Source organism: Nocardia sp. NBC_00508, assembly GCF_036346875.1.
Taxonomy (GTDB): Bacteria; Actinomycetota; Actinomycetes; order Mycobacteriales; family Mycobacteriaceae; genus Nocardia.
Genome location: NZ_CP107852.1, coordinates 2,812,927 through 3,035,927, shown reverse-complemented (window position 1 = coordinate 3,035,927; position 223,001 = coordinate 2,812,927). Strand labels below are relative to the sequence as shown.

Sequence of the window (223,001 nt, the reverse complement as noted above, 5' to 3'; positions counted from 1 at the left end):
GACTTCCTCTCGGCCGGCGGCCACCTGCAGGTCGGCAGCGCCAACGCGCACCCGGCCAGCGGTGACCTGACCTCGCTCGAAGTGCGCTCCGACGGCGCCGCGAAGCTGGTCACCACCACCGACTCGGTCAGCTTGGACGATGTCAAGGGCAAGGCCCTGATCATCCACGCCAACGCCGACAACTTCGGCAACATCCCGAACCGCTATGTCCGCGCCGACGGCGTCGCGGGTCCGGACGAGACGACACTGGCGACCGGCGATGCGGGCGGCCGGGTCGCCTGCGGCGTCATCCAGTAGAACGGTGCCATATGGCCGGGGCAGGAATCGAACACGTTCCCTTCGGTGGCTCGCCCCGGCCCACCATCGGGGTCGAATGGGAGATCGCCTTGGTCGACAAGGTGACCCGCGACCTGTCGAATACCGCAGCGGCGGTCTTCGATTCCGTTGGTGACCTGCATGCCCACGACGGCACGCCGCAGGTGACCAAGGAGCTGCTGCGCAACACCGTGGAGATCGTCACGGGCGTGCACGAAACCGTCGGCGCGGCGGTGGAGGATCTGTCCGGCACCATGGACACCGTCCGGCGCGCGGCCGACCCGCTCGGCGTCGACCTGTTCTGCGCCGGTACGCATCCCTTCGCGCAGTGGTCGGCCCAACAGCTGACCCGCTCGGAACACTACGACGAGCTGATCGAGCGCACTCAGTGGTGGGGGCGCCAGATGATGATCTGGGGTGTGCATGTGCACGTCGGAGTTTCGCACCGCGACAAGGTCTTTCCGATCCTGAATTCGTTGCTGCTGGCCTACCCACATCTGCTCGCGCTGTCCGCGTCCTCGCCGATGTGGTCCGGATCGGACACCGGCTATGCCAGCAACCGGACACTGATGTTCCAGCAGTTGCCGACCGCGGGGCTGCCGTTCCAGTTCGAAAACTGGACGCAGTTCGAGCATTTCGTGCACGACCAGCTCGAGACCGGTGTGTTCACGCAGCTCGGCGGCATGCACTGGGACATTCGGCCTGCGCCGAAGTGGGGCACGATCGAGGTGCGGGTGTGCGACGGGATATCCACCCGCGCCGAACTGGCCGCGATGGCCGCGCTCATCCACTGCCTGATCGTCGATTTGGATCGGCGCGTCGTGGAGGGCGAGACCATGCCCACCCTGCCGCCATGGCATGTGCAGGAGAACAAGTGGCGGGCCGCACGCTACGGGCTGGACGCGATCATCATCACCGACGCCGACAACAATGAGCGGCTGGTCACCGACGATCTCGACGACCTGCTGAACCGGCTGGAGCCGACAGCGGCGCGGATCGGCTGTGCGGACGAACTCGCCTTGGTCGCCGAGATCCCCAAGCGGGGCGCGTCATATCAGCGGCAGCGCCGGGTTGCCGCAGCGTCGCAGGGTGATTTGGTCGCGGTGGTGGACGCGCTGGTCAAGGAGCTGAACCAGTAGCGACGCGCCGCGGATAGGTCGGTTGCTGTTCAGCTGGGCAGGGGGACGCCGTTCACCCCCTGTTTACTATGGTCGTCGTGCTTGTCGAAAACCCGGGATCCAGAGTAGGAAGCGCGGTCGTGCGCAGTCGCGAGCCGCGGACCCGGGTGCGGGTCGGGGCGGCGGTGGCCGCGGTGCCGGCTCTGCTGATCGCGTTGCAGGTGATCGCCATTCGACAGGGTTTCGAAGGACCGCTGGAGAGCCTGTGGCGGGATTATGTCGGCACGCCCAAATCCATGTCGGTTCCGTGGGCCGGGTTGATCCTTGCGCTGGTAGGTATTTCGGTCCGGCGGAGGCTGGTCGCGGTGGGCGTCGCGGTAGCCATCGATGTGGTGTGGGCTGGCGCCCGGTTGCTGGCCGGAGAGCCGTTCGCGATCGGCAACGGCCCCGTGATCGTGCTCACCGGACTGGCGCTGCTGGCGTGGCTGCGCTGGACAGGCGTCGAACGGCGCGACGCACTGCGCTCGGCCGCGCTCGGCGCGCTGCTCATCCTGGCCACCAAGGTCGGCGACGTGTGGCTGCACGTCACGGTGATCGGCAGGCCGACAGTGCTCGACGAGTACGTGATGCTGGCCGACCACGCGCTGGGCGATCCGTCCTGGGTGCTCGGCCGCGCGATCGACGCGCTCGGACCGGGGGTCTACGCGGTGCTGCACTGGGTATACATCGAGCTGCCGGTGGCGGCGATCGTCGTGGCCGTGTGGCAGCTGCGCGGGGTGGTGTCGTCGGGCCGCTGGCCCTCGCACTACCTGGTGCGCACGTTTCTCGTGCTCGGGTTGATCGGCCCGTTGGTGTACGTGCTGTTCCCGGTGGTCGGGCCGATGTTCGCCTATGGGCCGGACGGCAACGGGTTGCAGCTGGGCAACTACTGGCCGGGCGTGGTGCCGCCGATCGACCGGAATCCGGTGCCGCTGCCGTTCGATGCGGCGACCCCGCGCAATTGCATGCCGTCGATGCACACGGCCTGGGCGCTGTCGGTTTTCCTGCACACCCGGCGCGATACCGACGGCGGGCTCGCGCCGAGCTGGTTGCGCTGGGGCGGTGCGTTCTGGCTGCTGGCCACCCTGGCGGCCACCCTGGGCTTCGGCTACCACTACGGCGTCGACTTGGTCGCGGGTGCGGTGCTGTGCCTCACGGTCGACTCGGCGCTGCGCGAGCCGGAGCGCGGCTGGGGATGGTTCCGGATCCGGCTGGTGGCCGGCGGTGCGGCGGTGCTGGCCGCGCTGCTGCTGTCCTACCGGTACCTCGCCGTGCCGATGGCCGGTTACCCGGTGCTGGCGGGCACCGTGGTGCTCGGGCTGCTGGCCGGACTGGCCGCGGCATTCCATGCGACGTGGTTCGCGAGCGTGCGGGAACCGCAGCAGCCGCAGCGGGAGATCCAGCACGCGGTGCGCTGAGCGGACTACTCGATGTCGTCGTCGCGCATCTCGTTGACGCGCAGCAGCCCGTCGCGGTGGCGCTGCTCGCGGTAGGCGGTGCGGCCGATGAGGTGGGCGATCACCGGTGCGGTGAGCAGGGTGAACAGCCCGACCAGGGCCAGCGTCCAGACGTTGCCCTGCCCGCCCAGCTGGATCGCGGCGCCCGCGAGCACCAGGATCAGTCCGATCACCTGCGGTTTGGTGGCGGCATGCATCCGGGTCAGGGTGTCGGGGAAGCGTACGAGTCCGACTGCGGCGGTCAGTGCGAGCGTCGACCCGAACAGGATCAGGAAGCCCGCGAGCAGGTGCCAGAGGTTCATGTGTCGTCCCGCACCCGGAATCGGGACACCGCCGCCGAGCCGAGGAACCCCACCAGCGCCAGTGCGACGATCGCCGGGACCATCGTGGTGTCGGCGCTGTAGGCCGCCCACACGGCCAGGCCGGAGGCGGCGATGGCCATCAGCGAGTCGACGCCGACGACCCGGTCCAGCGTGCTCGGGCCCACCACGACGCGGTAGGTGGTGAGCACGGCGGCGGCCGTCAGCACGACGGCGGCGAGAATGGCGACAACGGTCACTGGGGCACCTCCGGTGGCGAGGTCGGTCGGGCGAACGGCCATCCGGTCGAGCGCTCCAATCCTTCGATCAGCAGGCGCTCCAACCGCCGGGTGGTCCGATAGAACTTGTCCACGGCGCCGGCGCTGCCGACGTCGAGGACGTGGACATAGACGACACAGCGCCTGCGGTCGATCTCCAGCACCATGGTGCCGGGAATCAGGTTGAGCAGGTCGGCCCACAACACGAGCACCAGATCCGATCGCGTGCCCGAGTACACCCGCAGCACTCCGGACACCGGCATCGGGGCCGGGCGGATCGCGAGCCAGGCGACCTGGAGACTCGACTCCAGTGCGTAATACGCACTGGCCATGAGCAATTCGATCAGCGGAAGTAAGCTCAGCCGTCCGGCCACCGGCACGCGCGGCAGTGGCAGCGCCACCATGATCAGTGCGGCGACCATCAGCCCGCCCAGCAGGTTCGCCACGCTGAGATCGCCCCACAGCGCGATCCAGACGAGGGCGAGCCAGACCAGAATGCCGACCCGTACCACCGTGTTGCGTCGCGTGCCGCGTCGAGTCGGTTCGTTGCTCATCGCCACGCTCCCGGCTCGTCGGGTGAATCACCCAGCACCGCACCGATGTACACGTCCGGATCGCGGAGGTCGACCGCGGCCCGGTCGGCGATGGCGAGGATCGGACCGGCCAGTACCGTCAGACACAGGCCGACCGTGACCAGTGCCGCGGTGGACAGCACCATCAGCGGCGGCATCCGGCCGGGATCGGTGCGTTCGTCGTAGTGCACGACGGTCGATTCCTCGATCAGCGTGGGCGGTCGCGCCGCGGTGAGATGCCCCTCCGGCGCGTCTTCGCGCGGACGCCAGAACGCCTTGCTCCATACCCGCGCGACGGTGTAGAGGGTGAGCAGGCTGGTGAGCACGGCTCCACCGACCAGCACCCAGGCCAGCACGCTGCCCCGCTCGGCACCCGCCTGCAACAGCGCGACCTTGCCGACGAATCCCGAGAACGGCGGAATACCACCGAGATTCAGGGCGGGAATGAGGAACAGCACCGCGAGCAGCGGACTGGCGGCGGCGAGCCCGCCCAGCCTGCGCAGCGAGGTCGATCCGGCTTGCCGTTCGATCAGTCCGGCCACCAGGAACAGCGAGGTCTGCACCAGAATGTGGTGCGCCACATAGAACACCGCGCCCGACAGCCCGGCCGTATTGGCCAGCCCGACCCCGAACACCATGTACCCGATGTGGCTGACCAGCGTGAACGACAGCAACCGGCGGATGTCACTCTGCGCGATGGCGCCGAGGATGCCGACGAGCATGGTGAGCAGGCCGCACACCAGCAGTACGGAGTCGAATCCGCCGTCGGGGAACAGCAGCGAGTGCGTCCGGATGATCGCGTACACACCGACTTTGGTGAGCAGCCCGGCGAACACGGCGGTCACCGGAGCCGGGGCGGTCGGATAGGAGTCGGGCAGCCAGTTCGACAGGGGAAAGACCGCCGCCTTGATGCCGAACGCCACCAGCAGCACCGCGTAGATCGCGGTGCGGGTGCCCTCCGGCACCGCGCCGATCCGTACGGCGAGCTGGGCGAGGTTCAGCGTTCCGGTGGCCGCGTAGGTCAGCCCGATGCCGGTCAGGAAGATCAGCGACGAGACCATCGAGACCATCACATAGGCCACGCCTGCCCGGACGCGCTCGGTGGTCGCGCCGACGGTGAGCAGCACGAACGAGGCGGCGAGCAGGATCTCGAAGCCGACGAACAGGTTGAACAGGTCACCGGCCAGGAACGCGGTCGAAACGCCCGCCGTCAGAACGAGATACGTGGGCCGGTAGATGGAGGTCGGTTGCCGTTCGTCGCCGTCGCGGATGTTCTGGCCCGCGCCGTACAGCCAGACCGACAGCAAGACGATCGACGAGACGAGCAGCATCGCGGCCGACAGCCGGTCCACCACCAGCGTGATGCCGATCGGCGCCGGCCAGTTGCCGACCTGCAGCGCGGTGGTGCCGTCCCGGTCGACCAGGAACAGCAGCAGCCCGCAGATCAGCACGACACCGGCGAGCGCGGCGAAGCTGACCGCGCTCTGGATGCGCGGCCTGCGGCCGAAGACGAGCGTGGCCGCGGCGCCGAGCAGCGGGACGAGCACCGGCAGCGGAGCCAGGACGGGCAGCAGCGCTGGGGAGAGGTTCACGTTTCCGGGTCCTCTCCCACGCGCCGCCGGGCGACATCCACGTCTTCCTGGTCGTTGGCGACATCATCGGTGGTGGTGAGCATGTAGGCGCGGTAGGCAAGGGCGAGCACGAATGCCGCGAGCCCCATGGTGATCACGATCGCGGTGAGCACCATGGCTTGGGCGAGGGGATCGGCCATGTCCTCGGTCGCGGCCTCGGTCTCGCCGCGGATGGGCGGCTTGCCGTCGCCGCCGCCTGCGGTGAGGATCAGCAAGTTCACCGCATTGCCGAACAGGATCAACCCGAGCAGCATTTTCGACACGGCGCGTTCCAGGATGAGGTACACACCGCAGGCGACCAGGATGCCGATCAGGAGCAGTAGCGTCAGATTCGCCGTCATCTGCCCGGATCCCCGTTCGCCGAAGGGGTGTCGGCGTCGGCCAGCTCACTGTCGAGCCGAGCGCCGAGGCTGCGCAGCACGTCGAGGACCAGGCCGACCACGATGAGATACACGCCGAGATCGAACAGCAGCGCGGTGACCACCTTGACGTGACCGAACACCGGCAGCGTCACCTCGATGATCGCCGAGGACAGCGGCGGCGCGCCGAGCAGCAGCGACGAGACCGCGGTGCCCGCCGCCAAAGTAAGCCCGGCGCCCAGGATGTGACCTGCGTCGACCGGCAGCGCCTCGCCCAGTTCGTAGCGGCCGCCGGCGAGATACCGCAGCGTCAGCGCGAGCCCTGCGGTGAGCCCGCCCGCGAATCCGCCGCCGGGTGCGTTGTGCCCGGAGAAGAAGAAGTAGACCGACAGCACCATGATCGTCGGGAACACCAGACGGGTGGTGATCTGCAAGACCATCGACCGCTCGGCTCGGGCGACCAGTCGGCCCGCGGGCAGCCAGCTCACCAGATCGGGGTCGTAGTCGGGGGAGTCCGCCGCGCGGGGCGCGCTGCCGAAACGCCTGCTGCGGAACACCAGCGAGGCGACACCGGTCGCGGCGACCACCAGCACGGAGATCTCGCCGAGGGTGTCCCAGGCGCGCAGGTCGACGAGCAACACGTTGACCGCGTTCTTGCCGCCGCCGAATTCATATGCGGCATCAGGAATCCGCTGCCAGATCGGTTCGGCGGTGCGTGCCGCGACGGCGAAACCGGCGAGTACCGCGACCACCGCGCCGACCACCGCGGACAGGATCGCCCTGCGCGCCTTGAAGGCGGTCGTCCTGCTCGCCTCGATCGTCGCGGGGAAGGCGCGCAGCACCAGCACGAAGATCACCAGGGTCAATGTCTCCACGAGGAATTGGGTCAGCGCCAGGTCGGGCGCGCCGTGCAGGGCGAAGATCACGCCGCAGCCGTAGCCGGTGACACTGACGAGCAGCACGCTCGCCAAACGGTTGCGCGACACGGTCGCGGCCAGCGCGGTCACCGCCATGATCACGCCGATGGCCAGTTGCAGCGGCGAATCCCACGGCCGCAGCGTGACTCCGGTACGCGTGCCGAGAGCCAGCAGCACGCTCGGCAGTACGGCCAGCGTGACTAGGATCGTCGCCTGGCTCAGCGGCAGGGAACCGCGCTGCACGGCGCCGGTCATCCGCAGCGACAGCGTGTCCATCGCGCGCAGCGTCGCGTCGTAGGCCCGGTCGGCGTTGCCGAGCCGCGGGTGCGCCGATTCGGAAAAACGGTCGCGCAGCCCGTACAGCAGGATGCCCGCGGCGAGGATCAGGACAGTCAACATCAGCGCGGCGTTGACGCCGTGCCACAGCGCCAGATGTGAAAGCGTCGGTCCGGTAAGCGTTTCGGCGTACGGCCGCACCCGCGCGTCCAGCCAGGACGGTGCGAGACCGGCTGCCAGGCCTGCGACGGCGAGCAGCGCGGGCGGAGCCTGGAAGAGGACTCCTGGCGGATGCCAGCGAACGCGGTGATCCGCGGCCCCCGGCTCGTTCTGTTCGACCGGCACTTCGCTGGGATGGTGGGTGACCGGTGTGGCGCCTGGGGCAGGCTGTAGCGCGATGTGCTTGTCCGCGAAGCTGCCCCAGACGAACCGGACGCTGTAGGCGACCGTCAGTATCGAGCCGAGCACCACGCCCACCGCCACGACGGTGCGCGCGGGTGTGGTCAGCACATCGGCGTCCAGGACGGCGCTCAGTGCGCTCTCCTTGCCGACGAAGCCGAGCAGCGGTGGGATTCCCGCCATGCTGAGCGCGGCGAGCACCGCGATGCCGCACAGCGCCGGAGCCCGGCGGCCCAGTCCGGACAGGCTGCGCAGATCTCGCGTACCCGCGCCATGATCGATGATCCCGACCACCAGGAACAGACACGCCTTGAACAGCGCGTGCGCGATGAGCATGGTCACCCCGGCCAGCGCGGCATCCGGCGTGCCGATGCCGGCCAGCACGATCAGAAACCCCAACTGGCTCACCGTGCCGAAGGCCAGCACCAGCTTCAGATCCACCACCTGCAGCGACCGCAGGCCCGCCAGCAGCATCGACGCCAGACCGAGAGTGAGCACCAGCGGATGCCACACCGGGTTCTGCGCGAACACCGGCGCCAGCCGGGCGACCAGGTACACGCCGGCCTTCACCATCGCCGCGGCGTGCAGGTACGCGCTTACGGGCGTCGGCGCAGCCATCGCGCCGGGCAACCAGAAATGCAGTGGCACCACCGCGGATTTGGTGAGCGCGCCGACCAGTAGCAGCGCCACCGCCACCTGCACGGCGGCACCGCTCGGTGGACTCCCTGCGGCGAGCAGATCCGACAGCAGGTAGCTGTAGTTCACCTCGGCGAGCACAACGATGCCGACCAGCATCGCCAGCCCACCCGCGCCGGTCACCAGCAGCGCCTGGATCGCGGACCTGCGGCTGGCCGCCTGCTCGGCGTTGTGACCGATCAGCAGGAACGACAGTACTGTCGTCGCTTCCCAGAACACGTAGAGCAACAGCATGTTGTCGCTGGTGACCAGCCCGAACATCGCGCCGGCGAAGCCGACCAGTTGCGCGGCGAAGACGCCGAGCCGCGGTTCGTCGTCCTCGAAGTACCTGGCGCAGTAGGCCAGGATCAGTGCCCCGACGCCCAGCACGAGCGCGGACAGCACGGCCGCGAGGGTATCGAAACGCAGATCGATGTTCATCGCGATGCTCGGCGCCCAAGTCAGCCGAACTTGCTGGGGATCAGCCCAATTCGCGATCACCCAGGTCAGAGAGGCGAGCGGGACCAATGCCAGCAGGTAGAAAGCGTTGCGTCCCAGTGCCCGCACCGCCAGCGGCGCTACCAAGGCGGCGGCAGCATGCGCGAGCAGGATTGCGAGCAAACTTCACTCCGTCGAGTAGGGGCGGCGGGGTGTCCGAGACAATCCTACGTAAAGCCTGGGTTTTTCGTGGAGCCGGCGGATATGGCGTCGGCTATACATTCGAGCCGAGGCTATATGTCCGCTAACGATTCGCTCTCGGGTTGCCCTTTCGGGCGTGGCTTGCTGCGCGGCCGGAATTTCCGCAGCACGACGAGCCCGATCGCGCTGCCGATGACGATGGCGAGGGCGGTGCGGCCCGGTGTGGCGTCGTGCACGGTCACGTCGTCGAGCCTGTCCGGCATCACCGAGACGGCCGAAGGGAGATAGAGCGCGGAGATCGCGAGGACGCCGCTGGGCGGGTAGCGCGGCCGTGCCGTGCCGCAGCAATAGCCCGCGGTGAGCGCGATGACGGCGCTGATCGCGGCGAAGCCAACCCGGTTCGCCGTCGTCGAGGTGACCATGGCGAAGATCGCGATCCCCGCGACAAGCAGCACTGCGATGGCGGCCGAGGACAGCCGGGCCCCCAGCGTGATGCCGGCCGCCGCAAGGGGGATCAGCAGCACCGCGCTCCAGCCGGGCCGGACGGCGTATCCCACCGCATCGACCGCCGCGGTGAGGCTCACAGCCAGGTACACGCCGGTGCCGTCCCGGCCGGGCAGCAGCATGGCCGCGGCCGTCGCGCTGACGATCGTCGCGGCCACCACGATCCCGATCTCGACGGCGTGACTCTCGCCGGGCAGTTTGCTGTATTGGCGGCCCAGCCATTCGGTGCCGGCCAGGACCACCAGCGCCAGCACCATGGCGGCGAGGATCGGGGTCACCGGCAGCGCGATCGCCATGCGCGGCGTCTTCGGCTCCTCGGTGTGTGACCAGTTGCGCAGGGTGCTGACCACCAGCAAGGCCAGCGCCAGGCCGATCATCCAGCGCGGCGGAGTCTCCAGCACCGCATATGGATCCGTTTCGATGTCCAGCAGTTCCGCGAGATCGCCGAAGGCGAAGAACCCGATGCCACCCAGCGCGAACCCGCCGGCGGGTAGCGACCGGCGCAGCACCACGGCGCCCAGCCCGCCGAGCAGTACCGCGCCGCACACCGAGTCGATGTAGTTCTGTGTAGTCAGCATCTCGGCCGTCGAAACCTGGCGTCCGGCGAAATGGTTGATCAGTTGCCCGAGCGCGCCTGCTGTCGCTGTCGCCCACCCGGTCAGCGGCCGGGCGGTCGTGCTGACCAACACGGCCACCGTGACCGCGACGATGACTGCCAGCGCTGCGCTGCGCGGCACGCTGTTGAGCAGACCGGCGATCCGATACGGCGCCGTCCGACTCTGCGTGGTGACGCTGACCGGCAGGAACAGCGTGACGCCCGCGACCACGGCTCCCATGAACGCCGTCGTCGCGTCGACCACCTCGCCGATCCTGCGCACGGTTGTCGAACTTACCCGCGGTCCTCCCGCGATCTTGTGATTGCTGACTATTCGCTCATGAGTGTCTCGAGTAGTAAAGATGCTCGAAAATATGGTTTACCGGACGTTGTCCAGTAGACCGGCTCGGTCAGAGGTACCGGCCCTCGCTGCCCGCGGTGTGCCCGCGATCGTGCGCGTACCGGCGCAGCGCATCGATCTGCAGCGGGTCGAGCGAGGGGCGCACCACCGCGGCGGCGGCCTCGACGTCGGCCGCGGTGACGTCGGCGGCGTCCAGATCTCGGCGCATCGCCGCCAGCGCGGCCTCGCGCAGCAGCGCGGCGCAGTCGGCGGCGGAGTATCCGTCCAATTCGCCCGCGAGCGCGTCGAGGTTTACGTCCTCGGCCAAGGGCACCGCTCGGCTCGCGGTGCGCAGGATCTCCCGCCGGGCCGCGGCGTCCGGCGGCGGTACGAAGACCAGCCGTTCCAGTCTGCCCGGCCGCAGCAGCGCCGAGTCGATCAGCTCCGGCCGGTTGGTCGCGGCGAGCACCACCACGTCACGCAACGGTTCCACGCCGTCCAGCTCGGTGAGCAGCGCCGCGACCACCCGGTCGCCGACACCCGCGTCGGCGCTGCGCCCGCGGCGGGCGGCGAGCGCGTCGACCTCGTCCAGGAAGATCAGCGACGGCGCGGAATCGCGTGCGCGCTGGAACAATTCGCGCACCGCGCGCTCGGACGAGCCGACCCACCGGTCCAGCAGTTCGGCGCCCTTGACCGCGTGCACACTGAGTTGCCCGCTGCTGGCCAGCGCACGTACCAAAAAGGTCTTGCCGCAGCCGGGCGGGCCGTAGAGCAGCACGCCGCGTGGCGGGTCGATACCGAGACGGGCGAACGAGTCCGGATGCCGCAGGGGCCACAGAACGGCCTCGGTCAGCGCCTGCTTGGTCTCCGCCATGTCGCCGACATCGTCGAGACTCAGGCTGCCGATCGCGAGCTCGTCCATCCCCGACCGGGACAGCGGCCGGATCACCTCGAGTGCGCCGATCAGGTCCGACTGGGTGAGTTGCGGCTCGCCCTGCTCCCTGGCGCGCGACGCCGCACGCAGCGCCGCCTCACGGCACAGCGCGGCGAGATCGGACACCACGAACCCCGGTGTGCGCGCGGCGATCTCGTCGAGTTTCAGGTCCTCGGTCGGGACTCGGCGCAGCAGCTGCTCCAGCAGCGCTTTGCGCACGGCGGCGGTGGGCAGGGGCAGTGCGAGTTCGCGGTCGCACAGGTCGGGGGACCGCAGCCGCTGGTCGATCCCGGCCGGATGCGCCGTGGTCGCCAGGAGCGCGACGCCCGGTTCGGCGATGGCAGCCCGCAGCTGGTCGAGGATGAGCGTGGCGACCGGTTCGGCATCCGCGGGCAGCAAAGCGTCGATATCGGAGACGAGCAGGATGCCGCCTTGGCCGGAGCCGATGTCGGCCACCGCCTGGGCGACCTCGCGCAGCCGCGCACCGCTCTCGGCCGCGCCGATGGTGGGACCGTCCAGTTCCACGACGCGCCGCCGCGCCGTGACCGCGCGAGCCAGCGTCGCTTTGCCCACGCCGGCGGGACCGGTGATCAGCACGCCGAGATGCGGTTTCGCGCCGAGTGTGCGCAGCAGCTCGGGCTCGTCCAGCGCCAGGCTGAGCCATTCGCCCAGTTTCGCGGCTTGGCCGCGCATGCCGGGCAGATCCTCGATCGAGATGCGCGGTGTGCGATCCCTGGTCGCCGCGGTCCGTCCCGCCGCCGCACCATCCGTGCCCGCCGCCGTGCAGAACGCGGCGGCCTCGGTGGCGCCGCGCGAGGCCTCACCGACCGGGATGGGTGTTCCGGCCGAGGCCAGATCGGCGGCGGCGCGCGCGGCGACGGCTCCCGCACCCCAGACCACCGCGGTATTCGGCTGCACGCTCACCGGGCCGCGCGGATCGGTGGCGGTCACGGTGAGCAACTCGGTGGTCCACGCGATGCCGAAAGTGCGCGAGAGCGCCTGGGTGGCCGCGGCCGAGCTGATGTCGGGGCCGAGGTCGCGCGGCAGCAGCGAGACCGCGTCGCCCACCGTCACCACTTTGCCGAGCAGTGCCTGCCGCAGGGTCGCGGCCGGAATCGTGCGGGTGGCGTGGACCGAGCCGCTCACCGAGATCTGCCTCGCGCCGTACACCGTCGCGGGAGAGACCACCACCGTCGCGTTCTCGCGCAGCCCGGCGTTGGAGAGCGTGACGTCGTCGAGCAAGGCGACACCGGCGGGCGTGCCCAGGCGTGCGACACCGACCACTGCTGCCGTACGCCGCGACCCCACCAGCATGATCCCGTCCCATTCCCGCAGTCCGAGCGCGGTGAGCGCCTCGGGATGCAAACGGACCACCCCGCGCCGGGCGTCGGCGGCGGAGGGATTCAGCCGGGCGGTGAGTGCCAGTTCTGCCACTGTGCCATTCTGCCGCGCATCCCCGCCGTAGGTCACTATGTCGTGTTTCGGCATGAAGCAGGCCTGGGCATGGATGCGAAATTCGCCGCGGCGGGTGCGGGGGTCGGGGCGTTGATGGGCGTCGTGAGCGGCGCCATCGCGGGTCTGCCGCTGTTCGTCTTCGGCGCGGTTCCGTTCGCCGCCATCGGTGCCGTCGGGGGCGCGATCAGCGGGGCCATCGTCGGCGCGGTCGCGCCCGAGGTGGTGCCGCATTTGCTGCCCTGATCGCGAGCTGGAATCGCGGGCGATGACCGGAAGGCGGGCAGCAGCGGCGCTGCTCGCCGAGGTCGCACCGGCCGCACACCGACGGGCGAAGGCGCCACGTCCCGCCGGTGTGCGGCCGACCGCGTACTCGATCTGGCTACTCCTTCACGATCCCGGCGGCGACCGCGACCGAACTGTCGGCCACGCTCGGCGACAGGCAGACCAGCTTGGCGGTGCCGAGCGCGACGTTCGGGCTGCCCTCGAACGGGCCGCCCGGGTTCTCCGCGAGGATCTGCTCGATCAGCGCTTTCTCGCCGTCGGTGTCGAGCTTCTTGAACTCACCACACGTAGTGCTGGACGCGGGACCGAGCGAGGAGGTGCCCTCCTTCATCGTGGTGACCGGTGCGTCTGTGTCCGCGTCGGCGTTCGGGGGCGCGATGGGCGCGGTCGAGGTGCGCGCGGGCGTGGTGGTGCTGATGTTCGACGCGCCGGTGCGCAGTCCGTTCGCGTCGGTGGACTCGTCCGTTCCGCCGCAGCCTGCCAGCAAGAAACCCACCGTCCCGACGGCTAGGACGATGGCGGAAGTTCGCTTCATACCGTGCTTTCCCGGGTAGATCTTGTGCCGGGGCCTCCGGCACGTTCGGTGCAGCGTACCGGTTCGGGCGGGTCAGTGGATGTGTGCCCGCCAGTCCGCCGGCACCCGCTCGCGCGGGCCTGGCACGCCTTGATCCGCCGGATGGCTACGCGGCAGGGCCAATTCCGGCCCACCGCCATACATTTCCCGGGTCTCGAAGTTGTAGTACCAATCCTCGCCCGGCTCGAAGCTCTGGATGAACGGGTGTCCGGTGTTCTTCGCGTGCTCGGTGGCGTGCTGCGCGGGTGAGGTGTCGCAGCAGCCGACGTGCCCGCACTGGGCGCAGCGGCGCAGGTGGACCCACCAACCCGAGTTCTGCTCGCATTCCGCGCAACCGGCACCGCTGGGCGGTACCGCGGGATCTATGCCCTCGACCTGCTCGCTCATGCCTCCACCTCGCTAGCGCTCGGCTCCGGCACGAGCGAGCACTCGGCTGTGTCCATTGTTCGCTCGCTGCGCTCGCTCATGACTGCCCCTCCGCGTTCGATTCGGTGTCGATCTGATTCTGCTCGGGACGGTGCAGCGGCAGCCAGACGGTGAACCTGGTGTCGCCCGGCTCGGAGTCGACCCGGATGTCGCCGCCGTGCTTGTTCACCACGATCCGGAACGAGATGTCCAGCCCGAGTCCGGTGCCCTCGCCCATCGGCTTGGTGGTGAAGAACGGTTCGAAGATCCGGTTGCGGGCCTCCGGCGGGATACCAGGGCCCGTGTCGCCGATCTCCACGACCGCGCATTCGTTTTCGCGCCTGGTACGGATGGTCAACGTGCCGTTGCCGTCCATCGCGTACACCGCGTTGTCGATCAGGTTGGTCCACACCTGGTTCAGTTCGGCGGCGTAGCAGGGCACGGGCGGGAGGGCCCGGTCGTACTCCTTCACTACGCGCACCCCGTCACCGATCTTGCGGCTGAGCATCACCAGCGTGCTGTCCAGCAATTCGTGGATGTCGACCACCTGGAACGGCGCCCGGTCCATCTGCGAGTACTGCTTGGCGGCGTCGACCAGCGAGGAGATGCGCGTCGTCGAGTCGGCGATCTCGCTCATCATCAGCTCGGTCTCGATGGTGTAGTTCAGCCACCGGATGGCGCCTTGGAACACCTTCTCCGGCGCGCCATCCAAGGTGGCCGCGACCCGCTCCAGCCAGTCCGCGTCGAAACCGGCCTGGACGAAATTCGGCGCCAGGTTCCAGCCGTCGCTGATCCCGTGGTCTTCCAGCCATTCGCCGAGCGCGTCCTCGCGGTCGGCGGCCTCCATCGGCGTGAGTTCGGGCGCCTTGGCGACGTGCGCGGCCGCCTCCTCCTGCAGCCGCACCAGAGCGCCGAGGGACTCCGGATCGAACTTGCCGTCCGCCATCATCGCGAGTTTGTGCCGCATGCCCGCGACCCGCTCGCGCAGGCCGGCGGTGGCGCGCACCGCGGCGGCGGCCGGATTGTTCAGCTCGTGGGTGAGACCCGCCGACAACGAGCCCAGCGCGAGCAGGCGTTCGCGCTCACTGATGCGCGCGTTGGTGTTGCGGCTGCCGAAGAACACGCCCTCCAGCAGGTGCACCGCCATCGGGAACCACTCGTGCATCATCCGGGCGAAGACGTCCGCGTCGAGCACGTAGAACCGGGACGGCCTGGTGACGGACATCGAGCTGTTGTACGTCTGCTCGACCTTGTCGCCGATATAGGACATCCAGGCGCCCGCGTAGGCGCCGTGATGGTCGGTGCGAACCAGCTCGATCTCCGCGCCGCCGGACTGCTTGGTGAGCACCACCTCGCCGTCCATCAACACGTAGAAGCAGGTGGCCGGTGCGCCTTCGCGAAAGACCAGCCCGGGTTCGATTGTCTCGATCCGGCCGTCGGCGCACAGCCAATCCAGCTGCTCGTCGGTCAGCTTCTCGAACAGGAACAGGGTGCGCAGCTCGGCGGGATCGCACACCAGCCTGCTGCGACGTTCCGCGGTCTGTTCCGAAGTCATTGCCAGCCTCCTGATCACGCCAGATAGCGGTGCACGAGCATGACGGCCATCGCGCCCTCGCCGACCGCGGAGGCGACGCGCTTGGCGGATTCGGCGTGCACGTCGCCCGCCACGAACACGCCGGGCACGCTGGTTTCCAGATGGTGCGGCGGGCGGGGCAGTTCCCAGCCCGCGGGTCGCACACCGTCGACGAGCAGGTCCGGCCCCGCGAGCACGTAGCCCGCCTCGTCGCGCTTGACCACGCCGTCGAGCCAGTCGGTCTGCGGCGCGGCGCCGATGAACAGGAACAGCCGTTCCGCGTCGGCCTTCTCCTCGGCACCGGTCCTGTTGTCGCGCAGCATGATCTGCTGCAGGTGATCGCCGCCGTCGACCGCGATCACCTCGGTGTCGGTGTGCACTTCGATGTTCGGGATCTGCGCGATCTGCTGGATCAGATAGTGCGACATGGACCGCTCCAGTGAATCCGCCCGGACCACCAGGTGCACGGTGCGGGCGTTACGGGACAGGAATACCGCGGCCTGCCCCGCCGAGTTCGCGCCGCCCACGATGTAGACCTCGTGCTCGGCGCACTCGGACGCCTCGGTCATGGCCGAGCCGTAGTACACCCCGCGCCCGGTGAAGTCGTCCACACCAGGCGCCGGGTGGCGGCGGTAGTCGACGCCGGTCGCGATGATCACGGTGTGCGCGCACAGTCTGCCGCCGTCGGCGAACCGCACGGTGCGCGCGGACCCGTTCACCTCCAGCCCGACCACCTCCCGGGTGGTGATCACCTCGGCGCCGAACTTCGCGGCCTGCCGCCGCGCGCGGTCGGCCAGCTGTGCGCCGGACAAACCGTCCGGGAAGCCGAGGTAGTTCTCGATGCGCGAACTCTGCCCGGCCTGTCCTCCGGTCGCGGTCCGCTCCACCAGCACGGTGCGCAGGCCCTCGGACGCGCCGTACACCGCCGCACCCAGACCGGCGGGACCGCCGCCGACCACGATCAGGTCGTAGAACTCGCCCGCGGGATTGACCGTGAGGCCGACATGCTCGGCCAGCTCGCTGTCGGAGGGCTGCACCAGCGCCCGGCCCGCCGAGGTGATCACCACCGGACATCGCTCCGGGTCGGCCCCCGCCGCCTCGAGCAGCCGTGTGCCCTCGGGCTCGTCGGCCGGGTACCACCGGTAGGGCAGCTGGTTGCGGGCCAGGAACTCGCGCACCTGCGATGAGCGCGGCGACCAGCGATTGCCGACCACTTTGGTCTCGGTGACCGGCCGGTGCTCGCTGCTGCGCCACGCGTCCAGCAGACCGTCCAGCACCGGATAGAGCTTCTCCTCCGGCGGATCCCATGGCTTCAGCAGGTAGTGGTCCAGATCGACGACGTTGATCGCGTCGATCGCGGCATTGGTGTCGGCGTAGGCGGTCAGCAGCACCCGGCGCGCGTACGGGTGCAGGTCCATTGCCTGCTCCAGGAATTCGATGCCGTCCATACCTGGCATGCGATAGTCGGCGATCAATACCGCGACCGGCTGACCGCGCAGTTTCATTTCTCGAAGCGCATCGAGTGCCTGGGCACCCGATTCCGCGCGCAGAATCCGGTAATCGGCGCCGTAGCGGCGGCGCAAGTCGCGCACGACCGCCCGGGAAACTCCCGGATCGTCATCGACGCTCAGGATGGCCGGTTTCGTAGCAGCGGGTGAAGTCACCAGACGAGTATGGAGCCTCCCGGCACCGCCTGTCGTGGGCGTTCGCGGAGAGCTCAGAGGCGATGGTGCAGGACGAGATCGAGTTCGGTCGGGGTGAGCAGTCGCTCCAGGCGTTCTTCCTGGGCGGCCGAACGGACGCTGCGCGGTGACGCCGAGGAATCACGGGCTCGGCACCCGTTCTCGCGTTCGATAGCGGGAAGTAGCGGAACCTGGTCCGCGTGTCGACGATGCAGCAGGGAGAGCAGTTTCACGGCCGATCACCTCACGTTGGGACGCCGAAAAGTTGGAGCCGGTGTCTGATGCTTCATCTATCTGTTATTGTGCGCCGGCCATTACAGCGGCCGGCGTCCGAGTGGCGAAAATGTGATGCAACTGCCTTCCGATCTAAAATGTGGCGTGAATCGTCGAACGCGCTCGGACAGATGACCGTCGGTCCGTCGCACGTATCCGGGAGGCAGCGTTGCCGAACAATCTCGAAGCCGCCATCGACATCTCCGCGTCCCCGGAGCAGGTGTGGGCGGTGGTCTCCGACCTCAAGCGGATGCCGGAGTTCAGCCCCCAGTGCGTGCGGATGATGGCGCTCGGGTCGCTCAAGGCAGGCACCTGGACGCTCAACCTCAATCGCGACGGCAAGAAGTACTGGCCGACCACCTCCCGCATCGTGCGGTACGAGCCGAACCAGGCATTCGCCTTCCGGATCACCGAGAACCGCATGGTGTGGAGCTACACCTTGGAGCCGACCGAGACCGGAACCAGGCTGATCGAACGCCGCGACGTGCCCAACGGCACCACCTGGTTCTCCCGCAGGGCCATCAACGCGGCGCTCGGTGGCGAGCTCCCGTTCGAGGAGGCGCTGATGCGCGGCATGAACGAGACTCTCGGCAAGATCAAGTCCGCGGTCGAGGCTCGCTCCTGAGCGACGCCGCGCGAGGCGCGCGCGACGAGGACCCGTAGACCTCCGCACGCGACGCGACGCCGGGTCCGTTCGGAACCCGGCGCCGTGACGGTGGCCTTCGCGGCGAAGGCCACCCCAGCTCTCGGCTGAGCGCTACTTCCAGTTGGGCAGGCTCACGACCTGGGCCGCGTATGACAGGCCCGCGCCGAACGCGATGAGCAGTGCCGTGTCGCCCGGCTTCGACTCGCCCTTGCGCAGCAGCGCCTCCATGGCCAGCGGGATCGACGCGGCCGAGGTGTTGCCCGCCTCCTCGATGTCGTTGGCGAGCGCACAGTGCTCGGGAAGTTTCAGCACCCGGGCCATGATCTCGATGATCCGGCCGTTGGCCTGGTGCGGGATCATCGCGTCCAGGTCGTCGGAGGACAGGCCGGCGCGGTCGATCGCGTCGCGGCACACCTTCTCCAACGAGTGCGCCGCCCACCGGAACACCGCGGTGCCCTCCATGGCCATGTACGGCCGCACCGCGTCCAGACCCTTTTCGTCGATCTCGTGAAAGAACTCGATCCAGTCCTTGTCCTGCCGGATGGCGTGGTGCTGGGTGCCGTCCGAGCCCCACACGGTGGGACCGATGCCCGGCTCGTCGGACGGGCCGATGATCACCGCGCCCGCACCGTCGGCGAAGAGGAAGGCGGTGGAGCGATCGCGCGGGTTGATCGTGTTGGTCAGCTTCTCCACGCCGATTACCAGGACGTGCCCGGCGGTACCGGCCCGGACCAGGTCCGACGCCAGCGCGATCGAGTGGCAGAAGCCCGCGCAGCCGGCCGAGACGTCGAAGGCGGCGGCGCCGTTCATGCCGAGCTCGGTGGCGATGCGCGGGGCCGCGGCCGGCGTCAACAACAGGTGCGTCGACGTAGCAACGATCACGCAATCGACTTGGTCGATCGCGATGCCGGAAGATTCCAGCGCGCCGCGGGCGGCGGCGACACTCATGCTCTGAATCGTTTCCGATTCGTCGGCGAACCGCCGGGTCTTGATGCCCGATCTGGTCTGGATCCACTCGTCGCTGGAGTTGATCGGACCCGCGACTTCGTCGTTGGTGACCACTCGAGCAGGGCGGTAAACGCCGAGTCCGAGCATCGCCGTGTGCTCTGCCCCGGTGGTCTGGGCGATGCGAGCAGCCATCTGCGTCTCCTATGTACCTGCGGCGGCGCCGCCGGGTGTTCCCCGAAGCATCGAAATCGGTCCTCATCCGCCACTGTCCATCCGAGAATAGACATGAGGCTTCCTCATATTAGCCCGAGGGTCGCTCATCTGGCGCGCGTATTTCGACAATCTCTGGGTATCTCGTCGACGCACGCTGCTGTTGTTAACGGCGTGACCCGACTACTGATGCGAGGACACCATGCTCGGTCTCGGAATCATCGGATGGATCATCATCGGCGGCCTGGCCGGATGGATCGCCAGCAAGTTCATGAAGACGGACGCTCAGCAGGGCATCCTCCTCAATATCGTCGTCGGAGTGATCGGCGGCTTGCTCGGCGGGTTCCTGCTGAAGTTGCTCGGCGTCGACGTCGAGGGCGGCGGCCTCTGGTTCAGCTTCTTCACCTGCCTTGGTGGCGCGGTCATCCTGTTGTTCCTGGTGCGGCTGGTCACCGGGAGCCGGATCAGGTCCTGACCCCGCGTGCCACCTGCTCTCTTCCCGTAAGGTGTGAACGCTTGCGCCGGTCCTATTGTTGACAGGGCGCAACCCGTCTGCATCGAGCACGAAAGAGGAGCCTGTGGCCCGCCGTCCCACCCCGCCCGGCACGCCTGAACGCACCGGAGTCGGCCACGTCGTCGACTTGGTCCGTCACGCGATCCCTCCGCTGCATCCCGCCGGGCTCCCGTTCGTCGCCGCACCGCTGGCGGTCGCCGTCCTGGGCGGCAAACGCAAGTGGGTGCGGCGGACGGGACTGTTCGCCGCTGCGGCCTGCGCGACCTTCTTCCGTCATCCGCACCGGGTGCCGCCGAACCGGCCGGGTGTCGTGGTCGCGCCCGCCGACGGTGAGATCGCCTTGGTCGACACCGCCGCTCCGCCCGCCGAACTGGGGCTGGGCGATCAGCCGCTGCCGCGGGTCAGCATCTTCTTGTCCGTGCTGGACGTGCATGTGCAGCGCACGCCGGTCTCCGGCGTGGTGCGCACCGTGTCGCACCAGCCCGGCCAGTTCCGTTCCGCCGACCTGCCCGAGGCCAGCTCGGTGAACGAGCGCAACAGCATGGTGCTGGAAACGCCGGAGGGCGGCCAAGTCGTGGTCGTGCAGATCGCGGGGCTGCTGGCCCGCCGGATCGTCTGCGACGCCCGAGTCGGCGACGTGCTCACGATCGGCGACACCTACGGCCTGATCCGCTTCGGCTCGCGGGTCGACACATATTTCCCGCCGGGCACCGAACCGCTCGTGCAGCCCGGCCAGCGCACCATCGGCGGCGAGACCGTGCTCGCCGTGCTCGGCTCCACCGCTGACGCGTGATGGAAGCGGCGGTACCCACCCAGCGGCGCCGGCGGACCATCCGCCTGCTGCCGAGCATTGTCACCATTCTGGCGCTCTGCTCCGGACTGTCCGCGGTGAAGTTCGGCCTCGACGGCAAGCTCGACATCGCGCTGGCCATGATCGGTGCGGCGGCCGTGCTGGACACCCTCGACGGCAGGCTGGCCAGAATGCTCGACGCCACCACGAAAATGGGCGCCGAGCTGGATTCGCTGTCGGACGCCATCTCCTTCGGCGTCGCCCCCGCACTCGTGCTCTATGTGACCCTGCTCAGCAGCAACAGTGTGGGGTGGATCGTCGCGCTGCTGTTCGCGGTCAGCATCGTGCTGCGGCTGGCCCGGTTCAACACCCTGATGGACGACGACACCCGGCCGGACTGGGCCCGGGATTACTTCGTCGGCGTGCCCGCTCCGGCCGGCGCGCTCATCGCGATGGTGCCGGTGGCGCTGCTCGTGCAGTTCGGCGACGGCTGGTGGGTGGGCTTCTACGAGGTCGCGGCGTGGACGGTGTTCGCCGCGGCGCTGTCTGTCAGCACGATTCCGACCCTGGCCATGAAGTCGGTATCGGTGGCGCCGCAGGCAGCGGCCGGTCTGCTGGTGCTGGTCGCGCTTGCCGCGGCAGCCCTGGTCACCTATCCGATCGTGCTGCTGCTGGTGCTGGTCGTGCTGTACCTGGGACACATTCCCTTCGCCTGGCATTCCCAGCGCTGGGTGGCCGCACGGCCGGAGACCTGGCAGCACAAGCCCGCCGAGCGACGCGCCCAGCGCCGCGCGAACCGCCGCCTGCCCGCGATCCGCCGTCCGGCGATCCGCGGCTCGTCCGCCCGGCTGCGCCTGCGCCGCCCCGGCGCAAAGCAGCGCCAGAACGAGAACCCGCCACCGAGCACGAATCTTTAGTAGCGCTCGCGGGTGACAACTGATTTCGTGAGTACATGGGTAACTCCATGGTCTTCTTCGGCGCCATCGAAGTCGATATCGACGCCGAACTCGCCGCACTGGGGCAGTGTTGCGGGCATGACGTTGCTGACGGGGTGGTGCTTCGCCCGCGCCGCGGCCCGAGCGGGATCACGATGTATTCGGACCGACCCGTGTCGTCGTGCGAGTATTGGCTGTGTATCTGATCGGAAGGAGCTGATCTGTTGTGAACATGGGCATGGTTTTGGGTGACCGCTACTCCCACGCTTCGGCACGGGAGCAAGCCGTGCTGCCTTCTTTATGACCAGCGGGTAGCACGCCTGCTCCCTTCGGAGCGTCGTCGGCCAGTGACACCTTCGACCTTCACGGGAGCTTCACATGTCCACGGTCAGTTGGACCGAGAACGGAACCAGACGAACTGCTCGCTGGCACTCCGAGAGCGAGACTCCGGCGCCAGCCCGCATCGTTGTCGTCGACGATCACATTTCTGCGCCTGCGGCTCTGCGGCTCGTCCGGTCAGGCGCCGGTCTGCTCTGGCGAGGCGACTTCCACAACGCCAGGCAACTCATGCGTGCCATGGGTCGCCGCCTCCCGCAGCGATCGAGTCCGGCATCTGCAGACGGTGGCCTCGGCGCCGCCTTCCACAGATACAGGAAGGCCCGCTCGGAACGAGCAGCGCTACTCGGCAAAATATTGATCACGCTGGAGCGAGACCACTCGATCCGACTACGCCGGGCACCTGACGCGCGCGCAGCGTGCGAGCACGCGTACGGGAAGCCGACGAATGAGTCAGATGACGGCTCCAGTGGAGTAACGCTTGTCTCGCTTCCCGAACTTCTCGGCGTCATCGGCGCCTACGAGTGGCACCGCAAGGGCATCGACATCACTGCTCTGGGCGCCCGGCTCCACCCCGCATACGGTGTCTTCGCCCCCACCCGCAACGAATACATCGATCTCGTTGCCTGTGCTCCCTTGCCACGCGGCATCGATCGCCCGGTCGTGTTCGACATCGGCACCGGGACCGGGGTGCTCGCTGCACTTCTCGCCCGGCGAGGTGCGCGAGAAGTGCTTGCGACCGACATCAACTCACGCGCGGTGCAGTGCGCGCGAGAGAACATGCAACGACTCGGTCTTACCGGCCGGGTTCGAGTTACCGAGGCCGATCTCTGGCCTGGCACTCAACAGCGCGCCGACCTGATCATATGTAACCCGCCCTGGCTACCTGGATACCCGACATCGGCTTTGGAACTCGGGATCTATGACGCCGCGTCCGACATGCTCAACCGCTTCCTCCGTGATCTTGCAGATCACCTCACGCCGGACGGCGAAGGGTGGCTGATCCTGTCGGATCTCGCCGAACACTTCGGCCTACGGACCCGCGACGAGCTTCTCGCACGCATCTTTGACGCCGATCTCGAGGTCATAGCCAGACACGAAACAACCCCTCGCCATTCACGTGCCGCCGACAGCACGGACCCGCTTCACGCAGCCCGAGCGCGCGAGCGAACCGTTCTCTGGCGGCTAGCGTCAAGGGCGCCCACGGCTATCGCATGGTCGTCGCAGGTGGACCGCCGGGCGGGCGGGTGTTTTCACGAGCGACCACCTATGAAACGCCCCGGCGGATCTCCCGACAGCCTCGCGCTCAACGACGGGCTGTGAGCATCGGGCTGAGGTATCAGTCGGTTGGTATCAGCTGCTCATGCCGGCGGCGAAGGGCGTCGTCTGCCAGTGGTCGAGCGCGGGCTCGAGGTACTCCATCAGTTCGGGAAGCTGCGGGACCAGGGTGAGGGTGGCGATGACCCGCAGCATGCCCAGGGCGTTGACGAAGGTGAGGACCTCCTCGTCGAGCGGCCTCGTGCCGTTGCGTCGTGCGCCGCGGTTGTAGGCGGCTTCGTGCTCGGGTCCGAGAGCGGCCAGGTCCCACTCGACGGGCCCTAGGGTGACCAGTTCGAAGTCGGCGTAGAGGTCGCCGTCTACCGCGTTGAAGATGTTCGCGGGCGGGGAGTCACCGTGGATGGGTTGGAGGTCGACGCCGGGGAACCGAGCCTCGAAGGCGCTGCGTGAGCGTACGAGGGGTTCGAGGAACTGCCATTCGCGGCGGGCCCGGTCGAGCTCGGCCGCTCCGATCAGGTCAGGATGCTGGTCGAGCCGGGCGAGGCTGCCCGCGATGAACCCCGGGTCGGCCGCGGACAGGAACTCCAGGTGGCCCGGGTAGGCGCGCAGTGCCGCGTGCAGGTCGGCGACGCTCTCGGCGTTCGCGACGTAGTCGGGTTCCTTGTCCCTGGCCTCCTCGACGAACGGCCAGAACGTCATCGAGAACCCGTCGCGCTGCACGGGTTCGCGCGGCACGAGCGGGCTGGGCGCGATCACGGGGATTTTCTGGTCGGCCAGCCACCGTGTGACATCCAGCTCGTCCTGCTGGCGGCGCGCGAGGGCGGCCAGGTCGTCCGGGCGGGGTAGGACGGTGGGAATTCGGGCCACCACCGGCGCGGGGGCCAGGTGGACGACGACCGAAAAGACGTCGTGGAGCACCGTGGGCTCGGTGACGGTCAGGCCAAGCTCACGCCCGGCCGCGACGGCTGCCTCGACGGCGGCGGAGGTGCGGTCGGCGCGCTGTTGTTGTGGTGTCAGGAAGGTGGTCATGGATCCCTTGTTTCAGTGGATTGGTGGATGCCAAGCGATTCAGGGCGGGCCGGACCGGGGTCAGCGCCTGCGGCCGGGGTGCAGTTCCAGCTGCTCGCCGGTCGGCGAGGGACTCCTCTGCGGCACGGAGCCTTCGCTCTATATCGCGCAGTTCGGTCAGGGCGAGGTCGACGGCGTCTTGCACGGTGCAGTCCGCATCAAGGTCGAGGGTCTGGGCGAGGTAGCCGGTTCCGCCGGGAAAGCGGACGGTGACCTCCCCGGCGTCCGGCGTCTCGGCCGTGGCGAGCAGCCGCAGCAAGGTGGACTTGCCGGAGCCGTTCTCACCAATGACGGCAGCCTTCTCGCCAGGCCGGACGGTGAAGGAGACCTGGTCGAGGATGGTCCGGGTGCCATACGACTTGGTGACGGACTTGACGGACAGCTGCGCCACAGCGGGGATGGTGGTGGGCAGGGAGGTATGGGCGCGGTCGCGCATAGGGCTTTCCCTGGGCATACGAGGGGTCTACGGGCAGCAGAAACGGCGGCATGGGCCGTGCCCGGACTCAGACGAAGAAGAGGAAAGCCATGGCCCCACCATAACAAGACGAATCGTCTCGCTCCAATTCTTGCGGGACACGAAGTCCGTGATCCGTAGCGCCCCGCTCGTCCGGGGAAGGTGAGGCATGGGAAGCCATTCATCGGTGCTCTGAGCTCGTCCGGGCGGCATCCGCGAAGGTCCGCGGGCGGGGCACGGCAGCGGTCGTCTCCAGGTTGAGGCGCTTGTTCATGTCGAGGCGGAAGGTGCCGTACGGGTTGTTATGTTGGACCAGAACAGCGCGGTCAGTCCGCGCCGGTCCAGAGTTCACGCGGCGTGTGCGGTGATCTTGGCCCAGGACCGGTTGCCTTCAAGATCATCTTGTGGAACCAACGTCACGCGCCACCACACCTAGACACACGTCGGCCGGATTCTTGACGAGTAGATGGCAAATGGCCGCAGATCACACGGTACTGTCGGCCCCATGACCGGCGGATATGCCTTTAGGGGGCACATTGGTAACTCGTCGGGCACGCCCAAACCAGTAGCGGCACCATACGCAGGACCTGAACGTGGATCCCGTGTCACCCGACCACTACTGCCCGAAGACCCGGAGAGGCAGCACAGCCTGCGGGAATTCCAGGAGCACCGGCCGCGGCTGTTCGCGCTCGCCTACCGGATGCTCGGTTCGGCGAGCGAGGCCGAGGACGCCGTGCAGGAGACCTATCTGCGCTGGGACGGCGCCGACCGCGGCGAGATCCGCTCCGCCGAGGCGTGGTTGACCACGGCGCTGGTGAATCTCTGCCGTACCTGGCTGGTTTCGGCGCGGGCGCGGCGGGAGAGCTATGTCGGACCGTGGCTGCCCGAGCCGGTGCCGACCGCGCGCGGCGAGCTCGGTCCGCTGGAGACCGTCGAAGAGCGCGAACTCGTTTCGTTCGCGCTGCTGACCGCGCTGGAGCGGTTGAATCCGGTGGAACGGGCCGTCTTCGTGCTGCGCGAGGCTTTCGGGTACGCGCACCGCGAGATCGCCGACATGCTCGACGTGACCGAGGCCAACTCGCAGCAGATCTTCCGGCGGGCGGGCCAGCGTGTGCGAGAAGGGCGGGCCCGCTTCGATATTCCGGCTGGCCACGCCCGCGAACTGGTCGAACGGTTCCTGAAGGCGGCGCGGGACGGCGATATCGAGGCGCTGGAGCGAATGCTCACCGCCGACGTGACCGCGACGGCCGACGGCGGCGGTGCGATCAATGCGGCCCGGCGCCCGGTACACGGCGCGAACCATGTGGCGCGGTACCTCGCGGGCCTGCTGCGTTGGGAGGTGCCGGGGATGCAGTTGCTCGTCGAGGAGGTCAATGGCGCGCCCGCCGTGGTCGCGCGGGTCGACGGCGCGCCACTGCTCGTGGTGGGGATCGAGGTGGCCGAGGGCGCGGTCGCGGCGTTGCGGTTGATCGTCAACCCGGAGAAGCTGGCTTATTTCGCCGGGTCGAGCGGGCCGGATGGCACGGTGGGCACGCTCCCGGCCCGGCCTCGCCGCTCCTTGTGACGCGGTTCACGGGTCTGGTCTGTCAGGATTCGATGGCCTGTCCGGTCTGAAGGGTGATGGCCGATCGGAAGGAGCCACATCATGACCGGACAGCATCGGATCGTCGTACTCGGCGCCGGGTACGCGGGGCTGGCGGCGGCCCGCAGGTTCGCGCGGACAGCGCGTGACGCGCGGATCACCGTGGTGGACGCCCACGCGGCGTTCATCGAGCGGGTGCGGCTGCATCAGCAGGCGGCCGGACAGCGGATTCCCGCATGGGATCTGCGGGAATTGCTGGAACGCAAGGGCGTTCACTTCGCACACGCCGTCGCTACGGACATCGATACGACCGGCAAGCGCGTAGTGCTCGACGCGGCGCCCGCCCTCGACTACGACACCCTGGTCTACGCGCTCGGCAGCGTGGCCGATGCCGAGCGCGTTCCAGGCGTCGCAGCGCATGCCTATTCCATTGCGACGCAGGAGGATATGAAGAGGCTGGTGATTCCGCGCGGAACGGTCGCGGTGGTGGGTGCCGGGGCGACCGGGATCGAACTCGCGGCGGAACTGGCGGAATCGCATCCGGATAGCCGGGTGCTGTTGCTCGGCTCGGAGGAACCGGGTGCCTGGCTGTCGTCGCGCGCACGGACGCATATCCGGCGGACACTGGAGCGTCTCGGGGTCGAGATCCGCTCGGACGTCAAGGTGATCGAGGTGACGGCCGCGGGCATGCGGTTGGCCGACGGCTCGCTCGTCGAGGCCGCGGCGACGGTGTGGACCACGGGTTTTCGCGTGCCCGATCTTGCCGCGCGCTCGGGTCTTGCGGTGGATTCCGACGGCAGCGTGTTGACCGATGCCACGCTGCGTTCGCTGTCGCATCCGGACGTCTACGCCGCGGGTGACGCCGCCCTTGTCGTGGGGCCCGGCGGGCGCGAGCTGCGCATGGCCTGTGCCACGGCGCTGCCCACCGGCAAGTACGCGGCCGATGCCGTCGTCGCGCGGATGCGCGGGGCCGAGCCGCGGCCGCTGCGGTTCCGGTACGTCTTGCAGTGTCTCAGCCTGGGGCGCCGGGACGGCGTGATCCAGTTCGTCCACGCCGATGACGCGCCGGCTCGGACGGTGCTGACCGGACGAACGGCGGCGTGGGTGAAGGAGCGGGTGGTGCGCGGCGCATCCTGGGCCGCCCGGCCCTGAGCATCGTCAACCAACGGTTGACGATTGCGCATCGTCAACCTATGGTTGACGCATGGCATCACAATTCCGCCTCGACGACCTGATCGATGGCATCAAGAAAGCCCGGCCCGACAATGTGCTCGACCAGCTCTCCGACGCCGTCGTCCTGGCAAATCATCTCGACGAGCTGGCCGATCACCTGATCGGCCACTTCGTGGACCAGGCCCGCCGCTCCGGGGCCTCCTGGACCGACATCGGCGTCAGCATGGGCGTCAGCAAGCAGGCCGCGCAGAAGCGGTTCGTGCCCAAGGTGCCCGACCCGGCCGACGCCGCCGCCATGGATCCGAACGCCGGGTTCGCCCGCTTCACCACGCGGGCGCGCCAGGTGGTGATGGCCGCGCAAGAGGCCGCTCGCAGCGCGGGAAACCGGGAGATCGGCGTCGGGCACGTGGTGCTCGGGCTGCTCACCGAACCGGAGGGGCTCGCGGTGCGGGAGCTGGTCGCCAATCGTGTTGCGCTGGACGTGCTCTCCGCGGCCGCCACCGCGTCGCTGCCGCCGAGCGAGGGCGAGGTTCCCGCGCTGGTGCCATTCGGCTCCGAGGCCAAGAAGGTCCTGGAGCTCACCTTCCGTGAGGCGCTTCGTCTGGGGCACAACTACATCGGCACCGAGCACATCCTGTTGGCGCTGCTCGAGCAGGAGAACGGTTCCGGCCTGCTCAGTGACCTCGGCATGGACAAGGCGCGGACCGAAGCGCACCTGGTCGAGCTGCTCGCGGCGTTCACGTCCGGGCAGTCCTGATCCGGCGATGAGGGGCGGCAAGCTCCGCGCGGTAACCGTGCTCGTCGTGTTCATCCTGGTGATCGGCGTGGCGCGGCGAGCGGCTTCCGATCGCCGAATCCGCAATGTGGTCAATGGAATCCGTGGCGCGCGTGCCGCACGGGCGCGTCATCGCCGGGCGCTGCGCACCCGAGCCGCCGCGATCTCCCGGCCACGCGAAAGCGCTCGGCGCGCACGCTACGCGATGCGAGCGGCCTGAATCACGCCCGCCCGGCCAGACCTCCGCCCCACCGCGGCCAACGGGCCTGCGGTTTCGGCTCCGAGACCAGCGGCTCACGATGGATGTCGGTGACGTACAGGGGAAGTCGCGGTTCCAGCTGGGCGAGCAGTTCGAGGGCGCGTCCGCCCTGCGCCGCCCGGTATTCCGGCGTCGTGAGGCCGACGATCTGCAGGAACCGGACCCGGCCGTGCGGGCTGTCGATGGTGCCGAGTTCCGGGTCGGCCACGAAGCAGACGGCATGACTGGTGCAGTCCGTGTGACCTGCCGCGATCGGCCCGTTCGACTTGATGGTGTGGCCAGGCTCGAACCACTTGCCGGACTGGAACACGTAGCGGGCCAGATTCTGCAGGAAGTTCGTCGGCCACGCGGGCGGCTCGGTCTGCTCGGGCCTGCGCACCAGGCGGAAGGTGAGTTCGAAGCCCCAGCCGGATTCCGCCGGGTTGTCCCACTCCTTCTCGTACAGCTCGGTCATGCCGTAGCCGATGTAGTGCCAGTGCGGTACCGGGTCGGTACGGGAGTAGGCGCTGATCCCGTCGAGCGGGTCGGCTCCGCCGAGCGACCACGGGTGGTCCGGGGCCCAGTGGAAGGGCTCGATATCGCCGTACAGCGGCCGCAACGCACCATCGATGGCATCCCAGCCGGGTTTTTCACTCACCCCGCCACCATAAGCACGCACCGCTCGGCCGCACGCGGGGCGTCGCACGCCCGGCCGGGTCAGTAGTCCGGCACGTTGCGGGCGAGCTCGTCCAGCCAGGCCGTCGCCGACGCGTCGCTCGGAGCGCGCCAGTCGCCGCGCGGCGAGAGCGATCCGCCGGAGCCGACCTTCGGCGCGTTCGGCAGAGTCGAGCGCTTGAACTGGCTGGTCTGCACGAAGCGGCGCAGGAATTCGGCCAGCCAGTGCTTGATCGTGGCGAGATCGTAGGCATGGCGCTGGTCGGCGGGCACGAGGTCGGGCCAGCGCCCGGCAGCGGCATCGGACCAGGCGTGCCGGGCCAGATACGCGACGCGGCTCGGCCGGTAGCCGAAGCGCAACAGGTAGTACAGATGGAAGTCCTGCAACTCGTACGGGCCGACCGTGGCCTCCGAACTCTGCCGCGGCGCCGAGGTATCCGCGTGCGGAATCAGCTCAGGGGAGATCTCGGTGCGCAGAATCGACGACAGCACCTCGCCCGCTTCGGGTCCGAACTGCTCGGTGTCCACCGCCCACGCGATCAGGTATTTGATCAGTGTCTTGGGCACCGAGGCGTTGACGCTGTAATGCGCCATGTGGTCTCCGACGCCGAATGTGCACCAGCCGAGGGCGAGCTCGCTGAGATCGCCCGTGCCGACCACCAGCGCGCCGTGCTGGTTGGCCAGCCGGAACAGGTGCGAAGTCCGTTCGCCCGCCTGCACGTTCTCGTAGGTGATGTCGTACTGCTCCGCGCCGTCGGCGGCCGGGTGGCCGAGGTCGCGCAGCATCTGAGCGGCCGAAGGCCGGATGTCGATCTCACCCGCCGTGACATCGAGCGCCGCCATCAGGCGGTGCGCGTCGGTACGGGTTCTGGTGCTGGTCGCGAATCCGGGCATGGTGTAGGCCAGCACGTTCGCCCGCGGCAGGCCGAGCCGGTCCATCGTCTTGGCCGCCACGATCAGCGCCTGGGTGGAGTCCAACCCGCCGGACACTCCGATCACCACCCGCTCCAGGCCGGTGGCGCGCAATCGCGTGCTCAGACCCTCGACCTGGATGTGGTGCACCTCGGCGCAACGCTCATTGCGCACGGCGGGATCGGCCGGGACGTAAGGGAAGCGCTCGATATCGCGGCGCAGCGCGGTCGGTCCTTCGGGGATCGGCAACCGTACCTCGACGCGTCGCATCGCGGTCAACCGGTCGCGGTGGTCGTGCACATTGTCGGCGAAGCTGGTGGTGCGCAAGCGATCCGCGGCGAGCCGGCGCAGATCCAGATCGGCGGTGATCAGCTGGGGATGATCGGAGAACCGCTCGCCCTCGGCGAGCAGGTCGCCGTTCTCGCAGATCAGCGCCTGCCCGTCCCACGCGAGGTCGGTGGTGGACTCGCCGTGCCCCGAGGCGGAATACAAATACGCCGCGAGGTAGCGGGCCGAATGCGAGGTGCACAGCGTCCGCCGGTAGTCCGCCTTCCCGATCACGATGTTGCTCGCGGACAGGTTGACCAGCACCGTCGCACCGGCCAACGCGGCAAAGCCGCTGGGTGGCAGAGGAACCCATCCGTCCTCGCAGATCTCCAGGTGAAAGGTGAAATCCGCCAGGTTGCTCGCGCGGAACAGCAGATCGGACCCGAACGGCGCCCGGTGCCCCGCGATCGTGATCTGGTCTTCCAGCGCTTCCCGCGCCGCCGCGAACTGACGCTTCTCGTAGTACTCCCGGTAGTTCGGCAGATAGCTCTTCGGCGCCACACCGAGCACGACGCCACGGCAGATCGCGACCGCGCAGTTGAACAGCCTGCCCTGCGCCCGCGCGGGGGCGCCGACGACGAGCACCGTGTCGAGGTCTGTGCTGGCCGCGACGACCCGCTCGAGCGCCGCATCGACCGCGTCGTCCAGTGCGTCCTGATGGAACAGGTCGTCGGCGGTATACGAGGACAAACCCAGTTCGGGGAATATCGTCAGCACCGCACCGGCCGCCACCGCCTCCCCGGCCAGCTCGACGGTCTGCTCGACGTTGTAGGCGGGATCGGCCACCCGGACCCGGGGCACGGCCACCGCCACCCGGGCGAACCCATGCCGGTACAGCGAATCGAACGGCAGGTCGTCCACGGCATACCCCTTCGGGATCACCTGATCATGGTCCATCCGGAATCTACGCCGCGTTGGACGTCCAGGTGCGGTGTTGGGTTCCCGGCGATCGCGTGGGCAGCGCTTCGACCTGCTCCTTTACCGTCGCAGCCGGGTAGGGCGGATCGTCCGGCCCGAAGTGTGAACCGGCGACGGCTAAGCTATAGCAATGGCGGATGAAATGGATTCCGACCTAATAGCGGGGGAACGGCGCGCAGACCTGCTGCGCGCGCTTTCGTATGTGTCCACCGAGTCCCAACCCGACGGCAGCTATGTGGTGAACGGCGACCTGCCGCCGGACGTGGCGCCGCCGTTCATTCGCGCCATCATGCGGGTCGAGGCCGAGCTGCTGCTGCACGACGCCGAGCTCGTCACCGTCGAGGGCGGTGAGCCCCGCACGCCGGAGGAACGGCGTACCGACGCCTTCGTCGCCTTGGTCCTGCGCGTCGACGATCGCCCGTAGGCGGTACCTCCGCCTTCGCTCCGGCCATGCGCAGGCTGAAGACGGACTACGTCCGACAGCGCCACTGGTCCCGGCGCGGCGGCGCCCGATGACCTTGCACTCGACACCCCTGAGTGCTAAAAAGGCTTTTGGCACTCTCGACCTGTGAGTGCCAGGTCGGGACGGTGAGACCGGGTTCCATCGACACCCTCGGTCGTCCGTCGCGGGCACCGAACCTGGCCAGCGCAACAGGGGCGATCCAACCTGCGGTCGCTCTGTGTGTCAGCCCCATATACATGTGGAGGATCTCAACGCAATGGCCAAGACAATTGCGTACGACGAAGAGGCCCGCCGGGGCCTCGAGCGGGGTCTGAACAGCCTCGCCGACGCGGTCAAGGTGACGCTGGGCCCCAAGGGTCGCAACGTTGTCCTGGAGAAGAAGTGGGGCGCCCCCACGATCACCAACGATGGTGTGTCCATCGCCAAGGAGATCGAGCTGGAGGACCCGTACGAGAAGATCGGCGCCGAGCTGGTCAAGGAAGTCGCCAAGAAGACCGACGACGTCGCGGGCGACGGCACCACCACCGCGACCGTGCTCGCCCAGGCGCTGGTGCGCGAGGGCCTGCGCAACGTCGCGGCCGGCGCGAACCCGCTCGGCCTGAAGCGCGGCATCGAGAAGGCCGTCGAGGCCGTCACCGCCAAGCTGCTCGACACCGCCAAGGAGGTCGAGACCAAGGAGCAGATCGCCGCCACCGCCGGTATCTCGGCCGGCGACCCGTCCATCGGTGAGCTGATCGCCGAGGCCATGGACAAGGTCGGCAAGGAAGGCGTCATCACCGTCGAGGAGAGCAACACCTTCGGCCTCCAGCTGGAGCTCACCGAGGGTATGCGCTTCGACAAGGGCTACATCTCGGGCTACTTCGTCACCGACCCGGAGCGTCAGGAAGCGGTCCTCGAGGATCCGTACATCCTGCTGGTCGGCTCGAAGGTCTCGACTGTGAAGGACCTGTTGCCGTTGCTGGAGAAGGTCATTCAGGCGGGTAAGCCGTTGCTGATCATCGCCGAGGACGTCGAGGGGGAGGCCCTGTCGACCCTGGTGGTGAACAAGATCCGCGGCACCTTCAAGTCCGTCGCGGTCAAGGCTCCCGGTTTCGGCGATCGCCGCAAGGCGCAGCTTGCCGACATCGGCATCCTGACCGGCGGTGAGGTCATCACCGAAGAGGTCGGCCTTTCGCTGGAGACCGCGGGCCTCGAGCTGCTCGGCCAGGCGCGCAAGATCGTGGTCACCAAGGACGAGACCACCATCGTCGAGGGCGCGGGCGACCCGGAGGCCATCAAGGGCCGGGTCCAGCAGATCCGCAGCGAGATCGAGAACTCCGACTCGGACTACGACCGGGAGAAGCTGCAGGAGCGTCTGGCCAAGCTGGCCGGCGGTGTCGCGGTGATCAAGGCGGGCGCGGCCACCGAGGTGGAGCTCAAGGAGCGTAAGCACCGCATCGAGGACGCCGTTCGCAACGCGAAGGCCGCTGTCGAGGAGGGCATCGTCGCCGGTGGTGGCGTCGCGCTGCTGCAGTCGGCTCCGGCGCTGGACGAGCTGAAGGTGACCGGTGACGAGGCGACCGGTGCGAACATCGTGAAGGTCGCGCTGTCGGCTCCGTTGAAGCAGATCGCGTTCAACGCGGGTCTCGAGCCCGGCGTGGTCGCTGAGAAGGTGTCCAACCTCCCCGCGGGCCATGGCCTGAACGCGGACTCGGGCGAGTACGAGGACCTGCTGGCCGCTGGCGTCGCCGACCCGGTCAAGGTCACCCGTTCGGCTCTGCAGAACGCGGCCTCCATCGCGGCGCTGTTCCTGACCACCGAAGCCGTGGTCGCCGACAAGCCGGAGAAGGCCGCCGCTCCTGCGGGCGACCCGACCGGCGGCATGGGTGGCATGGACTTCTGAGTCCGGCCATCCGGCAATACCGTTCGAACCGGAAGCCGGTCCACCTTCGGGTGGGCCGGCTTCCGGCGTTCGTGGTCAGATTCCGTCGACGCTGACGACCGTGAAAGGCGCCGGGGTGCCCGGACCCATCGGGCCGCCCTTGTCGAACTGGGAAGAGACGACCAGCGTTCGGTTCCCGTCGCGGACCAGGGTCGTCGGGATGGCCAGGGATTCGTCGGTGTGCTGGTGGGTGCGCGTGGCGGTGGCGCCGTCGTCGGAGATGGTCCAGCGGCTGATGGTGTTGGTCGTGTTGTGGGCTACCCACAGGGTGGCGTCGCGCAGTTCCAGGCCGTCGCCTTGCCGTAGATCGCCGCCGTGCAGCGTCACCTTGCTGATCGGGTTCGCCTCCGAGGTCAGAGCGATGCGGTACAGGTTGCCGCGGGGCATGTCGACGGTGAGCAGATAGCGGCCCGCCGGGTCGGTGACGATGCCGTTCAGCGTGAACGTGCCCGGCTCGATCGGTCCGAGGGTGGAGCGCAGATCGACGTGTGGGGTCAGCTCGCCGCGTCCGCCTTGCGCAATCGCGGCGGCCAGCTGGCCGGGGGTGACGCGATAGATGACCGACCGGAAGCTGTCGGTCAAGTATGCCGTGCCGTCCGGCGCGATGGCGAGGTCGTTCACGAAACGCGGGTCGGCGCCGGGCACCGCGAAATCGGCCAGTAGCGCGCGGGTCGCGATGTCGTACACCGCGACGCCGGTGGTCGAGTCCGTCACCCACAGCCTGCCCGCCGAGTCGACTTTCAAGCCGTTGGCCGTCTTATGGCCGTGGGCGCCTTCGGGCAGGAAGATCTCGGCTTGCCGCGCGTTCGGCGTCGCGCGATAGACCGCGCCCGTGGCGTAGGAGCCGACGTAGCTGTCTCTGGTACGGACATCCAGCGCGATGCCTTCCGGATAGATCCGGTTGCCGGGGAGTTCATATGCCGTGTGGACGTGCGTGGCGGGCGCGTCGTCGGCTGTTCCGCAGGCCACCAGCGCGGTGCCCGCGATCCCGGCGGCCAGGCTCGACAGGATGCGGCGGGGCAGTGTGGGGGACATCCTCTACCTCTTCGAGATCATGCGGTCAAATGTGGTCACATCAAAGAATGTGCACGAATCTAGATTAGAGTTCTAATCATAGTCAAGGCTCTAGCAAGAGAACGTGCGGATACCATGCGCTTATGACGTCCATGCCCGCCTCTGAACGGATCGGCTCGTACCTCAAGCGCGCCGAGCAGTCTTTGAACGCGGCCAAGAACGCCGCGTTGAAACCGGCGGGCATCACCGTCGCGCAGTACGCCGCGCTGCTGTTCCTCGCCGAGAATCCGGGCATCTCCGCCGCCGCCCTGGCCCGGCTGTGCGGTGTCACGCCGCCGACGATGAACACCGTGCTGAGCAACCTGCAGGATCGCGGGCTCATCGTCCGCACGCCGCATGCGTGGCACAAGAACGTGCTGGAGACGACGCTGACCGACGAGGGTGAGGCGGTCATGCGCGATGCGGATGCCCGCGCCATCCGCGTCGAACGCGCCCTCGCCGAAGAGCTCACCGAGGACGAACGGGCGACTCTGCTCGCCCTACTGATCCGCTGTGCCGACCGACTGGACACCATCCGCCCCGGCCCGGCGGCCTGACCCCACGTGTCCGAGTCCGAGTGTGGTCGCCGGGCCGGGGGTATCAGGACGCGGTCGTCGCCGGTGCGGAGCGCTGACTCAGCCGCCGAGTACGAAAGCTATGAGAAAGCCCGCCGCTGTGGCCATTCCGACCCACCAGCCGCCCTCGCGGTAGGCCTCGGGCAGCAGCGAGTCGGCGAGCACCGCGATCGTCGCGCCGCCCGCGAACGCCTGCACGCCGCTGATGTGTGTGGCGGAAAGGTTGTCCGACAATACGTTTCCCAGCACAGTGACCAGCACGAGCGCCGTCGCGGTCGCCGTCCAGAGCAACAGCGTGCGGCGCTGTGCGACGCCGCGCTGATCGCGCATGAGCGCGGCCCCGCTGATCGCCTCGGGGACGTTGCCGACGACCACGGCCACCAGTAGGACCAGCCCGCCGCCACTGGTCAGCGAGACGCCGAGCGCGGTGTTCTCCGGAACGCCGTCGAGCAACGTGCCGAGCATCAGTGCCCAGCCGAGCGCTCGCGGCCCCAGCTTGTTCTCGATGAGATGGTCGGCCACCACGTAAACGCCCGCGCCCGCGAACAGCGCCGCCCCGGCGATCACGGCGCCCGCCTGGTGGAACGCGGGCTCGAAGAGTTCGACGGACGCCGCCGCGATCAGGGTGCCCGCGCCGAAGGCCATCAGCGAGGCAAGCACCGCTTTCGGCAGCCGCCAACGCAATCCGATCGCGGCTCCGAGGACCAGCGGCACGGCTGTCCCGAGTCCATAGAGCAGCGCGGTGAGCATGCTTCACCCTAAGCCAGAGTGGATACGCCGCGCCTCCGATGACTCGGCGCCGGGATTCCGAGCCGCGTCCTCCGGTCCAGGCCGTCGCGGAGCCGTCATCCGGCAGTCGAACGTCGTCGGTCGTACGCTGAAGTCATGTCCGACCGCGGCCGGATCCGAGGCGTGCTGTACGACATCGACGGCGTCCTGGTGACCTCCTGGCAGGAGATCGAGGGCGCCGCCGCCGCGGTGCACCGGATCCGGGAGGGCGGACTGCGCCGGGCGTTCCTGACCAACACCACCTCGCGCACCTGCGCCGAGATCGCGGAACGACTGTGCGGCACCGGAATCGAGGTCGAGCCCGCCGAGATCGTCACGGCCGCACGGCTCACCGCCGAGTTCGTGCGCCGTGGCTACCCCGGTGCCCGTGCCTGGGTGCTCAACCACGGCGACATCGAAGCGGACCTCGCCGGCCTGACGCTCGACGACGAGCAGCCCGAGGTCGTGGTAATCGGCGGAGCAGGAGCGGAATTCACGCATCGGGCGCTGAGCCGGATAGCGGAGCTGATGCTGGACGGTGTGCCCGTCGTCGCCATGCACAGCGGGCTCACCTGGACGACGGCCGAGGGACTGCGCATCGATGCGGGCGCGTACCTCCCCGGTTTGGCGGCCGCGGGCAACGCGCGGATCGAGGTAGTCGGAAAGCCTGCCGCACCGGGCTTCCGGACCTGCGCGGAATTGATGGGACTCGATCCGGCGGAAGTGTTGATGATCGGCGATGACCTGTACTCGGATGTGCTTGCGGCGCAAGATGTCGGGTTGACCGGCGTGCTGGTGCGCACCGGAAAATTCCGGCCCGTGGTGCTGGCATCGGCCGACCGCGCGCCCGATCACGTCATCGATTCCGTGGCCGCGCTACCCGATTTACTGGCCGATCTTCGCGCAGCGGGCGAATCCCCCGTAACCGGCGAATCGGTTTGATTCAAAAAATTCTACGGTTTCCCTCCAAAATTGTCCGCAATCGCAGAGGGTCTGGGTATCGTCGCTGTCGGCAAATAGCCAGTGACAGGCAAGATATACCGTCAGATCGGAGTTGCTGAATGGCTGATCCGCTAACGAGCGTGCGTCTGCGGAAACTACTATGGTCGCCGGGCTTCGGTCCGGCGACCAATTGATGAGCTAGCAACTGTGCAGACAACTTTCGGCTAACGTAGCCTCGGCGCGGAGGTCGTAACGAAGGGCCCGATCGATGACGATGCGATCGGGCCCTTTCTGTATTGTCTGGCCCAATGTCACAGGATGCGAATACGGGTCGAATGTATGCCGGGCAACCCGTGGAGGACCGGCAGCGTCAGCGGCGTGCGCGTTTTCTGGAGTCAGGCCTGACGGTCTTCGCGCGGGACGGCTACGCCAATAGTTCGGTCGGCGCCATCTGCAAGGACGCCGGACTCTCCTCGCGGCAGTTCTATGAGGAGTTCACCGGTCGCGAGTCCCTACTCCTAGAGCTCTACGAGCAGATCGATCGGGAGTCGCGGGACGCTGTGAAGAAGGCGTTGGACGCGAAGTCCGGTGCGAGCGCGTTGGACGTCATCGACGCCGCCGTACGCGCCTACGTCGAATCCATCGGATCCGATCCGCGGAAGGCGCGCGTCGCACTGGTCGAGGTGGTCGGCGCGGGCCCGAAGGTGGAGAAGTTCCGCCTCGCGGTGCGCCGCGAGTGGGGCTCACTACTGGCCGGCGCCGCCGAGGACGCGGCCCTGCACGGCGAGATACCCACCGGCGACTACGAGATGCGCGTGCTCGCGATCATCGGCGCGGTCAACTACGTGGTGGATTCGTGGAGCGGTGCGGACCCGCGCCCGCCGCTGGATGACGTGATCCGGGTGCTGAGCAAGGTGATCATCGGCGCCGTCGGCGCATAGTGTGTGCGCCGGCGCGCGACCGGCGCGGTAGCGTGCGGACATGCAGACAGTTCCGATCCAGATGCCGGACGGCAGCACGGTTCCGGTCCGGTTGATCCCGGCCGAGGGCACGCACCGCCACCCGGTCACCCCGGACGCGCCGCGCCCGGTCGTGGTGATCGTGCCCGGCCTCGGAGTTCCGGGCGGGTACTACGAACTGTTCGCCTCGGGTCTGGCGGCGCGTGGGTTCGACGTGGCCATCGGCGAGTTGCGCGGTAACGGCGACAGCAGGCCGAAACCGAGCTCCGCCAGCACCTTCGGCTACCACGAGCTGGTCTCGGTCGACTTCCCGGCGATCTTCGAGGTGGTGCGCGACCGGTTTCCGGACAGCACGCCGTACCTGCTCGGCCACAGCATGGGCGGACAACTCGGCGTCATGTACGCCGCGCGCATCCGGGGCCGGCTCGGCGGGCTGATCCTGATCGCCTCCGGCACCCCGTATTACCGCGGCTACCCGGGACTTTCGGGACCGGGCATATTGGTCGGCACGGCCGCGATGTCGCTGACGGCGAACCTGGCCGGCTTCTGGCCCGGCGACCGCGTCTCGATGGGCTTCGGCCGCCAATCCAAGGTGCTGATCTCGGACTGGGCCCGACTGGCCCGCACCGGCCGGTTCGTTCCGGTCGGCGCGGACATCGATTACGAGGAGCGGATCGCACGGCTGAAACTGCCGGTCCTGTCCATCACCATGACCGGCGACGACCTCACCCCGCCGAGCTCCGCCGAGCACCTGCTGGACAAACTGCCGAACGCCGAGGTCACGCGCTGGCCGGAGCCGGAAGCGCTGGGCCACAACGGCTGGATCCGGCAGTACACCAGCACCGTCGACCAGATCGAGAAGTGGTTGCGCGACCGTTGATCAGGCGGGTCGTTCGATCAGCATCTGGGTGAAGAACTCGTAGATCAGTGCCGCCTGGAACGCGGACTGCTTGTTGTCCGCTGCGCCGCCGTGGCCGCCCTCGATGTTCTCGTGGTACCAGAACTCGTGGCCCTGGGCGTCCAGCAGCGCGGCCATCTTCCTCGCGTGGCCGGGATGCACCCGATCGTCCCTGGTCGAGGTGGTGAGCAGGATCGGAGGGTAGGTGCGGTCGGCGCGCGTGTTCTGGTACGGCGAATACTTGCTGATGTACTCCCATTCCTCCGGCTTGTCCGGGTCGCCGTACTCGGCCATCCACGAGGCGCCCGCGAGCAGCAGGTGGTAGCGCTTCATATCGAGCAGCGGCACCTGGCAGACGATCGCGCCGAACAGTTCGGGGTAGCGCGTCAGCATCACGCCCATGAGCAGTCCGCCGTTGCTGCCGCCGACCGCGCCGAGCTGGCCGGCGGTGGTGATGCCGCGGGCCACAAGGTCTTCGGCGATGGCGGAGAAGTCCTCGTACACCTTGTGCCGGTTGGCCTTCTGCACCGACGTGTGCCACTGCGGCCCGTACTCGCCGCCGCCGCGGATGTTGGTCATCACCCAGGTGCCGCCGCGCTCCAGCCAGCCCATGCCCGACGCGCCGCTGTAGGCCGGGGTGCGCGACACCTCGAAGCCGCCGTAGCCGGACATCACCGTCGGGCCGGGCACGCCCGTGCGGTCGCGGTGCCGGATCACGAAGTACGGCACCAGCGTGCCGTCATCGGATTCGGCGAAGAACTGCTCGGTCTCGACCCCCGTGGCGTCGAAGAATCCCTGTTCCTGTTTCAGCTGCTCGGTCGGCCCGCCGACGGCGCTGGCGAGCAGCGTGGCCGGGGTGGTGAATCCGCTGGTGGTCAGCATGAACTCGTCGCCGCCCTCGAGTGGGTCGAGGTTCAGCACGCTGGTGGTCGCCATCGGCGGGGTGTCGGCCAGTGGCTCACGCTGCCAGCCCGCCGCGCTCGGGGTGAGCACGTAGAGCTTGGTCTGCACATCCTCGAGCGTGACCAGCAGCAGGTGATTCTCCGTCCAGCCGTAGCCGTGTAGCGAGGTGTGCGGGTCAGGGGTGAAGATGACTTGGAATTCGCGTGCGCCGGACAGGAACTTCTCGAAGTCGGTGGCCAGCAGCGCGCCTGCGGGATAGGTTTGTCCGCCGACCTCCCATGGCGACTTCAGCCGTACCAGCAGCCAGTCCTTGTACCAGGATTCGCTGGCGTCGCTGGGGATGTCGAGGTGACGCAACGCGCGGTCGTCTTCGAGCAGGTAGACATCCTCGTTGAAGAAGTCGGTGGCGCGGCCGACATAGTGCCGTTCGTAGCCCGGCGTGCGGTCGTAGCCCGCCGAGACCGCGACATCGCTCGGCTCGCCCTCGAAAACTGTGGTCGCCTCGGTCAATGCGGTGCCACGGCGCCACAGTTTCGCGATCCGCGGATACCCCGAATCGGTCAGCGAGCCGGGGCCGAAATCGGTGCCGACGTACACCGAGTCGATATCGATCCAGTGGATCTCCGACTTCGCCTCGGGGAGGAAGTAGCCGCCGTCATCAGGGGCGAGGAAGACCTTGCGTTCGATGTCGAACTCGCGCACCACCTTCGCGTCCGCCCCGCCGCGCGACAGGCTGATCAGCGCGCGGGACTGCTCCGGACGCAGCACCCCGGCCCCGCCCCATACCCAGTTCTCCTCCTCGGCGGCGGCGAGCGCGTCCACGTCGATCAGCACGTCCCAGTCCGGGGCGTCCTTGGCGTACTCGGCGAAGGTGGTGCGCCGCCAGAGGCCCCGCGGGTGCTCGGCGTCCCGCCAGAAGTTGTAGAGCCAAGGGCCGCGGCGGCCCGGGTACGCGATCTTGGTGTCCGTGTCGAGCATGTCGAGGATGCGGCGTTCGAGCTCGCGGAAGCGGTCCGAGTCGGCGAACCGCTCGTGCACCACGGCGTTGTGCGAGCGCGCCCAGTCCAGGACGCGCTCGTCGGTCACTTCTTCGAGCCAGAGGTAAGGGTCGGTCACATTCTGCTCAACGCCGCTCATGCCCACATTGTTGCCGAGCGGTGCGACCTCGGTTCACCAGGAGTGTGCTATGTCGATCACGATGCGCGATCCGCTACCCGGTCCGGCGAGGGTGTGCACCTGGAACGGCAACCGGGCGCGCACCCCGAGCCCGACCGTGGTCTGGCCCTCGAAGGAGCCAGCCCAGGACACCTGGCGGAAGGTTCGGTAGTCCCGCACGTCGGCGAGCTCGGCGCGGTCGGCGGGCTGGTAGGTGGGGCTGTACGCGTCGTCGTGAGCGGGGGCGTTGAGGATGATGTTCAGCGCCGCACCGCCGCGCAGCGGGACGAGCGCGCCGGAGCCGTCCATGACGACCCGCTCGACATACCCGACGTGGTAGCCGGTCACCGGTCCGCTGATGTCGAACACCAGTCGGTCGAAGCATTCGTGCCGCCCGGCGCGCACGCCGGTCAGCGTTGCGACCGACCGGGCCTGGCTCGTCTTGGGTAGCGAACCCCCCGTCGACGTGCACTCCGGGGCAGCGGCCGCCGGGCTCGGCGCGAGCCAGAGACCGGCGAATGTCGCGAGGGAAACAAACAGCAGAAGCAAGCGACGCATGGCCGCACCGCCTTCGTGGGGCAAGGGGATGGAACTACAGGGTGAATCGGTCGCCGCGGGCACCCTGTTACGCACGGAATGCCGAAAAGCGTTGGCCAACTTGATCAGTCGTTCACACCATGAAATCCGACCGCTCGCCATCCGCTGCACGCTGCCGCTCGGGTGCATCGCGGCCAGTAGGATCGCTGCTCCGAGGCCGATCCGACCAGGAGGTTCGAGGGTTGCCACCGTTTCTCTGGGAGCAGCACTGCTGCCTGCCGCTGTCCTCCGCGGCGCGGATCGGCGACCTCGCGCGCTACCCGGCCGGGTCCTACCTGTCGGTCAATGTCGGATACTCCCGCCAATCGACCGCCGACGCCTTGGCGCTGGTGCACCAATTTCGCCGGGATGCGCTGGCGGACAGCCGGTTTCGTCTCGTCGGCAGGGTCGATGACATCGGAGGCTTCGACCGGATCGCGCTGGCGTTCGACCTCGAGGACGCGGGGCCGCTCGGCGGCGATCTGGACAACGTCGCGCGGTTCTACGACCTCGGCGTGCGGTCACTGCTGCCCGCCTACAATCACGCCAACGCCGCGGGCTGTGGCTGCCTGGACACTGCGGACACCGGGCTCACCGGATATGGGCGCGACCTGGTCCGCACGCTCAACGAAGTCGGGATGTTCGCCGACGGGTCACACTGTTCACGGCGTACCGGACTCGAAATTGCGGAGCTCAGTGTCGTCCCGATGATCTACAGCCACTCGAACTTCGCCGCGCTGTGGGACCACCCGCGCAACATCACCGACGAGCAGGCACGAGCCTGCGCCGCGACCGGTGGCGTCATCGGGATCAATGGCGTGGGAATCTTTCTGGGATGCAACGCGGCCGACGAGCGAGCCGAACGGATCGCGGCGATGGCGCGGCATATCGAGTACGGCGCCGGGCTGGCCGGTATCGAGCACATCGGGATCGGGTCGGACTACTCCTTCGACGCCGAGGACTTCAACGCCGAGCTGCGGCAGAATCCGACCGCCTTCTCCGAGGCGTACACCAGGTGGGGCCCGCTGCATTGGGTGCCGCCGGAGGATCTGCTCGGCGCCGCCGACGTTCCCGGCTTGGACGAGGCGCTGGCCTCGCTGGGGTTCAGCGCGGCGGACCGAGCCGCGGTGTTCGGCGAGAATTTCCGGCGGGTCGCCCGGCAGGTCTGGCGGAGCTGAACCCATCTCCACAGTTGGGACCTCGGGATCCAGGGTCGGAGTTGTGCACAGGATGCGTTTCCGCACTTGGGTCAGGGTTCAACGCACCTCGAGACCGGATCCACGCGCCTGTTCGCTCGGCATGCTAGCCAGCCAGATCTACCACGTTCTTCCCGCTCACGGGAATTTTTCGGCCGGGTGTGGCGCACGCCGCATTGTTGTGGGGGACCGGTGGGTGAACTTCCCCCGGCGGAGTTAGGCTCGGTCTCGTGACTTCCCATTACGACGTTGTCGTTCTCGGTGCCGGTCCAGGCGGTTACGTCGCCGCCATCCGTGCGGCACAGTTAGGCCTCCGTACCGCGATCGTCGAGCAGAAGTATTGGGGTGGTGTGTGCCTCAATGTCGGCTGCATCCCCTCCAAGGCGCTGCTGCGAAATGCGGAACTGGCACACATCTTCACCAAAGAGGCGAAAACCTTCGGCATCTCCGGCGAGGCGACCTTCGACTTCGGCGTCGCCTTCGATCGCAGCCGCAAGGTCGCCGACGGCCGGGTCAAGGGCGTCCACTTCCTGATGAAGAAGAACAAGATCGACGAGTTCGACGGCAAGGGCACCTTCACCGGCCCGAACTCGCTGTCGGTCGAGCTCACCAAGGGCGGCACCGAGACGGTCACGTTCGACAACGCGATCATCGCGGCGGGCACGGTCACCAAGCTGCTGCCCGGCACCCAGCTGAGCGCGAACGTGGTCACCTACGAGGAGCAGATCCTCACCCGCGACCTACCCGGCTCGATCCTCATCGTCGGCGCGGGCGCGATCGGTATGGAGTTCGGCTACGTCCTGAAGAACTACGGCGTCGACGTGCGCATCGTCGAGTTCCTCGACCGCGCGCTGCCGAACGAGGACGCGGACGTCTCCAAGGAGATCACCAAGCAGTACAAGAAGCTCGGCGTCACCATCACCACCGGTGCGGCCGTGCAGTCCATCGAGGACGACGGCGCCAAGGTCACCGTCTCGATCAAGGACAACAAGACCGGCTCGATCGAGACCGTCACCGTCGACAAGGTGCTGCAGGCAGTCGGGTTCGCGCCGCGCGTCGAGGGCTACGGCCTGGAATCCACCGGCGTGCAGCTCGAGCGTGGTGCCATCGCGATCGACGACTACATGCGCACCAACGTGCCGCACATCTACGCCATCGGCGACGTCACCGGGAAGCTGCAGCTCGCGCACGTCGCGGAAGCGCAGGGCGTGGTCGCGGCCGAGACCATCGCGGGCGCGGAGACCGTCACTCTCGGCGACTACCGGATGATGCCGCGCGCCACCTTCTGCCAGCCGCAGGTCGCCAGCTTCGGCTTGACCGAGCAGCAGGCCCGCGACGAGGGCTACGACGTGAAGGTCGCGACCTTCCCGTTCACCGCCAACGGCAAGGCGCACGGCCTCGGCGACCCGACCGGCTTCGTCAAGCTGATCGCCGACGCCAAGTACGGTGAGCTGCTCGGCGGGCACCTCATCGGCCCGGACGTCTCGGAGCTACTGCCCGAACTCACCCTCGCGCAGAAGTGGGACCTGACGGTCAACGAGCTGACCCGCAACGTGCACACCCACCCGACGCTCAGCGAGGCCCTCCAGGAAGCCATCCACGGCTTGGCGGGGCACATGATCAACTTCTGACCCTCGGAACCAGGGCGTGCGGTCGTCGGCCGCACGCCCTTCCGCTTGTCGGGCAATGGTTTCCGCATTGGTAGGGAATTCGGAAGTCGGCGTCGGCGCGGGTGGTCTGCTATACAGCGTGCATGCTTCGCAGGTGGCTGATCGGAAGTGTGCCGGTGCTCGTCGTCGTGGTGCTGCTGGCGATGGGCACCTATTACCTGATGAACGCCCGTAGCTTCCAGCTCGGCGGTCACGTGGTCGACCGCGTGGACACCAATGAGAAAGTGGTCGCGCTGACATTGGACGACGGTCCTTCCGACCGGGCGCCCGAAGTGCTGAAAGTCCTTGCCGACGCTCAGGTTCCGGCCACCTTCTATCTGAACGGCCGTGATCTCGCCGCGCACCCGGAGCACGGCAGGGCCATCGCCGCGGCGGGCCATGAGATCGGCAACCACACCTTTTCGCATCGGCGGATGGTCTTCGTCACGCCTGGCACGGTCCGCGACGAAGTAGAACGCACCGATGCCGAGATCATGAAAACCGGTTACGTCGGTCCGATCACCTTCCGCCCGCCCTACGGCAAAAAGCTCCTGCTGCTGCCGCGCTACCTCGCCGAGCGCGACCGCGTCACCGTGATGTGGGATGTCGAACCCGATTCGGGGAAGAAGGACGCCACCGCGGATGGGATCGTCGACGAGACCATCGGCAAAGTTCGCCCCGGCTCGATCATCCTCTTGCATGTCATGCACGGAAGCACCGCCGCGCTGGACGCCATCCCCCGTATCATCGCCGAATTGCGTGCCGCGGGATACCGCTTCGTCACGGTCTCGGCATTGATGTCTCGCTGAGCGGCTCGGTACACGCGGGCGACGGCACCGTGCCGCTGGCGTATGACCTGGCCGATGCCGCTGTGCACGAGCCAGGTCGGTGATCGCCGAGCCGTGCGGCGAGTCCCCCGTCGCGCTCAGGGGCCCGCGAGGCTGCTCGTCGCATGGCGCGAGCCCGGGGCCGGTGTTGCCGTCCCTGGCCTGCCCGGCGAGTCAGAGCATGCCGTAGGCGTGCTCTGGCGTGAACAGGACCAGAGCGCGACGATCGGCGACCATCGCGTTGCGGTATTCGTTCCAGTCCGGGTGTTCGCCGGAGGCAGTGCGGTAGTAGTCGACGAGCGCGTCGACCGTGGGATCGTCGGGGGCGGCGGCGACCGGCGTGAGTTCCACCGTGCCTTCCAGCACGGCATAGGCGAAGAAGTCGTCGCGGGTCACGTGTAACGCCGCCCATGGGTCGCGGACCAAATTGTGGTACTTCGCACGGTCGGCAGTGACGGAGATGCGGATGCGGCCGTCGGCGCCGACGACGTGCAGCACGTTGGACAGTTGCGGCCGTCCATTGCGGCGGATCGTAGCGAGCACGGATCTGCGGTGATCACGCGCGAAATCGACTGCGGCGGGAAGTTCCATGCCCGTGTAACCCGTGGTGACGCGGGCCTCTTCCCGATCTCCGGCGAGTCAGTCGCGGTGATAGGCCGCCTGCGCCTCGTGTACCCGCGGCATGTTCGTCTCCAGCACCTGGATGAGCGCTTCCAGATGTGCGGCCACCTCCGCGCCCAGTTCGGTGAGGGTGTATTCGACCCGCGGCGGGATGGTCTTCAGCACCTCCCGGTGCACCATGCCGTCGCGCTCCAACGCCTGCAGGGTCTGCGACAGCATGCGCTCGCTGACACCGTCGACCCGTCGGCGCAGCGCGCTGAATCGGTACGGACCCTCGCGCAGTGCGACCAGCGCCAGGGTGCCCCAGCGGCTGGCCACAGTCTGCAAGACCGGTCGTGACGTGCAGTTCCGGGCGAAGACATCCGCTTCCAGCGTGGGGTCGTCCACCTCGTCCGGGCCGGTGCGCTGGCTCGTCATGGCCGCCATGGTACCCAACTTGACCGCAGTGTCATCGGAATACATAGTACTTACGAATAGTAAGTACTATGTAATCAGTACACAACTTAGGAGGCAGTCATGACCGTCGCGGTGACCGGGGCCAGCGGACAACTGGGCCGACTCGTGGTGGAGGCGCTGTTGCGTGCGGGACCGACGCCGGTCGTCGCGATCGTGCGCGATCCGGCGAAGGTGGCCGATCTGGCCGTGCGTGGCGTGGACGTTCGGCAGGCCGATTACGGCGACCCGTCGGCGCTGGCCCGGGCGCTCGACGGAGTCGAGCGGGTGCTGCTGATCTCCGGCAACGAGTTCGGCGCTCGGGTAGCCCAGCACACCAACGTCATTCGCGCGGCCGAGCGCGCGGGCGTCGAACTGCTCGCCTACACCAGCATTCCGGGTGCGACGGACAATCCGCTGATCCTCGCCCAGGAGCACAGGGGGACCGAGGCTGTGCTGGCCGAATCGACCGTGCCGCATGTTCTCCTGCGCAACGGCTGGTACTGGGAGAATTACCTGGGCGGCCTCGCGCACGCGGTGGAATCGGGTGTGCTGCACGGCGCCGCGGGGGAGGGCCGGGTGGCGGGCGCGGCACGCGCCGACTACGCCGAGGCGGCCGCCACGGTCCTCACCGCCGAAGCGCAGGCGGGCGCGGTATACGAACTCGGTGGCGGCGAATCGCTCACCTACTCCGAACTGGCGCAGGTGATCTCGGAGGCAGCGGGTAAGCCGGTGCGCTACGAGAACCTGCCGGAGGACGACTACGTCGCCGTACTGGTCCAGGCGGGGCTGCCCGCCGAGTACGCCAAGGCGCTCGGCGACGCCGACGCCGGTATCGCCCGAGGCATTCTCGACGTGCGCTCCGGCGATCTGGAAAAGCTGCTCGGCCGTCCCGCGACCGGGGCCGTCGAGGTCTTCCGCGGCGCGCTCGGCTGATATCGGCACACCGAACGGCGCGGCTCCCTATCGGGAGCCGCGCCGTTCGCTTGTGCTTACACCCACTGCACCAACTGGATGAGGATCCCGTTCGGATCGCTCATCTGGAAGTATCGCTCGCCCCATTCCTCGGTGTCGATGGGCGTCACGATCGGGACTCCTTCGGCTTGCAGCCGGGCGTACTCGGCATCGATGTCGTCGACGACGAAGACGACGAGCAGGCCCTCGCCCGCGCTGCCCGCCGCGCTCGCCGGCTTGAACGTCGCCAGCCCGGTGCGCAGGTAGATGACGTTCATCCCGGCGTCGGGCCGCTCCAGCGAGACGAATCCGTCGGCCGACATCTTCTCCTCGAATCCGAGGTGGTCGATCAGGAACTTCGCCGAGGCGCCGGGGTCGGGAACGTTGAGCGAGATGGCGGAAGCGGTGATGTTCATAGTTCTCCCGTGGGTCGGCGGTTAACTCTGTACTATGTACACTGTACTTTGTAGAGAAATTTCTGAAAGGACGCACTGTGATCTGAATCACGGAGATGTCCTCGGGTTCTCGATCGGGAAGGCGGCGCTCGCGGGAAGTACGACCACGAACTGCGCGCCGTCGATGGCCTCGGCCCGACGACGTCATGGACCCTGCGTTGAGTGCTCGGCTCGGTCACGTCCGTCGCCTGCAACGCCATCGACATCGAGCCGGGCGGCCGACAGCGTCAGGTCCGATCGGCGGAGGTGAAAGCGGGCCGCTCCCTGCGCTCGCGCAGATCTTCGACGCGAAGCGCTATTCCGCCGCACACGTCGGCGCGGCCGCCGGGCCATGCGCTCGACGCCGCTTGCAGCACCGATCACGCCTACGTGTTCGGCTCGGCGCTGGTGCTGGACGGGCTGGCGGGCGCATCGAGGACCCGCCCGCCGCGGACAGCTAGACGCCGTCGCGCTGGATACGCAGCGCGGTGATGGTGGCGGCCAGCCCTTCGTATTGGTTGATCAGCAGCACGATCTCGATCAGGCTGCGCTCGTCGTAGTGCTCGGCCAACTCGGCCCAGGCGTCGTCATCGATGTCGCGTTTGTCCACCAGCTGGTCCACCGCGCTGAGCAGCGCATGATGCTTCGCCGACCAGCCTGCGGCAGCGGGTCCGCTGCGCACTCGATCGAGGATCTCAGCGGTCACCCCGGCCCGTCTGCCGAGCCGGATGTGATGGTCCATCTCGTAGTCGCACCCACGCAGGTGCGCGACGCGAATGATGACCAGCTCGGATTCGTGGCGTGGCAACCGGCCGCCCGGCATCAGCCTGCCCGAGTAGTGCAGCCAACCGCGGAACAGGCCCTTGGTGCGGCCGAGCGTGCTGAACAGATGCGCGTCATCGGTACCCGCGGCACGGGAAAGTACCTGCCAGGCAACCCAGTTGACTGGACCGAGTTCCCGGAGTCGCCCGGGAGAGATGCGTGGTTGCAGCATTGAAACCATGCTGGGACGCCTCCTCGCGTGCTGGTACGGCCTGGCGTCGGTGCCGCGACCGTATATCGAGGGTACCTGGGCGTCAGCTCGAGGATGAGGGGATCATTCTTTTGCTTTCCAGTGGTTTTCGGCCGGGTACCCCGTCATCATCAGTACCGTTGCGGGTCGCCGCGGCCGCAGTGGTTCGGAGTCAGGTGTAGACGATAGGTCGGCAGGGGAACAGATGCTGGTGAGGATCAGGCCCGGAGCGGAGCTTTCCGGTGCCGAGCGGGAATTCGTCGCGTGCCTGCGGTCGTATCCGACGACCGGCCTCGCCGTGATCGACCTGGAGGCGGACAACCGGCGCGTCGACGCGGTGGTCTGGACACCGCGCGGTTTGACCGTGCTGGAGGTGCACGGGTTCCGGCGCAGGCAGAGCGGCATCCTGAGCACGCCCGCCGACGAACCGTGGAAGATCAGCGACGCGCCGGTGGAACTGGACGACCTGGATTCCGGAAGCCCCGCAGACCGCGTGGAGCACGGCATCTACGCGGTGAAGCACATGCTCCAGCGGGCGCTGCAGGATCCGGGACATCTCAGCGGCGCCGTCGTGCTGGTCCCGTTCCGCGGCGCGGTGGTGCGCCCGGCGCGCACCAATCTGCGTCCGGGGTTGGACGTCCTCGTCGGCAACGTCACGGACGCGACCGAGCTGCGGATCTATCTGGAGGGTTTCTCCGCGGGTCCACGGAACTGGACCGTGGACCGGGTGATCGGCGCGTGCGACGCGCTCGGCCTCGCGGAACTCGCCCCGTCCCGCGCCGAACTGCTCGACGCGGGATTCGAGGAGAACGCGCCCGAGCCGACCACGATGATCCCGCGCCGACCCGAACCCCGGGTCGAGCCGACGCCCGGCGTCGCGACGAAGAGCCAGGCCTACGCGGGCTGGTCGGTCGTCGTGGTCGCGGTGGTCGGTGTCCTGCTGGTGCTCGGCGTGATCGCCAGCGCGCTCGTGCAGGACTCCGCGCAACCGGCCCCGGCGACCGACACCACGACGAGCCCGACGCCGTCGCCGCCGCCGTACCGGCCCGCCGAGTGCTGGCCGTTCCAATCGAACTGCTGACTCAATCCCGCACGGCCCGGCCCAGTTTGGTGAGCCGCAGCGCGTGCCGCGCGCGGGCGAGCACATGCGTCCGCGAGGTGTCGATATGGGCGGTGAGTGCCTCCAGTGCGGCATCCGCCGCACCGGACAGTAAGTGTTCGGCGATCGCGATGTGCTCGGCGGCCATCGTCGCGATCCGTTCCGGGGTCGGCATGTCCAGCGTGCGCACCGGGCGCACGCGGACATGCACCGCGGTGAGCGCGTCGGCGAGCGCGGCATTGCCCGCCGCCGCGAGCAAGGCGGTGTGGAACCGTTCGTCGGCTGCCACCAGCGCGGGTCCCGGTTCGGGCGGGTTCTCGCGCAGCGCGCGCCAGGTATCGAGTTCCGCGCGCACCAGGTCCAAGTCGTGCGCGTGTTCCGGCGGCCCCGCCCGCTGCAGGCCCCTGGCCTCCAGCACCATCCGCAACTCGTAGAGGTGGCCGAGTTCGTCGAGCCGGGGACGATACGGGTACAGGCCGTCGGAGAGCCGCTCGACCAGTCCGTCGGCCTGCAGCCGAGCCAGCGCCTCGCGTACCGGGGTGCGCGACACCCCGTAGGTCTCGGCGAGGCGTTCTTCGCCGAGTCGTTCGGTCGGCACGATGACGCCGGTGGCCAGATCCCGTCGTAGCGAGTCGTACACCTGCTCGCGCAACGGAATCCGACCCCTGTTGCGGGTCACGGCGGCGCTCAGATCGCCATCGCCGAGCGGACCGCGCTCTCGGCGCCCGCGCCGCCCGCACCCGTAGCGGTCACCCGGCCGGATTGCAGGACGTAGTAGTGCTGCGCCGCCTGCAACGCGAACCCGATGTGCTGCTCGACCAGCAGCACGCTCAATCCGCCGCGCCGGGTGAGATCGATGATGGTGCGCTCGATCTCGGCGACCACCGATGGCTGGATGCCCTCGGTCGGCTCGTCGAGGATGAGCAGCTTCGGCTCGGTGATCAGCGCCCGCGCGATGGCGAGCTGCTGACGCTGGCCGCCGGAGAGCAGGCCCGCCTTGCGGGCGAGCAGGTCGCGTAGCGCGGGGAACAGGTCCAGCGATTCGTCGATCAGCGCCTTGCCCCGCTTACGTCCATCCGCGACGACCTGCAAATTCTCGGCGGTGGTCAGTTGCGGGAAGCTCTGCTGTCCCTGCGGCACGTAAGCGATGCCGCGGCGCACCCGGCGGGACGGTGACAGTTTGGTGATGGTCGCGCCGTCGAATTCGATCCGTCCCGATTTCGTGCCGATCAGGCCGACGGCGGTGCGCAGCAGTGTGGTCTTGCCCGCGCCGTTGTGTCCCATGATGGCGACCACGCTGTCGTCCGGGACGGTCACCGAGACGCCGTGGATCACCTCGGTGCGGCCGTAGCCGGAGTGGATATCGATGAGCTCTAGCATCCCTATGCCCTTTCGCCTTCCAACTCGGTCCCGACGGCCGCGGCGGTGCCGAGATAGACCTCCTGGACTTTCGGGTCCGCCTGCACCTGCTCGACGCTGCCCTCACTGAGCACCTTGCCGCCCGCGAGGACGGTCACCGAGCTGGCGAAGGCACGCATGAAGTCCATGTCGTGCTCGACCACCACGACCACGCGTTCGCCGCCGATGCGGCGCAGCAGGTTTCCGGTTTCCTCGCGCTCCTCCGCGCTCATCCCGGCGACCGGCTCGTCCAGCAGCAGCACCGAGGCGTTCTGCACCAAGAGCATGCCGATCTCCAGCCACTGCTTCTGTCCGTGCGCAAGGGCGCCGGCGGGCTTGTCACGCAGGTCGGCCAGGCCGGTGGTCTCCAGCGCCTCCTCGATGCTCGGGAGCACCGATGTGCGGCGGCGCAGCATGGTGAGCACCGAGCGGCCCGCGCCCGCCGCGATGTCGAGATTCTGCAGCACGGTGAGCTGTTCGAAGACACTCGCGGTCTGGAACGTCCGCCCGATGCCGAGCCGGGCGATCTGGTGCACCTTTTTGCCGAGCAGTTCGACGCCGGTCTTCTGCGCCGATCCGCTCGCCGGGACCAGCCCGGTGATCGCATCGATGAGCGTGGTCTTGCCCGCGCCGTTGGGGCCGATGAGGAAGCGCAGATCGCCCTGCAACACCGTCAGGTCGACGTCGGTGACGGCCTTGAAGCCGTCGAAACTCACCGAGAGGCCGCGGATCTCGAGGTACTCGCTGGACATTCCGGCGTTGCCGCCGAGTTTGGGTTCGTGCGTCGTGTCGGTCATCGGGATTCCACTTTCTCGGTCGCGGGTTCCGGCAGCGTCTCGACCAGCACGACCGGAGCGGGGGCGGAGGGACGCCGGAACCGGCTGTCCACCAGTCCCTTCGCCATCGGCCACAGTCCGGCGAGTCCGGCCGGGACGAAGCCGACCACCACGATGAAGAGCACGCCTTGGAGGTAGGTCCACCCGGACGGGAACTCCTCGGAGAACGCTGTCTGCGCCCAGGCCACGCCGATCGCGCCGAGCACCGGCCCGAGCAGGGTGGTTCGTCCGCCGATCGCAACGCCGATGAGGAACGCGATGGACGGGACGACGCCGATGTCGGCCGGGGAGATGATGCCGACGATCGGGGTGAACAGCGCGCCGGCGATGCCCGCGAAGAAGGCGGCGACCACATAGGCGACGATCTTCACGTTCGCCGGGTCGTATCCGAGGAAGCGCACCCGCTCCTCCTGATCGCGCACCGCGACGAGCAGCTCGCCGTACCTGCTGTGCATCAGCTGCCGCACCAGCGCGACCACCAGCAGCAGCGTGCCCGCGGCGAGGAAGAACAGCATCCGCCGGTTGACCGGGTCGGACAGCTTGAAACCGAAGAAGGCGCGGAAATCCGACAGGCCGGTGAATCCGCCGATGGCCTGCTGACCGGTCAGCAGAATGGCCAGCGCGGCGGCCAGCGCCTGGCTGAGGATGGCGAAGTAGGCGCCCTTCACGCGGCGCTTGAACACGCCGTAACCGAGCGCCGCCGCGACCAGCGCGGGCAGCACCAGGATGCCGAGCAGCGCCACCGGAGCCGACGCGAAAGGCCGCCAGAACGAGGGCAACTCGCGAATGCCCGCGATCTCCATGAACTCCGGCACGTCGTTGCCGAGTCGCGCGGCGTCGGCCATTTGCAGATGCATGGCCATGATGTATGCGCCGATACCGAAGAACACGCCCTGACCCAGGGTGAGCATTCCGCCTCGGCCCCAAGCCAATCCGATGCCCACCGCGACGATCGCGAAGCACAGGAACTTCGCGAGCAGATTGAGCCGGAAGTCGCTGAGCACCGCGGGAGCGACCGCGAACAAGAAGACGGCGGCGACGGCGAATCCGGCCAGCGCGGTGAGCGAGGGGTGCGCGCGCCACCGTTGCACGAGTGTGGTCATGCCAAACTCCTTGTCCGGACGGTGAACAGGCCCTGCGGGCGGACCTGTAGGAAGATCACGATGATGACGAAGACGATGACCTTCGCGATGGACGCGGTGGTCGAGTATTCGATGTAGGAATTGAGCAGGCCGAGCGCGAACGCCGCGATCACCGTGCCCTTGATCTGGCCGAGCCCGCCGATGACCACCACCAGGAACGCGTCGATCAGATAGCTCTGACCGATGGTCGGGCTGGTGGAACCGATCAGCGTGAGCGCGACTCCGGCCACGCCGGCCAGCCCCGAGCCGATGAAGAAGGTGCTGATGTCGGTGAAACGGCTGGAGACACCCGAGGTTTCGGCCAAACCGCGGTTCTGCACCACCGCACGGATGCGTCGGCCCAGCGGTGTCGTCGCGAGCACCACGGCCAGCGCGGTCACCGTGACGACCGCGAGAACGAGGATGAAGATGCGTGTCTTCGGCACCACCGCGCCCAGGATCGTGACGCCGCCGCCGAGCCATTCCGGAGCGATGACGTTCTTGGCGGGCGCACCGAAGATGTCGCGGGCCAGCTGCTGCAACACCAGCCCGACACCGAAGGTGACCAGCAGTGTGTCCAGCGGCCGGTCGTACATCCAGCGGATCAGCCCCATCTCCAGCGCGGCACCGAGCATGCCGCCGACGAGGAAACCGATCAGCAGAGACACGACGAGCGAGACGCCCGCCGACGAGATGACCTTCTGCACTACATAAGTCGTGTAGCAACCGGCCATGATGAACTCGCCGTGCGCCATGTTGATCACGCCCATCTGACCGAAGGTCAGCGAGAGCCCCAGCGCGGCGAGCAAGAGAATCGATCCCAGGCTCAGCCCGGTGAAGAGCTGTCCGATCACAACGTCCATGGGGAGGAGACTCCTGTGTTGGTCAGGCTGTGTTGGTTTTTGCAGCGCCTGCGGCGCTGCGTGTTCGCGGCTGTGTTTGTTTGGCCGCGACTTCGTCGCGGCGTGTTCGCGGCCCTCTTGTGGCTCGCGTCCGAGCGACCGCCGCTGGCGACTGCGTCGCGGACGCGGCGGCCACTCGGACGCGAGCCGGGCCGCGAACGGGCAATGCTCGATCTCGCTTCGCTCGAAAGCCGGGGTTGGGCCGAGTGGTTGCAGAGGTTCGGAGCTGCCCGTCTGTGTCCGCGACCCCCCTCATTGCTCGCTTCGAGCGACCGCCGCCGGCGACTTCGTGGCGTGCGGCGGCAACTCGTAGCTGGGCCGCGGACACGGCTGCGGACACGGCTGCGGACTACTTCAGGCCCTTGGCCCATTCGTAGGACTTCAGGTACGGGTCCGGGGTTACCGCTTTGCCGGAGTCCCAGACGGTGTAGATGAGTCCGTCGGGACGGATTTCGCCGATGCGAGCGGTCTTGGTGATGTGATGGTTGGAGCCGTCGATGGTCACCGAGCCCTCGGGGGCCTCGAAGCTCACGCCGTCGGCGGCGGCCTGGATGTCCTCCACCTTGAACGACTTCGCCTTCTCGACGGTGTTCTTCCACAGGTAGACCGACGCGTAGGCGGCTTCCATGGGGTCCGAGGTCGGCTTGTCGGCGCCGAACGCGGCCTTGTAGTCGGCGACGAACTTCTTGTTCACGGGCGTGTCGACGGTCTGGTAGTAGTTCCACGCGGTGAGCTGGCCCGCGATGTTCTGCGCACCGATGCCCGCGACCTCCTCCTCGGCGATGGACACCGAGATCACCGGCATCTCGGCGGCTTTCAGGCCCGCGCTGGTGTATTCGCGGAAGAACGCGACGTTGGAATCGCCGTTGAGGGTGTTGAACACCGCGCCCGCCTTGGCGGTGCGGACCTTGTTCACGATGGTGGAGAAGTCGGTGGAGCCGAGCGGGGTGTAGTCCTCGCCCTTGATCTCGATGCCGTTGGCGGCCGCGTAGGCCTTGATCTCGCGATTGGCGGTCTGCGGGAAGACGTAGTCGCTACCGACCAGGTAGAGCGACGTGATGCCCTTCTGCTTCAGGTAGTCCAGCGCCGGGATGATCTGCTGGTTGGTGGTCGCGCCGGTGTAGAAGATGTTCTTGCTGTCCTCCAGGCCCTCGTACTGCACCGGGTAGTAGAGCAGCGAGTTGAGGTTCTCGAACTTCGGCTTCATGGCCTTGCGGCTCGACGAGGTCCAGCCGCCGAACACCGCCGCGACGCAGTCGGAGCTGATCAGCTTCTCCGCCTTCTCCGCGAAGGTCTTCGGGTCCGAGGCGCCGTCCTCCAGCACCAGCTCGATCTTCTTGCCGAGCACGCCGCCTGTAGCGTTGATCTGGTCGACGGCCAGCTTGGTGGAGTTGGCGACGGTGACCTCGGAGATGGCCATCGTGCCGGACAGCGAGTGTAGCGAACCGACCTTGATCGTTTCCTTCGATGTGTCGACGCAGGACGCGGCGTTCGAGCTGGTCGAGGCGTCATCCTTGGCGCCGCAGGCGGTCAGCAACAGGCCGGCGAGCGCGACCGCGGCTGGTACCGCCATCACCTTGACCAAGCGCCGAGGGCGCGGGATGGCACGGGAATCTGACATGGGCGGACCCTTCTCCTCATCAGGCAGTGCGGCGGCGCTGGGTTCGCGCCGCAGCGAATACGTCCGCCTTTGGCCCGGTCACGGCTGTAGACCGGGTTGTATACAGCGGCTGTATTCGTGATGCGAACGGTAGACAGAAGTTATTGCGCCGGAATATCTCTCGATGACGAGTCCGTTTCGTCTGTTTCGCGCGTGTGAACCTTTGCGGTTAACGGCCGGTGAATAGTTGTGAGGTTCTGACGAGCCCGTTGGCCGGGGCGTAGCTGGCTACGGTTGCGTAGCGTCTCCGTGATGCGGCACGCTTCGATTCGTACGACGTCAGAATCGTCCCGCCCCGGCGACTGCCGGGGACTCGAGTCGAGGAGGACCGGGTGGGTCACTACAAGGCGAACCTGAGGGATATCGAGTTCAACCTGTTCGAAGTGCTCGAGCTGGACAAGCTCCTCGATATCGGCGCCTACGGCGACCTCGACTCCGACACCGTCCGGGAGATCCTGTCCGAGGTCAAGCGGCTGGCCGAGGGACCCGTCGCGGACTCCTTCGCTGCCGCCGATCGGGAGCCGGTGGTGTACGACGCGACCACGTTCTCGATCTCGGTTCCGGAGCCGCTACGCAAGACCGTCACCGCCGTGCGCGAGGCGGACTGGAGCCGTCTGGCCATGCCGGAGGGCATGGGCGGCACCTCGGCGCCCGCAGTGCTGGTGTGGGCGGTCGGCGAGATGATCACCTGCGCGAATCCGTCGGCGTCGTTCTTCAACATGGGCCCGATCATGGCGTCTGTTCTGTACAACGTCGGCACCGAGCAGCAGAAGCACTGGGCCACACTCGGCTTCGAGAAGGGCTGGCAGGGCACCATGGTGCTGACCGAGCCGGACGCGGGCTCGGACGTGGGTGCGGGACGGACCAAGGCGATCAGGCAGGAGGACGGCTCCTGGCACATCGAGGGCGTCAAGCGCTTCATCTCCGGCGCCGAGGTCGGCGACACCGCGGAGAACGTCTTCCACCTGGTGCTGGCCCGGCCCGAGGGAGCGGGACCCGGCACCAAGGGCCTGTCGCTGTTCTACGTGCCGAAGTTCCTGTTCGACCATGACACGCTGGAACTCGGCGAGCGCAACGGCGTGTACGTCACCGGAGTCGAGCACAAGATGGGTCTGAAGTCCTCGCCCACCTGCGAGGTGACCTTCGGCGGCAGCGACCTGCCCGCCAAAGGCTGGCTGGTCGGCGAGGTGCACAACGGCATCGCGCAGATGTTCCAGGTGATCGAGAACGCGCGAATGATGGTCGGCGTCAAGTCCGCGGGCACCCTGTCGACCGGCTACCTGAACGCGCTCGACTACGCCAAGCAGCGGGTCCAGGGCGCGGATCTGACCCGGATGACGGACAAGGCCGCGCCGCGCGTGACCATCACACATCACCCGGACGTGCGGCGCTCGCTGGCCATGCAGAAGGCATACGCCGAGGGTTTGCGCGCGGTGTACCTGTACACGGCCGCACACCAGAACGCGGATGTGGCGCAGCTTGTTTCCGGCGCCGACGCCGATCTGGCGCACCGGGTGGACGATCTGCTGCTGCCGATCGTGAAAGGCGTCGGTTCGGAGCGGGCCTATCAGTACCTGACCGAGTCGCTGCAAACGCTGGGTGGTTCGGGCTATCTGCAGGACTATCCGATCGAGCAGTACATCCGGGACGCGAAGATCGACTCGCTGTACGAGGGCACCACCGCCATCCAGGCGCAGGACTTCTTCTTCCGCAAGATCGCCCGCGACCGCGGCGTCGCGCTCGGTCATGTCAACGCCCAGATCACGGCGTACCTGGACGCGAAGACCGGCCGGTTCGACGTCGAGCGCGAGCTGCTGCGCACCGCCGCGGCGGATGTGCAGGCGATGGCGGCCGCACTCACCGGCTTCCTGCTGGCCGCGCAGCAGACGCCCGCCGAGCTCTACAAGATCGGTCTCGGCTCGGTGCGCTTCCTGCTCTCGGTCGGCGACCTGCTCATCGGCTGGCGACTGCTGGTGCAGGCGGAGATCGCCGCCGCCGCGCTGGCCGCCGAGGCGCCGGAGAAGGATCGTGCCTTCTATACCGGAAAGGTCGCTGTCGCAAGCTTCTTCGCCAAGAACGTGCTGCCCAACCTGGCCGCGGTGAAGGGGATCATCGCCGCGCTCGACAACGACATCATGGACCTGGACGAGGCAGCGTTCTAACTCTCGTCACCGAGCACCGAGCTTGTCACCGAGGACCTCGACCGTCGCGCCGCGAGCCGACGGTCGAGGTCGGTGGCTGTTCGCGCGCGGCAGCTTCGTCGTGGTGAAAGTGCTGTGCTGCCTCCCCGCTGAGCTACCCGGGCCTAATCCCGCAGCGACACGGGGGGTCGTCCGCCAGCGGTCGGGGCTGGTGCCATGCCGTCAGGCGCCGGGATCGGCCAGCAGTTTGAGTACGACCGGGCGCGAGAGGGTGCCGGAGACCTGCCTGGCCAGCTGATTGGCGCTCGCGCCTGCGGCGTGGGCCGCGCGCAGGGCGGTGGCGAGTTCGTCGCGCGCGGCTTCGGCCGCTGATTGGGCCTCACGGAGGCGAGCGGCGGCCCGGTCCACATCGGACTGCCCTTTATCGGTGGTCAAGTCTTTGACCAGCTCGACTTCCGGAAGGCGCGCCTCGTACTCGCCGACGGCCGACTCGCGCCGCATCGCGGCCCTGGCGAACTCCATCAGGAATTGCCGGGTGGCGTCGGTGTCCTCCGCGGTCTCGCCCAGCAGCAGCCTGGTGGTCTGCGGCACCGCGAGCGACCAGTTGGCCAGGCCGCACAACGCGAGCAGCAGGCGGCCCGCGTCGGTGGAGTCCACGTCGAATTGCTCTTGGGCGCGGTCTGATTTGCGTACGTAGTGCTGGGCGCGCCAGCCATCGATGTCGTGCGCGTCCGCGCCGCGGTGCAGCGCCTCCCACAGCATCAGCCGCAACAGTTGGGGATTATTCCTGTGGTAATCGAACAGCTTGCCGACATACACGCCGGGTTCGGTGTCGGCCAGCGGTTCGACCACGGTGATGAACTCGCGCAGGGTCTCGATCAGGATGACGTCGAACAGCTTGTCCTTGCTGCCGAACAGCCCGTAGATGCGTTCCTTGTTGACGCCCGCCGCCTCCGCGATGCGGTCGACCCTGGCACCGGCCAGCCCGTACTGCGCGAATTCGTCGCGAGCGGCGCGCAACAGAGCCTGCCTGGTCGCGTCACTGCGTTTCATCGTGGCCGTCATGGGAAACACTCTACCAGTCTGTTAAACCAACTATTTGGTTGACAGAAACGCGTGGCGGACCTACCTTCGACGCATGGCAATGCCCACCCTCCAGCCCGTGGCCGGGACGCCGACCCGCGGTCTGTCGTCGCGTGCCCACACCGGACGCACCCTGCCCTTCTTCGTCCTGTCCGCCCTGCTGGCCACCGGCCAGATGTATGTCCCGATACCGCTTTTCACCGCGATGCAAGCCGACTGGGGCGTCGGCTCGGCCGTGATGACCTGGATCATCAGCGCGTTCGCCTTCGGATACGCGGGCGGCTTCGTCCTCTTCGGTCCGCTGTCCGACCGCTATGGTCACCGCCGGGTGCTGGTCACCGGGATGCTGGTCGCCGCGGCGGTAACCCTGTTGACCGGGCTGGCGGCCAACGCGCCGCTGGCCGTCGGCCTGCGGGTCGTCCAGGGCCTTGCGGTCGGCTCGATGCCGCCCGCGATCATGGCCTACGTGGCTACTCGCCTCGCCCCCGCGCACCGCGCGGTTGCCATCATGTCGGTATCCACGGCGTTCCTCGCGGCGACGGTGATCGCGCAGATCGTGTCGCAGGCGATGGTCGGCGCATTCCCCTGGCGCACCGTATTCATCGCATCCGCAATTGTTTTCGCCGTACTGGCGCTGGTATTGCGCACCATGCTGCTGCCCGACGTGCCAGCTGGGCGGGGCCGGCCGCTGCGGCACAGCTACGCCGCGATTCCCGCGGTGCTGCGGATCCGTCCGCTGCTGCCGCTCCTGGCCGCGGGTGCGCTGAGCATGGCCGTGATGGTCGGGGTCTACACCGCATCGAATTGACCGGCGTGGTCGATAACTCGGCCGAACTGCTCGCGCTGCGCGCGGGCGCGCTGCCGGTGATGATCGCGCTGCCGTTCGTCGCGGTACCGCTGGCCCGGCTGTCCAAACATGGTCAGATCCTGCTCGGCGTGCTGCTGTCCGCGGCCGCGATAGTGGGGGCGGCCTTCGAGGGAACGCATCCCGCCGTGCTGACCGTCCTGCTCGCCATCCTGGTCGGCGGCGTCGGCATCACCGCTCCAGCGGCATTGCAGAGCGCGGGCGAACTGGGCGGCGAATCCCGCGCCGCCGCAATGTCGGTCGCGATGTTCAGTTTCTACGTAGGCGCCACCATCGGCCCGCTCGTCGCCGCGGCTGCCGCGCCGCACGGCTTCGTGGTGCTCGCCGGGATCTTGGCGCTGCTGCTCGTCGCCGCCCTCGGTCTGACGATGGTCGGCCTGCGTGTCCCGCGGGCGGTGCAGCCTGCATCGAGGTAGCGCGAATTCTCTTCTCGCGCCATGACGACAACCTTCGCGTTCGGGGACTCGCGATCGAGCGGTGGCGGTGCGACTACTTCAACACGTATGGCGAAACCGAACTGCGGTGTTCACTGATGTCGAGCACCTTGCCAAGGGGCGGGAACGCGCGCTGCGGGCAGTTGGCGCGCTCGCAGACCCGGCAGCCCGCGCCGATCGGCGTCGGCTGCACTTCGTCGAGATCTATGCCGTCGGCGTAGATCACGCGGCCGGCGTGGCGCAGTTCGCAGCCGAGGCCGATGGCGAAGGTCTTGCTCGGCTGACCGTAGCGGGTGGCACGGCGCTCCACCGTACGGGCCACCCACAGGTACTTGCGGCCGTCGGGCATCTGGGCGATCTGCGTCATGATCTTGCCGGGGTAGGCGAAGGTCTCGTAGACATTCCACAGCGGACACGTCCCGCCGCTGGAGGAGAAGTGGAAACCGGTGGCGGACTGGCGCTTGGACATATTGCCCGCCCGGTCGACCCGGACGAACGAGAACGGGACGCCGCGCAGCGACGGTCGTTGCAGCGTAGAGAGCCGGTGACAGATGGTCTCGTAGCTCTGGGTGAAGAACGCCGAGAGCCGCTCGATGTCGTAGCGGAAATCCTCGGCGACCTCGTGGAAGTGTGTGTACGGCAGCACCGTAGCTGCGGCGAAGTAGTTGGCCAGGCCCAGCATGGCCAGCGTGCGGGCGTCTTCGGAGGCGAAATTGCCCTCCTCGACCAGTTTTTCCAGCAGTTCGCCGCATTCGAAGTAGGCCAGTTCGGCGGCCAGCTTGAAGGTGCGCTGCCCGCCGGACAGATGGGGTGCGATCTCCAGGTTCCTGGTCTCCGGGTCGTAGCGGTGCAGCACGCCCTCGCCGAGGTCGATGCGTTCGATGATCCGCACGTCGTGCGCGCGCAGCATCCTGGCGACCTCGCTGTTCACGTCGCCGCCGTGGAAACGGATGCGGGCGGTGAGGTCCTCGGCGGCCGTGTCCAACTCGTGGATGTAGTTCTGGCGCTGATAGAAGTAATCGCGCACTTCTTCATGCGGCTTGCTGATGGCCGCGCTGCCCGCGCCGTCGGCGAACCGGTCCTCGGTCGCGGCAGCCAGCTGCGCGGAGGTGTTGCGGTAGCGGTTGTGCATGTTGACCAGCGCGCGGGCCATGCTCGGATGCGCCGAGACGATGTCCGCGATCTCCTGGGCGTCGGCCCCGATACCCAGCTCCTGGTCCATGACCACCTCTTGCAACTCGGCGATGAGCCGGGTGTCGTCCTGGGCGGCGAAGAAGGTCGCGTCGACGCCGAACACGTCGCTGATCTTCAGCAGGACCGGTACGGTCAGCGGGCGCACGTCGTGTTCGATCTGGTTGAGGTAGCTCGCCGAGATCTCCAGCTGCTGCGCCAGCGAGACCTGGCTCAGCCCGCGTTCGGTCCGCAGCTGACGCAGCCGCGCCCCAACGTAAGTCTTGGCCATGCGCCCAGCTTATGGGCGGTTTCGCATCCGTGCCAAGGGAGGATTAGCACTCGGGTTCCTACGTGGGTGTCATACCCGGCGGCTACCGTCGGCAGGGTGTTGTTCTCGGATGTCGTCCTGGCCTCGGAGACGGTTCGGGCGACCAGGTCACGGAAGACGAAGATCGCCACGCTGGCGGGGTTGCTGACCTCGGCCGCGGCGCAGGAGCTGGCGCCGGTGGTCGCCTGGGTATCCGGCGAACTTCCGCAGGGGCGGATCGGGACGGGCTGGCGCACACTCGCCGCCCTGGACCACCCACCGGCGGTCGTGGCGACGCTGACGGTTTCCGCGGTGCATGCCGCGCTGAGCGATCTGGCCGAGACCTCCGGTCCCGGCTCGGCGGCGCGCCGCAGAGAACTGCTCACGGCGCTGTGGTCCGCCGCCACCGCGGACGAGCAGGGCTTTCTGCTGCGGCTGCTCACCGGAGAGTTGCGCCAGGGCGCGCTGACGGCTGTCGTCGCCGAATCCGTGGCGATCGCCGCCGAGGTGCCGCCCGACCTGGTGCGCCGGGCGTACATGCTGTCGGGCCAATTGCCGGTCACCGCCGCCGCCGCGCTGACCGGCGGCGCCGCCGCGCTCGCCGAGTTCCGGCTCGAGGTGGGGCGTCCGATCCAGCCCATGCTCGCCTCGCCCGGCGCGACGCTGGACGAGGCGCTGCTCGAATTCGAGGGCGAGGTGAGCATCGAGCACAAGTTGGACGGCGCCCGCATCCAGGTGCACCGAAACGGGGATCAGGTCCGGGTGTTCACCAGGACGTTGCGCGACATCACCGGGGGTGTTCCGGAGCTGGTCGACCTGGTCTCCGGTCTGGACTGCACGAGCGTGGTGCTGGACGGGGAGACGCTGGCGCTCACCGACGCCGGGCGGCCGCGTCCGTTCCAGGAGACCATGAGCCGTTTCGCCGAGGTGAGTTCCACCCGCGAACTGCTGCTGCACCCGTACTTCTTCGACTGCCTGCACCTGGATGGCCGGGACCTGCTCGACGCTCCGCTGTCGGAGCGGCGGGCCGCGCTGACGAAAGTGGCCGGCGAGCACAGCATTCCCGCGCTGCTGCGGCCGGATGCCGAGGCGGCCGCCGAATACTTCGACGGCGCGCTCGCCGCAGGGCACGAGGGCGTGATGATCAAGTCGCTGACCGCGCCGTACGCGGCGGGCAGGCGCGGCCGGGGCTGGCAGAAGATCAAGCCGACGCACACCCTCGACCTGGTCGTGCTCGGCGCGGAGTGGGGCTACGGCCGCCGCACGGGCTACCTCTCGAATCTGCACCTGGGCGCACGCGATCCGGACACCGGCGACCCGGTCATGGTGGGCAAGACCTTCAAGGGACTCACCGATGCGCTCCTGCACTGGCAGACGGCCGAGTTCCCGCGCCACGAGCGTTCCCGCGATCAGCACACCGTGTACCTGTGGCCGCGGCTGGTCGTCGAGATCGCCCTCGACGGGGTCCAGGTCAGCCCGCGCTATCCCGGCGGCGTCGCACTGCGATTCGCCCGCGTGGTGCGCTACCGGCCGGACAAGGAGCCCGCCGAGGCGGACACCATCGACACCGTTCGCGCGCTGCTGCCCTGATCGTTCGCGAAGTGAAGCGCGCCCGGTCGGCCGAGGGCGCGTGTCGGGCGTGCGAAGCGTCTCGAGCCACGGTAAGTATGGGCACCGCAAGGTTCCGGATGGCCGCCACAATGCCGGCCGGTTCGTGCTTCCGGACAAGGAATCGGCGGGTGGGCGGGATGATGCGAATGTTGCTGCGCGGGCGGTCTGCCCGATTGGTTGTGGCGCTGCTCGGCGCTGTGGCGGTGAGTGCGGTCGGGACGCCGGCGCAGGCGAATCCGATCGAGCAGTTCCTCACCCCCTCGCGCGAGTACAGCGGGATTCTGCCCACGCCGCTGGGCGATCCGTTCTACACACCGCCGCCGGAGTTCGAGAGCCTGCCGTCAGGAACGGTTCTCGCGTCCCGTCCGGGCGGCGCCGGTCTGACGCTGTTTCCGTTGACCTCGACCGAACTGCTGCTCCGGTCCACCGACGCCAAGGGCCGTCCGGTCCCGGTCGTCGCGACGCTGCTCGTGCCGAAGACGCCGTGGACCGGGCCGGGACCGCGCCCCCTGTTGACGTTCAATGCCGCGATCGATTCGCTCGGGCATCGGTGCGCGCCGTCCTACGAACTCAAGGGCGAGCTGTCGGGCAAGTTGTGGGCCGCCCAGATTCCCTTGTCGAAGGGCTACGCCGTGCTCGTGCCCGACCATCAGGGCCCGCGGCAGGCGTACGGTGCTGGACTGATGGCCGGACACGCGGTGCTCGACGCGATCAGGGCCGCGGTGCGAACGCCGGAATTCGGCTTGCGGCCGGACACGCCGACGGTGGTCACGGGCTACTCCGGCGGCGCCATCGCGAGCGGGTGGGCTGCCCAGCTGGCGCCGGAGTACGCACCGGAACTGAATCTCGTCGGGGCGGCGTTCGGCGGCGTCCCCGCCGACTTCGGCATGTTGCTGGACACCATGAACGGCCGCAACCTCGCGTCCGGGGTCTTCCTGGCCGCGACGCTCGGACTGGCCCGGGAGTACCCGGAGATGCTCGGCCTGATGAACGACAACGGCTGGCGGCTGGCCCAGATCGGCAAGGACCTGTGCATGTCGGCACAAGAGTTCGCCGGCGTCGTAGCGCCGATTCCGGTGCAGGTGCTCACCGACGCGGCCGCGCCCACCGACCTTCCGGTGATCAAGGAGATCCTGTCCGCCAATCGGATGGGCGCGGCCGCGCCGGCGGTGCCGGTGTTCCTCTATCACGCCTCGCACGATCCGTGGGTGCCGCTGGCCGGCGCGGAGAACCTCTACGCGGACTGGTGTCGTGCCGGGACGCCGGTCGATTTCCAGGTCTACCTCGGCGAACACTTCCTGGTCGGGCTCAGCGCTATCCCCGGAGCGACCGACTGGATCGACGATCGCTTCGCCGGTCGGCCGGTCACCCCCGGCTGCACCCGATTCGGCTGAGACTGGCGAACCAGGCCAGCCCATCCTGGACGAACGGCACGCGGCAACCGGGCGGCACTCCAGGTCACCATCACCAACGACCTGCCGTCCGAAGCCGACGTGGCTCGGGTGCGCGCCCGCGTCGAAGCGCGGGCCTGGCCGGACCCGGAAAACGGTCCCGAAGGTTCATGACGCCGAGCGTGGGCCGCTGAGGTAGGGCAGGCGACGCACTCTCGCCGCGACCTCGTAGGCGAGATCCTCGTAGCCGAGTGCGAGCTCGGCGAGGCGCTCCCAGGAGTCGTGGACGGCCCATTCCGGTGCGGCGGGCAGCATTTCGTGGGCGGACGCGGAGAACTGGGCAAGTCGGTCGATCACCATGCCCACGGTTTCGGTGTGCATGTGGGCGCCGCCGTGCGGAAGCGGCAGCTCGGTGGCGACCCAGCGATCGATGGAGAGGACGAGCCGGGCGCGATGCTGATCGATGGTGCTCGTCCCGCCCGGCTCGGCAAGCAGCCGACGCTCGTGCAATCCGGCGAGTAGGTGTGCGGACGCCAGAAGCGGATGTTCGTGGCGCGGCACGGCGCGGCAGGCATGCAGGACAAGTTCTTTGGACGGCAGCGGTTTCACCGCGATGACCCCCTGGATCGACTGGTATTGCCGGGCAGTATGTGAAACGCGCGAATCATCGACGATGCCGCCCGCCCGGGCGCGGCAATTGGTACCCATGACGGGCGTCCCATGGCTCCTCGATGAGGACCAAGCCGAACGCTTCCAGCCCGGTGAGCCGGAGGCGGTTCGCCAACTCCTCGATCAGCGAAACGGCTTCCGCCGCTTGGATAGCCGCCGTCGCCTGCTCGGTCGACAACATCCGACCGCGCAGATAGGACACCACCCACGCATCCTCACTGACCCTCCGCGCCTGGTGCGGCGTCCGATCACTCACCATCCAGACACGGTCGATGACGTGCACAGACATCAGAACCCCCTCCATCCCCGCCGAGCGGGTCCGGCCCGAAGCCCCCGCCTGTGATGCGCGACATTCGAATTGTAAAGTATACAAGTCAATTTACGGAACTGTTTGGTCGCCATGGTCGGCTGTATTGTGCGTGGCATGGCGCTGTCACCTGCGGTTGCGCGTTGGGAGCTGGCGCTCCGGCTTCGGCAGCGGCGGTTGGAGTTGGGCATTGGAGCCGCCTCGATTACCAGAGCGCTCGACGTGTCGGCCGCGTACTGGTCGCACATCGAGAACGAGCGCAACCTGCTCCCCAAGGACAAACTCGAGCAACTGCTGGACATCCTCGAGATCGATCGCAGCGAACAGCGTGAACTGCTGGCGCTGCGTGAGGCCGCCAAGCGACGCGGATGGTGGAGCCGATACTCCGCGTTGTTCGGTGACGAGATCCTTCGCTACTACGGAATGGAGTGGGGAGCCGAGTCGATCCGGACTTACGAAAGCGTCATGATGCCTGGCCTCCTGCAAGGTGAGGAGTTCATTCGGGCACAGATGCTTTCCGCAGGAGCGACGGTACGGGCGATCGAAGTCGATCAGCGAGTCGAGGCGAGACTTCGTCGGCAGCAAAGGCTGACGGGCGAGAGCCCGGTTTCGCTACGGGCGGTTATCGGCGAGGCGGCGCTCCGCCAACAGGTAGGCGGTCGGGACGTGCTGCGGCGTCAACTCGTTCACCTTGCTGACCTCCTCGAGTCGCACTCGGAGAACGTCGAGCTACAGGTCATTCCGTTCACAATCGCGGACAGCGTTCCAGCAAGCTCCACTTACCACTTGCTCGACTTCGCCAGTCCGCGTCTGCCGACACTGGCCTGGCACGAATCAGCGGTATTCGGTCAGATCGTTATCGATGACGAGAGCCGAAAGGAAGCCAAGGTGCGTGACTTGGGTTTTGTGTTCGAGCGAGCGCGTTCGTTGGCATTGCCTCGGGACGAGTCCTTGGCGCTGATCCGGGCGACAGCGGCCGGACTAAACTCGGCCGGGTGAGCAGTACCGGTTGGTTCAAATCTTCGTATTCCAACGACAGCCAGACCTGCATCGAGGTGTGCTTCGACGGCGACCGAGTACTGGTCCGTGACAGCAAGTTTCAGGGAACACCAGACGCGCGGCCCCTGCTGGCGTTCACGCCCACGCAGTGGTCTGCCTTCACATCGGCTATCCGAGCAGCCGAACTTGCTTAGTTGAGCGAAAACCGCAACTGCGCCGCGCTACTCCCAGCTGACTCTCAGCTTGGCTACAAGCAACACTCAGCTGGGCCGGGAAGAGTAGCCCCGTCGGTGTAAAGCAATCCACCGACAGCTCTACCGGTGGACAACTGCCCTGCTCCACCACCCACCCGGCCGGCGGCGCCGACTCCCTCGCTCGCGCCGCCGGCCGCCACCGTCGGTCAACGAGTGGTACATGGCTGTGGCGAATCGCGAGAAGGCCCCTCGGTTGTGTGCCACTCGTCAGAAATCTGCACCGTGGCGGCGGAGAGCGTGGCGAGTTCGGGTGGTGATGATGTGGGGGCGGTTGGTGAGGAGGGCGGCGCTTACCCGGACCACGGACCAGCCGAGGGATTCGAGGGCGGCGGCGCGGTCGATGTCCCAGGCGCGCTGGTGGCGGTCGGTCCAATGCTGAGCTCCGTCGTATTCGACGGCGACTTGCCATTTGCGCCAGCCCATATCGAGGCGTGCGAGAACCATGCCGTCCGGGCCCGTGACGCGAATCTGCGTTTCGGGCGCGGGGAACCCGGCCTGACAGAGCAGAAGCCGGGTACGCGTTTCTTGGAGGGACTCGGCGCCCCTATCGACATGGGGCAGCACTCTGCGCAGGTTGGTGACGCCGCGTGCCCGAGGATGGCGGTTGCTCACCTGGTGAATTTCGCGCGTGCCGAGCCGGGCCGCGTTGCATAGGGCGTCAACGACTTCGACCGCCTCGTTGAAATCCAGGCGCCGGGCCAGGTCGAATGCGGTGCGGGCGGGTGTGGTGCACCGTAATCCGCCGATCGTGCACACTTCGTCTCCCGGGATAGCGTCGCGGTAGACCAGCACTTGCCGCGGTGGACGGGCGCGAGTGGGCAGTGCGATCTCGGCAGGCTTGTCGTCCAGCCACAGCGCGCCGTGCATAGCCGCGGCGGAGAACCCGACCAAGATGCCGCTGCCCTTGGCCCAATGCCCGACTGCCTCCGCACGGCCCCGGGCATCTAACCGAAGCCCTTTCCGGACATAGACATCCGGATGCACCCGCTCGTAATCCTTGCGCAACTCCCAAGCGCTCACCCGCCCCGAGCGAACCGCCCAACTACCTGGAAAAGGCCCCTCAATCTCCCCCATTTCGCCGATTCTGCCCGCCACCCCCGACATAGCTTCGCGAGTGGGGTCTATCTCGCTAACGGCTCCTCTCTGTGTCAAGTCTCGATGAGTAGAGAGGAGCCGTTAGATCCACAGTCCCCGCGAGTGGCACATGGTTGCGGTGAAACGCGAGAAGGCCCCTCGGTGGGTCGCTCGCCGAGACTCGTCAGGTGAGTAGGTGAAGGAAGTGTTCGACTTCCGATTGGATGGCGTTGCGGGCGGGGGTGAGGTACTTGCGAGGGTCGGAGAGGGTGGGGTTGCCGGCGAGGGTGGTGCGGATGGCGGTGGTCATCTGGATGTTGAGGCGGGTGGCGATGTTGATTTTGGTCATGCCGTGGTCGAGGGCGGCGCGTAGGCGCTCGTCGGGGACGCCGGAGGAGCCGTGTAGCACCAGGGGGACCGGGACTTTCGCCGCCAGGCGGGCGATCAGATCGTTGTCGAGTTCCGCGGTACGGGTGTGCATGGCGTGCGAGGAGCCGACGGCTACCGCCAGCGCGTCGACGCCGGTGACGTCGACGAACTCGACGGCCTCGTCCGGGTCGGTGCGTGCGCCGGGGGCGTGGGCGCCGTCCTTGCCGCCGACCTCGCCGAGTTCGGCTTCGATGTGCACGCCGCGGTCATGGCACCAGCGGGCGATGGCGGCGGTGGCGGCGATGTTGTCTGCGTAGTCGAGGGAGGAACCGTCGTACATGACCGAACGGATACCGAGATCGACTGCGGCGTAGACTAATTCGGCGGTGGTGGCATGGTCGAGATGAACCGCGACGGCTGCACTGCTGTCGTCGGCGATGCGCAGACAGGCGAGGGCCAGTGGGGCAATGCTCCCGTGGTAGATCGCCGTGTTCTCCGAAAGTTGCAGGACCACTGGTCTTTTCGCGGATTCGGCAGCGCGGGCGATCGCCTCGGCGTGTTCCAGGGTGATGACATTGAACGCGCCGAGCCCGCCCGGACGGGCCGCGACGATCAGTTCCGGAACAGGGGTCAGCGGCATAGCTCATGCTTTCGTGATGCCGGGCGCGTGGAGCCGATCGGCGCGGGCGAACTGGCTCGGTGGGCCGTACCGTGCTGTGCGGGCGGGGGCACTGGGCCATCGCTGACGCCGCTTGCAGGTCGAACGAGCGGGAAGTCTGGTCCGCCGGGCGGTGGTCCCTGCCGCACTGGGCGGCGATGCCGGAGTCCGTGACCGCCGTGCGGGCCGCGGCACCACGCTGCGGCACGGTGGTGCCGGTCACGGTGGCGGGTACCCGCCGCGCACGTGCCGAGCCTGGAGTGTTCGCGCGGGCGATCGGGCGGCCGGGAATGGACGTGGTGGGTGCTTCCGCACCCGGTGCGGGCGGCGTGTGTCATGGCGAAGTTTCCTGAGGTTTCGGTAGGTCGAGTCGTTCGACGCGGACGGTCGGGGTGAGGCGATCGCGCAGACAGCGGTCGATCTCACCGGCCACCGGGATCACCACGGCGGACGCGGAAGTCGCTACCGCGTCGGTGAGCAGGGCGGCCCAGTCGGGTCCGGACTCGGTAGAAAGGGCGGCGATCACCGCGGCCACCGCGGAATCTCCTGCGCCGGTCGGGTTTCCGGCAAGCGGCTCAGGAAGCGCGGCCGACCACGCGCCGTCGGCGGTCACCGCGACCATTCCCTCCGGGCCGCGTGTGGTGATCACGGCGCGCACCCCGTGTTGGATGAGGGGGTGAGCGGCGGTCACGATCCCGTCCACGCTGTCGGGTTCGGCGCCGGTGAGATGACGCAGTTCCGCGCCGTTCGGGGTGAGCACGATGCCCGGCACCTGGGCGGCCAGGCGCAACGCCTCGCCGTCGACGTCGACGATGGTCGGCACGTCGGCGGCGATGGCGGTGCGCGCGATCTCGGCGGGAAGCGAGGGCTCGATGCCGCCCGGCAGCGAACCCGAGATGACCAGCCCGGCGATTTCGGGTAGCAGGCCGGCCACCCGGACGGACAACTGCTCGGCCGCATGCGGATTGGAGACGCGGGCACCCGGTTCCCACAGCGCGGTGGCGGTGCCGTCCTCGGACTCGCTGATCACCACGGTGCGGCGCACCCAGGGCAGCGCGTGCACGAAATCCACCGGCATCTCCAGTTCGGCGGCGGCCGCGAAAGCGTGGTCGGAGAAGCCGGTGGCCCTGGCGTATTTGCCGAGTTGATTCAGCACCCGCGTCACGTTGATGCCCTTGCCGCCGATGCGCTGCTCCACCGAGCGGACCCGGTGGGCCTGCCCGCGTTCGAAGCGTTCGACCCGATAGGTCATGTCGTACGCGGGATTCATTGTCACGGTGAGGATCACGACAACCACTGTCCACGTCTGAGCACCCGGCGCAAGTGGAGATTGTCACTGACTGTCAATATGTCGGCGAACTGACCGGGCCGCAGGTCACCGACATCGTCGAGCCCGAGCGCGGCGGCCGGAGTGGCGGTGGCCGCCAGCACCGCGTCCCGCAACGGAATACCGGAGTCGTGCACCGCCCGCGCCACACATGGCAACAGCGTGCTGACCCCGCCCGCGATCGACCCGTTGGCGATCCGCGCCACCCCGTCGCGCACCGTGACCGACTGTGGGCCGAGCCGGTATTCGCCATCCCCGAGCCCCGCCGCCTGCATGGCATCGGTGACCAGCGCGACCCGCGCCGGCGCGGTCGCGAACACCAGCGCGGCGAAGCCGGGATCGACGTGCACGCCGTCGCCGATCAGTTCCACGATCACATCCCCGGCCGCCGCGGCGACCAGAGCCGCTGCGACGGGGCCCGCATTGCGGTGATGCAGCGGCGGCATCCCGTTTGCCAGATGGGTGACGACGCTTCCTGAACCATTGGGGCGCAGCGCATTACGAAACGCCACGTAGTCGGTGTCGCTGTGGCCGAGCGCCACCACCACACCATTGTCGACCAATCGCCGGGCGACGTCCGCGTAGCCGGGACGCTCCGGCGCGAGCGTCATCGCGCGTAGCCGCCCGCCGCCCGCGGCAAGCAATTGATCGGTCAGGTCGAGGTCGGGATCGCGCAAGAATCGCGGATCCTGTGCGCCGCACCGGGCCTCGGCCAGGAAAGGCCCCTCGACGTGGATGCCCCCGAGCACGCCTTCTTCGACCAGCTCGCGCAGCACGGCGGTCTGCGCCACCATCTCCGCGGCGGGTCCGGTGACCACGCTCGCCACCACCGTTGTCGAGCCGCTCGCGTGGTGCGACTGGGCCGCCGCTCGCGCCTCCGCGGTGTCCACCGTGTCGAATCGGTGCCCGAACCCTCCGTGATTGTGAATATCTACAAGCCCAGGCAGCACTGTTCCGGAAAATGGCGGCTCGGGTAAACCCGGATGCACGGCGCGCCACTGCGCGAACGACCGCACCGCGGTGATCCGCTCTCCGGAAGTCATCACCACTCCGTCGTCCAGAGCGACGCTCGCCGAGACGATCCGTCCACGAATCGTCAGTTCGGAGTGCTCTGTCATGCCAGTGCCTCCTGTGCGAAGTGTGTGGCGCTCGCGGGTGCGCGGCGCTCGGCGGGCGCCATTCGGGGCGCAAGGGTCGAGCGGACCTGGTTGGCGAGCGTGCGGTGCGGCGGCAGTTCTGGAGCGGCGTGCCGCGGTGTGAATGCCCGGACGTTGTCGATCCGCTCCGAGGCTGTCCCTACGTCGTCGCCAAGGGCGACGGTCGCGATGACGGTGCGTCGGGTCGTCAGCTGGCGTGTCATGCCAGTGCCCCATGTCGTGCGAGGAGGGCGGCGCCCGCCAGACCTGCGCGGGCGCCGAATTCGCCGAGCACCACATGGGGTGTGGGGACCAGGCGGAGCCGGTCGTCCAGTGCTCGGTGCAGTGGCTCGGTGAGCGCGGCGCCCGCTCCGGCGAGTCCGCCGCCGAGGACGATCAGCTCGGGGCAGGCCGCGTGCACGATGCCAACCAGTCCGTCGGCGAGTGCGTCGACGGCGTCCTGCACGACGGCGGCAGCGTCGGGATCGGTCGCCATGAGCGCGAAAACATCGGCGGCTCCGTCGATCTCGCGTCCCGTTCGACGGGTGTAGGCCCGTGCGATCGCCGCGCCCCCTGCGACCGTCTCGACGCAGCCGATATTGCCGCAGGGGCAGGGCAATCCGTCGTCGCGCCGTACCGGTACGTGCCCGTATTCGCCGACCTGGCCGTAGTTGCTGCGCACCAGCCGACCGCCGACGGACAGCGTGCCGGAGATGCCGGTGCCGAGAATGACGACGCACACATTCTCGTGGCCCCGTCCGGCGCCGTACCGCCCTTCCGCCCAACCGGCGACGGCGACATCGTGTTCGATCAGCGTCGGTATGCGCCAACGCCCGGTGAAGCGGTCGCCGACGTGCACGTCACGCCAGCCGACATTGCTGCTGAACACTGCGATGGATCGGGCGGTGTCGACGATTCCGGGCAGCACAACGGCCGCACGGGCGACGCGACGGCGGTCGGATTCCGGCAGCTCGGTGAGCAATCGCTCGCCCAGTTCGACCATGGCATCGAACGCGGCCACACCGTGCGGCGTGGCGGCCGCGCTGACCGCGAGCGCCCTGCCCCCGGCATCGGTGATCTCGCCTTTGATGGTGGTGCCGCCGACATCCAATCCGAGCACGAGCGCGTCGTCGGGCAGCGGCGCGACCGATCGAGTCGCAGCCGCCGGGTCGAGCGTGATCGCGGACTGTTCGGCTACCTCCGGTGCGGCGGCGGAGTGCGCGAACCCCGCCGTGCGTGGTCCGGGTCCGGTCGCGTCGGGGTGCGAGGGGGTGTGCGGCTGGTCGGCTGCGTCTGGTGTGGCGGCGGGGTGCGTGGACTCCGTCGTATGTGGTCCGGGTCCGGTCGCGTCGGGGTGCGAGGGGGTGTGCGGCTGGTCGGCTGCGTCTGGTGTGGCGGCGGAGTGCGTAAACACCATCGCGTGCGATCCGGGCCCGGTCGCACCGGAGCGCGATGGCGTCTCCGGCTTTCTGCTTCCCATGCTCGGCACAGTAGTTCCTGGTAGCACCGGCGCAGCCGCACACGCGGCCTGGAATACCGCGATCGCGTCGTGGAGCGGGGGTTCCGGTGCATGCGCGGCGTCTCCGGCTCGGAATCGGACGGCCGCGCCAGGTGGTGATGTGGTCGTCGCGGGCGGGGTCGCTGCGGCCAGGAGGTGGGTGGTGTCGCATGGTGGCGCGGCGGCGGTGTGCGCGGCCATCAGAGTCTGGACTCGCCCGGCCGTTTCCGGCGGTGTCGCAGTCGTCGCGGGCGGGTGGAGGTCGGTGGTGGTGTCGCGTAGTGGCGTGGCGATGCCGGAACTCATCGCACGGCCCCGGTCATGATTTCAGGACCACGGAGCGGTTCAGGCTGCGCGGGTGGTCGGGGTCGAGTTTCAGATCAGCGGAGCGCAGGATGCAGAGTCGGTGCACCCGGACCAGGTCCGCCATCGGGTCGATGTCGCGGTGTTCCAGGTGGGCGCCGGTGGCGGCGACATCGCCGGTGAAGTCCGGCTCCAGCGGCCCGAAGGCCCAGACCGCGCGGCCGGGCGCGGAGATGCTGATCGGGCCGTGGCGATATTCGGTCGCCAAGTACGCCTCGGTCCAGGACTGGCAGGATTCGCGAAGCTTGAGCGCGGCCTCGTCGGCGATGGCGGCCGCGAATCCCATGCCGACGAAACTGATCTGCTCCGCGGCGCGCACCGCGGCCAGCGACTCGGCGGGATCCTCGGCGAGCACCGCCTGCGCTTGGGCGATCACCGGCGTCAGGTCGTGGCCGAGGTGCCAGCGGAGGATGGCGAGGGTGGTCGTCGCGAACCGGGTCTGCACTACCGACTGCTCGTCGACCTGGTCGATGAGGATGGGGTCGCCCAGGTCGAGCACGGGTGTGGCGGGGGTGGAGCAGATCACCGCCCGAGGGATGTGCTCCGGTATGGCCCGCATCGCGCGGACCACCTCGGTGGTGGTGCCGGAGCGGCAGATCACCAGGTAGCGGTCGTAGTCGCGATCGCGGACCGCGCTGGCGGGCCACGCGTCGGTGATGCCGTGACCGGCCGCCTCGCGCAGCGCGGCGATCGCTCGTGACATGAAAAACGACGTGCCGCATCCGATCACTGCCACGCGCTCCCCCGGCTGGGGTAGCACGGCGCGATGGTCGGCGGCGACGGTCTCGGCATTCGCCCAGTCGTCCGGCTGGGTGGCTACCTCGGTGGTCAGATGCGGCGCGGATGTGTGTTCGGCAGGCACACGAACAGCTTCACCTCACGTGATCGTTCATGTCAAATTTACGAGCAAATCGGTCACATACGATCACCATCCGAGCTAGATTGAGGTGCACGGACGGTGTGTCCTCCCATCATCGGCTCCTCTGTGGCGCCGGATGGGTAAATCTGAAAGGTTCTGCTCGTGAAAAGACCATTCCACCGCGTGCTTGCCGGAGTCGCGATGGTCACCGGCCTTGCGCTGGTCCTGTCGTCCTGCGGGTTCGGTTCGAAAGACGCCGCGGACTCCGACACCACGATCAACTTCCTCGCCCCCGCCTACAGCGACGGCGCGACGGGCACCAAGGCTCTGTGGGACGGCATCATCGCCGAATTCCAGAAGCAGAACCCGGGCATCACCGTCAATCTGCAGATGGAGTCCTGGAACTCGATCAACGACGTGGTGCGCACCAAGCTCCAGTCGGCCTCGACCACCCCGGACATCCTCAACATCGATGCCTACGCCAGCTTCGCCGGCGACGGCATGCTCTACCCGGCGGCCGAGATCGTCTCCGCGCCGGTGCTGGCCGACATCCAGCCTGGTTTCGCGCAGAACGCCGCGCTGAACGGCACGCAGTACGCTCTGCCGCTGTTCGCCTCCACCCGCACGCTGTTCTACAACACCGAGCTGTTCGAGAAGGCGGGCCTCACCGTGCCGCCGAAGACCTGGACCGAGCTGACCGCGGCGGCCGAGAAGATCCAAGCGCTCGGCGGGGGCGTCTCCGGATACGGACTGCCATTGGGCAGCGAGGAGGCACAGGGAGAGACCTCCATCTGGACCTTCGGCGCGGGTGGCGGTTGGGCCGACGGCGACCGGATCACGGTCGACACCCCGGAGAACCTGGAGGGTGTGCGGGCGATGCGGGCACTCATCGATGCGGGCGCGACGCAGCCCAACCCGGGCGCGACCGACCGCAAGGACGTGATCAACGCCTTCATCCAGGGCAAGATCGGCATGATCGAGGCGCTGCCGCCCACCATCGGCCAGATCGCCGCGAAGAACCCTGGCCTGCGCTACGCGACCGCGCCGTCGCCGACCAAGACCGGCGCGCCGGTCACCCTCGGGGTCGCCGATCACCTGATGGCGTTCAAGAAGGAAGGCAGGAAGACCGAATCGATCAAAAAGTTCCTCGACTACTTCTACTCCGCCACGGTGTACGCGAATTTCGTCAAGCACGAGGGCTTCATCCCGATCACCCAGAGCGCCGCGGCCGCGCTCGCCGACGACCCGGTCACCAAGGCGTTCGCCGCTACGCTCCCGGTGGCGCGGTTCTATCCGAGCAACAACCCGAAATGGGCCGCTGCGCAGGGCGCCATCCGGCAGCAGATGGGCACCATCGCACAGGGCGCGGATCCGGCCCAGGTGTTGCGGCGGATCCAGGAAGCCGCGAACTAGCGTGCGGCGCAGAGGAATTCTTGCGGCGCTGCCGTGGATCGGGCCGTCGCTGGTCTTGATCGCGGCCATCGTCGCGTTCCCGGCTTGCTACATGGTGTGGACCAGCACCAGGGATCTCAGCGCCTACGGCCAGGACCGCGGCAATGCCGGGCTGGCCAACTATCGGGCCCTGTTCGGGATCTCGGAACTCGGCTCGGTTCTGGTCCACACCGTGGTGTGGGTGGTCGGCGTCGTGCTGATCACCCTGGTGCTGTCCGCGGCGCTGGCCCAGTTCCTGAACAAGGACTTCCCCGGACGCACCGCGGTGCGCATGGCGATCCTGGTGCCGTGGGCGGCGTCGGTGGTGATGACGACGACCATCTTCTACTACATGCTCGATCCGGACGTCGGCATCGCCAACCGTTTCCTGGTCGATATCGGCGTGCTGGACCGGGGTTACGGCTTCACCAAGCAACCCACGCAGGCGTTCCTCGTGGCGATGGGCGTCGCGGTGTTCGTCTCGGTGCCTTTCACGACTTACACGATTCTCGCCGGGCTGCAATCCATTCCGGCGGAGATCGAGGAGGCGGGGCGGGTCGACGGAGCGAGCGCATGGCAGCGCTATCGCTTTCTCACGCTGCCGCAGCTGCGTCCCGCGATCGCGGTGGCGACCATCATCAACATCATCAATGTGTTCAACTCGCTGCCGATTCTGCAGGTGATCACCGGAAGCATCGCGGGCTTCTCTGCCGACACCACGACCACGCTGACCTTCAAGTTGATTCGGCAGAACCAGCAGATCGACACGGCCGCCGCGATGAGCGTGCTGAACTTCGCGCTGATCGTGGTCATCATCGCGATCTATGTGAAAGTGGTCCGCCCGACCCAGGAGGTCGACCGATGACGACGCGGACCGAAGCGGCGCGAACCGAGCAGGCTCCCGGCACGGTTCCCACGCGAGCCAAACGGCGGCGCTGGGAGCTCACCGCGGTCGGAGTGGTGCTGGCCGCGGCGTTCCTGCTGCCGTTTGTCGTGATGGTGCTCGGCTCGCTGAAGAGCAGGGCCGAGATCCTTCGCATCCCGCCCACGTACCTGCCGCAGTCCTGGCAGCCGGACAACTACGTGACCATGTGGGACACGCCGGAGACGCCGCTGCCGTTCAACCTGGCCAGCACGATCATCATCGCGGTGTGCGCCACCGCGCTGGTGTTGCTGGTCGCGATACCGGCGGGATATTACACGGCGCGCCATCGCTTTCCGGGCCGCAGGGTGTTTCTCGGTCTGGTGCTGGTGACCCAGATGTTGCAGCCGACCGTGCTGGTCACCGGGTTGATCCGGCAGTTCTTCGCCCTCGGCATCAACGACACCTGGCTGGCGATGATCTTGGTGAACGCCGCGTTCAACCTGTCGTTCGCGGTGTGGATCCTGCACAGTTTCTTCGCCGCGATCCCGGTGGAGATCGAGGAGGCCGCGTTGCTGGACGGGTTGAACCGCTGGCAGACGCTGGTCCGGGTGAGTTTGCCGCTGGTGTGGCCGGGCATCGTCACGGCGACGATCTTCGTCGTGGTGTCGTGCTGGAACGAGTTCGCCGCCAGCTTGGTCGTGCTGACCACGCCGGAGAACCAGCCGCTGTCGGTGGCGCTGACCAAGTTCGTCGGTCAGTACGACACGGCATGGCAATACGTGTTCGCGATTTCCACGGTCGGCATCATCCCGGTGGTGCTGCTGTTCGCGGTCATCGAGAAGCGCTTGGTGGCGGGGCTCACAGCGGGCAGCGTGAAATAGCCGGGACATGGCCGGATCCCTTGCCGCCCATGGCTCCAACGCCCGCGACCGCGCGAAACGGATCCTCGCGGATCGGCGTTCGCGGCGCGGACCAGCGATTGCCGCACGGTAGCATCGAATGGTGACACGGCGGGATCACGGACCCAAGGACAGTCGCCACTATGGCGGACTGTCCAAGGAACAACGGGTAGCCCAGCGGCAGACCCGGCTGATCGACGCCGCGCTCGAACTATTCGGCACCCAGGGCTACGCGGCCACGTCCATCGAACGTCTCTGCGCCCTCGCCAATGTCTCCACGCGCAGTTTCTACGAGGACATGGGCAGCCGCGAGGCGTTGCTCATCGCGCTGGCGAATCGCATCACCTCGCAGGCCCTGGACCGCGCACTCGCCGCGCTCGTGGAAACCGCGGACGAGCCGCTGGCCACCCGCGTCGTGGCGAGTTTTCGCGCCTATCTCGGGGTGACCTGTGCCGACCCGCGCCGAGCCCGAGTGTGCTACGTCGAGGTGGTCGGCGTGAGCGCCGCGGTGGAGGAATGGCGCAGGCAACAGCGCCGCCTGCTGTCGGCGTTGCTGGTCGGCGAGGCCGAACGTGCTGTGGGACAGGCTGAGGCCGGGTCGCGGCGGCGTTTCGATCTGTTCGCTCTGGCCGTGATCGGCGCGGTCAATTCCCTTGCCCAGGAATTGGTACAGAGCACGGCGCCGGATACGGCACTCGGTCTCGACGAGATTTGCGAGGAGATCGCGTTTTTCGTGAATTCCGGCCTCGCGTCGGCCGGTCCCCCGCACGAGGGGGCGGTGTGAGATGACCGGATCGATCGATCGTCCGCAACGGTGGAACCGGTTGCTGGAACTGCTCGCCGAATCCGGACGGCTTTCGGTGGAGGAAGCCGCCGAGCGGCTCGGTGTGTCCGCCGCGACCGTGCGTCGTGATTTCACCGCGCTCGCCGAACAGCAGCTGGCGACCAGGACGCACGGCGGTGTTGTGGCGACCGCCGTGGCCTACGACCTGCCCGCCCGCTACCGGCAGTCCGGCGGCGAAGCCAAGCAGCGCATCGCCGAACACGCCGCCGCCCTGATCGATCCCCACGCGGTGGTGGGGATGAACGGCGGCACCACCACCACGGCGGTGGCCAGGGCGCTGGCCGGACGGACCGACCTCGGATTGTCCGGTGACGAGCAGCTGACCATCGTCACCAACGCGCTGAACATCGCGGGCGAGATGGTGCTGCGGCCGCACGTGCGCACGATCGTGCTCGGCGGCGTGGCGCGGCGGGAGTCCTACGAACTACATGGGCCGCTGGCCGAACGAGCGCTGGCCGAATTGCGGCTCGACGACCTCATCCTCGGCGTGAACGCCGTCTCCGCCGAAGGCGGCGCCCAGTGCAGGCACATCGACGAGGCCGGAGTGACCACCGAGATGGTGCGACGTTCCGGGCGGATACTGGTGGTGGCCACCGCGGACAAGCTGCAGCGCACGGCGCTGGCCCGCATCTGCGGCATCGAACAGGTCCAGCTGCTGGTGACCGACACCGACGCCGATCCGTCGGCGGTCGCGACCATCCGCGCGGCGGGCGTGCGGGTCGACGTGGTGTAACAGCAGCCCTTTTCGGGGTCACTCCGGCGCCGCGACCGATATCGGTCGTCGAACGTTCTCCTCGCCGGGGCCGATCGGCCAGGCCCAGACCCGTCGCCGCATGCCGCCGATCGCCGAGGCCAGGCCGAAGCCGTTGCCGATCACCTCGCGCCAGAGAATCTCCGAGCCCGCGATGTGCAGCTCGGCGTCGAGCAGCGTGATGATCGGGTTCACCTGTCGTGCAACCAGCGCGGGGCCGCATCTCATCCGCATCGGATCGCCGCGATTCGAAATCCGCGCGGCGGCCTCGGTGCGCACCGTAACGATTGCGCAATCTGACAACGCCATTCGCAATATCCGCGCAACCAGGTGCTCCTAGGGTGACCGTCATGAGCACGGAAAGCAGCACCGCTGGGGGGACCGGAATCCATATCAGCGGACTGACCAAGACCTTCCGGGTGGGGCGGAAAACGGTCCAGGCGCTGGATTCCGTGGATCTGCACACCGAGCAGGGCGCGTTCCTGTCGCTGCTCGGCCCTTCCGGCTGCGGCAAGTCCACGGTGCTGCGTATCCTCGCCGGTCTGGAGACACCGACCGCGGGCCAGGCGCTGATCAACGGCGAGACGCCCGCCGAATTGCGCGGCCACCACGAACTGGGCATCGCGTTCCAGGATGCGGCACTGCTGCCGTGGCGGTCGGTGGAGTCGAATATCGAACTGCCGCTCCAGGTCGCCGGGATGACACCGGAGCCGGGTCAGATCGCCGACCTGATCCGGCTGGTCGGGCTGGACGGCTTCGAGAAGGCCAAACCCGCGCAGCTCTCCGGCGGTATGCGCCAGCGGGTCTCGATCGCGCGGGCGCTGGTGGTGAAACCGACCGTGCTGCTGCTGGACGAACCGTTCGGCGCCCTGGACGACATGACCAGACAGCGGCTCAATCTGGAGTTGCTGCGGATCTGGACCGAGAAGCCCGCGACCACGCTGATGGTCACGCACGGCATCGCGGAGGCGGTGTTCCTGTCCGACGTGGTGGCGGTGCTGAGCCCGCGGCCGGGCCGGGTGCTGGAGCTGGTCGAGATCGACCTGCCGCGCCCGCGGCTGCCGGAGATGATGCGAACTCCGGAATTCCACAAGGTGCACGACTACCTGTCGGAACTGCTGTTCGGGAAGTCGGGTAAAGGGGGCGTGGCGTGAATGGGCGCGGTTCGTGGCGCTGTCTGCGCCATCGGAAGCCGGGATGGCATCGGGTCAGCACGCACATGCAGTCGGTGCGGCGTCACCCGCTCGCGCGGTGCATCCGGCGAGCGGGAGGAGCGTCATGAAGCGTTACGGCGGTGTGCTCGGCGTGCTCGGGCTGGTGGCGGCGTGGTGGATTCTCGCGGCGTTCGAGGTCGCGGGCGGCACCATACCCAGCCCATGGCGAGTGCTGCACACCATTTACACCGACGGATGGGGCTTGTACGGGCCCAATTTCCAGATCACCGCGCTCGGTGCGTTGCAGGGGTTCGTCTGGGGTAACGGGCTGGCCATCGCGCTGGCCGTCTTGATCGTGCTCGTCCCGCCGATCGAATCGCTGGCCACCCAGCTGGCGATCCTGAGCTACTGCACGCCGCTGCTCGCGCTGGGCCCGATCATCCTGGTCGTCTTCGGCGGACGCACCCCGACCGTGTTCCTCGCGGCGATGTACTGCTTCTTCACCACGATGGTCGGCACCGTCGTCGGATTGCGCTCGGCCGACCGCACCAGCCTGGACCTGGTACGCGCCTACGGCGGCGGACGCTGGCAGCAGCTCTATCGGGTGCAGGCGATCTCGGCGCTGCCGAGCACCTTCGCGGCCCTGAAGATCGCCGCGCCGTCGGCGGTGCTCGGGGCCATCATCGGCGAATACCTCGGCGGCGTGGACAGCGGCATCGGGGTGGCGCTGACCGCCGCCCAAACCGCCTACAACGTGCCGCGCACCTGGGGCATGGCGCTGGCCGCGGCGGCGTTGGCCGGACTCGGCTACGCGCTGGTGGCGCTGGCGGCCCGGCTGGTCGCTCCGTGGACCGCGCAGGAGGCGCGATGACGACGATCGATGCGGAGGCGGCACGATGAACCTGCTGCGGCGAATCGGGCGGTTCCTGTTCCCGCTGGCTACTTCGCTCCTGCTGATGCTGGTGATCTGGTACGTCTTCCTGAAGGCGTTCCCGCAGGTCGGCCCTCGGGTCGGCAAGACACCCGGCGATATCTGGACCTACCTGGTGACAGCGCCCAACGCGGGCACCGCGCGTCAGGCGATCCTCGACGATCTGCAGATCACCCTGCGGGACGCGGCCATCGGGTTCGCCGCGGGCATGCTCGCCGCGCTGGTGGTCGCCGCGTTGTTCGTGTCGTTCGCCGCGGTCGAGCAGACCTTCCTGCCGGTGGCGCTGCTGCTGCGCTCGGTGCCGCTGGTGGCGTTGACCCCGATCATCGTGCTGGTCTTCGGCCGTGGCTTGGCCGGGGTCGCCGTGCTCGCCGCCATCGTGGTGTTCTTTCCCGCCCTGGTCATGATCATGGCGGGACTGCGCAACGCGCCGCGGCAGGCGCTGGAGCTGGTGGCCGCCTACGGCGGATCCCGGTGGACCGGGTTGCGCATGGTCGCGGTGCCCGCGGCACTGCCCTCGGTGTTCGCCGCCGCGCGGATCTCGGTGCCCGGCGCGCTGATCGGCGCGCTGCTGGGGGAGTGGCTCGGCAGCGGCACCGGGCTGGGCGCCAGCCTGATCCGGGCCATCCCGACCTTCCAGTACAGCAAGTTGTGGGCCTCGATCGTCATCGTCACGCTGGTCTCGGTCGTGCTCTACGCGATCGTCGGCGTGATCGAGAATCTGGTGCTCGCCCGCTTCGGGCCGGAGGCGGGACGATACTGACCGCGGTCCGCCGGCGAAATTCACGCGAATCCACGCTCGGAACGTCAAAGTAAAGAAAATGCAACGCGCTCCACTTAGATTCGGCCCATGACACCCGTGCAACGCTCTACGTTCGGGCACCTGAACCGGCGCACCTTTCTCCGTTACTCCTCGCTCACGGCGGCCGTGCTCGGCGGCGCGGGGGCGCTGGCCGCCTGCGGCGGTGAGTCGGGCGATCCCTCGGGCGGCTCGACCCCGGACGGCTCGAAGTACGGAAAGGTCGCGGTGCAGCTGTCCTGGCTGAAGAACATCGAATTCGCAGGCGAGTACTTCGCCGACGCGAAAGGCTATTTCAAGGAGGCCGGGTTCGGTTCGGTCGACCTCATCGCGGGCGGCGCGGCGAGCACCTCGGTGGAAGCGGGGCTGGATACGGGAAAGGTGTGGATCGGTCTGTCCGCGCCGCAGACCACCGCACCGGCGGTCCTGGAGGGCCTGCCCGCGAAGATCGTCGGGACCACCTACCAGAAGAACCCGTTCGCGATCGTCAGCTCCGCGGCCAAGCCGATCCGGACGCCGCAGGAGATGAAGGGGCGCAAGATCGGTGTGCAGGACACCAATCAGCTGATCTTCAACGCACTGCTCACCGCCAACGGGTTGAAGCCGAGCGACGTCACTGTCGTGCCCGCGCAGTTCGATCCCACCCCGCTGGCCAACGGCGAGGTCGACGGGTGGGTCAGTTATGTGACCAATGAGCCGATTACGTTGGCCGCCAAAGGTTTCCAGAACACCCACTTTCTCTTCGCCGACTTCAACCTGCCGTTCGTCGCCGAGACGCTGACGGTCGCGCAGTCCACCATCGACAAAGAGCGCGACAAACTGAAGGCATTCTTGGTCGCCGAGATCAAGGGCTGGAAGGACGCGGTCGCCGACCCGGCCGAGTCGGCCCGGCTCGCGGTCGAGGTGTACGGCAAGGATCAGAAGCTCGATCTGGCCGAGCAGACGAAAGAGGCCATCGCGCAAAACGATCTGGTGGTCTCGCCGGATACGGCCGCCAACGGCCTGCTCACGATGACCGACGCGCTGATCGAGCAGAATATCGCCGCGCTGCGTACCGCCGAGATCGATATCAAGGCCGAGCAGTTGTTCGACCTGTCCGTGCTGCGCGAGGTGTATGCCGAGAACCCCGGCCTGAAGTAATTAGATCCCGAGCCCCACAGCGGTTTTCGGCGTGACCGGGAACTCGCCGCTGTAGGGGTCGATCGGTCGCGCCGGTTGTGCGGCGCGCACCGCGAGGAGTTCGGCCGCGATCGATACGGCCAGTTCCGGGGCGGTGCGCGCCCCGATATCGAACCCGGCGGGCGAATGCAGCCGGGCAAGCGTCTCGTCGCCGAAACCGCCTGCCCGGAGATCTTCGATGCGCCGGATATGCACCTGGCGTGTGCCCATCGCGCCGAGGTACCCGAGCTCGGGTAGTCGCAGTGCCACGGTGAGCAGCGGAATCTCGAAGGCGGGATCGTGCGAGAGTACGACGATGGCGGTGCTGCTATCGATTTCACCGGCAGCGGAGAGGATGTTGAGATAGCGGTGCGGCCAGTCGACCACCACCTCCGCTCCCGGAAACGATTCCGGCGTAGCAAAATTGGGGCGCGAGTCGCAGATCGTCACGCGGTAGCCGAGCAGCCTGGCCTGCACGGTGAGGGCGGCGGCGAAGGAGTTGGCGCCGAAGATGATCAGGCGCGGCGGCGGGGCGAACGAGGCGACGAATACGTCCGAATCCGGTAATGCGACCAGTTCGGTGGGGTGCCTGCGATCGGTGATCAGGTGCTGGCCGATCAGGTCGGGGTCGGAGTTCCAGACCACCGTGAAGACGGTGACCCTGCGGTGCGCCGCGATCTCGGCGGCTACATCCGGGAACTCCGGGAAGTGTCTTCGGGAGAACGGTTCGGTGAAGACGTCCATCATCCCCTCGGCGTTCCCACCCGCCTCGAAGCCGCTGGTCACGCCGTAGCGGTTCAGCACGCGCTGGCCGGTGCGCGCGGCCTGGAGCACGGCCTCGTACGCGATATCTTCCAGCCCGCCCGCGGCGACCGATCCGTACACGCCGCCGTCCGGGTCGACCAGCATCGCCGAGCCCACCGGTAACGGGGCGGAACCCACCGTGCGCACTATGGTGGCCAGCCCACCGGTCCGGCCCGAATACCACACCCGCAATAGGTCGTCGACGATGTCCCGCATCAGCTAGCTCCGATCACCGTGCGGTCGTGGCCGGAAAGTCACGATCGATCCCCGTCGCCAAATCGTCGCACGTGACGCACACCATATCGTTTCTGCCGGTCAAATAGGTGCGAGCTCCGGAATCTCCTACGGCTTCCTGACAAACCGCGTTCCAATGCTTGTGTGCGATAACAACGGGGTGTCCCGGTGTGTTGTAGAACACAGCACGTGCGAGGCCGCTCGGTGCGGCCAGCGCGGCGTCGACGACTCGGGCGACTACGTCGGCGCCGACATCGGGGGTGTCCACCGGCATGATCACGGCGTAGCGCGCGGGTGTGCGGGCCGCGGCGATCAGACCGGCGCGCAGTGCGGCGCTGAGCCCGGTGGCCCAGTCGGCGGCCCAGACGTGGTGCACGCCCGGCGGTAGATCGACGATCTCCGGCGTCGGGCCGGTCGCGCCGAGGACGACGATCACCGGATCGCAGCCGCCGTCGCGCAGTGCGGCGACCGTCGCGCGCAGCCACGCGCCGCCCTCGGCGAGCACTTTGGGACGCCCATAGCGCGTCCCCGCGCCGGCGGCGAGAACGACACCCGCGCAGGCTGCGACAGCCGGGCGATCATGGTCAGCCATGGCTATGACGGTAATACCGGGCGGTCTGCGCCGCACGGCGTGAAACCGGTGCTCAGGCCGCGTGCACGCAGGCGACACGCCGAAGGTGATGTCGCCCGTTCCGGTGGCGGCCCGCGGGGTCGTATTCGATGCTGGTCGGATGACGGAGCAGCGGACTGGACTCGCGACCTTCGACGCGCTGCCCGACGAGGCGGCGTACCAGGCGGTGCTCGGTTGCTGTTCGTCGCCGGGCTTCGCGCGGTTGCTGGTCGCGGGCCGTCCGTACCCGAGCGTCGAGGCGCTGCTCGACGCCGCCGACGCGACACTGACGGGATTGCCTGACTCAGAGCTCGAGCTGGCGCTCGCGGGGCACCCCCGGATCGGGGAGCGGCCGCGTTCGGCGACATCGGCGCGAGAGCAGGCCGGAGTGGCGGGCGCGGGCGACGCGGTCCGCGCTGCGCTCGACGAAGGCAATCGCGCCTACGAGGCGCGGTTCGGGCACATCTACCTGGTGTGCGCGAGCGGCAAGTCGGCCGAGGAGCTGCTCGCGCTGCTCACCGCCCGGCTGCGCAATGATCCCGAGACCGAAAGGCGAGTGATGCGAACAGAACTGATGAAGATCAACCGCATCCGGCTGCGCGCGCTGCTGGCGGAGCGGTCATGAGCGAGCGAAGGATCAGCACAGCCACGTTCGTGGTCATGACGGAGCCGAGCGCCAGCGAGGCGCAGTTATGAGCACGCTGAGCACCCATGTATTGGACGCGGTACGCGGCGCACCCGCCGCGGGCGTCGCCGTGACGCTGTATCAGCAGGGGCGGCAGCTCGATTCGGGCGAAACCGACGCGGATGGCCGGATCGGGACGTTGGGCGAAGCACTCGAACCCGGAACATATCGGCTGGTGTTCGACACCGGAGCCTATTTCGCGCGCCGTGCGGTCGAAACCTTCTATCCGGAGGTCGCAGTCGCGTTCGTCGTCACCGAGGAGCGGCACTACCACGTCCCGTTGTTGTTGTCGCCCTTCGCCTTTTCCACCTACCGAGGGAGCTGAGCCGAGCATGGAACTGAGCGGGCCGATCGTGCTGGCGGACCACCGATACGGCAAGGCGGAGAATCGGATCGTCCGGATCTACCGGCAGAGCACGCGGCACGAGATCCGTGACGTGAACGTCTCCACGGTGCTGCGTGGCGATTTCGCCGACGCGTACGTCGCGGGGGACCAGGCGAAGGTACTGCCCACCGACACACAGAAGCAGACCGCCTACGCCTTCGCGAAACAGCCGGGACTGCGCACGATCGAGGACTACGCACTGGCGCTGGCCGAGCACTTCGTGGCCGATATCGCGCCGGTGGCCAGCGCGCGCGTCGAGGTCGACGAATACGCCTGGCAGCGGGTATCGGTCGGTGGCGTCGAGCACGACCACACCTGGGTGCGCCAGGGACCCGAGGTGCGCACGGCGGCGGTCACCGTGGCCGGTAAAGGCGCAGATCGGCGGGTCTGGGTCGTGGGCGGGGTCAAGGACCTGACCATCCTGAAGTCGACCGGGTCGGAGTTCGCGGGTTTCCTGACCGACGACTTCACCGTGCTCGCGCCGACCGACGACCGGATGCTGGCCACCTCGCTGATCGCCGAGTGGCGCTTCGCCGATACCGACGGCGACTGGGACGAGGTCTACGCCGGAGTGCGGGAGCGGTTGGTGGAGACGTTCGCGACGCTGCACTCGAAAGCGCTTCAGCAGACGCTGTTCGAGATGGGCAAAGCCGCGCTGGCGGCGTATCCGGTGCTGGCCGAGATCCGGCTCGCCGCGCCGAACAAGCACCACTTCGACTACGACCTGGCTCGTTTCGGCATCGAGAACCGCGGCGAGGTCTACCACGCCGACGACCGCCCTTACGGCTTGATCCACGCCACCGTGGCGCGTACCGACGCGCCGGAAGCGGGACTCGCGTGGACCAGGTGACCGTCATCGCGGGCTGCGCCATCGCTACCGTCGACGAGCGGCGCACCGAGTACTCGCGCGGTTACGTCGTCGTGCGCGGCAACCGGATCGACGCGGTCGGCGAGGGCGACGCGCCCGAGGTCGACGCGGGCGCACGGCGCATCGATGGCCGTGGCTGCCTGCTGACCCCCGGTCTGGTGAACACCCACCACCACCTCTACCAGTGGATCACCCGTGGCTTGGCCACGGACCAGACGTTGTTCGAGTGGCTCACCACGCTCTACCCGATCTGGGCGGGCATCGATGAGGACGCGGTGCTCGTCGCGGCCACGGGGGCGCTCGCCGAACTCGCGCGCACCGGGTGCACCACCACGACCGATCACCACTACCTGTTCCCGCGCGACGGCGGTGACCTGCTCGGGGCCGAGATCGCCGCGGCGGCCGAGGTGGGCCTGCGGTTCCATCCCTGCCGCGGCTCGATGGATCTGGGGGCGAGCGCGGGCGGTTTGCCGCCCGACCACGTTGTGGAGAGCTTGGACGAAATCCTCGCCGCGAGCCAGGCGGCCGTCGAGCGCTGGCACGACCCGTCGTTCGACTCGATGGTCCGGATCGCGCTGGCGCCCTGCTCCCCGTTCTCGGTCACGCCGGACCTGCTGCGGGAGTCCGCGGCGCTGGCTCGCGCCACCGGGGTCCGGTTGCACACCCACCTCGCGGAGACCGTCGACGAACAGGACTACTGCGCACAGGCTTTCGGGTGCACGCCCGCCCAGTACATGGAGCGGCTCGGCTGGCTCGGCCCGGATGTCTGGTACGCGCACGCCGTCCATCTCGACGACCACACGATCGAGACCATGGCGAGAACCGGCACGGGCGTGGCGCATTGCCCCACCTCGAACGCGCGGCTCGGCGCCGGTGTCGCCCGCGTCGCCGACCTGGTGCGCGCGGGTGTCCCGGTGGGGCTCGGCGTCGACGGTGCGGCGAGCAACGAGTCCGGCTCGATGATCGAGGAGCCGAGGCACGCGCTGCTGTGGGCCCGCAATCTGGGCGGCCCCCGCGCGATGACGGTGCGCACCGCGCTGGAACTCGCCACCATCGGCGGCGCACGCGTGCTGGGCCGGGCCGCCGAACTCGGCTCGGTCGAGGTGGGCAAACTGGCGGATCTGGCGCTGTGGCGCCTGGACACGGCCGCGCACGCGGGGATCGAGGATCCGGTGACCGCGCTCGTCCTCGGCTCACCGCCGCCTGTGGCGGCGCTGCTGGTGAACGGACGCGAGGTGGTCCGCGACGGCGAGGTCCGCACGGTCGCCGCAGACGTGGTCGCCGCCGAGGTGGCGCGGGCCCAGGCGGCGTTGCTCGCGAAGGCGGGATGAGCGGCCCCGCGCATCATGGTGCGGACGTAGCGCTTGAACGTGCTGGCGATGCGCGAGACCGCGTTGGGAGGAGGTGCGGCGGACGCAGCATTCGCCGTTGGTGAAAGACAACCGCGGACCGCCCCGCGACCAGCTAGGGCCAGGTGGCGCCGGAACGGGCGCAGGCGGCATTTCGCGGAAACGGAGTGAGCGGGGCCGGGCGAGGCCTGGCGCAGGCGTCGCGCTATGAGCTTGCTGGCGCCGCGCGAGGCCGCGTCGGGTGCGGCGGCGCGGTGGACGCCGCCTTCGGCAGCGGTCGAAGGCAACCGCGGACCGGGAAAGTCGGGCCACCCTCGATCGTGCGCCGGACCGGATCGTAGTGCCGGTCGGTCGAGCGTGCGGGCACGCAATCGCGGCTGTGAGCGAGGTGTCGTGCCTGGTCAGGCCGGACGCGGGATACTGAAGCAGGGTCGGCTCGGACGACCCGCAGAGGCGGTCGGGGCTCTGGATCGCGGACGGTGCGCCTGCGCAGCGCTCGGCCGGGGTGGGTTCCGGCGGCGGGCGGTCGTCGCGTGGCGAGGTAACGCCCGCGCAATCTGACGGACGTCGCGCGCAATGCGGCGGCAACCGACTGGCTCTACCGTGGCGGTGCGGCAGGGAACGAGGTGAGACGTGGACCTGGACACGATCCGCGAGGTGGTGATCGCCCGCGAGCGAGCGGACTTCGCGCTGCTCGGCGCGTCGACCGCGGTGCTCGCCGGCGGCACCTTCCTGTTCTCCGAACCGCAGGATCAGCTGGTGCGGCTGGTCGACATCACGACCATGGGCTGGCCCCCGTTCGAGGTGGTGGACGACGGACTGGAGATCGCCGCGACCTGCACCCTGGCCGAGTTCGCGGGTGCGGCGCAGGGGCGTGAACTGGGCGCGTCGGTCTTGCGCGACCTGTGGCCCGGGACGGCGCTGTTCGCGCGGTCCTGCCGAGCGCTGCTGGCCTCACACAAGATCTGGCGCACCGCTACCGTCGGGGGCAACGTCTGCCTCGCGCTGCCCGCGGGTGCGGTGCTCGGTGCGCTGGTCGCGCTCGACGGCTTGGCGCTGGTGTGGGCGGCGGACGGCGTCGATCGAGGTATCCCGTTGCGGGACTTCGTCCTCGGTCCCGGACGCACCGCCCTGCGGTCCGGCGAGGTGTTGCGCTCGATCTACCTGCCGCGGTCGAGTCTGCTGGCGCACACCAGCTTTCGGAAGATCGCGCTCGCCCCGCTCGGCCGGTCCGGCGCGGTGGTGCTGGGGCGGCGGGATCCGGACGGCCGCAGCGCGGTCACCATCACTGCGGCCACGACCAGGCCGGTCGTCCTGGACTTCGCCGCACCGCCGAGCGACCCCGAGCTGCGGGACGCTCTCGGCGCGATCGATCCCATGCTCTGGTTCGACGACCCGCACGGGTCGCCGGAGTGGCGGCGGCACGTCGCCGGGCTGCTCGCCCGCGAGGTCGCCGGGGAATTGCGGGAGCGCGCATCATGACGCGGTTCGAGGTCGGCGGCGGACCCGTCGAGTTCGAGGCGCGGCCGGGGCAGCGCGTGCGCACGGCGTTGCGCGAGAGCGGCCATCGCGAGGTCGCCGGAGAACCTTGGGAGCCGGTACTCACGATGCGGTTCGAGGTGCTCGGCAGGCCTGTCGAGTTCGAGGTGCGGCCGGGGCGCCTGCGCACGTGCCCGCGCGTGAGTGACCGTCGCGAGGTCGCCGAGGGGCTGCGAGAGGGGGCTTTGTGATGCGGTTCGAGGTGGACGGCAGGTCCGTCGAGTTCGAGGTGCGGCCGGGTCAGTGCCTGCGCACGGCCCTGCGCGAGAGTGGCCACCTGGCCGTGAAGAAGGGCTGTGACGCGGGCGATTGCGGGGCCTGCTCGGTATTGGTCGACGGAATGCCGGTGCACTCCTGCGTGTTTCCCGCCTATCGTGCTGCGGGATGTTCCGTCACGACGGCCGCCGGGCTCGGGACGGCGGAGCACCCACACCCGGTGCAGCGCCGGTTCCTCGACAACGCCGGATTCCAATGTGGTTTCTGCACCGCGGGCATGGTCGTCACCGCAGCGGGACTCGGTTGCGGCGCGCAGGGAGCGCTCGGCGCACGCGAGAGCGAACTCGCCGAGTTGATGAAGGGAAACCTGTGCCGCTGCACGGGCTACCGTGCGATTCGGGCGGCATTGGGCGAGCCGCTCACCCCGGATGACCCCGCCGCCATCGCGCCGGACCAGACCGTGACGACGGCGGCCGGAGGCGCGGGCACGGGAGTCGGCGCCCTCGCCGGACCACGCATCGTCGCAGGCAGCGAGCCCTTCACCCTCGATCTGCCGTCTGCCGCCATGCAGCGCGAGTTCGCCGCCGATATCTTCGCGGCGGACCGGTCACGAACGGGCGACGCGGCCGACGCGCCCCCGACCGCCCCATTGCATATCGCGGTGCTGCGGAGCCCGTACCCGCACGCGCGCATCCGATCGATCCGCACCGCGGCCGCCGAGGCGCTGCCTGGCGTGCACGCGGTGCTCACCTATGCCGACGCGCCGGACGTGCCGTTCTCCACCGCACGACACGAGCTGCGGTTGGACGATCCCGACGACACGTACGTGCTGGACCGGACCGTCCGATTCGTCGGGCAGCGGGTGGCCGCCGTGGTGGCCGAGAGTGTCGCGACCGCTCGCGCGGCGGTCGGTCTGCTGCACGTCGACTACGAGATCCTGCCCGCAGTTTTTGACCCGCAGGAGGCGCTGCGAGCCGATGCGCCGAAATTGCATGGGGACAAGCCGGACTCGGCCCGGATCGCCGATCCCGGCCGCAACCTGGTCGCCGAAGTGCATGGCGAGGTGGGCGACCCGGCGGCGGGATTGGTGGCCGCGGCCCACGTAGTGCGTGGTGTGTGGCATTCCCCGCGTGGGCAGCACGTGCACCTGGAGACGCACGGCGGAGTCGGATGGCTGGACGACGCGGGCAGGCTGGTCATCCGCTGCAGTACCCAGGTGCCGTTCCTGGTGCGCGACGAACTGTCCCGGGTTTTCGGGCTGCCGCCGACCCGGGTACGGGTGTTCGCGACCAGGGTGGGCGGCGGATTCGGTGCGAAACAGGAGATGCTGGCCGAGGACCTGATCGCGCTGGCCGTCCTGCGAACCGGCAGGCCGGTGCAGTACGAGTTCACCCGCTCCGACGAGTTCACCGCCGCGACCTGCCGACACCCGATGCGGGTCGCCGTGACGGCGGGCGCCGACGCGAACGGCGTGCTGACAGCGCTGGCTGTCGAGGTGCTGGCAGACACCGGGGCGTACGGCAACCACAGCGGCGGCGTGATGTACCACGGTGTCGGTGAGTCGGTGGAGCTCTACCGCTGCGCCAACAAACGCGTCGACGCGCAAGCGGTGTACACCAACAACGTTCCCTCCGGAGCGTTCCGCGGCTACGGCCTCGGGCAGGTGATCTTCGCGGTGGAGTCGGCGCTGGACGATCTCGCGCATGCGCTCGGCATGGACCCGTTCGAATTCCGGCGCCGCAATGTCGTGGTGCCCGGCGATCCGTTCGTCGGAGCCGCAGTGCACGAGGACGACCTGATGTTCGGCAGCTATGGCCTGGACCAGTGCCTCGACCTCGCCGAGCGGGCACTGCTGCGGGGCAATGACGTGCACGCGCCCGGCCCGGAGTGGCGCGTCGGCACCGGGATGGCAGCCTCGATGATCGCGACCATCCCGCCGCGCGGCCACCGGTCGACAGCGACAGCCTCGCTGCTGCCGGACGGACGCTACGAGATCCGGGTCGGCACAGCGGAATTCGGCAATGGGACCACGACGGTGCACGCGCAGCTCGCGGCCACCGCGCTGGACACCGACGTCTCCCGCATCGTGATCCGGCATGCCGACACCGATCTGGTGGAGTTCGACACCGGCGCTTTCGGATCCACCGGCATCGTGGTCGCCGGCAAGGCCGTCTACGCGGCCGCGGGCGCGTTGCGCGGGCGGCTGCTGGCCAGGGCGGCCGAGCTGTCGGGCGTTCCGGAGCACGACTGCGTGCTGACCTCCGGCGGTGTGCGCTGCGGCGACCAGCTACTCGGCGCGGCCGCACTGCTGGCCCACGGTGATCTCACCGCGGGCGCAGAGCACTCGGGCAGTCCCAGGTCGGTGAGCTTCAACGTGCACGCCTTCCGTGTGGCCGTGCATCCCGACACCGGCTCGGTCCGCATCCTCCAGTCGATCCAGGCCGCCGACGCGGGCACGGTGCTCAACCCGGTGCAGTGCCGCGGGCAGGTGGAAGGCGGTGTCGCGCAGGCGATCGGCACGGCGCTGTACGAGGACATGCGCAGCGATCACGGCGTGGTGCTCACGCAGACCTTGCGGCACTATCACGTGCCGCAGTTCGCCGACGTGCCGCGCACCGAGGTGTACTTCGCCGAGACGGCCGACGCACTCGGGCCGCTCGGCGCCAAATCGATGAGCGAGTCGCCGTACAACCCGGTCGCGCCCGCGCTGGCCAACGCGATTCGCGACGCGATCGGCGTTCGTCTCGACCGATTGCCGATGACCGCGGACCACGTCTGGGCCGCGCTGCGGAAGGAGGAGTCGCGATGACCAAGGTGCCCGAGCACGTCCGCGCGAGGATCGAGGGGATGCTCGATACGGTCGACGCCGAGCTGCGCCGTCGGTATCCGGGGTCGAACGGCAGAACACAGCCGATCCACACGGTGTACGTCCCCGCCGATCGCGTCACGGAGGAGACTCCGTCCGAGTGGGGCGCGACCGCGGTCGAGCTGCTCGACCGCCATCACGACCTGCTGGCCACCCTCGACGAGACCGGGTCGCTGCCCGATGTCCGCAAGCGGCTCGAAGCGGACCCGGTCCAGGACCTTCGCATCGACTTCGAGGATGGCTACGGCCTGCGCGCTGACGCCGAAGAGGACCGCGCGGCCTCGGCGGCGGGGGCCGTGCTCGCGGCTTGGGCGCGGCGCTCCGGTGGCGCGCCGGTCGGAGAGTCCGAGGTTGCGGCAGGCGCGGGCGTCGGCGAACCCGGCGAGTTCCCCTCGGGGCGCCAGCAGCACTTCGACCATGCGCAGCAGAGGGTTGTCGATGCGCGGGCGCAGCGCCCCCGCCCGCTGAGCAGCGGTATCCGGATGAAGGGTTTGGCGAGCAGTGAGCGTCGCCGTGCCCTGCGCACCCTCGACATGGTCCTGGAGGGCGCGGGCGGAGTGCCGGAGGGATTCGTTTTCACTGTCCCGAAAATCCGTGCGGCACAGCAGATTTCGGCGTTGGTGCAGCTCTGTGTCGGGTTGGAGCGCGGCTACGGCATCGCGGAGGGCAGCCTGCGCTTCGAACTGCAGATCGAGAGCCCGCAGGCGATCCTCGCCGCGGACGGCACCGCTCCGGTGGCCACCATGCTGACGCTGTCCGAAGGGCGATGCAGCGCATTGCATTTCGGCACCTACGACTACACCGCGGCATGTGGCGTCGCCGCGCCGGACCAGGCGCTGGACCACCCGGTTGCCGACTACGCGAAGGCGGTCATGCAGGTTGCCGCCGCGCAGACCGGGGCATGGGTGTGCGACGGCTCCACCCAGATCGTGCCCGACGCCGACCCGGCGGCCGCGCTGCGCAACCATCACCGCTTGGTCGCCCGCGCCCTGCGACGGGGGTACTACCAGGGCTGGGACATGCATCCCGGCCACCTGGTCACGCGCTGGCTGGCCACCTACGACTTCTTCCGCCGAGCTATCGACGTGGCGGTACCGCGCCTGCGGGACTATCTGGCCCGGCGCGGCGGCGGCGTCATGGACGAGCCCGCCACCGCGGAAGCGCTGGCCGCCACGGTACTGCGCGGGATCCGCTGTGGCGCCCGGCCCGACGCGGGCGTTCCGGAACTGCCCGAGGCGGTATTGCGCGCACTCGTGGCCCGCGCGCCGATTCCGGCGGAGGCGACGTGACCGGCCCTCCGAACGGTGCGGTGCCGAACGAAGAGTTCGTACTGCTGCCGGATCTGGCGGTCCGCCCACTCGGCGGCTCGGTGATCTGGGCCGATGACGAATTCTTCGCGGAGAAGGAGAATTTGATCAATTCCGGTCCCGCCGAGTACCGGCCGTCCACCTTCGGGCACAAGGGCCAGATCTACGACGGCTGGGAGACCCGCAGGCACCGCGGGCAGCCCGGCGAGGATTCCGCGATCGTGCGGCTGGGTGTGCCCGGTGTGATCCGCGGGATCGTGGTCGACACCGCATGGTTCAAGGGCAACTACCCGCCCGCTGTCTCGGTGTCGGCGCTGGAGATCGAGGACTATCCGGCCGCGGAAACCATTGCCGCGCGTGATGATTGGGTGGTGCTGGTCGACCGCTCCCCGATCGCGGGCGACACCCGCAACCTGTTCACCGTCGAGAACGAGAAGCGCTGGACGCATGTGAAGCTGACCATGCACCCCGACGGCGGTGTGGCCAGACTGCGGGTGCACGGCGAGGGAAGGCCCGATCCGCGACTGCTCGGCCTCGGGCCGCTGGACCTGGCCGCGCTGGAGAACGGCGCGCTGGTGCTGGACTGCTCCAACCGCTTCTACAGTTCGCCCAACCATTTGCTCTATCCCGGCCTGGCCAGGTCCATGGGTGACGGCTGGGAGACCGCTCGCCGCAGGGACGAGGGCAACGACTGGGTGCGCATCCGCCTGGCCGGGCCGGGATCGATCCGCCTCGCCGAGCTGGACACCTCCTACTTCCTGGGCAACAGCCCGGGCGCGGCCCGGCTCACCGGCCGCACCACCGACGGCACCGAACTGGAGTTGTTGCCGCGAATCCCGCTGCAGCCCGACACCAGACACCGGTTCCCGATCGCACTGATGGCCGCGTCGGTGGAGGAGGTCCGCCTGGACATCTATCCCGACGGCGGGCTGGCACGGTTGCGGCTGTACGGAGAGCTCGGCGCATGAGCGGTCAGGCCCGGAGGAACGTGACCACGGAGGGCTCCGTTCCTGCGAGAAGGGACACCGCATGAGTATTCGGGACTTCGTCGGTTACGGTCCGAACCCGCCGGACCCGCAATGGCCGGGCGAAGCGCGGATCGCGGTCCAGTTCGTGCTCAACTACGAGGAGGGCGGCGAGAACAACGTCCTCGACGGTGACGAACATTCCGAGACGTTCTTATCGGAAATGACACCCGCGGAAGCGTTCCCGAACCGGCACATGAGCATGGAATCGCTCTACGAATACGGCGCCCGCGCCGGACTGTGGCGGGTGCTGCGCGTCTTCGAACGCCGCGGACTTCCACTGACCGTCTTCGCCGTCGCCCGCGCCATGCAGCGCAACCCGGAGGCAGTGGCCGCCTTTCGCGAACTCGGCCACGAGATCGCCTGCCATGGCTTGCGCTGGAAGTCCTATCAGCTGACCGACCGCGACACCGAACGCGCGCACATGGCCGAGGCCGTGCGCATCCTGACCGAACTGACCGGCGCCGCACCCCTGGGCTGGTACACCGGCCGCGATTCGCCGCACACCAGGGAGCTGGTGGTGGAGCACGGCGGTTTCGTCTACGACGCCGACTCCTACGCCGACGACCTCCCGTACTGGGTGCGGGTGCACGACCGCGACCACCTCGTGGTGCCCTACACCCTGGACACCAACGACATGCGCTTCGCCTCCCCCGCGGGCTTCCCGACGGGCGAGCAGTTCTTCGCACATGTACGCGACGCCTTCGACGTGCTCTACCGGGAAGGCGCGGAAGGCAGTCCGAAGATGCTGTCGATCGGGCTGCACTGCCGACTGATCGGACGTCCCGCCCGCACCGCCGCGCTGGAGCGGTTACTCGACCACGTGCAGTCGTACGACCAGGTGTGGATCACCAGGCGCATCGATATCGCCGAACATTGGCGCACGGCGCACCCGGCGGGCTGGCCGGCCTGATTCTGCTGGATTTCGCCAGTCCGCACTATCGGCTGGGGGCGCGAACAGGCAGGCGTCTGGTTCCGGCGAGCACTTCGGCGGCGAGATCTTCATAGCCTTTCGCCAGATCGTTGAGCTGGGTATGGATGTCGTGGAAGGCCAACTCCAGTCCGTCGATCAGCATGGCGAATGCGAGTGCCGTGAGCTGGGCAATTCGGTCGATGATCTGGCCAAGTGTCTCGGTGTGCAAGGGTGCCTCCGGAGACGGCGCCGGTGTGGTCGAGGCGACCAGGTGGTCGATGGCGGCTGACCACCGCAGCCGCGCGCGATCGATCTGCCATGCTTCGCCGTCCGGTCGGCTCATCCGGATCTCGTGCAGCTCAGCCAGTTCAACGGCCGCCGCCAGGATCGGGCTATCGGTGGTCGGCGGCCAACCACGGCACGCCGCCAATAGCGCCTCCCGGTCCGGAAGCGTGCCTTGAGCTGGTCGGGGGGTCACCAGTCCTCTCCTGCCGGTGCCGGCAGCCGCCGTACCCCGTCGGTCACTTGCGCGATCAGATCGTTGTATCCATCGACTAGTTCGGCCAGCCGGTGCCATGCGGCATGCACCCGAGGGTCCGCTGCTGTCTGGCTGGACATCAGTACGGTGGTGGCGCGCGATTGGGCGTCGGCGATGCGGTCGATCACCGACCCGAGCGTCTCGGTGTGCAATGCGACACCGTGGCGATGTTGCGGCACGTTCCGCTCGGTCCACACGTCGATCGCGTGCACAAGATCCTCACGAGCACAGCACTTTTCGCCGCAGATTCCAGCGCTGCCGGTGAGTCGTGGCGTGCGATGCAGCTCGGCGAGCCGGCGCGCCCACCGCGCCAGCGGGTGGTCGCCCGCGTAATCCCCGCGCATGGCGCACAGCAGCTCCTTTGCCGACAACAGCGGGCCCGCGCCAAGTGCGGCCGTATCCTCCGCCAGCAGACTGCGGTCGCGGCACCGCGGCGCCGCAGGCAGTTTGTCCATCACTCTCACCGCTCAACTCCGAAATCCGAGTCGGCAGGACGATCAGCCGCACCAGCTGTGCCGTGCGTCGCGTCCATCCTCAGCTGCCGTCGATTCGATCGGATGCACCGGAATTCAGCGCCGCGGCGTTGCAGCGGTCCGCTTCCGCCGGTACCCGCGCAAGGCGGCCGGCGCCGTGGTCCTCGTGGCACATCGGTACGCCATCGGGCAGTTCCAGACACGGTATTTCGACCTCTGATCCGGTGACATCTGTCTATTCGCACACTCTGACGCGCTAGGGACAGTCGAGACCAGCCACTGGGAGGGGGTTGCACGAACGTTGCAACAGCACACCCCGCCGCAGGACTCCGTCAAAACCTGTACAACATTGCACTATTGGCTGCATCCGACCTGGTAGATCGTTCGTCGGGTGCGTTATCGGGCAAGGCGCTGTCAGTTGCACGACATTTGGGGGCGTCATATTCTGCTCTATATCGCTATGGATGACTCTGCACAAAAACGGGTCGCACAGGCCCGTGCCGACCGGCTCGCTGGCGGAGAGATACGGCAGGTGCGCGTTGATGTGCGCGCGTCATGGGATCGCGCCCGGTACCAGGGCTTGCATCCGGATCGGCACCTTCCGAGCGTCGCGCTGACCGACGACGCGTTGCGGCGTCGGCGCGAGGAGGACCCGATGGGCATCGTATGGCCCGTGTTGCAGACGGTCCTCGGCAGTGCGGCGTCGGAACCGGGGCACATCCTGTTCGTCGGTGACGTGCAAGGACACCTGCTCTGGGTCCATGGCGACGTTCCTACGCGCCGTGCGGCGGAACGCGCCCATCTCGTCGAAGGCGCACGCTGGAGCGAGGCGGGAGCCGGCACCAATGGCGTGGGCACCGCCCTGGCGCTCGGCAAGCCATTCCAGGTGCGGGGCGCCGAACATTATCTGTCCCTCGCGGTGGAGTACACCTGCACAGCGGCCCCGATCCGGGACCCGGTCAGCGGCGCCGTGGTCGGTGTAGTCGATGTCACATGTCGCCGCCGCGACTCGCGCCCGCTCGCTCTTTCGCTGGTGACCGCCGCGGCACGGCTGGCCGAAGCGCATCTCGCCGAGCGCGCTCGGCGGCGCGACGCCGAGGCTCGTGCTCGCTACGTGGACCGGATCTCGGCCCGCTCGCCCGATATGAACGCCTTGCTGTCACCGGACGGGCGAGTTCTGCATGCGGAGCCGCAGGGCTGGCTGCCCAGAGTCTGGTCGAGTCCGCTCATCGAGGGACCGACGGAACTTCCGGACGGTCGCCCCGTGATCCTCGAGCGTCTCTCGGCGGACGGTCTGTTCACCGTGCGTGCGCCACGCCACGGCACGCCCTATACGCCGACCGCCCACGTCACCGCCCTGGGGCGAGATCGGGCGCTGCTCGATCTCGACGGCGTCACCCACCAGCTCGGCGCCCGGCACAGCGAGCTACTGGTGCTCCTGCTGGCGCATCCGGCGGGACTGACCGCCGCAGCGTTGGCCGAAGAGATCTACGGGTCCGAAGGCAAGGCTGTCACGGTGCGAGCCGAGCTCGCCCGGCTGCGGCGGATGCTCGGGTACCGGCTCGCCGCCAACCCCTACCGAATCACCTCCTCGCTCACCGCCGACTTCCAGCAGCTCCGCAACCAGGTCGACGCGAGCCGCCTGCTGCCCAGCTCACAGGCGCCCGGCATCATCCGGCTACGGTCCCGGCTTCCGCAGCATCGGCACGAAGCCGACTGAACGCGCCTGTGCTGGGCACTGAGCCCGAACGGATGTGAACCCCGACGGTAGGGATATGGCTGTTGTCGAACCGCTTCGTACCAACCATGTCCCTGCTGTGGTTCGCGACCGGCGCGGACATCGATCGCCAGAATAAGTCGCATGAGCACCACCGCATCTCCGCCCCGGCTGCACTCACCGGCCACCGCCAGGGTTTGGGCTGTACTCGGCGTCTACGTACTGTCCACCCTTGCTGCCTCAGCCGCCTTACTTGCGGTACAACCTCATTCGGGCATCGACCCGGCAGCACTAGCACTGGTCCAGTTCGGCCCGACGCTCGGCGCGCTGGCAACCTGGCTGACGTTCAGGAAGACCGTCGCCCGACTGCTCCCTGCAGCGGTTTCCGCCAGGCGAGTAGCGGCAAATGTGGTGGCGATGGTCACCGCTTGCGTGGTGTTCTGGCTGGTGATCACGATGGCGGCTGTCATGTCGGGCACCACACTTGTCGGCCCCGCGGCAGTCGGGAGTTTACCGTTCGCAGGGTTTCTGCTGCTCCAACTCATCGGCGCGGGCGGCGAGGAAATCGGTTGGCGTGGCCTGATGCAGCCGATACTGGAATCTCGAATGACCAGGTTCGCGGCAATATCGGCGACCGGGGCGACGTGGGCGCTGTGGCATGTCCAGGCATTCATGGCGGGCCCGGTGACCGCGGCCTGCTTCTTCGTCTCGGCCATGGCGTTCGCCATCGTGCTCGGATACCTGGGCAACGGCAGTTTCGGCCAGCGCGTGCTGACCGCGTCGATCGGGCATTGGCTGTTCAATATCGCGTGCTATCTGCTCGCTGGTGACAACACCCTGGATCGGCCACAGATCGTGTTCATCGCAAGTTCCACGGTGGTCGTCGCCGCGGGCGTGATGGCGGTACGCGCGCTCCGCAACCACCGCACGCAATACCGTCCAGGACTGGACCACGAGCGGAGCACACGCTGATACCGGTCAGCTGCGCTTGTTCGCTAAGCCGAACGCTTCCGATGTGTCGGCGCATCTGTCCGGTCAGGGTGCCGCACGACGACAGCGCGCCAGCATGACTATGGGAGGTGCTTGCGCACGAATACTGCTCTGCATTCGTAATCCCCCTGTGGAACGTTTTCGACTTCGGCGTCTACCTGGTCGCCCTCCTCCAGGGCGAGCACGTCTCCTGCCTCGACGCTGGACACATGGAACCACGCCGGTGGCCCGTCCGATCGGGTCAGGACACCGGAGCCGTTGCGGCTGTTCCAGCGATACACCGTGGCCTGCTCCATCGGACTGCCCCCTTCGACGCCTCACTGATCTGACTCGACCACGGTCGCCTACGTGCGGCCGGAGCGCACCTGAATTCGCTGGTAGCTACCGGAAATACCCTTGCGTGAAGAGCGATTCGCCTCATTCGACCCAGGGACAAGCGTAGCCTGTGAGTATGCATGGGGACGAGGGAGTGCTAACTACACGGGGGAGAATTTGGCGCTGGAATAGTAAGCGTGCCACTGGAATTGTTGAGTTTTCCACCGGAGACCACATCTGGTTCGGGTTGGACTCATTGCGCAGTAGGAATAGACTGGCTGTAAATCGCGCCTGCGATCGGAGAGTGGAGAGTAAGAAATATTCTTTCGTGACCGCTCTCGTAGTTGCCGAGGGCGAAAGGTGAAGCGACCAGTGTGGAGATACAGGTTCCCTGGGTTGGGTGGCTGGAGACAGCGCCGAGCCAAGATGCGCGTGGACGGGGATGCCGCGGGGATGTGGTCAAAGCGAACGCATGCCCCGCCCGCTCTATCGGGGAGCGCCGAACGGCAGCCAACCTCCGACCGTGAATTCTACGTAGTCATGTCCCGGAACCTTTGAGCTCAGCATGCCATTCGGGAATTTTAGGGTGTAGCGTATCACCGGTTCCCCGAACGGATCGATGGGAACCGAGAGTGAAATACCCGACTCGATCAAGGACTTTACGATAACGAGGACGTCGGATAGCTCGAACGGGTCGTCTCGTGGTGCCATGAACGACACATTCAGTCCGAGATCGACGCGAATCCCGTCGTCCTGTTTGGTCAAGGCGATAGATAACCCCAAGCCGCCTCGGGGAATCGCGGTAATCATATCCGACTCTGCATCGAACAAGATGTGCCCGACGGTCCCATACTCTTTCGACAGCCACGAATACAGGTCCGGCATGACATGATCGAAATCATTCACGAAGCTACCCACCTCCTTTTTGCTAGCGAATCAGCAGGTCACTGTCGATCGTGGCCCGAACCCATTCTGATAGTTCTTCGTTGTCTTGCCGTCTACGGTGAGATACCCTTCTGCTACTCCGATGTACTCCCCTGGGGCACAGGGAGTTCCGTTCTGCGACATGACGGTGTACTTCTTTCCAGGCGTAGGTGAGTACACAGTTCTCTGGGCAATGCTACTCTCGATGCGGACCCACTCCGCCCCGTCGACTTTGACGTAGTATATGAACACATCTGCGCGTTCGACCTCGCCCTGACAGACGAGCGTACCCTTGACGTCCATCAGGCCGGGTGAACCTTTGGATTGATGCACGTTATGAACGTTGACGTCGCAGCTGCCGACACCGGCGTTTGCCACACCAGATCCAGCGCCCAAAATCCATCCAGCAGACATGATCAGAACAGCTCCGAGAAATTTCCATAACTGCGTATTCGAATGGCAGCGCCTCGAGTGCATTGTTCCCCCGTATCTTTCGGACCCATATTCCGAGATGGGTCCTCAGATCAGGCTACATATCGACTTCCGCATGGTCAAGGTCGAAAGTTGTTGCACGAGTGGGTCTCTGGCTCGCGGAAACGACAGCGTGCGCTGATGTCGACGAGGGGTAATGGCTTTGCTCGGATGGGCTGTGCTGGGGCGGTGTGTGTTCGGTCCTGCGAGTACAACTACGCCTGAACCCTCATCGGATGATTGCCACATGCTCGTAGAACAGCCCCGGCGCGCCAGCTTCCGAGGCTGTTCTGTGCACCGTGCAGTTTGGGTCATGCATCCGGGCGGTTGAACTCGCCGCTGGTCACGCCAGCGGTGAAGGCGTCCCATGCTCGTGGCGTGAAGATCAGCGCAGAGCCGGTTGGGTTCTTCGAGTCGCGGATGCCGACGCGGTCACTGTCTAGTGCCTCGTCAAGCAACCTTCGGTAGGTAATCAGGGTGCCGGATCTTGGAGTTGACGGCGAAGTCGCGTTTGGGTCGGGCGTGCTGGTTGTACCAGCGGATGTAGGCGCCGATCGCGGCGTCCTGTTCGTCGTGGCTGCGGTGATCGGTGCCGTTCAAGGCGAAGTAGCGTAGAGCCGCGAATTCGGACTCGATCCAGTTCAACCACGATGAATAGGTCGGTAGGAAGACCAGTTCCACGTTGTTGGCCGCAGCCCAGGTGCGGACCTCGGCTCGTTTGTGCGGGGAGAAGTTGTCGGCGATGACGTAGAGCTTCTGTCCGGGCCAGCGCGCCCGCAGCGACTTCAGCAACGACAGGAACTCCTGCCACCGTTTACGATCCCGGATCCGGTAGTGGATCTTGCCGGTCGCCAGATCCAGAGCGCCGAGTAGGTGCCGCACGCCCTGGGTGCGCCGGTAGGTCGCCCGCAACCGTTTCGGGGTTCGTCGCCCGAACCAGCCACGACCAGCGCGGGGTTGCAAGTTCAGCGGCCCGAACTCGTCCACGCAGACCACCCGCCCATCGGTGGGTGGATGGTCATAGAGGTCCAGGACGCGGTTCATCTTCGCGGTGAACTCCGGGTCGGTGCCCGCTTTCCAGGTCTTGACCGCCTGCCACGACACCCCCTCGCCGTGGAGGATCTTGCGCAGAGTTTCGCGGCTGATCTCAGCGATTCCGTTGGTCAGCAACACTTCTCGCAGTTTCGACAGGCTCCACACCGAGAACGGCCAGCCCAGATCACGCGGGCAGCACCGGGCGATACAAGCGATGCGTTCACGCGTCGCCCGATCTACCTTCTTCGGCCTGCCCGCGCTCCATTTTGGGTCCAGAGCTTCGAACCCCCGCTCGTTGAACTCGTGGATCACCTGCCGCACATACGCCTCGCTGACCTGCATCAACCTCGCGATCGCGGGGGCCGGTTGCCGCTGCGCCGAGGCCATCACCACGATCGCTCGTCGCGTCCTGACCGGTTGTTTGCTCGTCTTGGTGATCTTCTGCAACCGGCGCCCCTCCTCCGGGGTCACCGCCCGCACAAACACTTCCGGCCTCCGGGCCACCGACACCACCTCCACTGGCAGCATCACCGGACACGCGTCCACGATCAACCCGACACCCGGTTACCAGGGCAACCTACCTGGACGAGGCACTAGCCAGGCGACCTCGACGCATTGGCCCCCACTCTCGCTGTGGGTGCTCTTGAACCAGTTCGCCCCGGATAGGTCGGTCTTCACGCCTCGTAACTCCTTGCTACCCGCCTGAGCAGGTCTCGCGATCTCGTTGCCGGTGTCAGGCAGTCGGGCGGTTGGACTCGCCGCTGGTTGTGCCAGCGGTGAAGGCGTCCCATGCGCCTGGAGTGAAGACCAGCGCCGGGCCAGTCGGGTTCTTGCTGTCGCGCATTCCGACCATCCCGTGGTCAAGGAAGGCGACTTCAACGCATTCACCAGTCTGGGTGCTGTAGCTGCTCTTGAACCACTCGGCGTTCACCGAGGTAACTCCTTCGCGATCTTGGACAAGTAAGCGCGGGTCTTGGCCGCGCTCAACGCAGACCACTCTATGGCGCCCCAAGAGTGACGATACCGGTCCACCTGCTCGCGCTTCTCGAAGTACAAGGCGCTCCCGACTCCGGCTTCGATGTAAACGACTGGGGGCTCCGGTTCGAGGTCGGCTGTCTCGGCGAATTCGAGGATGATGAACGGTCCTGCCTCGATACCGCGATAGATGCCGACGTCGAAGGGTACGAGCCGGATACTGACGTTGGGCAGCGCGGAGACTTCGATGATGTGGCGCAGTTGACCGCTGGCGAGTTGCGGGTCGCCGAGCGCGCGGCGGATCACGTTTTCGTCGAGTATTGCGTCAAACCTCGGCTGGGATTCGGTGAGAACTGCTTGTCGGCGCATACGGACTTGGACGTGGCGCTCGACCTCCTCGGGCGTCAACTCGGGGCTGGTGCGGAGCAGGGCGCGGGCATAGTCCTCGGTTTGCAGTAGGCCAGGGATACGAGCGCTCTGGTACATCATGAGGGCACTGGCAGTGCCTTCCAGGGCGATATACGTGCTCAGCTTGTCTGTCGACTCCGTGTCGCTGAAAGCATGCCACCAGCCGCGAGCCGATTCGGCCTCTGCGGCAAGGGTTTTCACGTTAGCCCTGGTCTCGGGTGTCGCATGGTAGATGTCGCAGAGTTTGTCGATGTAGATCGGCTTGAGCTTGCACGGCTGGCCCTTGAGCATCTTCGTCACGGTGGCGTGGTGAAGGTTGACCTGTTCCGCCACGTCCTTGATGTAGAGCCCGGACTCTCGATGCAGCTTTGACAGGATGCGGGCCACCTGACGACGAGGGACCGACGGGGCGGCGGGCTGTGCGGGCATGGGATGTCCTCCTTGCCTTGACCAGGGGAAGATTCCAATCTCGCGCCATAGTAGTACGTTTTTTCACAGTCAATTATTTTGTATCTTGCGATTGTGGATTTGATCGCACAGGTGTGAGCTGGATCATGCGCCTGGAGAGGAGCTGCCGAGGGTGCAGCACCACGCGGCAACGCTCCGGACGCTCATGAAGCCAGCACATCGACCAGGTTCTGGGGGAACCATGACAGACACGCGCGCCATTGCTTCGCCACCGCCAAACCCATTGAAGAACAAGACAAAAGCCATTGCGTTCGTTCGTAGTGAAGTGTCGGGTCCGGACACGCCACGCCATGCCGCCGAGGTGCAGCGGCACGCTCTCACGCTCGGCTACCAGCACCTCTACACCGTGCGGCCACCGGCCGACGTTGGCGATCCGATCCGGAATGTACTCAGCATCGCCGCTGGGCTCGAGGTCGAGGTGATCGTTGTTTTCGATCTTGGGCATGTGGACAACCAGCCCGCATTGGTCTGCGATGCGGGATTCGATCTGGAAACCGTTTGCCCGCAGGGCACTTGGACGCGTTCAGCGCAGCCCAAGCCGGGCGCGGAGGCAGGGGTCGCGTGATGAACGAAGATACGATCGTCACTCCGCCGAGGATCTGCGGTTCGGCCGAGGTCAAGTTGGCACACCGGCAGATGCGGCTCCACCGTGCGTGCCGCATCGAGCAGTGTGCGTGGAAGTGGGTCGCTTACTACACGCTGGTGCGTCGTGGCCGGATCGTGCCGCAGGAGTTGAGCCCGCGAGAACGTGCTCACAGTCGCGGTATTGCTTTCCCCATCGACGCCGCCGAGCTCGGGCATCCCCGCGACGGGATCCCGGACGTCATGACCTTCCAGCAAGTCCTCGACGGGCTCGCGAGGCTAGCGCTACCGGCGACCAACCCGGGTAACGGCTGCGCTGCGAAAGGCGAGCGGCCGTGGGCGCGTGGCACAGGGTGGAGAGCGTTCTCGCCGTGGTCGGGGGTGGTGTGTTCGCCATGGTCGGGGTGGCGTGTGTGTGGCCGGTCGGTCGGCCGCGTGGCCCCGGCCCCGCCAGTAAGCCCGGCCGAGGGCGTTGCTTGTTGCGCCCGGTGGTGTGGCCGAAGGCGTGGACGTGCGATCGACCGGATCAACCGCTCACGCTCGCTGATGCCCATCGCGCGATGCAGTTGCATCGGGAACACGACTGTGCGCGTAAGCGCGCTGCGTTCGAGGCATTGGTCGCGGCTGGACGCATCACCCCTGACTCGGCGCGACAGCATCGCCTCTGGGGAAGTCCTGACTAAGAGGCGGCACATCCGACTACCGCACGCGTGTAGAGCTGCGCAGCCGAGCGTGGGTCTCGGTACGCGTGCGTTCACGCTCCTGCTCGGCATGAGCGGATATGTCGGCTGGTACCCCGCGATCCCTGTCGCGCCCGCGCGTGGTGCACACCACAGCGAAGTTGTGAAGGTGCTCACAGCCGGGAATGGGCGGACGTGGCACGGGTGGCCCGCTGGCGGTCCGCTAACAGTACGAGCGTTACGCTAAAACCGCATGTCAGGGCTACCGGCTGGTAGATTTCGCCTTTGCAATTCAATGGCAAATTTTGCAGAGTTAGCAAAAGGGCCCCCAAACCTAGCTCAGATTCACATTAGTGACAGGTAGACGGCTATTTCTTCGTGTGCCATCGTGTGGAAGTACACCCCAAGGCCCTAGCAAGCCTGCAAATTGCCGCTCCAGCAGTTCGAGTTGTTGCCAGCTCGACCGTTGGGCATCGACCGAACGAGGAAGTGGAGTCACAGATGTCGACTGCCGGCACCCCGAAGACCGCTGCGGAAATCCAGAAGGATTGGGACACCAACCCGCGCTGGAAGGGCGTCACCCGTAACTACACCGCGGAGCAGGTGTCGAAGCTCCAGGGCACCGTCGTCGAGGAGGCCACCCTCGCTCGTCGTGGTTCGGAGATCCTGTGGGATCTCGTCAACAACGAGGACTACATCAACTCCCTCGGCGCCCTCACCGGCAACATGGCGGTCCAGCAGGTCCGCGCCGGCCTGAAGGCCATCTACCTGTCGGGTTGGCAGGTCGCCGGTGACGCGAACCTGTCCGGCCACACCTACCCCGACCAGTCGCTGTACCCGGCCAACTCGGTTCCGGCCGTGGTCCGCCGCATCAACAACGCGCTGCTGCGCGCCGACGAGATCGCCAAGGTCGAGGGCGACACCACCGTGTCCAACTGGCTGGCCCCGATCGTGGCCGACGCCGAGGCGGGCTTCGGTGGCGCGCTGAACGCCTACGAGCTGCAGAAGGCCATGATCCAGGCCGGCGCCGCGGGCGTGCACTGGGAGGACCAGCTCGCTTCCGAGAAGAAGTGCGGCCACCTGGGCGGCAAGGTGCTGATCCCGACCCAGCAGCACATCCGCACCTTGACCTCCGCGCGTCTGGCCGCCGACGTCGCCGACGTCCCGTCGGTGATCATCGCCCGCACCGACGCCGAGGCCGCCACCCTGATCACCTCGGACGTGGACGAGCGCGACCGTGAGTTCCTGGACGGCACCCGCACCCCCGAGGGCTTCTTCGGTGTGAAGAACGGCATCGAGCCCTGCATCGCGCGTGCCAAGGCCTACGCCCCCTACTCCGACCTCATCTGGATGGAGACCGGCGTGCCGGACCTCGAGGTCGCGCGCAAGTTCGCCGAGGCCGTCCGTGGCGAGTTCCCGGACCAGCTGCTGGCCTACAACTGCTCGCCGTCCTTCAACTGGAAGGCCCACCTGGACGACGCGACCATCGCGAAGTTCCAGCGTGAGCTCGGCGCGATGGGCTTCAAGTTCCAGTTCATCACCCTGGCCGGCTTCCACTCGCTCAACTACGGCATGTTCGACCTGGCCTACGGCTACGCCCGCGAGGGCATGACCGCCTTCGTCGACCTGCAGGAGCGCGAGTTCAAGGCCGCCGCCGAGCGTGGCTTCACCGCCATCAAGCACCAGCGTGAGGTCGGCGCCGGCTACTTCGACACCATCGCCACCACCGTGGACCCGAACACCTCGACGGCCGCCCTCAAGGGCTCCACCGAAGAGGGCCAGTTCCACTGAGCTGGGCGAGCACCTCATGCGATCGAAAGCAGGGAGCGTCGTGGCTGACTCAGCCACAACGCGCGAGGCTATCGAGCGCCGTTCGCGGCCCGTCTCGCGTCCGAGTGACCGAAGCGCATGCGCCGTAGGCGCAAGCCTCGGTCGCTCGGACGCGAGACCTTCCCGGGGCCGCGAACACGCAGCGCCGCAGGCGCTGCAAATCGAACACAGTGAGGTTTTCCCGACGTGAATACCGACAATCCTCTACTCCGGTAGGGGTGTACTGCCCTCCCCGCTGAACAGCCCCGGCGGGGAGGGCATCCCTATACCTTGGACCATCGAAGGGGCTCGCTCACACCGGAGCGACACCTTCGCAGACCAGCCACCCCAGAGCCAGACAACCCAGCAGGAGCGGGACGTGAGCAGCGAAAAGATCCAACGCGTCGGTGTCATCGGCGCCGGACAAATGGGCGCAGGAATCGCGGAGGTGTGTGCACGCGCGCACATCGACGTGCTGGTGTACGAGCAGACCCGGGAACTAGCTGCCGCGGGCCGCGCGCGGATCCTGCGGTCGCTCGATCGTGGCGTGAGCAGCGGCAAGATCACCGAGCGCGAGCGCGAACAGGCCGCATGGCGGCTGCGCTTCACCTCCGACCTCGGCGACTTCGCCGACCGCCAGCTGGTGGTCGAGGCGGTGCTCGAGGACGAGAAGGTGAAGACGAGCATCTTCGCCGAACTCGACAAGGTCGTCACCGACCCGTCGGCGGTGCTGGCCTCCAACACCTCCTCCATCCCGATCATGAAGATCGCGGTCGCCACGGCGAACCCCGAGCGCGTGGTCGGCATGCACTTCTTCAACCCTGTCCCGGTGCTGCCGCTGGTCGAGCTGGTCACCACGCTCAAGACCAGCGAGTCGGTCTCCACCCGGGCCGAGGCCTTCGCCGGCGAAGTGCTCGGCAAGCAGGTGGTCCGCTCGGCCGACCGCTCCGGCTTCGTGGTCAACGCGCTGCTGGTGCCGTACCTCCTGTCGGCCATCCGCATGGTGGAATCCGGTTTCGCCACCAAGGAAGACGTCGACAAGGCCATGGTGCTCGGCTGCGCGCACCCGATGGGCCCGCTGGCGCTGACCGACCTGGTCGGCCTGGACACCGTGAAGTCCATCGCCGACTCGATGTACTCGGAGTTCAAGGAGCCGCTGTACTCGGCCCCGCCGCTGCTCATGCGTATGGTCGAGGCGGGACTGATGGGCAAAAAGACCGGAGCGGGCTTCTACCAATACAACAACCGCTAGGTTCTCGACCATGCCGGGAGGACCTTCGTCGAACGTGAGAGTGCGGGCGACGGCGACCGCCGGACTCCGACCGCCTGATCCTTCCCTCCCAGCCCTGTCGGGTGCGAGTCTTACGAGCACCGTTCGCGGCCCGGCTCGTGTCCGAGTGAGCGAAGCGCATGCGCCGTAGGCGCGAGTCTCGCTCGCTCGGACACGAGCCGAAGAGGGGCCGCGAACACGCAGCGCCACAGGCGCTGCAAATCAGACACTGAAAGGGGATTTCCCGCTCATGGTGAACGTGATCGACGGCTACGGGTCGAGCATTCTCGGTTATCCCAGGATCGGGCCGCATCGCGAGCTCAAGCGGGCGCTGGAGTCCTACTGGCACGGTGGGATCGACCGCGACGAACTGCTGGCGGTCGGGCGCGATATCCAGGAGACCCAGTTCAACGAGCTGGCCGCCACCGGCCTGACCCAGGTCCCCGGAAATACCTTCTCGTTCTACGACCATGTGCTGGACAACGCGCTGCTCTTCGGCGCCATGCCCAAGCGGTTCGAGCCGTACCGGGAGGGTATGCACCCACTGGATTTCTACTTCCTGATGGCGCGCGGCCGCCCGGACCTTCCACCGCTGGAGCTGGTCCGGTTCTTCGGCACGAACTACCACTACCGCCAGCCGGAACTGGACGCCGACACCGAGTTCTCGCTGCACCCCGAGGCCCTGCTCGACGAATTCGACCGGGCGAAGCTTCGAGACATCGAACTGCGGCCCGTCGTCATCGGCCCGGTGTCGCTGCTGCTGTTGTCCAAGGCCGGGCACATCCCCGGTGAGCCTGGCGGATTCGACATCCTGAGCCTGCTGGACAAGCTGCTGCCGGTCTACGAGGAGCTGTTCGAAATCCTCGCCAAGCGCGGCTCTACGTGTGTGCAGCTGGACGAGCCCGCGTTCACCAGCGAGCGCACGCCCGCCGAGCTGGCCGCTTTCGAGACCGCCTACCAGCGGCTGTCCAAAGCGCCGCTGCGCCCGCGCATCCTGGTCACCGGGCAGTACGGCGATTTCGGTGCGGCGCTGACCATCCTGGCCGCCACCGGCGTCGAGGCCATCGGCCTCGACCTGGCGAGTCATCGGATCCGTCCGGAGGATCTGGCGAAGGTGCCCGGCATCCGGCGCAAGCGCCTGTACGCCGGCGTGATCAGCGGCCGCAACGTGTGGCGCGCCGACCGCTACGTGACCCTGGAGTACCTCAACGAGCTCGCTCAGGTGTGTCCGGACCTGGTCGTCTCGACCGGGACCACGCTGCTGCACGTGCCATACGACTTGCTCATCGAGTACGACATCGACGGCAATGTCGCCGACCGGCTCGCGTTCGCGAAACAGAAGGTCGGCGAAGTGGTTTCGCTCGCCAAGGCGCTCACCGAGGGTCCGTCGGAGAAGTGGCGCAAGCGGCCGACCGAGGTGCACTTCAAGCAGAAGCACGCGGTGCGGCAACGGGTGTACGCGGTCACGCCGGACATGCGCTCGCGCGAGTCCTACGAGGTCCGCAGGGAAGCGCAGCAGCAGAAGCTGAACCTGCCGCCGGTGCCTGCCACCACGCTCGGGTCCTTCCCGCAGACCACGCGAATCCGCCAGGCGCGCTACGAACTCGGTGAGGGGCGGTTGTCCTACGCGGAGTACCGCAAGCGGATCGAGGCCGAGATCGAGGCGACGATCCGGCTGCAGGAGGACATCGGCCTGGACGTGCTTGTGCACGGCGAGCACGAGCGCAACGACATGATCCAGTACTTCGCCGAGCTGCTCGACGGCTTCGCGACCACCCACTTCGGCTGGGTGCAGGTGTACGGATCCCGTTGCGTGCGACCGCCCATCCTCTACGGTGACGTGTCGCGGCCGGAGCCGATGTCGGTGGAGTGGATCAGCTACGCGCAATCGCTCACCGACAAGCCGGTCAAGGGCATGGTGACCGGGCCGGTCACCATGCTCGCCCGTTCGTTCGTCCGGCAGGACCAGCCGCTGCACGAGACCGCCGACCAGGTGGCGCTGGCCATCCGCGACGAGGTGGTGGATCTGGAGAAAGCGGGCATCTCGATCATCCAGGTCGACGAGCCCGCGATCCGGGAGATGCTGCCGCTGCGCCCGGAGGGCAGGGCGGAGTACCTGCGCTGGGCGGTCGGCGCGTTCCGGCTGGCGACCTCCGGTGTGCAGGCCGAGACCCAGATCCACACGCACATCGGCTATTCCGGCCGCGCCGAGGTGGTCGAGGCGATCGAGCAACTCGACGCCGACGTCACCGCGATCGTGGCGACCCGCTCCATCGAGTGGGTGCTGCGGGCGCTGAAAGAGGACTGCGCCTCCGGGCACGGGCTCAGTCACGGCGTCGGCCCCGGCGTGTACGAGAGCCGCTCCGCGCGCATCCCGGACATCGACGAGCTGGACGAATTGCTCACCGCGGCAGCGGAAGCCGTGACGCCGCACCGCTTGTGGGCCAATCCGGACGGCGGCCTGAAGACGCGACACTATTGGCAGCTCGAGCCGTCGCTGCGCAATATGGTCGCCGCGGCGCGCCGCATCCGCAGGCGCGTCGAATCCGCCGAGTGAGGTAGGCGTACCTCCGCCTTCGCTCCGGCCATGCGCGGGGCTGAAGACGGACTACGTCCGACCGTGTCCATTGGGCGTACCTCCGGCTTCGCTGCGGCCGTGCGCGGGGCTGAAGACGGACTACGTCCGACCGTGTCCATTGGGCGTACCTTCGCCTTCGCTGCGGCCGTGCGCGGGGCTGAGGACGGACTACGTCCGACCGTGTCCATTGGGCGTACCTCCGCCTTCGCTGCGGCCGTGCGCGAGGCTGAGGACGCCCCTACGTCCGACCGCGCCGACTGGGCGGACCCAGTGCATACGAGGGCCGTCTTCGCGTTCGATCGAACCGGAGGCGGCCCTCCACCTGTTCAGTGGGACTCGATCGTAGATTCAATACAGTACGATTCGTACTGTATTGTTACAGTGATGGATATCGACAACGCCTGGCCGGACTCGTTGCGTGTCGCGCAGGTCCGGATCGCGCGACCAACCGACCGGCTCGCCGAGGTGGTGCGTTTCTACGTGGACGGTCTCGGCCTGCGTGAGCTCTACCGATTCGCCGACCACGCGGGTTACGACGGCGTGATGCTCGGACTGCCAGGGACCGGATATCACCTGGAGTTCACCTCGCACGTGGACGGCAGTGCCGGCGATGGCCGAGCGCGGAGAATCTCCTCGTCCTCTATTTCGAGGGCGAGACCCACATGTACGACGTGGCCCAGCGGCTCGGCGAATTCGGCGTCGAACCCGTGCCTGCCGAGAACCCGTTCTGGGCGGCGAACGGCGGCTTGACGTTTCCCGATCCGGACGGCTGGCGGGTGGTGCTGATGCCGCGACCGGTCTTCTGATGGCGGGACGGACCCGCGACGATCGCATCGACGCCGCGGTGCTCAGCGCGGCGCGCGAGCTGCTCGACGAGGTCGGGTACGCCGACCTGTCCATCGGCCAGGTCGCCGCCCGCGCGGGCCTGCACCGCCCGGCGATCTACCGCCGATGGCCGTCGAAGCGCCACTTGGTGGTGGACGTCGTGGCCGACCTACTCGGTCTGCATCCGACCCCGGACACCGGCGACCTTCGCGCCGATCTGGGCCTCGCCATGCGTGATCTCGTTGCCTCGTTGCGCGATACCTGCCTGCACCGGGTGCTGCCCGCGCTGGTCGCCGACCTGGCGGGAGACGAGCGGCTGCGTGCCCACTTCCTGGCCACCGTTTTCGAACCGCGGCGGCGCACTACGGCGACCGCGCTGCGGTCGGCTATCGCGCGCGGCGAGGTCGACCCGGGAATAGACCTCGATTTCGTGCTCGACGCGGTCGCCGCGCCGATCTACTACCGTGCGCTGTTCGGACATCTGCCGCTATCGGACGAACTCGCCGAACAGTCGGTCGCTGCCGTGCTGCGCGCGATCACCCGCTGACCACGGGCAGCGAGCTGAGCATCGCGAGCACCTCGGTGGCGGCGCCTGCCACCGAGTCGGTCTCCGCCATGGCGAGCGCGGCCGCGGCGGCGCCGCGAATGTCGCGTACCAGCGCCATGCAGGCCGCCGCGGCGGCGCGGTCGGCCGGGGTGAGCGCGTCGTCATCCTCGGCGGCGGATTGCCATGCGGCGGTGGCGATCACCTCGTGCAGCCAGTTCAGCAGCTCCAAGCGCAGCGGCTGCGGCTCGCTGAGCCAAGCGCGGGCGTAGCTCACATCGGTGCGCTCGTGCAGCAGGGCGCCGAGCACGACCTGGATCGCGGGCGCGGTGACCGAGTAGACCGAATCCTCGTGCAGTACCGCCGAATACAGAAAGTCGATGCCGCGTGAGCGGTCATCGGCGTCGTCGCCGATCAGGTCGGCCAGCATGACGGGTGCGTCGGCGGCGGAGCCTTGGGCATGGGCCAGCCCCGCCCAGTCGGTCTCGCGCAGCACGGTCGCGGCCCGCTCGTGGTAGATCGGCGCGAGCGCGTCGGCCGCTCTGGTGCGTGCTTCGGCGTCTGTCGAATCGAGTGCGCGCTGGAAGGCCGTTAGCGCCGTCTCCGCGTCGCCGAGCATGCTGCTGAACACCCCGATGTCGAAGCTGGCCCGCGCGGCGAGGGCCGGATCGTCCGATTCGGCTAAGAAGCGGGCGGCCTCCCTGGCTCCGGCCAGGTCTCCGGCGTCGCTCAAATGCTGTATCAGATCACCAGCGGCAACCAGCGCCTGATCGGCGGGCCAGTCGTCGATGACGGCGCGGTAGGCGGCTTTCAGGCCATCCGTATCGCCTTCGGTGCGCAGCAGGTAGGCGAGGTTGGACAGGGCGAGCCGGGCGATCTCGCCGGTGCCGGAGGTGATCGCCTGCTCGTAAGCCGCGCGCGCCGCGTCCGAATCGCCGCGCTTGGCCCGCGAATAACCGAGATTGATCCAGGCGCGCGGCGCCGCGTCGGGATGCCCGGACTCGGCCGCGCGCTGGTACATCGCCTCGGCCGCGGCGGCATCGCCGCGCTCGGCCAGCAGCAGACCGAAATGGTACGCGGCCCGCGGCGATGCGTCCGCGTGGCCGGAGTCGACCGCCACGTGATAGGCGCCCTCCGCGGCCGGTTTGTCACCCAACGCGTTGAGCAGATCGCCCAGCTCGGCGGCGGCGAGCGGAGCCCAGTCCGGGTGCCCGGAAGCGACCGCGGTTTGGAACGCCTCGCGCGCGGCCGCCAGGTCGTTGCGCCGCAGGTGCATCTTGCCGAGGTCGAAGGCCAAGTCCGGCGGCCGCTTCAGCATGTGTTCCCATCCAGCCTCGCCACCTTGCGGTGCGAATCGTTTTCGCACAAGTTCTACATCGGCGGGCGAGCCCATGGCCACTCGTGGGAAGGCGCCGTTCACTCCGCGGGCGGGGGATTGGCGCCTGCGAAGCGAAGGGTCAACTGCCTGGCCCACTTTCGGCGCCGCTTCGGCGGCCGCCGCCGATCGATGCCGGTTTCGTCGTCGGTCTCGACGTCATACCGGCGGATGTAGGCGCTGGAGAACGCCTGCACTGTCGCGGTCACCGGAATGGCGAGCAGCGCGCCGGTCGGGCCGAGCAGCGCCGCGCCCGCCAGCACCGCGCCGAAGGCAACGGCCGCGTGCATGTCCAGTGTGGTCGCGGTGATGCGAGGGTGCAGCACATAGTTCTCGAACTGCTGATAGAGCACGATGAAGCCGAGAATCCACAGCGCGGTGCTCGGGCCGTGGACCAGCCCGACGATCACCGGAAGCGCACCAGCCAGATAAGTGCCGACGGTCGGGATGAACTGCGAGACCACGCCCACCCACAGCGCCAGTGCGAATGCCGACGGCATATCCAGCACCCGCAGCATCACGTAATGCGCGAGCGTCGAGATGAGTGCGAGCAGACCACGCGAATAGATGTAGCCGCCGGTCTTTTCCACTGCGATGTCCCAGGCACGCAACACATGTCGCTGGTGCCGCGGAGGCAACAGCGAGCAGACCGCATTGCGGAAGCGCGGGCCTTCCGCGGCGAAGTAGTAAGTGAACAACAGGATGCCGAGGCCCTGGAAGATCGCGCCGATCGCGGCGGCGCCGATGCCCCACACGTCGCCCGCCAATCCGGTGAGGTAGCCCTCCAGGGTCGAGCTCCACTCGGTGGCGTACTTCTGGATGTCGGTGCTGACGAGGTCGGTCTTGAACGTGCGGTTGATCCAGTCCACAACGCCGTCGGCATACTCGGGCGCATTCTTCACCAGGGTTGTGACCTGCTCCACCAGCAGTGCGCCGAGCGTCCACAGGAAGGCGACGACCAGGGCCGCCAGGGCGAGGAACACCAGTCCGGTCGCGAGGCCACGCCGCATCCCGCGCCGGGCCAGCCAGTTCACCGCCGGTTCGATGGCGAACGCGAGAAACAGCGAGACGACCAGAACCGTCAGCAGCCCCTGCAGGCGCTGGAGCACCCAGAACGCGGCCAGCAGTCCGGCGATCGTCGCCGCGGCGAGCAGAAACGCGCGTGGCAGCCACTGCGGCATGCGCGTGGCGCCGTTGGCGGGTTCGGCGGCCGGTGTCGTCTCGTCCTTGTCCTCCGCAGGCACAAAGCCAACGTACCCACGCCGGGACCGGTTCGCGCCGCACACCGCGTGGCCGCGCCGGTCGAGCGAGACGGGTCACATGGTGGAGACGTCGATGACGAACCGATAGCGCACATCGCTGGCGACGACGCGGTCGTAGGCGCCGTCGATCTCGTCGGCGGAGATCAGCTCGATCTCGGCGCCGATGCCGTGCTCGGCGCAGAAGTTCAGCATCTCCTGGGTCTGCGCGATGCCGCCGATCGCTGATCCGGCGAGCGAGCGCCGGTATCCCGCGAGAGTGAACGGCTTGACGCTCAACGGGTTCTCGGGGATACCGAGGATCACCAGGGTCCCGTCCAGGTTGAGCAGGCGCAGATAGGCGTCCAGCGGAAGATCTGCCGAGACCGTGTTGAGGATGAGGTCGAACCGGCCGCGCAGATCGCGGAAGGTCTGCTTGTCGCTGGTCGCGCGGTAGCCGCTCGCGCCGAAGAGCTTGCCGTCGTCCTGCTTGCTCAGCGAGTGGCTGAGCACGGTGACCTCGGCCCCCAACGCGGCGGCGATCTTCACGCCGACGTGTCCGAGCCCGCCCATGCCGATGATCGCGACTTTCTTGCCCGGCCCCGCGTCCCAGTGCCGTAGCGGCGAGTAGAGCGTGACGCCCGCGCACAGCAGCGGCGCGGCGACGTCCAGCCCGATCCCCTCGGGGATCTGGACCACGAAGTTCTCGGTCACGACAACCTGGCTGGAGTACCCGCCGAGGGTGTGCCCGCCCGGCTGTACCGCCGGATCGACCGGGGTGTTGTAGGTCATCGTCGCGCCCGCGGCGCAGTACTGCTCCTCGTCGGCCAGACATGGCGCGCAGACGCCGCAGGAGTCGACCATGCATCCGACGCCGACGCGGTCGCCGACCCGGTATTTCGACACCGCCGATCCGACCGCGGCGACCAAGCCCGCGATCTCGTGGCCGGGCACGCACGGGTACCGTGTCCCGCCCCACTCGTCGCGCGCGGTGTGGATGTCGGAGTGACAGATACCCACGTACTTGATGTCGATCAGCACGTCGTGCGGACCCAGGTCCCTGCGCTCGATCGTGACCTTCTCGAACGAACCGTCGGGGTCGGACAGGGCGTAGGCGGCAGCGGTGCTCATGAATACATGCCTACCGCTGCATGCGTGCTGTTGCCAACTATGACACGTAAACAACAAGGTCACGACCATTTTTCGGCCCGGGTCTCCGGTTCGATGATCTTCGGCGGCGATCTCCGGCGACAATGGAATCGGTCAGCGGGTTCGGCCGAGGCGGGAGAGCCATGGACGAAGGACGGCAGCAGATCACCGCGCGGCGCGCGTCGGGTGGCGGGCGCGCGCTCGTCATGGTCGTCACCCTCGTGCTCACCGTGGCCGCATTCCTCGGATATCGCGGCGATCTGCCCAGCCGGAGCCTGTCCGACGCCACCGGGACCGCGGCCTCCGTACCGCCCGGCCTTTCCGAGCCGCTCGACCCCGCGGTCGTCACCGTGGCCGTGCAACCGGCGCTGGTCAACATCAGCGCGTCCACCAAGCTCGCCGGCCCCGGTGCGGCCGGTTCCGGCATCGTCCTGACCGCTGACGGTGAGATACTCACCAGCCACCATGTGGTCAAGGGCGCGGACACGGTGACCGTTACCGACCTCGGCAACGGGAACGCCTACGACGCCGTGGTGCTCGGTTACGACTCCGGCGTCGATATCGCGCTGCTCGACCTGCCCGCGGCCGCATTGCCGACCGCCACCATCGGCAGCTCCGCCGGGTTGCGGCTGCGCGAAGAGGTCCTGGCGATCGGCAACGCGGGCGGGACGGGCGGTCCACCGACCGCGGTGTACGGCCCGCTCACCGACCTGGACAGCGAGATCGTGGCGGTCAACGTCGCCGATCTGTCGCGCAAAGCGCTCAGCGGCATGCTGGAGGTCGCGGCGGAGGTCACCTCTGGCCAATCCGGCGGGGCACTGGTCGATCGGAATGCGGCCGTGGTCGGGGTGATCGCCGCGGCATCGGGCGACTCGGTGAGTGCACCGGACCGCTCGCCCAACGGCTACGCGGTGCCGATCGACGCGGCGATGCGGGTGGTCCAGCAGATTCGCTCCGGCACCCCGACCGACACGGTGCACATCGGCCCGACGGCCACCCTTGGTGTGCTCGTCTCCAACGCGCTGCCCAACGGCACGGGCGCGCGCGTGGACGTGGCGCTCTACGGCATGCCTGCGCATGCCGCGGGGCTCAGCGCGGGCGACGTGATCACCTCGATCGACGATCGCGCCGTCACCAGCGTCCAATCCCTGCGGGCCGCGCTGAACACCCGCAAACCGAACGACACCGTCCGGTTGGGCGTCACCGGCGCGGAGGGGGAGCGCATTGTGCCGGTGGTGCTCACCGCGGGCCCGCCGAACTGATCAGCCGGTCAGACCAGCGACAGCCAGTAGTCCTGGAAACGCAGGAACACCAGCAGCAGCACGACCGCGAAGAACACCGCGACGATCGTCCAGCGCCACTCCGCGAGCACGCCGAGCGGGCCGCCGGAACGACCCCACAACTGGTCGATACTCACCGCCAGCAACGGCGTGATGATCGCCCAGACCACCATGCAGTACGGGCACAGCGCGTTGATCCGGTACAGGCTTTCGAAGATCAGCCAGCAGACGAAGCCGACGCCGAACACGGTGCCCAGCCACAACCCACCCCAGATCCAGCGCGGGAAACCCACCCCGGCCACCGACAGCACGCCGAGGGTGACCACAACGGAGAATCCGACGACGCCGATCAGCGGGTTCGGGAACCCGAACGCCGCAGCCTGGTCGGTCACCATCACCGACCCGCAGGACAGAATCGGGTTGATGCTGCAGGTAGGGGTGTAGCCGGGATCGGTGAACAGCTTGAATCGCTCGACGGTCAGCGCTACCGAAGCCAACCAGCCCGCGAGTCCGCCGATCAGCAGGACCCACGCGGCCCGCGGCCCCGCGGCGATCACTGGCCCGCGGCGGCGGTGATCACGGGCGCGAGACCGGCGGGACCGAAGATCTCCTGGCTCGCCTCGATCTTCTTACCGTTCACGAAGACCGACGGGGTCGACTGGATGCCGCTTTCCAGCACGTCCTTGGTGCGGGCCTGGATGTACTTGTCGTACTCGGGCTCGGAAATGCACTGGGCGACCGCGTCGTCGGTGTAGCCGACGCTCTTGGCGATCTGGATCAGCTGGTCGTCGGTCAGGCCGGCGCCGCCCTCCGGCGGCTGCTGCGCGAACATCGTCTTCAGCCAGTCCTGGTACTTCGTCGGGTCGGCCTCGGCGACACAGTAGGAGGCATTCGCCGCGCGCGACGAGTACCGCGTAGTGGACGCCTTGTCCAGGAACGCGATCACGTTGTACTCCACCACAGCGGTGCCGTTGTTCACCGCGTCTTCGAGGACCTGGCCGTTGGCCGCCTCGAAGGCTTTGCAGGCCGGGCACTGCAGGTCGGCGACGACGCGCACGGTGACCTTCGCGTCCGGCTTGCCGAGCCGGACGGCGCCGTTGTCGGTGATCGAGCCGGGAACGCCGCCGGAGTTCAGGTTTCCGGTCGCGGCGATGGACGGGGCGGGGCCGGGATCGTTCTTGCGGGCCTGCTTGACCGCGATGCCGATGCCGATGGCCGCGATCAACCCGATGAGCACGGCCGCGACGGCCACCTGGATCAAGATATTGCGGTTGCGGTCGGCGCGTTCCGCCGCCAGCAGCGGGTTCGACTTCCCACCCTGGTTTTTGCTCACCGTGCGCTCACCACGCCTTTCGCTCGCCGGACGGTTCCTGCTGCCACGATCGTAGATGCGCCGGCCATTCCTTCACTTGGCCGGGCCGCAGCCGCCATCATCGTCGGCTTACCTGAGAGATTCCGAAAGATCGGTCGGCGAGCACCCGGTCGACTTCGATCCCGTCGCGGGTGGCGGCGACCAGGAGCGCCGACAGCCCCCGTTCGACAGCGACCCAACCCCGGCATCACTTTCCGGACCGGATGCCGATCCCGTCGTGCATGCCGGCGGCTTCCACCGCCACAGATCTGAGCCGGCGTCAGGCAGAGGAACTCAGCTCCAGCACACGGGGGCGTGCCGATTGAGTATGCAGCCAATAGCGCGACCCATGGAGGAACTCAGCGATTCCACGCCACCGACGACAGGGGCCGGTGACTGGGTGTCGGCGGCTTCGGTCGGCTGCTCGAGCGGGATCGTTTCCGCGGCCGCGGTAGCCGTGCCGAGCCCGGTGGCCAACAGCGCTGCGCAGACGGTGACGACAATCATCCCAAAGCGTTTCATTCCCAAATACCTTTCATGCGTGTCGATCGACGTCGACGATATCGATCGAGCAGGCATGGAAGTACTCTTGGTGTCACCATTCCTGGGATCCCCGTGCGGACAACGCGCTGGCCTGTACGGCGCCGCGTTCAGCGTGGTGCGATTCCGTCCAGGACGAGATCGACGGCCTCGCGCGCGAGGTTGGGGGGCAGCGTCTCGCCGAGTTGTGTGACATGCAGATGCACCAGTCCGCCCAGGGTGAGCATGGTCAGCCGGGGGTCCACCGTCGACGCGACCTCACCGCGGGCAATGCCACGCCGGATGATCTCCTCCGACATCGACAACCGTCGCACCCAGAACTCGCGTCGCGTGGCGTCGACGACCGGGTCGGCGTCCCCGATCACCGTGCCGCGAATCATGGCCATGCCCGACGGCGCTTCCGCGAAACGAATGAGGTCGGTCATGAACCGCTCCAGATCGCCGCGCAGTGACCCGGTGTCCGGTAGCGGGATCTCGTCGGCCATCCGAAACAGCAGTGCGTCCAGCAGCAGCCTGGGCAGCGTCTTCCACCGCCGATAGATCGACGTCTCGTGCACGCCCGCGTCCGCGGCGACGTCGGCGACCCGCACGTTGCCGATGCCGACCGACTCGATGCGGGCAAGCGTCGCGTCGATCACGGCCTTCCGCAGCCGCGCACCCCGGATCTGTGCCGGAGATTTGCCCATGTCGCCAATTATCGCAAGTTGTCTTGCGTTGTGTGCTTGCGGTGCTTAGCGTGGTGCTATCGCAAGTTGACTTGCGATAGAAGGTGAGAGCGGCATGGACAACGTGGTCGCGCCCTCGGGGCGCTGGCAGGGCGAATCGCTCGGCGGGGTAGCGGTGTTTCGCGGGATCCCCTACGCGCGAGCAGAGCGCTTCGGTGCGCCGGAGCCGGTCGCACCACAGGACGGCGTGTGCGACGCGACCCGGCGGTACGCCATTGCGCCGCAGCTGCCGGGGCGGCTGGAAAATGTGATGGGGCGGGCGGACCTGCTGGATCAATCGGAGGACTGCTTGGCGCTGACCGTCACGGCCCCCGAGGACGTCGAACTCGGCAGCTGCCCAGTGCTGGTGTGGTTGCACGGCGGCGCGTATCTCGCGGGCAGCGGACAGTGGAATCTGTACGACGCCGACCAGCTGGTGCGCGAGACCCGCATCGTCGTGGTGTCGGTGAGCTACCGGCTCGGCGCACTCGGATACCTGCGGGCGCCGGGTGTTTCGGCGGGCAATCTCGGTTTGCGTGACCAGCTCGCGGCTCTGCGGTGGGTGCGTGCGCACATCGCCGAGTTCGGCGGCGATCCGGAGCGCATCACCGTCTCGGGGCAGTCGGCGGGCGCGCAGTCGGTCGTCGCTCTACTGGGTATCGCGGAGGCGCGACCGCTGTTCGCGCAGGCCATCGTGCAGAGCGCACCGTTCGGCATCGGATTCCAGAGCCACCGGCACGCCGAACGGGTGGGGGCGATGTTCCTGGCCGAACTCGACGCCGATCCGTTCACCGCTGCGGTGCCCGAACTCCTTGCCGCACAGGGGCGTACCGTCCGGCGGATGGCGGGACCGGGCGCGTTGAACTCGGCGCCGCCCTTCCTGCCGGTGGCCGATGCGGACCCGATACCCGACGAGCGAACCTGGCGACAGGCAGTACACGACGCGGCGGCCGACCTACGGGTGGTGCTCGGCTGCACGGCCGAGGAGGCGCGGGCGTTCTACGGCGGCCCGCATCCGGTGTTCGGCAAGGTGCGGCGACTGCCGCTGGTCGGCGAACGGACCACCTCGGCGGTGCAGCGGCTGATCGGACGAAAGGCCTTCGAGGACGGCTTGTTCCGCTTCGCCGACGAGCTGACCGACGCCGGCGCGACCGTCTACTCCTATCGCGTGGGCCAGCTGCATCCGGCCAACCCATACGGCGCCTGCCACTGCATCGACCTGCCGCTGCTCTACGGCAGCGGCTCGACCTGGGCCACCTCCCCAATGCTCGTGCCCCTCGTTCCCCCGGAGATCGACGCGCTCGGCGTCCGGACCCGGCGATACTGGGGCGAATTCGTGCACACCGGAGAAGTCGGGGACACCACCTGGCGGCCACATCGGCGCGGCTCCCGTTTTGCCCAGCAGTTGCCGTGAGCTGACCGGGCCGAGAGCTGCTCGTCCGATGCATCGTGGGCATGCGGAGACAATGCTGTGCTGCACCACGCAGTGCGGATTCTCGCGCTCGGCTGAGCACAACAACCATCAGCGGCGGCGCGACGCGAGCCGGACACCAAAGTTCCGCGAGTCGAACGCGGCGGCAGCTACGGCCGAGAACGCGGCCGGGAGGCCAGCCGCAGCGAGTGAAACCGTCTGCGCCACAACGGCGCACGGCATGCTGCGCGCACGACACGCCTTACATCCGCTGGGCGCGGGTGGCCCGACGTCGCGCTGTCAGCCGATGTCCTGTACTGCCCTGCGTTGCGGATCGCCTGTGCCGCAGCCGGTTCCGACGACCAGTGCGGTGATCTCGGGCGGGTGGGGGCCGGTGAGCAGGATGAGTACCGCATTGCGGCTCTGGAATGTGATGTCTGTGGAGCCGAGGACGGTCCGTTCGAGTCCGTTGGCTTGCACGCAGCGGTCCAGGGCGGCCGGGTTGGCCAGCGTGCCGGTGACGGTGTGGCGGCCCAGCGCGGCGAGCGCGACGGTGGCAGAGAGTTCTTCGCCGAGCTGGTCGGTTCCGGTGGTGGGTGGGGGCGTGGGTGCGGCGGTGGGCGAGGGGTCCGCACCACCACGCAGCATGGCGGCAACCCCGCCGACGGCGGTGACGGCGAGGATCGCTGCGGCGGCTGCGGCTATCCAGCGTGTCCGGCCGGGGCGGTGGCGATGTCCGGCGACCGCGACCGGCGGAGGCGGCGGGGCTTGCGAAACCGTTGACTGACGGCCGGATTCGCCGATCGACCCGGAGGGCGACGCGGTGGCCAGGGAATGGATCCTGGCATCAGGTGTCGTGGGCAGAGGACGGATCGCATCAGGTGTGGCGGCGTGCTGCCCGGTCGAGTCCGGCGCGGTGCCGTTGTTCTTCGAGGCCGGCCTGCGCGCTGAATTCGCGTTGGCCGGCCGGCGCAACGGCGACCACCACCGGGTTGCGCCGTCCTGTGCGGTGCGGTCCTGGGTGCTTCCGCTCTGGGTGGTGGTGCCGGTGGTGTTCTGGGGTGGGTCCAACTCGTCGAGGAGCTGCGTGAGCCGGGCGGCGACGTCGGCGGGCATGGGGTGGATGATGCGTTCGTCACGGCCCAGGGCCCGTAGTTCGGCGCTGACCTCGTCCAGCGACCGCAGGAAACGCAACGCTTCCGCATCACGGACGACCTGCGGCAACAGTTGCTCACGCTGGCCAGCGGTGAGGTTGTCGGCGTGCAGGTCGGCGAGCAACTCGGTCGTAAACGCAGGCCGCGGCACCCCGGTTGCCATCACACCTCCGTGGTTCGCCTCTGTCATCACAACAATCCCCGCACCAACCCCGGGGGACTGCCTCTACATCGTTTCGTGGTCCGTCACTGTTAATGACGCATCCCGACTACCTCCGGTTCCCCGGATCACGCAGAAAATCCAACCGCTGTTTCAACCGCTGCCGCGCCCGGGCACACCGGCTCTTGATCGTCCCCTCCGCCACACCCAGCAACACCGCCGCCTCGGCCACGCTATACCCCTCCACATCCACCGCCACCAACGCCGTACGCTGCTCGGGCGGCAACGCGAACAACGCCTGATCGATCACCATCGACATCTCCACCTCGGCCATCTCGTCGCGGCCGTACCTGGGTTCGGGCATGCCCTCCACAGACAGCGACACCGCGCGCCTGGTCTTGTTGCGGCGGATCCGATCCAGGCACGCGTTCACCACGATCGCATGCAACCAACTACGCACCTCCGCCTCACCGCGGAACGACGCGGCCGTGCGATGCGCCGCCAGCAACGCATCCTGCAGCGAATCCGCCGCGTCCTCCCGGGTATAGGACGTGCGCAACGCCGTCTGCCACAAATGATCGTGATGCCTGCCCAGCAACACCGCGAACGCCTGCCCCTGCCCACCCACATGCGCCCGCAACAACTCCACATCACTGCACTCATCGGGGACGAACGACCGCTCGCGACACGCCACCGGCCGCGACGTCCCCCCGCGAAACCCCTCGTTCACATCCGACGACAAAGCCAACCCGACGGTCTGCTGGATCGCATTGGCCATGGCCGCGCCGGCGCGCACATCGAGACGATCGGCGTCACATCAACTCCAGACATATTCTCGCCCCCAATTCATGGACGCCCGAGTCGTTCTGGGGCTCGGAAAGAGGGCATACACAGTGCAGCGTCAGCGGTCTATGAAATCCCTTACAGCTGCGCCATTTTCGTACCGGCACATCCCATCTTGCGCCGGATGGACATGCGTACCAGGGCTCAATCGCGGGCGCGCCCCTGCGCTCCCCTCCGGCGCAGGCGGCGAATCGACGCGCGTTCTACCTCCGTATTCATATTCTCGCGCACCTGCGCATAACTAGCTTCGTATGCAGCATTCGGGCCATAGCATCGGGCTGTCAACGAGGAGGCTGTAAACAACTTGTGGACAACGATGGCTCCCGATCCAGACGAATGGCAGCTAGCCTCACTCAACAAGATCGGCCAGCCAAAGGACCACCCGCTATGAACAGCCCCCTACCTACGCCCGCGTCCGCTCGAGGCGATTCGACCGAGGATCTGCTCAGGGGAAGGACCGCTGTCGTCACGGGAGCCAGTCGTGGCATCGGCCGGGCGATCGCGATCAGGTTCGCGGCGGAGGGCGCGAACGTCGCGATGATCGCCCGAACCCAGGAGCCGCACCCCAAACTGCCGGGCACGATCCACACCGCCGCCGCCGAAGCGGAGGCCGCGGGCGGCGACGTGCTGCCGTTGGTGGCGGATGTGCGCGATGACAAGGCGCTGGCCGGTGCGGTTGATCAGATTGCCGAGCGGTTCGGCGGGATCGACATCCTGGTCAACAACGCCGGATCGGTCGATCTCACCGGCGCCGAGCAGATCGGCATGCAGCGTTACGACCACATGCAGGCCGTAAACCTCCGCGCCCCGTTTCTGCTGTCCAAGCTGGCGCTCCCGCACTTGCGCGCCTCGGCGCGAGCCGGGCGCAACCCCCACATCCTCACGCTCTCCCCACCACTCAACATGAACCCCGAGCACATCGGCAACGGCGTCGCCTACACCGTCTCCAAATATGGTGTCAGCCTTGCCACCATCGGCCTGGCGCATGAGTTCCGCCCGTACGGCATCGCCGTGAACTCACTGTGGCCACGCACGAAGATCGACACCGCGGCGGTACGCAATCTGCTCGGCGGCGCGGAAGCCGTCGCGGCGTCCCGGACCGCCCACATCTGCGCTGACGCCGCGCTCCTGATGGTGACCAGCCCTGGCGCGACCTACACCGGTCAACTGCTCTTGGACGAGGATGTCCTCGCTTCCCACGGCATCACCGACCTGGACCGATATCGCGTCGTAGCGGGCACCACCGCACTCGCCAACGACCTCTTCATAGACGCGTAGATCACCACATGTCAGGTGGAGAAAGTGCCCGTGGCAATCGAACCGAGAAGCCTGACAACCAGCTGCTCGGCGAGCTGATGACGGTAGAGCGCGAGGCCGCCGAGCTCAGCAGAACCCGAGTCGCCGAAGCCTGCCACGTCTCCCGGCAACTGGTGCACTACTGGGAGACCGGCGTGCGAGTGCCTGACGGCGAGGCACTGAGACTGTGGTTCGACGTGGTCGGTGTGCCGAACTGGAAGCGCCAGAGGTTCATCGCGGTGATTCAGCGAGTCCGGTCCTTGACCCACAAGACAACGCTCGAAACCCTCGACTGGTCGAGCGTGCCACCGGTCTGGACCACAGATGATCAGACCGGCCTCGACCGCATCCTCGACCCGGCTTGCTGCCACGATCGCATAACTTTCGACCTATTCGGCTGCAACAGACCTTTTCTCGATCGCTTTCCCGGCCTCGCGCCGGCCCCGCCCGATGCCGAGCAGCCAGCCAGTCTCATTGTCTGGATGTTCACCAATCCCGTTGCGCGCAAAGTCATTGCGAACTGGAACCTGCGTGCCCGGCTCATGGCAGCGGCGTTCGGAACTCTCGCACCCGGAGCCGTGCCGCAGCGCCGGATCGACGAGATCGTGCAAGCTTGCCGGGTAGAGCCGGCCTTCATGGAGATGTATCGCAGCACTCCCACCGATGACGAAGTGACCAACCAGCGCGTCGTGCTCTGGGACCCCGACCGCGAGGAGTTCGTGACACATCTGATGCGCGCATCCATCTTCAAATACCCACCCCGGCCGTGGGATCAGTTGGTTCTGCAGGCACCGGCATGACGCGTCGGTGCAGCTCCGCCGCAACCGGCGCGAAGCGTTCGTGGAGCACGAGCGCGCTCGGCGGCGTTGTCGCGTCGCCGGAATATGCCTGCGCCGACCGGCCGCGGCGGGTAGGAATGTCGGGGTGACTGTTCTCGGTGCTGTGTTCCGTCCGCAAAATCCGCCCGAGTCGCTCCGTGCGGCGGTCCGTGTCGCCGAGGCGACGGGGCTGGAGGAGCTGTGGTTGTGGGAGGACTGCTTCCTGGAGAGCGGAATCGCCAGTGCGGCGGCGGCGCTCGCGTGGACCGAGCGGTTGCGCGTCGGCATCGGGCTGCTGCCTGTGCCGTTGCGCAACATCGCACTCACCGCCATGGAGGCCGCGACGCTCTACCGGCTCTTCCCCGATCGGCTGATCCTCGGCATCGGCCATGGTGTGCAGAGCTGGATGGAGCAGGTCGGCGCGCGCGTCGAGTCGCCGGTGACCTTGCTCAGCGAGCATCTGGCCGCGCTGCGTGCGCTGCTCGCCGGTGAGCGGGTCACCACGTCGGGCCGCTACGTACACCTTGACGATGTCGCACTGGACTGGCCCCCTACCGCGCCGCCCACGGTCTACGCGGGCGCACGCGGTCCACGCTCGATCCGGCTGTGCGGCGAGTACGCCGACGGCACGCTGCTCGACTCGATCACCGACGCCGACGGCGTCCGCGCTGCGCGCAAGCTGATCGATGAGGGTCGCGCCGCCGCGGGCCGGACCGATCGTCACTACATCGTGGTGAATCTGCTCGCGGTCACCGGCCCGGACGCCGAGGCCCGCCTCGCCGCCGAACGCACGCCGGCTCACGCGCCAGGGGCTGGTGTCGCAGGTGACGCGCACGCGGTCGCAGACGCCGTCACCCGGCTGGCCGAAGCGGGCGCGGACACCGTCGTCGTGCAGACCACCGCAGACGACTCCGATCCCGCCGCGTTCCTTCGCTTCGTGGCCGAGAAGGTCCGGCCACTGGTCTCCTGAGCGGGCACTACGCCCGCGCGAGCCGCCGCTTCTGCTCCTCGACGTCGAATTGCGCCGCGGGCCAGTCGAGTTCCAGCTGCTCCAGCGCGTCGATGAGCAGTTCGGTGACCGCGAGGCGGGAGAACCATTTGCGATCGGCGGGCAGCACGTACCACGGCGCGTACTCGGTGGACGTGCGGTCCAGCATCGCCTGGTATGCCTGCTGGTAGGCGGGCCAGTACGCACGCTCGTCGATATCGGCCGGATTGAACTTCCAGTATTTGTCCGGGCGGTCCAAACGCTCGGCGAGCCGCTTCTTCTGTTCGTCGAGCGAGACGAACATGGCGACCTTCACCAGTGTGGTGCCCTCGTCCACCAGTTCGCGCTCGAAGGCGTTGATCTCGTCGTAGCGCGGCTCCCATTCGGCGGCCGGTACCAGGTCGTGGCGCTCTTCGCCGTCGTCGTCGGCCGGAAACGTCGGCTTCCGCCAGAACCTGTTGGCCATCTTCCGCTGGAATCACGTACAGATGACCAGTGCAGCCGTTCCATCTTCAAATCCCCATTCGTGGGTCATCGTCGGCCTGCCTACGAATCCAGCTCGTCTGCTCAACATCTGGACAGCCAGCATCTTCGCCTGATGTCCTCCTCCGCTTCTCTGTGCTTCTCCCTTTTCCTCTACGACTTCAATGCCATAACCACCTGCCAAATCTACAACTGTGTATGTCATGACCACCATCGCCTTTTCCAACCATACGCTTCAAAGCATGCCAACATTCAACGTCTATGAACTCCGCTGAATACGGTGATACGTTTCCTTTTCAACGAAGGCCATTCAAAGCAAATATCCAATCACTTCAACCTGCCGTATCATATGAACCTCCTCAGTAAAAGCTTTTCAACTCTGTGTGCATCTGTTCAATGCACAAACACAACACAGAATGTTTCTGACTCCTCTATCAAGCAGATAAGATGAAGAATACGAAATAGGCCGGTATGATACCTTCAATCTCCAAATATCAACTCCAGTGTGTTTCAAACCTTTCAAACCTCAATGAACCATCCTTCAACTCTGTGACTTCAATGGCAATCGTCAAACAAAGTTTACTGAATGTCTGTCAAAATCTGCCATTTGAAGACATTCCTTTTCAAAGATAGGCCTCAATCCAACACAATCTCAGAAACTCATTTCTTCCCATCCTATACGAAGCATATTTCCTCTTTTCCAATTACTGTGTGATCTGACTCAATCCATTCAATTCTTATTTCCATTGCTTCGTCATTGCAATGCTTCTTCACTCTGAGCGCTTCCAGATGTCTATCCAGTTATACTTCTAGCCCCGTTGGCATGAAATCACAATCTGAACTCACAGACTTTCTAGCTCTTACAGTAAATATTCACAAACTTCCAGTGTGTTTCAAACTCATCAATTATACACTCCACTGTGACTTCAATCAATCCCTTTCACAAACAAGTTTCTGAAAGCATCGTTTGCTAATGTCTATCAATCAGAATACACATTCTCTTTTCAAAGAGTTTCAAACCAAACCAAACAAAGCTTCTGTTCAATTGAACTCAATCCTCTGAAGCTGCATCAGAATGTCAGAAGATATTTTATTTCCATGTCTTCAAAGCAGTATAGGATCGTTTCAAACTTGCAATTCTGCAGAAGAATCAACGTCCCCTGCAGCAAAGAGTAAAGAACATAGTCGCCGGTGGCGGGCATGGTCGGGGTGTAGACGTACGTCATCGTGTCCCGGACATCCGCCTCGATGTCTGCCGCCGCACTATCGTGTTCCATCCTACGTTTTCCACCGTAAACCGCTTCGGCGGCCGGATCCGCCAGCGGCTCGTACCGCTGGGGTGGCGCGATCGCGCCCCGGACCGTCTGCGCGGCATCGCTATTCAACGCCATCAATCGTGCGACCGCCCAGCACACATCGTGCGCTTCGCCGCCCGCGCGGACGAACTGCCTGGTCGCGGTCGCCGCGGCGTCGGCGGCGCGGCCGGTCCAGCGCGCGAACTCCCGATTGGCGGCGTCGGAAAAGGCTTGGAACGCATCGGCTACCGCAGCGGCGTTGGCCTGCCATGCCGCGGCCGTCCGGCCGAGCGCCGCCGGGTCGAGTGCCTCGTGCACCAGGTCCCAGATCTGCTGGTGGGTGTAGCCGCCGAACAGTTCCTGATCCGGCGCGTAGGCGGGATCCGTTGTCCCGCTGGCAAATTCGGACAATTGCTGTCGGATGCCGTCGGCAGCGGCGCGTGCCGTGGAATCTGCCATGATCGCCCCCTCAGTCGGTCCCGACGCACAGGCGCGTGCTCATCGGGGTTCCAGGTACTCGGTGATCAAGCGCAGCGCGGCCTGATTCGCCGCCTCGGCGTCGGCCAGCCGGTTCGCCGCAGCCAAATACGCCGCCTTGAACAGCAGAGCCGTCTCCTGGAAGGCCGCCAGGGTGTCCAGGTATTGCCTGCCCTTGTCGGTGAACCCGCGGGCAAGGGCGTGTCCGGTCGGCAAGTTCGGGAAACCGGTCACCTCCGTGACGAACTGGCCGTTGTCCATGGCGCGGCGCAGATCATCGACCAGCTTGTCGCATGCGGCGGCGAGATTTTCGGCGACCGCGTTGTCCAGCTCGAATGGTTCGCCCCCATCCTCGCCAATGGCCGCCGCGTACAGCCTGCGCGCCGTCCCCTGCCCGGTATCGGGTACCGCCATCTGGAAGCCCCCTTCCGCTCGGTTCTGTCGTACCGCGCTGTACTGGACTCGCACTCTACCGCCCGGTATCGCGGCGCGGACCGCGTCGGTGCCGGGCCCTGGATATCGGATGCGCCGTTGTTAGACTGGCCGATGGGGCGCGAAGCAGGGGAGGCGAATGATGGCCGAAATCGACGACACACTCCCGAAATACCTGCAGATCTCGGCGTATCTGCGCGAGCTCATCGAGCGCGGCGAACTGGCTCCCGGTGCCGAGGTGCCCTCCGAGCGAGAGCTCGCCGCCCGATGGAAGGTCGCCCGGCCCACCGCGGCGAAGGCGCTGAATACGTTGCGTCAGCAGGGAATCGTCCGGTCCCGCCGCGGATCGGGCACCTACGTGAGCGACCGCAGCGCCCTGATGCGGGAGAACGTGCCGCGATACGGGCCGCCCTTCGCCGCGGACGACTCGGTGACGGTGCTCGAGGCGGCGGTGGTCGCGGCGCCGCGGGAGGTCGCGGAGGCGCTCGGCCCGTCCCGCGCGCGTGCCGTGATGCGAAAAGGGTTGAACATCGACTCCTCTGGCTCCGCAACGCTGATCACCTCCTGGTACCCCGATGGGTTCGCCGAATCCGCCGTTCACTTGCTCGCTCTCGAACCATTGCCCGGCGGAGCCTTGCGCTACCTGGAATCCGCAATCGGACGCGGCACCGCGGTCGTGCGCGAGCGCGTCGGCGCGCGTCTGGCTACCGCCGACGAACGTCGTCATCTAGCGCTGCTGTCCCCGGCCGCGGTGCTGGTCGTCCATCGCACCTGCCTCGACGCCGACGGTGTCGCACTCGAGTTCCGTGCAGCCGTCCACCCGCCCGGCGACCGAATCCTCCAGCAGGAGTATTCCACCAGCTCAGCGGCCGATTTCCGCGATTGACACCCCTCGATCGCAACTGGCATAGTCCACTTATCGGAAGCGTCGAAGGGTGGGAGTTGCGATGTCCGATCAGTTGACCATCGGCGGCTGGGTGATCGTGGGGGAGCACTGCTCGGTCCGTCTGGCCCCGCTACCCCGCGATAACTACCTCGCCTTCGTCTTCGAAAGCAGCGGAACCGAATTCGAGCTGGCACTCGCTCCCGCTGTCCTCCACCGCATGGTCGATCTCGGCATCGCCCCGCCCTGACACCGAAGGCGTTCGGCGAACTGCCCATTCACCGCGCCAGCGCACGATCCTGCGACCAGTGAATCCGAAAGCCATTGCGAGGGTGAGCGTCTCGATGTAGCACGGATCGGGCGGCCGGACTACGCGGGCTTCGTCGCGCTGACGTACTGCAGCATGCGATGGATGCGCTGATCGATCTCCACGAGGCCGTGCTCGGCGAAGAGGGTGGGGAAGGTCTTGGTGTCGAAGACGCGCAGACCACTCCAGCTGCCGACCACCCGGCTCATATCGCCGATGGGATTGTCGCCGCGGTGGCTGGTGGTGATGGCGATCCGGCCGCCGGGCGCGAGGACCCGGATCATTTCGCGGGTGGCGGTCAGTGGATCAGGGATGAGGTAGAGCGCGCCGAAACAACAGACGGCGTCGAAGGTCCCGTCGGTGAACGGCAGGAAGCGGGCGTCGCCGCGCAGATACCCGGTGCGGGGTCCGGCGTTGTCGGTGACGGCGCGTGCCAGCATCGGCGCGGAGTAGTCCACGCCGACCGCGTAACCGTCACCGGACAGCCGTTCGCTCAGATACCTGGTGAAATTGCCCGGCCCGCAGGCGATATCGAGCACCTTCTGCGCGCCGCCGAGGCGCAGCGCGGCGACCGCGTCGCGCCGGTCCGACGTGGTCGTGCGTCCGCTGGCGAGATAGAACACCGTCGGCCGCCAAGCCCGTTCGTACACCGCGGCCAAGGCCGGGGCATTCATCGTTTTGCGAGCGAGATTCACCGGCGGTATGCCTCAGGCACGGTCGACTGTGATGGTCATGCCCGCGGCGCGCAGCCGATCGGTGAGTGCGTCGCCCATCGCGGCGGCGGGTGTGAGAAGGCCCGCGAGTTCGGGTTGCTTGTCGGTGTCGAACGCCAGGCACAGGCCGCTCTCGCCGAGCAGCACCGCGGTGCCTTTGTATCCGGGGTCGCCGGTGCCGGAGAAGGTCGCCACGTATTTCGTGCCGGACGTGGTGTGCGCGAACGTCTTCATGGTGAACCAGCCACTGGCGCGGGCTTCTTCGCTCGGCCCGGTACCCGGCGCGGGCAGCACCCGGTCCAGCACCTTGCGGCCCGCGGAGGACCGCGACAGCAACGCGCCCACAGTCGTGCCCGCCACGATGCCGCCCGCCATGCCCGCCGCGATCAGCGGCGCGATCCGCGACTTCCCCGCGTTCATCACCTCGCGGTAGCGGAAATTCTTGCCGTACACCCAGCCGAGCAATCCGTTGCTGCGGCGCACGACCTTCGTGTTGTGCGCGGCCATGACGAACGTGCTCACCCAGCCGTCCAGGCTCGGGTCGATCGCGCTCGCCCGAGACAGCGCCTGATCGGATTGGCGGCCGACCTGGGGATCCCGCGACTTGTCCGGGCTCAGCGAATACGGGTGCGACAGCACCGCGCCCTTGGCCGGGTCGGCGGCGATCGCCTCCATCATTGCGCGCCCGGAATCGATGGTGCCGCCACTGGCGCCGCCCTTGAGCCAGGCGACCGTTGTGGTGTCGACCAGTTCGCCGGTGTTGTCCTCGACCGAGCGGCGGTAGAGCTGGTAGACGTTGATGTCGGACGGAATCGAGTCGTAGCCGCAGGAATTCACGATCTTCGCGCCGCTCGCGGCGGCCTGCTCCTGGTAGGCGTCGATGGCGTCGCGGATGAACAGCGGCTCACCGGTGAGGTCGGCGTAGTGGGTTCCGGCCTTGGCACACGCCGCCACCAGCGGCACCCCGTAGCGCAGGTACGGGCCGACGGTGGTGACGACCACCTTGGTACGCGCGGCCAGTTCGTCCAGCGCGGCTTGGTCGGTCGAGTCGGCGACAACCAGGCCCCAATCGGCGGCTTTCGCCCCGAGTCCGTCACGCACGGCGGTCAGCTTGTCCAGCGACCGTCCAGCCAGCGCGATGCGCGCGGATTCCGGTGCGGCGCCGACGAGATATTCCGCGGTGAGCTTGCCGACGAAACCCGTCGCGCCGAAGAGAACGAGGTCGAATTCCCGAGTTTCTGCCATGGTCGTCCGTTCTGCAGTGGTGCCGCCGGTCGGCGGCTACTTGGTGGTCTTCTTCCGCGCCCGCTTCGGCGCGACAGGCGGATGGTCGGCGAGCCAGGCGTGATGCGCGCGACCGAGCTCGGTGACCGGTGGTTCGTCGTACAGCCATTCCCGAGCCACCCGATACCAGTTCGCGGTGCAGCCGAGCTGGCCGAGCATGCCGAAGGTCAGGAAGTCGGCGCGGCGCGAGAACAGGTGTTCCGGCGGCAGATTCTGCTGCTTCATGCCGGTGAACTCGCTGGCTCTGGGGTCGACCGCGAGCAGGAACGCGCCGCTGGCCAGCTCCGGGGTGATGGTCAGCTCCTCGTCGACCAGGCACCATTCCGAGGCGGCCAGCACGTATTCGAGGCACTCCTCGGCGCCGATCTCTTGCGGCGAATCGATGACGCCGCGCTGGATCATCAACTGCCGCAGGTCTTCCGCACGGTCCTCGGCGGCGGCGCGCAGACAGATCAGCTCGAACCGCACATGATCGGGATCCATCCGGTTGAACAACCCGAAATCCAGGAAGCCGACCCGCCCGTCCGCGGCCAACAGCACGTTGCCCGGGTGCGGGTCGCCGCAGAACTCGTTGAAGGTGAACAGTGAACCGACGTAGAACCGGTAGATGATCTCGCCGATCCGATTGCGTTCGGTCTCGGGCAGCTGCCGGATCTCCTCGAAGCCTCTGCCTTCCACGTACTCGGTGACCAGCACCCGAGTGGTGCTGAACTCCGGCAGGGAGCGCGGCACGATGATGAACGGATGCTCGGTGTAGAGCTCGGCGATCTGCAGCTGGGTCGCGGCCTCGGCCCGGTAGTCGAGTTCGGCTTCCATGTTCAGCCGCAGTTCGTCCAGCACCGCGGGCGTCACCCACGGCATCGCGGATTGCAGCACGCGCCGGAACATCGCGAGGTTCTTCAGGTCCGCACGCACCGCGGCGTCGATGCCCGGATACTGCACCTTCACCGCGACCGGGCGGCCGTCGTGCAGCCGCGCTCGATACACCTGACCGATCGAGGCCGCGGCCACCGGCTCGGCGTCGAACTCGGCGAACACCGCGTCGAGCGGCTTGCCGAAATCGTCCTCGATCACGCCGCGCATGGCCGCGAAGGAGACCGTCGGCGCGGCGTTGCGCAGCACGGCCAGGCGTTTCTGGAATCGTTCTCGGTGGTTCTCGGGCACCAGGTCGAGGTCGAGCACCGACATCATCTGCCCGAGCTTCATCGCGACGCCTTTCATGGTGCCCAGCACCATGACCACCTGCTCGGTGGTGCGAATCATGGATTCCTCGGCCATTTTCGCCCGTACGGCCTCCGACCGGCCCCGCATGGTCAACCGGGTCCGCTGCGTGCGAAGCACCGAACTTGCTGCCACCGCACCCAGCTTGGTGCCACGAGCAAGCCGAGAGGTCGGTACTTGCTTCGCCATCGAGGTACCTCCGTTGGTGCCGCGGTCGGAGCGACGGACGCGCAGGCGGTAACTCGCGTGACCAGGTAGCGTCCCGCGCACCGCCGTCGAGTACGGCGCCGGCGGTGACGCAGCGCACTCGGCGCACCGCTCGGGTTCAGACTAACCAACGTTTCGGCAAAGTCGAGAGGGCTGATGAACTTCAGCTAGCGGCTCAGCTAGCACCCTGGGCGATCGCCGGATCAGTCTCCCGCAGGCGAATCGGGGGAGGGCAGCACATGCGGCTGCGCGTTGAACGCTGCCGGTGAACCGCCCGCGCGGGCCATACCCTCGATGGCGCTCCAGGCCAGCATGGTGAGGTAATCGATGACGTCCTCGCGGGACAGCGACTTGTTCGTCGTCCACCAGTGCGTCGCCAGCTGGATGCCTCCGACCAGCACATACGAGGCCAGTGCCGCACCCTCGGTCCGGACGCCGCGCTCCAGGGCGCGCTCGGTGATCACGGTGCACACCACCTCGGCGAACAGCTTCTCGAACTCCGCCAGCGAGGACTGATCGGCCGAGCCGTTGCCCATGATGAAGCGGTAGACCTCCGGGTCCTCGTCGACGGTGCCGACGTACTCGGCGAGCGCCGAGCGGACCAGCTGATACTCATCGGCGTCCAGGCTGATCGCGCCGTACACCCGCGGCATCAGCGTGGTCTCGATGTATCGCTGCATGGTCGCGTGGACCAGGTCGTTCTTGTCGGAGAAGTAGCGGTACAGCACGGTCTTGGAGACGCCGATCTCCGCGGCGATCTCGTCCATGCCCGCGCTGCTTCCGCGGGCGCGGACCGCAGCGAGGGTACCGTCGACGAGCTCTTCGCGGCGGTCGATCTTGTGTTGCCGCCACCGGCGCTTGCGGCCATCCATCCGGCCGCCGCGCACCGCCGTCGGTCGCTCGCCGATGTCGACAAGGTCTTCGGTGGACAGCGTGGGCTCCCTCGTTCGTAACTTGCTCCGGTGACTACCAGCTTAGGTCCCGAATACCCGTGATATGCGGGTTTGAGCCCGGATGCGGCAGGAACCACAGCGTCGGGCACGCCTGGCGTGTCGAGAGTCACTCGCCGACTCGCCCCCACCTGTCGGCACAGCAGAATGGGAGGTATGGAGAAAGCTCCCGGCAACACCGCGGTGCTGGACGCCCACGCCGCGCCTGCCGCCGCGCCCCTCGGCTTCGCCGCCGTGCTCGACGAGGCGGCCAAGCGTCGCGACCTGTGGCGAATGAAGGCGCTCGCCACCGGCATGCTGGCGCTGGCCACCGCGATCTACTTGTTCTGCCGCTGGATCGAATCGCGGCACGCGGGCGGAGACTGGGTCGGCTACCTGCGGGCCGCCTCGGAGGCGGGCATGGTCGGGGCGCTGGCGGACTGGTTCGCGGTCACCGCGCTGTTCCGGCACCCGCTCGGCCTGCCCATTCCGCACACCGCGATCATCCGGCGCAAGAAGGACCAGCTCGGTGCCAGTCTCGGCACCTTCGTCGGCACGAATTTCCTTGCACCGGAAGTAGTTTCGGCGAAAGTGAACTCCGCGCAGGTCTCCTGGCGGGTAGGGCGCTGGATGGCCGATCCCGGCCACGCAGCCCGGGTGGCGCAAGAGAGTTCGACGATTCTGCGCGCCGTCGTCGGGGTCCTGCGTGACGAGGACGTGCAGCAGGTGATCGACAACACCATCGTCAAGCGGATCGCCGAGCCGCTGTGGGGTCCGCCGATCGGGCGGGTGCTGGCGGAATTGCTCGCCGACAACCGGCAGCAGGCGCTGCTGGACCTGCTCGCCGAGCGCGCGCACCAGTGGGCGCTCGGCTCGCAGGAGACGATCGATCGGATCGTGCTGCGGGACGCGCCGCAGTGGGCGCCGAAATTCGTCAACATCCTGCTTTCCGAGCGGATCTACCGCGAGCTGGTCGAGTTCACCTGGAAGGTCCGCTCCAATCTCGACCATGAGGTTCGGCTGGCGGCGAACCGGTTCCTGGAGGAATTCGCCGAAGACCTGCAATACGACGACGCCATGATCAAGAAGGCGGAGCGCGTCAAGGCACAGATCATGGGCCGGGAGGAAATCACCGGCATGGCCGAGGCCACGTGGCGGGCGGCCAAGCGGCTGATCCTGGAGTCTGCCGACGACCCGAACAGCACGCTGCGGCGCAAGGTCGCCGAAAACGTCCAGCAGCTCGGCGAGCGATTGCGCGACGAGGCCGAAATGCGCGCGAAGGTGGACGGTTGGATCGACCGAGGCGCCCGGTACTTGGTGGAGAACTATGCGGGTGAGATCAGCACCCTGGTCACCGACACGGTTGCCAGGTGGGACGCCGACGAAGCGAGCAAGAAGATCGAATTGCAGGTCGGCCGGGATCTGCAGTTCATCCGCATCAATGGCACCGTGGTCGGTTCCCTTGCCGGACTGGCGATCTACACGATCTCCCAGCTGATGTTCGGCGGCTGATCCGCGGTGCGCGGTCCGTTTGCCGAGACTCTGCTAGCACGCTGCTTGCAATAGCTAGCACCCTGATTTAGAATCGAACCCGTACAACCGCCAGAAGGTGAGTGATGGCAGACCAGCCCGAGGTTTCCGCCGAGTACACCGACAGACCGGATGAGCACTCGTCCGACGTCGGCGAACGAGGGGGTCGCGTCGCCAGTGCGGCGCACGACATCGGAGGCTTCATCCGGGCGCAGCGAGAAGCCGCGCAAGTCTCGCTGCGTCAGCTCGCCCAGCTGGCGGGGGTGAGCAATCCGTATCTCAGTCAGATCGAGCGCGGACTGCGCAATCCGTCCGCCGAAGTGCTTACGCAGATCGCCAAGGCGCTGCGGGTCTCCTCGGAGGTCTTGTACGTACGGGCTGGCTATCTCGAGCAGCGAGCGCACAGTCCGGTCCGGGACGCCCTGCTTGCCGACACGTCGATCAGTGAGCGGCAAAAGCAGGTGCTGCTGGACATCTATGAATCGTTTCGCCGGGAAAACGGAGGAAACGAGGCAGGGGGGGACGTTTGGGACAGCGACGTTCCGCGCACCACAACCGACACTCCGCCACGCCAGGAGAACGAAACACCATGACCGAGAAGAACGCCACCGTGACCAAGCCCCTACTCGCCACCGTCGGCGCGGGTGATGCCCTCTACGCCGCCGTCAACGACGTCGTCGCGCAGGTTCGCGAGCGTGCGGCCGCCACTGATGTCCAGACCCGGGTGGAGGAGGCGCGCGAGCGCTTCGCCAACGTGCCCACCGAGGTGCAGACCCAGTTCGAGTCGCTGCGCGAGCGGCTGTCCGGGCTGCCTTCGGAGCTGCCGGACGACCTCGCCGAGCTGCGCGAGAGGTTCACCCCCGAGGAACTGCGCGCGCTGGCCGAGAAGTACTACCGCCAGGCGCTCGACATCTACGCCGACCTCGCCGTTCGCGGTGAGGAGACCATCGATCGGCTGCGTGCGAACGAACGTGTCGAGGAGCGGATCGGCAAGGTCGAGACCCTCTACGGCGACGCGGTGACCCGCGCCGAGGACGTGCTCGAGCGCGTCAACGGGCTGCTCGGCCGCCCGGCCAAGGCCGAGGACGACGCCGAGGCGGATCCGGTCGTCGAAGCCGAAGTCGTCGACGTGACCACCGAGTCCACACCGGCCCCCGCCGCGAACGGCGCGCCGAAGAAGGCTCCGGTCAAGAAGGCCACCACCGCGGCCAAGAAGGCTCCCGCCAAGAAGGCGGCTCCGAAGAAGGACTGACGCCCGGCGGACAATCCGTTCGACGCCCCCGTGCACCCCTGGTGTACGGGGGCGTTGCTGCTGATGGGCGCAGTCGGTCTTCGGCCTGCATACGCCTGATGAACGCGGTGGGAAGCTGTCCGTCTTCGGCTCGCGCATGGCCGGAGCGAAGGCGGAGTACGCCTGATGAACGCGGTGGGAAGCTGTCCGTCTTCGGCTCGCGCATGGCCGGAGCGAAGGCGGAGTACGCCTGATCAACGCGGTGGGAAGCTGTCCGTCTTCGGCTCGCGCATGGCCGGAGCGAAGGCGGAGTACGCCTGATCAACGCGGTCGGACGCGGTCCGTCCTCAGCCCGCGCATGGCCGGAGCGAAGGCGGAGGTACGCCTATCATGGTGGGGTGAATATGGTGCACGGATTGACCGGGATGATCCTGCTGGTGCTGTGGCTGGCGGCGCTCGGTGCGACGATTTTCGCGCTGATCCACGCCGTGCGTCAGCGTCCGGACGCGTTCACCGCGGTGGACAAACTGACCAAGCCGATCTGGCTGGCGATTCTCGGGGTGGCCGTGCTCGTGCTTCTCCTCTCGCCTGCGGGGCTGGGCCTGCTTTCGTTCGCGGCGATCATCGCGACCGGTGTCTATCTCGCCGACGTGCGTCCCAAGGTGGATGAAGTTCAGCGGGGTCCGCGCTGGTGAGGGAGTAGTTCGCCAGCTGGTAACGGGTGCTTGCACTAGCAAGCAGCGCGAATCGGGGTTACTGTATCTATCAGTAACACAAAGGAGTGTCCGATGCGTGCCATGCTGCCGACCGCGTTGACGAGCTTCCGAGCCCTGCTCCGGGGCTTGCGCGACGCGCACAGCGCCGACCTGCGTTCCCGTACCTACCAGACCGCGGCGTTCAATCCGCCGACGATGGCTCCCGAGGTGATCCCGGTACGCGCCCAGGATGGCGCGCAGCTGCGGGTGCACGCCTACGGCCCGTCGGATGGGCAGGTCATCGTGCTGATCCACGGCTGGACTTGCTGCCTGGAGTACTGGAACCCGCAGATCAACGCCTTCGCAGGCGAATACCGCGTGATCGCCTACGATCAGCGCGGTCACGGCGAGAGCGAGTACGGGTCCAGCAAGCTGAATATCGAACTGCTCGCCGACGATCTGGCCGCGGTGCTCGACGCCGCGCTCGCGCCCCGACAGCGGGCCGTGCTGGTCGGTCACAGCTTGGGCGGCATGACCATGCAGTCCTGGGCCGGTCGATACCCTGAGCGGGTCGAGAAGCAGGCGCTGGCGGCACTGCTGGTCAATACCGCGGCGGACCGGCTGATCCTGGAGACTACCCTCGTGCCGCTGTTGAACCGGCCGCTGCGCCTGCTGCAACTGAAGGTGCCGCTGCCGTTCCTGTTCGGCAGGCTCGGACTCGGAACCCCGATCGTCTTCCCGCCCATCGCGCCGGTGCGCTGGTTGTTCGCACGCCAGATCCTGAGCACTGCGGCGAAAGGCGACCTGCTGGCGTTCAGCATGGCCATCGTCCGCTCCTGTCCGGCCTGGGTGCGTTCCAGGTTCGGTGTCCTGCTCGCCACGATGGATGTCGGGGAGTCGGTGCGCAATCTGGTGGTGCCCACCACAGTGCTCGCCGGCCAATACGACGACATGACGCCGCCGGTCCACTCCGAGCGGATCGTCGAGATGCTCCGGCAGACCGGCAGCTTGATGCGGTATGGCGTGCTGCCCACCGGCCACCTGGGCAACGTCGAGGCATACGAGCGGTTCAACGCCGAACTCGCGCGCCTACTCGCCGCGGTGCGCCAACGCAGCCGCGCCGACCTCGTGGGCTGAAACTCCTCGGCGGTTGCCTCAGCGGTCAGGAAAAGACGACCGTGCGGCGGCCGTGCACCAAGACGCGTCCCTCCAAATGCCAGCGCAGGCCGCGCGCCAGCACCACCCGCTCGATGTCGCGGCCCTGGCGGACCATGTCGCGCACCTCGTCGGCGTGGTCGATGCGGATGACGTCCTGCTCGATGATCGGGCCCGCGTCCAGTTCCGGGGTCACGTAATGGCACGTGGCCCCGATGAGCTTCACGCCGCGGGCGAACGCCTGGTGATAGGGGCGCGCACCCACGAACGACGGCAAGAAGCTGTGGTGGATGTTGATCGCCTTGCCCGCCCAGTGCTCGCACAGATCGGCGGGCAGCACCTGCATGAACCGCGCGAGCACCACCGCGTGCGGGTCGTGCGCGTCCACCAGGGCGCGAACCTCCTCGAACGCGGGGCCGCGCTCGGCCGGGTCCTTGGGGAACGGGACGTGATGGAACTTCACGCCGTGCGCCTCGGTCATCGCCGCCAGATCCGGATGGTTGCCGATCACCGCCTCGATGGTGGCGGGCAGCTCGCCGCTGGCAGCGCGTCCGAGCAGGTCGTGCAGGCAGTGGCCGTCCTTGCTGACCAGCAGGACCGCGCGGCGGCGCTCGCGGGAGTCCAGCAGTTGCCATTCCGTTTCCGGCCCCAGATCGGCCGCAACCCCGGCGAACCGGTCACGCAGTTCCTCGATCGAGAACGGCACCGTCGCGGCCTTGATCGCCTGACGGGTGAAGAACCAGCCGGTGTCGAGGTCGGAGTGGTAGCCCGCTTCCACGATCGAGCCGCCGAACTCGGCGATGAACGACGTGATCCCCGCGATAATGCCGGGACGGTCCAGGCATCCCAGAGTCAGCACATAGCGGCGATCGTCCTGAACGGGTGGAGCGGAACTCATGCCCCCATCCTCCCAGGTGCGGCAATTCGGGGTGCACCGGTCTACGATTGAAGACAATGAAGGCACTGGCGCCATTGGCGACAAATCGAGCGGGTGAGTGCGCATGGCCAGACTGACTGTCCGGGATCTTCCCGACGACGTACGCGAGGCGCTGCGTGTCCGCGCGGCCCAGCACGGCCGCAGCACCGAGGCCGAGGTCCGGGCGATCCTCATCGAGGCCGTCACGCCCGCAGCGCAGATCGAGCTCGGGACGCTGCTGGCCGAAATCGGTCGTGAGGTCGAGCTCACCGACGACGATTTCGAAGCGCTCACCGCCCGTGACCAACGCCCGGTCGCGCCCGTGGAGTTCGAGTGATCGTTCTCGACACCAACGTCATCTCCGAACCGCTGCGCAAAGCACCGGACCCCCGAGTCGTCGCGTGGATCGACGCTCAGCCTCTGCACACTCTGTATCTGTCGGCCATCACCGTGGCCGAACTGCGATTCGGCATTGCCGCCATGCCCGCGGGCAGGCGGCGAGATACCTTGCGCGACAGGATCGAAACCCGGGTGTTGCCCCTGTTCGCAGGGCGTGTGCTCGCCTTCGACCTGACCGCCTCCGCCGCCTATGCCGAACTCATGACCGCCGCTCGCGCCGCCGGGGCCGCGATCGGCGCCGCCGATGGCTACATCGCGGCCACGGCAGGCGCCGCGAACATGGCCGTGGCCACCCGAGACACCGCGCCATTCCAAGCTGCCGGAGTGCCCGTCATCGACCCGTGGGCCTAGCAACCAGACCGGTTCAGAGGTCGTAAAACGGCTCCGCGTAACGGAATTCGCCGGCTATCTGCGAGTCGTAGGCCGAGAGGGAGCGGACCTGGAAGTGAGTTATCCAAGCGGGCTCGTCGGGGGTGATGCCGAGGCGAGCGGCGGGGACGAAGCCGAAGTGGGGGTAGAACTCCAGGCTGCCGAGCAGGCCGACCAGCGGTTCGTCCAGCGCGTCGGCGGCGCCGAGGGCCGCGTGCATGAGCGCCGAGCCGACGCCTGCGCCTTGATGGTCGGCCAGCACGCCGATCGGGCCGAGCGCCAGCACGGGGAACGGACCGACCGTGGCCCTGGTCAGGCACAGGTGACCGACCACGCTGTCGTGCTCGATCGCCACCAGCGAGAGTGTCGGGATCCAGCCCTCGTCGCTGCGCAGCCGGTCGACGAGGCCCACCTCGGGCGGATCCGCGCTGTCGCGGTCGCCGGACGACTCGGTGCCGGCGGGATCGATGGCGGTGGCGTAGTGCGGTGCGAATGCGCTGCGATGCACCGCCGCGATCGCAGCGGCGTCGTCGGCGCGTTCGCGACGGATCAGCACGGTCGTCTCCTCCCGAACGAAGTAGGGCCCATCCGCACACGTTAGTCAGTCGACCGTGGCGTCACGTTCTCCGATGCGCCATCAGCTACGAGTGTGCGCGAAGCGCCTCCAGGTGCGCAACGGAATTCGCCCCCTGGTGTGCCAGACTGTCACCCCATGGCAAGTTCCGCATCGCTGACCAGGGCCGAAGTCGCCGCCATGATCGACCATACGTTGCTGGCCCCGGAGGCGACCCCCGCCGAAGTCGCCACCCTTGTCGAGGACGCGCGGGAGTTGGGCGTGCTCGCGATCTGTGTGTCTCCGTCCATGTTGCCGGTGCGCGCGCCCGGGCTCGTAGTCGCGACTGTCGCCGGATTTCCCTCCGGAAAACATCATTCGCTGGTGAAGGGAGCCGAAGCGCGGCTCGCGGTGGACCAGGGAGCGGCCGAAGTCGACATGGTGATCGACGTCGGCGCGGCGCGTGCTGGTGACTACACGGCGGTGCTCGCCGACATCGTCACGGTGCGCGAGGCAGTCGGCGATCGGGCGCTGCTGAAAGTGATCATCGAATCCGCCGCGCTGCCGGACCAGGCGATCGTGGAGGTGTGCCGGGTCGCCGAGCGCGCCGGAGCGGATTTCGTGAAGACATCCACGGGGTTTCACCCTTCCGGCGGCGCCAGTGCCCATGCGGTGCGGCTGATGGCGGAGACCGTCGGTGCTCGGCTCGGCGTCAAGGCCAGCGGCGGCATCCGCACCGCCGCGGCCGCGGCCGCGATGATCGCGGCGGGTGCGACCCGGCTGGGGCTGTCGAAATCCCGCGCTGTGCTCGACGGATTTCCGGCCTGACCGTCGGCCGAGAGTAATTCGTGGCCGGGCGGATTCGGTTCCCCTGAGCGCGCCCGGCCCGGATACGTGCGGCAGCGCGAGTTCAGCAGCCACCTCCGGAGCTGTTGTCCGCGGGCTTCAGCTGGGTTCGTCCACCGGCCAGCTCGACGTCGATACCGGAATCGGTGACCTGTAGGTTCGTCGCCGCCATGCCGAGCGGGTAGCTCTGCAGGCTCCTGGTGAAGATATCGACGATGCTCTGCGCCAGATCGGCGGGCACGCCTATGCCGAGCAGCTGCGCCGACATCGTCTCCACCTCAACCGTCCCGTTCTGGACCTGCGGCTTCAGCTGGAGCTCGGCGAGGCCGCCGAGCACGTCCAGCGTGAGCATGCCCGACTCGGCGGACGAACTCACGCCGCTGACCAGGCCGCCGAGCGTCTCCCGGATACCCTCGTTGCTCCAGGTGACGTCGGCGGAGGAACTGGCGATCGTGCTCCCGTTCGGGTCGGCGACGTCGACGTCGCGGAACACGGCGTGGACCACCATCCCGACAGCGGGGCCGAATTTGGTGTCGTTGCTGTTCACCCGCACCGAGGACACCTTGCCGTCGATCCAGGTGACCAGCATCGGCTTGGGACCGAAGCTCACGTCGATCTTCGACCCCATCTCCTTCTCGAATTGCGTGCTGATACAGCTCGACACCCTGTGCCTGGCATAGGCCTCTCCGCCGACCAGGACCGTCGCGAGCAGAACCGCTACCACGGTCAGGGCGATCAGCAGGTTCCGCCGGTTGATCATCGAGGTGGACCGAGGGTTCGTACTCATGGTGGCGATTCTTCCCGACCTTTCTGTGCCGTCTCTGTGGAGGCCTTGAGGGGTTCGAATGTGACATGCAGCACAAACACCGAGCGTAGCCTGGTGCGCATGGCTGGCGATGCGGCAAGCCGCGCGATCGGGTCCGCGGAACAAGGATGGCGTGTTCTGCGCCGATGGGCCGGTCGGCACGCCGGTTTCTTCACCACTCGGCAGGTGCTGCGCACCGGATGCGCGGCGCGGGTGCGGTCCGGCCTCGGTGACGGTTCGGTGACCAGGGTCGGGGTGGGTGGTCTGCTGCGGTTGGCCGGATGGCCGGAGGGGCCGCTCGACGAATACGCGATGTGGTCGGCCTGGTTCGACGGAGCCGCGGTGGTCTCTCATCACAGCGCAGCCGAGTTGCACGGCCTCGGCACGCTGCGTCCGCGGTTCCTGCACCTGTCGGTCCGCGTGGGCCGCCCGACGGCGCCGCCGCGGTTGGTGGTCCTGCGCCGCTCGCTGACCGGCGCCGACGTGGAATCGGCCGGTCCCTTCCTGGTGACAACGCCGGTGCGCACGGTGCTCGACCTGGCCGAGGCCGGAATCGGGCAGGCCGCCTTGAACGAGGTGGTCGCCGACGCGGTCGCCATCGATCGCTGTGCGGGCGAGGAGATCACCGACGCCGGTGCGCGGTTGTCGCCTCGCGCGGCCAGAAGGGTGTATCGCGCGCTCGCCGTCGCGTGACGGTTCGTTCGTTCAGCCCGCACCGACCGGCGCCACGGCCGACCACGGCACCGACAGGACGTTGTCGCGCTGGCGGCGACGGTAGTGACGGATCGGGAAACCCTCCTCGCGCAGCGACTGCGCGGCCGCGCGCCAGCGGACGCGGGGACCGTAGGGCGCCAGCGGCGCCGCACGGGCCCACGCGCGGTCCGCGGCGGCGAGCAGCGCGTGGATCGGTTCACCGGGGACGTTGCGGTGGATCAACGCCTTCGGCAGCCGTTCGGCGAGATCGGAGGGCCGCTCGACGGTGAACGGGTCCCAGGCCAGCGTCAGCGAGCGCGGACCCTCGCGGTCGAGCAGGACCCATGCGCAGCGCCTGCCCACCTCGTCGCAGGTGCCGTCGACCAGCAGACCGTCCGGCGCCAGCCCGGACCGGATGGTCGACCACGCATCGGGGACGGCCGATTCCGGATACTGCCGCAACACGTTGAACGCGCGCACCAGAACCGGTCGCAGCCCGGCCAATTCGAATCCGCCGCGGGTGAAGGTGACGCCGTCGCGGCCGGGCACCACCCGCTGTGGATCGATCTCCAGCCCGACCACCCGCACGTCGGCGCGCACTGTGCGCAGCCGCGCGGCCAGCTCGAACGTCGTCCACGGGCTGGCTCCGTACCCGAGGTCGACCACGAGCGGATCGGCCGCCTCGCGCAGGCGGGCGGCGACCAACTCGTCGTTGATCAGCCAGCGATCGCTGCGGCGGAGACGGTTGACTGCGGTGGTGCCACGGGTGATGGTGCCGACCGGTTTGGTCAGCGGGTGGGGTGGTGTTCTTCCAGCCACTGAACCGTGAACTCGGCCTCGCCGCGGAACAGGTCGACCAAGTTCACCAGCATCAGCTGCTCCAGGCGCGGTCCGACCATGGGGATGAAGACCTTCGCCTCCGAGGAGAAGCGCATGGTGCAGCCGGTTTCGGTGGGGAAGAGGCGGATGGTGCCGCCGAGGCTGCCCGGGCCCGCCGGTATGGACGCCGAGTACTTGCCGGTGATCTCGTCCGCCGCGTAGGGGCCGAAGCTCTCCTTGCGGGTGATCACCATGTCCTTGCGCATGACCGTCTGCGCGATCTCCGGCAGCATCTCGCGGGGCAGGATGTGGTGCAATTCGACGTCGATGGCTCCGTCGCCTGCCTCCAGCTTGACCACCTCGTTGCCGGGGGTGTACTTCCGCATCTCTTGGATCCGCGCTTCCCAGTAATCGCGGTTCGACAGCGCCGCGTACAGCTCTTTTGTGGTGTGCAGCGGATAGCGGGCGGAGTAGTCCAATCGGCGTGCCATGGGCTCACACGTTACTGGGTCCGGTAACACCTACCTCGGCGGGCGGGTGGTCTGCGGAGGACACACAAACAGGGTTATCGGGGGATGTGGCCGCACCCAGTGTCCGTTTTCCGGCGGCGGATCAGTGCGACGCGATCCAGGTCTCGGTGAACTCCGCCTCGTTCTTCAGCAGCTCGGTGAGGTGTTCGTCGATCGCCTTCTCGATCTTGCCGCCGAACAGCGGGATCTTCACCTCGATGGTGCCCTCGACCGCGACGGTGGCGCCGGAGCCGTCGGCGGACAGCGTGATGGTGCCGCGCACGTGGGCGGGCGCACCGTCGACGCGCGCTTCGAAGGTGGCCGTGCCGCCGTTCCAGTGCTCGACGCGGGGAACGACCAGGTCACCGGGGCGTACCGCGGTGATCGCGGGCGGCAGCTTTTCGGCGGCGATGGCCTGCACCATCTCTACGCGCACCTGGTCACCGCTGATGGTGACCGACTCCAGCCGGGCGTTGGTGCCGCCGACCTCGGTGATGCGATCCTTCCAGTACAGCTCGTTCGCCAAGGCAGCGCGCACCTCGGCGAGGGAATGCGAGTAGCGGGCCGTGAACGCCAGCGGTGTAGCCATGGGTGCACACGCTACCGTGTGGCGCGCGAACTACACGAGTGGCGCCATCGGCCCTCCTCGTCCAGTGAATTGCACGCTACCGTGTGGCGTGCGAACTTCACGTGTGGTGCCGTCGGATCTGCTCGCCGACACCGGTGCGCGGCTGCGTGCCGACGTGCGGCTGGCCGAGCTGACCACGCTGCGGGTGGGCGGACCCGCCCTGGTCGCGGAGTGCGAAACGACCGAAGCGCTGGTCGCGACGGTGCGTGCCCTGGACGTGGCGGGTGTCCCGGTGCTGCTGCTGGCGGGCGGCTCGAATCTGCTCGTGGGCGACCACGGCTTCGACGGTGTTGTGGTCCGGATCGCCACCACCGGCGTCGAGATCGGCGCCGACGGCGTGCTCGTGGAGGCCGGCGCGAACTGGGATGACGTGGTGCGCGCGACGGTCGCCGCTGGTTTCGGTGGATTGGAGTGCCTGTCCGGCATCCCCGGTTCGGCGGGCGCGACGCCGGTGCAGAACGTCGGCGCGTACGGCGCCGAGGTGGCCGATCTGCTGCGCCGGGTGCGCCTGCTCGACCGGGCCAGCGGCGAGATCCGCTGGGTGACGCCCGGCGAACTCGGCTTCGGTTACCGCACCAGCGTGTTGAAGCACCGCGACGAGGCCGTGGTGCTCGCGGTCGATTTCGCGCTGCGCACCGACGGTTCCAGCGCGCCGCTGCGCTACGGCGAACTGGCCGCGGCGCTGGGCGCCGCGGTCGGAGATTCCCGGCCCGCCGCCCAGGTCAGGGGCGCGGTGTTGCGGCTGCGCGCGGGCAAGGGCATGGTGCTCGACCCGGCCGACCACGACACGTGGAGCGCGGGCTCGTTCTTCACCAATCCGGTGGTCACTCCGGAACGGGTGGCACAGGTGCGAGCGGCAATCGCCGCGCATGTGGGCGATGTCACGATACCGACCTACCCGGCGCCGCATGGGGTCAAGTTCTCCGCGGGCTGGCTGATCGAGCGGGCGGGCTTCGCCAAAGGCTTCCCCGGCCTCGAGGCACCGGCCCGGCTGTCGACGAAACACACCCTGGCGCTGACCAACCGTGGCAGCGCGAGCGCCGCCGATCTGGTGGCGCTGGCCAGAACGGTGCGCGACGGCGTCGCCGACCGCTTCGGCATCCGTTTGGAACCGGAACCGGTCACCGTCGGCGTCACGCTGTGAGCTCGCCCGCCTCTCCGGGTCTTCAGGCCGTACTAGTGGGGCGATCCGGGATTTGCGTTCAGGTCCTGCGTTGAGTGTCGCCCGGCTTCTGGGCGTTCCCGGTGAGTTACCCATGTGCTCACGAAATCAGCTGGCTCCTCCGCCTCTCCGGGGCTTCAGGCCGTGCTAGCCGGGTGGCGCAGGATTTGCGTTCAGGTCCTGCGTTTGGTGCCGCTCGGGTTCTGGGCGTTCCCGGTGAGTTACCCATGTGCTCACGAAATCAGCTGTCACGTTGTGTCACATCCAGTCGATCATCGCCACACGCTGCGACAACAGGTTCGGGCGCGGGGTCCGCGTAAATTCGACCGAGTGAGCAACCGTCCGATGATGCGCCGTCCTGTCGCCGCGGTGTCGGCCGTGCTGCTGGTAATCGTCGCCCTGGCGACCGGGTGCACGATCGACCGTGGCGCAGCGGGTGACTCCGGTCCGGTCGCCAAGGCAACGTTGGCTCCCGCTGCCGATGCCACCGGCGTCAACCCGACCGCCCCGGTCTCGGTGACGATCAGCGACGGCACGATCGACCAGATCGCGCTGACCAACGCCGCGGGCAAGCAGGTTCGCGGCGAACTCGCGCCGGACAAGCGCGGCTACACCATCGCCGAGCCGCTCGGCTACGACGCCACCTACACCTGGTCGGGCACCGCGGTCGGAATCGATGGCAAGCCGATTCCGATCGAGGGGTCGTTCCGCACGCTCGCGCCGAAGAGCACGGTCCCCGCGACCATCAATATCGGCGACAACCAGGAGGTCGGCATCGCCGCCCCGATCGTCCTGCAGTTCAAGTCCGCCGTGCCGAACAAGGCCGCGTTGGAGAAGGCGCTCACGGTCACCACCGATCCGCCCACCGAGGGCGCGTGGGCCTGGTTTCCGGACGACGGTGGTGCGCGGCTGCACTGGCGTCCGAAGAACTATTGGACACCAGGCACCACCGTGCGTGTCTCGGCGCGTCTCTACGGACTCGACCTGGGTGGCGGCAATTACGGCTATTCCGATCTGACCTCGGACTTCCGCATAGGCCGCAGCCAGATCGTCAAGGCGAACGCGCCGAGCCATCGCATGCAGGTGGTTCGCGACGGACAGATCATGCTCGATTTCGCGGTCAGCTATGGCGAGGGCAACGAGCCACGCAACGTCACCCGGTCCGGCATTCACGTGGTCACCGAGAAATTCGAAGACTTCATGATGTCGAATCCGCCGTATTACACCAACGTCCGCGAGCGCTGGGCGGTCCGCATCTCCAACAACGGCGAATTCATCCACGCCAATCCGGAATCGCTCTCGGCGCAGGGTTCGGCGAATGTCACCAACGGTTGTATCAACCTGTCGCCCGGCGACGCGCAGGCCTATTTCCCCACCGCGCTCTACGGCGATCCGGTCGAGGTGACCGGGACGTCGATCCCGCTCTCGGCCGCCGACGGCGACCTCTACGACTGGACCATCGACTGGAACACCTGGAAGAGCATGTCGGCGTTGCAGGGCTGAGTTGTTCGGCCGCGACTGCGTCGCGGCGTGTTCGCGGCCCCTTTGTGGCTCGCGTCCGAGCGACCGCCGCTGGCGACTGCGTCGCGGACGCGGCGGCCGCTCGGACGCGAGCCGGGCCGCGAACGGGGCAATGCTTGATCTCGCTGCGCTCGAAATCGGGGGTTGGGCCGAGTAGTTGCGTGGGTCGGCGACTGCGGCGTCAAGGGTGTGCCGCATTTCATCGCTAGCGACTGGGTGTCTGCCGCTGGTCACTTCGTCGCGGACGCGGCGGCCGCTCGGACGCGAGCCGGGCCGCGAACGGGGCAATGCTCGGTCTCGCTTCGCTCGAAACCGGGGGCTGGGCCGATGTGGGTGCGTTGGGCATTGATCGGCCGTGCTGATGTGGACCAGGAGCGCGCTCGTAAGACAGGGTCGTAGCCGCAGCACACGACCCGGTCAGCCGAGGTCTCTGGTACCGCCGACCTGCTGCTCTTGTTCGATGCGGCGGTCGGCGGCGCGTTCGGCGCGGACCGCCTCGTGCCGCTCGGCGAGCAGGTCGCGGATCTCGATCAGCAGCTCGATCTCGGTGGGCTCGGCCGCCTTGGTGGTGCCGTAGCGGTTCTTGATCGTCTTCATCGGCAGGATCAGCACGAAATACAGCACGGCCGCGACCATGACGAAATCGATGGCCGCCGTGATGATCGGGCCGACGGCTATGAAGGTGGCGGGTTTGGAGGGAATCAGCTGAACGCCGAGGCCCAGCTCGTTGGTGCTGCCGAAGACGGCGAGCAGCGGGTTGAGGATCCCTTTCGTCACCGAGGTCACCACGGCGGTGAACGCGGTGCCCATGACGACGGCGACCGCGAGGTCGATGACGTTCCCGCGCATCAGGAACTCTCTGAAGCCTTTGAGCATGAGCCGAACCACTCCCATCCGATGTCCTGCTTCGGTCCTCGGATGCTAGCGGCTCCGGTCGATCAGCGAAGGCTCGGCAATCGAGGGCCGAACCGGACGGCGGCATATTGGGCGCTGCCGGACGTAGCCCGTCCTCAGCCCGCGCACGGCCGGAGCGAAGGTGGAGGTACGCCTAGCCGTGACGGGCGAATCGGCCCGCGTCGGCCTGGTCGCGCGGCTTGACGATGATCTGGTCCAGGTTCACGTGCGGTGGCCGCGACGCCACGAAGCCGATGATCTCCGCGATGTCCTGGGCGACCAGCGGGTCGATGCCCTCGTACACTTTCGCGGCGCGCTCGGCGTCGCCGCTGAAGCGCACCAGCGAGAACTCGGTTTCCACTGCGCCTGGGGCGATCTCGGTCAGCCGCACCGGCTGTCCGAGCAGCTCGCCACGCAGGGTGCGGTGCAGCACGGCCTGCGCGTGCTTGGCCGAGGTGTAGCCGGAGCCGTTGTCGTAGGCGGTGAACGCGGCTACCGACGTGACGGTGACGATCAATCCGTCACCGGAGGCGATCAGCTTGGGCAGCAGCGCCTTCGTCACGCGCAGGGTGCCGAGCACGTTGGTCTCCCACATCCAGCGCCAGTCGTCCAGGTCGGCCTCGGCGACCCGCGTCAGGCCCTTGGCGCCACCGGCGTTGTTGACCAGCACATCGACACGCTCGACCGCGTCGGTGAACGAGCGCACCGACTCCTCGGAGGTGACGTCGAGTTCCAGTGCGGTACCGCCGATATCGTCGGCGAGGCGGCGCAGGCGGTCGAGCCTGCGGGCGCCGACGTAGACGTGGTAGCCCTGCTTCGCCAGCTCCCGGGCGGTAGCCTCTCCGATTCCCGAGCTGGCTCCGGTGACGACGGCAGTGCGAGTACTCATGCCCTGATCCTAGGTGCGCGGTGTTTGCCAGCGCCGAGCTGTCGCCGGGATCACGGTTAGCCTGAGTCTCATGCCTATTCGGGACGTGGTGAGCGCGGACGGAACGACCATCGTCTACCGGGTGAGTGGCCCGCCCGGCGCCCGCCCGCTGGTGCTGCTGCACGGTTGGTCGGCGGATCTGCGCTGCTGGGGCGCGGCCGCCGACGACCTCGCCGCGCGCTTCCGGGTGATCGCCGTCGACCTGCGCGGCCATGGCTACTCCGACGCGCCCGCCACGGGCTACGACAATCCGAAGAACTGGGCCGCCGACATCGCGGCGGTGCTGGCGGCCGAGAGCATCAGGTCGGGCGCAGTGTTGCTCGGCTGGTCATACGGCGGGATCGTGCTGTCGGACTACCTGGCCGCCTATGGCACGGATGCCGTCGCAGGTGTCATCTATACCGGCTCCATGGCGAACATCGGCCCAGGTGTGCCGGGCGCGGCGACCGGAAGCCTCATGCAGGAGGCGATTCCGGGCGTCTTCGAGGAGAGCGCGGGGCGTGCGATACGTGCCTTCGGTGCCTTCGGCAATGCAAACACCGGACCTGGAGCGGACAAAGGACCGGATGCCCAGCGCTTGTTCGGAGCCGGCCTCGCTACCGCACCCGCGGTGCGCAAAGCGCTGTTCTACCGGACCGTCGACAACACCGAGACGCTGCGCATGCTGGACGTTCCGGTGCTCGTTCTGCACGGCACCGCCGACCGGATCGTTCCGATCGAGAACGGCCGCTACATCGTCGATACCGTCCCGACCGCGCGCGCCTCGTTCTGGGACGGCGCCCAGCACGGCCTGTTCATCGAGGATCGCCCCCGGTTCGTCGCCGAGGTGAACGCGTTCGCGGCGGACCTGCGATCCTTCGCATCTGCTGTGTGATAGCTCTCACTCAGTGCGGTCAGGGCGTCTGAGACCGGCAAGGCTCCGTGCACTATGGAGAGTGTGAGTCAGCGCCTGGACCTACGGCCGAACCGTATCGCCGTGCTATCGGTGCACACCTCACCACTCGCCCAGCCAGGCACCGGCGACGCGGGCGGTATGAACGTCTATGTCTTGCAAACGGCGGTTGAGCTGGCTCGACGCGGGACCGAGGTAGAGATCTTCACCCGGGCCACCACCTCGAACGTCCCACCCGTCCAAGAGGCCGCGCCCGGCGTGCTCGTGCGCAATGTGGTGGCCGGACCGTTCGAAGGGCTCGACAAGCACGATCTGCCCACGCAGCTGTGCCCGTTCACGGCGGAGGTGCTGCGCCAGGAGGCCAGGCACCTGCCCGGCTACTACGACCTGGTGCATTCGCATTACTGGCTGTCCGGTCAGGTGGGCTGGCTGACCAGGGACCGCTGGCGGGTGCCGTTGGTGCACACCGCGCACACGCTCGCGGCGGTGAAGAACGCCGCGCTGGCCGAAGGTGACTGTCCCGAACCGGCGACCCGCGAGATCGGCGAGAAGCAGGTGATCGCGGAGTCCGATCGCCTGGTCGCCAACACCGCCGAGGAGGCCCGTCAGCTGGTCGAGCTCTACGGCGCCGACGCCGAGCGCATCGACGTCGTGCCGCCCGGCGCCGACCTGACCTGCTATCGCCCCGGGGACAAGACCGCCGCGCGCGCGGCGCTCGGGCTGGCCGCCGACGAGCAGATCGTCGCGTTCGTCGGCCGCATCCAGCCGCTGAAGGCGCCCGACGTGCTGGTGCGCGCCGCCGCCGAGGTGCTGCGCGCCGATCCGGAGCGCGCGCTGCGCGTACTCATCGTCGGAGGCCCGTCCGGTAGCGGCTTGGAGCGGCCCGACGCGCTGATCGAACTGGCCGCCGAGCTGGGCATCGCCGAACGGGTCAGCTTCCTGCCGCCGCAGCCGCCGGAGCGGCTGGTGCTGGTCTACCGCGCCGCCGATTTGGTCGCGGTGCCGAGCTACAACGAATCCTTCGGCTTGGTCGCGATCGAGGCGCAGGCCAGTGGCACCCCGGTGCTTGCCGCCGACGTCGGCGGTCTCGGCACGGCCGTGCGGCACGACGCCTCCGGCCTGCTCGTCCCTGGACACCGCACCGAGGACTGGGCGAACGCGCTGCGCCACTTGCTCGACGACCCTGCCCGCCTGCACTGGATGAGCGAGGGCGCCGTCGCGCATGCCGCGAACTTCTCCTGGGCGCACACCGCCGACGGTTTGCTCGCCAGCTACTCCGCGGCATTGGCCGGATTCCGGGGCGACCGCCCGGTGCTCGGCGGCCGTGGCCTCGAGCACAGCGTGTTGCGTGAGGACGCCTACGACCGCGTCTCCGGCGAGCGCACCAGCCTGGCCGGTGAGGGGACAGCCGCCCTGCTCGGCGAGAGCAGCCAGGCCAGGTCGCGGGCGCTGTGGCGGCGCCGGACGGGAGTACGCCGGTGAACGAGGTGCAGGCAACCGCGCGGCTCATCGACGAGACGCTGCGCGAAAGGGAGATCGAGTACACCCGGCCCGGGGAAGCGACCTTCGTCGTCGTTCTGCCCGGTGAGCGCAAGCTCGCGACCACGGTGATGCTCACCGTCGGCAAGCACGGAATCCGCGTCGAAGCGTTCGTCTGCCGCAAACCGGACGAGAACTTCGAGGGCGTCTACAAATTCCTGCTGCGCCGCAACCGCAGGCTCTACGCCGTCGCCTACACGCTGGACCGGATCGGCGACATCTACCTGGTCGGCCGAATGGCCGCGCACGCCGTCACCCCCGACGAGCTGGATCGGGTGTTCGGCCAGATCCTCGAGGCCGTCGACGCCGATTTCAATGTGCTGCTCGAACTCGGTTTCGCCGAATCCATTCGGCGGGAATGGAAATGGCGCGTTTCGCGGGGCGAGTCGTTGCAGAATCTGCGTGCCTTCGAGCATCTGGTCGACTCCGCCGACCAGCCCTGAGCACCTCGGTCGCCGGATCGAGCGTGTCGGTCCGTGCCCTGGGTGACAATCTCAGGTGGCACGGATCGGCGAAGGGGCACGGCGTTGGCGGTTATCGCATTGGATATCGGCGCGACGAAGTTCGCGGCCGGGGTAGTACATCCCGGCTATGAGGTGCGCGATGTGCGGCGGGTCGACGTGCCGCGGGCGGGCGTTTGGGCCGCTTGTCGCACATTGCTGCGCGAGGTGGCGGGAGCGGAGCCGGTCGTCGCCGTGGGAATCGGTTCGGCCGGGCCGGTAGATGTGCGAACCGGTGTCACCGGCCCGTTGAACATCCCCGAGTGGGAAACGGGATTTCGGATCGTCGCCGCCGTGCAGGAGCTGTTCCCCTCGGCCGCGATTCGGTTCGCCATCGACGGCGCCTGTCTCGCGCTGGCCGAACACCGCGTCGGCGCGCTGCGCGGGGTGCCCGATGCCCTGGCGATGACCGTGTCCTCGGGGATCGGCGGCGGGCTGATCGCGGGCGGCACGGTGCTGCTCGGGCGCACCGGCAACGCCGGGCATGTCGGGCACATCGTCGTGCCGGGCTGGGACACGCCCTGCGGCTGTGGCGGGGCCGGGTGCGTCGAGGCGATCGCCAGCGGCATGTCGTCGGTGCGTTGGGCGCGCGAGCAGGGCTGGCCGGGCGCCACCGGCGCGCAATTGGCCGAGGACGCGCACGCGGGCGATCGGATCGCCATCTCCGCGCTGCATCGGGCGGGCACCGCGCTCGGCACGGCCATCGCCTCCGCCTCCGCCCTGCTCGACATCGATCGGGTGGTGATCGGCGGCGGCTTCGCGCAATCCGGTGCGCCGCTGTGGGATCCGCTGCACGCCGCCGTTGACGCGCACGCCCGGCTGAACTTCCTGCGGGAACTGCGCGTGGAGCTGTCCCGGATTACCCACGGTGCCACGCTGGTGGGCGCGGGCGTGCTCGCTACCGACCAAACGGTCTGATTTCGTACTCCTCCCGCCCGGCCGGTCGGACCGCTGGCGGTAACCGATGCGACCCGGGCGAGCGCGCATGGGAGGATGACGGCATGACGTACACCCTCGTGCTGCTGCGCCACGGCGAAAGCGAATGGAACGCCCTGAACCTGTTCACCGGCTGGGTGGACGTGCACCTGACCGACAAGGGCATCGCCGAGGGCAAGCGGGCCGGGGAGCTGATGGCCGAGCACGGCGTCCTGCCCGACATCGTGTACACCTCGCTGCTCCGCCGCGCTATCTCCACCGCGAACATCGCGCTGGACGCCGCCGACCGGCACTGGGTCCCGGTGGTCCGCGACTGGCGGCTCAACGAACGTCACTACGGCGATCTGCAGGGCAAGAACAAGGCGCAGGTCCGGGAGAAGTACGGCGACGAGCAGTTCATGCTGTGGCGTCGCAGCTACGACACTCCGCCGCCGCCGATCGACCCGGCCAACGAGTACAGCCAGGAGGGCGACCCGCGTTACGCGGGCATCGATGTCCCGAAGACCGAGTGCCTGCTCGACGTGGTGAACCGGATGGTCCCGTACTGGGAGTCGACCATCTCCGAGGACCTGCTGTCCGGCAAGACCGTGCTGGTCGCCGCGCACGGCAACTCGCTGCGCGCGCTGGTCAAGCACCTCGACCGGATCTCCGACGAGGACATCGCGGGCCTGAACATCCCCACGGGTATCCCCCTGCGCTACGAACTCGACGAGAACCTGCGCCCGGTGCGTCCGCACGAGTACCTGGATCCGGAAGCGGCCGCCGCGGGCGCCGCCGCCGTCGCGGGTCAGGGTGGTAGGTAACCCCAGAAACGCGATCCCAACGCGCTGCCGCCCCATCGGGTAGCAGTGCGTTGTGTTTTCTGCTCCTTCGGCGACGGCTCCACACAGCTGTGTCGTGCGACACGCCGCATGCGTGAACGCCGGTCGGCAGGTGGCGGAGTCTACGGTTCCTGCGGTGAGGCAGGATTCCGGCGACCAGTGTGGGCCGCGATCGGTGTGGCCAGCACAAAAGGCGCGGTCTTCGGCATCAGGGCGAGTTATGTGAATTGTTATTCTGAACAAAGTTGATGTTACCCGCTGTTCTTACTGGCAAGTAGATCGGTACACTCTCGTCCGTTCGACCAGCCGAGAGGTGGATCACGTCCAATGAAGCACGCGCTGCGGGCCACAGTGGCGGCACTTGCCGTCGCCGTGCTCGCCCCCTTCCTCACCAGTGGCGCCGCCGCCGTTCCGCCGACCGGTCCGGACGGCGGAGTGGCCGGAGCCGCCTGGGCGGCGACCCAGGACGCCCCACAGCAGTACCCGAATATCCACATCCAGTGGGACGTCCCCATCACGATGAGTGACGGCACCGTCCTGAAGGCCAATGTCTACCGGCCCGCGGACGCCTCCGGCCGGCCGATCGACACCCCGACGCCGACCGTGGTCAACCTGACGCCCTACACCAAGCTGGTATCGAACCTGGCCGATCACGCGCAGTCCATTCCCGGCCTGTCCGACGCGTTGATCCAGTTGTTCCGGCAGATCGATATGAGCGGAACCCCGCTGTCCGGGGTCACCGACCTGACCAAGGCGTTCGGCGGTGGCGAGCTGCGCAACTTCACCGTCGACCGCCAGCTGATCAAGAGCGGCTACTCCCAGCTGGTCGTCGACGTGCGCGGAACCGGCTTCTCCCAGGGTGTCTGGGACATGCTGCGCGGGCGCGAGCAGCAGGACACCGTGGAGGTGATCGACTGGGCGGCGCGGCAGCCGTGGTCCAACGGACGCATCGGCATGAACGGCATCTCCTACTCCGCGATCAACCAGGTGCAGGCCGCCGAGCAGCGCCCACCCGCCCTGCAGGCGATCTTCCCGGTCGTGCCGGGCAGTGACCTGGTCAACGACGTGCTCGCGCCCGGCGGCGGCTTCGGCTTCAACTTCATCCCGCTGTGGCTCACCGCGATCAACGGACTCAAGCTGGTTCCCGACCTCGCATCGGTGCTCACCGGGCAGCTCGACACCACCTGGTTGGCCGACCGCGCCCGAGACCCCTTGACGTTCATGGACGTTCTGCTCAACGTCTACACCACCGCGCGGATGGAGGATCTCGACCCGCGCGCCACGGAACTGCTGACCGCCGACTCCCAGCCGCGCCGGGACTGGCTGGGCGATCCGAGCCGGATCCAGACACCGACCTTCGTCACCGGCGGCTGGCACGACCTGTTCACCTACTCACAATCCAAGATCTACAACGAGATCCCGCTGCCGCCCGGCCAGAAACAGCTGCTGGTCGGCAATACCTACCACATCAACTCGGGCAACGAGTACGGCAAACCGGGGTTGCCGCCGCGGCTGGATGTATTGCAGCGGGCCTGGTTCGACAAGTGGCTCAAAGACATCGACAACGGCATCGAGCAGTACGGTCCGGTCACGTTGCGCCAGCAGGGCGGCGGCTGGGTCACCACCGACTCGTTCGCGGTGCCGCGCGACGAGGCGGGGCAGGCACAAGCGGTGCACCGCAGAATGTACTTGTCCGCCGCGCCCAGCGGCACGGCGAACAGCCTCTACGACGGCTCGCTCACCTCGGCGGCCACCGGCGAGACCGCCCGCCTGACCGTCGCACCGGGTTTGACCAGCATGTGCTCCAACGACGCTGCGCAAGGCAGCGCGGGCGCGTTGTCGGTCATCGACGGCTGCGCGAAGGACTCCAGGATCCAGGAGCTGAACGGGCTGACCTTCACCAGCGCCCCGGTCGCCGAGCCGACCTCGGTTTCCGGCCGGATCGCGGTGCGGCTCAACACCGTTCAGGACGCCGCCGACGGCTACTGGGTAGTCACCGTGAACGACGTCGCGCCGGACGGCCAGTCCACCGTGTTGTCGTCGGGGCAGCTCATGGCCTCGCTGCGCGCGATCGACGACGCGAACAGCACCAAGTCGGCCAACGGCGACTACACCGACCCGCGCCCGTTCACCTCGCTGGACCAGCGGCAGCCGACGGTCCCCGGCGAGGCGACCACGCTGGACATCGCGCTGCCCGCCACCGAGGCGATCCTGCAGCCGGGCCACCGCCTGCGGGTCGACGTGTACGCGGGCAACTTCCCCAAGGGCCTGCCCATCCTGCCGATGCTCATCGACACCGGCCTGCGGCCACAGCATGTGCAACTGGATTCCGAGCGGCCGAGCTTCGTCAACATCCCGGTCCGCGGAAATCCGGGCTGGTAGCTGCGGGCGCGCCCGCCCGACGATCAGGCTGTGGCACAGCTGTCAGTCGGCTACGGCGAACGCGGCCTCCAGCGGCGGGAACATCGCGCGCGCATCGTGTCCGGCGAACCAGAGGCCAACGGTGAACACCGACATCGCCTCCAGATACCTGGCGCGGTGCAGCCCGCCGGCCGGGATAGCGTGCAAACCGAGGTCTTCTGCAAGGGTGGTGACCAGTCCCACCGCGTTCTCGTCGTCGCCGCAGATCGGTACGCCCAGGCGGCGTCCGTCGAACGTCCGCTCCTGCGACTGCCACACTTCCGCGGCACACAGGTTGAAGGCCTTCACCACATGCGCTCCTGGGGCCTGCGCCGCGATCCGTTCGGCGACAGCGTCTTCGGCGAGCACGAAGGCGGTCGATCCCTCCGGAGCCGCCGCGTCCGGAGCGAAGGCGTTGGTGCAGTCGATTACGGCCCGGCCGACCAGCAGTTCCCGGGTGGCGTGCAGCACCTCCGTCAAAGCCGAGACCGGTAGCGCCAGCACCACGACATCGCCGAAACCCGCAGCCTCGGTGATGGTTGCGGCCTGTGCGCCGAGCGCGGCGGCGAGCTCCGCCGCGGCGTCGGCGGACCGGGCGCCGACGAGCACCTCGTGCCCGGCCTTCGTCCAACCGCCGCCAAGTGCCAGGGCCATCGCACCCGCACCGATGATTCCGATTCGCATCTGAACTCCTCACTCGAAAATCGTTCGGCACCGACGCTACGAATTCCGATAGGCACTTCAGGGTGCGCAACGTCGGTGGCAAGCTGGATCGGTGAGCGCAGCCCCGACCGAACCGATCACCGCCGCGCGGGTGGAATTCGCGACCTATGGCGACTTCGAATCCGACTGCCCCGCCCGGATGGGCGTCGACATCTTCGGCAACTCCTGGTTGCCGGTGATCGTGTACATGCTGCGCGAGGGTCCGATGCGTCCCGGCGACCTGCGCGCGGCCATCGGCGGGATCAGCCAGAAGATGCTGACGCAGACCCTGCGCCGCATGGAACAGATGACCCTGGTGCGCCGCCACCGCTACGCCGAGGCCCCGCCGCGGGTGGAATACGAGCTGACCCCGGCGGGCAAAGACCTGCTGATCCCGATCTACGCCCTCGGCGACTGGGTCGACAAACACGGCAGAGCGGTGAACGAGGCACTGACCGACGCCAGCGACGACGACTGACCGCGACGACTGATTTCGTACGTACATGGGTAACTCCCCCGGGAACACCCAAAACCCGAGCGGCATCCAGCGCAGGATCTGAACACAAAGCCTGCGGCACCCGTCTGGTACGGCCTGAAGGCCCGGAAAGGCGGGGGAGCGCCGATCGCAGGACCTGAGCGCAAATCCCTTGCCACCCGACTGGTACGGCCTAAGGGCGCCGACAGAGGGGGGAGAGACGCGGGCGAGCGAACGATGCGTAAACATGCGGCGAACGAGTTCGTAAGGGGCCATGACCTGCGCGAAACTTCGTGTACCCGGAGTTGGCCAACCGGTCGGCGACCGTACGATTCAAGTGTGAGTGTTCCCCAGGCCGTGCTGTTGGCAGTCGTCGCGGCTGTCGTCGGCCTGGCAGTCGGCGGGCTACTTATCCCGTATGTGAATGCCAGGCAGGCCGCCCGCAGGCAGGCCGAGTCGGGTCTCACCATGTCGCAGGTCCTCGACCTGATCGTGCTCGCCTCCGAAAGCGGCATCGCGGTGGTCGACGAATACCGCGACGTCGTGCTGGTCAACCCGCGTGCGGAGGAACTCGGCCTGGTCCGCAACCGCCTGCTCGACGAGCGCGCCTGGGCCGCGGTGGAGAAAGTGCTGGCCACCGGTGAGTCCGCCGAGTTCGATCTCACCGCCAAGAACCCGGTCCCCGGCCGCGGCCGCATCGCCGTGCGTGGCGTGGCCAGGCAACTATCGCGCGAAGAGACCACGTTCACCGTGCTGTTCGCCGACGACGATTCCGAGCAGGCGCGCATGGAGGCCACCCGGCGCGACTTCGTCGCCAACGTCAGCCATGAGCTCAAGACCCCGGTCGGCGCGATGAGCCTGCTGGCCGAGGCCATGCTGGAATCGGCGGAGGACCCGGAGGCGGTACGTCACTTCGGCCAGCGCGTGCTCGGCGAATCGCGTCGGCTCGGCAAGATGGTGACCGAACTCATCGCGCTCTCGCGCCTTCAAGGCGCGGAGAAGCTGCCCGAGCTCGAGGTGGTGGACGTGGACACCGTGGTGATGCAGGCGGTGGACCGCTCGCGCACCGCGGCCGAGGCCGCCGGTATCACGGTCAGCACCGACCGGCCCAGCGGTCTCGAGGTGCTCGGCGATGAAACTCTGCTGGTCACCGCTCTGTCCAACCTGGTGGAGAACGCCATCGCCTATTCACCGCCCGGTTCGCACGTGTCGGTGAGCCGCTCGCTGCGCGGCGATCACGTGGCGATGGCGGTCACCGACCGCGGCATCGGCATCGCCAAGGAAGACCAAGAGCGGGTTTTCGAACGATTCTTCCGGTCCGACAAGGCGCGTTCCCGCGCCACGGGCGGCACCGGGCTCGGTCTGGCTATCGTCAAACACGTGGCCGCCAACCACAACGGGGAAATCACCCTGTGGAGCAAGTTGGGCACTGGATCGACGTTCACCTTGCGCATACCCGCCCACCACGAAGCAGGCGCCGACGACGACCACGACGGCGCCGTGGTGAGCACGATAGAAACAAGCCCGCGCCCCTCGGGGGCGGGCCGACCGAATGGTGTGGAGGCACGCAGATGACGAGTGTTCTGATCGTCGAGGATGAGGAGTCGCTGGCCGATCCGCTCGCGTTCCTGCTGCGCAAGGAGGGTTTCGAGGTCACCGTGGTCGGTGACGGGCCATCCGCGCTCGCCGAGTTCGACCGGTCCGGGGCGGACATCGTTCTGCTCGATCTCATGCTGCCCGGCATGAGCGGCACCGACGTGTGTAAGCAGCTGCGCACCCGCAGCGGCGTACCGGTGATCATGGTCACCGCGCGCGACAGTGAAATCGACAAGGTGGTCGGCCTGGAACTCGGCGCCGACGACTATGTCACCAAGCCGTATTCGGCGCGTGAGCTCATCGCGCGCATCCGCGCGGTGTTGCGGCGCGGCGCGGGCGAGGACCTGGACGGTTCCAGTGAGAGCGGCGTGCTCGAGGCCGGTCCGGTCCGGATGGACGTCGACCGGCACACGGTCATGGTGAACGGCAAGCCGGTCACGTTGCCGCTCAAGGAATTCGACCTGCTCGAATACCTGCTGCGCAACTCCGGGCGTGTACTCACCCGCGGTCAGCTGATCGACCGCGTCTGGGGCGCGGACTATGTCGGCGACACCAAGACCCTGGACGTGCACGTCAAGCGACTGCGCTCGAAGATCGAGGCCGACCCGGCCAAGCCGGAGCACCTGGTCACCGTCCGCGGCCTCGGCTACAAACTGGAAGCCTAGAACGAAGCCGAGCCCCTTCGCGGTCCTCCCATGCACCCCAGCCGCGACACCCATGTGCTCACCGAACAGCGCAGCTGATTTCGTGAGCACATGGGTAACTCCCCGGGCACGCCCAGAACCCGAGCGGCACCAAACGCAGGACCTGAACGCAGATCCCGCGCTACCCGACTAGTACGGCCTGAAGACCCGGAGAGGCGGTTACGGCAAGTAGATCCATGTGGTGCCGAGGGGGGTCTCGGTCTTCTGCAGGGTGATCCAGCCCAGATCGTCTTCCTGCATGCAGTCGTAGAGGTCCGCGGTGGTGGTGCCGCGGCAGGCGATCGTGTGCGAGGTGCCGTACGGGCTCGCGATGACGAGTTTGCCCGCGGCCTTGGCGTTGACCGCGGCCGGATCGGTGGCGGCGACGAACTCCGAGGTGAAGTCGTAGAACTTGTGCGGGTCGCCGTTCGGCTCCGCGTGGGCTACTCCGGTCAGCGAGAGGGCGGCGCCCACCGCGATGGTCGCCATGGTGAGAACTTTCTTCGACATAGCGGCACATCAAACCCCATTCGAGTGAAGCTCGCATGGCGAGAGGGTGAACCCGGCGCGTGCACGGGCGCACCGAGCGGGCGCTCGGTTGGCAAACGATCAGGCGGACGGACGATCGGAATCACGCATCCGCTCGGCGTGCACAGTGGCTGGGTGCACGGCGATCAGGCCGAGGCCTTCCCGGCGCTTGCAATGTCTGGCCAGCTCCTCATAGGCGGGAGCGCCGATCAGCTCGGTCAGCTCCGGCGCGTAGGTCTGCCAGACCGGCCTGCTGCCGACATGGGCGTCGGGGGAGCCGGAGCAGTACCAGTCCAGGTCGGCTCCGCCCGGACCCCAGCCGCGGCGGTCGTATTCGGTGATCACGGTGCGCAGAATCTGTACGCCGTCGGGGCGGTCCACCCACTCCTGGGTGCGGCGGATGGGTAGCTGCCAGCACACGTCGGGCTTCACTTCCAGCGGTTCGATGCCGCGGCGCAGCGCCATGGTGTGCAGTGCGCAGCCGACGCCGCCCTCGAAGCCGGGACGGTTGAGGAAGATGCAGGCGCCGTCGAACCGGCGGGTGCGCAGCGCGGGCTCGTCGTCCAGCTCGTCGAGTTCCAGGTAGCCCTTCTTGGTGACCTTGCCTTCCTCGTCGGTGGCTTCGTCCCGCAGCTGCCAATCCCGCGGTGTGAGCATTTTCACAGCGCGTTGCAGCCGTTTGCGATCGTCGTCGTCGGAGAGGAAGGCGCCGTGTGAGCAGCAACCGTCGTCGGGCCGGTCGGCCAGAATGCCCTGACAGGCTGGTGTGCCGAAGACGCACGTCCACCTCGACAGCAGCCACGTCATATCGGCGACGATCAGATGCTCGTCGTTTGCCGGATCGACGAACTCGACCCATTCCCGGGGGAAGTCGAGATCGACTTCGGAAGCCGGGTCGATCTTCCCCGCTGGTCGGGACCGGGTCGGGCCGCTCGTGGATGCGCCTACCGTCACAATTGAGGACGCTAACAGTTCGATCGCCTGGGCTGAAGTGCCCCCGCACCCAGTACCGTGTTCATGTGCGGCTTGGGGTACTCGACGTCGGAAGCAATACCGTTCACCTGCTCGTGGTGGACGCGCATCGTGGCGGTCATCCCCTGCCCATGAGCTCGACGAAAGCAACTCTGCGGCTGTCGGAGAACATCGACGAGGCCGGCCGCATCACCCAGGCGGGCGCGCAGCGGCTGATCGACACCGTCGCCGAATTCGCCAGCATCGCCGAGACGTCCCGGTGCGTCGAGCTGATGCCGTTCGCCACCTCGGCGCTGCGCGAGGCGACCAACTCCGACGAGGTCCTCGCCGAGGTGCGCGCGTCGACCGGTGTCGACCTGCAGGTGCTCTCCGGCGTCGACGAGGCGCGGCTGACCTTTCTCGCGGTGCGCAGGTGGTACGGCTGGAGCGCGGGGCGCATCCTCAATCTGGACATCGGTGGCGGATCGCTGGAGATGACCAACGGCGGCGACGAGGAACCCGACGTCGCGTTATCGCTGCAACTGGGTGCGGGCCGGTTGACGAGGGAATGGCTGCGCGAGGATCCACCGGGCAAGCGCAGGGTCGCCGTGCTGCGCGACTGGCTCGACGCCGAGCTGGTGGTCCCGGCGAAGAAGCTGATCGAGCCGGGCAAGCCCGACCTCGCCGTCGGCACATCGAAGACGTTCAGATCCCTGGCAAGACTGACCGGCGCGGCTCCTTCCACCGCCGGCCCACGGGTGCGCCGTACACTGACCAGCTCAGGTCTGCGCCAACTGATTGCGTTCATCTCGCGGATGACGGCGTCGGACCGTGCAGAATTGGAAGGCGTAAGTTCCGATCGGTCACAGCAATTGGTGGCTGGCGCACTGGTCGCGGAGGCGAGTATGCGGGCACTATCGCTGGATACGTTGGAGATTTGTCCGTGGGCGCTGCGCGAAGGGCTCATCCTGCGCAAACTGGATACCGATATGAATGGTGGACCCGAAGCAATCTACTCAGCGGGCCCGGCGGCCGGAGACGGTAAGCCGGCGCCCGGCGGTGGCGCGCCGCTGTCGGGCCCGATCGGGACGGTGTCGTCATGAGTGAGCGCAGCGAGCGAACAATGGACACAGCCGAGCTCTCGCTCGTGCCGGTGCCGAGCGTCAGCGAGGCGCGGGCATGAGTGACGACTCCAAGCAGCTGTCGGTCGCGGAGCTGCTGGCACGCAACGGCCAGCAGGGTGCCGCCTCGTCCGGCGGGGGCAGGCGTCGCCGCAGCGGTCGCGGTATCTCCGTTGCCGAACTGACCGGCGACCTGCCGGTCATCCGGGAGGGCGGCGGCCATTCGGCGCATGCCGCGCCCGATTCCGTCGCGGAGGAGGAGCCTGCGTACGCACCGCCCTCGTTCGACCCCCCCGCGCCCGAGCCGGTTTCCTACGCACCGGAACCCGAGCCCGATCCGTCGGCGTATTCGCCCATGTCGGGCCCGATTTCGATGTACGACCCGCTGGCCGGCTATGCCCAGCCCGAGCCGCCGCGGGCGGACGATCCTGGGTCTGGGTGGTCGAGCCGGGTGATGCCGGGCCGGGAGATGCCCACCTCCGCGCGGCACGGTGCGCCTTTCGACCCACTCTCGCCGGATACCCCGGTGTCCGAACTCTTTTCGGCCGCGCCGGGCCCGTATGTGCCGGACCCGCCATCCAGCGGTGCCGTGCCCGAGCCGCCGCCACGCTCCGGGCGCAGGCGCAGACGGGATGAGCCGGAGGAGGAGGCCACCGACGAACGGTCCTGGCACGAGATCCGGCCCGACCCGTACGGCCGGGACGTGCTGCCCGACCACAGGGGCGCCGAACTCGGCCGCACCGGCCACGCGGACTTCGATGAGTCCGGCTTCGGCCGGTCCGAACGCGGCAGGTCGAACGGGCTCCCCGAGCGCAACGGTGTCCAAGGCGGCCGCGCGGCCAGACGCAGGGCGGCCGAGGCGGCGGAGGCGGTCGAGGAACTCGGCCCGAGCACCGCGGCATGGTCCCCGGCCACGGGCGGCTTCGCACCCGAGTCGGAGCCGCTGCCGCTGCCCGACGCGAGACCGAAGCCGGGACGGCCGCTTCCTCCCGATCCACAGCCGGAGGCGCACCGAAGGTCACCCGGGCGCAACGCCGCGGGCGAGAACGGCCTTCCAGCCTGGTCCGTTCGGCGCCACAAGTCGCAGGACCCGGGCCCGGAGTCCGGCAGCATCCCGACCGCCGCGTGGTCACTGGCCAGTCAGGACCAGCAACTGCTTTCCGGCCAGACGGTCGCGGGTGACCTGCTGCGCGACGGCATGGAGCGGAGCGAGCGCGCCGGAGCGGACCGGCGGGGCAGGCGCGGCGCGCGCCCTGCCGAGCGTTCGGCCGTCGACGTCGGGGAGCTGGACGGCGCCACCGATGTCTACGAGCCGATCGAGCTGGACGACGACGAGGAGACCGAGGCCGCCGAGCGCGCCCGCGCCAGGTCACCGCGGCGGTCGCGGGCGGTCAAGAAGGCGGAGGACGATGCCAACCGGCGCCAGTGGATGATCCTGGGCGGCCAGAGCACCGGGGCGGCCGTCGCGGGAATGTTGCTGTTCAAGGGTTTCGAGCGCATGTGGGAGATGCTGCCCTGGGTGGCGCTGGCCCTGGCGATGATCGTGATTCTCGGCTTGGTGGCCCTGGTGCGGATTCTGCGCAGGACCGACGACATCCTCAGCACGGTGATCGCCGTCGTCGTGGGGATCTTCGTCACCTTGGGGCCGCTAGCCTTTCTCCTCAGCACGAACTGAGTAGGGAGCGGCGGTGGGCAAAATCGGGCAGGCGGGCGAGAACAGGGTGCGGCAGGCGCCCGCGGCGGGCTCGTGGACCGGAGCCGTCTCGCCGGATGAATCCGGTGGCGCGTCTCGGCCGACGCCGATCCAGGTCGGCCTGTCGACGGCTTCGGTGTACCCGCAGAATGCCGAGGCCGCATTCCGATACGCGGCCGAACTCGGCTACGACGGCGTCGAATTGATGGTCTGGGCGGAACCGGCCAGTCAGAGCATCGCCACCGTCCAGACCTACTCCCGCAGATACGGTGTCCCGGTGCTCGCCCTGCACGCGCCGTGCCTGCTGATCTCGCAGCGGGTGTGGGGCTCGGACCCGATCGCGAAGCTCGAGCGCAGTGTGCGTACCGCGGAGGCGCTCGGCGCGCGAACCGTGGTGGTGCACCCGCCGTTTCGGTGGCAGCGCCGCTACGCGGCGGGGTTCGCCGCGCAGGTCGCCGAGTTGGAGGAGAACAGCCCGGTCATCGTCGCGGTGGAGAACATGTTCCCGATGCGGGCGGACACACTGTTCGGCAGGCGCGAAGGCGCGGTCAAACGGCTGGAGCGGCGCGGCGGGCCCGGTCCGGCGCTCACCGCGTTCAGCCCGTCCTATGACCCCACCGACACCGGTTTCCGGCACTACACCCTCGATCTGTCGCACACCGCGACCGCGGGCACCGACCCGCTTGCCTTGGCCGCCCGCATGGGCCCTGGCTTGGCGCACCTGCACTTGGCCGACGGCCGCGGCGCTGCCCACGACGAACATCTGGTTCCCGGCGAGGGCACCCAGCCGTGTGTCGAGGTGTGCGAGAGTCTGGTGCGCGCCGGCTTCACCGGCCAAGTGGTGGCCGAGATCAACACGCAGAATGCTCGCACCACCCAGGACCGGGCCGCCATGCTGCACCGCACGCTGGCGTTCGCGCGCGGGCACCTCCACGTTGCCGCCGCCGCGCCCGCGCCCACCGGGGCGAACCACGCCTCGGCCGAGCCGCCGATGTGATGCTCGTCCCAACCGCCGGCACAACGAAATTCGGTGCCACACCCTGCGTTGTACGCTGTACGAACGCTGCTCGGCGGCGTCATGGACGACAGGAGTGAGGATGACGACGGAGCTGACGGCCGATCTCGGCCCGGCTGCCACGGCCGAGGCGCCTTTCAGCCAGGTGTGCGCGCTGACCGAACTGACGCCGTCCACCCCGGACACCGGCCGCTACCTGGGCGTCATCGACGAGATCTGGACCATCGGTCCGAAGGTGCACGGCGGGACGATGGTCGCTGCCAGCGCTGCGGCGGCGACCAACTGGCTGCGCGCGACCGATCCTGCCCTGGTCGGCATGGCCCCGATCGCCGCGAGTTCCGACTTCCTCGGCGCGCCCGATCCCGGCGAGGTCGAGTACGAGGTGCGCATCCGCAAGGTCGGCCGCCAGATCTGCCTGGCCGACACCGAGCTCATCCAGAACGGCCGTGTCCTGGTCCGCACGGCGTTGACCTTCGGCCGCCTGGACGACGCCGACCCGATCTACGCGCCGCAGCACGCCGACATGCCCGCGCAGCCGCCTGCCGACGCGATCGGCTACCAGCCGGGCTCGCCGATGGGCGAGGTGGTGCACGTAGGCCAGGGCGCCGACATCTACCTCGACCGCGAATGGGCCCGCTTCCTCGACAGCGAGAAAGGTGAACCGCGCCTGCGACTGTGGATGCGTCCGCGGCCGGGCGACGAGCAGGACCCCGACGTCGCCATGTTCTTCGCGATGATGACCGCCGACATGAGCCCGCCGGTGCCGGCGAACCTCGGGCACTTCGGCTGGGCGCCCACCGTACAGATGACCACCTACCTGCGCCGCAGGCCCGCACCCGGCTGGCTGCGGATCATCGCGACCACGCATGAGGTCGGCGGGCGGATGTTCGACGAGGACCAGTTGGTGCTGGACTCGACCGGGGGCGTCGTCGCCCAGAGTCGTCAACTTGCGCTCGTTCCCCAGCGCTGAGCGCGAGTGCGTGCCGTCTAGCCTTGACACCCATGACGAGAATTGCGGTGATCGGCGGCGGCCGCATCGGTGAGGCGTTGGTCGCCGGTTTGCTGGAATCCGGGCGACTGGCCAAGGAATTGGTCGTCGTCGAGACGCATCGGGAACGGGCCGATCTGATCGCCGATCGTCTCGGCATCCGGGTCACCGACGACGTGACCGATGCGGCCGTCGGCGCGGATCTGCTGGTGATCGCGGTGAAGCCGGGCGACGTGGACGCCGTGCTCGCCCCGTTGGGCAAGGCCGAGCTGGGCAGCGACCGCGATCAGGTGCTGGTTTCGTTGGCTGCGGGTGTGCCGACCTCCCGGTTGGAGGGCAAGTTGCCCGCCGGATTCCCGGTCGTGCGGGTGATGGCGAATACGCCGATGCTGGTGGGGCAGGGCATGAGCGTGATCGCACCGGGTCGGTACGCACGCGATCAGCATCTAGAGCTGGTCACCGAGATGCTCGCCGCGGTGGGCAAGGTGGTGACCGTCGCGGAGAGCCAGATGGACGCGGTCACCGCGGTGTCCGGATCGGGGCCCGCCTACTTCTTCCTGATCGTCGAGGCCATGGTGGACGCGGGTGTCGGGCTCGGACTGACCAGGGATGTCGCCACCCAGCTCGTGGTGCAGACCATGGTCGGCTCCGCCGCCCTGCTGGACGGGTCCGGCCAGACCGCCGCGGAACTGCGCGCCGCGGTCACCTCGCCCGCGGGCACCACCGCGGCCGCGATGCGCGAGCTGGAGCGCGGCGGACTGCGCTCGTCCTTCATCGAGGCGCTTTACGCGGCCAAGCAACGGTCGGCCGAACAGGGCGCGTCAGCGGAATGACCGGTCTATTTCCGATCGGAAAACCCGATTTCTCACTCCCGTCGCAATAACACCACTGGTCCCGCTAAGCTTCAAGGAGCACGTGCGTGTCTGTTCCGCCGGTGGGGAAGCCGGCGGCGCGGACGTGCCGGAGGTCAATGGTGCAATGATGTCTTCGAATAAGATGTCTGCAAGTTCCGGAGCGTCCGGCGGCTCCGGTCCCGCAGGCGGTCGGGGGAATTCCCGTACCCAGCGTGAGGCCGCGTCGCAGGGGCAATCCGTGCTCGGCGGCGGCACTCAGTTTCTCACCGTCGCCGAAGTGGCGAATCTGATGCGGGTATCCAAGATGACGGTGTATCGGCTCGTGCACTCGGGCGAGTTGCCCGCCGTGCGCGTCGGTCGATCGTTCCGAGTGCACGCCAAAGCGGTGCACGACTATCTGGAAACCTCCTATTTCGACGCTGGATGAGGCGGTTTCGGGACTACCGGGGCGGGCCGGTACGATAGCTCTTCGGTTCGTGTTCGCCCGCCGGTGGCATCGCTGTTGGTTGCCTCGTGGTCTCCGGCGGCGCGAACACAGGGCGTGAGCTTGTCGAGCGACCCCGGCTGGTCCGCCGGGGCCCGGCGGTTGGGCGTCCGGCAATCGCGTACGGAGAGCGTGCGCGCCGAGTAGAGAGAACGCGAGGACAACCCTATGGGTTCTGTGATCAAGAAGCGCCGCAAGCGCATGTCGAAGAAGAAGCACCGCAAGCTGCTTCGCCGCACGCGTGTTCAGCGTCGCAAACTCGGCAAGTAAGCGTCGCTGCGCGGTAGCTGCGGAGGCCCGTCACCAATAGGTGACGGGCCTTTCATTTGAAAGTTGAAATTTTGGAATCGGCATTTGTATCAGGTGACTGAAGTCATCGTTAGATCCTGGTTAATAACCTCGGTGAGCGGGTAGGCACCCGCTACGCTAGGACCGGGAATAAACACAACGCGGCTGGCCGACGGGAAGCGGGTGCCGGTGGGTTCTGAGGGTCGGGAAGGACACACACCGAGGGTAGTGCTGGTCACCGGAGCCAGCCGGTTCTTCGGTGGCACGGTCGTCGCGCGACTCGCCCAGGTTCCCGGCATCGAGCGCATTCTCGCCGTCGACACGATGACACCCGGCCGGGAGTTGCAGCGGCGCATGGGCCGCGCGGAATTCGTGCGCGCCGACATTCGAAACCCGTTGATCCGTAAAGTGATCGATGGTGGCGGGGTGGACACGGTGGTGCACACCGCCGTGCTGGCCCGCCCCCCAGCGGGCGGCGGTCGCGCGGTGATGAAGGATCTGAACGTCCTCGGCGCGATGCAGCTGTTCGCCGTGTGTCAGAAGGCGCCGTCGGTGCGCCGGGTGGTGTTGCGCTCCTCCTCGGCGGTGTACGGGTGCAGCGCAAAGGATCCCGCGAAATTCAGCGAGGAAATGAGTGCGCGCACGCCGCCGCGGGGCGGGTTTGCGCGCGACCTGATCGATATCGAAGGTTATGTTCGCGGGCTCGCGCGCCGGCGTCCCGATATCGCCACGTCAATTCTGCGCTTCGCCCCGATCGTGGGTCCGCGACTGGCCGCGCGCGGTGTGCAATATTTGCGTTCGCCGGTGACACCGACCGTATTCGGCCGGGACGCCAGGATGCAGCTGCTGCACGAGGAGGACGCGGTGGCCGCGCTGACCCTCGCGGCGCGCAACGCGGCGAGCGGCACGTACAACATCGCCGGTGACGGCGCGCTGTCGCTCTCGCAGGCGGTCCGGCGGGCGGGCCGGCTCGAGTTGCCGGTGCCCTTCACGGTGTTCCGCACCGCGGGGCGCCTGCTGATGGGTCCGGTGATGCGCGAGTTCTCCACCGAACAGCTCGACTATTTCCACTTCGGTTGTGGCCTGGACACCACGCGGATGCGCACCGAACTCGGGTTCGAGCCGCGCTGGACGACGGTACAGGCGTTCGACGACTTCATCGGGGGCGCAGCGTTGCGGCCCGTAGTCGATCCAGCGTGGATCGACGCCGCAGAACACAAACTGCTCGGCCTGCTCGGGGCCGGTACGGGAGCACATCAATGAGTGACGTAGCAAAGGTCATCCAACTGCACGACCTCCAGGTAGAGGCGCGCCAGCGGCCTGTGCCGCGACGCCTTTCCGCTCCCAGTCCGGTGACGTCGCTGATCGAGCGGCGCGCCACAGTGGCGCCGCCCGCGCCGCGGTCGGTGTCGGAAATGGTGCGCGGCGCACTCGGCAAGCAGGTCACCAAGACCGCCGATTTCGCCCGCCGCAGGTTCACCGGCGATTACCAGGTCGACGAGTTCGGTTTCGACGAGCACCTGCTCGAGTCGCTCATCCTGCCCGCGCTGCGCCCGCTGTCGGACCTGTGGTTCCGGGTGGAGGTCAGCGGGATGGACAACATCCCCGAAGCGGGCGGCGCACTGATCGTGTCCAACCACGCGGGCACCGTGCCACTGGACGGTCTGATGCTGCAGCTGGCCGTGCACGACAGGCACCCCAAGCAGCGTGCGTTGCGCCTGCTCGCCGCCGACCTGATCTTCGAGATGCCGGTCCTCGGGGTCCTGGCCCGCAAGGCAGGGCACACGCTGGCCTGCCGCGAGGACGCCGAACGGCTGTTGCGCTCCGGTGAGCTGACCGGTGTATTCCCGGAAGGCTTCAAGGGCGTGGGCAAGCAGTACACCGACCGCTACAAACTGCAGCGCTTCGGACGCGGCGGTTTCGTCGCCGCGGCGGTGCGCACCGGCGTGCCGATCATCCCGTGCTCCATCGTGGGTTCCGAGGAGATCTACCCGAAGCTGGCCGATCTCAAGCCGCTGGCCCGGCTGCTCGGGCTGCCATATTTCCCGGTGACGCCGCTGTTCCCGCACCTGGGCGTGCTCGGCGCGATGCCGCTGCCGTCGAAGTGGTACATCGAGTTCGGCACCCCCATCGCGACCACCGGCTACGAGCCGGAGGCAGCCGACGACCCGATGACCATGTTCGAGATCACCGACCAGGTGCGCGAGACCATCCAGCAGACGCTCTACAAGCTGCTCACCAAGCGCCGCAACGTCTTCACGGGGTGAACGGCTAGCTGCTGTCGCGGCGGCGGGTCACTGCCGCGGCGACGGCGCCACCCGCGGCGCCGAGAGCGAGTGCGGTCGGCACGCCGATCTTGGCGGCCTTGCGCCCGGTCCGGAAGTCGCGGATCTCCCAGCCCCGATTCTTCGCGACCTCACGCAGGTCCGAATCCGGGTTGATCGCCACCGCGGTGCCGACCAGCGAAAGCATCGGCACGTCGTTGTGGCTGTCGGAGTAGGCGGTGCACCGCTTGAGGTTCAGGCCTTCGCGGATCGCCAGCGTGCGCACCGCGTGCGCCTTGCCGAGGCCGTGCAGGATGTCACCGACCAGACGTCCGGTGAAGTTCCCGTCCACGCTTTCGGCGACGGTGCCCAGCGCGCCGGTCAGACCGAGCCGTTTCGCGATCACCTGCGCAAGCTCGACCGGTGTCGCGGTCACCAGCCATACCTGCTGGCCCGCGTCCAGGTGCATCTGGGCGAGCGCGCGGGTGCCTGGCCAGATCTTGTCGGCGATGATCTCGTCATAGATCTCCTCGCCGAGCGCGGCGAGTTCGGCGGTGGAGCGGCCGGCGATGAACTCCAGCGCCTTTTCCTTGCCGCTGGCCATGTCGGTGCTGCTTTCCTTGCCGGTGACCCGGAACTTCACCTGCTTCCAGGCCACGTCCACCAGATCGGAGGTCTTGAAGTACTTGCGCGCGGCAAGCCCGCGGGCGAAATGGACGATCGACGCGCCCTGCACCATGGTGTTGTCGACGTCGAAGAACGCTGCCGCGGTCAGGTCGCGCGGCGCCTCCGGTCCCGCGGCTTCCGCCTCGCCCGCGGCCAGCTCCGCGTCGTGCAATGTCAGCGCGGCGTCCGCACTCGCCTCACCCGCCAGGTTGGCGCGCAATTCCTCTTCGCTCGGGCCGAAGGGGCTGCGCGAGATGCGGGCGAGCTGGTCCTGCAGCCCTTGGCCCATCTGGCTCAGATTCCACCGAGCCGGAAACTCACCGAACCGTCCCGCGATGAATCCGGCCCTTGCCACCTTCGATCGTTCCGGCACCAGTACCTCCGCCCGTCGCGCGAACCATGTCAACAGTAGCCGGATCGGGTGACAGTCACCGCAGAAGGCGGTCTGCGACACCATCGAGTGGCGCGTACCGAGCCGTCGAGGCGAGCGGGCCCCCGATTAAATATTCGTCATGACCAATCCCACACATTCGGTGACATTGCTTACCCGGGCCCGCTGCGGTCTGTGTGCGACAGCGCTGGAACAGCTGCGCGTGATCTGTGCCGAATTCGGTATCCAACCGGCAACCCTCGACGTCGACGAAGCCGCCGCAACCGACCCTGGCCTGCGTGCGGAGTACGGCGACCGGCTTCCCGTCGTCTTGCTCGACGGCCGCGAACACAGCTATTTCGATGTCGACGAGACCCGGTTGCGAGCCGACCTGAGCCGCTGAGCGACGCGGTTTCCGGCCCGTTTCGGCCGCTGCCCTGGTCGGGACGGAAAATGAGGCCAATTTCACCGACTTTGTGCAGGGCTTCACAAGCAGTTACGGTGGTGGCACGCGACCCGCATGCCGAGGCTGCGGAGCCGCCCCGAAATCCGAAACTTCGACACCGTGGCACCGGACCGTCCCGGGTCAGAGGGTCGAACGACGAACCGGTGCCCGAGGGTCCGGGACGAGGAGCCGACGACGTGACAGAGCAGCATGAGGCGCCAGGCGGCGTCTCCGGCAGGGCTCTGCAGAAAGACATCCCGCAGGCCACCGTCGCGCGGCTGGCTACCTATCTTCGGGTCCTCGCCATGTTGGCCGACGACGGTGTTGCCATCGTATCGAGTGAGGAACTGGCTGTCGCGGCGGGTGTCAATTCGGCCAAATTGCGCAAGGATCTGTCCTTCCTCGGCCCCAACGGAGTTCGTGGCGTCGGGTACGACGTGGCCAAGCTGCGTTCCAGGATCGAGGACGTGCTCGGCCTGTCGAAGGGCCACCGCGTGGTGCTGGTCGGTGCGGGAAATCTGGGCCGGGCCCTGGTCGGGTACGGCGGCTTCCGGCGGCGCGGATTCAGCGTGGTCGGCATGTTCGACAGCCACCCCGAGGTGATCGGCATGTCGGTCGCCGGTCTGGTGGTGGGTGATGTCGCCGAACTGGCCGAAGCGGTCGCGGAGCTGGAGCCGACCATCGCGGTCATCACCGTTCCCGACGACGCGGCCCAGGACGTGTGCGATCGCCTTGTCGCGGCCGGCTTGCAGTCGATCCTGAGCTTCGCTCCGTGCGAGCTGGTGGCGCCGGAGTCGGTCGAGGTGCGCCGCGTGGATCTGGCCGTGGAAATGCAGATGCTTTCCTTCGAACGGGTGCGCAACGCGGAGCAGACCTCGTTACCGGAGGTCGCGCACGGTGGGTCGGCCCGCATCGGCCGTCATCTGCCGGCGCCGCACGCGGGGTCCGCGCACCCGGCACTTCAGCACTCGGCAACCCCGCATACGGCAACGGAGCCAAGCAGCAAGGGATCGGTGGTCACACCATGAGTGAGCGCAGCGAGCGGATCGATCAGCGCGGCACGGCGGTGCCGGGCGTTAGCGAGGCGCGCGCATGAGTGTTCTTCTCGTCGGCATCTCGCATCGCAGCGCGCCGGTATCGGTGCTGGAGAAGGTGGCAATCACCGATGCCGACCGGCCGAAGCTGATCGATCGCCTGCTCGCCTCCAGTCACGTGTCCGAGGCGATGATCGTCTCCACGTGCAACCGGGTGGAGGTCTACGCGGTGGTCGACGCCTTCCACGGCGGCCTGGCCGAGATCGGCGACCTGCTGACCAAGCACTCCGGCCTCCCACTGCCCGATCTGACCAAGCACGCCTATGTCCGCTACTCCGAGGCCGCCGCCGAGCATCTGTTCGCGGTGGCCAGCGGCCTGGACTCGATGGTGGTCGGCGAGCAGCAGGTGCTCAGTCAGATTCGGGGCGCCTATGCCTCCGCCGACGCGCAGCAGGCCGTTGGGCGGACCCTGCACGAGCTGGCCCAGCACGCACTGCGGGTCGGCAAGCGGGTGCACGCGGAGACCGGGATCGATCGCGCGGGCGCTTCGGTGGTGTCGGTGGCGCTGGATCGTGCGCAGCACGTCCTCGGGCCGCTGGCCGGTCGGACGGCCGCGGTCGTCGGGGCGGGCGCGATGGGCGGCCTTGCGGTAGCGCATCTTTCGCGCGCGGGAATCGGCCGGATCATCGTGGTGAACCGCACCATGGGGCGGGCGCGCAGGCTCGCTGAGACCGCGCGCACCCACGGCGTCACCGCCGAGGCGAAAGAGCTGTCCCGGCTCACCGAGGCGATGGCCGCGGCCGACGTGGTGGTCACCTGTACCGGCGCGGTCGGCGCGGTCGTGACGCTCGCCGACACGCACCGCGCGCTGACCGACCGCGAGCGCGGCGAGGAATTCGCCACGGTGGAGCGGCCATTGGTGTTCTGCGATCTCGGCCTGCCCCGCGATGTCGAGCACGCCGTGGCCGGGCTGCCGGGCGTCACGCTCATCGACATCGAGACGTTGCAGCGCGATCCCGCCGCGGGCGCCGCCGCCGACGACACGGCGGCCGCGCGCTCGATCGTCGCCGACGAACTCGCCAAATACCTTGCCGGACAGCGGATGGCCGAGGTCACCCCGACCGTTGCCGCGCTACGACAGCGCGCGGCGGAGGTGGTCGAGGCCGAACTGCTCCGCCTGGATTCGCGGCTGCCCGGCCTGGCCGACCCGGAGCGCGACGAGGTCGCGCGCACGGTCCGCCGCGTGGTCGACAAGCTGCTGCACGCGCCGACCGTGCGGGTCAAGCAGTTGGCGTCCACGCCGGGCGGCGACAGCTACGCCGAGGCGCTGCGCGAGCTGTTCGAACTGAAACCGGGTGCGGCGCAGGCGGTCGCCGCGCCGATGGAGATCACCGCGCTCGCCGGCGAGCGCGCCGAGATCACTTTGGCCGACGGAGAGATCGCGCTGGCCGACGACTTCACCGCGGGCCATCGCGGCGAGGAACAGGGGCAGACGGCATGACCATGGTGCACCAAGAAGGCAACGCGACAACGCAAGCCCCCCGAGCGCCTTGGCGTATCGGCACCCGGGGGAGCCTGCTCGCGCTCACCCAGGCGGGCACGGTGCGCGACGCGCTGATCGCCGCCGGGCACCCGGCGGAGCTGGTCGTGATCAAGACCGCCGGAGACCTGTCCGCCGATCCCGTGCAGAAGATCGGCGTCGGCGTGTTCACCTCCGCGCTACGCGACGAACTGGCCGCAGGCGCGATCGACATCGCGGTGCATTCCTACAAGGATCTGCCGACCGCGCAGGACCCGCGCTTCACAATCGCCGCCATCCCGCCCAGGGAGGATCCGCGTGATGCGCTGGTCGCACGGGACGGACTGGTGCTGGGCGAGCTGCCCGCGGGAGCCAAGGTCGGCACCTCCGCGCCGCGCCGCGCCGCCCAGTTGCTGGCGCTCGGTCTCGGCTTGGACATCGTCCCGCTGCGCGGCAACCTGGACACCCGGCTGCGCAAGGTCAGCGAGGGTGAGCTGGACGCCGTCGTGGTGGCCAGGGCCGGACTGGCCCGTATCGAGCGGCTGGACGCGGTCACCGAGGCGCTGGAGCCGGTGCAGATGCTGCCCGCTCCCGCCCAAGGCGCGCTCGCGGTGGAGTGCCGCAGCGACGATGCCGCCACCGTGGAGATCCTGACCGGCCTGGACGACGCGGCCACCCGCGCGTCCGTGCTCGCCGAAAGATCACTGCTGGCCGAGCTGGAGGCCGGCTGCACCGCCCCGATCGGCGCGCTCGCCGAGGTGGTCGAGTCGCTCGACGACGAAGGGCGGATCGTGGACGAGCTCTCGCTGCGCGCATGCGCGGCAGCCGTCGACGGGTCCGACGTCTTACGGGCGTCGGTGGTCGGCGCCCCTGCGGACGCGGCAGAGCTCGGCCGTGCGCTTGCCCGCGAGTTGCTCGACATGGGCGCGCGCGAGCTGCTCGCCACCGAACCGGACGACGGTTCCCCCGCCCGGGCGGCGCGTCCGTCCGGCACAGACTTGCCCAACCCCAGCCCAATGGAGAACAGCCGATGAGCGAGCGAATCCTCACCGCGCCTTCGGGCATGCCGGAGCCGAGCAATAGCGAGGTGCAGGCATGAGCCGAGGCACGAAGAAGCACCCCGGTCGGATCCTTTTCGTCGGATCGGGTCCCGGTGACCCGGCGCTGCTCACGGTGCGGGCCCGTGAGGTGATCGGACGGGCGATGCTGGCTTTCACCGATCCGGACGTCGACAAGGGCGTGCTGGCCTTGATCGGCACCGAGGTCGAGCCGGGCCCCGACGGCGAACGCCCGGTCGACGTGCGGCCTGCGCTCGGCGAGCCCGCCGAAGTGGCCAAAACGCTGATCGCCGAGGCGCGCGCCGGGCATGACGTGGTGCGCGTGGTCGCGGGCGACCCGCTGACCACCGACTCGGTGATCGCCGAGGTCAACGCCGTCACCCGGTCGCACATGGTCTTCGAGGTGCTGCCCGGCCTGCCCAACGGCTCGGCGGTGCCCAGCTACGCGGGCATCGCGCTCGGCTCCGGGCACACCGAGGCCGATGTGCGCGGCGAGGTCGACTGGGCCGCGCTGGCGGCCGCGCCCGGTCCGCTCGTGCTGCACGCGACCTCCGGGCACCTGGCCGAGACCGCGAGCGCCCTGGTGGAGCACGGCATGGCGCCGCAGACCCCGGTGGCGGTGACGGTGCGGGGCACCACCCGCCAGCAGCGCACCATCGAGGCCACCTTGGCCACGCTGAACAGCGCGGCCTCCGAGCTGGTCGGCCCGCTGGTGGTGACCATCGGCAAGGTGGTCGCGCAGCGCTCGAAGATGTCGTGGTGGGAATCGCGCGCGTTGTACGGCTGGACCGTGCTGGTGCCGCGCACCAAGGAGCAGGCATCCGAGATGAGCGAGCGGCTCGTCACGCATGGTGCCATCCCGATGGAGGTCCCCACGATCGCTGTCGAGCCGCCGCGCAGCCCGGCCCAGATGGAGCGCGCGGTCAAGGGCCTGGTCGACGGGCGCTACCAGTGGGTGGTGTTCACCTCCACCAACGCGGTGCGCGCGGTGTGGGAGAAGTTCGCCGAGTTCGGCTTGGACGCTCGGGCGTTCTCCGGTGTGAAGATCGCCTGTGTCGGCGAGGCCACCGCGGACAAGGTGCGCTCGTTCGGCATCAACCCCGAACTGGTGCCGAGCGGTGAGCAGTCCTCCGAGGGGCTGCTGGCCGACTTCCCGCCGTACGACGACGTTTTCGACCCGGTGAACCGGGTGCTGCTGCCGCGCGCGGACATCGCCACCGAGACGCTGGCCGAGGGTCTGCGCGACCGCGGCTGGGAGATCGATGACGTCACGGCCTACCGGACGGTGCGCGCGTCGCCGCCGCCCGCCGAGACGCGCGAGATGATCAAGACCGGCGGCTTCGACGCGGTCCTGTTCACCTCGTCCTCCACGGTGCGCAACCTGGTTGGCATCGCGGGCAAGCCGCACGCGCGCACGATCGTGGCGTGCATCGGCCCCAAGACCGCCGAAACCGCCATCGAGTTCGGCCTGCGCGTGGACGTGCAGCCCGAGGTGGCCCAGGTCGGTCCGCTGGTCGAGGCACTCGCGGAGCATGCCGCTCGCCTGCGCGCCGAGGGATTGCTGCCGCCGCCGCGCAAGAAGAGCCGCCGCAGCCGCTGAGTTGGGTCTAATTTGCAGCGCCTGCGGCGCTGCGTGTTCGCGGCTGTGCTGGTTTGGCCGCGACTTCGTCGCGGCGTGTTCGCGGCCCGCTCGGACGTGAGCCGGGCCGCGAACGGGCGATGCTCGGTCTCGCTTCGCTCGAAACCGGAGGTTGCGCCGTGTGGTTGCGAGGAGTTCAACAGACGCCCAACCTCGGCGGCTCGGTATGGCGGCGGGGCTACGTGCTCGTGGCTTGGGCATTCGTCGCGATCGGGCCGTCGCGCAACGTGAGGTGGGCCAGGTGACATCTCGCGCTGTGCCGGGCTCGCAGAAGTTGGCTGATTCTGTCGCGTCGGCGGGTTACCGCTGCGGTGCCGGCCTTGCCCTCGGTGCCGCGAGCAAGGCCGGCACGCCGATCTCGGCGCCTGGTCCGCAAGTTCGGTCCGCTGTGGCAGGCAGCGGCGGGACTCACCCATCGAGTCTTAGTACCGCCTGCGCATCAGCGTGCGGACCATGGTGCAGGTGGCGTCGGAGGGCGGCCGGATGCCGATCACCTCGGCGGTATGTCTGATCCGCTTGTTGGTGGCGTAACTCGGTGCGTAGACCCCCGAGTCGAGCAGGGCGATCGCCAGGCGCATCGCCTTCAGACGCCGGTTGTGTATGACATACCACGCGCGGGGACGGCCCGGCGGCAACGGGCGCTTCTGCAACGGCGCGTAGGGGCGATCGATGAGAACGGTTTGTGGTGTGCGCACTGGCATCCCTCCCGTGGCGATCGGGGGCGGCGAGCCCCCTCGAACGTATCTTCGATTCTACCCTGGGGTACCGACAAATTCCGCTGGCCACAAGGCTTTTCACCGGCGACGTGGCGCAACGGCTCACAGATCGTGCAGCAGCCGTAACGACTGTGGATGGCCGAGCGCGGCTGCGCGTTCGAGCCACTGCCTGGCCTCCTGCTGTGCCTGGGTGCGGCCGGTCGCGATCTCGGCGGCGGTCCGCAGCACCTCAGGGTCGGCGAAATCGCCTGCGAGGTAAGGCGTATTCGCCGCGCGCAGCAAGAGCGCGAGGTGGAACATCGAGTCCGGATCGCCCGCATCCGCGCCCTTACGCAGCCACCGCTCGCCCTCCACCCGCTCACCGCGATCCAAGTGCAGGGCCCCGAGCACCGCCATCGCGTCGATCCTTCCGCGGCGCGCGGCTTCGATGAGCAGAGCGATCGCACGGTCGAATTCGCCACGGCGGGCCAGGTGCAGACCGAGACTGCGCATGGCCGTGGGGCTTCCAGCGTGAACCGCGCGTTCGTACCAGCGCTCGGCCCCGGCATCGTCGCCCCGCCGATTCGCGAGAACGCCCATGTTGCATAGTGCTTCGGGCAGCCCGTTCTCGGCCGCGGGTCGCAACCAACGCTCGGCCCCGTCCAGATTCCCACGCTCCAGGTGCAGCAGGCCCAATTGCACCCGCGCGGGCTCGCTGCCGCATGCGGCGGCTTTCTCCAACCAGCGGATCCCCTCGCCGATCCGGCCGTCGGCTCCCAGTAGCGCGCCGAGCATCTCCATGGCAGGCACGCTGTCGGCCGTAGCGGCGCGGCGCAGCCAGTGTTCGGCGCCCGCCGCGTCGCCCGCGTCCCACAGCGCTTCGGCGCGCCGCTGCATGGCGAGCAGTTCGGCTTCGCTCGGAGGCTCGGTCATCTCAGCATTCCCTGCCCGGCGGCTTTCGGCGGATGTCACGTCACTGGTCATCGCGGTGGCCCGATCGGAGCCGGGTACCCGTGCTCGCGCGCGTAGGCGATCAACTGCGCGTCGTAGTTGCTCAGGCTGTCCAGCAGCCAGGTGTGTCCAGTGTCCTTGACGACCACGATCGGTCCTCGGGTGCCCGGTGGGAAGGTGGGCACCGCGCCGTCGATATACCAGGACGTGGTCGACCACGGAAAGATGAAGGCCCAGCCGATGTCGCAGACCCGCTCCGGCGGGCCGAGCTGCAAGGGGTCGGCCGGAGTGCTGTGCCGTGCGCTATGGGCCGCGAGCAGGTGCCGCGCGCTGTTGCGGGCCACCCGCACGTCCAGCGGGCCCGCGGTGGTGTCGGGGAACGGCAGATTCGCCTCGGCACCGGCCAGCAGCCGTCGGACCGCTCCGGGCGCCACCTGGCACGGCCTGCTCTGCAGGCGGACGAAAACGGTGTGGGCGGTCTCGGAGTATCGCAGCCCGATGATGGCATCCTCGGTGTCGCCGACGAGGTGCGTGCCGCGGCTGCGCGCCCATTCGGGTTCATCGGGTCGGATGCCGAGGGTGGCGAAGGCGGCATGCGCCCCGGGCATCAGCTGGGGCACGGCCCGTTGCCGTGTGACGAACTCGACGAAGATGTTCCGCCCGGTGGCGTCGGCGCGCCAAGCCCGCAGCGTGGTCGCGGGTGGGGGCAGGTCGCCGGTCAGCACCGGCCACCAGTCCGACAGCAGTACCGCCACCCACGATTCGAAGTCGGCGGCTCTGGCCAGCGAGATATCGATGTGCGGATCGGTCATGCTGTCCCCCAGCGGGTCTCGCCTAGTCGGAGTATGCGCCTTGGGATAGGTCTTCGGTGTGATTTCACGCACACCAAACGTGACGCGATCCTCGTCCGCACCATCAGGGCCGCGAACACGCGACACCGCAGCCGGTGCCAGTCGAACCGCGTCTGCCTCGACACGTAACAATATCGGCCCCACCTGCGGTTTCGGGCGAACATCCCAGTTCGCCTTCGCCGCTCTCCGCGATATGAAAATGTGCCCCTATCCGACGTTTCAGCGGGGGCCGAGGCGCACATTCGGGAGAAACGAAATCATTGCCCGTTCCCGGCTCGGCTCGCGTCCTAGTGATGGAGTCCCAGCGAGGGTCGCTGACCGGCGAACGCCGGAGTGCCGGGGCACTGCCAAGGACGCTCCGGTTGCACTCAACGCAACCTGTCGGCTCAACTCCCGCTTTCGAGCGAAGCGAGATCGAGCATTGCCCGTTCGCGGCCCGGCTCGCGTCCTGGTGGGCCGCGGCGTGTGTGATGGAGTCCCAGCGAGGGTCGCTGACCGGCGAACGCCGGAGTGCCGGGGCACTGCCAAGGACGCTCCGGTTGCACTCAACGCAACCTGTCGGCTCAACTCCCGCTTTCGAGCGAAGCGAGATCGAGCATTGCCCGTTCGCGGCCCGGCTCGCGTCCGAGCGGCCGCCGCGTCCGCGACGAAGTCGCCAGCGGCGGTCGCTCGGACGCGAGCCATAAGGGGGCCGCGAACACGCAGCGCCGAAGGCGCTGCAAATCAAACACAGCCTGCTCGCGACAGCCGATCACGCCGGGCGTATCGTGCGATTCATGACCGGAATGGACCGCCCGCGGCGGTTGCGCCGTACCCCGGCTTTGCGTCGTCTCGTGGCCGAAACAACACTGGAACCACGGCAATTGGTGTTGCCGATGTTCGTGGCCGACGGCCTGGAGGAGCCGCGCCCGATCGGCTCGATGCCGGATGTGGTGCAGCATTCGATGGACTCGCTACGCAAGACCGCCGTCGAGGCCGTCACGGCGGGCGTCGGCGGGATCATGCTGTTCGGCGTGCCACGTCCGGAGGACAAGGACGCCGTCGGCAGTCAGGCCAGCGATCCGCAGGGCATCCTCAACCGTGGCCTGCGCGCGCTCGCCGACGAGGTGGGCGATTCGACCGTGGTCATGGCCGACACCTGTCTGGACGAATTCACCGACCACGGCCATTGCGGCGTGCTCGCGGCCGACGGCGCCGTCGACAACGACGCCACGCTGGACCGCTACGTCGAGATGGCGCTCGCGCAAGCCGAGGCCGGCGCCGACCTGCTCGGCGCCAGCGGCATGATGGATGGCCAGGTCGGCGCGATCCGGCGCGGACTGGACGCGGTCGGGCGCACCGAGACCGGCATCCTGGCCTACTCCGCGAAATACGCCTCGGCGTTCTACGGCCCGTTCCGTGAGGCCGTTGGTTCCTCGCTGCAAGGCGACCGGCGCACCTACCAGCAGGACCCGGCCAATCGCCGCGAGGCGATCCGCGAATTGGAGCTGGACCTCGCCGAGGGCGCGGACATCGTCATGGTGAAGCCGGCCATGTCGTATCTGGACATCGTGCGCGACGTCGCCGATCGTTCGACCGTCCCGGTCGCCGCCTACCAGATCTCCGGTGAGTACGCGATGATCACGGCCGCCGCCGAGCGCGGATGGATCGATCGCCGCGGTGCCATTCTCGAGTCGCTGATCGGTATCCGCCGGGCGGGCGCGGACATCGTGCTCACCTACTGGGCGACCGAGGCCGCGCACTGGCTGTCGTGACGAACATGGCGGGGCCGTTCGACATTCGGCCGGCCCGGGTCCCGATGCCGGAGGACGTCGGTACGGCGCGGCAATTGTGGTGGGGTGTCATCGGATTTGGCATAGTGCAGCTGATTTCGTCGGTCATTGCCGCGCTGGAGCGGCGGCGCGCCTTCGCCACGGAGGTCTTCGAACAGGCCAGGGCGCAGGACCCCCAGGTGACAATGGCCAGCGCCGAGCTGATGGTGTCGCTGGTGTACGTGGTCGTGGTGCTGATCGGGCTCGGCGTCGGGGCGCTCGCCTTGGTGCTCGTGCACCAGTTCGGGCGGGGCAAGCTCTGGGCGCGGACCGTGCTGACGGTGCTCGGTGTGTGGCTTGTGGTGATCGGCGTCGGCGCGCTGCTGGCGATCGACGCGGTTACCGGGACAGCTTCGCTGGTGGCGGGCGGCGCCTCGATCGTGCAGGCCGTGCTCGCGATCGGCGCCATCTATCTGTCGCACCGTCCGGAGTCCACCGCGTACTTCCAGCTGGGCAGACGCTGACCCGGTTGGTGGAACACGTTCCCAGTTTGTCCGAGACAGACCGGCATGTATGGTGAGGGTTGTCACAGTGGACATTGGAACCGGGAGTTGTCTGCCATGCGTTGTTCTCCGCTTCGTGCGGGAACTCGGCAGATGGCTTCGGAAGATCGGAGGCATCGATGCGAGTGGTGATCCAGCAGCCGCACAGCATTCGGCGGGATCTGGCCGTATTGAGCCTGCTGATTCTGTTCGCCGTGTTGACCGTCGCCGTGCTGTTGCTGCCCGGCTTGACTCGCTGATCTCGTTCCCTGTCCTGTCGCCGCACGCTGCCGTGATGGGCTCGGCGTGACCGCCACGACTATTTTGTTCACCGAACCGGGCGCCCGTTGGCGTGCGGTGGCCTACGGGCCGATCCTGTGCCTGGCCATTCTCGTCCTCGAACTCGTCACGGGTGGTTCCGTGCACTGGTTCGCCTTGCTGTTCTGCGCCGCGCTGATCGCGGGCTTCGTCGCGCTGCAGGTGCTCGCCGGTAAACGACACGCCAGCGTCGAACTCACTTCGGCGACGTTGCGCTCGGGCACCGAGTCGCTGCCGCTGAGCTCGGTCGCGGAGGTGTTTCCGGAACGCGACGAGGAGTCCTGGGACGACGAACCGTGGGAGTCGGCCAGGGCGCTCGGCGAATTGACCGGCGTGCCGCGCCGCCGCACCGGCATCGGGCTGCGGCTGGCCGACGATACCCTGGTGCAGGCATGGGCCAAGGACCACAAGGCGCTGCGGGCGGCGTTGACCGGAGCCGTGCGACGCAGCGAGAACGGAGCGGACCGGTGAGGCGCTGGATCGTCGCGGTGCTCGTGGAACTCGATCTGATCCTGCTCGCGCTGGTGGCGGCGGTGCTGAGCTGGCGCAACAGCGTGCGCACCATCGACTTCGCGCCTTTCGGCGATGCGCCGGGGTTCACCGCGATCCGTTACACCGCGCCCTGGCAGCTGTTGGCCGCGGTGCTCGTCGCGGTCGCCGGAGTGCTCGCGATCGATGCGGCGGCCCGGCTCGTCCGCGGAATTCGCGGCCCGGTCGGAACCGGCAACTGACCTGGCATTCCGGGGTGCGCGGCTGTTCGGACCCGGCGTAGGCGGAATTCATGAAACCACCTGTACAGCGAATGCCTTTCGGCGCGGTGGCGGCGGGCACGATCGCCGCGGTTCCGGCCGCCGCATCCGCCGAAACCGTTACCGCACCGCCGCTTCCGGTGCTGCCCGCATTCGCGGCCATCCCGTTCGTGCCTTTGCCGCACGCGGCTGCCTGCGCCGTTGGCATGCCTGGTGACAACCGGATTCGCCGCTTTCTGCCTCGCCATCACGTAGCCCCGGATTGCCTCGGAACCGCTGCGTACACCGCGCGTCTGGGCTACCGTGCAACCGCGCGTCGTCCGGTGTGCACACCCCGCGACGGCGCGCTTTGTCAGTAATGTTCCTGTGGCCGTTAGTATTTCGGTTGTAGTTCGGAACGTGCGTCGATGAAGGAAAGTGTTTGATGAACCGGTTCGCCGTAAAGATCTGTGCCGCGTTTGCCGTGGCCGCCGCCCTCGGGATCGGGGCCGCGCCTGTCGGCGCGAACCCGGGTCTGCCGCTGGACGACGCGACCGTCGTCGTCGCGCCGATCTTCGTGCCGGATTCGGGTTCCGCCGGGCCCTACAACTCGTTCATGTGCGTCCTGCACACCATGTCGGCGCAGGTGCCCTGCATGTACACCTGACCGGCGCGCCCGCGACGGCCGCTCAGTTCCAGTGCTGGTAGAAGTCCAGCACGCGGCCGTCGCGGGTCCCAGGGGCGTTCAGATAGACGGTGATCGTCCCATCCGGATGATCGGCCGCCTCCATCAGCACTTGGCGCAGCGAGGCATACACCCTGCCGTGCTGGTCGCGATAGATCGCGGAGTCGCCCTTCAGGCCGGCCCCGATGCGGTTGGGCGGGATGACCATGGTGACAACGGCGGGAATCGGTCCGCCCGCCAGCGTCGTGGTCGCCATATGGTCCAGATGGATGCCGATACGCGAGTGGTCGAGCTGATCGAGCGGCTCCGCGGCGGCGGAACCGGCGCCCAGTGCCGCAGTGGCACAGGCGACCGCGGTGAGTACACCCGCACTGACGATGGCAATCCGCATGCAGACCCTCCCAGCCGGTAGACGATGGCCCCCGACATTACGCATCGGCAACCCTCCAGCGATCGAAATTCGCGCGAACCTCATCTCGGCGTGTTGCCGCTCGTCTGCGGCCTGCGTCACTGCACTACACCCTGTCGTCGAACTATTTCACCGGGGCTGAGAGACTGGAACACGTGAGTTCTTCTCCGCGTGTGACCAGTGCGGCGGTGCCGGTCTCCGCCCACCTCTTCGACCGGGCGAGTTCGGTGATTCCGGGTGGCGTCAACTCTCCGGTGCGAGCGTTCCAATCCGTTGGCGGCACACCGCGATTCATCGCCTCAGCGGACGGCTACACGCTCGTCGACGCCGACGGTCACGAGTACGTCGACCTGGTCTGCTCCTGGGGTCCGATGATTCTCGGGCATGCGCACCCCGCGGTCGTCGAGGCGGTGCGGCGCGCGGCGTCCGGCGGGCTATCTTTCGGTGCGCCGACCGAGGCGGAGATCGAGCTGGCCGAGGAGATCGTGCGGCGGGTCGCCCCGGTGGAACGGGTGCGCCTGGTGAACTCCGGGACCGAGGCCACCATGAGCGCGGTCCGGCTGGCTCGCGGCTACACCGGACGCACCAAGATCATCAAGTTCGCAGGCTGCTATCACGGCCACGTCGACGCGCTGCTCGCCGACGCCGGCTCCGGCGTCGCCACGCTCGGATTGCCCACCTCGCCCGGCGTCACGGGCGCCCAGGCGGCCGACACCATCGTGCTGCCCTACAACGACCTCGATGCCGTCGCCGCCGCGTTCGCCGCGAATCCTGGTGCGATCGCGTGTGTGATCACCGAGGCGGCCGCGGGCAACATGGGCGCCGTCGCGCCGCTACCCGGATTCAACGCGGGCCTGCGCGCGCTGACCACCGAGCACGGTGCGCTGCTGATCATGGACGAGGTGATGACCGGCTTCCGGGTCAGCCGCTCGGGTTGGTTCGGCAGGGAAGGCGTCGCGGGCGACCTGTACACCTTCGGCAAGGTGATGAGTGGCGGGCTGCCCGCCGCCGCGTTCGGCGGTCGCGCCGAGATCATGAACAGTCTGGCCCCGCTCGGGCCGGTCTACCAAGCGGGCACGCTGTCCGGTAACCCGGTCGCGGTGGCCGCGGGTCTCGCTACGCTGCGCGCAGCCGACGACGAGGTCTACGCCGCGCTGGATCGCAATGCCGAGCGGCTCGGCGAGTTGTTCGGTTCGGCGCTGACCACGGCGGGGGTCGGGCACCAGGTTCAATTCGCGGGCAATATGGTGAGCGTGTTCTTCGCCGAACGCCCAGTCACCGATTACGCCGCCGCCAAGGCGAGCGAGACCTGGCGCTACCCCGCGTTCTTCCACGCCCTGCTCGACGGTGGCGTGTACGCGCCGCCGAGCGCGTTCGAAGCATGGTTCGTCTCCGCGGCGCTCGACGAGAACGCATTCGACCGTATCGCTGCCGCCCTGCCCGCCGCCGCATACGCGGCGGCGGCCGCCACCTCCGAAGGACCCCGCGCGTGAGCTCCGACCTCGATCAACCCGATGCCGACCGGCGCGAGCTAGCCAAACCCACCACCGACGCCGCCGCTCCGCGCGCGGCCGACGCAGGTAGCGAATCCGCCGATCCGGATGCGCCCGCGACGGACGGCGGGACCGGACCGATCGTCGATCCCGTGTCGGAAGCGACCGTGATCGACGCGGGTGAGCAGTTCGCCGCCGCGGGTGCCGCGGCCGAGTCCGCGGCCGCCGACACCGTCGAATCGAGCGTGGTCGATGCGGGCGCCCACTTCGCCGCGGCCGCGGCGTCGTCCGCGCAGGCCGACGCCACGCGTAAAGAGGGGAAGGCGGCTTCTTCCGAGAGCGAAGTCGCTGCCGAGCCCACCGACAGCCCGGCACCGACCGGTGAGCGCGTGCACGACGGCGGCGCCGCGCCCATCGAGACGATCGTGCACGTGCTGCGGCACGGCGAGGTGCACAACCCGAACGGCATCCTCTACGGGCGTCTGCCCGGATTCAGTCTCTCGGTGGCGGGCCGCGCGCAGGCCGGCGCCGTCGCTCGGACGCTGTCGGATCACGACATCGCCCTGGTGATCGCCTCGCCATTACAGCGGGCGCAGGAGACCGCCGAGGCGATCGCCACGCAGCACGACCTGATCGTGCGGACCGACGATAACCTCATCGAGGCGGGCAATACCTTCGAGGGCCTGCGCGTCTCGGTCGGCGACGGCGCGCTGCGCAAACCACGGCACTGGTGGAAGCTGCGCGACCCGTTCACCCCCTCCTGGGGTGAGCCCTATCTGCAGATCGCGCACCGCATGCTCGCCGCGGTGAACAAGGCACGGGTGGAAGCCGCCGGACGCGAAGCGGTCCTGGTGTCGCACCAACTACCCGTGTGGACGCTGCGCCGGTTCCTCCAGGGCCAGCGGCTGTGGCACGACCCCCGCCACCGGCAGTGCTCGCTCGCGTCGCTGACCTCGCTGGTCTACCACGGCGACACGCTCGTCGACATCGTCTACTCCGAGCCCGCGGGCGGCTCCGACCCCTCGGTACACGGCGCATGACTCGCTCCACCGGGTCCGCCACCCCGTCCCCGGCACGCGCCGGGCGGGTACTGCCGGTTCTGCTCGCGTGCGTGGCGCTGGTCGCCGCGCTCGCGGGGTGTTCGACCGGTTCGGACGCGGTGGCCTCGGGCGGCACCTTCGAATTCGTCTCGCCCGGCGGCAAGACCGACATCCTCTACGACCCACCCTCCGCCCGCGGCACCATTGGGAAGCTGGCCGGCCCGGACCTGATGACGGCGGGCAAGACAACCTCGGTCGAGGACTACCCCGGCAAGGTCGTGGTGCTCAACCTGTGGGGTCAATGGTGCGGTCCGTGCCGTGCCGAGGCGCCCGCCCTGGAGAAGGTCTACGAGGCGACCAAGGACAAAGGCGTCGCTTTCCTCGGTATCAACGTCCGCGATCCACAGCAGGACAAGGCCCAAGATTTCGTGGTCGACAACAAGGTCGGCTACCCGTCCATCTACGACCCGTCGATGCGCACTCTGCTGGCGCTCGGCGGGAATTTCCCTACCAGTGTCATACCCACCACCCTCGTCCTCGACCGGCAACACCGGGTCGCCGCGGTCTTCCTGCGGTCCCTGCTCGCCGAGGATCTGCAGCCGGTGGTCGAACGTCTCGCCTCGGAGGAATCACAGTGAATCGCGACCGTCGTACCCGTCACCTGCGCGCCTGCCGGCCCCGGCAGGGCGCCCGACGCATCGGCGGCGGCTGGGCCGTCGACGACCGGTGGGCGGGGATCGCCACCGTGCCGCGCAGCGTCGCCGCCGACTCGCTGCTGGACTTCGCCGTGCTCGACGTGGCCGACGAGCCCGCCGCCACCGAGCGGAAAGTGTCGTTGCGCCGGGGTGCGGGACGAGCGCTAGAGGACACGCCGGAGGAATCGGTGTGAGAGCTGAGCGCACCGCGCCGCGTCCGGGGGAGGGCATCTGATGATGCTTGCCGGAGTCGGTGAATCGTTCCAGCAGACGGCGGCCTCCGGACCGCTGCTGCTGGCGCTCGGCGCGTGCCTGCTCGCGGGACTGGTGTCGTTCGCCTCGCCTTGCGTGGTGCCGCTCGTCCCCGGGTATCTGTCGTATCTGGCCGGATTGGTCGGCGCGGAGGCGCCGCCCGCCACTGTCGCGGAGGCCGCCGGAGCCCGCGCCACCGGCCCGGGGGCGACCGCGATCGCGCAACCGCTTCGCTCGGGACGGATGCGGGTCGCCGGTGCGGCCGGGCTGTTCGTCGCCGGGTTCACCGTGGTCTTCGTGCTCGCCACCGCCACCGTGTTCGGCGTCATCCAGACGCTCAACGTGAACCGGGAACTGCTGCAACGGATCGGCGGCGTGGTGACGATCCTGATGGGCCTGGTGTTCATCGGCCTGGTGCCCGCCTTGCAGCGCGACACCAGGATGGAGCCGCGCAGGCTCACCAGCATCATGGGCGCACCGCTGCTCGGCGGCGTGTTCGCGCTCGGGTGGACGCCATGTCTCGGCCCGACGCTGTCCGGCGTCATGGCGGTGGCGGCGGGCACCGACGGCACGACCGCCGTGCGCGGTGTCGCGCTGATAGTCGCCTACTGTCTCGGCTTGGGCTTGCCGTTCGTCGTGCTGGCTTTCGGGTCGGCGAGCGCACTGCGCGGAGTCGGCTGGCTGCGCCGTAACTCCCGCACCATCCAGATCATCGGGGGCATGCTGCTCGTCGCGGTCGGAGCCGCGATGGTCACCGGAGCGTGGGACCAGTTCGTCGCCTGGGTACGCGACGCGTTCGTCTCCGAGGTGACTCTGCCGATATGACCGTGACCGACCAACCGTCGACCGAAAACTCCGCGCGGCCGCCGCGCCAATCCTTGGCCGGACGGGCCTGGGCGTTGGTGCGCAATACCTGGCGCGGGCTCACCAGTATGCGCACCGCCCTGGTGCTGCTGTTCCTGCTGGCGCTGGCCGCGATTCCCGGAGCACTGCTGCCGCAGCGGAACCTCAACGAGCAGAAGGTCGCCCAGTACATCGCCGACCGTCCCACGCTCGGTCCGTGGATGGACCGCGTCCAGCTGTTCGACGTGTTCTCCAGCTCCTGGTTCACCGCGATCTATGTCCTGCTGTTCATCTCGCTGGTCGGTTGCATCCTGCCGCGGACGCTCGACCACTATCGCGCCCTGCGCACACGGCCGGTGCGCGCGCCACGCAATCTGACCAGGCTGCCGTATCACTACTCGGGCCATGTCACGCAGTCGCCCGGCGAGGTGATCGACCATGCCAGGGAGCATCTGCGCGGCTGGCGTACCGAGGTCCGCCCCGGCCCTCGCGACGGTGAGCTGGCGCTGTCGGCGGAGAAGGGCTACACCCGCGAACTCGGCAACCTGGTGTTCCATCTCGCGCTGGTCGGGTTGCTGGTCGCCATCGCGGTGGGCAAGCTGTTCGGCTACGAGGGCAACGTCATCGTCCTGGCGAACAACGGACCCGGCTTCTGCACCACCTCGCCCGCCGTGTTCGACACGTTCAAGGCGGGCAACGTCAACGACGGCACCGGCATGACCCCGATCTGCGTGCGGGTCAAGAATTACCAGGCCGACTACCTGACCAACGGGCAAGCCGAGATGTTCACCGCGGACCTCGCCTACCAGGCAGGCGAGGATCTGCAGACGAATACCTGGCGCGACACCCGAGTACAGGTCAACCGTCCCCTGCGGGTCGCCGGTGACCGGCTCTACCTGCAGGGCCACGGCTACGCGCCGACCTTCACGGTTACCTTCCCCAACGGGCAGACGCGCACCGAGTCCATCCAATGGCGCCCGGAAGACGCGTCGACCTTCCTGTCCAGCGGAGTGCTGCGGATCGACCCGCCCGGCGGCATGTACGCCACCGACGAGGAACGCCGCAAGAACCAGATTGCGATCGAGGGTCTGTTCGCGCCCACCGCCATGTTCCATGGGTCGCTGCTGAGTTCGGCTTTTCCGGCGATGAACGACCCGGCCGTCGCCGTCGACATCTATCGCGGTGACACCGGCCTGGACACCGGCAAGCCGCAGTCGCTGTTCGCGCTGGACCCCGAACAGGTCAAGCAGGGCAGACTGACCAAGGAAGCCAGGGTCAATCTGCGCCCTGGCGAGTCCACCACGCTGCCCAACGGCACGAAGGTCGCCTTCGACGGCGCGCAGGAGTTCGTCAATCTGCAGTTCTCGCACGATCCGGCCCAGCAGTGGGTGCTGGTGAGCGCGCTGTTGATGCTGGCGGGCCTGCTGGTCTCGCTGCTGATCAAGCGCAGGCGGATCTGGGTGCGGGTGTACCCGGCCGAGCAAGCAGCCGGTACCGTTGAAAAACGACACATTGTAGTAGAGATGGGCGGGCTCGCCAGGACCGATCAGGCGGGCTGGGGCGGCGAGTTCGACCAACTGCGCGCGCGCCTGCTCGACGAGCAGCCGGACGCCGAGACCACCGCGGCGCGTGGCGCCGAGACCAGGGGAGAGTGACCATGCCGATCGACGAGGCCATCGCCAGATACAGCGATTTCGCGTTCAAGACGGCGATCGCGGTGTATGCGCTGGTACTGGTGCTGCTGATCTGGCAGTACGCGACGGCGCGCAGCCGCCAGGTCGCCGAGCGCGAATTGGTCACGGCGGGTGGCGGGTCGACGCCACAGGGGCCGGGCAGGGTCGCCGAGCCCGCGCGTACGCCGTTGTCCGAGCGGCTCGGCAATATGGCGTTCTCGGTGCTGATGGTCGGCATCGTGTTGCATGTGGCCTCGATCGTGTTGCGCGGCTTCTCGACTCATCGTTTCCCCCTGGGCAACATGTACGAGTTCGTCACCATGGCGACGGCCGCCGCCGTGCTGGTCGGGGTACTGTTCCTACGCGACCGGCGCTACCGCGGAATCTGGGCGTTCGTGCTGGTGCCGGTGCTGCTCCTGCTGTTCCTCGCGGGCACCGTGCTCTACGCCGACGCCGCACCGGTGGTGCCCGCGCTGCGGTCGTTCTGGCTGCCGCTGCACGTCACCATCGTCGCTATCGGCAGCGGTGTCTTCCTGTTCGCAGGCGTGGCCAGCATGCTGTTCCTGTACCGCCTGCGCCAGCCCGACGGCCAGGAGTCGAACAACGTCCTCGGCGCAGTCGCCCGCCGCCTGCCCGACGCCCGCACCCTGGACCGGCTGGCCTACAAGACCACCATCATCGGCTTCCCGCTGTTCGGCGCCGGCGTCACCCTGGGCGCGATCTGGGCGGAGGCCGCTTGGGGCCGCTTCTGGGGCTGGGACCCGAAGGAAACCTGCTCCTTCATCGCCTGGGTCCTCTACGCCGCCTACCTGCACGCCCGCGCCACCTCCGGCTGGCGCGACACCAAGGCCGCCTGGATCAATATCGCCGCCTTCGTCGCCATGCTGTTCAACTTGTTCATCATCAACATGGTGATCAGCGGGCTGCACTCGTACGCCGGACTCAGTTAGTACCCTCGCCCGACATCGGATCGGCCCTGCTCCGGCTACATAGCGCCAGGCCGGAAACAAGCGTCCGCCCGGATAGTGTCGCCATTACCATTGCGGCATGTCCCTTCCGCACATCGAACGGCCGGACCTCCCCGCGTACATGACGTGGGAGGAACTGGAGCGACTGCCCGAGGAGATCGCGGGGCAGATCGAACTCTGGGACGGTCGTGTGGTCTGGGTACGGCGCGGGCCGGCCGAGCATCAGACGTTCTCCAACCGACTCTGGGCCACGCTCGAACGCTGTGCACGAAAAGTCATGTCGGAAGATCCTGAACAGTGCTGGCGTGTCACCACCGAGACGAACGTATTCCTGGGTCGCACCGGCAAGTCCGACTTTTTGACACCGGACTTCCTCGTCCACCGCTGCCTCGGCGCCCCCTACCAGGACGTGCGGAGCAGTGACGTCCTCATGGTCGGCGAGGTCCTGTCGCCGTCCAACACGCAGACCGACACAGAAGCCAAGAAGGGGCGTTACGCCAGCGCCGGTATTCCGTGGTACTGGGAGGTGACGCTGGCCCACGAGGTCAGCGCGATTGCGACCGTGCGCGCTTATGGCCTCGACATCGGTCACGCTCAGCTCCCGGACGGGGTGCGCCCACTCCGTGCTGCCAACTACATCGTCGCCGCCGAGTGGACCTACCAGAACCCGGACGGCATCGAGATCGACTTCCCGTTTCCGATCAGCATTCCCTGGACCGAACTCGAATACTGACGGAGAGTGCGGCCGCAACGGTCCATTCAGCGAAACACCTGGTCACGGCGGTCTGGGTTGTCCGGCCTGCCGATCCGCTCGGCGGGTAGGCCGGACACCTCGTCGGTGAGCCCCTCGCGTCCGGGGCCGGGTAGCTCGGCGCCGGTCGGCAGCGTTCAGAGGCGGTTGACGCAGACGACGAAATGGCGTTGCCGGTAGACGATTCCGCTGTCGGTCGAGCCGCAGGCGTTGACGTCGACGGTGTTCTGTTTGATGTCGATCACCCGCACACCGGTCGGGGTGGGGGTTGCGCAGTCCAGGCGCTTCGGGTTACCGGGGACCACCTCCATACAGCCGCCGATCACCCAGTCGATGTCCAGGCACAGCGCGGCTTGCGCTGCGCCCTGCAGGGTTTCGTTGTAGGTGTGGTCGGCGTCGGTGGGACACTGGCTGTTTGCCGGGGCCTTCTCGAAGACCTTGTAGGTCGAGTTCGGGGTGCCGCAGGCGGCCTTGTCTATCCCGCCGGAGCCGCCGAGGTGCACGCAGTCGCCGATGTTCACCTGCAGACTTGTGGCGTCCTTGTTCGACGCGCCGCGCATCGCGGAGGTGGTCGGCAGTTCCTCGGTGGTGGTCGGCAGTTCCTCGGTGGTGGTCGGTGGCGGCGCCGATGTGGTTGTCGCGTTGCCGGTCTGGGCGGCGTTGGCTGGTTCCTCCGCGGGATCCGACATCGACACCGCTGCGGCGACCACGAGGCCCGCCGCCAGCGCGGTTCCAGCCATGAAGGCAATCAAGGTCAGACCGGCACGGATACGTTGGCGCGACACGTCACGTCCTCCACAGCTGTAACCTTCGAACCCACGCCTGAGCCGACCCGAAGTTTGTGATATTTGCGGATTGAAGAACCACGCCATGCATACACTACGCGGCGTGTCCGCGTCGAGTTTTCGTTCCCGGTGCCAGTGATTTGCCCCCACAGTTAACCTGCGCGTCTTCTTCGTCAGCCGAACTGATCACAATCGCATAACGAACCTTCGCGAGACGTATGCCGATCGCCAAGTCTGGCAACAAGCTACGGGCGCTGTACAGTCACACGCCATCCGGCCTCCGGCGCCGGAGGTCTCGAGAAGGAATTCCAGAATGAAGTTCGGCACTATTGCCGCCATTACGCTCAGTGCGGTTGCCGCCGTGGGCATCACGGCGGGGGCCGCGAACGCGCAACCCGTGGAAGCGGATAAGGAGATCACGACGGTCGGTGTCGAGCAGGGCGTCGACTACCGCACCACGGTCTCCCGCGAAACCGGCGCTATCACTACCGCTGTCGAGCACGGCACCTTCGCGGTCGTGGACGACGGTACCAAGATCAAACTGACCTCCGACACCGGCGCCGTGGTCGCCGAGGTGCCTTTGAGCTTCCAGGTTTCCGGAAGCAAGCTGGCGGTCGCGCACGAGATCAGCGACAACGGAAGGAGTCTTGCGCTCACGCCGGTGGCCGACGCCAAGGAGATCGGCGAGATGCAGCCGATCAGCTCGATGAATCGCCTCATCGCCGAATTGAACAAGAACGTCGTCGGCGTGGTCGGCGGCGCGTTGCTCGGCGGTCTGCTCGGAGCCCTGATCGGTCTGGGCTTCTTCAGCATCATCACCGGTCCGATCGGCCTGGTCGTCGGCGCGATCGCGGGCGGGGCCATCCAAGGCGGGCAGCCTTTCATGGACGCCCTGCTGGCGGTCGTCAACGGCGAGCCCTGATCGACGCTCGGATCGGGAGAGGCAGGCGCACCGCAGCGCGCCTGCCTCACCCGGACCGAATGGCCGATGCACGTGCTGTCCGGCGGGAGGAGGGAGTCAACCCGCCTGGACGCCGTCAAATGTTCGGCGCAGCGCGCAGAGCAAGGGAACGGACGCCGCTCGACGCGTGTCACGCGGACGAATCGCGTCAGCGCTCGGCAGAACCGGACTCGCCGTCGCGGTGCTGGCGGGAGAGCCGCCAGAGGAACTCCGGGTCGTCGTCGGGTCCGACGATGCGCTTGCGCCGTGGTGAACGCGTTTGCGGGATAGTGGGTCCGGTCCGCTGGGGGCCGAACGCCTTCCAGCACAGCACCGCGATTGCCACCACTGCGATGAGTGCCAACAGGTACGTCACGTCGCTCACCTCCTGATTACGAGGGTAGTCGCGGACGCGACTCCAGCACACCGCAGACGCGAAAATCCGCCTGCGGGCGAGCGCGGGCCCAGCGCGACGGGCCCGCGCGCCCTGCGATCAGCGTGCGGTCGCCTCGGTGGTCAGCGACTTGAGCAGCTGGAGTACTTCCGATTCGCGGAACCGGCGATGCCCGCCCGGTGTGCGCAGCGACCCGAGACGCCCGGCGTGAGCCCAGCGCGTCACGGTCTTGGGGTCGACGTGAAACAGGGCAGCAACCTGGCCCGGAGTCAGCAGGGTGTCCTGGCCGCCGACGGTGATCGCAGTCATAGCAAACCTCTCCGTTCTCGACAGTTCCCTCATCAGATGGCGCCATCGTCGCACTGAAACCCCTAGGTACTCGAACCACCTACAGTTGGTAAAGGGGAGGTAATAGACAAAACGGATGTGCGCCTCACCCCCGGCATTGGGCGTGCACCGGGTGCGGGCAACAGCTTCGCATAGGCTGACGGATGTGCGTGACGCAACTCCACCAGAAAAGGCTTCCGGACAGCAAACCGCTGGCGTTGGTCGTCGGCTGGCCCGGAATCTGGCGCTCTATACCGTCGCGAGGTTGGGTCTCGTGGTAGTGCTCACCGCGGTGATCGTGCTGGCCGCTCAGTTGGTGTCAGTGGACATACCGCTGGTGGTCGCGGCCCTGTTCGCCCTGATCATCGCGATGCCGCTGTCACTGACCCTGTTCAAGCGGCTGCGAGTCAAGGTCAACGAGGACATCGCCCTGGTCGACGAGCGCAGGCGTCGCGACAAAGCCGAGCTGCGAGCGCGGCTGCGCGGCGAGGATCAGGGGAATCCCCCGGACGCGGGAACGCCTTCGTGAGGTCCTGCGACCACACCACACCGCGGGATTGGGTGGACAACGCGGTGCGGCTGATCGACGCCGATGCGCAGCGCAGCGCGGACACCCACCTGCTGCGCTACCCGCTGCCCGTGGAGTGGAACGTGCAGTTGTATCTCAAGGACGAGTCGACCCACATCACTGGCAGTCTCAAGCATCGCCTCGCCCGCTCGCTGTTCCTGTACGCGATCTGCAACGGCTGGATCACCGAGGGCACCACGGTAGTGGAGGCGTCCTCCGGTTCGACCGCGATCAGCGAGGCCTATTTCGCCGAACTGCTCGGCCTCGACTTCGTCGCGGTGATGCCGGCGACTACCTCCCCGCAGAAGATCGCGCTGATCGAAGCGCAGGGTGGCCGCTGTCATTTCGTGCAGCGCCCGCCGGACATGTACACCGAGGCGGCCCGCTTGGCGGCGGAATGCGGCGGTCACTACATGGACCAGTTCACGCACGCCGAGCGGGCCACCGATTGGCGCGGCAACAACAACATCGCCGAATCGATCTTCGAGCAGATGGCGTTGGAGACTCATCCGGTGCCGGAGTGGATCGTGGTCGGCGCGGGAACCGGCGGCACCAGCGCCACCATCGGCCGCTATATCCGTTACCGCAGGCACGCAACGAAACTGGCCGTTGTCGATCCGGAGAACTCCGCCTTCTACGGCGGTTACGAGACCGGCGATGCCGCCTACCAGACCGGAATGCCCTCGCGCATCGAGGGGATCGGCCGTCCCCGGGTCGAGCCGTCGTTCGTCGGGCAGGTGGTCGACCGGATGCTCGAAGTGCCCGACGCGGCCTCCATCGCGGCCGCGCGATATGCGAGCGCTCGGCTGGGCCGCCGTCTCGGTGGATCGACCGGAACCAACTTGTGGGGGGTCTTCGCCCTCATCGCGGAGATGATCGCCGCAGGACGCAGCGGCAGTGTGGTCACGCTGCTGTGCGACGGTGGCGATCGTTACGCGGGAACGTATTTCGATGACGACTGGGTCGCGTCCCAGGGTTTGAGCCTCGCCGAGCCGACCGCGATCTTGGACAAGTTCCTGGCGACCGGGATCTGGGACGCCTGAGCGGCTTCGGCCCTTACCCGGTGCCGGGTATCCGGACACCGCGAAGTCGAAGGTTCCCCGCGGCGCGGCTGGTCAGGCTGCTCATTGCCGCAGGGGCTGTTCGTTGTTCGCCCATGGCGGAAATGGGCTACACCGCGTCACGCATCGTCAATTTTTGTTGACAACACTGGCTGACGTCAATCAAAATTGACGCATGACGGAAGCAACCACCCTGGCGGCCGCCGCGGGCAGCCCCGACCCCAAGGTCGGACTGCGTGCGGTGCTCGCGCTGCGACGGCTGCTCGAACGTCTCGAAGCGATCCAAGTGGCCAATGCCCGTGCCCAGGGCTGGTCCTGGCAGGCGATCGCCGAAGCGCTCGAGGTCAGCAAGCAGGCAGTCCACCAGAAATACAACCGGAAAGGCAGGAGCCGCTGATGTTCGAACGGTTCAGCAGGTCGGCGAGAATGGCGGTCGTCATCGCCCAGGAAGACGCGCGTGCGCTGCGCGCGTCGAATATCGAGGTGGAGCACGTGCTGCTCGGTCTGCTTTCGCAGGGCGAGCCCGAGCTGACGGCGCTGCTCGCGGAGGCCGGGCTCACCCACGAGGGCGTGCGCCGCATGCTGTCGGAGAAGGGCGAGGGTGACCCGCTCGGCGCCGAGGACGCTGAGGCGCTGCGCTCCATCGGCATCGATCTCGACGCCGTGCGCGAGTCGCTGGAGGCCCATTTCGGCGAGGACGCGCTCGACCGCGCCGAACCGGAACCGCCGCGCGGACCGTTCGGCTGGGGCCGCGGCGGGCACATCCCGTTCACCAGGGACGCGAAGAAGGTGCTCGAGCTCGCGCTGCGCGAGGCGCTCAGCCGCAAGGACAAGTCCATCGAATCCGGTCACGTGCTGCTCGGCATCCTGCGGGCGCCGAACCGAACGACCATGCGTCTGTTCGGCGGCGATGACGCGATCCACGGCTTGCGCCCCAAAGTGCACGCACTGCTCGACCGTGCCGCCTGAGCCCGCGGACGTGCGCCGCCGCGGATCACGTTGTAAGTCGGCGCAAGTCCGCTTCTCGGGCCTAGCATTGGCCCATGCAGCTTGTGATTCGGTTGGTCATCAACGCGGTCGCCATCTGGCTGGCCGCCTTCTGGGTCGACAACATCGACATCCTCGCCCCCGAAGGGGGCACCGCCGCGAAGATCGGCGTCGTGCTCGCGGTGGCCGCGGTGTTCACGGTGGTGAACGCGCTGGTCAAGCCAATCGTCAAGCTGCTGTCGCTGCCGCTGGTGATCGTCACGCTCGGCCTGTTCCTGCTCCTGATCAACGCGCTCATGCTCTGGCTGACCGCCGAGATCACCGACGCGTTCACCGACTACGGCTTGCGCGTCGAGGGCTTCTGGGCCGCGCTGTTCGGCGGCGTCATCGTCTCGCTCGTGAACTGGGTGCTCGGCATCCTGGTCCCGGACGAGGACTGATATTTTCGCCGCGTCTTCGGCAGCGCCTGCGGCGCTGCGTGTTCGCGGCCCCCTTGTGGCTCGCGTCCGAGCGACCGCCGCTGGCGACTTCGTCGCGGACGCGGCGGCCGCTCGGACGCGAGCCGGGCCGCGAACGGGGGATGCTCGGTCTCGCTTCGCTCGAAAGCGGGAGTGGGGCCACTGTGGTTGCTGTGGGTAGCAACCCAGGTTTACTGACTACTGACACAACCCGACTGCGAGTGCGGTTATCGCCGACCAGGCGAGCAAGGCGAGACCGGAATCGCGCAACGCGGGAATCAGTTCCAGGCCGCCCTTGCCGCCGCGCACCGGCGCGTTGGCGCGTATGGCCAGCGGAATGGCGACCAGCCCGGCCAGCGCCAAGGGCGTGCGGGCGACCAGGACCAGCGTCGCGACGAACGGCACCGCGAGCAGTACGAGATGCAGGGTACGGGTGCGGGGGTCGCCGAGTTTCACCGCGAGAGTGACCTTCCCGGACTCGGTGTCGGTGGGGATGTCGCGCAGGTTGTTCGCGACGAGCACGGCGCTGGAGAACGCGCCCACCGATACCGCGAGCAGCGCGCCCACCCAGTCGATCCGGTTCGCCTGCACGAACTGGGTGCCGAGCACGCCGATCAGCCCGAAGAAGACGAACACCGCCAGCTCGCCGAATCCGCTGTAACCGTAGGGCTTGCTGCCTCCGGTGTAGTACCAGGCTCCCGCCAGGCAGGCCGCGCCGATCAGCAGCAGCCACCACGCGCTGGTGGCGACGAGCACCAGACCGAAGATCGCGCCGACGACGAGGCTGGCGATCGCGGCATTCTTCACCGCGGCGGGGGAGGCCAGTTTCTGCCCGACCAGGCGCACGGGGCCGACTCGGACGTCATCGGTGCCGCGGATACCGTCGGAGTAGTCATTGGCGTAATTGACGCCGACGATCAGCGCCAGCGAAACCAGCAGCGCGAGAATCGCTTTCCACCACACCGCCCCGTCGATGGACGCGGCGGCGCCGGTCCCGGCGAGCACAGGGGCGATCGCGTTCGGCAGGGTACGCGGTCGGGCGCCCTCGATCCATTGCGCTGCAGTAGCCATGTCCGCAGCATAATGGGCGCAGTCGGACGTAGTCCGTCTTCAGCCCGCGCACGGCCGGAGCGAAGGCAGGAGGTACGCATAGTGGGCGCTGTCGGACGTAGTCCGTCTTCAGCCTGCGCACGGCCGGAGCGAAGGCGGAGGTACGCATTGTGCGCGCGCGGCGATCAGGCCGTTCCGTCCGTCGCCACCTGCTGCAGCTGGGCGAGCCCCTTCTCGAAGTCCCGGCCGACGAATCTGTCCATCGGGATGAGCTTGCCGATAAAGCCCATCAGACCGGTCTGCTGTCCGGTCATCCGCCAGGTCACCTCGGTGCCGGTCTCGACCGGGTCCAAGACGAAGATCACCTGGTTGGTGGCCTTCATCGGCTTCAGGAATTCCAGGCGCACCCCGATCTGGCGCTCGGTGCTGCTGACGATTTCCATGTTGCCCGCACCCGCCTTCCGGTTCCCGCTCCAGGCGTAGCGTGCGCCGATACCGGAGTCCGCGCCGGAATAACTGCGCTGCAACTGCGGGTCGAGGCCCTCCCATGGCGACCAGTTGACCCATTCGTGAAAATCGTTGATCAGCGCGTGCACTCGCGCGGGTTCGGCCGTGATCACGGCCGACCGGACCACCTCGAACTCAGCCATGCGGTGAGCCTAAGCGACCGAGCACCCGGAATGGCGGCAAAAGAATCGTGTCGGCCCGGCCGGGCGTGCTCACTTACGATGACCGCGGGATGTTTCCGGAGCACAACGGCCCACACGGCCACAATCGAGCAGTGACGACGCCCGCAGGCGAATCGGTCGTGGTGGCCTTGCTGGGCGAGGTGGCGCTGCGCCGTGCCGGTGTGCTGACGCCGCTGCCCGGTGCGCGCTCCCGGCTCCTGCTGGCGGCGCTGGCCATGCGGCCGGGGCGCAGCCGCAGCGCGCAAACCTTGATCGATGACGTCTGGGGCGAACAGCCGCCGCGGTCGCCGATGAACGCGCTGCACACCCAGGTCTCTCGGCTGCGAGCGGCGCTGCCGGAGGGCGCGCTGGAGATCGGCCCCGCGGGCTACCGGCTGACGGTCGGTGCCGAGCAAGTCGATGTGACCTTGGCTGGAGAATGGGTGCGAGCGGCTCGCCGGTGCCACACGGAGGACGATCCAGCCGGGTGCCTCGCGGCGATCGGGCAGGCGCGGGCGCTGTGGCGCGGCGAACCCGGAGCCGACCTGCCCTCCGGTGACCTGGCCGACGACCTGCGCGCCACGGCCGGGCGCCTGCTCACCGAACTCGACGATCTCGAGCTGACCGCGCGCCAGGACGGCGGTGACATCGACGGCGCACTGCGTCTGGCCCGCCGCCGAGCCGCCGCCGACCCATTGGACGAGCCCGCGCAGCAGACCCTGATGCGCCTGCTCGCCGCGGCAGGGCGAGCCAACGAGGCGCTGGAATCCTTCGCGGCCTTCCGTTCCCGGCTGGTCGGGCGACTCGGCACGGACCCGGGACCGGCACTTGTCGCAGTGCACACCGCGATCCTGCGGGGGGAGCAGGCAGGCCGCGCCGCGGCGCAGCCGAGCTACACGGGTGTGTCTGCGGCGGTCGGCGGCTCCAGGAATGGTTTCGCACCCGAGCCGACAGCTGCGGCAGGTATCGGCGCAGAACTACCTACCGTACCGGCGGTTGCGGCTGGAATCGCCGCGGAACCGCTGCCCGCCGCCATCGGGTTGCGTGCCGCGCCCAATGCGCTGCTCGGCCGTGCGGCCGATCTCGCCGCGCTCGCCGACCTGCTGCGCGATTCCCGGGTGGTGACCGTGCTCGGCCCAGGCGGTGCGGGAAAGACCAGGATTGCCAACGAGCTCGGTACCCGCGTAGCAGGCGCGCGGCCGGTTGTGCTGGTCGAGCTGGCTTCGGTGCGCGCCGACAGCGCCGACGCCAGGGTCGAGGTCGAGGCGGCGATCGCCGCGGTGCTCGGGCTCAGCGATGTCACCTTCGACACGGCGGCACTGCGTTCCGGACAGACCATCGACGCGCGCAGACGGCTGCAGGACGCGGTGTCGGCCCGTTCGATGCTGCTCATCCTGGACAACTGCGAGCACCTGATCGACGCCGTCGCAGTGGTGGTCGCCGACCTGATCGGCGTCGCGAACCGGCTGACCGTGCTCACCACGAGCCGATCACCGCTGACGATCACCGCGGAGACCGTGTACCCATTGCCGCCCTTGACCATCGACGCGGCGGGCTCGCCCGCGACCGAGCTGTTCGCCGCGCGAGCCAGGGCGGTGCGGCCCGCCGTCCGGCTCGACCCGGACGTCGTAGCCCAGCTCTGCCACACCCTCGACGGGCTGCCGTTGGCCATCGAGCTGGCCGCCGCTCGGGTGCGGGTGATGAGCGTCGAGGAGATCAACGAACGGCTGGCCGACCGGTTCGCGCTGCTGCGCCACGGCGACCGCAGCTCGCCCGAGCGGCACCGCACGCTGCACGCGGTGATCGACTGGAGCTGGAACCTGCTCGACGACGAACAGCAGGTGGCGCTGCGCCGATTGTGCCGATTTCCCGCCGGTTTCACGCTGTCGGCCGCCGAGGCGGTGGCGAGTGGAGCTGACCTGGAGGATGTCGCCGCTGCTGTCGACGGCCTGGTCAACCAGTCGCTGCTCACCGTGTTGGACGACGAGGTGATCGGCATCCGGTACCGGATGCTGGAGACCGTTCGAGAATTCGGCGAAGAGCGATCGACCGGTGTCGCGGGCGAGCCGGAAGCGGTCGACACCCGAATGATGCGGTGGGCCGAGGACTATGCCGACGACGTCGCGCGCCGGTATATGACCGGCGATCAGGTTCACCTCGCGCTCTCGGTGGCGGCGGAGCTGGACAACCTGCTCGCGGCGCTGCGCTGCGCGCTCGAACGGCGGCACGCGGCGACGGCGTACACGGTCTTCCCCGTCGTCGCCATGTTGTGGGTGATCCGCGGCTCGCACATGGAGGTGGTCAATTGGGCGGAGCGGGTAGTCGAATTGGATGCGCCCGACTTCGGTCCGGACGCTCCGCGCGCCGACCTGGTGCTCACCACCTACGAGATGATGTTCTTGCATCTCACCTACATTGGCGGGAGCGCCCGCGAACTCGCCCGGCTGCGCCTGAAAGTGCGTCGTTTGTTCCGTGCGGGCGCCGATCTCACCGAGACCAATAGCTTCACCGGCCGTGTCGTGCTCACCAGGGCCGACGGACGCGGACTCGGCAGGCTGATCGCCGACGCGGTGTGGTCGGGCGATCCGGAGACCATGGCCGCCGCGCTGCTGTTGCGCGCCAACATCCGGGAGAATCTCGGCGACGTGCGCGGCTCGACCGTCGACGCGATCAGGGCGCTGGATGCCTTCGGGCACAACAACGTCTGGAGCGTGGCCATGGTGTGCAGGCACCTCGGCCAGGTCTGCGGCCAGATCGCGCAGTACGCGGAATCGGTGACCTACTACCGCCGTTCGCTCGAGCTGCTGCAGCGGCTCGGCGCTTACGAGGACACCGTGGAGATCCGCAGCCTGCTGGTGGCTTCGCTGGTCGGCATCGGCGAGCTGGCGCAGGCCGAGCGGGAACTCGAGCTCGCGTTCGGCACCCCGGACCTGGATGGCGCGACCGGCGGGCGGAACCGCCTGCTGTCCACCGTCATGCAGAGTTCAGCCGAGGTGGCGTTCGCGGCGGGCGACATAGCGGAGGGTTTCGCTCGCTACCAGCGCGCACTGGAACTGTTCGGCTGGCCGGACCAGGCGCTCGGGCCGGGGCCCGGCGCACTGATGCTCGCTGCGGCGGCGCTCGACGCGAAGGTGCTCTACGGTGCGGCCGATACCGGCGCGGCCCTGGCCGCCGAGCTGGCCGAGCTCATGGTGCCGATGATGACGCAGTACCAGGACCTGCCGCAGATCGGTGCCGTCGCCTGCGCCATCGGCTCGTATCTCATCGCTGTCGGCCTTGACGTCCCGCGTGGTATCGAGCTGCTCGCCCTGGCTCCGAATGTGTTCTGCCGCCAGGACTTTCCCACAATGCGCTGGGACCGGCACCGGGACGCCGCGGTCGCGACCCTCGGCGCCGAGCGGGTCGGCCAGGAGCGCGACCGGGTCGGCCACCTGCGCCGCAGAGACTCTGCCAACCGGATCATGCGGATGATCCAGGAGCTGAACGACGCTCGCTGACCGCGGTGTCTTTCGCGACGCCGGAACCTGTGGCGAGAGCCTCTTGCAGAGCGCAGGCAAGACCAATGAACGACGTGCTACGCGCTGATCGGTTCGGTGCTTTCGGCGGCTACCTGGACCCTCGAAAGAGCCTCACCCACACGACCGAACGCCGAGTGTCTGGCGTACCCCGTGTGCCGAACCCCTCGCTGCTTTCGGCCGCCACGTCGACCTCCGAGTAGTCCTCGACGGCACGACGGCACACGGGCGACCGCGGTCCCCCGGTGTGCCGATGTTCGCGCACTTCATGCCCGTCGCATGTACGCCTTGACGGTGAGCGGGGCGAAGATCGAGATCACGACCAGTGAGCCGATCAGCGACCAAGCCAGGTCGCCGCCGAACCCGCCGCCGTTCATCAGCCCACGGCACGCGTTCACCATGTAGTACACGGGGTTCGCGTGGTTGAGCCCCTGCATCCACCCCGGCATGGTGCTCACCAGCGCGAAGGCGCCGGACATGAAGGTCAGCGGGAACATGATCATCATCGAGATACCCTGCACGCCTGCCGCGCTCTTGCCGGTGACCCCGACCAGCGCCCAGATCCAGCTGATCGCGAACGAGCACGCCACGATGACCAGACCCGCCGCGACGACGCCGACCACCCCGCCCTCCGGCCGATAGCCGATGCACAGACCGACGACGACGGTCAGCACGGTCGCGATGACGTAGCGAACCATGTCCGCGATCAGCGCCCCGGCCAGGGCCGAGATGCGGGCGATCGGAAGGGATTTGAAGCGGTCGAAAACGCCCTTGTCCATGTCCTCGCGCAACTGGGTGCCGGTGACGACCGACGTGAGCACCACCGTCTGCACCAGGATGCCGGGGATCAGGGTCGGCAGGTAGTCCCGCACACTGCCGCCGATGGCGCCACCGAAGATGTAGGCGAACAATGCGGTGAACAGGATCGGCTGAATCGTGACGTCGAACAGCTGCTCGGGCTTGTGCTTGATCTTCAGCAGGCCGCGGTAGGCCATGGTGAACGAGTTCGCCACCGCCTGCCCGATCGGAATCCGGTTGCTCACTTCGAGAATCGGTGTCGGCGCCGCGGTCTCGGTCGCGGTGATCGTGGTCATCCTGTGTCCTTCGTCGGCATGCGCAGGCCCTCCGTGGTCTCGCAGGCTGCCGCCTGCGGGCCAGACGCTCATGCTGTGTCTATCGTCGGCATGCGCGGGGTCCTGCGTGGTTACGCTGCGCCGGGCCTGACCGCTCATGCCGCGCTCCTCTCGGACTCGTCGGTGCTGTCGTCGGCCGGGTGGCCGGTGATGGTGAGGAAGACCTCGTCCAGGCTCGGCTTGCTCACGGTGATCTCGTCGACCCCGATCTCCCACTCGCGCAGGCGGATCAGCAGATCCGCGGTGACACCGGCGTCGGGCAACGGCGCGGTGAGGCGTCCCGCCTCCGGGGTGATCTGCGTTTCGGTACCGAGGAAATCGCCGATGATGCGGCGCGCCTCGTCCACCTGGCCCCGATCGACCAGGGTCAAGTGCAGGGAGGAGCCGCCCACCGAGGCCTTGAGTTCGTCGGCCGTGCCGTCGGCGATCACCTTGCCGTGGTCGATCACCGCGATCCGGTCGGCCAGCTGATCGGCCTCGTCCAGATACTGCGTGGTGAGCAGCACCGTCGCTCCCGCACGGACCAGGCGGCGGATGGTCTCCCACATCTGGGCGCGAGTGCGCGGATCGAGGCCGGTGGTCGGTTCGTCCAGGAACAGCAGCGGCGGCGTCGCGATCAGGCTGGCCGCCAGATCGAGTCTGCGCCGCATGCCGCCGGAGAAGTTCCGCAGCGGTTTGTCCGCCGCCTCGACGAGGTCGAATTCTTCCAGCAGCTCGACCGCCTTGCGCCGGGCGTCGATCCGGCTCAGGCCGAGCAGGCGGGAGAAGACGACCAGGTTCTCGGTGGCGGTCAAGTCCTCGTCGACCGAGGCGTACTGTCCGGTGACGCCGAGCAGCGAGCGGACCGCCGTCGGCTCCGCGACCACGTCGTGGCCGAAGATCCGGGCGCTGCCGCCATCCGGCCGCAACAGGGTCGCCAGCATCCGGATGGTCGTCGTCTTGCCGGCGCCGTTCGGCCCGAGCACGCCGTACACCGAGCCCCGCGGCACCGCCAGGCTCACACCGTCGACGGCGCGCTGTTCCCCGAACACCTTGACCAGGCCGTCTGCCTCCACGGCGAGCGCTGAATATGGTGCGAAAGAAGTCATGCCGACGACTGTGCCGGTCGCTCCTTGCACGGCCCTTGCACGGCGCTGTCGTGTGCGATGGATCGCGTCCTCGTGATCGGCGAGACCGGCCTCGCCGATCGGGGGATGACAGTGTGTTCGCTCACACCGCGGGTGGGTTCAGGCGGGTGAAGTCCGGCAGACGGTAGTACGGGTAGTAGGGGTAGGGCGGGGTGGTGGCGCTGGCTTTGTCCAGGCGGGCGATTTGATCGGCGTCGAGTTCCCAGCCGATGGCGCCGAGGTTCTGGCGCAATTGGTCCTCGTTGCGGGCGCCGACGATGACGGTCGCGACAGTCGGACGGCGTAGCAGCCAGTTCAGGGCGATCTGCGGGATGGTCTTACCGGTTTCGGCGGCCAGCTCGTCGAGGACGTCGACCACGTCGTAGAGCTTCTCGTCATCCACCGGTGGACCGGCCGCTGCGGTCCGGTGCAGACGGCTGCCCTCCGGCAGCGGCCGGCCACGACGGATCTTGCCGGTGAGCCTGCCCCAGCCCAGCGGGCTCCAGACGACCGCGCCCACGCCCTGGTCGCGCCCGAGCGGCATGAGCTCCCACTCGTAGTCGCGCCCGACCAGCGAGTAGTAGACCTGGTGCGCGACATACCTGGTCAGGCCGTTGCGATCGGCTGCGGCAAGGGATTTCATCAGCTGCCAGCCCGCGAAGTTCGAGGCGCCGACATAGCGGATCTTGCCGGCGCGCACCAGGTCGTCCAGTGCGGCGACGACTTCCTCCACCGGCGTGCCCGCGTCGAAGGCATGCAACTGGAACAGATCGATGTAGTCGGTGCCCAGTCTGCGTAGCGACGCTTCGACCGCGCCGATCAACCTGGCTCGTCCGGAACCGGCGTCTCGCGGGCCCGGGCCGGTCGGCAATGTCGCCTTGGTGGACAGCAACACCTGATCTCGCCTGCCCTTGACGGCGGCGCCCAGTACCTCTTCGGAGGCGCCGTCGGAGTAGACGTCGGCTGTGTCGAACATCGTGACACCCGCGTCCAGGCTGATGTCGACCAGCCGTCGTGCCTGGTCGGCGTCGGTGTCGCCCCATGCGCTGAACAACTCGCCCCGTCCGCCGAAGGTGCCCGCGCCGAAGCTCAGGGCCGGGACGAGCAGGCCTGACGCGCCGAGCCGCCGGTACTCCATCTGTGTGTCTACCGTCTGCAGGTTCACCGGACCGCTCCTAATGCGTGTTCAACCGTCCGGGGTGGCCGGGATGGCCCTCCCCAAAAGGGTCTATAGTTCCGTTAACAACTCGAACAGTACACCTGCTGACGGGTAAATGAAACTGGAGTCCCGTTATGGAGCATGAAGAGGCCACGCCCGGCTCGGTTCGCCCTGGTGGACGGACCGCGCGGGTGCGTGAGGCCGTGCTGCGCGTCGCGGGGGACCTGCTCGCGGTACGTGGCTTCGCCCACCTGGATCTCGCCGAGGTCGCGGCGCGCGCCGAGGTCGGCAAGACCACCGTCTACCGCCGCTGGCGCACTCCCGCCGGGCTGGTCACAGATCTGCTGGCCGACATGGCCGAACAGTCGCTGCCGCATGCTGATACCGGTTCGCTGCTCGGCGATCTCACCGCCAACGCCCGCCTGGTCGCCTCGGCGTTGACCGACCCGCGCCAAGGGCGGCTGTTCCAGGCCGTCATCGCCGCCGCCACCTGCGACGAGACCGCCGCCACCGCGCTGCGCCGCTTCTACGACATCCGACTCACCGAATGGGCCCCCTGCGTCGCGGCCGCGATACAGCGCGGCGAAGCTCCCCCTGGCACCGACCCCCGTGCCGTCCTGTCCGCGGTTTCCGGTCCGCTCTATTACAGACTGCTCGCCAGCGGCGACCCCATCGACGACAACGCAATCCGGACAACCGCGGTGGCCGCCAGCAGCGCGGCGCGGGCCGGGATGTTCGTTACGCCGACGAAAGGCGGGCAGCAGACCGCCCTGACCTGACTTCGGCGGTTGTGCGGCAATGTGGGCCATCCCGATCACCACGACCCCAGCCTCGACCGCAGGCTAAGGGGTCCAAACCGGGTCACGCCCGGTGAGACCCAGAACCCGGTGCAGCGCAGGCGCCTCGGCAGGGATCGGTACCACCGGGCCGAACAGCCCCGGTGTTCCTTCGGGTGGCGTATCCGCCAGGAATTCGACGAGCACCGCGAGGTCGGCGGGGGCATGGCGCGGTTCCTGACCGGTCGCCTTGGCGAGGTCCCAGCAGTGGATGACCAATTCGTCCAGCGCGACCATGGCCATGACGGAGGCGGGCATCGTGACGCCGCCCGCTTCGGTGGCACCGTCCCACGCGGCGGCTTCGCGCCACGCGGAGACGAGTGCCCTCGACTGCGCGGGAATCCTGCTGCGCCAGTCCGGAACGAGCGGCCGGTCCGTGCTCGTGTTCGGCGCGACGGAACCGCCCACCGATTCTTTGGTGGCGGCCTGACGGAATGCTTCGGTCAGGTCGACGACGTGCACGAGGAGGTCACGCACGGTGGTGTCGGCACAAGGCGTCGGCAAGGTGAGCTGGTCGTCGGCAATGCGGACGACCACCGTCTCGAGCGCGGTAGCGGCCGGTTCGAAGTCGAATTCCGGGGTCATCGAATCTCCTGAGCGAGGGAACATCTCCATCTAGTGAGACGTACGAGCAAGGTGGAATTCATCGGTACCGAGGGAACGAGCACCTTGGCTGACGCCGCGAATCCGCACGCCCCGATCAGCCTTTCGACACGATGCGATCGGTCTGCTCACCATGGACGGCGAGCGCGGTGCGCAGGAAGTCGAGGATCAGCGTGAGTTGGTCGGTGTCGTAGCGACCGAGAGCCTGCGCACCCGCGTGGCCGACCGGTTCGAAGATCCGCTGTGCCACCTCACCCGCAGCGTCGGTGGCAGTCACCAGCACCCGGCGCCGATTGGCCGGATCCTGGCTGCGCGCGACGAATCCCGCACGTTCCAAGCGATCGATGACCGTGGTCGTGGCCGCTGGGCTGAGTTTCAACGCGGCGCTCAGCTCGCCGGCGGGCAGCGGGCCGCGGGCGAGCACGACATCCAAACACCGCAGGTCGGTGCGGTTCACGCCGAGATGCGCGGCGACCGCCTCGTCGAAGAGGTCGAAGCTCTGCTGGAGCAGCCGCAGCTGCATGCCGATCTCGACCACCAGTTCATCTTTCGACATTCGAAACTTTCTGTTATCGTATATTTCGTTCAACGAAACGATAGCATGGACAGGACACCAGTGATGAACGAGACCGCCGACCGCACCGCCACCGACGACGCCCAGATCCGGGCGCTGTTCCAGGACCTCATGCAGGCCTGGACCGATAACGACGCCGCCGCCTACGCCGCGCTGTTCACCGAAGACTCCGACTATGTGTCCTACGACGGCACCCGCGCGACCGGCCGCGCCGAGCATCAGCGCAATCACGACAAGCTCTTTCGTGGCGTGCTGGCGGGCTCGGCACTCGTCGGCGAGGTGGAGTCGGTCCGCTTCATCACCCCGGACGTGGCGGTCCTGCATGGCACCGCGTCGGTACTGATGCCGTGGCGCTCGCGACTGCCCGAGCGGCGGCTCTCGCGCCAGACACTGGTGCTGGCGCGCACGCCCGTCGCCTGGCGGGTCAGCGCGATCCACAACGGCCGAGTCCGCCCGGTCACGGTCCCCGAGCCGGATTCCTTTCCGGCCAGGATGTCTCAGCTCATGAGCCGCATTGCGCGCACGATCGGGCTCGGCCGGCGCCGGTCCGGCCGGTAGCCGCCGCGCGAAACCGCGTTTTCCCGACCGTCGCTCGCGACCGCGGGCGGTGCGCCGCCGTTATCCAGCCGTAGCGGCGAAAAGTGCTGGAAAAGCGGAGAATTGGAGGATGAAGGGTGATCGGGTGGAGATCGTCGTCGATGTCGGCGACGGGTCTCGCAGTTACGAGATCGCGGCTACCCGGGCAGGGCGACGCGTCGAGGTGCGGATCGCGCGCGGCGTGGTCGAAGTCAGTGAGGTGACGCGATCCGGCACGGCGGTGCGCACCGCGCGGTTCATGGCCGGGCGAACGCTCGCACTGGTGGAGCATCCCGCGAATACAGCGGCCCCGCGTCCGGACGAGGCGGGATAACCCACCCCGCGAGATGGTTGCGCCGAAGCACTGCCACGGGCATCCTCGATGCTGTCGCCAGTTGTTCGTCCGCCCTGATTGCGGCGTGCCACGACGGGTATGCCGATCAAGAGGCCTACGCGGAGAGGAGCGCACGATGACAGATCCCCTTGCGGATGCGGTCCCCGAGGCCGATCTCGCGGAGCAGTCCATCCCGGCGTATCCGGAGGAGCCGGTGTTACCCGACGACGCACCAGAGGAAAACGTCGAGCGGGTCGAGCGCGACGTCTGGGACGCCAATCCGGCGGACGTGGTCGAACAGTCCATTCCGGTACCGCTCGACGACGAGCTCGAGGACGAAGTCGGCTACTGACCAGCGCAGGGCCGGGTCAGGGCTGGATCTTCGCCCGCACCGTCGCGTGCAGTTCCCGCAGGCTCGACCGTTCGGTGGCGACCTCCAGCACCCTCGTGCCGTGTGCGTGCCCGGTCAGCTCGACCGCCAGCTGCTGCGGATCGACTTGGCGGTGCGGGATGCGGTACGCGGCGCACAGCGCGGCCAGATCCATCCCGTGCGGCGTGCCGAAGACCCGCTCGAACACGCCCGCGTACTGCGGATCACCCTGCTCGAGCAACTCGAAGATGCCGCCGCCGTCGTCGTTGGCCACCACGATGGTCAGATCGGCGGGCCGCGGTTCGCCGGGCCCGATGAGCAGACCCGAAGCGTCGTGCAGGAACGTGAGGTCGCCGATCAGCGCGATCGTGCGGCCCGGGTGGTGTAGCGCGGCGCCCACCGCCGTGGACACCGTGCCGTCGATACCGGCAACGCCTCGATTCGACAGCACCTTGATCCCCGGCCGTGGGTGCGAGACCAGCGCGGCGTCCCGAACGGGGTTCGACGCGCCGAGCAGCAGTTGGTCGCCGTCGCGCAGTGCGTCCAGCACGACGGCGGCGACGTGCAGTCCGGTCGGCTTCGGGTGCCGCGCGAGTTCGGCGCGCACTACTTGGTCGGCTTTCGCGTTCAGTTCGTGGCAATGCCGCAGCCACTCTTCGCGCGGTGTGCCTGTGGTGACCGCGCGCGTTCCGGTGCCGACCACGTTGCCGGACACGTCGGGCCAGCGCGGACCAGTGGTGAGCGCGTACACGCAGACGTCCGGGTCGGCGAGCACTTTCGACACCTGACGGTGCAGGGTGGGACGACCGGTGATGATCGCTTGCCGGGGCCGCAGCAGCGGCAGCGCCAAGGGATGCAGCGCGGGGCCGTGCATGGGTGCGGTGGGCTCGGCGACGGTCGGCAGCGCCGCCAGTTCCGGCCGGAGTCCGGCGCCGTGTCCGGAGATCACCACGGTGTCGGGGGAAAGATCGAGATCGAGCGGCACGTCCAGGGTCGCGTACTGGGTCTCGGTCCAGGCGCACTCGCCCACGCGGCCCGCTGGAGCCGACTCGTTCGGCACCGGGTCGGGGACGAGCGGCTCGCGCAGCGGGACGTCGAAGTGCACCGGGCCCGCGTTGCCGGAGCGGGTGCCGCGCGCCGCCGCGAGCACCCGGCAGACCGCCGAGCGCCACTGGCTGTTCTGATGACCGTAGGGCTGATGGCCTGCGTCGCCCGCCTCCTCCTCGGCCAGGCCGAGCGAGATGGCGGCGCGGACTTGGCTGCCGAACAGGCCGAACTGCTCGATGGTCTGGTTCGCGCCGGAGCCGAGCAGCTCGTAGGGCCGGTTGGCGCTGAGCACCACCAGCGGGACTCTGGCGTAGTTGGCCTCCAGCACGGCGGGCCCGAGGTTGGCCACCGCGGTGCCGGAGGTCATCACGACCGGGACCGGAAGCCTGCTCGCGACGGCGAGGCCGACGGCGAGGAAGCCTGCCGTCCGCTCGTCGATCCGCATGTGTAGCCGTAACCGCCCGGCCGCGTCGGCGGCCTGCAGGGCGAAGGCCAGCGGAGCGTTCCGGGAGCCGGGGCACAGGACGACATCCCGCACGCCCCCGCGCACGAGTTCGTCGACGACGACCTGCGCTTGTGCTGTAGACGGGTTCACGCCTCCAGCCTGGCAGATGATTCCTCGACAATTGCCGTGGGGAGGCTTTCGATCACACTGTGTCGTCGGACACAGACCGGCGCCGGTGTGTAGTGCATGGTCATCAGCGGGCATGAATCCCCGATCGATCCCACCGCGAGGGCTCATGAGCGCCGTTACGCTCCCGCCGGGGGCCGCAACGTATGGCGCTCCCTGAGCGAATCGGCGGTGCCGCTCACCGCACCCAGATCGGCGTTGCTGTTTGCGTCGGGGGAGGGGATTCTCGGACGCGGCGCGAATCGTCAGAGACCACGATGCCGCGGTGTCTCCAAGCCCGTGAACATCCGCGGTGCGCACACGCACCCAGATGGGGCCGACCCTTGCTTCCGAGCGAAGCGCGGCCGAGTCAGCGATGGCTTGGGCGGACACTGCGGCACGAGCGCACGTCTTCGAGCCGCATATGCGTCGGCGACTCGGACTGCGCTCGGAGAATCACGCCGCGGCTTCGGGTTCCGAAGATTTCAGTCGCTTTGGTGCGGAACCGGCCATGTCGCACATCGAGGGCCGAGAAGCCGGGGCGCCCCGATGTGCGACCTCGCAGATCAGTTGGCGTGCTTCTGGATCAGGTCGCCGACCCGCGGCAGCGCCTCGACGACGTTCTTCTTCGCCGACGAGCGCATCGAGGAGTAGACCTTCTTCAGAGCAGGCCGGGTGGACGCATCGGCGCGGGCGTCGGTGACGGCGAGCAACGCCTCGGCGACCTCGTCGGACTTGGCGACGAGCAGATCGGCGAACTTGCCGGAGCCCGACGCGGCGTACTCCTGCCAGAACGGCTCCAGCTGCGCGACGAGTTTGGGCGCCAACGACTCCAGCGCATCGGGCACGATGGACGGGCTGATCTTCTTGACCGCCGCGTAACCACCCTTCACGGCCAGGCCGGACGCACCACCCTTGTCCGAGACCTCGGCGTCCAGAACCTCGACGGCATCGGCAAGGAAAGCCGGGCGCTTCGCGTCGCCGAGCAGGGATTCAGACAGTGCTGCAACCACTTTCAGGTTCCTCCGGATCGATATCGATGAACGAGCGAGGGCAACTATACGCACCCGCGCCAGCGTTCACCCGGCTACGGCTGCCAGGGCAGCAACTGAACCATCAGCCCCTCGCAGTCGGCGAGCAGATCGCCCTGCTCATCGAGCAATTCGGCGGTGATGAAAGTTTTGCGTCCTTCGATACGGTCCACCCGCCCGCGAACCGTCAGCGGCGTGTCCAGCGGGGTGATTTTGCGATAGTTCACGTGCAGGAACGCGGTGCGGCTGATGGGCCTTCCGGCGTAGTGCACGATCATGCCGAGCAAGTCGTCGAACAGCAGCGGAAGCACGCCGCCGTGCGCTGCCCCATTACCGCCGAGGTGGAAGCGGCGGAACACGCCGGTCATCTCGATGCCGTCCGGTCCTGCCTCGACCACCTGCCACGGCAACAGCAAAAGGCTGCCGCGTCCAGGTAGTTTGACGGCGCGGCCCGCAGGGCCCTGCGACTCCGGCGCACGGTAGGGCTCGAGCAGATCGATCAGCTCACGAGCTTTGGCCTGCGCTGCCCCGAAGACATCGTCCGGTGCGTCCACCGAGACGGCGAGATCCTGCAGGGTCCGCATGTCCTCGACGAACGCGCCGAAGTTCGGTCCGACCCGGGCTGCGGTGACCTTCGGGAATCCGCCGTGGCTCTCGTACCGGGATCCGTCCACCGCGCTCCGGTCGATAACAGGTTTCACTCGCTCACTCATACCTGCACGGTAACGCGCAGTTTTACACCGTCAAATCGAGGTCGGGCCGATGCGCGGAATGCGGTGGTAGGTCAGGCACTACTCCCAGCCTCCAGCAGAGACATCTCTGGCGATACCCCGTAGTTGAGTACACCCTCGGTGCGTGTACCGGAGCAGTGCTGGGCGCGCTGGGTGCCGTACCCGGCTTACCTCCCGCAGTCGAGTGCGCATCCACAGTCCCAGCCCAGTCAACCGGCTGTGGTTGCGTTGCAGAGCTGGAGCATCGAGCGGAGTCAAAGGGCGGCTTCAGGGCAGGGAAAGCGCCGCCATTTGACTACCGTCGATTCCACGGAAGCCCCTTCGCTGGGATTTCTGAACGCAACCACAGCCGGTTGACCCCGCTGGAAGCCGACGGGTTCCGACCAACTGCGGGAGGTAAGCCGGGTACGGCACACGACGTGCCCAGCACCGCCAGAGGAAACCATTGGTAGGCGGGCATCACTCGAAGCCTCTAGCAGGGATATCCCTGGCGATGCCCGCAGTCGGGTGCACCCAGCACCCGCGACCAGGCAATGCCCGCCGTACCCAGCGCGCCCGAGCGGAATACGCCGCGGATACGCAGCGCCCCTCGGCAATGCAAAAGCCGACACAGCAATAATCACAGGGGTGACGTTCAATCCGAAGCTGTGGCGCCCCGTTCCGGGATTCGAGAACCTGACCGACATCACCTACCACCGGCATATCGAGCAGGGCACGGTGCGGGTCGCATTCGACCGGCCTGAGGTGCGCAATGCGTTCCGCCCGCATACGGTCGACGAACTCTATCGGGCACTCGACCACGCCAGGATGACTCCGGACGTCGGCGCGGTGCTGATCACCGGGAACGGTCCGAGCCCCAAGGACGGCGGCTGGGCCTTCTGTTCCGGCGGCGACCAGCGCATCCGCGGACGCAGCGGCTACCAGTACGCCAGCGGAGACACCTCGGACACCGTCGACCAGGCCCGCGCGGGCCGGCTGCACATTCTCGAGGTGCAGCGGCTGATCCGTTTCATGCCGAAGGTGGTGATCGCGCTGGTGAACGGCTGGGCCGCGGGCGGCGGCCACAGCCTGCACGTGGTCTGCGACCTCACCCTGGCCAGCCGTGAGCATGCCCGCTTCAAGCAGACCGACGCCGACGTGGGCAGCTTCGACGGCGGTTACGGCAGCGCGTACCTGGCCAAGATGGTCGGCCAGAAGTTCGCCCGCGAGATCTTCTTCCTCGGCCGCCCATACACCGCCGAGGAGATGCATCAGATGGGCGCGGTGAACAAGGTCGTCGACCACGCCGAACTGGAAGACGTGGCTCTGGAGTGGACCGCCGATATCAACGGCAAATCCCCGCAGGCGCAGCGCATGCTGAAATACGCGTTCAATTTGCTGGATGACGGGCTGGTCGGCCAGCAACTTTTCGCGGGCGAGGCGACGAGGATGGCCTACATGACCGATGAAGCCGTCGAAGGCCGCGACGCGTTCCTGGAGAAGCGCAAACCGGACTGGGCCCCTTACCCCTGGCACTTCTGACATGGACATCCTCAGCAGCAGAATTATCCTGCGTCCGGCGGACTACGCGGCCACGCTCGCGTTCTACCGCGACGGGCTGGGGCTGGGCATCGCGCGGGAGTACCCCGGCGGCACGGTTTTCTTCGCGGGACAGTCGCTGATCGAGGTGGCAGCGCACGGCGGCTCGGGCAACTCTTCGTCGTTCGAGGGAGCCATCTGGCTCCAAGTCCGCGATCTGTCGGTTGCCGCCGCGGAGCTGGCGCTCAAAGGCATCGCGATCGACCGGGCCCCCGTCGAGGAGCCATGGGGCCTGGTCGAGATGTGGGTGCGCGATCCCGACGGCGTGCCGATCGTCTTCGTCGAGGTCCCGCCTTCGCATCCGATCAGGCGGGATTCCCGCTGGTCACCGACCTGACATCGGTTCCATTCGGTAGTTCGGCGGGCCATGCCGAGTTGCCAACGCGGCAACCGGCGAGGACGATAACGCTCAGACGGCCACCGACCGCCGACGTCCGGGTGGCCGTGTCCGCGTCCCGTCCGACGAGTGAATCGCAGTCCCGATGCCAGTCGTACCCGAGCCCAGATCCGTCCGGGTGGCCGCTCCGCTCCCGCGCCACCCCGGCAAACCGACCCGTTCCGCGTGCGGCGACGCGGGCATGACACGATCCCTACCGTGAGGGAGCGCAGCGAGCGAGCCATGGGCACAGCGGCTCTGGGCACGACCGAGCCGGGCGAACGGCGAGGCGCGGTCATGAGCGAGCGCAGCGAGGCGCGGTCATGAGCGGTCAGGCCCGGAGGAGGCAGCGGAGCGTGACCACGGAGGGCTCCGCTCATGCCGGAATGGACACGGCATGAGTAAGACACTGCGAACCTTGCCGATGCCCTCCGGATCGGGTCTCGGCGACGTCATGCCGCACCTTCGGCAGGCGCTGGAAGGCAATGGGGCCGCATGGCTGCCGATTCCGACCAGTGACCGGCGCGAGGCGAGGCGCCTGAGCGATGCGCTATCGCCGGGCGAACCGATTGGTGACGAAGTCGCCTTGGTCGTGACCACCTCCGGCACCACCGGCGTGCCGAAAGGCGCGATGCTGAGCGCGGCGGCCCTGCGCGCCAGCGGCACCGCGACACACGATCGGCTCGGCGGGCCGGGCACTTGGTTGCTGGCCCTGCCCACCCATCACATCGCCGGCATCCAAGTGCTGCTGCGCGGCATCCTGGCGGGCACCGAACCGACGGTGCTGGACGTGTCCGGCGGGTTTCTGCCCGAAGCGCTCGCGGGCGCCATCTCGGGCATGCGCGGCGAGCGCCGGTACACGGCCTTGGTCCCGACCCAGTTGATCAAGGCGCTCGACGCGCCGGTAGCCGCCGTGGCGCTGGCCGAGCTCGACGGTGTGCTCATCGGCGGCGCGGCGACCCCGCTTCCGGTGTACGAGCGCGCACGAGCGACGGGCATCAACGTGGTGCGCACCTACGGCATGAGCGAAACCTGCGGCGGTTGCGTGTACGACGGCGTACCGCTGGACGGTACGAAGGTGCGGATCGAGGACGGCCGGGTGGTGATCGGCGGCGCGATGATCGCCTCCGGCTACCGCAATCAGCCCGACCATCCGGCCTTCGCCGAACCGGGCTGGTTCCGCACCGAGGATGCGGGCACGTTCGACAACGGCAGGCTCACCATCACCGGGCGGCTCGACGAGGCGATCACGACCGGCGGCCTGCTGGTGATCCCGCAGGTGGTCGAGGCGGTGCTGAGCACCCATCCCGCGATCAGCGAGGTGGTGGTGGTCGGCCTGCCGGACGAACGGCTCGGACAGCGCGTCGCCGTCGCGGTGGTGCCCACCGCCGGCGCGACCCCGACCCTGGCCGAACTGCGCGAATACGTGATCGATGAACTGGACGCCATTGCGGCCCCGCGCGAACTGGCCGTGCTCGAGGAGATCCCGCTGCGCGGCCCGGGCAAGCCCGACCGTGCCAAACTCCGCGAATACCTGATGGCCGACTAGCCTCGACCCATGGCATGACGCAGTGGCCTGTGCGCCGCCGCTACCGGCTCAGTAAACGTCGCGGACGTAACGCTTTTCGGCGACCAGCTGCTTCTTGAAGGCCAGCGCGCCGGCCTCGTCGAGCTTGCCGTGGACGCGGGCGATCCGCAGCAGCGCATCGTCGACGTCCTTCGCCATGCGGCTGGCGTCGCCGCAGACGTAGAAGTGGGCGCCCTCGCGTAGCCAGGACCACAACTCGGCGCCGTGCTCGATCATGCGGTGCTGCACGTAGATCCGCTCGCGCTGGTCGCGGGAGAAGGCCAGGTCGAGCCGGGTCAGGAAGCCGGAGCGGAACATGTCCTCCAGCTCGGCGCGGTAGTAGAAGTTGTGTGCCGCGTGCTGATCGCCGAAGAACAACCAGTTGCGCCCGGTGCAGCCGAGGGCCCTGCGCTCCTGGAGGAACCCACGGAACGGCGCGATGCCGGTGCCCGGCCCCACCATGATCATCGGTGTTGTCGGGTCGGTGGGCGGACGGAAATGTGGCGCCCGCTGTAGGAAGATCGGCACCGCCGCGTCGGCGAACTCGGCGCCCGCCCGGTCGGCCAGGAAGGTCGAGCACACCCCGCCGCGCCGCGCGGCCGAGCCGGTGGCCGCGGGGTCGCCGTAGCGGACGATGCCGACGGTCAGCTCCACCTCATCCGGGCTGACCAGCGGGCTCGACGAGATCGAATACTGCCGCGGCTGCAGCTTCTTCAGCGTGCCCAACCACTCCACCAGATCCGCCCGTACCGGAAAATCGCGCAGCACATCGACCACATGCCGGTCCCACAGGTAGCCGGCCAGCTCGTTGCGATTGTCCCTGCGCAGCAGCTTGGCGAGCTTGCCGCTGTGATTGCGCTCGGCGAGGAAGCCGAGCAGGTCTTGGCTGACCTTGGTGATGTCGTAGTGCGTTTGTAGCGCCTCGGCGAGCGGTAGTTCACGGTCGTCGATCTCGACGACACGGCGACCGTCCAGACCGGTGGCGGTCAGCCATTCGGTGACCAGCGAGGTGCAGTTCACCGGCCAAACGCCCAGTGAATCGCCCACCTCGTATCCGGCGTCGAGACCGCGCAGAGCGAACCCGAACCGGCGCACCTCTTTGGGCGAATCTCCCGCCGACAACAACTCGTTGCGCAGCAGTGGCGCGCGCAGCGGCGCGCTGCGGGTGAACGGCGCGGGCGCGGTGCGCGCGCGGCCGAGTGCCGGCGCTGCGGTCGGCCGTTCCATCGTGGCTACCGCACCACCGCGGGTTACCGTGCCCAGTGAGCCGTTTCCGGCGCGTATCGGAAGATCGAAGGGGGGGCCGGGCTCGCCGGACGGCCCGTCACCGAGCACGGCGAGCACGTCATCGAGCCAGCGTTCGGCGGCGTCCTGGTAGTCGGGTTCGCTGTCGACGCGGGGGAGCAGCCGCGTCGCGCCCAGGTCGGCCAGCTTCCGGTCGAGTTTGCGGCCGTAGCCGCAGAAGTCGTCGTAGGACGAGTCACCGAGAGCGAATACCGCGTACCGCACACCGGTCAGCCGCACGGGGCTCTCGGCCAGCCGATCCCAGAAATCGGTTCCGTTGTCCGGCGGTCCGCCGTCGCCGAACGTGCTGCTGACCACCAATACGTCGCCGCTGATCGCGCCGACGTCGCAGGAATCCAGGTCCAGCAGCCGCGGCGCGAAGCCGCCCTCGGCCAGGCGAGCAGCGGCCTTGGCGGCGAATTCCTCGGCGGTGCCGGTCTGCGAAGCCCACAGCACAGTGATCGCGCGCGCGACGTCACCCGTGCTCGGCGCGGTCACCGGAACTGCCGTGTCGCGCGAGTACATACCGGCGAGCAGGCCGTCGACCCACAGCCGGCTCTGCGTGGACATCGGCGCCGCCTCCGGAAGCACCGGCTGCCCGGTCACCGGAAGTGCTTGCAGCGCGGCCAGATAGCCGCTGAGGTAGATCCGCTCGATCTCACTGAGCGTGGGTGCGGTGCCGCTGTCGAGCCCGAGCACGGCCGCCAGCGGGTGCGCCGAATCCATGGTGGGCAGCGCGGCGGGCGTCTCCGGTTGCGGCACGGCGGCGACCCGGCGCAACGCAACCGCGCACGCCTTGAACTCCGGTTGCAGCGACGCCGGGTCGACCGCGTCGTTGGTGACCGCGTTGATGGTCAGGTATTCGCCCTGCTCGTCGTTCCAATGGAACGGCACGAAGCAATCGCCCTGGCGAACCCGGTCGCTGACCTGTACCGGCAGTACGGCCCGGCCGCGGCGCGAGGCGATCTCGAGCTGGTCGCCTCTGCGCAGGCCGAGGCGCTCGGCGTCGGCCGGATGCACTTCGACGAACGGTGCGCCGTTCAGCTTGGTCAGCTTGTCGATCTTGCCGGTCTTGGTCATCGTGTGCCACTGGTGCTGCAGGCGGCCGGTGTTGAGCAGGAACGGGTAGTCGTCGTCCGGCATCTCCCGCGGCAGCATGTGCGGCCGCGGCCAGAACACCGCGCGGCGGCTCGGCGTGGCGAAGGCGAGCCGGGGCTGATGGCCGTTCTCGTCGACGAACAGCGTCTGGCTGACCCCGTCGTTGCGGTACCGGATCGGATTGCGCCTGCGCTCGGGCTGCGCGCACGGCCACTGCATCGGGCCATCGCGCAGCGCCTCGTAGCTCACGCCGCGCAGGTCGTAGCCGGTGGCGGGATTCGCAAACCGCTTGATCTCTTCGAAAATCTCGGCGCTGGAGGCGAAGTCGAAGCCGGGGAAGCCCATCGCGGTGGCGATGTCGGCGATCAGCCGCCAGTCCGGCCGCGCGTCGCCGGTGGGCGGGACCGACTGCTGGAGCAGGGTGAGATTGCGTTCGGAATTCACCATCACTGCATCGGCTTCCGCCCACAGCGTCGCAGGCAGCAGCAGATCGGCGTAGGCGTTGGTCGCGGTCTCCGTGTAGGCGTCCTGGGCAATCACCAGGTCGGCGGCCTCCAGGCCCGCGATCACCGTCTTGCGGTTCGACACGGTGGCGACCGGATTGGTGCAGATGATCCACGCCGCCTTGATCGATCCCTCGGCCAGACCGCCGAACATCTCGACGGTGCCCGGCCCGGCCTCGGTACGCAGCGAGCCGGCTTCGAGGCCCCACTCGGTTTCCACGAACGTGCGGTCCTCGGCGGAGAGCACGCTGCGTTGACCGGGCAGACCGGGCCCCATGTAGCCCATTTCGCGCCCGCCCATCGCGTTCGGCTGGCCGGTGAGCGAGAACGGCCCGCTGCCGGGACGGCAGATGGCGCCGGTGGCCAGGTGCAGATTGCACAGGGCGTTGGTGTTCCACGTGCCGTGCGTGGATTGGTTGAGGCCCATCGTCCACAGCGACATCCACTCACCCGCCGCGCCGATCCACTGCGCGGCGGTGCGGATGTCGGCTTCGGCGAGTCCGGTGATCTCGGCGACCCGCGCCGGCGGGTAGTCGGCCAGGAACTCAGGCATCGCGTCCCAGCCCTCGGTGTGTTCGGCGATGAAGTCGGCGTCGATGTCGCCGTTGTCGACGAGCAGGTGCAGCAGCCCGTTCAGCAGCGCGAGGTCGGTGCCGGGAGCGATCTGGAGGAATAGGTCGGCACGCGCGGCCGTGTCGGTGCGGCGGGGGTCGACCACGATGAGCTTCGCACCCGCCTTGAGCCGGTCGGCCATGCGCAGGTAGAGAATCGGATGGCAGTCGGCCATGTTCGCGCCGATCACGAAGAACAGATCGGCGTGCTCGATATCGTCGTAGGAGCCGGGCGGCCCGTCCGCGCCGAGTGACTGCTTGTACCCGGTCCCCGCGCTGGCCATGCACAGTCGCGAATTCGCCTCGATGTGCACGGTGCGCAGATAACCCTTGGCGAGCTTGGTCGCGAGGTATTGCGCCTCCAGCGACATCTGCCCCGAGACGTACAGGGCGATCGCGTCCGGGCCGTGCTCGTCCAGGATCGTCCGCAACTGGGTGGCCGCCTCGTGCACGGCCTCGTCGACGGGAAACGGAACCGGGACCTGGCCACGCTCCGAGCGCCGGTAGGCGGTCTCCATCCGACCGGAGGACTGCATCATCTCCGCGTGCGTCGCACCCTTCGTGCACAGCCGCCCCGCGCTCGCCGGGTGCAGCTTATCGCCGCTGACCTTGGCGATCACCGGGTTGCCCGCGGCATCGGAGCTGGTCTGCACCGTTATCCCGCAGCCGACGCCGCAGTACGAGCACGCCGTTCGGGCGATGCCGTCGCTGCGGCCGGTCACTGCGTCAGACATGCCTTCGATCATGCGGACCGCCGATTGCGCCGGATTTACCCCGCGTTATCGGCAGGTGACATTCCTCCTCACCGCGCCGAAATCCGGCGGTGAGGTGTGATCGGGGTCTCCGGCTCAGCCGAGTTTGTACGCGCGATGCAGGGCGACGACGCCGCCGGTGAGGTTACGCCACTTCACCGACGACCACCCATCGGCCGCGATCCGCATCGCCAGCCTGCGCTGGTTCGGCCAGTCCGGGATGGATTCGGCGAGGTAGACGTACGCGTCCGGATTGCTGCTCACCACACGCGCCACCTTGGGCAGCGCCTTCATCAGGTACTCCAGGTACAGCGTGCGGAACACCGGGACGACGGGCGTGGAGAACTCACACACCACCAGCCTTCCGCCCGGCTTGGTCACCCGCAGCATTTCCCGCAGCGCGACGTCGGTGTCCGCGACGTTGCGCAGCCCGAACGAGATGGTCACCGCGTCGAAGGAGTTGTCGGCGAACGGCAGCGCCATCGCGTCGGCCGCCACCATGGGCACGCCCCGGAACCGGCCCGCGTCGAGCATGCCCTTGGAGAAGTCGGCCGCGAGGCACCACGCGCCGGATTTCCGCAGCTCCAGGGTGGAAACGCCGGTCCCGGCCGCGAGATCGAGCAGCCGCTCGCCCGGTCGCAACGCGAGCGCTTTACGGGTCGCCCAGCGCCAGTAGCGATCCTGCCCCGCGGAAATCACCGTGTTGGTCAGGTCGTATCGCCGGGCGACGCCGTCGAACATCGACGCGACCTCACGCGGCTGTTTGTCCAACGAGGCCCGGTTCGATTGCGTTTTCGCCACGCCACGACCCTAGCCCGCGGCCCGGCACGAACGAGCAAGCCACGACGATACGTCCGTCACGTCCGATCGCGGTCTCAAGCCGTATGCGGCAAGCGGATCCGCGTCCCGGTCACCTCGGCGTAGTGACCCATCAGCTGACCGCAGATAGCGGGCCAAGTGCGTGAAAGCACCGACTTCCGTGCCGCGTTCGCGAACCGGGTCCGCAGCGCCGGATCGTGCAGCGCTCCCACAGCGCTGGGCAACAGTTCGCCGAACCGATCCACCGGAAGGAGGTAGCCGTTGCGACAGTGCGCGATCAGATCACGCGGACCGCCCGCGTCCGGACCGATCACCGGTACGCCCGACGCCAGCGCCTCCTGCACGCCCTGGCAGAACGTCTCATGCTCGCCCGCGTGCACCATCACGTCCAGGCTGGCGTACGCCTGGGCCAGCTCGTCGCCGCCCAGCTCGCCCGTGAACACCGCGGTCGGCATCATCCGGGCAAGCCGCTGGCGCTCCGGCCCGTCGCCGACGATCACCAGCTGGATGTCCGGGTCGGCGGCGAGCACCGCGAGCCGCTCGACGTGCTTCTCCGGCGCGAGCCGCCCCACGAAACCGACCAGCAGCCGCTCTCGCCCACAGAGCCAGGCGTCGCGCAACGCGGCGGATCGGGCGCTCGGCGTGAAGCGTGCGATATCGACACCGCGGCCCCACCGGTGCACGCGGGGGATACCGTGTCTGACCAGGTCCTCTGCCGCGGCCCGGGAAGGGGCGAGGGTGCGGGTGGCGCCCTCGTGGATGCGCCGGGTCCATCC

At 68.0% G+C, this 223,001-nt stretch carries 228 protein-coding genes and 5 pseudogenes (2 of these 233 only partly in view); 128 read left to right on the top strand and 105 right to left on the bottom strand.

Translation table 11 applies throughout. The annotated features are described in order from the left end of the window. The 3 genes from sodC to OHA40_RS13505 form a co-directional block, all read left to right on the top strand. A protein-coding gene (gene sodC / locus OHA40_RS13515; protein WP_330233390.1) for a superoxide dismutase[Cu-Zn] crosses the window boundary here: on the top strand, positions 1–297 show its final stretch. The gene continues 387 nt to the left of window position 1, outside the view; 297 of the gene's 684 nt are visible here — the last part of the coding sequence; its start codon lies off the left edge, out of view; its stop codon occupies positions 295–297. Positions 298–308: 11 nt separating this feature from the next. Next, positions 309–1,454: a glutamate--cysteine ligase gene (locus tag OHA40_RS13510; RefSeq protein WP_330233389.1), complete on the top strand. Its 1,146-nt coding sequence runs from the start codon at positions 309–311 to the stop codon at positions 1,452–1,454. Positions 1,455–1,522: 68 nt separating this feature from the next. Continuing rightward, positions 1,523–2,890: a phosphatase PAP2 family protein gene (locus OHA40_RS13505; RefSeq protein ID WP_330233388.1), complete on the top strand. Its 1,368-nt coding sequence runs from the start codon at positions 1,523–1,525 to the stop codon at positions 2,888–2,890. Positions 2,891–2,895: 5 nt separating this feature from the next. Here the strand turns inward: OHA40_RS13505 and mnhG are convergent, their stop codons facing one another. The 8 genes from mnhG to OHA40_RS13465 all read right to left on the bottom strand — a co-directional run bounded on the left by mnhG (position 2,896) and on the right by OHA40_RS13465 (position 12,835). Then, a complete protein-coding gene (gene mnhG, locus OHA40_RS13500; protein WP_330233387.1) occupies positions 2,896–3,231 on the bottom strand; it encodes a monovalent cation/H(+) antiporter subunit G in 336 nt (111 codons plus the stop codon). Beyond that, a complete protein-coding gene (locus tag OHA40_RS13495; RefSeq protein ID WP_330233386.1) occupies positions 3,228–3,488 on the bottom strand; it encodes a monovalent cation/H+ antiporter complex subunit F in 261 nt (86 codons plus the stop codon). Before OHA40_RS13495 ends, mnhG begins: the two co-directional genes overlap by 4 nt. After that, a complete protein-coding gene (locus OHA40_RS13490; protein WP_330233385.1) occupies positions 3,485–4,060 on the bottom strand; it encodes a Na+/H+ antiporter subunit E in 576 nt (191 codons plus the stop codon). The genes OHA40_RS13495 and OHA40_RS13490 overlap by 4 nt, the downstream gene beginning before the upstream one ends. Continuing rightward, positions 4,057–5,670, bottom strand: a complete 1,614-nt coding sequence (locus tag OHA40_RS13485) for a Na+/H+ antiporter subunit D (protein WP_330233384.1) — start codon at positions 5,668–5,670, stop codon at positions 4,057–4,059. Before OHA40_RS13485 ends, OHA40_RS13490 begins: the two co-directional genes overlap by 4 nt. Beyond that, the gene (locus OHA40_RS13480) at positions 5,667–6,050 is read right to left on the bottom strand and encodes a Na(+)/H(+) antiporter subunit C (protein ID WP_330233383.1); all 384 of its coding nucleotides are present in this window, start codon (positions 6,048–6,050) and stop codon (positions 5,667–5,669) included. The genes OHA40_RS13485 and OHA40_RS13480 overlap by 4 nt, the downstream gene beginning before the upstream one ends. Continuing rightward, positions 6,047–8,956, bottom strand: coding sequence for a Na+/H+ antiporter subunit A (locus OHA40_RS13475; protein ID WP_330233382.1), 2,910 nt, complete (start codon positions 8,954–8,956; stop codon positions 6,047–6,049). The genes OHA40_RS13480 and OHA40_RS13475 overlap by 4 nt, the downstream gene beginning before the upstream one ends. A 110-nt stretch (positions 8,957–9,066) precedes the next feature. Further along, the gene (locus tag OHA40_RS13470; RefSeq protein ID WP_330233381.1) at positions 9,067–10,356 is read right to left on the bottom strand and encodes a hypothetical protein; all 1,290 of its coding nucleotides are present in this window, start codon (positions 10,354–10,356) and stop codon (positions 9,067–9,069) included. Between the two features lie 127 nt (positions 10,357–10,483). Further along, positions 10,484–12,835: an AAA family ATPase gene (locus OHA40_RS13465; RefSeq protein WP_330233380.1), complete on the bottom strand. Its 2,352-nt coding sequence runs from the start codon at positions 12,833–12,835 to the stop codon at positions 10,484–10,486. Positions 12,836–12,850: 15 nt separating this feature from the next. Here OHA40_RS13465 and OHA40_RS13460 point away from each other — a divergent pair, with 15 nt between their 5' ends. Then, positions 12,851–13,045: a hypothetical protein gene (locus OHA40_RS13460; protein ID WP_330233379.1), complete on the top strand. Its 195-nt coding sequence runs from the start codon at positions 12,851–12,853 to the stop codon at positions 13,043–13,045. Positions 13,046–13,181: 136 nt separating this feature from the next. On the opposite strand, the gene OHA40_RS13455 is transcribed toward OHA40_RS13460, so the two are convergent. From OHA40_RS13455 to OHA40_RS13435, 5 genes are all read right to left on the bottom strand, one after another. Then, positions 13,182–13,619: a hypothetical protein gene (locus OHA40_RS13455; RefSeq protein ID WP_330233378.1), complete on the bottom strand. Its 438-nt coding sequence runs from the start codon at positions 13,617–13,619 to the stop codon at positions 13,182–13,184. Between the two features lie 72 nt (positions 13,620–13,691). Further along, a complete protein-coding gene (locus OHA40_RS13450) occupies positions 13,692–14,045 on the bottom strand; it encodes a UBP-type zinc finger domain-containing protein (RefSeq protein ID WP_330233377.1) in 354 nt (117 codons plus the stop codon). A gap of 76 nt (positions 14,046–14,121) precedes the next feature. Further along, entirely contained in the window at positions 14,122–15,618 is a 1,497-nt protein-coding gene (locus OHA40_RS13445; protein ID WP_330233376.1) for an ATP-binding protein, read from the bottom strand. 14 nt (positions 15,619–15,632) lie between these two features. Further along, complete coding sequence (locus tag OHA40_RS13440; protein WP_330233375.1) at positions 15,633–17,300, bottom strand: FAD-dependent oxidoreductase; 1,668 nt, start codon at positions 17,298–17,300, stop codon at positions 15,633–15,635. A 53-nt stretch (positions 17,301–17,353) separates the two neighbouring features. Beyond that, complete coding sequence (locus OHA40_RS13435; RefSeq protein WP_330233374.1) at positions 17,354–17,551, bottom strand: hypothetical protein; 198 nt, start codon at positions 17,549–17,551, stop codon at positions 17,354–17,356. A 209-nt stretch (positions 17,552–17,760) separates the two neighbouring features. On the opposite strand from OHA40_RS13435, the gene OHA40_RS13430 reads away from it, so the two are divergent. Continuing rightward, positions 17,761–18,216, top strand: coding sequence for an SRPBCC family protein (locus OHA40_RS13430; protein WP_330233373.1), 456 nt, complete (start codon positions 17,761–17,763; stop codon positions 18,214–18,216). A gap of 132 nt (positions 18,217–18,348) precedes the next feature. On the opposite strand, the gene OHA40_RS13425 is transcribed toward OHA40_RS13430, so the two are convergent. Then, on the bottom strand, positions 18,349–19,377 hold the full coding sequence (locus OHA40_RS13425) for a beta-ketoacyl-ACP synthase III (protein WP_330233372.1): 1,029 nt from the start codon (positions 19,375–19,377) through the stop codon (positions 18,349–18,351). A gap of 220 nt (positions 19,378–19,597) precedes the next feature. Between OHA40_RS13425 and OHA40_RS13420 the strand changes: the two genes are divergently transcribed. The 5 genes and pseudogenes from OHA40_RS13420 to OHA40_RS13400 all read left to right on the top strand — a co-directional run. Next, positions 19,598–19,870: a GlsB/YeaQ/YmgE family stress response membrane protein gene (locus OHA40_RS13420; protein ID WP_330233371.1), complete on the top strand. Its 273-nt coding sequence runs from the start codon at positions 19,598–19,600 to the stop codon at positions 19,868–19,870. A 103-nt stretch (positions 19,871–19,973) separates the two neighbouring features. Next, positions 19,974–20,702, top strand: coding sequence for a phosphatidylserine decarboxylase (locus tag OHA40_RS13415; RefSeq protein WP_330233370.1), 729 nt, complete (start codon positions 19,974–19,976; stop codon positions 20,700–20,702). Further along, a complete protein-coding gene (locus tag OHA40_RS13410; protein ID WP_330234158.1) occupies positions 20,702–21,616 on the top strand; it encodes a CDP-alcohol phosphatidyltransferase family protein in 915 nt (304 codons plus the stop codon). Before OHA40_RS13415 ends, OHA40_RS13410 begins: the two co-directional genes overlap by 1 nt. A 35-nt stretch (positions 21,617–21,651) precedes the next feature. After that, the gene (locus tag OHA40_RS13405) at positions 21,652–21,840 is read left to right on the top strand and encodes a hypothetical protein (RefSeq protein ID WP_330233369.1); all 189 of its coding nucleotides are present in this window, start codon (positions 21,652–21,654) and stop codon (positions 21,838–21,840) included. Between the two features lie 172 nt (positions 21,841–22,012). Further along, positions 22,013–23,173 (top strand): annotated as a pseudogene (locus tag OHA40_RS13400) (methyltransferase); the annotation flags it as partial. A 150-nt stretch (positions 23,174–23,323) separates the two neighbouring features. Here the strand turns inward: OHA40_RS13400 and OHA40_RS13395 are convergent. Then, complete coding sequence (locus tag OHA40_RS13395) at positions 23,324–24,277, bottom strand: aminoglycoside phosphotransferase family protein (protein ID WP_330233368.1); 954 nt, start codon at positions 24,275–24,277, stop codon at positions 23,324–23,326. After that, positions 24,195–24,752 carry an ATP-binding cassette domain-containing protein gene (locus OHA40_RS13390; protein WP_330233367.1) on the bottom strand — a complete coding sequence of 186 codons (558 nt, stop codon included), beginning with the start codon at positions 24,750–24,752 and terminating at the stop codon, positions 24,195–24,197. The genes OHA40_RS13395 and OHA40_RS13390 overlap by 83 nt, the downstream gene beginning before the upstream one ends. Before the next feature lie 523 nt (positions 24,753–25,275). Here OHA40_RS13390 and OHA40_RS13385 point away from each other — a divergent pair. From OHA40_RS13385 to OHA40_RS13370, 4 genes are all read left to right on the top strand, one after another. Continuing rightward, positions 25,276–26,334: an RNA polymerase sigma-70 factor gene (locus tag OHA40_RS13385; protein ID WP_330233366.1), complete on the top strand. Its 1,059-nt coding sequence runs from the start codon at positions 25,276–25,278 to the stop codon at positions 26,332–26,334. Between the two features lie 81 nt (positions 26,335–26,415). After that, on the top strand, positions 26,416–27,504 hold the full coding sequence (locus tag OHA40_RS13380; RefSeq protein ID WP_330233365.1) for an NAD(P)/FAD-dependent oxidoreductase: 1,089 nt from the start codon (positions 26,416–26,418) through the stop codon (positions 27,502–27,504). A 52-nt stretch (positions 27,505–27,556) separates the two neighbouring features. Beyond that, positions 27,557–28,282: a Clp protease N-terminal domain-containing protein gene (locus OHA40_RS13375; RefSeq protein WP_330233364.1), complete on the top strand. Its 726-nt coding sequence runs from the start codon at positions 27,557–27,559 to the stop codon at positions 28,280–28,282. Positions 28,283–28,289: 7 nt separating this feature from the next. Beyond that, on the top strand, positions 28,290–28,520 hold the full coding sequence (locus OHA40_RS13370) for a hypothetical protein (RefSeq protein ID WP_330233363.1): 231 nt from the start codon (positions 28,290–28,292) through the stop codon (positions 28,518–28,520). Between the two features lies 1 nt (position 28,521). Here OHA40_RS13370 and OHA40_RS13365 read toward each other — a convergent pair whose 3' ends face one another. Beyond that, positions 28,522–29,196, bottom strand: a complete 675-nt coding sequence (locus tag OHA40_RS13365; protein WP_330233362.1) for a suppressor of fused domain protein — start codon at positions 29,194–29,196, stop codon at positions 28,522–28,524. Positions 29,197–29,255: 59 nt separating this feature from the next. Continuing rightward, positions 29,256–31,349 (bottom strand): NAD(+) synthase, encoded by a 2,094-nt coding sequence (locus tag OHA40_RS13360; protein WP_330233361.1) that lies wholly within the window; start codon positions 31,347–31,349, stop codon positions 29,256–29,258. A gap of 151 nt (positions 31,350–31,500) precedes the next feature. Between OHA40_RS13360 and OHA40_RS13355 the strand changes: the two genes are divergently transcribed. Together OHA40_RS13355 and groL are read left to right on the top strand one after the other, a co-directional pair. Then, positions 31,501–31,794, top strand: coding sequence for a hypothetical protein (locus OHA40_RS13355; RefSeq protein WP_330233360.1), 294 nt, complete (start codon positions 31,501–31,503; stop codon positions 31,792–31,794). Between the two features lie 295 nt (positions 31,795–32,089). Beyond that, on the top strand, positions 32,090–33,715 hold the full coding sequence (gene groL, locus OHA40_RS13350) for a chaperonin GroEL (RefSeq protein ID WP_330233359.1): 1,626 nt from the start codon (positions 32,090–32,092) through the stop codon (positions 33,713–33,715). 75 nt (positions 33,716–33,790) lie between these two features. Here groL and OHA40_RS13345 read toward each other — a convergent pair whose 3' ends face one another. Continuing rightward, positions 33,791–34,789 carry an SMP-30/gluconolactonase/LRE family protein gene (locus OHA40_RS13345; protein ID WP_330233358.1) on the bottom strand — a complete coding sequence of 333 codons (999 nt, stop codon included), beginning with the start codon at positions 34,787–34,789 and terminating at the stop codon, positions 33,791–33,793. A 122-nt stretch (positions 34,790–34,911) separates the two neighbouring features. Between OHA40_RS13345 and OHA40_RS13340 the strand changes: the two genes are divergently transcribed. After that, positions 34,912–35,364: a MarR family winged helix-turn-helix transcriptional regulator gene (locus OHA40_RS13340; RefSeq protein WP_330233357.1), complete on the top strand. Its 453-nt coding sequence runs from the start codon at positions 34,912–34,914 to the stop codon at positions 35,362–35,364. Between the two features lie 78 nt (positions 35,365–35,442). Here the strand turns inward: OHA40_RS13340 and OHA40_RS13335 are convergent, their stop codons facing one another. Continuing rightward, positions 35,443–36,132 (bottom strand): ZIP family metal transporter, encoded by a 690-nt coding sequence (locus OHA40_RS13335; RefSeq protein WP_330233356.1) that lies wholly within the window; start codon positions 36,130–36,132, stop codon positions 35,443–35,445. A gap of 135 nt (positions 36,133–36,267) precedes the next feature. Here OHA40_RS13335 and OHA40_RS13330 point away from each other — a divergent pair, with 135 nt between their 5' ends. The 3 genes from OHA40_RS13330 to OHA40_RS13320 all read left to right on the top strand — a co-directional run bounded on the left by OHA40_RS13330 (position 36,268) and on the right by OHA40_RS13320 (position 38,931). Continuing rightward, complete coding sequence (locus OHA40_RS13330; protein WP_330233355.1) at positions 36,268–37,092, top strand: HAD-IIA family hydrolase; 825 nt, start codon at positions 36,268–36,270, stop codon at positions 37,090–37,092. Between the two features lie 308 nt (positions 37,093–37,400). Next, positions 37,401–38,033: a TetR/AcrR family transcriptional regulator gene (locus tag OHA40_RS13325; RefSeq protein ID WP_330233354.1), complete on the top strand. Its 633-nt coding sequence runs from the start codon at positions 37,401–37,403 to the stop codon at positions 38,031–38,033. Positions 38,034–38,073: 40 nt separating this feature from the next. Further along, positions 38,074–38,931: an alpha/beta hydrolase family protein gene (locus OHA40_RS13320; RefSeq protein ID WP_330233353.1), complete on the top strand. Its 858-nt coding sequence runs from the start codon at positions 38,074–38,076 to the stop codon at positions 38,929–38,931. Here OHA40_RS13320 and OHA40_RS13315 read toward each other — a convergent pair whose 3' ends face one another. Together OHA40_RS13315 and OHA40_RS13310 are read right to left on the bottom strand one after the other, a co-directional pair. Further along, positions 38,932–40,989, bottom strand: a complete 2,058-nt coding sequence (locus OHA40_RS13315) for a prolyl oligopeptidase family serine peptidase (RefSeq protein WP_330233352.1) — start codon at positions 40,987–40,989, stop codon at positions 38,932–38,934. A 33-nt stretch (positions 40,990–41,022) separates the two neighbouring features. Next, positions 41,023–41,565: an AMIN-like domain-containing (lipo)protein gene (locus tag OHA40_RS13310; protein WP_330233351.1), complete on the bottom strand. Its 543-nt coding sequence runs from the start codon at positions 41,563–41,565 to the stop codon at positions 41,023–41,025. Between the two features lie 221 nt (positions 41,566–41,786). On the opposite strand from OHA40_RS13310, the gene OHA40_RS13305 reads away from it, so the two are divergent. From OHA40_RS13305 to OHA40_RS13295, 3 genes are all read left to right on the top strand, one after another. Further along, positions 41,787–42,761, top strand: a complete 975-nt coding sequence (locus OHA40_RS13305; RefSeq protein ID WP_330233350.1) for a dipeptidase — start codon at positions 41,787–41,789, stop codon at positions 42,759–42,761. Between the two features lie 248 nt (positions 42,762–43,009). Then, entirely contained in the window at positions 43,010–44,410 is a 1,401-nt protein-coding gene (gene lpdA / locus OHA40_RS13300) for a dihydrolipoyl dehydrogenase (RefSeq protein ID WP_330233349.1), read from the top strand. A gap of 122 nt (positions 44,411–44,532) precedes the next feature. Then, on the top strand, positions 44,533–45,237 hold the full coding sequence (locus OHA40_RS13295; RefSeq protein ID WP_330233348.1) for a polysaccharide deacetylase family protein: 705 nt from the start codon (positions 44,533–44,535) through the stop codon (positions 45,235–45,237). A gap of 192 nt (positions 45,238–45,429) precedes the next feature. Here the strand turns inward: OHA40_RS13295 and OHA40_RS13290 are convergent, their stop codons facing one another. Together OHA40_RS13290 and OHA40_RS13285 are read right to left on the bottom strand one after the other, a co-directional pair. Next, positions 45,430–45,846, bottom strand: a complete 417-nt coding sequence (locus OHA40_RS13290; protein WP_330233347.1) for a PPOX class F420-dependent oxidoreductase — start codon at positions 45,844–45,846, stop codon at positions 45,430–45,432. A 48-nt stretch (positions 45,847–45,894) separates the two neighbouring features. After that, on the bottom strand, positions 45,895–46,293 hold the full coding sequence (locus OHA40_RS13285) for a winged helix-turn-helix transcriptional regulator (protein WP_330233346.1): 399 nt from the start codon (positions 46,291–46,293) through the stop codon (positions 45,895–45,897). A gap of 99 nt (positions 46,294–46,392) precedes the next feature. Here OHA40_RS13285 and OHA40_RS13280 point away from each other — a divergent pair, with 99 nt between their 5' ends. After that, positions 46,393–47,244, top strand: a complete 852-nt coding sequence (locus OHA40_RS13280; protein WP_330233345.1) for an SDR family oxidoreductase — start codon at positions 46,393–46,395, stop codon at positions 47,242–47,244. Between the two features lie 56 nt (positions 47,245–47,300). Here the strand turns inward: OHA40_RS13280 and OHA40_RS13275 are convergent, their stop codons facing one another. After that, the gene (locus OHA40_RS13275; protein ID WP_330233344.1) at positions 47,301–47,678 is read right to left on the bottom strand and encodes a VOC family protein; all 378 of its coding nucleotides are present in this window, start codon (positions 47,676–47,678) and stop codon (positions 47,301–47,303) included. Between the two features lie 475 nt (positions 47,679–48,153). Next, entirely contained in the window at positions 48,154–48,687 is a 534-nt protein-coding gene (locus OHA40_RS13270; protein WP_330234157.1) for a carboxymuconolactone decarboxylase family protein, read from the bottom strand. Positions 48,688–48,913: 226 nt separating this feature from the next. Between OHA40_RS13270 and OHA40_RS13265 the strand changes: the two genes are divergently transcribed. Next, positions 48,914–49,789 carry an NERD domain-containing protein gene (locus OHA40_RS13265; RefSeq protein WP_330233343.1) on the top strand — a complete coding sequence of 292 codons (876 nt, stop codon included), beginning with the start codon at positions 48,914–48,916 and terminating at the stop codon, positions 49,787–49,789. A gap of 1 nt (position 49,790) precedes the next feature. On the opposite strand, the gene OHA40_RS13260 is transcribed toward OHA40_RS13265, so the two are convergent. From OHA40_RS13260 to urtA, 6 genes are all read right to left on the bottom strand, one after another. Next, positions 49,791–50,486 carry a GntR family transcriptional regulator gene (locus OHA40_RS13260; protein WP_330233342.1) on the bottom strand — a complete coding sequence of 232 codons (696 nt, stop codon included), beginning with the start codon at positions 50,484–50,486 and terminating at the stop codon, positions 49,791–49,793. A gap of 8 nt (positions 50,487–50,494) precedes the next feature. After that, positions 50,495–51,187: an urea ABC transporter ATP-binding subunit UrtE gene (gene urtE / locus OHA40_RS13255; RefSeq protein WP_330233341.1), complete on the bottom strand. Its 693-nt coding sequence runs from the start codon at positions 51,185–51,187 to the stop codon at positions 50,495–50,497. A gap of 2 nt (positions 51,188–51,189) precedes the next feature. Further along, positions 51,190–52,002, bottom strand: coding sequence for an urea ABC transporter ATP-binding protein UrtD (urtD, locus tag OHA40_RS13250; protein ID WP_330233340.1), 813 nt, complete (start codon positions 52,000–52,002; stop codon positions 51,190–51,192). Then, entirely contained in the window at positions 51,999–53,144 is a 1,146-nt protein-coding gene (urtC, locus tag OHA40_RS13245) for an urea ABC transporter permease subunit UrtC (RefSeq protein WP_330233339.1), read from the bottom strand. Before urtC ends, urtD begins: the two co-directional genes overlap by 4 nt. Next, positions 53,141–54,025 carry an urea ABC transporter permease subunit UrtB gene (gene urtB, locus OHA40_RS13240; protein ID WP_330233338.1) on the bottom strand — a complete coding sequence of 295 codons (885 nt, stop codon included), beginning with the start codon at positions 54,023–54,025 and terminating at the stop codon, positions 53,141–53,143. Before urtB ends, urtC begins: the two co-directional genes overlap by 4 nt. Before the next feature lie 388 nt (positions 54,026–54,413). After that, the gene (gene urtA / locus OHA40_RS13235; RefSeq protein ID WP_330233337.1) at positions 54,414–55,685 is read right to left on the bottom strand and encodes an urea ABC transporter substrate-binding protein; all 1,272 of its coding nucleotides are present in this window, start codon (positions 55,683–55,685) and stop codon (positions 54,414–54,416) included. Between the two features lie 371 nt (positions 55,686–56,056). Between urtA and OHA40_RS13230 the strand changes: the two genes are divergently transcribed. Then, complete coding sequence (locus OHA40_RS13230; protein WP_330233336.1) at positions 56,057–57,886, top strand: acyl-CoA dehydrogenase; 1,830 nt, start codon at positions 56,057–56,059, stop codon at positions 57,884–57,886. Positions 57,887–58,087: 201 nt separating this feature from the next. On the opposite strand, the gene OHA40_RS13225 is transcribed toward OHA40_RS13230, so the two are convergent. Beyond that, on the bottom strand, positions 58,088–58,930 hold the full coding sequence (locus tag OHA40_RS13225; protein WP_330233335.1) for a TetR/AcrR family transcriptional regulator: 843 nt from the start codon (positions 58,928–58,930) through the stop codon (positions 58,088–58,090). Between the two features lie 73 nt (positions 58,931–59,003). Here OHA40_RS13225 and OHA40_RS13220 point away from each other — a divergent pair, with 73 nt between their 5' ends. Next, positions 59,004–59,756: an MFS transporter gene (locus OHA40_RS13220; RefSeq protein WP_330233334.1), complete on the top strand. Its 753-nt coding sequence runs from the start codon at positions 59,004–59,006 to the stop codon at positions 59,754–59,756. Between the two features lie 5 nt (positions 59,757–59,761). Then, positions 59,762–60,229: a hypothetical protein gene (locus OHA40_RS13215; RefSeq protein WP_330233333.1), complete on the top strand. Its 468-nt coding sequence runs from the start codon at positions 59,762–59,764 to the stop codon at positions 60,227–60,229. A gap of 73 nt (positions 60,230–60,302) precedes the next feature. Here the strand turns inward: OHA40_RS13215 and ramB are convergent, their stop codons facing one another. Continuing rightward, positions 60,303–61,709, bottom strand: a complete 1,407-nt coding sequence (ramB, locus tag OHA40_RS13210) for an acetate metabolism transcriptional regulator RamB (protein WP_330233332.1) — start codon at positions 61,707–61,709, stop codon at positions 60,303–60,305. Positions 61,710–61,805: 96 nt separating this feature from the next. Between ramB and OHA40_RS13205 the strand changes: the two genes are divergently transcribed. After that, positions 61,806–63,317: an ATP-dependent DNA ligase gene (locus OHA40_RS13205; RefSeq protein ID WP_330233331.1), complete on the top strand. Its 1,512-nt coding sequence runs from the start codon at positions 61,806–61,808 to the stop codon at positions 63,315–63,317. A gap of 158 nt (positions 63,318–63,475) precedes the next feature. Next, the gene (locus OHA40_RS13200; protein ID WP_330233330.1) at positions 63,476–64,732 is read left to right on the top strand and encodes a lipase family protein; all 1,257 of its coding nucleotides are present in this window, start codon (positions 63,476–63,478) and stop codon (positions 64,730–64,732) included. 165 nt (positions 64,733–64,897) lie between these two features. Here OHA40_RS13200 and OHA40_RS13195 read toward each other — a convergent pair whose 3' ends face one another. Both OHA40_RS13195 and OHA40_RS13190 read right to left on the bottom strand, forming a co-directional pair. Continuing rightward, positions 64,898–65,437 carry a DUF4254 domain-containing protein gene (locus OHA40_RS13195; protein WP_330233329.1) on the bottom strand — a complete coding sequence of 180 codons (540 nt, stop codon included), beginning with the start codon at positions 65,435–65,437 and terminating at the stop codon, positions 64,898–64,900. Beyond that, the gene (locus OHA40_RS13190) at positions 65,394–65,687 is read right to left on the bottom strand and encodes a hypothetical protein (RefSeq protein ID WP_330233328.1); all 294 of its coding nucleotides are present in this window, start codon (positions 65,685–65,687) and stop codon (positions 65,394–65,396) included. The genes OHA40_RS13195 and OHA40_RS13190 overlap by 44 nt, the downstream gene beginning before the upstream one ends. 111 nt (positions 65,688–65,798) lie before the next feature. On the opposite strand from OHA40_RS13190, the gene OHA40_RS13185 reads away from it, so the two are divergent. Continuing rightward, positions 65,799–66,704, top strand: coding sequence for a DUF5753 domain-containing protein (locus OHA40_RS13185; RefSeq protein WP_330234156.1), 906 nt, complete (start codon positions 65,799–65,801; stop codon positions 66,702–66,704). Then, complete coding sequence (locus tag OHA40_RS13180) at positions 66,701–66,898, top strand: DUF397 domain-containing protein (protein ID WP_330233327.1); 198 nt, start codon at positions 66,701–66,703, stop codon at positions 66,896–66,898. Before OHA40_RS13185 ends, OHA40_RS13180 begins: the two co-directional genes overlap by 4 nt. A 267-nt stretch (positions 66,899–67,165) precedes the next feature. Here OHA40_RS13180 and OHA40_RS13175 read toward each other — a convergent pair whose 3' ends face one another. The 7 genes from OHA40_RS13175 to OHA40_RS13145 all read right to left on the bottom strand — a co-directional run bounded on the left by OHA40_RS13175 (position 67,166) and on the right by OHA40_RS13145 (position 74,245). After that, positions 67,166–68,032 carry a type IV toxin-antitoxin system AbiEi family antitoxin gene (locus OHA40_RS13175; RefSeq protein WP_330233326.1) on the bottom strand — a complete coding sequence of 289 codons (867 nt, stop codon included), beginning with the start codon at positions 68,030–68,032 and terminating at the stop codon, positions 67,166–67,168. 184 nt (positions 68,033–68,216) lie between these two features. Next, positions 68,217–69,041, bottom strand: coding sequence for a class II fructose-bisphosphate aldolase (locus tag OHA40_RS13170; RefSeq protein WP_330233325.1), 825 nt, complete (start codon positions 69,039–69,041; stop codon positions 68,217–68,219). 352 nt (positions 69,042–69,393) lie between these two features. Next, positions 69,394–70,347 carry a 1-phosphofructokinase gene (locus OHA40_RS13165; RefSeq protein WP_330233324.1) on the bottom strand — a complete coding sequence of 318 codons (954 nt, stop codon included), beginning with the start codon at positions 70,345–70,347 and terminating at the stop codon, positions 69,394–69,396. Beyond that, entirely contained in the window at positions 70,344–71,504 is a 1,161-nt protein-coding gene (locus OHA40_RS13160) for an N-acetylglucosamine-6-phosphate deacetylase (RefSeq protein WP_330233323.1), read from the bottom strand. Before OHA40_RS13160 ends, OHA40_RS13165 begins: the two co-directional genes overlap by 4 nt. Next, entirely contained in the window at positions 71,501–71,746 is a 246-nt protein-coding gene (locus tag OHA40_RS13155; RefSeq protein WP_330233322.1) for a hypothetical protein, read from the bottom strand. Before OHA40_RS13155 ends, OHA40_RS13160 begins: the two co-directional genes overlap by 4 nt. After that, entirely contained in the window at positions 71,743–73,002 is a 1,260-nt protein-coding gene (locus OHA40_RS13150) for an ROK family protein (protein WP_330233321.1), read from the bottom strand. Before OHA40_RS13150 ends, OHA40_RS13155 begins: the two co-directional genes overlap by 4 nt. Positions 73,003–73,339: 337 nt before the next feature. After that, on the bottom strand, positions 73,340–74,245 hold the full coding sequence (locus OHA40_RS13145) for an SIS domain-containing protein (protein ID WP_330233320.1): 906 nt from the start codon (positions 74,243–74,245) through the stop codon (positions 73,340–73,342). A gap of 159 nt (positions 74,246–74,404) precedes the next feature. Here OHA40_RS13145 and OHA40_RS13140 point away from each other — a divergent pair, with 159 nt between their 5' ends. From OHA40_RS13140 to OHA40_RS13120, 5 genes are all read left to right on the top strand, one after another. Further along, a complete protein-coding gene (locus tag OHA40_RS13140) occupies positions 74,405–75,655 on the top strand; it encodes an extracellular solute-binding protein (RefSeq protein ID WP_330233319.1) in 1,251 nt (416 codons plus the stop codon). A gap of 1 nt (position 75,656) precedes the next feature. Beyond that, entirely contained in the window at positions 75,657–76,538 is an 882-nt protein-coding gene (locus tag OHA40_RS13135) for a carbohydrate ABC transporter permease (protein WP_330233318.1), read from the top strand. After that, positions 76,535–77,419: a carbohydrate ABC transporter permease gene (locus OHA40_RS13130; protein WP_330233317.1), complete on the top strand. Its 885-nt coding sequence runs from the start codon at positions 76,535–76,537 to the stop codon at positions 77,417–77,419. Before OHA40_RS13135 ends, OHA40_RS13130 begins: the two co-directional genes overlap by 4 nt. A gap of 118 nt (positions 77,420–77,537) precedes the next feature. Then, positions 77,538–78,221, top strand: a complete 684-nt coding sequence (locus OHA40_RS13125) for a TetR/AcrR family transcriptional regulator (RefSeq protein WP_330233316.1) — start codon at positions 77,538–77,540, stop codon at positions 78,219–78,221. A 1-nt stretch (position 78,222) separates the two neighbouring features. After that, positions 78,223–79,014, top strand: a complete 792-nt coding sequence (locus tag OHA40_RS13120; RefSeq protein WP_330233315.1) for a DeoR/GlpR family DNA-binding transcription regulator — start codon at positions 78,223–78,225, stop codon at positions 79,012–79,014. A gap of 69 nt (positions 79,015–79,083) precedes the next feature. Here the strand turns inward: OHA40_RS13120 and OHA40_RS13115 are convergent. Further along, positions 79,084–79,227, bottom strand: a pseudogene (locus OHA40_RS13115) (nicotinamide riboside transporter PnuC); the annotation flags it as partial. A gap of 155 nt (positions 79,228–79,382) precedes the next feature. Between OHA40_RS13115 and OHA40_RS13110 the strand changes: the two are divergent. The 4 genes from OHA40_RS13110 to OHA40_RS13095 all read left to right on the top strand — a co-directional run bounded on the left by OHA40_RS13110 (position 79,383) and on the right by OHA40_RS13095 (position 83,056). After that, positions 79,383–80,186 carry an ABC transporter ATP-binding protein gene (locus OHA40_RS13110; RefSeq protein WP_330233314.1) on the top strand — a complete coding sequence of 268 codons (804 nt, stop codon included), beginning with the start codon at positions 79,383–79,385 and terminating at the stop codon, positions 80,184–80,186. A 124-nt stretch (positions 80,187–80,310) separates the two neighbouring features. Then, a complete protein-coding gene (locus OHA40_RS13105; protein WP_330233313.1) occupies positions 80,311–81,057 on the top strand; it encodes an ABC transporter permease in 747 nt (248 codons plus the stop codon). Between the two features lie 25 nt (positions 81,058–81,082). Further along, positions 81,083–81,880, top strand: coding sequence for an ABC transporter permease (locus OHA40_RS13100; protein WP_330233312.1), 798 nt, complete (start codon positions 81,083–81,085; stop codon positions 81,878–81,880). 87 nt (positions 81,881–81,967) lie between these two features. Continuing rightward, on the top strand, positions 81,968–83,056 hold the full coding sequence (locus OHA40_RS13095) for an ABC transporter substrate-binding protein (protein ID WP_330233311.1): 1,089 nt from the start codon (positions 81,968–81,970) through the stop codon (positions 83,054–83,056). Here OHA40_RS13095 and OHA40_RS13090 read toward each other — a convergent pair whose 3' ends face one another. Together OHA40_RS13090 and OHA40_RS13085 are read right to left on the bottom strand one after the other, a co-directional pair. Further along, positions 83,057–84,094 (bottom strand): XdhC family protein, encoded by a 1,038-nt coding sequence (locus OHA40_RS13090; RefSeq protein ID WP_330233310.1) that lies wholly within the window; start codon positions 84,092–84,094, stop codon positions 83,057–83,059. A gap of 13 nt (positions 84,095–84,107) precedes the next feature. Further along, positions 84,108–84,704, bottom strand: a complete 597-nt coding sequence (locus OHA40_RS13085) for a nucleotidyltransferase family protein (protein ID WP_330233309.1) — start codon at positions 84,702–84,704, stop codon at positions 84,108–84,110. A gap of 139 nt (positions 84,705–84,843) precedes the next feature. On the opposite strand from OHA40_RS13085, the gene uraD reads away from it, so the two are divergent. From uraD to puuE, 10 genes are all read left to right on the top strand, one after another. After that, positions 84,844–85,347, top strand: a complete 504-nt coding sequence (uraD, locus tag OHA40_RS13080; protein WP_330233308.1) for a 2-oxo-4-hydroxy-4-carboxy-5-ureidoimidazoline decarboxylase — start codon at positions 84,844–84,846, stop codon at positions 85,345–85,347. A 67-nt stretch (positions 85,348–85,414) separates the two neighbouring features. Continuing rightward, positions 85,415–85,732: a hydroxyisourate hydrolase gene (gene uraH, locus OHA40_RS13075; RefSeq protein WP_330233307.1), complete on the top strand. Its 318-nt coding sequence runs from the start codon at positions 85,415–85,417 to the stop codon at positions 85,730–85,732. A gap of 7 nt (positions 85,733–85,739) precedes the next feature. Further along, positions 85,740–86,642 (top strand): factor-independent urate hydroxylase, encoded by a 903-nt coding sequence (pucL, locus tag OHA40_RS13070; RefSeq protein ID WP_330233306.1) that lies wholly within the window; start codon positions 85,740–85,742, stop codon positions 86,640–86,642. After that, positions 86,630–87,991 (top strand): 8-oxoguanine deaminase, encoded by a 1,362-nt coding sequence (locus tag OHA40_RS13065; protein WP_330233305.1) that lies wholly within the window; start codon positions 86,630–86,632, stop codon positions 87,989–87,991. The genes pucL and OHA40_RS13065 overlap by 13 nt, the downstream gene beginning before the upstream one ends. A gap of 651 nt (positions 87,992–88,642) precedes the next feature. Continuing rightward, positions 88,643–89,491, top strand: a complete 849-nt coding sequence (locus OHA40_RS13060) for an FAD binding domain-containing protein (protein ID WP_330233304.1) — start codon at positions 88,643–88,645, stop codon at positions 89,489–89,491. Beyond that, positions 89,488–89,739 (top strand): hypothetical protein, encoded by a 252-nt coding sequence (locus OHA40_RS13055; protein ID WP_330233303.1) that lies wholly within the window; start codon positions 89,488–89,490, stop codon positions 89,737–89,739. Before OHA40_RS13060 ends, OHA40_RS13055 begins: the two co-directional genes overlap by 4 nt. Next, positions 89,739–92,573, top strand: a complete 2,835-nt coding sequence (locus OHA40_RS13050) for a molybdopterin-dependent oxidoreductase (protein ID WP_330233302.1) — start codon at positions 89,739–89,741, stop codon at positions 92,571–92,573. Before OHA40_RS13055 ends, OHA40_RS13050 begins: the two co-directional genes overlap by 1 nt. A 38-nt stretch (positions 92,574–92,611) precedes the next feature. Further along, on the top strand, positions 92,612–93,919 hold the full coding sequence (locus OHA40_RS13045) for a DUF6986 family protein (RefSeq protein WP_442944042.1): 1,308 nt from the start codon (positions 92,612–92,614) through the stop codon (positions 93,917–93,919). Then, positions 93,916–94,905, top strand: coding sequence for an allantoicase (gene alc, locus OHA40_RS13040; RefSeq protein WP_330233300.1), 990 nt, complete (start codon positions 93,916–93,918; stop codon positions 94,903–94,905). Before OHA40_RS13045 ends, alc begins: the two co-directional genes overlap by 4 nt. 61 nt (positions 94,906–94,966) lie before the next feature. Next, positions 94,967–95,875 (top strand): allantoinase PuuE, encoded by a 909-nt coding sequence (gene puuE / locus OHA40_RS13035; RefSeq protein WP_330233299.1) that lies wholly within the window; start codon positions 94,967–94,969, stop codon positions 95,873–95,875. A gap of 25 nt (positions 95,876–95,900) precedes the next feature. On the opposite strand, the gene OHA40_RS13030 is transcribed toward puuE, so the two are convergent. Both OHA40_RS13030 and OHA40_RS13025 read right to left on the bottom strand, forming a co-directional pair. After that, positions 95,901–96,353: a DUF4254 domain-containing protein gene (locus OHA40_RS13030; RefSeq protein ID WP_330233298.1), complete on the bottom strand. Its 453-nt coding sequence runs from the start codon at positions 96,351–96,353 to the stop codon at positions 95,901–95,903. Next, positions 96,350–96,868 (bottom strand): DUF4254 domain-containing protein, encoded by a 519-nt coding sequence (locus OHA40_RS13025; protein WP_330233297.1) that lies wholly within the window; start codon positions 96,866–96,868, stop codon positions 96,350–96,352. Before OHA40_RS13025 ends, OHA40_RS13030 begins: the two co-directional genes overlap by 4 nt. A 550-nt stretch (positions 96,869–97,418) precedes the next feature. Here OHA40_RS13025 and OHA40_RS13020 point away from each other — a divergent pair. Then, positions 97,419–98,606: a GAF domain-containing protein gene (locus OHA40_RS13020; protein ID WP_330233296.1), complete on the top strand. Its 1,188-nt coding sequence runs from the start codon at positions 97,419–97,421 to the stop codon at positions 98,604–98,606. Positions 98,607–98,747: 141 nt separating this feature from the next. Then, positions 98,748–99,575: a CPBP family intramembrane glutamic endopeptidase gene (locus OHA40_RS13015; RefSeq protein WP_330233295.1), complete on the top strand. Its 828-nt coding sequence runs from the start codon at positions 98,748–98,750 to the stop codon at positions 99,573–99,575. A 98-nt stretch (positions 99,576–99,673) separates the two neighbouring features. On the opposite strand, the gene OHA40_RS13010 is transcribed toward OHA40_RS13015, so the two are convergent. The 8 genes from OHA40_RS13010 to OHA40_RS12975 form a co-directional block, all read right to left on the bottom strand. After that, positions 99,674–99,889 carry a cold-shock protein gene (locus OHA40_RS13010; protein ID WP_330233294.1) on the bottom strand — a complete coding sequence of 72 codons (216 nt, stop codon included), beginning with the start codon at positions 99,887–99,889 and terminating at the stop codon, positions 99,674–99,676. Positions 99,890–100,394: 505 nt separating this feature from the next. Then, positions 100,395–100,814 carry a hypothetical protein gene (locus OHA40_RS13005; protein WP_330233293.1) on the bottom strand — a complete coding sequence of 140 codons (420 nt, stop codon included), beginning with the start codon at positions 100,812–100,814 and terminating at the stop codon, positions 100,395–100,397. 30 nt (positions 100,815–100,844) lie between these two features. Further along, on the bottom strand, positions 100,845–101,135 hold the full coding sequence (locus tag OHA40_RS13000; RefSeq protein ID WP_330233292.1) for a hypothetical protein: 291 nt from the start codon (positions 101,133–101,135) through the stop codon (positions 100,845–100,847). A gap of 479 nt (positions 101,136–101,614) precedes the next feature. Further along, positions 101,615–101,761, bottom strand: coding sequence for a DUF397 domain-containing protein (locus OHA40_RS12995; protein ID WP_442943994.1), 147 nt, complete (start codon positions 101,759–101,761; stop codon positions 101,615–101,617). Continuing rightward, complete coding sequence (locus tag OHA40_RS12990; RefSeq protein ID WP_330234030.1) at positions 101,754–102,866, bottom strand: IS630 family transposase; 1,113 nt, start codon at positions 102,864–102,866, stop codon at positions 101,754–101,756. The genes OHA40_RS12995 and OHA40_RS12990 overlap by 8 nt, the downstream gene beginning before the upstream one ends. A gap of 36 nt (positions 102,867–102,902) precedes the next feature. Then, positions 102,903–103,016 carry a DUF397 domain-containing protein gene (locus tag OHA40_RS12985; protein ID WP_330233291.1) on the bottom strand — a complete coding sequence of 38 codons (114 nt, stop codon included), beginning with the start codon at positions 103,014–103,016 and terminating at the stop codon, positions 102,903–102,905. Between the two features lie 55 nt (positions 103,017–103,071). Then, entirely contained in the window at positions 103,072–103,269 is a 198-nt protein-coding gene (locus OHA40_RS12980) for a DUF397 domain-containing protein (protein WP_330233290.1), read from the bottom strand. Next, positions 103,266–104,150 (bottom strand): Scr1 family TA system antitoxin-like transcriptional regulator, encoded by an 885-nt coding sequence (locus OHA40_RS12975; RefSeq protein WP_330233289.1) that lies wholly within the window; start codon positions 104,148–104,150, stop codon positions 103,266–103,268. Before OHA40_RS12975 ends, OHA40_RS12980 begins: the two co-directional genes overlap by 4 nt. A 220-nt stretch (positions 104,151–104,370) precedes the next feature. On the opposite strand from OHA40_RS12975, the gene OHA40_RS12970 reads away from it, so the two are divergent. The 6 genes and pseudogenes from OHA40_RS12970 to OHA40_RS12945 all read left to right on the top strand — a co-directional run bounded on the left by OHA40_RS12970 (position 104,371) and on the right by OHA40_RS12945 (position 112,480). After that, positions 104,371–104,754: a hypothetical protein gene (locus tag OHA40_RS12970; RefSeq protein WP_330233288.1), complete on the top strand. Its 384-nt coding sequence runs from the start codon at positions 104,371–104,373 to the stop codon at positions 104,752–104,754. 1,198 nt (positions 104,755–105,952) lie between these two features. Next, entirely contained in the window at positions 105,953–107,242 is a 1,290-nt protein-coding gene (gene aceA, locus OHA40_RS12965) for an isocitrate lyase (RefSeq protein ID WP_330233287.1), read from the top strand. 397 nt (positions 107,243–107,639) lie between these two features. Continuing rightward, the gene (locus OHA40_RS12960) at positions 107,640–108,512 is read left to right on the top strand and encodes a 3-hydroxybutyryl-CoA dehydrogenase (protein ID WP_330233286.1); all 873 of its coding nucleotides are present in this window, start codon (positions 107,640–107,642) and stop codon (positions 108,510–108,512) included. A 268-nt stretch (positions 108,513–108,780) separates the two neighbouring features. Then, on the top strand, positions 108,781–111,087 hold the full coding sequence (gene metE / locus OHA40_RS12955; protein ID WP_330233285.1) for a 5-methyltetrahydropteroyltriglutamate--homocysteine S-methyltransferase: 2,307 nt from the start codon (positions 108,781–108,783) through the stop codon (positions 111,085–111,087). A gap of 405 nt (positions 111,088–111,492) precedes the next feature. After that, positions 111,493–111,914, top strand: a pseudogene (locus tag OHA40_RS12950) (VOC family protein). Then, positions 111,914–112,480 carry a TetR/AcrR family transcriptional regulator gene (locus tag OHA40_RS12945; protein ID WP_330233284.1) on the top strand — a complete coding sequence of 189 codons (567 nt, stop codon included), beginning with the start codon at positions 111,914–111,916 and terminating at the stop codon, positions 112,478–112,480. The pseudogene OHA40_RS12950 and the gene OHA40_RS12945 overlap by 1 nt, the downstream one beginning before the upstream one ends. Here the strand turns inward: OHA40_RS12945 and OHA40_RS12940 are convergent. The 3 genes from OHA40_RS12940 to OHA40_RS12930 form a co-directional block, all read right to left on the bottom strand. Then, complete coding sequence (locus tag OHA40_RS12940; RefSeq protein WP_330233283.1) at positions 112,470–113,795, bottom strand: tetratricopeptide repeat protein; 1,326 nt, start codon at positions 113,793–113,795, stop codon at positions 112,470–112,472. The two genes, OHA40_RS12945 and OHA40_RS12940, sit on opposite strands and share 11 nt — an antisense overlap. Before the next feature lie 98 nt (positions 113,796–113,893). Further along, positions 113,894–115,096, bottom strand: a complete 1,203-nt coding sequence (locus tag OHA40_RS12935) for an AI-2E family transporter (RefSeq protein WP_330233282.1) — start codon at positions 115,094–115,096, stop codon at positions 113,894–113,896. 72 nt (positions 115,097–115,168) lie between these two features. After that, a complete protein-coding gene (locus tag OHA40_RS12930; protein ID WP_330233281.1) occupies positions 115,169–116,221 on the bottom strand; it encodes an NAD(P)-dependent alcohol dehydrogenase in 1,053 nt (350 codons plus the stop codon). Between the two features lie 161 nt (positions 116,222–116,382). On the opposite strand from OHA40_RS12930, the gene OHA40_RS12925 reads away from it, so the two are divergent. Then, positions 116,383–117,501 carry a S1C family serine protease gene (locus OHA40_RS12925; RefSeq protein WP_330233280.1) on the top strand — a complete coding sequence of 373 codons (1,119 nt, stop codon included), beginning with the start codon at positions 116,383–116,385 and terminating at the stop codon, positions 117,499–117,501. Positions 117,502–117,509: 8 nt separating this feature from the next. Here the strand turns inward: OHA40_RS12925 and OHA40_RS12920 are convergent, their stop codons facing one another. From OHA40_RS12920 to OHA40_RS12905, 4 genes are all read right to left on the bottom strand, one after another. After that, positions 117,510–118,076, bottom strand: coding sequence for a vitamin K epoxide reductase family protein (locus OHA40_RS12920; RefSeq protein WP_330233279.1), 567 nt, complete (start codon positions 118,074–118,076; stop codon positions 117,510–117,512). Beyond that, on the bottom strand, positions 118,073–118,852 hold the full coding sequence (locus tag OHA40_RS12915) for a DsbA family protein (RefSeq protein ID WP_330233278.1): 780 nt from the start codon (positions 118,850–118,852) through the stop codon (positions 118,073–118,075). Before OHA40_RS12915 ends, OHA40_RS12920 begins: the two co-directional genes overlap by 4 nt. Positions 118,853–119,164: 312 nt before the next feature. Further along, entirely contained in the window at positions 119,165–119,449 is a 285-nt protein-coding gene (locus OHA40_RS12910; protein WP_330233277.1) for a hypothetical protein, read from the bottom strand. Positions 119,450–119,520: 71 nt separating this feature from the next. Beyond that, positions 119,521–120,096 (bottom strand): TetR-like C-terminal domain-containing protein, encoded by a 576-nt coding sequence (locus tag OHA40_RS12905; protein WP_330233276.1) that lies wholly within the window; start codon positions 120,094–120,096, stop codon positions 119,521–119,523. Between the two features lie 94 nt (positions 120,097–120,190). Between OHA40_RS12905 and OHA40_RS12900 the strand changes: the two genes are divergently transcribed. Further along, positions 120,191–121,528 carry a carboxylesterase family protein gene (locus OHA40_RS12900; RefSeq protein ID WP_330233275.1) on the top strand — a complete coding sequence of 446 codons (1,338 nt, stop codon included), beginning with the start codon at positions 120,191–120,193 and terminating at the stop codon, positions 121,526–121,528. A gap of 297 nt (positions 121,529–121,825) precedes the next feature. Here the strand turns inward: OHA40_RS12900 and OHA40_RS12895 are convergent, their stop codons facing one another. Together OHA40_RS12895 and sigM are read right to left on the bottom strand one after the other, a co-directional pair. Beyond that, complete coding sequence (locus OHA40_RS12895) at positions 121,826–122,842, bottom strand: hypothetical protein (protein ID WP_330233274.1); 1,017 nt, start codon at positions 122,840–122,842, stop codon at positions 121,826–121,828. Positions 122,843–122,948: 106 nt separating this feature from the next. Continuing rightward, positions 122,949–123,617, bottom strand: coding sequence for an RNA polymerase sigma factor SigM (gene sigM / locus OHA40_RS12890; RefSeq protein ID WP_330234154.1), 669 nt, complete (start codon positions 123,615–123,617; stop codon positions 122,949–122,951). A gap of 452 nt (positions 123,618–124,069) precedes the next feature. Here sigM and OHA40_RS12885 point away from each other — a divergent pair, with 452 nt between their 5' ends. From OHA40_RS12885 to OHA40_RS12875, 4 genes and pseudogenes are all read left to right on the top strand, one after another. Further along, on the top strand, positions 124,070–124,960 hold the full coding sequence (locus tag OHA40_RS12885; RefSeq protein WP_330233273.1) for an SDR family oxidoreductase: 891 nt from the start codon (positions 124,070–124,072) through the stop codon (positions 124,958–124,960). A gap of 8 nt (positions 124,961–124,968) precedes the next feature. Further along, a pseudogene (locus tag OHA40_RS34715) lies at positions 124,969–125,130 on the top strand (hypothetical protein); the annotation flags it as partial. A gap of 9 nt (positions 125,131–125,139) precedes the next feature. After that, positions 125,140–125,778 carry an MmyB family transcriptional regulator gene (locus tag OHA40_RS12880; protein WP_330233272.1) on the top strand — a complete coding sequence of 213 codons (639 nt, stop codon included), beginning with the start codon at positions 125,140–125,142 and terminating at the stop codon, positions 125,776–125,778. A 124-nt stretch (positions 125,779–125,902) separates the two neighbouring features. Beyond that, the gene (locus tag OHA40_RS12875; RefSeq protein WP_330233271.1) at positions 125,903–126,766 is read left to right on the top strand and encodes an LLM class flavin-dependent oxidoreductase; all 864 of its coding nucleotides are present in this window, start codon (positions 125,903–125,905) and stop codon (positions 126,764–126,766) included. 7 nt (positions 126,767–126,773) lie between these two features. On the opposite strand, the pseudogene OHA40_RS12870 reads toward OHA40_RS12875, so the two are convergent. The 4 genes and pseudogenes from OHA40_RS12870 to OHA40_RS12855 form a co-directional block, all read right to left on the bottom strand. Continuing rightward, positions 126,774–127,190: pseudogene (locus OHA40_RS12870) on the bottom strand (polyphosphate kinase 2 family protein); the annotation flags it as partial. 72 nt (positions 127,191–127,262) lie between these two features. Beyond that, positions 127,263–127,472 (bottom strand): hypothetical protein, encoded by a 210-nt coding sequence (locus OHA40_RS12865; RefSeq protein WP_330233270.1) that lies wholly within the window; start codon positions 127,470–127,472, stop codon positions 127,263–127,265. 865 nt (positions 127,473–128,337) lie between these two features. Further along, positions 128,338–129,021, bottom strand: a complete 684-nt coding sequence (locus OHA40_RS12860) for a hypothetical protein (RefSeq protein WP_330233269.1) — start codon at positions 129,019–129,021, stop codon at positions 128,338–128,340. Between the two features lie 39 nt (positions 129,022–129,060). Next, the gene (locus tag OHA40_RS12855) at positions 129,061–129,453 is read right to left on the bottom strand and encodes a hypothetical protein (RefSeq protein WP_330233268.1); all 393 of its coding nucleotides are present in this window, start codon (positions 129,451–129,453) and stop codon (positions 129,061–129,063) included. A 157-nt stretch (positions 129,454–129,610) separates the two neighbouring features. On the opposite strand from OHA40_RS12855, the gene OHA40_RS12850 reads away from it, so the two are divergent. Then, positions 129,611–130,357, top strand: a complete 747-nt coding sequence (locus tag OHA40_RS12850) for a GntR family transcriptional regulator (protein ID WP_330233267.1) — start codon at positions 129,611–129,613, stop codon at positions 130,355–130,357. A 61-nt stretch (positions 130,358–130,418) separates the two neighbouring features. Continuing rightward, entirely contained in the window at positions 130,419–130,604 is a 186-nt protein-coding gene (locus OHA40_RS12845; protein WP_330233266.1) for a hypothetical protein, read from the top strand. 119 nt (positions 130,605–130,723) lie between these two features. Here the strand turns inward: OHA40_RS12845 and OHA40_RS12840 are convergent, their stop codons facing one another. The 4 genes from OHA40_RS12840 to OHA40_RS12825 all read right to left on the bottom strand — a co-directional run bounded on the left by OHA40_RS12840 (position 130,724) and on the right by OHA40_RS12825 (position 134,973). Beyond that, the gene (locus OHA40_RS12840) at positions 130,724–131,356 is read right to left on the bottom strand and encodes a class I SAM-dependent methyltransferase (protein ID WP_330233265.1); all 633 of its coding nucleotides are present in this window, start codon (positions 131,354–131,356) and stop codon (positions 130,724–130,726) included. A gap of 12 nt (positions 131,357–131,368) precedes the next feature. After that, a complete protein-coding gene (locus OHA40_RS12835; protein WP_330233264.1) occupies positions 131,369–132,619 on the bottom strand; it encodes a saccharopine dehydrogenase family protein in 1,251 nt (416 codons plus the stop codon). Positions 132,620–132,655: 36 nt separating this feature from the next. Continuing rightward, complete coding sequence (locus OHA40_RS12830) at positions 132,656–134,068, bottom strand: ABC1 kinase family protein (protein ID WP_330233263.1); 1,413 nt, start codon at positions 134,066–134,068, stop codon at positions 132,656–132,658. A 221-nt stretch (positions 134,069–134,289) separates the two neighbouring features. Then, on the bottom strand, positions 134,290–134,973 hold the full coding sequence (locus OHA40_RS12825; RefSeq protein ID WP_442943992.1) for a TetR/AcrR family transcriptional regulator: 684 nt from the start codon (positions 134,971–134,973) through the stop codon (positions 134,290–134,292). 219 nt (positions 134,974–135,192) lie between these two features. Here OHA40_RS12825 and OHA40_RS12820 point away from each other — a divergent pair, with 219 nt between their 5' ends. The 5 genes from OHA40_RS12820 (at position 135,193) to OHA40_RS12800 (ending at position 139,608) form a co-directional block, all read left to right on the top strand. Then, the gene (locus OHA40_RS12820; protein ID WP_330233261.1) at positions 135,193–136,527 is read left to right on the top strand and encodes a DUF445 domain-containing protein; all 1,335 of its coding nucleotides are present in this window, start codon (positions 135,193–135,195) and stop codon (positions 136,525–136,527) included. Between the two features lie 104 nt (positions 136,528–136,631). After that, positions 136,632–137,138: a helix-turn-helix domain-containing protein gene (locus OHA40_RS12815; RefSeq protein ID WP_330233260.1), complete on the top strand. Its 507-nt coding sequence runs from the start codon at positions 136,632–136,634 to the stop codon at positions 137,136–137,138. Next, complete coding sequence (locus OHA40_RS12810; RefSeq protein WP_330233259.1) at positions 137,135–137,797, top strand: heparin-binding hemagglutinin; 663 nt, start codon at positions 137,135–137,137, stop codon at positions 137,795–137,797. The genes OHA40_RS12815 and OHA40_RS12810 overlap by 4 nt, the downstream gene beginning before the upstream one ends. Positions 137,798–138,180: 383 nt before the next feature. Then, on the top strand, positions 138,181–138,471 hold the full coding sequence (locus OHA40_RS12805) for a DUF2516 family protein (RefSeq protein ID WP_040783979.1): 291 nt from the start codon (positions 138,181–138,183) through the stop codon (positions 138,469–138,471). A gap of 93 nt (positions 138,472–138,564) precedes the next feature. Continuing rightward, complete coding sequence (locus OHA40_RS12800; protein ID WP_330233258.1) at positions 138,565–139,608, top strand: alpha/beta fold hydrolase; 1,044 nt, start codon at positions 138,565–138,567, stop codon at positions 139,606–139,608. Positions 139,609–139,633: 25 nt separating this feature from the next. Here OHA40_RS12800 and purU read toward each other — a convergent pair whose 3' ends face one another. Beyond that, on the bottom strand, positions 139,634–140,524 hold the full coding sequence (gene purU, locus OHA40_RS12795) for a formyltetrahydrofolate deformylase (RefSeq protein ID WP_330233257.1): 891 nt from the start codon (positions 140,522–140,524) through the stop codon (positions 139,634–139,636). 103 nt (positions 140,525–140,627) lie between these two features. On the opposite strand from purU, the gene OHA40_RS12790 reads away from it, so the two are divergent. Both OHA40_RS12790 and OHA40_RS12785 read left to right on the top strand, forming a co-directional pair. Then, positions 140,628–140,879: a FitA-like ribbon-helix-helix domain-containing protein gene (locus tag OHA40_RS12790; protein WP_330233256.1), complete on the top strand. Its 252-nt coding sequence runs from the start codon at positions 140,628–140,630 to the stop codon at positions 140,877–140,879. After that, positions 140,876–141,292 (top strand): type II toxin-antitoxin system VapC family toxin, encoded by a 417-nt coding sequence (locus OHA40_RS12785; protein WP_330233255.1) that lies wholly within the window; start codon positions 140,876–140,878, stop codon positions 141,290–141,292. The genes OHA40_RS12790 and OHA40_RS12785 overlap by 4 nt, the downstream gene beginning before the upstream one ends. A gap of 13 nt (positions 141,293–141,305) precedes the next feature. On the opposite strand, the gene OHA40_RS12780 is transcribed toward OHA40_RS12785, so the two are convergent. After that, the gene (locus OHA40_RS12780; protein ID WP_330233254.1) at positions 141,306–141,866 is read right to left on the bottom strand and encodes a GNAT family N-acetyltransferase; all 561 of its coding nucleotides are present in this window, start codon (positions 141,864–141,866) and stop codon (positions 141,306–141,308) included. A 156-nt stretch (positions 141,867–142,022) separates the two neighbouring features. Here OHA40_RS12780 and deoC point away from each other — a divergent pair, with 156 nt between their 5' ends. Next, the gene (gene deoC / locus OHA40_RS12775; protein ID WP_330233253.1) at positions 142,023–142,691 is read left to right on the top strand and encodes a deoxyribose-phosphate aldolase; all 669 of its coding nucleotides are present in this window, start codon (positions 142,023–142,025) and stop codon (positions 142,689–142,691) included. Positions 142,692–142,773: 82 nt separating this feature from the next. Here the strand turns inward: deoC and OHA40_RS12770 are convergent, their stop codons facing one another. Continuing rightward, the gene (locus tag OHA40_RS12770; RefSeq protein WP_330233252.1) at positions 142,774–143,496 is read right to left on the bottom strand and encodes an LmeA family phospholipid-binding protein; all 723 of its coding nucleotides are present in this window, start codon (positions 143,494–143,496) and stop codon (positions 142,774–142,776) included. 99 nt (positions 143,497–143,595) lie between these two features. Here OHA40_RS12770 and OHA40_RS12765 point away from each other — a divergent pair, with 99 nt between their 5' ends. Then, the gene (locus OHA40_RS12765; protein WP_330233251.1) at positions 143,596–144,207 is read left to right on the top strand and encodes a type IV toxin-antitoxin system AbiEi family antitoxin domain-containing protein; all 612 of its coding nucleotides are present in this window, start codon (positions 143,596–143,598) and stop codon (positions 144,205–144,207) included. 12 nt (positions 144,208–144,219) lie between these two features. Here the strand turns inward: OHA40_RS12765 and OHA40_RS12760 are convergent, their stop codons facing one another. The 3 genes from OHA40_RS12760 to OHA40_RS12750 all read right to left on the bottom strand — a co-directional run bounded on the left by OHA40_RS12760 (position 144,220) and on the right by OHA40_RS12750 (position 146,124). Next, complete coding sequence (locus tag OHA40_RS12760; protein WP_442943990.1) at positions 144,220–145,026, bottom strand: class I SAM-dependent methyltransferase; 807 nt, start codon at positions 145,024–145,026, stop codon at positions 144,220–144,222. Continuing rightward, a complete protein-coding gene (locus tag OHA40_RS12755; RefSeq protein WP_330233250.1) occupies positions 144,996–145,517 on the bottom strand; it encodes a DUF2505 domain-containing protein in 522 nt (173 codons plus the stop codon). The genes OHA40_RS12760 and OHA40_RS12755 overlap by 31 nt, the downstream gene beginning before the upstream one ends. A gap of 121 nt (positions 145,518–145,638) precedes the next feature. Then, positions 145,639–146,124: a DUF2505 domain-containing protein gene (locus OHA40_RS12750; RefSeq protein WP_330233249.1), complete on the bottom strand. Its 486-nt coding sequence runs from the start codon at positions 146,122–146,124 to the stop codon at positions 145,639–145,641. Positions 146,125–146,266: 142 nt separating this feature from the next. On the opposite strand from OHA40_RS12750, the gene OHA40_RS12745 reads away from it, so the two are divergent. Together OHA40_RS12745 and OHA40_RS12740 are read left to right on the top strand one after the other, a co-directional pair. After that, on the top strand, positions 146,267–147,307 hold the full coding sequence (locus OHA40_RS12745) for a UDP-N-acetylmuramate dehydrogenase (protein WP_330234152.1): 1,041 nt from the start codon (positions 146,267–146,269) through the stop codon (positions 147,305–147,307). A gap of 363 nt (positions 147,308–147,670) precedes the next feature. Next, complete coding sequence (locus OHA40_RS12740) at positions 147,671–148,828, top strand: L,D-transpeptidase (RefSeq protein WP_330234151.1); 1,158 nt, start codon at positions 147,671–147,673, stop codon at positions 148,826–148,828. Between the two features lie 435 nt (positions 148,829–149,263). Here the strand turns inward: OHA40_RS12740 and mscL are convergent, their stop codons facing one another. Both mscL and OHA40_RS12730 read right to left on the bottom strand, forming a co-directional pair. Continuing rightward, positions 149,264–149,722 (bottom strand): large conductance mechanosensitive channel protein MscL, encoded by a 459-nt coding sequence (gene mscL, locus OHA40_RS12735; protein WP_330234150.1) that lies wholly within the window; start codon positions 149,720–149,722, stop codon positions 149,264–149,266. A gap of 172 nt (positions 149,723–149,894) precedes the next feature. Then, on the bottom strand, positions 149,895–150,629 hold the full coding sequence (locus OHA40_RS12730; protein ID WP_330233248.1) for an SDR family NAD(P)-dependent oxidoreductase: 735 nt from the start codon (positions 150,627–150,629) through the stop codon (positions 149,895–149,897). Positions 150,630–150,699: 70 nt separating this feature from the next. On the opposite strand from OHA40_RS12730, the gene OHA40_RS12725 reads away from it, so the two are divergent. The 6 genes from OHA40_RS12725 (at position 150,700) to OHA40_RS12700 (ending at position 157,738) form a co-directional block, all read left to right on the top strand. Then, the gene (locus tag OHA40_RS12725; RefSeq protein ID WP_330233247.1) at positions 150,700–151,542 is read left to right on the top strand and encodes an alpha/beta fold hydrolase; all 843 of its coding nucleotides are present in this window, start codon (positions 150,700–150,702) and stop codon (positions 151,540–151,542) included. 54 nt (positions 151,543–151,596) lie between these two features. Next, positions 151,597–153,042, top strand: a complete 1,446-nt coding sequence (mshA, locus tag OHA40_RS12720) for a D-inositol-3-phosphate glycosyltransferase (RefSeq protein WP_330233246.1) — start codon at positions 151,597–151,599, stop codon at positions 153,040–153,042. Further along, positions 153,039–153,542 carry a YbjN domain-containing protein gene (locus OHA40_RS12715; RefSeq protein WP_442943989.1) on the top strand — a complete coding sequence of 168 codons (504 nt, stop codon included), beginning with the start codon at positions 153,039–153,041 and terminating at the stop codon, positions 153,540–153,542. The genes mshA and OHA40_RS12715 overlap by 4 nt, the downstream gene beginning before the upstream one ends. 84 nt (positions 153,543–153,626) lie before the next feature. Further along, positions 153,627–154,517 (top strand): ROK family protein, encoded by an 891-nt coding sequence (locus OHA40_RS12710; protein WP_330233245.1) that lies wholly within the window; start codon positions 153,627–153,629, stop codon positions 154,515–154,517. Between the two features lie 83 nt (positions 154,518–154,600). Further along, positions 154,601–155,338, top strand: a complete 738-nt coding sequence (locus OHA40_RS12705) for a phosphoglyceromutase (protein WP_330233244.1) — start codon at positions 154,601–154,603, stop codon at positions 155,336–155,338. A gap of 345 nt (positions 155,339–155,683) precedes the next feature. After that, entirely contained in the window at positions 155,684–157,738 is a 2,055-nt protein-coding gene (locus OHA40_RS12700; protein WP_330233243.1) for a CocE/NonD family hydrolase, read from the top strand. Positions 157,739–157,780: 42 nt separating this feature from the next. Here the strand turns inward: OHA40_RS12700 and OHA40_RS12695 are convergent, their stop codons facing one another. Then, positions 157,781–158,440: an NADPH-dependent F420 reductase gene (locus tag OHA40_RS12695; protein ID WP_330233242.1), complete on the bottom strand. Its 660-nt coding sequence runs from the start codon at positions 158,438–158,440 to the stop codon at positions 157,781–157,783. Between the two features lie 91 nt (positions 158,441–158,531). Here OHA40_RS12695 and OHA40_RS12690 point away from each other — a divergent pair, with 91 nt between their 5' ends. The 3 genes from OHA40_RS12690 (at position 158,532) to OHA40_RS12680 (ending at position 161,194) form a co-directional block, all read left to right on the top strand. Beyond that, complete coding sequence (locus OHA40_RS12690) at positions 158,532–158,936, top strand: winged helix-turn-helix transcriptional regulator (protein ID WP_330233241.1); 405 nt, start codon at positions 158,532–158,534, stop codon at positions 158,934–158,936. Between the two features lie 336 nt (positions 158,937–159,272). Next, positions 159,273–160,508 (top strand): sensor histidine kinase, encoded by a 1,236-nt coding sequence (locus OHA40_RS12685; protein ID WP_442943987.1) that lies wholly within the window; start codon positions 159,273–159,275, stop codon positions 160,506–160,508. Next, positions 160,505–161,194: a response regulator transcription factor gene (locus OHA40_RS12680; protein ID WP_067463564.1), complete on the top strand. Its 690-nt coding sequence runs from the start codon at positions 160,505–160,507 to the stop codon at positions 161,192–161,194. The genes OHA40_RS12685 and OHA40_RS12680 overlap by 4 nt, the downstream gene beginning before the upstream one ends. A gap of 198 nt (positions 161,195–161,392) precedes the next feature. On the opposite strand, the gene OHA40_RS12675 is transcribed toward OHA40_RS12680, so the two are convergent. Together OHA40_RS12675 and OHA40_RS12670 are read right to left on the bottom strand one after the other, a co-directional pair. Beyond that, positions 161,393–161,722 (bottom strand): hypothetical protein, encoded by a 330-nt coding sequence (locus tag OHA40_RS12675; protein ID WP_330233240.1) that lies wholly within the window; start codon positions 161,720–161,722, stop codon positions 161,393–161,395. A gap of 99 nt (positions 161,723–161,821) precedes the next feature. Further along, on the bottom strand, positions 161,822–162,694 hold the full coding sequence (locus OHA40_RS12670; protein WP_330233239.1) for a hypothetical protein: 873 nt from the start codon (positions 162,692–162,694) through the stop codon (positions 161,822–161,824). A 65-nt stretch (positions 162,695–162,759) separates the two neighbouring features. Here OHA40_RS12670 and OHA40_RS12665 point away from each other — a divergent pair, with 65 nt between their 5' ends. The 9 genes from OHA40_RS12665 (at position 162,760) to OHA40_RS12625 (ending at position 171,401) form a co-directional block, all read left to right on the top strand. After that, positions 162,760–163,794, top strand: a complete 1,035-nt coding sequence (locus tag OHA40_RS12665; protein ID WP_330233238.1) for a Ppx/GppA phosphatase family protein — start codon at positions 162,760–162,762, stop codon at positions 163,792–163,794. A 76-nt stretch (positions 163,795–163,870) separates the two neighbouring features. Beyond that, positions 163,871–165,487 (top strand): hypothetical protein, encoded by a 1,617-nt coding sequence (locus OHA40_RS12660; protein ID WP_330233237.1) that lies wholly within the window; start codon positions 163,871–163,873, stop codon positions 165,485–165,487. Between the two features lie 127 nt (positions 165,488–165,614). Beyond that, on the top strand, positions 165,615–166,502 hold the full coding sequence (locus OHA40_RS12655) for a sugar phosphate isomerase/epimerase family protein (protein ID WP_330234147.1): 888 nt from the start codon (positions 165,615–165,617) through the stop codon (positions 166,500–166,502). Positions 166,503–166,602: 100 nt separating this feature from the next. Continuing rightward, entirely contained in the window at positions 166,603–167,490 is an 888-nt protein-coding gene (locus tag OHA40_RS12650) for a thioesterase family protein (RefSeq protein ID WP_330233236.1), read from the top strand. Between the two features lie 32 nt (positions 167,491–167,522). After that, a complete protein-coding gene (gene proC, locus OHA40_RS12645; RefSeq protein ID WP_330233235.1) occupies positions 167,523–168,341 on the top strand; it encodes a pyrroline-5-carboxylate reductase in 819 nt (272 codons plus the stop codon). A 145-nt stretch (positions 168,342–168,486) separates the two neighbouring features. Then, positions 168,487–168,789: a helix-turn-helix domain-containing protein gene (locus OHA40_RS12640; RefSeq protein WP_373862752.1), complete on the top strand. Its 303-nt coding sequence runs from the start codon at positions 168,487–168,489 to the stop codon at positions 168,787–168,789. 225 nt (positions 168,790–169,014) lie between these two features. Further along, positions 169,015–169,116, top strand: coding sequence for a 30S ribosomal protein bS22 (locus OHA40_RS12635; RefSeq protein WP_003402602.1), 102 nt, complete (start codon positions 169,015–169,017; stop codon positions 169,114–169,116). Positions 169,117–169,323: 207 nt separating this feature from the next. Beyond that, a complete protein-coding gene (locus OHA40_RS12630; protein WP_330233234.1) occupies positions 169,324–170,397 on the top strand; it encodes an NAD-dependent epimerase/dehydratase family protein in 1,074 nt (357 codons plus the stop codon). Further along, on the top strand, positions 170,394–171,401 hold the full coding sequence (locus OHA40_RS12625) for a lysophospholipid acyltransferase family protein (RefSeq protein ID WP_330233233.1): 1,008 nt from the start codon (positions 170,394–170,396) through the stop codon (positions 171,399–171,401). The genes OHA40_RS12630 and OHA40_RS12625 overlap by 4 nt, the downstream gene beginning before the upstream one ends. Positions 171,402–171,405: 4 nt before the next feature. Here OHA40_RS12625 and OHA40_RS12620 read toward each other — a convergent pair whose 3' ends face one another. Then, entirely contained in the window at positions 171,406–172,353 is a 948-nt protein-coding gene (locus tag OHA40_RS12620) for an HAD family hydrolase (protein ID WP_330234146.1), read from the bottom strand. A gap of 223 nt (positions 172,354–172,576) precedes the next feature. Between OHA40_RS12620 and OHA40_RS12615 the strand changes: the two genes are divergently transcribed. The 5 genes from OHA40_RS12615 (at position 172,577) to OHA40_RS12595 (ending at position 178,090) form a co-directional block, all read left to right on the top strand. Beyond that, positions 172,577–172,837, top strand: coding sequence for a glutaredoxin family protein (locus OHA40_RS12615; RefSeq protein ID WP_330233232.1), 261 nt, complete (start codon positions 172,577–172,579; stop codon positions 172,835–172,837). A 239-nt stretch (positions 172,838–173,076) separates the two neighbouring features. Further along, on the top strand, positions 173,077–173,907 hold the full coding sequence (locus tag OHA40_RS12610) for a redox-sensing transcriptional repressor Rex (RefSeq protein ID WP_330233231.1): 831 nt from the start codon (positions 173,077–173,079) through the stop codon (positions 173,905–173,907). A gap of 64 nt (positions 173,908–173,971) precedes the next feature. Then, entirely contained in the window at positions 173,972–175,414 is a 1,443-nt protein-coding gene (locus OHA40_RS12605; RefSeq protein ID WP_330233230.1) for a glutamyl-tRNA reductase, read from the top strand. Then, positions 175,411–176,466 carry a hydroxymethylbilane synthase gene (gene hemC, locus OHA40_RS12600; RefSeq protein ID WP_330233229.1) on the top strand — a complete coding sequence of 352 codons (1,056 nt, stop codon included), beginning with the start codon at positions 175,411–175,413 and terminating at the stop codon, positions 176,464–176,466. The genes OHA40_RS12605 and hemC overlap by 4 nt, the downstream gene beginning before the upstream one ends. Positions 176,467–176,527: 61 nt before the next feature. Continuing rightward, positions 176,528–178,090 (top strand): bifunctional uroporphyrinogen-III C-methyltransferase/uroporphyrinogen-III synthase, encoded by a 1,563-nt coding sequence (locus OHA40_RS12595; RefSeq protein ID WP_330233228.1) that lies wholly within the window; start codon positions 176,528–176,530, stop codon positions 178,088–178,090. Between the two features lie 461 nt (positions 178,091–178,551). Here the strand turns inward: OHA40_RS12595 and OHA40_RS12590 are convergent, their stop codons facing one another. From OHA40_RS12590 to OHA40_RS12580, 3 genes are all read right to left on the bottom strand, one after another. Beyond that, entirely contained in the window at positions 178,552–178,824 is a 273-nt protein-coding gene (locus OHA40_RS12590) for a hypothetical protein (protein WP_330233227.1), read from the bottom strand. Between the two features lie 123 nt (positions 178,825–178,947). Further along, positions 178,948–179,757: a tetratricopeptide repeat protein gene (locus OHA40_RS12585; RefSeq protein WP_330233226.1), complete on the bottom strand. Its 810-nt coding sequence runs from the start codon at positions 179,755–179,757 to the stop codon at positions 178,948–178,950. A 47-nt stretch (positions 179,758–179,804) separates the two neighbouring features. Then, positions 179,805–180,587 (bottom strand): hypothetical protein, encoded by a 783-nt coding sequence (locus OHA40_RS12580; protein ID WP_330233225.1) that lies wholly within the window; start codon positions 180,585–180,587, stop codon positions 179,805–179,807. Positions 180,588–181,402: 815 nt separating this feature from the next. Between OHA40_RS12580 and hemB the strand changes: the two genes are divergently transcribed. The 5 genes from hemB (at position 181,403) to OHA40_RS12555 (ending at position 184,632) form a co-directional block, all read left to right on the top strand. Beyond that, positions 181,403–182,380 carry a porphobilinogen synthase gene (gene hemB / locus OHA40_RS12575; protein WP_330233224.1) on the top strand — a complete coding sequence of 326 codons (978 nt, stop codon included), beginning with the start codon at positions 181,403–181,405 and terminating at the stop codon, positions 182,378–182,380. A 5-nt stretch (positions 182,381–182,385) separates the two neighbouring features. Then, positions 182,386–182,901 carry a hypothetical protein gene (locus OHA40_RS12570; RefSeq protein WP_330234145.1) on the top strand — a complete coding sequence of 172 codons (516 nt, stop codon included), beginning with the start codon at positions 182,386–182,388 and terminating at the stop codon, positions 182,899–182,901. A gap of 324 nt (positions 182,902–183,225) precedes the next feature. After that, a complete protein-coding gene (locus tag OHA40_RS12565; RefSeq protein WP_330233223.1) occupies positions 183,226–183,708 on the top strand; it encodes a hypothetical protein in 483 nt (160 codons plus the stop codon). Further along, positions 183,705–183,968, top strand: coding sequence for a hypothetical protein (locus OHA40_RS12560; RefSeq protein WP_330233222.1), 264 nt, complete (start codon positions 183,705–183,707; stop codon positions 183,966–183,968). Before OHA40_RS12565 ends, OHA40_RS12560 begins: the two co-directional genes overlap by 4 nt. 442 nt (positions 183,969–184,410) lie before the next feature. Further along, positions 184,411–184,632: a hypothetical protein gene (locus OHA40_RS12555; protein WP_330233221.1), complete on the top strand. Its 222-nt coding sequence runs from the start codon at positions 184,411–184,413 to the stop codon at positions 184,630–184,632. Between the two features lie 22 nt (positions 184,633–184,654). Here the strand turns inward: OHA40_RS12555 and OHA40_RS12550 are convergent, their stop codons facing one another. Further along, positions 184,655–185,041, bottom strand: a complete 387-nt coding sequence (locus OHA40_RS12550; RefSeq protein ID WP_330233220.1) for a hypothetical protein — start codon at positions 185,039–185,041, stop codon at positions 184,655–184,657. Between the two features lie 173 nt (positions 185,042–185,214). Here OHA40_RS12550 and hemL point away from each other — a divergent pair, with 173 nt between their 5' ends. From hemL to OHA40_RS12510, 8 genes are all read left to right on the top strand, one after another. Next, the gene (gene hemL / locus OHA40_RS12545) at positions 185,215–186,552 is read left to right on the top strand and encodes a glutamate-1-semialdehyde 2,1-aminomutase (RefSeq protein WP_330233219.1); all 1,338 of its coding nucleotides are present in this window, start codon (positions 185,215–185,217) and stop codon (positions 186,550–186,552) included. A gap of 389 nt (positions 186,553–186,941) precedes the next feature. After that, positions 186,942–187,592 (top strand): histidine phosphatase family protein, encoded by a 651-nt coding sequence (locus OHA40_RS12540; RefSeq protein WP_330234144.1) that lies wholly within the window; start codon positions 186,942–186,944, stop codon positions 187,590–187,592. Next, positions 187,589–188,230, top strand: coding sequence for a TlpA disulfide reductase family protein (locus OHA40_RS12535; RefSeq protein ID WP_330233218.1), 642 nt, complete (start codon positions 187,589–187,591; stop codon positions 188,228–188,230). Before OHA40_RS12540 ends, OHA40_RS12535 begins: the two co-directional genes overlap by 4 nt. Further along, positions 188,227–188,481 (top strand): hypothetical protein, encoded by a 255-nt coding sequence (locus OHA40_RS12530; protein WP_330233217.1) that lies wholly within the window; start codon positions 188,227–188,229, stop codon positions 188,479–188,481. Before OHA40_RS12535 ends, OHA40_RS12530 begins: the two co-directional genes overlap by 4 nt. Positions 188,482–188,521: 40 nt before the next feature. Continuing rightward, on the top strand, positions 188,522–189,364 hold the full coding sequence (locus OHA40_RS12525; RefSeq protein WP_330233216.1) for a cytochrome c biogenesis CcdA family protein: 843 nt from the start codon (positions 188,522–188,524) through the stop codon (positions 189,362–189,364). Beyond that, a complete protein-coding gene (resB, locus tag OHA40_RS12520; RefSeq protein ID WP_330233215.1) occupies positions 189,361–191,037 on the top strand; it encodes a cytochrome c biogenesis protein ResB in 1,677 nt (558 codons plus the stop codon). The genes OHA40_RS12525 and resB overlap by 4 nt, the downstream gene beginning before the upstream one ends. A gap of 2 nt (positions 191,038–191,039) precedes the next feature. Next, positions 191,040–192,005 carry a c-type cytochrome biogenesis protein CcsB gene (ccsB, locus tag OHA40_RS12515; RefSeq protein WP_330233214.1) on the top strand — a complete coding sequence of 322 codons (966 nt, stop codon included), beginning with the start codon at positions 191,040–191,042 and terminating at the stop codon, positions 192,003–192,005. A gap of 97 nt (positions 192,006–192,102) precedes the next feature. After that, on the top strand, positions 192,103–192,756 hold the full coding sequence (locus tag OHA40_RS12510; protein WP_330233213.1) for a Uma2 family endonuclease: 654 nt from the start codon (positions 192,103–192,105) through the stop codon (positions 192,754–192,756). A 155-nt stretch (positions 192,757–192,911) separates the two neighbouring features. On the opposite strand, the gene lppU is transcribed toward OHA40_RS12510, so the two are convergent. Next, positions 192,912–193,559, bottom strand: a complete 648-nt coding sequence (gene lppU / locus OHA40_RS12505; protein WP_330233212.1) for an LppU family putative lipoprotein — start codon at positions 193,557–193,559, stop codon at positions 192,912–192,914. 313 nt (positions 193,560–193,872) lie between these two features. Between lppU and OHA40_RS12500 the strand changes: the two genes are divergently transcribed. Then, positions 193,873–194,481, top strand: a complete 609-nt coding sequence (locus OHA40_RS12500; protein ID WP_330233211.1) for a hypothetical protein — start codon at positions 193,873–193,875, stop codon at positions 194,479–194,481. 187 nt (positions 194,482–194,668) lie between these two features. Here OHA40_RS12500 and OHA40_RS12495 read toward each other — a convergent pair whose 3' ends face one another. Together OHA40_RS12495 and OHA40_RS12490 are read right to left on the bottom strand one after the other, a co-directional pair. Continuing rightward, positions 194,669–194,875: a hypothetical protein gene (locus OHA40_RS12495; RefSeq protein ID WP_330233210.1), complete on the bottom strand. Its 207-nt coding sequence runs from the start codon at positions 194,873–194,875 to the stop codon at positions 194,669–194,671. Positions 194,876–194,992: 117 nt separating this feature from the next. Beyond that, positions 194,993–195,202: a BldC family transcriptional regulator gene (locus OHA40_RS12490; RefSeq protein ID WP_040783886.1), complete on the bottom strand. Its 210-nt coding sequence runs from the start codon at positions 195,200–195,202 to the stop codon at positions 194,993–194,995. A gap of 247 nt (positions 195,203–195,449) precedes the next feature. Between OHA40_RS12490 and OHA40_RS12485 the strand changes: the two genes are divergently transcribed. The 5 genes from OHA40_RS12485 to OHA40_RS12465 all read left to right on the top strand — a co-directional run bounded on the left by OHA40_RS12485 (position 195,450) and on the right by OHA40_RS12465 (position 198,276). Further along, on the top strand, positions 195,450–195,749 hold the full coding sequence (locus tag OHA40_RS12485) for a DUF4229 domain-containing protein (protein WP_442944041.1): 300 nt from the start codon (positions 195,450–195,452) through the stop codon (positions 195,747–195,749). Continuing rightward, entirely contained in the window at positions 195,746–196,831 is a 1,086-nt protein-coding gene (locus OHA40_RS12480) for a PLP-dependent cysteine synthase family protein (protein ID WP_330233208.1), read from the top strand. Before OHA40_RS12485 ends, OHA40_RS12480 begins: the two co-directional genes overlap by 4 nt. A gap of 193 nt (positions 196,832–197,024) precedes the next feature. After that, positions 197,025–197,246 (top strand): helix-turn-helix domain-containing protein, encoded by a 222-nt coding sequence (locus tag OHA40_RS12475; RefSeq protein ID WP_040870358.1) that lies wholly within the window; start codon positions 197,025–197,027, stop codon positions 197,244–197,246. Beyond that, positions 197,246–197,818, top strand: a complete 573-nt coding sequence (locus OHA40_RS12470; protein ID WP_330233207.1) for a Clp protease N-terminal domain-containing protein — start codon at positions 197,246–197,248, stop codon at positions 197,816–197,818. Before OHA40_RS12475 ends, OHA40_RS12470 begins: the two co-directional genes overlap by 1 nt. A gap of 74 nt (positions 197,819–197,892) precedes the next feature. Further along, positions 197,893–198,276 carry a phage holin family protein gene (locus OHA40_RS12465; RefSeq protein ID WP_330233206.1) on the top strand — a complete coding sequence of 128 codons (384 nt, stop codon included), beginning with the start codon at positions 197,893–197,895 and terminating at the stop codon, positions 198,274–198,276. Positions 198,277–198,492: 216 nt separating this feature from the next. Here the strand turns inward: OHA40_RS12465 and OHA40_RS12460 are convergent, their stop codons facing one another. Both OHA40_RS12460 and OHA40_RS12455 read right to left on the bottom strand, forming a co-directional pair. Further along, the gene (locus OHA40_RS12460; RefSeq protein ID WP_330233205.1) at positions 198,493–199,365 is read right to left on the bottom strand and encodes a 1,4-dihydroxy-2-naphthoate polyprenyltransferase; all 873 of its coding nucleotides are present in this window, start codon (positions 199,363–199,365) and stop codon (positions 198,493–198,495) included. A 164-nt stretch (positions 199,366–199,529) separates the two neighbouring features. Beyond that, complete coding sequence (locus OHA40_RS12455) at positions 199,530–199,994, bottom strand: SRPBCC family protein (protein WP_330233204.1); 465 nt, start codon at positions 199,992–199,994, stop codon at positions 199,530–199,532. 131 nt (positions 199,995–200,125) lie between these two features. Between OHA40_RS12455 and OHA40_RS12450 the strand changes: the two genes are divergently transcribed. Next, positions 200,126–203,509, top strand: coding sequence for an AfsR/SARP family transcriptional regulator (locus OHA40_RS12450; RefSeq protein WP_330233203.1), 3,384 nt, complete (start codon positions 200,126–200,128; stop codon positions 203,507–203,509). Between the two features lie 284 nt (positions 203,510–203,793). Here OHA40_RS12450 and OHA40_RS12445 read toward each other — a convergent pair whose 3' ends face one another. From OHA40_RS12445 to OHA40_RS12435, 3 genes are all read right to left on the bottom strand, one after another. After that, positions 203,794–204,621 carry an ABC transporter permease gene (locus OHA40_RS12445; protein ID WP_330233202.1) on the bottom strand — a complete coding sequence of 276 codons (828 nt, stop codon included), beginning with the start codon at positions 204,619–204,621 and terminating at the stop codon, positions 203,794–203,796. 134 nt (positions 204,622–204,755) lie between these two features. Beyond that, complete coding sequence (locus OHA40_RS12440; RefSeq protein ID WP_330233201.1) at positions 204,756–205,748, bottom strand: ATP-binding cassette domain-containing protein; 993 nt, start codon at positions 205,746–205,748, stop codon at positions 204,756–204,758. 121 nt (positions 205,749–205,869) lie between these two features. Further along, a complete protein-coding gene (locus OHA40_RS12435; RefSeq protein WP_330234143.1) occupies positions 205,870–206,904 on the bottom strand; it encodes an aldo/keto reductase in 1,035 nt (344 codons plus the stop codon). A gap of 155 nt (positions 206,905–207,059) precedes the next feature. On the opposite strand from OHA40_RS12435, the gene OHA40_RS12430 reads away from it, so the two are divergent. Next, positions 207,060–207,704, top strand: a complete 645-nt coding sequence (locus tag OHA40_RS12430; RefSeq protein ID WP_330233200.1) for a TetR/AcrR family transcriptional regulator — start codon at positions 207,060–207,062, stop codon at positions 207,702–207,704. Between the two features lie 63 nt (positions 207,705–207,767). Here OHA40_RS12430 and OHA40_RS12425 read toward each other — a convergent pair whose 3' ends face one another. Both OHA40_RS12425 and OHA40_RS12420 read right to left on the bottom strand, forming a co-directional pair. Beyond that, positions 207,768–208,346 carry a TIGR03086 family metal-binding protein gene (locus OHA40_RS12425; protein ID WP_330233199.1) on the bottom strand — a complete coding sequence of 193 codons (579 nt, stop codon included), beginning with the start codon at positions 208,344–208,346 and terminating at the stop codon, positions 207,768–207,770. A gap of 115 nt (positions 208,347–208,461) precedes the next feature. Continuing rightward, positions 208,462–208,920, bottom strand: coding sequence for a MarR family winged helix-turn-helix transcriptional regulator (locus tag OHA40_RS12420; RefSeq protein ID WP_330233198.1), 459 nt, complete (start codon positions 208,918–208,920; stop codon positions 208,462–208,464). Between the two features lie 45 nt (positions 208,921–208,965). Between OHA40_RS12420 and OHA40_RS12415 the strand changes: the two genes are divergently transcribed. From OHA40_RS12415 to OHA40_RS12405, 3 genes are all read left to right on the top strand, one after another. Continuing rightward, complete coding sequence (locus OHA40_RS12415; RefSeq protein WP_330233197.1) at positions 208,966–209,496, top strand: SgcJ/EcaC family oxidoreductase; 531 nt, start codon at positions 208,966–208,968, stop codon at positions 209,494–209,496. Positions 209,497–209,605: 109 nt separating this feature from the next. Then, complete coding sequence (locus OHA40_RS12410) at positions 209,606–209,848, top strand: hypothetical protein (protein ID WP_330233196.1); 243 nt, start codon at positions 209,606–209,608, stop codon at positions 209,846–209,848. A gap of 136 nt (positions 209,849–209,984) precedes the next feature. Continuing rightward, positions 209,985–210,200, top strand: a complete 216-nt coding sequence (locus OHA40_RS12405; RefSeq protein WP_330233195.1) for a hypothetical protein — start codon at positions 209,985–209,987, stop codon at positions 210,198–210,200. 16 nt (positions 210,201–210,216) lie between these two features. On the opposite strand, the gene menD is transcribed toward OHA40_RS12405, so the two are convergent. From menD to OHA40_RS12390, 3 genes are all read right to left on the bottom strand, one after another. Next, positions 210,217–211,860, bottom strand: a complete 1,644-nt coding sequence (menD, locus tag OHA40_RS12400) for a 2-succinyl-5-enolpyruvyl-6-hydroxy-3-cyclohexene-1-carboxylic-acid synthase (RefSeq protein WP_330233194.1) — start codon at positions 211,858–211,860, stop codon at positions 210,217–210,219. 581 nt (positions 211,861–212,441) lie between these two features. Next, complete coding sequence (locus OHA40_RS12395; protein WP_330233193.1) at positions 212,442–212,888, bottom strand: DUF6918 family protein; 447 nt, start codon at positions 212,886–212,888, stop codon at positions 212,442–212,444. A 74-nt stretch (positions 212,889–212,962) separates the two neighbouring features. Next, positions 212,963–213,619, bottom strand: coding sequence for a PaaI family thioesterase (locus tag OHA40_RS12390; protein WP_330233192.1), 657 nt, complete (start codon positions 213,617–213,619; stop codon positions 212,963–212,965). A gap of 645 nt (positions 213,620–214,264) precedes the next feature. On the opposite strand from OHA40_RS12390, the gene OHA40_RS12385 reads away from it, so the two are divergent. From OHA40_RS12385 to menE, 3 genes are all read left to right on the top strand, one after another. Next, a complete protein-coding gene (locus OHA40_RS12385) occupies positions 214,265–215,158 on the top strand; it encodes a 1,4-dihydroxy-2-naphthoyl-CoA synthase (RefSeq protein ID WP_330233191.1) in 894 nt (297 codons plus the stop codon). A 1-nt stretch (position 215,159) separates the two neighbouring features. Further along, positions 215,160–215,552, top strand: a complete 393-nt coding sequence (locus tag OHA40_RS12380; protein ID WP_330233190.1) for a VOC family protein — start codon at positions 215,160–215,162, stop codon at positions 215,550–215,552. A 436-nt stretch (positions 215,553–215,988) separates the two neighbouring features. Next, complete coding sequence (gene menE, locus OHA40_RS12375; protein WP_330233189.1) at positions 215,989–217,140, top strand: o-succinylbenzoate--CoA ligase; 1,152 nt, start codon at positions 215,989–215,991, stop codon at positions 217,138–217,140. Positions 217,141–217,188: 48 nt separating this feature from the next. Here menE and OHA40_RS12370 read toward each other — a convergent pair whose 3' ends face one another. From OHA40_RS12370 to OHA40_RS12360, 3 genes are all read right to left on the bottom strand, one after another. Continuing rightward, positions 217,189–221,388 carry a bifunctional nitrate reductase/sulfite reductase flavoprotein subunit alpha gene (locus OHA40_RS12370; RefSeq protein WP_330233188.1) on the bottom strand — a complete coding sequence of 1,400 codons (4,200 nt, stop codon included), beginning with the start codon at positions 221,386–221,388 and terminating at the stop codon, positions 217,189–217,191. 114 nt (positions 221,389–221,502) lie between these two features. Next, complete coding sequence (locus OHA40_RS12365; RefSeq protein WP_442944040.1) at positions 221,503–222,147, bottom strand: demethylmenaquinone methyltransferase; 645 nt, start codon at positions 222,145–222,147, stop codon at positions 221,503–221,505. Positions 222,148–222,281: 134 nt separating this feature from the next. Beyond that, positions 222,282–223,001, bottom strand: partial view of a glycosyltransferase family 4 protein gene (locus tag OHA40_RS12360; RefSeq protein WP_330233186.1) — the 3' portion only. The gene runs 423 nt beyond the window's last position; the window shows 720 of its 1,143 coding nt (coding positions 424–1,143); the start codon falls outside the window, past its right edge; the stop codon is at positions 222,282–222,284.

What these genes read in the sequence shown, in the direction of transcription:
- OHA40_RS13510 (WP_330233389.1), top strand. Translation starts at nt 309, where the DNA reads ATGGCCGGGGCAGGAATCGAACACGTTCCCTTCGGTGGCTCGCCCCGG.
- OHA40_RS13505 (WP_330233388.1), top strand. Translation starts at nt 1,523, where the DNA reads ATGGTCGTCGTGCTTGTCGAAAACCCGGGATCCAGAGTAGGAAGCGCG.
- mnhG (WP_330233387.1), bottom strand. Translation starts at nt 3,231, where the DNA reads ATGAACCTCTGGCACCTGCTCGCGGGCTTCCTGATCCTGTTCGGGTCG.
- OHA40_RS13490 (WP_330233385.1), bottom strand. Translation starts at nt 4,060, where the DNA reads ATGAGCAACGAACCGACTCGACGCGGCACGCGACGCAACACGGTGGTA.
- OHA40_RS13480 (WP_330233383.1), bottom strand. Translation starts at nt 6,050, where the DNA reads ATGACGGCGAATCTGACGCTACTGCTCCTGATCGGCATCCTGGTCGCC.
- OHA40_RS13465 (WP_330233380.1), bottom strand. Translation starts at nt 12,835, where the DNA reads ATGCCGAAACACGACATAGTGACCTACGGCGGGGATGCGCGGCAGAAT.
- OHA40_RS13460 (WP_330233379.1), top strand. Translation starts at nt 12,851, where the DNA reads ATGGATGCGAAATTCGCCGCGGCGGGTGCGGGGGTCGGGGCGTTGATG.
- OHA40_RS13455 (WP_330233378.1), bottom strand. Translation starts at nt 13,619, where the DNA reads ATGAAGCGAACTTCCGCCATCGTCCTAGCCGTCGGGACGGTGGGTTTC.
- OHA40_RS13450 (WP_330233377.1), bottom strand. Translation starts at nt 14,045, where the DNA reads ATGAGCGAGCAGGTCGAGGGCATAGATCCCGCGGTACCGCCCAGCGGT.
- OHA40_RS13445 (WP_330233376.1), bottom strand. Translation starts at nt 15,618, where the DNA reads ATGACTTCGGAACAGACCGCGGAACGTCGCAGCAGGCTGGTGTGCGAT.
- OHA40_RS13425 (WP_330233372.1), bottom strand. Translation starts at nt 19,377, where the DNA reads ATGGCTGCTCGCATCGCCCAGACCACCGGGGCAGAGCACACGGCGATG.
- OHA40_RS13420 (WP_330233371.1), top strand. Translation starts at nt 19,598, where the DNA reads ATGCTCGGTCTCGGAATCATCGGATGGATCATCATCGGCGGCCTGGCC.
- OHA40_RS13410 (WP_330234158.1), top strand. Translation starts at nt 20,702, where the DNA reads ATGGAAGCGGCGGTACCCACCCAGCGGCGCCGGCGGACCATCCGCCTG.
- OHA40_RS13405 (WP_330233369.1), top strand. Translation starts at nt 21,652, where the DNA reads ATGGGTAACTCCATGGTCTTCTTCGGCGCCATCGAAGTCGATATCGAC.
- OHA40_RS13395 (WP_330233368.1), bottom strand. Translation starts at nt 24,277, where the DNA reads ATGACCACCTTCCTGACACCACAACAACAGCGCGCCGACCGCACCTCC.
- OHA40_RS13390 (WP_330233367.1), bottom strand. Translation starts at nt 24,752, where the DNA reads ATGCGCGACCGCGCCCATACCTCCCTGCCCACCACCATCCCCGCTGTG.
- OHA40_RS13385 (WP_330233366.1), top strand. Translation starts at nt 25,276, where the DNA reads ATGACCGGCGGATATGCCTTTAGGGGGCACATTGGTAACTCGTCGGGC.
- OHA40_RS13380 (WP_330233365.1), top strand. Translation starts at nt 26,416, where the DNA reads ATGACCGGACAGCATCGGATCGTCGTACTCGGCGCCGGGTACGCGGGG.
- OHA40_RS13375 (WP_330233364.1), top strand. Translation starts at nt 27,557, where the DNA reads ATGGCATCACAATTCCGCCTCGACGACCTGATCGATGGCATCAAGAAA.
- OHA40_RS13370 (WP_330233363.1), top strand. Translation starts at nt 28,290, where the DNA reads ATGAGGGGCGGCAAGCTCCGCGCGGTAACCGTGCTCGTCGTGTTCATC.
- OHA40_RS13360 (WP_330233361.1), bottom strand. Translation starts at nt 31,349, where the DNA reads ATGGACCATGATCAGGTGATCCCGAAGGGGTATGCCGTGGACGACCTG.
- OHA40_RS13355 (WP_330233360.1), top strand. Translation starts at nt 31,501, where the DNA reads ATGGCGGATGAAATGGATTCCGACCTAATAGCGGGGGAACGGCGCGCA.
- groL (WP_330233359.1), top strand. Translation starts at nt 32,090, where the DNA reads ATGGCCAAGACAATTGCGTACGACGAAGAGGCCCGCCGGGGCCTCGAG.
- OHA40_RS13345 (WP_330233358.1), bottom strand. Translation starts at nt 34,789, where the DNA reads ATGTCCCCCACACTGCCCCGCCGCATCCTGTCGAGCCTGGCCGCCGGG.
- OHA40_RS13340 (WP_330233357.1), top strand. Translation starts at nt 34,912, where the DNA reads ATGACGTCCATGCCCGCCTCTGAACGGATCGGCTCGTACCTCAAGCGC.
- OHA40_RS13335 (WP_330233356.1), bottom strand. Translation starts at nt 36,132, where the DNA reads ATGCTCACCGCGCTGCTCTATGGACTCGGGACAGCCGTGCCGCTGGTC.
- OHA40_RS13330 (WP_330233355.1), top strand. Translation starts at nt 36,268, where the DNA reads ATGTCCGACCGCGGCCGGATCCGAGGCGTGCTGTACGACATCGACGGC.
- OHA40_RS13325 (WP_330233354.1), top strand. Translation starts at nt 37,401, where the DNA reads ATGTCACAGGATGCGAATACGGGTCGAATGTATGCCGGGCAACCCGTG.
- OHA40_RS13320 (WP_330233353.1), top strand. Translation starts at nt 38,074, where the DNA reads ATGCAGACAGTTCCGATCCAGATGCCGGACGGCAGCACGGTTCCGGTC.
- OHA40_RS13315 (WP_330233352.1), bottom strand. Translation starts at nt 40,989, where the DNA reads ATGAGCGGCGTTGAGCAGAATGTGACCGACCCTTACCTCTGGCTCGAA.
- OHA40_RS13310 (WP_330233351.1), bottom strand. Translation starts at nt 41,565, where the DNA reads ATGCGTCGCTTGCTTCTGCTGTTTGTTTCCCTCGCGACATTCGCCGGT.
- OHA40_RS13295 (WP_330233348.1), top strand. Translation starts at nt 44,533, where the DNA reads ATGCTTCGCAGGTGGCTGATCGGAAGTGTGCCGGTGCTCGTCGTCGTG.
- OHA40_RS13290 (WP_330233347.1), bottom strand. Translation starts at nt 45,846, where the DNA reads ATGGAACTTCCCGCCGCAGTCGATTTCGCGCGTGATCACCGCAGATCC.
- OHA40_RS13285 (WP_330233346.1), bottom strand. Translation starts at nt 46,293, where the DNA reads ATGACGAGCCAGCGCACCGGCCCGGACGAGGTGGACGACCCCACGCTG.
- OHA40_RS13280 (WP_330233345.1), top strand. Translation starts at nt 46,393, where the DNA reads ATGACCGTCGCGGTGACCGGGGCCAGCGGACAACTGGGCCGACTCGTG.
- OHA40_RS13275 (WP_330233344.1), bottom strand. Translation starts at nt 47,678, where the DNA reads ATGAACATCACCGCTTCCGCCATCTCGCTCAACGTTCCCGACCCCGGC.
- OHA40_RS13265 (WP_330233343.1), top strand. Translation starts at nt 48,914, where the DNA reads ATGCTGGTGAGGATCAGGCCCGGAGCGGAGCTTTCCGGTGCCGAGCGG.
- urtE (WP_330233341.1), bottom strand. Translation starts at nt 51,187, where the DNA reads ATGCTAGAGCTCATCGATATCCACTCCGGCTACGGCCGCACCGAGGTG.
- urtD (WP_330233340.1), bottom strand. Translation starts at nt 52,002, where the DNA reads ATGACCGACACGACGCACGAACCCAAACTCGGCGGCAACGCCGGAATG.
- urtC (WP_330233339.1), bottom strand. Translation starts at nt 53,144, where the DNA reads ATGACCACACTCGTGCAACGGTGGCGCGCGCACCCCTCGCTCACCGCG.
- urtB (WP_330233338.1), bottom strand. Translation starts at nt 54,025, where the DNA reads ATGGACGTTGTGATCGGACAGCTCTTCACCGGGCTGAGCCTGGGATCG.
- urtA (WP_330233337.1), bottom strand. Translation starts at nt 55,685, where the DNA reads ATGTCAGATTCCCGTGCCATCCCGCGCCCTCGGCGCTTGGTCAAGGTG.
- OHA40_RS13225 (WP_330233335.1), bottom strand. Translation starts at nt 58,930, where the DNA reads ATGACGGCCACGATGAAACGCAGTGACGCGACCAGGCAGGCTCTGTTG.
- OHA40_RS13220 (WP_330233334.1), top strand. Translation starts at nt 59,004, where the DNA reads ATGGCAATGCCCACCCTCCAGCCCGTGGCCGGGACGCCGACCCGCGGT.
- ramB (WP_330233332.1), bottom strand. Translation starts at nt 61,709, where the DNA reads ATGGCCAAGACTTACGTTGGGGCGCGGCTGCGTCAGCTGCGGACCGAA.
- OHA40_RS13200 (WP_330233330.1), top strand. Translation starts at nt 63,476, where the DNA reads ATGATGCGAATGTTGCTGCGCGGGCGGTCTGCCCGATTGGTTGTGGCG.
- OHA40_RS13195 (WP_330233329.1), bottom strand. Translation starts at nt 65,437, where the DNA reads ATGGGTACCAATTGCCGCGCCCGGGCGGGCGGCATCGTCGATGATTCG.
- OHA40_RS13190 (WP_330233328.1), bottom strand. Translation starts at nt 65,687, where the DNA reads ATGTCTGTGCACGTCATCGACCGTGTCTGGATGGTGAGTGATCGGACG.
- OHA40_RS13185 (WP_330234156.1), top strand. Translation starts at nt 65,799, where the DNA reads ATGGTCGGCTGTATTGTGCGTGGCATGGCGCTGTCACCTGCGGTTGCG.
- OHA40_RS13175 (WP_330233326.1), bottom strand. Translation starts at nt 68,032, where the DNA reads ATGGGGGAGATTGAGGGGCCTTTTCCAGGTAGTTGGGCGGTTCGCTCG.
- OHA40_RS13170 (WP_330233325.1), bottom strand. Translation starts at nt 69,041, where the DNA reads ATGCCGCTGACCCCTGTTCCGGAACTGATCGTCGCGGCCCGTCCGGGC.
- OHA40_RS13160 (WP_330233323.1), bottom strand. Translation starts at nt 71,504, where the DNA reads ATGACAGAGCACTCCGAACTGACGATTCGTGGACGGATCGTCTCGGCG.
- OHA40_RS13155 (WP_330233322.1), bottom strand. Translation starts at nt 71,746, where the DNA reads ATGACACGCCAGCTGACGACCCGACGCACCGTCATCGCGACCGTCGCC.
- OHA40_RS13150 (WP_330233321.1), bottom strand. Translation starts at nt 73,002, where the DNA reads ATGGGAAGCAGAAAGCCGGAGACGCCATCGCGCTCCGGTGCGACCGGG.
- OHA40_RS13130 (WP_330233317.1), top strand. Translation starts at nt 76,535, where the DNA reads ATGACGACGCGGACCGAAGCGGCGCGAACCGAGCAGGCTCCCGGCACG.
- OHA40_RS13125 (WP_330233316.1), top strand. Translation starts at nt 77,538, where the DNA reads ATGGTGACACGGCGGGATCACGGACCCAAGGACAGTCGCCACTATGGC.
- OHA40_RS13120 (WP_330233315.1), top strand. Translation starts at nt 78,223, where the DNA reads ATGACCGGATCGATCGATCGTCCGCAACGGTGGAACCGGTTGCTGGAA.
- OHA40_RS13110 (WP_330233314.1), top strand. Translation starts at nt 79,383, where the DNA reads ATGAGCACGGAAAGCAGCACCGCTGGGGGGACCGGAATCCATATCAGC.
- OHA40_RS13105 (WP_330233313.1), top strand. Translation starts at nt 80,311, where the DNA reads ATGAAGCGTTACGGCGGTGTGCTCGGCGTGCTCGGGCTGGTGGCGGCG.
- OHA40_RS13100 (WP_330233312.1), top strand. Translation starts at nt 81,083, where the DNA reads ATGAACCTGCTGCGGCGAATCGGGCGGTTCCTGTTCCCGCTGGCTACT.
- OHA40_RS13095 (WP_330233311.1), top strand. Translation starts at nt 81,968, where the DNA reads ATGACACCCGTGCAACGCTCTACGTTCGGGCACCTGAACCGGCGCACC.
- OHA40_RS13090 (WP_330233310.1), bottom strand. Translation starts at nt 84,094, where the DNA reads ATGCGGGACATCGTCGACGACCTATTGCGGGTGTGGTATTCGGGCCGG.
- OHA40_RS13085 (WP_330233309.1), bottom strand. Translation starts at nt 84,704, where the DNA reads ATGGCTGACCATGATCGCCCGGCTGTCGCAGCCTGCGCGGGTGTCGTT.
- uraD (WP_330233308.1), top strand. Translation starts at nt 84,844, where the DNA reads ATGACGGAGCAGCGGACTGGACTCGCGACCTTCGACGCGCTGCCCGAC.
- uraH (WP_330233307.1), top strand. Translation starts at nt 85,415, where the DNA reads ATGAGCACGCTGAGCACCCATGTATTGGACGCGGTACGCGGCGCACCC.
- pucL (WP_330233306.1), top strand. Translation starts at nt 85,740, where the DNA reads ATGGAACTGAGCGGGCCGATCGTGCTGGCGGACCACCGATACGGCAAG.
- OHA40_RS13055 (WP_330233303.1), top strand. Translation starts at nt 89,488, where the DNA reads ATGACGCGGTTCGAGGTCGGCGGCGGACCCGTCGAGTTCGAGGCGCGG.
- OHA40_RS13050 (WP_330233302.1), top strand. Translation starts at nt 89,739, where the DNA reads ATGCGGTTCGAGGTGGACGGCAGGTCCGTCGAGTTCGAGGTGCGGCCG.
- OHA40_RS13045 (WP_442944042.1), top strand. Translation starts at nt 92,612, where the DNA reads ATGCTCGATACGGTCGACGCCGAGCTGCGCCGTCGGTATCCGGGGTCG.
- puuE (WP_330233299.1), top strand. Translation starts at nt 94,967, where the DNA reads ATGAGTATTCGGGACTTCGTCGGTTACGGTCCGAACCCGCCGGACCCG.
- OHA40_RS13025 (WP_330233297.1), bottom strand. Translation starts at nt 96,868, where the DNA reads ATGGACAAACTGCCTGCGGCGCCGCGGTGCCGCGACCGCAGTCTGCTG.
- OHA40_RS13015 (WP_330233295.1), top strand. Translation starts at nt 98,748, where the DNA reads ATGAGCACCACCGCATCTCCGCCCCGGCTGCACTCACCGGCCACCGCC.
- OHA40_RS13010 (WP_330233294.1), bottom strand. Translation starts at nt 99,889, where the DNA reads ATGGAGCAGGCCACGGTGTATCGCTGGAACAGCCGCAACGGCTCCGGT.
- OHA40_RS13000 (WP_330233292.1), bottom strand. Translation starts at nt 101,135, where the DNA reads ATGGACGTCAAGGGTACGCTCGTCTGTCAGGGCGAGGTCGAACGCGCA.
- OHA40_RS12990 (WP_330234030.1), bottom strand. Translation starts at nt 102,866, where the DNA reads ATGCTGCCAGTGGAGGTGGTGTCGGTGGCCCGGAGGCCGGAAGTGTTT.
- OHA40_RS12975 (WP_330233289.1), bottom strand. Translation starts at nt 104,150, where the DNA reads ATGCCCGCACAGCCCGCCGCCCCGTCGGTCCCTCGTCGTCAGGTGGCC.
- OHA40_RS12970 (WP_330233288.1), top strand. Translation starts at nt 104,371, where the DNA reads ATGACAGACACGCGCGCCATTGCTTCGCCACCGCCAAACCCATTGAAG.
- aceA (WP_330233287.1), top strand. Translation starts at nt 105,953, where the DNA reads ATGTCGACTGCCGGCACCCCGAAGACCGCTGCGGAAATCCAGAAGGAT.
- metE (WP_330233285.1), top strand. Translation starts at nt 108,781, where the DNA reads ATGGTGAACGTGATCGACGGCTACGGGTCGAGCATTCTCGGTTATCCC.
- OHA40_RS12945 (WP_330233284.1), top strand. Translation starts at nt 111,914, where the DNA reads ATGGCGGGACGGACCCGCGACGATCGCATCGACGCCGCGGTGCTCAGC.
- OHA40_RS12940 (WP_330233283.1), bottom strand. Translation starts at nt 113,795, where the DNA reads ATGCTGAAGCGGCCGCCGGACTTGGCCTTCGACCTCGGCAAGATGCAC.
- OHA40_RS12930 (WP_330233281.1), bottom strand. Translation starts at nt 116,221, where the DNA reads ATGAGCACCGCTGCCGCCTACGCCCTGTCCGACCCCGACGGTTCGTTC.
- OHA40_RS12925 (WP_330233280.1), top strand. Translation starts at nt 116,383, where the DNA reads ATGGACGAAGGACGGCAGCAGATCACCGCGCGGCGCGCGTCGGGTGGC.
- OHA40_RS12910 (WP_330233277.1), bottom strand. Translation starts at nt 119,449, where the DNA reads ATGCCTGCTCGATCGATATCGTCGACGTCGATCGACACGCATGAAAGG.
- OHA40_RS12905 (WP_330233276.1), bottom strand. Translation starts at nt 120,096, where the DNA reads ATGGGCAAATCTCCGGCACAGATCCGGGGTGCGCGGCTGCGGAAGGCC.
- OHA40_RS12900 (WP_330233275.1), top strand. Translation starts at nt 120,191, where the DNA reads ATGGACAACGTGGTCGCGCCCTCGGGGCGCTGGCAGGGCGAATCGCTC.
- OHA40_RS12895 (WP_330233274.1), bottom strand. Translation starts at nt 122,842, where the DNA reads ATGGCAACCGGGGTGCCGCGGCCTGCGTTTACGACCGAGTTGCTCGCC.
- sigM (WP_330234154.1), bottom strand. Translation starts at nt 123,617, where the DNA reads ATGGCCAATGCGATCCAGCAGACCGTCGGGTTGGCTTTGTCGTCGGAT.
- OHA40_RS12885 (WP_330233273.1), top strand. Translation starts at nt 124,070, where the DNA reads ATGAACAGCCCCCTACCTACGCCCGCGTCCGCTCGAGGCGATTCGACC.
- OHA40_RS12865 (WP_330233270.1), bottom strand. Translation starts at nt 127,472, where the DNA reads ATGACATACACAGTTGTAGATTTGGCAGGTGGTTATGGCATTGAAGTC.
- OHA40_RS12860 (WP_330233269.1), bottom strand. Translation starts at nt 129,021, where the DNA reads ATGGCAGATTCCACGGCACGCGCCGCTGCCGACGGCATCCGACAGCAA.
- OHA40_RS12855 (WP_330233268.1), bottom strand. Translation starts at nt 129,453, where the DNA reads ATGGCGGTACCCGATACCGGGCAGGGGACGGCGCGCAGGCTGTACGCG.
- OHA40_RS12850 (WP_330233267.1), top strand. Translation starts at nt 129,611, where the DNA reads ATGATGGCCGAAATCGACGACACACTCCCGAAATACCTGCAGATCTCG.
- OHA40_RS12845 (WP_330233266.1), top strand. Translation starts at nt 130,419, where the DNA reads ATGTCCGATCAGTTGACCATCGGCGGCTGGGTGATCGTGGGGGAGCAC.
- OHA40_RS12835 (WP_330233264.1), bottom strand. Translation starts at nt 132,619, where the DNA reads ATGGCAGAAACTCGGGAATTCGACCTCGTTCTCTTCGGCGCGACGGGT.
- OHA40_RS12830 (WP_330233263.1), bottom strand. Translation starts at nt 134,068, where the DNA reads ATGGCGAAGCAAGTACCGACCTCTCGGCTTGCTCGTGGCACCAAGCTG.
- OHA40_RS12820 (WP_330233261.1), top strand. Translation starts at nt 135,193, where the DNA reads ATGGAGAAAGCTCCCGGCAACACCGCGGTGCTGGACGCCCACGCCGCG.
- OHA40_RS12815 (WP_330233260.1), top strand. Translation starts at nt 136,632, where the DNA reads ATGGCAGACCAGCCCGAGGTTTCCGCCGAGTACACCGACAGACCGGAT.
- OHA40_RS12810 (WP_330233259.1), top strand. Translation starts at nt 137,135, where the DNA reads ATGACCGAGAAGAACGCCACCGTGACCAAGCCCCTACTCGCCACCGTC.
- OHA40_RS12805 (WP_040783979.1), top strand. Translation starts at nt 138,181, where the DNA reads ATGGTGCACGGATTGACCGGGATGATCCTGCTGGTGCTGTGGCTGGCG.
- OHA40_RS12800 (WP_330233258.1), top strand. Translation starts at nt 138,565, where the DNA reads ATGCGTGCCATGCTGCCGACCGCGTTGACGAGCTTCCGAGCCCTGCTC.
- purU (WP_330233257.1), bottom strand. Translation starts at nt 140,524, where the DNA reads ATGAGTTCCGCTCCACCCGTTCAGGACGATCGCCGCTATGTGCTGACT.
- OHA40_RS12790 (WP_330233256.1), top strand. Translation starts at nt 140,628, where the DNA reads ATGGCCAGACTGACTGTCCGGGATCTTCCCGACGACGTACGCGAGGCG.
- deoC (WP_330233253.1), top strand. Translation starts at nt 142,023, where the DNA reads ATGGCAAGTTCCGCATCGCTGACCAGGGCCGAAGTCGCCGCCATGATC.
- OHA40_RS12770 (WP_330233252.1), bottom strand. Translation starts at nt 143,496, where the DNA reads ATGAGTACGAACCCTCGGTCCACCTCGATGATCAACCGGCGGAACCTG.
- OHA40_RS12765 (WP_330233251.1), top strand. Translation starts at nt 143,596, where the DNA reads ATGGCTGGCGATGCGGCAAGCCGCGCGATCGGGTCCGCGGAACAAGGA.
- OHA40_RS12755 (WP_330233250.1), bottom strand. Translation starts at nt 145,517, where the DNA reads ATGGCACGCCGATTGGACTACTCCGCCCGCTATCCGCTGCACACCACA.
- OHA40_RS12750 (WP_330233249.1), bottom strand. Translation starts at nt 146,124, where the DNA reads ATGGCTACACCGCTGGCGTTCACGGCCCGCTACTCGCATTCCCTCGCC.
- OHA40_RS12740 (WP_330234151.1), top strand. Translation starts at nt 147,671, where the DNA reads ATGATGCGCCGTCCTGTCGCCGCGGTGTCGGCCGTGCTGCTGGTAATC.
- mscL (WP_330234150.1), bottom strand. Translation starts at nt 149,722, where the DNA reads ATGCTCAAAGGCTTCAGAGAGTTCCTGATGCGCGGGAACGTCATCGAC.
- OHA40_RS12730 (WP_330233248.1), bottom strand. Translation starts at nt 150,629, where the DNA reads ATGAGTACTCGCACTGCCGTCGTCACCGGAGCCAGCTCGGGAATCGGA.
- OHA40_RS12725 (WP_330233247.1), top strand. Translation starts at nt 150,700, where the DNA reads ATGCCTATTCGGGACGTGGTGAGCGCGGACGGAACGACCATCGTCTAC.
- mshA (WP_330233246.1), top strand. Translation starts at nt 151,597, where the DNA reads ATGGAGAGTGTGAGTCAGCGCCTGGACCTACGGCCGAACCGTATCGCC.
- OHA40_RS12705 (WP_330233244.1), top strand. Translation starts at nt 154,601, where the DNA reads ATGACGTACACCCTCGTGCTGCTGCGCCACGGCGAAAGCGAATGGAAC.
- OHA40_RS12700 (WP_330233243.1), top strand. Translation starts at nt 155,684, where the DNA reads ATGAAGCACGCGCTGCGGGCCACAGTGGCGGCACTTGCCGTCGCCGTG.
- OHA40_RS12695 (WP_330233242.1), bottom strand. Translation starts at nt 158,440, where the DNA reads ATGCGAATCGGAATCATCGGTGCGGGTGCGATGGCCCTGGCACTTGGC.
- OHA40_RS12680 (WP_067463564.1), top strand. Translation starts at nt 160,505, where the DNA reads ATGACGAGTGTTCTGATCGTCGAGGATGAGGAGTCGCTGGCCGATCCG.
- OHA40_RS12675 (WP_330233240.1), bottom strand. Translation starts at nt 161,722, where the DNA reads ATGTCGAAGAAAGTTCTCACCATGGCGACCATCGCGGTGGGCGCCGCC.
- OHA40_RS12660 (WP_330233237.1), top strand. Translation starts at nt 163,871, where the DNA reads ATGAGTGACGACTCCAAGCAGCTGTCGGTCGCGGAGCTGCTGGCACGC.
- OHA40_RS12650 (WP_330233236.1), top strand. Translation starts at nt 166,603, where the DNA reads ATGACGACGGAGCTGACGGCCGATCTCGGCCCGGCTGCCACGGCCGAG.
- proC (WP_330233235.1), top strand. Translation starts at nt 167,523, where the DNA reads ATGACGAGAATTGCGGTGATCGGCGGCGGCCGCATCGGTGAGGCGTTG.
- OHA40_RS12640 (WP_373862752.1), top strand. Translation starts at nt 168,487, where the DNA reads ATGATGTCTTCGAATAAGATGTCTGCAAGTTCCGGAGCGTCCGGCGGC.
- OHA40_RS12635 (WP_003402602.1), top strand. Translation starts at nt 169,015, where the DNA reads ATGGGTTCTGTGATCAAGAAGCGCCGCAAGCGCATGTCGAAGAAGAAG.
- OHA40_RS12625 (WP_330233233.1), top strand. Translation starts at nt 170,394, where the DNA reads ATGAGTGACGTAGCAAAGGTCATCCAACTGCACGACCTCCAGGTAGAG.
- OHA40_RS12620 (WP_330234146.1), bottom strand. Translation starts at nt 172,353, where the DNA reads ATGGGCCAAGGGCTGCAGGACCAGCTCGCCCGCATCTCGCGCAGCCCC.
- OHA40_RS12615 (WP_330233232.1), top strand. Translation starts at nt 172,577, where the DNA reads ATGACCAATCCCACACATTCGGTGACATTGCTTACCCGGGCCCGCTGC.
- OHA40_RS12605 (WP_330233230.1), top strand. Translation starts at nt 173,972, where the DNA reads ATGAGTGTTCTTCTCGTCGGCATCTCGCATCGCAGCGCGCCGGTATCG.
- hemC (WP_330233229.1), top strand. Translation starts at nt 175,411, where the DNA reads ATGACCATGGTGCACCAAGAAGGCAACGCGACAACGCAAGCCCCCCGA.
- OHA40_RS12595 (WP_330233228.1), top strand. Translation starts at nt 176,528, where the DNA reads ATGAGCCGAGGCACGAAGAAGCACCCCGGTCGGATCCTTTTCGTCGGA.
- OHA40_RS12585 (WP_330233226.1), bottom strand. Translation starts at nt 179,757, where the DNA reads ATGACCGAGCCTCCGAGCGAAGCCGAACTGCTCGCCATGCAGCGGCGC.
- OHA40_RS12580 (WP_330233225.1), bottom strand. Translation starts at nt 180,587, where the DNA reads ATGACCGATCCGCACATCGATATCTCGCTGGCCAGAGCCGCCGACTTC.
- hemB (WP_330233224.1), top strand. Translation starts at nt 181,403, where the DNA reads ATGACCGGAATGGACCGCCCGCGGCGGTTGCGCCGTACCCCGGCTTTG.
- OHA40_RS12570 (WP_330234145.1), top strand. Translation starts at nt 182,386, where the DNA reads ATGGCGGGGCCGTTCGACATTCGGCCGGCCCGGGTCCCGATGCCGGAG.
- OHA40_RS12555 (WP_330233221.1), top strand. Translation starts at nt 184,411, where the DNA reads ATGAACCGGTTCGCCGTAAAGATCTGTGCCGCGTTTGCCGTGGCCGCC.
- OHA40_RS12550 (WP_330233220.1), bottom strand. Translation starts at nt 185,041, where the DNA reads ATGCGGATTGCCATCGTCAGTGCGGGTGTACTCACCGCGGTCGCCTGT.
- OHA40_RS12535 (WP_330233218.1), top strand. Translation starts at nt 187,589, where the DNA reads ATGACTCGCTCCACCGGGTCCGCCACCCCGTCCCCGGCACGCGCCGGG.
- OHA40_RS12525 (WP_330233216.1), top strand. Translation starts at nt 188,522, where the DNA reads ATGATGCTTGCCGGAGTCGGTGAATCGTTCCAGCAGACGGCGGCCTCC.
- resB (WP_330233215.1), top strand. Translation starts at nt 189,361, where the DNA reads ATGACCGTGACCGACCAACCGTCGACCGAAAACTCCGCGCGGCCGCCG.
- ccsB (WP_330233214.1), top strand. Translation starts at nt 191,040, where the DNA reads ATGCCGATCGACGAGGCCATCGCCAGATACAGCGATTTCGCGTTCAAG.
- OHA40_RS12510 (WP_330233213.1), top strand. Translation starts at nt 192,103, where the DNA reads ATGTCCCTTCCGCACATCGAACGGCCGGACCTCCCCGCGTACATGACG.
- OHA40_RS12500 (WP_330233211.1), top strand. Translation starts at nt 193,873, where the DNA reads ATGAAGTTCGGCACTATTGCCGCCATTACGCTCAGTGCGGTTGCCGCC.
- OHA40_RS12490 (WP_040783886.1), bottom strand. Translation starts at nt 195,202, where the DNA reads ATGACTGCGATCACCGTCGGCGGCCAGGACACCCTGCTGACTCCGGGC.
- OHA40_RS12475 (WP_040870358.1), top strand. Translation starts at nt 197,025, where the DNA reads ATGACGGAAGCAACCACCCTGGCGGCCGCCGCGGGCAGCCCCGACCCC.
- OHA40_RS12470 (WP_330233207.1), top strand. Translation starts at nt 197,246, where the DNA reads ATGTTCGAACGGTTCAGCAGGTCGGCGAGAATGGCGGTCGTCATCGCC.
- OHA40_RS12465 (WP_330233206.1), top strand. Translation starts at nt 197,893, where the DNA reads ATGCAGCTTGTGATTCGGTTGGTCATCAACGCGGTCGCCATCTGGCTG.
- OHA40_RS12460 (WP_330233205.1), bottom strand. Translation starts at nt 199,365, where the DNA reads ATGGCTACTGCAGCGCAATGGATCGAGGGCGCCCGACCGCGTACCCTG.
- OHA40_RS12455 (WP_330233204.1), bottom strand. Translation starts at nt 199,994, where the DNA reads ATGGCTGAGTTCGAGGTGGTCCGGTCGGCCGTGATCACGGCCGAACCC.
- OHA40_RS12445 (WP_330233202.1), bottom strand. Translation starts at nt 204,621, where the DNA reads ATGACCACGATCACCGCGACCGAGACCGCGGCGCCGACACCGATTCTC.
- OHA40_RS12440 (WP_330233201.1), bottom strand. Translation starts at nt 205,748, where the DNA reads ATGACTTCTTTCGCACCATATTCAGCGCTCGCCGTGGAGGCAGACGGC.
- OHA40_RS12435 (WP_330234143.1), bottom strand. Translation starts at nt 206,904, where the DNA reads ATGGAGTACCGGCGGCTCGGCGCGTCAGGCCTGCTCGTCCCGGCCCTG.
- OHA40_RS12430 (WP_330233200.1), top strand. Translation starts at nt 207,060, where the DNA reads ATGGAGCATGAAGAGGCCACGCCCGGCTCGGTTCGCCCTGGTGGACGG.
- OHA40_RS12425 (WP_330233199.1), bottom strand. Translation starts at nt 208,346, where the DNA reads ATGACCCCGGAATTCGACTTCGAACCGGCCGCTACCGCGCTCGAGACG.
- OHA40_RS12420 (WP_330233198.1), bottom strand. Translation starts at nt 208,920, where the DNA reads ATGTCGAAAGATGAACTGGTGGTCGAGATCGGCATGCAGCTGCGGCTG.
- OHA40_RS12415 (WP_330233197.1), top strand. Translation starts at nt 208,966, where the DNA reads ATGGACAGGACACCAGTGATGAACGAGACCGCCGACCGCACCGCCACC.
- OHA40_RS12410 (WP_330233196.1), top strand. Translation starts at nt 209,606, where the DNA reads ATGAAGGGTGATCGGGTGGAGATCGTCGTCGATGTCGGCGACGGGTCT.
- OHA40_RS12405 (WP_330233195.1), top strand. Translation starts at nt 209,985, where the DNA reads ATGACAGATCCCCTTGCGGATGCGGTCCCCGAGGCCGATCTCGCGGAG.
- OHA40_RS12390 (WP_330233192.1), bottom strand. Translation starts at nt 213,619, where the DNA reads ATGAGTGAGCGAGTGAAACCTGTTATCGACCGGAGCGCGGTGGACGGA.
- OHA40_RS12380 (WP_330233190.1), top strand. Translation starts at nt 215,160, where the DNA reads ATGGACATCCTCAGCAGCAGAATTATCCTGCGTCCGGCGGACTACGCG.
- menE (WP_330233189.1), top strand. Translation starts at nt 215,989, where the DNA reads ATGAGTAAGACACTGCGAACCTTGCCGATGCCCTCCGGATCGGGTCTC.
- OHA40_RS12370 (WP_330233188.1), bottom strand. Translation starts at nt 221,388, where the DNA reads ATGTCTGACGCAGTGACCGGCCGCAGCGACGGCATCGCCCGAACGGCG.
- OHA40_RS12365 (WP_442944040.1), bottom strand. Translation starts at nt 222,147, where the DNA reads ATGTTCGACGGCGTCGCCCGGCGATACGACCTGACCAACACGGTGATT.